Consider the following 230,686-nt stretch of genomic DNA (forward strand, 5'->3'; position numbering starts at 1 on the left):
CGAGATCGATTTCGGCGTAAACCCACTGCGCTTGATTGAGCTCGCCAATGGCGAGTATTCCGTTGTCCGGATAGCCGTAATCCACCGGCGTGTAGACCGCGGCGGCGCCGATATTGACGTCCACCGCTTCCGACCACGGCGCCTGACCCACCGTGGGCGATTGCACGACATAGCATTGGTTCTCCAGAGCGCGTGCCTGGCAGCCGATGCGGACGCGGTGATAGCCCGCCAGTGTGTCGGTACAGCTCGGCACCAGAATCAAATCGGCACCGGCCTCAACCTGCTTGCGAGCGATCATCGGGAACTCGCTGTCGTAGCAAATATTGATGCCGATCCGTCCGAATTCGGTATCCAGCGTCTTGATTTCCTCTCCGCCGGTAATCAGCCAGTGTTCGTTTTCGAACCGGGTCATCTGAAGCTTGTCCTGATGATCGGTCGTTCCGTCCGGCCGGAACAGAAACGACCGATTCCGATAGCTGCCGTCCTCCATTCGGACGGGAAAGGAACCGGCCACGACATAGACGCCGTGTTGTTCGGCCATGTCGGAAAACAGCATCACGAAATCCGGCAGCAGAGTCTGCATTTCGCTCAGTTGTTTGGACAGCGATTTGTAAACTTCTTCCGGGAAAAGGGACGCGAGCTCCATGCTGAAGTACTCCGGGAACAGCAGCATCTTGGCGCCGTTATCCGCGGCGTCGGCGACCCAGCGGGCGATTTTGGCGGAATAATCGTCCCAGCTTTTGAGAAAGCCGATGTTGTATTGCGCGGCAGCCAAACGAAACGGTCGAGATGACATCAGGTGTTTTCCTTTAACCTAGAAACGGCGGTTGGACGTGCCCGAGTGTGCGGCGGGCGGGACGGATGGCAAGGCGCGACGATGCGGCGGGGTAGTCTCCCGCAAAGAGGAGCAACGCCGCCAGGTGGCCCGCCCGCCGTGCAGTCGGGTGCGTAGCGGCGTCACCCAAACGGTCAGGCAGAAAAAAGCTAGGACGATTAGAAGTCATCGGACTTTCCCGGTTCATCGAAGCGGTCAACTGCTGTTTCTAGGTTAATGGCTTGAGCCAGAAGACCATGGGTTTGGGCGATTCGATTTCCTCATCCAGGTCTTTCCACGTGTACGTCGTCGCCAATTCCGGATGATTGGTATAGCCGAATTTGCTCCAGATCCGGTCGAGCGGGACGTAATCCGCGGGGCGACGCGGATGATTTTCGGGGCGCTGCACGCAGCAGAAGCAGCTCCAGTCGAATCGGCCAAGAGACCGGGCGTGGCCTTCCCGTTCCTCGAAGAACTTGGGATAAATGCCTTTACCGCGGTAGTCCTTCAGCAATACCGATTCCCCGCAATAAAAAATTTTCTTCGGGTCGTAACCGTGTTCCACGAAGGGCTTCCGAAACTCTTCGGTTTCGTGTTCCATCGGAATTCCGGTCGTCGCGCCCACCACTTTATCGCCGTCCAGCACCAGCACGATCACACTTTCCGGCGACCGCGTATAGGTCTGGAGGTATTTCTCCTCGTACTCGTAGCTTCCGTCGTAGAGATATGGAAAATCCCGGAATACTTCGATTCGCAGTCGCGCCAGATCAGGCAAAAACGGCTGCAATTCCGGGTCTTGGCCGGTAAAGCGCTTGATGCTGATCGAGTCGGTCATAGCCTTAGCCCTTTTCGACTTGGGCGATCCAGTCCTGCAAGTTGTAGTAATTGGTGATGCGCGCCACCTTGCCGTCGCGGATGTCGAAGAACGCGCCGGCCGGAAGACGATATTTCTGGCCTTTGGCGGGCGGCAAGCCTTCGTCGGTCACCAGATATTCGCCGAGAACCACGAATTCCGCAGCGGCCCGTTTGCCGTCGTCGCTGGTCATGATGACCATGTCGACCAACTGTTCCTTGTAGTTCCGATTCATCCGGTTCATGAACTCGCGAAATGCCTCTTTGCCGATTTCCCGCTGTCCTTGGTTGATGTCATGGATAACATCATCGGTAAGCAGGCTTAGAAACGTATCCATGTCTCCGGCGTTGAAAGCAGTGTAGTACTTTTCGATCAGTGCTTGGCTCTCTTTGTTCATGGCAAATTCCGCTAAAGGTTGATGTCGTTCCGGATCGCATCCGGGATATATAGGAAAAAATGTAAACTCGCTAGTTTAATCGATCTTGACTGGAATATCGATGAGGCGAATCGATTGTTTGTAGTCGCTTATTGCGTTTGTAAGAAAAGGCTTACAGAAAAATTTTCATTTAAATGATACGGTTTTTCTGCCCTTCAGCCAGGTATCGTCGTGGATTAGCGTACGATTCGGAAATGTGCTCTAAAATAGTGCTCCAGGGAAGCGAGTCACGTGATACTAAACGGACATCCACAACGGAATAATAACAATAACAAGAGGTTAGCCGTGCGAAACGTTACGTTGTTCAAAACGCCGGAGCATCGGTTCATTTTGCTAAACGAGAGCGAACCGGGCGAAGAAGAAGGTATCCGTTCCAATCAGTATCTGGTTCTCCATGATGGATATGGAGTCTTGCTCGATCCAGGTGGTTTTGGGGTTATGCCTGGGGCGCTCACCGAATTGCTTCAATATCTTGAGCCTCGGGATTTACGCGCCATCATTTTGTCGCACCAGGATCCCGACATCGTGGGTGGACTTTCTACTTGGTTAGAGCTCACCGCGGCCCCGGTATATGCTCCTCGCATCTGGCTCCGCTTTCTTCCGCACTACGGCATCAGGGATTTGAGCCGCTTCGTTCCAGTACCGGATGAAGGTATGTCATGTGCTTTTTCGCCGGGCTTTGAGTTGAAATTATTGCCGGCACATTTCTTACATTCCGAAGGCCAGCTCAATGTTTATGATCCGATCGCCAAAATCCTATTCACCGGCGATATAGGAGCGGCGATGCTTCCAGAACATTTGGCATACGAGTTCGTTGATGATTTCGCGAGTCATCTCCCTTATATCGAAGGATTTCACCGCCGCTACATGTGTTCGAACCGAGCTGCCAGGTGCTGGGTAGATACGATTTCAGGCCTGGAAATCGAAATGTTGGCTCCCCAGCATGGGCCGATTTACCGGGGCAACGCTGTAAGGGATTTTATCGGCTGGTTTTCGAATTTGCAGTGCGGGATCGATCTCATGGAAAAAGGAGGACGCTTTCCTAAGGACACGCAATTATGAATTTGATGGCCAAAACCATCCCCGATTCTCTCGACCCTCAGCGTGGAATGCCATCGCAGCTCAATAAGCTGCGCAAACAGGTGATGGAGCAGTTATCCTCGCTGCTCGAAAGTCAAACCCGGACGCAGATGTTCGGCGCCACGATTCGAGCCATGATAGAACGCGTCCACGCTAGCGTCATTGCCGATCTGGAAAGCGATACCCCGAGATCTAAAATCATATTGCAGCACTGCAGTAAATTGGATCGCAGCTTGAATCTGCTGGCGGACGAAAGACAGCGGCAATGGCATCGAAACGGAAAGTACATACAGGAAGTTTTGAGGGAGTTCAGTCAGACCATGGATCTTTTGGCTTCGACGCTGGTGGAGAAAGAATTGTTCGAGCGCCAGAGCCAAGTGTTGGAGCAAATCATTTTTTCCCATGAGCGTGTGACGCATTGGGATGAGTTCGTTCAGGAAATTCTTGTCGGTTTCCGCAATATCTTTCCTTTTGATTTCTTTTTCATCGCCTTTCTCGAAGATCACGGCTTATCGCTGTTTTTCTATTACTTCGGCTCGTATTCCGATCAAATCAAATGTTCGGTCAAGGAGCGACTAATCGGGGAAGCGATCGAAAAGCTCAAGCTGCCTCCGGATGCGGCGGTCGAGATCGAAGAATATCAGGTTGGCGGTGACGCAAATATCATTGATCTAGACGATATCAGAACCCTTGCCGTGATGATGCCTGAATATGCGCCTCAGCTCGCGGGATTGCTCGGGGTGGTTTACTCCTCAGCAACGCCGCCGGATGCGCAGGAACTCAGCATGATCCGTTCTTTGCTGTCGGTAATGGTTATGGTGGTTGGTTCAAGCAAGTCGCTGGGGCACACATTGGATGAGCTGGAATACTATTCCGAGCACGATCCGCTCACCGGACTTTGCAACCGGCGACGGTTTACCGAAATGTTGGATTACGAAATCGAGCGCTCTGCGCGGCACGGGCATGAGTTTTCGATCTTGTTGCTCGATCTGGATAATTTCAAGGACATTAATGATTCGTACGGCCATCCCGCTGGCGACAAAACGCTGGTTCAAATCGGTGAATGCCTGCACGGTTATTTACGCAAGGGCGACATTGCTTTCCGCATTGGCGGGGACGAGTTTGCTGTGATTCTGCCCGAGACGCCGCCATCGGGTGCGCTGAGTGTGGCCGAGTCGCTGCGGGAGCGGCTGCGCGGAATGCGACTCGAGGCACCGGACGGACGCCAGTTCTATATCACCACTTCGATTGGTCTGGTCAGTTATCCGAAGAACGGGAAGGATGCCGTCGACTTGATTGCCGGCGTGGACATGGCCCTCTATCACGCCAAGGGAATGGGCAAGGACGAAGTATCGACGCTTGAATCGGCGGACGAATCGGTAAAGCTGAGCCGTCACAGCCGGATCTATGCAGAAGAGCTTCGGCAAGCCCTGAGCGAACACCGCATCATTCCTTATTATCAACCGATCGTTGATTGCCGAAAGGGGACATTGTTCGCTTACGAAGCGGTTGCGCGCCTCATCAAACCCGGACGAGAAGTCGTGTCGGCCGGGGTATTTATAAAGACAGTTGAAAAATACGGATTGGCTCGGGAATTGGATAGGTCCATTCTGACGGATGCGTTTTCCGCCGCGAGCGCGTTAGTCGAAGCGGACGACCCCTTGCCTCGCTTGTTCATCAATTTATCGGCTCAAGAAATGCGAGAACGTGGAATTCTCGGGTTTGCGGAGGGGCTATGCGATCGCCTCGGTTTTCCGCCGAGTCGTGTCGTCTTCGAAGTCATGGAGCGGGAAGCGATCGGCGACATGGCTCATATGCGTAAGTTTCTGGCCAAGTTGCGGCGTATCGGCTTTTCCTTCGCCCTGGATGATTTCGGGAGCGGTTACAACTCTTTCCATTACCTGCGGGAATTGCACTTCGAGTATGTCAAGATCGACGGCGAGTTCGTGCGCAACATCTTGAATTCCCGCATCGACCGGGCGTTGGTGGGCAATCTCAGTCGTCTTTGCCGCGATCTCGGCATTAAAACCATTGCAGAGTTTGTCGAATCCGAAAACACCTTGGCGGTTCTTCAAGACATGGGAATCGATTACGTCCAAGGCTTCCATATCGGAATGCCGCTGCCTGATTTTGTACCGAAGCCTGGCGTATAAAGGTGATAGGTTCCTCCTGATCGCCGCCATTTTTCAGGATTTTCGCGCCTCCTCGATTCGGCTGATCAGGATGCCGTCCGCAAGCCGGGTCTCCATGCTTTCACCCGGCTGGATATCGCGATAAGAGCGCAGAATTTCTCCCGTGTCCTGTTTGTAGGCGACAGCATAACCGCGTGTCAGCGTCGCCAAAGGGCTCACCGCGTGGAGGTGCTCCGCGAGGCCGGAGACATGCTGATCCTGCTTTTCGAGAGCCCGCTGAATCGCGAGACAAAGGCGTTGGTAAATCTGACATCGTCTTTCTTCGAGCATCTGTAGGCGCTGTTGGGGCCGGTGTCTGGACAAAGCAGCGAATTGTGTCCGCAGTCGCACGTCCAGATTGGACAGCGAATTTCTCGTTACTCGCTTGAGTTGGAGGTCCAAACGATCCAATCGCTGGCTTTGGGTTTGGAGGCGTTTGCTGGGATGTTCTTGCTGCAAGCGTTTGCCGAGAACGCGCAGTGTATTTCGATCGCGTTCGAGCACCGCTTTCATGCGGAGGCAAAGCTGCTGCTCGATCCGTTCGAATCGGGCCAGCAAGGCGGCGCAATCGGGCGTTACCGCCTCCGCGGCTGCCGACGGTGTCGGCGCGCGCAGATCCGCGACGAAATCGGCAATCGTGGTATCTATCTCATGCCCGATCCCCGTAGCCACCGGCGTCTTGCATTCGAAAATCGCGCGGGCCACGATTTCTTCGTTGAACGCCCATAAGTCTTCCAGAGATCCGCCGCCGCGGGCCAATATCAGGACATCGCACATCTGTAGCCGATCCGCCGCGGCGAGGGCCTTCACGACTTCGAATTTAGCTTCGGCGCCCTGTACCTTAACCGGGAAAATGATTACGGGGACCGAGGGGTAGCGGCGCCGGAGCACGGTAAGAACATCATGGACGGCTGCCCCCGTCGGCGAAGTAATGACGCCTACGCATTGCGGCAGACTCGGGATCGGCTTTTTGTGCTGGGCATCAAATAGTCCTTCGGCCGCCAAACGCTGCTTTAAAGCCTCAAACGCGCGCAACAGCAGGCCGTCGCCGGTTTCTTCCATGTATTCGACGATCAATTGGAAATCGCCGCGCGGTTCGTAGAGGCTGACTTGAGCCTTGATCAGCACGTGATCGCCGTTCTCCGGCTTGAAGTCGAGGGATCGGCTCTGTGCACGGAACATGGCGCAGCGTATCTGAGCCTCGGTATCTTTCAGGCTGAAATAAATATGCCCGGAAGAGGGGGTCGAGAGATTGGAAATTTCACCCTCGATCCAGATGCTGCCGAAGCAGTCGTTGAGCAGAAAACGGGTTTCCCGGTTCAGTCGCGAGACGGTGTATACGACCTCCGGCCGAGGAGCGGGTTTAGACGACATGGTCATCGTGGTTGAAAGGCGATTCAGAAAATCTACGCGCTACTATTCCGGGCCGCGCTTGAATCGGTGGATCTGGCGCCGCTCCTTCTTGTTCGGCCTGGTTTCCGGTTGGAGGGAAAGCGACCGTTCATCGCGTCGCCTGTCGACTTCAGCCTGCCGGCGCGTGATGCTTTCCGGAGTCTCTTCGTAAAGCAGCACTGCTTCGGCGGCTGGACGACGCTGGGACGATAAAGCTTGAACCGTAATATCCCAAATGTATTGATCCTTGCTGATTCTAAGCTTTGCGCCGACGCCGATTTCCTTTCCGGGCTTCGCCCGTTGTCCGTTTAGATGCACTTTGCCCCCGTTGATGGCATCTATGGCCAGCTGGCGGGTTTTGAAAAACCGGGCTGCCCACAGCCACTTGTCGAGGCGCATTCGCCCTTCAGAGGCCGAGCGATCGTCTCCATTACGACTAGACGCCATAAGCTTCAAGAAGCGGGAGGCGTTTCCACCGCTTGGCCGGATTCCTGCCAAAGTTTAAAGCCGCCCGCGAGGCTGACGGCGTTTACGTAGCCCAGCTTTTTGAGTGCCTCGGTCGCCAGAGCCGAACGGCCGCCGGTCTGGCAGTAGACGAGGATGTCGGCGTCACGCCGATTTTGAAACGTCGGGTGGCTGTCGATCTTGAACTCCAGTACGCCGCGCGGAATGTTTACCGCGCCAGGCAAGGCGCCTAGCGTGAATTCCGCCGGTTCCCGGACATCCAGAACCAGTGCTTTGCCGATTAGGGCTTTAGCTTCTTCAGGATTGACTTCTCTAATGTGTCGCTTCGCTTCGGCGACCAAGTCCATCGGAGTTAAAGGCATCGGAATTCTCCTCTCTTTATCGTGTCTCTTTATGGTACGCCCGCGGTTATTAATTGGGTATAGGCAATCGGTGCCCGCGTATGATAACGGGAGTTCCACATTTAGTTGTTTGTGTGGTAACATGCGTCTATAAACAGCGGGTTACTTTAAGAGTGTGTGATTAGAGTCGCCCCGCTTTGATAAGGTATGCCCCATAGGGGCTTTTTTAGTTTTTAAAGGGAATAACAAAACAAGAATGGGCCATTGCGCCCATTTTTTGTGAGTGAGATTTACGAGGTCGCAATGAAGCCGCAGGAGCGTTTGGCGGGTTTGATTGAGCCGGTCGTTAGCGGCTTGGGATATGAACTGATAGACATAGAGTTCGACGCCCACCGGCGCGTGCTCCGAGTCTACATCGACAGCGAGTCTGGCATCACTCTCGACGATTGCACGAGGGTTAGCTATCAACTGAGTGGCGTACTCGATGTGGAGGACCCGATTCCCGGTCGTTATCAGCTTGAAATTTCGTCGCCAGGTCTTGACCGGCCGCTTTCCAAGTTGGAGCACTTCGTGCGCTTCAAGGGTAGTCTGGCCCGTTTGCAGCTCGCCCGGCCCATCGATGGGCGGCGCAAATTTAAGGCTTACCTGGCAGGCGTGGAAGGCGATTACGTTCTAATTCAAGAGGGTGGCGAAACTTTGCGAATTCCATTTGAATCAATTGAAAAGGCGCGCCTGGCGCCTGAGTTTGGTAGTTAAATCTAAGGACGACGCGATGGCGAATAAAGAAATCTTGTTGGTGGTGGATGTCGTATCCAATGAGAAAGACATCGATAAAGAGGTCATTTTCGGCGCCATAGAGGATGCGCTTCGCACCGCAACAATCAAGCGTCACGATAACAAAATCGACGTGCGCGTGGCGATTGACCGGAAAACCGGAGGCTATGAGACATTCCGTCGTTGGCTGGTCGTTGACTCCAATGCGGACTACGAGGCTGGCGTCGAAAACCCGGATATCGAGATTTCCTTGGACGAGGCACGAAAGATTCGGCCCAATATTCAGGTTGGCGACTATATCGAACAGCCCATCGAATCCATTGAATTCGGACGCATTGCGGCGCAGACCGCCAAGCAGGTTATTGTACAGAAGGTGCGGGATGCGGAACGCCGGAAAGTCGTCGATGCCTACAAGAACCGGGTCGGCGAGCTTGTGACCGGCGTCGTCAAGCGCGTCGAGCGGGGCAATGTCTACCTCGATCTGGGCGGTAACGTCGAAGCCTTTGTTCCCAGGGACGAGATGATACCCCGCGAGGCTGTGCGGTCCGGCGATCGTTTGCGGGGCTATTTGAAAGCTGTACGCCCGGAGTCTCGGGGGCCTCAGTTGTTCGTCAGTCGCACGGCACCCGAACTTTTGATTGCATTATTTAGGCTGGAGGTTCCGGAGGTCAGCGAAGGGGTCATTGAAATCAAGGGGGCTGCTCGAGATCCCGGGGTTCGTGCGAAAGTGGCCGTAAAGAGCAACGATCTACGGCTAGATCCGGTGGGCGCATGCGTGGGTATGCGCGGTTCCCGGGTCCAGGCGGTATCCAATGAGTTAGCCGGTGAGCGTATCGATATTATTTTATGGAACGAGAACGACGCTCAATTCGTGATTAACGCGATGTCGCCGGCTGAGATCGTCTCGATCGTGGTCGACGAGGACAAGCATTCGATGGATATTGCCGTGGCGGATGAAAACCTGTCTCAAGCCATTGGGCGCGGTGGACAAAACGTGCGACTTGCATCGGAGCTGACCGGATGGACGCTCAACGTAATGGGCGCTTCCCAGGCGGAAGCCAAGAATGAGCTGGAGACGGCCAAGCTCATGCAGTCGTTCATGGAACAGCTGGACGTGGACGAGAGCGTCGCCGAGATTCTGGTTAGAGAGGGATTTTCGACGGTTGAAGAGTTGGCTTACGTTCCAGCCAAGGAGCTATTGGAGATCGAGGAGTTCGACGAAGACATCGTCGAGGAGCTACGAAATCGAGCGCGCGACGCGTTGCTGATCAAGGCGATCGCCAACGAGGAAGAATTTGAATCTTCGGAGCCTTCCAAGGAGTTGCTGGAGATGGAGGGAATGGACCGTGAAACGGCCTTTCGTCTTGCTGCGCGAGGTGTGAGGACAATAGAGGACTTGGCCGAACAATCGGTCGACGAATTGCTGGAGGTTGAGGGTATGGACGAAGCTAGGGCTGCGCGTTTGATCATGACGGCCCGCTCACCGTGGTTTGCTGAAGGTTAAGAGGATTTGACAGGGCAGGGGCTGAAAGAATGAGCGATGTGACGGTACGGCAACTTGCCGATGTGGTCGGCATTCCGGTAGATCGACTGCTTACGCAGTTGGGCGATGCGGGTTTGGAAAAAAGCGACGCGGACGATGTTCTCAGTGATACTGAAAAGCTTCGATTTCTGAGTTATTTGCGGCAGAGCCACGGCAGAAGCGAGGGGGAAATGGCAGAGCCGAAGCGGGTAACGCTGCAGCGGCGCACCGTTAGCGAGCTTAAGCAAGGCAAGATTCCCGGCAAGGGCGTGAAGACCATCAGCGTAGAAGTCCGCAAGAAGCGGACCTATGTCAAGCGAAGCGAGCTTCCGGAGCTGAGCGAACGTCGCACTGAGGTGGAAAAGGCGCGGCAGGCACTCGAGGACCAGCAGAGAGAACTTGAAGCCCAGGAGGCTTTGCGCGCTCAGCAGGAAGAAGTCCGTCGTAAGGCTTTGGAAGAAGAAGAGAGAAGGAAGCGCGAAGAAGCGGAGAGAGCCGCCGAGCAACAGCGTTTGCTCGAAGAGGCTAGACGAGCGGAAGAAGAGAGGCAGCGGGAGGAGGCTCGACGTCTGGTCGAAGAGCAGCAGCGTACCGAAAAAGCAGTGAGTGTGGAAGAGCGTGAGCCGCCCGCACCCGCGGCAGAAATACCTGCGCCTAAAAAACCGGTCGTTCCGCCTGTGTCGGCCGAGCGGGAAGAGGTGGAGCTCCCACGTCATTTAGAGTCAGAAGCCAAACGTGCCAAAAAGAAGCCGGGCGTTGAACGTCCTAAAGGCCGAAGCGAAGGTGCTCGTGAGCCCTTTGGTCTCGATGACGCAAGAAAAGATAAAAAGAAAAAGCTTAAAGTCACCAAAGGCCCTGTTGCATTTCCGGAAGCCCGGCACGGATTTGAGAAGCCAACCGCCCCGGTGGTGCGTGAGGTCGCCATTCCCGCATCCATTACGGTATCGGATTTGGCCCAGCGGATGTCCATTAAGGCGACCGAAGTCATCAAAACGTTGATGGGAATGGGAGTGATGGCCACCATCAACCAAGTACTCGATCAAGATACCGCCACTTTGGTGGTCGAAGAGTTGGGCCATAAGGCCATACCGCAGGTCGAAAACGCTCTGGAGGCCGAGATTATGGCTACCATGTCGGTGGCTGAGGAGATTGAGCAGTTGCCGAGAGCTCCGGTGGTAACCATCATGGGACACGTCGACCACGGCAAGACTTCATTGCTCGACTATATTCGCAAGAGCCGCGTCGCGGCCAGCGAGGCGGGTGGCATTACCCAGCACATCGGCGCTTATCAGGTCAAGACGGATCACGGCGCGGTGACTTTCTTGGATACGCCTGGCCATGCCGCGTTTACGGCGATGCGTGCACGCGGTGCCAAGGTCACGGATATCGTGGTGCTGGTGGTCGCTGCCGACGACGGCGTGATGCCGCAAACTCGCGAAGCCGTGGAGCACTCCCGCGCCGCCAATGTTCCCTTGGTCGTGGCAGTCAACAAGATCGATAAACCGGAAGCCGATCCGGATCGAGTAAAACAAGAACTAACCGGGCTCAATGTGGTCCCGGAAGAATGGGGTGGGGACACCCAATTCGTGAGTGTTTCCGCCAAGACCGGTCAGGGTATCGACGCATTGCTCGACGCCATTCTCGTGCAGGCTGAGGTTCTTGAGCTCAGAACGCCTTTCGAGATACCCGCAAGCGGCGTGGTATTGGAATCGAAGCTCGAGAAAGGGCGAGGGCCAGTGGCAGACATTCTCGTGCAGCGTGGCCAGTTGAAGAAGGGCGATTTTATCCTGTGCGGCATGGAATTCGGGCGTGTCAGGGCCATGTTCAACGAAAATGGCAAGCCAGTGAAAGAGGCCGGACCGTCGATGCCCGTCGAGGTGCTGGGGCTGTCGGGCGCGCCGAACGCCGGCGATGAATTCATCGTCGTTGCCGACGAGCGTAAGGCGCGTGAGATCGCCTTGCATCGTGAAGAAAAACTGCGTGTCAGTAAATTGGCGGCGCAGCAGGCGACCAAGCTCGAGGATGTCTTCTCGCGCATGGAAAGCGGCGAAAGCGTGGATCTGAACCTGATCATCAAGGCCGACGTGCAAGGCAGTCTTGAAGCGCTGAGAGCGTCGGTGACGGACCTTTCGACTGATAAGGTCAAAGTGAAAGTCATTGCCGGTGGTGTCGGCGGCATCAACGAATCCGACGCCAATCTTGCTTTGGCGTCCAACGCGATCATCATCGGATTCAACGTCCGTGCCGATGCGGGTGCGCGCAAGATCATTGAGGAGCGGGGCATCGATTTACACTATTACAGTGTGATTTACGATGTGATCGACGAAATCAAGAAGTCCATCAGCGGGATGCTGGAACCCGAGTTCAAGGAGCAGATCGTCGGCGTTGCCGAGGTTAGGGACGTGTTCCGTCATCCGAAATTCGGTGCTATCGCCGGCTGCATGGTGCTGGACGGCCACGTAAAACGGAATCTGCCGATCCGCGTGTTACGAGACAACGTGGTGGTCTTCGAAGGGCAGTTGGATTCTCTGCGCCGCTTCAAAGAGGACGTCGGCGAGGTCAAAGCGGGCATGGAGTGCGGTATGGGCATAAAGAACTACAACGACGTCAAGGTCGGCGACCAGATCGAAGTGTTCGAAAAAGTGCAAGTGCAACGCTAGACGATTCAGTATCGAGACGGTCTAAGTTCATATGCCGAGAGAGTTTAAACGGAGCGACCGGGTTGCCTCGCAGCTCCAAAGGGAATTGGCGGATCTTATTCGGACGCAGGTAAAAGAACCTCGCCTTGGAATGGTTACCGTGAGCGATGCCGTAGTAAGCCGTGATCTTGCTGTAGCCAAAGTTTTCGTGACTTTCTTGGGAGCCAAGGAGCCGGCCGAAAAATGTGTGGCGCTCTTATCGACGATGATCCCGATGCTGCGTCGCGAACTGGGAAAGCGCCTTCGCATCCGTAATATGCCCGAGATCCATTTCGTCTACGACGATTCGATCGAGCGCGGCATGCATATGGATGCACTCCTGGATCGGCTGCATGAAGAGCCGAAAAGCGGCGAATAGGTGGTAGCGATGAGTCGCCGCAACGATTTGCGGTCCATTAACGGCATTGTGCTGTTGGACAAAGCTTCCGGTATGACGTCAAACGCGGCGCTGCAAAAGGTCAAGCGGATTTTGAAAGCGCAAAAGGCCGGTCATACCGGAAGCCTCGATCCGCTCGCCAGCGGTTTGCTCCCGATTTGTTTGGGCGAAGCGACGAAATTGTCGGGGTTTCTCCTGAATACGGACAAACGTTATCGGGTGAAGGTTCGCCTTGGGATAGCGACACTTACCGGAGATTCCGAGGGCGAGATTGTCGAGACGAAGGCCGTGAAGCCACTGAGCGAGGACGTGGTTGAGCAGGTTCTGGCTGGATTCCGCGGCGAGATCCTTCAGGTTCCGCCGATGTACTCTGCGCTCAAGCATCAAGGGCGACGCCTTTACGATTTGGCCCGCCAAGGCATCGAGGTGGAACGGGAACCCCGTCGAGTGGTCATTCATGAATTGAAGCTGCTGGGGTTCGATTCGTCGAGTCTGCAATTGGACGTCGCGTGTTCGAAAGGCACATATATCCGGACCCTTGCCGAGGACGTCGGCAAAGCGTTGGGTTGCGGCGGCCATGTCGAGATGTTGAGACGTACGGGGGTAGGAGACTTATCGATTGCCGACTCTCACACGCTGGAAAGTATGGAAACACTCGATGAAAGCGAATTGCTGGGACTGGTTCTCCCGATGGATCGCATCGTATCCGCCTTGCCGGCGGTTCAATTGAGTGACGAACTCGGTTTTTATGTGCGAAAGGGCCAAGCCGTTTTAGTTCCTAAAGCGCCGAAGCATGGATGGGTTAGATTGTATGCAAAACAATCTGTTTTCATGGGAGTGGGCGAGATTCTTGACGACGGACGGGTGACACCGCGGCGTTTGGTCAAGGCGGTTCAGAGCGATGTTCAGGAGCTATCTTAATAGGGTGGCTCTTAGATCGTAAATTACTCTGAGTTCGTTGGCGTTTCGATTGAAACGCATCTAGAGCTACAGTTACAATTGTGAGTTTATTAAGTTAAACAAGTTTGTTCAGGAGAAAAAAATGGCCTTTGAAACTGCAGACAAGAGCGCTGTGATGCAAGAATATCAGCGAGCGGCGAACGACACCGGCTCGCCGGAAGTTCAGGTGGCCCTGCTTACCGCCCGGATTAACCACCTTACTCCGCATTTCGTTAAGAACAAGAAAGATCACCATTCGCGGCGCGGCTTGTTGCGCTTGGTCAATCGACGTCGCAAATTGTTGGATTACTTAAAGAGCAAGGACTCCGACCGTTATCGGACTTTGATTGAACGATTGGGTCTACGTAAATAGTTGTTCACCCGGTAAAGGTATTATTGTGAATCCGATTCGGAAACAGTTTAAGTACGGCGAATATCTCGTTACCTTCGAGACCGGCGAAATTGCGCGCCAGACGGATGCCGCCGTTATGGTGGATATGGCCGGAACCGTGGTTTTGGTCACTGCCGTTGGCGAGAAAGAGGCGTCGCCCGAGACCGATTTCTTCCCCCTGACCGTCAACTATCAGGAGAAAGCCTACGCGGCGGGTCGCATCCCCGGCGGCTTTTTCAAGCGCGAGGGACGGCCGAGCGAGAAAGAAACCCTCACCGCGCGCTTGATCGATCGGCCCATTCGCCCGCTTTTTCCGGAAGGATTCACCAACGAGGTTCAGGTCGTTGCCACGGTTCTCTCCCTGAATCCCGAAGTCGATCCGGATATTCCCTCGATGCTGGGGGCATCCGCGGCTCTGGTGCTTTCGGGCATGCCTTTCCAAGGACCGATCGGCGCAGCGCGTGTCGGCTATATCGATGGCCAATTCGTGCTCAATCCTTCCGGTTCGGTTCTTGAAGATTCAAAGCTGGACTTGGTCGTTGCCGGTACGGAAAAGGCGGTTCTGATGGTCGAGTCCGAAGCCGATATGCTTCCGGAAGAAGTCATGCTCGGAGCCGTGTTGTTCGGCCACGAGCATATGCAGACGGCTATCAAGGCGATCCATGAACTGGCCGAGACCGTGGGTGTCACGCCATGGAACTGGGAGCCACCCGCTGCCAACGCGGCCTTATACCAGGCCGTTAAGGATTTGTCGGCAGCGCAGATTGCCGAAGCTTATCAGACAGCTGATAAGCAGACTCGTCAGCAGAAACTCAGAGAAATTCGCAAAGCAACGATCGATGCTTTGACGGCGGACGGGAATTATGCCGAGAACGCCGTTCGAGGCATGCTGGAAAAATTGGAATCGGATGTGGTCCGGTGGCGGATTCTGAACGAATCCAAACGCATAGACGGACGGGATTTGAAGACCGTACGGCCGATTACGATACGTACAGGCGTACTGCCGCGTACTCACGGTTCCGCACTGTTCACCCGCGGCGAGACTCAGGCCCTGGTGGTTGCCACCTTGGGTACGGGACGCGATGCTCAATTGATCGATGCAATAGAAGGCGAATATAAAGAATCCTTCATGTTGCACTACAATTTCCCGCCTTTCTGCGTGGGAGAGATCGGCCCGATAGGCGCGCCGAAACGGCGTGAAATCGGACACGGCAGGCTGGCGAAGCGCGGCGTGCAGGCCATCATGCCCGCTCCGGAAAGCTTCCCCTACGTGATTCGAGTCGTTTCTGAAATTACCGAATCCAACGGCTCCAGTTCGATGGCGTCGGTGTGCGGAACCAGCTTGGCACTGATGGATGCCGGGGTTCCGACCAAGGCTCCCGTTGCCGGGATCGCCATGGGCTTGATCAAAGAAGGCGATCATTTTGCGGTGCTCTCGGACATCATGGGCGACGAGGATCACCTCGGCGATATGGATTTTAAGGTCGCCGGCTCCAGCGACGGCGTGACCGCATTGCAAATGGACATCAAGATCGACGGCATCACGCCGGAAATCATGCGGCAGGCGCTCGAGCAGGCCAAAGAAGGGCGTTTGCATATTTTGGCGAAAATGGCGGAGGCTTTGCCGGCTCCCCGGAAGGAGATGTCGGATTTTGCGCCGCGCATCATGAGCTTCACCATCGATCCGAGCAAGATTCGCGATGTCATCGGCAAAGGCGGCGCGACGATTCGTGCGATCACCGAAGAGACGGGAGCCAGCATCGATATTAGCGACGACGGTGTCGTTAAAGTGGCTTCGGTCGACAAGGAAGCCGGAATGGAGGCGCGTCGCCGTATCGAAGCGATCACGGCCGAAGTCGAGGTTGGGAAAGTTTACGAAGGCCGTGTTGCCCGACTGATGGATTTCGGCGCATTCGTTACGATTCTCCCTGGTAAGGACGGGCTGGTCCATATTTCGCAGATTTCGGACGAACACGTGGAGAAAGTCAGCGATAAGCTGGCCGAGGGCGACATCGTCAAAGTTAAGGTTCTTGAGATTGACCGTCAGGGAAGGGTTCGTCTCAGCATGAAAGCCGTCGACTAAATAAGTCGATACTTCCGACGTGGCGGGGTTCCGGCTCCGCTGATGGCTTTTCCGGAGTTTTGAAATCTTATCCGACCGGCGTCTTGTACGGTCGGCCCACCTCCTCCCGAACGAGTTTGGGAAGCAGATAACCAGGCAATGCTTCCCTCATGACTTGGTAAATCGCTAACGCATCTTCCGTCGACAGGTCGAAATGGCTGGTCCCTTGCGCCTTGTCCAGTACGTGCAGGTAATACGGCAGCACGCCGTTCTCGAAAAGTGTTTCACTCAGTCGAACAAGGGTTTCGGCATCGTCGTTCACGCCTTTTAACAATACGGTCTGGTTAAGGAGTGTAATTCCGGCCTTTTGGAGTGCGTTTAACGCATCGTTGACGTCGTGATCGAACTCGTTCGCGTGATTGGCGTGAATGACGACCACGCTTTTTAAACGAGCCTCCGTCAGCGCGGCGATAAGTTCGGTTGTGATGCGGTTCGGTAGAACTACCGGGAGGCGCGTGTGAATTCGAAGTCGCCTGATGTGCTGTATCTCCCCGATTTTTTGGATTAACTGGGCCAAGCGTTCGTCGCTCAGCACCAAAGGATCCCCGCCGCTGAGAATCACTTCGTTGATACTTAGGTCGCTCCGAATGGCGTCAACGGCATCCTGTTCCTGCCGTTTGCCGATCATGTTCGCGTCGTACGGAAAATTTCGCCTGAAGCAATAACGGCAGTGGATGGCGCACGCACCGGTGGTGATCAGCAACATTCGTCCATGGTATTTGTGCAGCACTCCCGGGGCGGTCACGGCTTTTAAGTCTCCCACCGGATCGTTTGCAAAGTTCGGATGGTCGATCAGTTCCTGCGCATCGGGCAACACTTGAAGCAAAAGCGGGTCGCGAGGATTGCGTTTGCTCATGCGCCGAGCGTAGCTTTGCGTAACGCGAAACGAAAAACGGTCCGTCGCCTCCAGGAATTCCGCTTGATGGATCTCATCCAACTCCAAGAAAGCGAAGAGGTCGGCGGGTTTGGTAAATGAGTCGGCCAGCTCGGCCTGCCAGGGCGTTTTCATAGAGACGTCGGGTTTCTTAGGACAAAGCCGTACATTATAATGCGCGGTATTTTTTGAGTTAACTGAAGCGAACGAGGAGAGAATGGCGACATTCAGCACCAATGAATTCAAGGGCGGTTTAAAAGTGATGCTCGACGGCGATCCGTGTTCGATCATCGAGAACGAATTCGTCAAGCCGGGTAAGGGGCAGGCATTTAACCGCGTAAAGCTCCGCAACCTCAAGACCGGCCGTGTCATCGAGCGCACGTTCAAATCCGGAGAAACATTGGAAGGTGCGGACGTCGTCGATACGGAAATGCAATATTTGTACAACGATGGCGAGCAGTGGCACTTCATGGTTCCGGAGAGTTTCGAACAGTATGCCGCTGACAGCGATGTGGTGGGCGATGCCAAGAAATGGCTCAAAGAGCAGGACGTATGCATCGTCACCCTGTACAACAATGCTCCCATTTCGGTCACGCCGCCCAACTTCGTGGAGCTGACGATTGTTGAAACCGATCCCGGCGTGCGTGGCGATACCTCCGGTGGCGGCGGCAAGCCGGCAACCCTGGACACCGGAGCGGTCGTCAGGGTCCCTCTGTTCGTGCAGACCGGCGAGGTGATCAAAGTCGATACCCGCACGGGCGAGTACGTATCTCGGGTCAAATAGCATCCCTTCATGCTCGACGGCGGACGCGGCATGTCCGCCGTATCCGCCGACCTCAAGCGACGTTTCTTCCGACGATGGCGGACTGGCGCCCCAGTTGTTCCCTGACTGCTCTTAAGAAGCGGGCAGCTTTGCTTGCGACAATTCGGCAGTTTTTTTCGGCTAGAAACGTCTTGGAAGTCGAGACGCCACTGCTGTGCCGCGCCGGCGTTACCGATCCGAATCTCAATCCTTTCACGACCGTTCTCCGTCAGCCCGGCAGTAGTGAGGGCGAACAACTTTATCTGCAAACCTCTCCGGAATTTGCAATGAAGCGCCTGCTGGCGGCGGGCAGCGGTTCGATCTACCAGATCTGCAAGGCCTTTCGGAACGAAGAGTCGGGGCGCCATCACAATCCCGAATTTACGCTTTTGGAATGGTACAGGGTGGGATTCGATTTAGCCGAATTGATCGACGAGATTGATGCGTTGCTGGCAGAAATCTGCCGTGATCACCTGATTTTGGCAGCGTCCGAGCGATTTAGTTATCGCGAACTTTTTCGTGAGCATGTAGGCGTCGATCCATTATCGGCCTCGTTCGAGGAACTCGCCGAACGCTCAAGAGTTCGGGGTCTTCCCGAGGCTGAGGCGCTTTGCGGCAGAGATCGCTCGCTTTGGCTCGATTTGCTCTTCAGTCATCTGGTCCAGCCCCGTCTCGGGCGAGGGCGGATCACTTTCGTTTACGATTTCCCCGCTTTTCTTCCCTCCCTTGCGCGAAAAAAGCCGGACGACCCGCTTGTGGTCGAAAGGGTGGAGATATTTCTCGAAGGATTGGAGTTGGGCAACGGGTTTCACGAATTGGCCGATGCTGTCGAGCAGGAAGAGCGCTTTGATCGGGATCTCGTCATCCGAGAAGAAAACGGTTTGCCCTTGCCGGCTAAAGACGAGCGCTTGCTGGCGGCGCTGAGGAGTGGACTGCCGGATTGCTCGGGTATAGCTCTTGGATTGGATCGCCTGCTGATGATCAGGATGCGAGCGGAATCTATCGGGGATGTCTTGGCGTTTCCGACGGCGCAAGCTTAACCCGGAAAGGCGCCGAATGGCAGAATCTACAGAGACGGTGAATGCGTCAAGGCTTGTTCCTTCTCGTACGCGCTCTGGCAGGCAATACAGCGCTCGGTCGTAGGGTTCGCCTCCAGCCGCGCTAACGCGATCGGTTGCTCGCAATCGACGCAAATGCCGAATTCGCGGCTGCCGATACGGATGAGAGTGGATTCTATCTCGCGAATTTCCTGAATATGCCGATCTATCGTTTGCAGTTCCATATCGATGACCAGATTGGCGACCGAAGCTTCTTCCGAGTCGTGAACCTCGCCGGCGACATCGGTAAAGTGGTGACGACCCGACTGAATGACTTCTTCACGAACGCCTCGGGTCAGTTCTGCAAGACGCGTTTCGAGTCTATTGCGGAATGCTTCGAGCTGTTTATCGGTAAGGTGCTGCGGCATAACGTTATCCTCTCGTCAGTGGAACAAGGTGGCCGTTATAACGGAATTAAGGATTGTCCGGGTCGCAAGAGCCGGTTCTGATCCAAACTCCGTAATCGCAGCGCAGAAGCGTATCGCCGCTACAAACATACGTGCCGTGAGCATATCGTTTGTCGTTGAAGTGACAAACCGGTTCGCCGGGCACTTGCTGCTTTAATACCAGATAATCGTCATCGAATTCCTCCAGAATCGGCGACGTCCTCAGCTCCGGGTCGGGAGCGCCCACTTGGGGTTTGGCGATGCGTTCGGCCACAACGGCTCCTTTGTACAACGTCTTCGATTTGGACGACGAGTGATTATCGGCCGAACGATCCGATCAAAAAATACGTGCTATTCCCACCGTTCGACCATCTTGACCCGCGGTGTGACGCCGCAGAGCAGGGCATAGGGAATAGTCGAGGCGTATTGAGCGATTTCCTCGACGGGCAGGCCTTTGCCCCATAGAGTGACTTCATCCCCAACCCGAGCGTCGGGGCAATCCGTGAGATCGAGGCTGATCATATCCATGGAAACGCGTCCGATCAGGCTTGCCCGCCGACCACGAACCAGCACCGGCGTGCCTGACTGCGCGTGGCGAGGATAACCGTCGCCATAGCCGATCGAGACGATTCCGAGGCGAGTCGGGCGCGGGCAAATCCAATCACCGCCATAACCCACGGCATCGCCGGCTTTCAGATTCTTTATCGCGATGAGCCGGCTCCGGAAGGTCATCACCGGTCTGAGGCCTTCGTCCGGACCGGTACGACCAGGAAACGGCGACACACCGTAAAGCGCAATTCCGGGGCGGACCCATTCGACACGTGCGGTATCCCAGGCCAGAAGTCCTGCCGAATTGGCGATGCTGCATTCGGTTTGAACGTTATGGAGCGCGCTTTTGAAGCAATCCAGCTGTATTGCCGTAATCGTGTCCTGAAAAACGTCGGCATTGGCCAAGTGAGTCATCACGGGAATAGGTTGGCGCACCGCGGAACACCGTTGAAGCCTCGAATAACAGGATGAGAATTCGTCCCGCAGCAAGCCGAGCCGGTGCATTCCTGTATCCAGTTTCAACCAAACCGATACCGACTCCATCGAGGAAACTTGCTCCAGAAGTTCCACCTGAAACGGGGAATGGATGACGGGCTCCAATCCGTAGCGACTATGGAGCTCCAGTTCTTCGCTATCGACGAAGCCTTGAAGCACGGCGATACGCTGCCTTATACCCGCGTCGCGAAGGGCGATGCCTTCGCCGAGGCGGGCTACGGCGAAGGCATCGGCATCGCTCAATACCTTGGCGATCCGAATCAGCCCGTGGCCGTAGGCGTTGGCCTTGATCACCGCCATGATTTTCGCTTTCGGCGCAAACGCTCGAATGCGCGTGAGATTATGCGTGACTGCCGTCAAATCGAGCTCGGCATAAGCAGACAGCATCATTCTTAAAAGTCCTCGCCCGCGTACGGATCCGAGATAAAGTTTTCGAAGCGCGTGTATTGGCCGAGGAAGGTAAGGCGCACGGTTCCGATCGGGCCGTTACGCTGTTTCGCGATGATGATTTCGGCGGTGCCCTTGTCGGAGGAATCGGGGTGATAGACCTCGTCGCGGTAGATGAACACGATCAGGTCCGCGTCCTGCTCGATCGAGCCCGATTCGCGCAGGTCGGATGGAACCGGCCGTTTATTGGGGCGCTGTTCGAGATTGCGGTTGAGCTGCGAAAGGGCGATCACCGGAACGTTCAGCTCCTTGGCCAATGCCTTGAGCGAGCGGGAAATTTCCGAGATCTCCGCCACACGGTTTTCGCCGCCGGAGCACTGCATGAGCTGAAGATAGTCGAGCACCACCAGTCCGAGTTGACCGTGCTCGCGTGCCAGGCGGCGGCAACGGGCGCGGACTTCGGTGGGTGTCAGGGCAGGGGTGTCGTCGATGAACAGCTTGGTTTCCGCCAGGATATTGATGGCGGAAGTCATGCGCGGCCATTCGTCGTCCTCCAGCTTTCCGGTGCGCACCCGGTGCTGGTCGATGCGGCCCAGAGACGACATCATGCGCATGGCCAGTTGTTCGCCCGGCATTTCCATGCTGAATACGGCTACCGGAACCTGCTCCTTGATGGCCACGTTTTCGGCAATGTTCATGGCGAAGGTGGTCTTTCCCATGGATGGGCGGCCGGCGATGATGATGAGATCGGAGGCTTGCATGCCAGAAGTCATTTCGTCGAAATCGGCGAAACCGGTGCTCGCGCCGGTGATGTGGCCTTCCTTGTGGAAGAGCATCTCGATTCGGTCTATGGCGGCCGACAAGAGCGACTTGATCGGCTTGAAGCCGACTCCGCCGCGCCGCCGCTGATCGGCGATCTGAAAAACCTTTTGCTCGGCTGTTTCGAGCAACAGGGCCAAATCGCGATTTTCCGGCTGGAAGGCTGAATCGGCGATTTCGGTACCTGCATGGATCAGCTGCCGCAATACCGACTTTTCACGCACGATATCGGCATAGGACGAGATATTGGCGGCGCTGGGCGTCTCCTTGGCCATCATCGCGAGATAGGCGAGTCCGCCCGCTTCTTCCAGCGAACCGGTTTTTTCCAGGACTTCCGACAGGGTGACGACGTCGAACGGCGTCTGTTTTTCCGCAAGCTGCTTGATCGCGCGGAATATCAGTTTGTGATCCTTGCGGTAGAAATCCTCTTCTCCCACCCGGTCGGCCACGACGTCCCAGGTTTGGTTGTCGAGCATGAGACCGCCGAGTACGGATTGCTCGGCGTGGATGGAATAAGGGGGAACGCGAAGCGCGTCCACCATTCTGTCCGTTAAACGGGCGTGATCAGACATGTTCAGGTATTGCGTATGGCTTGAATGATTCGGGTGGTCGAATAATCGCCTAGAAAATCCAGAATCCTGACTTCTCCTCCGTTGGCCAGAACATGATCGTGGCCGGCTATTTCGGTGATGTCTTTGTAGTCGCCGCCTTTCACGAGAATATCGGGCAGCAGGCGTCCGACGACGTCGCGCGGCGTATCTTCTTCGAACGGCACGACCCAATCGACGCATTCGAGAGCCGCCAGCATGGTCATGCGATGTTCGAGCGGATTGACCGGGCGGCCGCTGCCCTTGAGGCGTCTTACCGAGGCGTCGCTGTTGACCAGCACGATAAGCCGGTCACCCAGAGCTCGGGCTTGCTGGAGGTATTGGATATGGCCGGGATGCAGGATGTCGAAGCATCCGTTGGTGACGACGATCTTCTCTCCTTTGCGTCGCGCCGTGCCGAGCAAAGGCAAAAGTTCGTCGAGCTCGATCGCGCCGCGATGAAGGGCGCGCTGACCGTGCAGGGCGTCATCCAATTCTTCGAGAGTCACGCTTGCCGTCCCTAGCTTGCCCACGACGATTCCGGCGGCGAGATTTGCAAGACCCGTGGCATCCTCCAGCGATGCGCCCGCCGCCAGAGCTGCGGCGAGAGTCGAAATGACGGTATCGCCGGCTCCGGTTACATCGTAGACCTCTTTGGCGTGGGCTGGCAAATGCCGGGGGGATTCGCCGCGTCGCAGCAAAGTCATCCCGTGTTCGCCGCGTGTAATCAAGAGGGCCTTTAGCTCGAGCTTTTCCAGCAGGCCAAGGCCCTTATCCGCCAGTTCATGATCATCCCGGCAAGGTCCGGCCACGGCCTCAAATTCGCTGCGATTGGGAGTAATGAGGGTGGCGCCGCGGTATCGATCGAAATCGGTGCCCTTTGGGTCCACTAAAACCATCTTGCCCGCTTCTCCGGCGAGTTGAATCAGTTCCTGAACTGAATTGAGGGTTCCCTTGCCGTAGTCGGAGAGTACCACGACATCGGCCTCGTTCAACTTCCCGGCGAAATTCGCGAGGAGATGGGCCGACGGGACGTCATGAAAGCGGTCCTCGAAGTCCAGCCGGATGAGCTGTTGATGGCGGCTCAGCACTCTGAGCTTGGTGATGGTCGGCCGTCCCGGAATTTGCTCCACAACACAGTCGATACCGGCGGATTGCAGGAGAGCGATAAGATTCTGTCCGGCTTCGTCGCGCCCACAATAACCGATGAGGCTGGTTTGCGTCCCAAATGTCGCAATATTGAGGGCGACGTTGCCCGCACCACCCAATCGTTCCTCGACGCCATTTACCAGTACGACCGGAACCGGAGCCTCCGGCGAAATGCGGGAAGTGCCGCCGTGCCAGTAGCGATCGAGCATTAAGTCGCCGACGACCAGGATGCGGGCCGAGTCGAAATTAGGAAGCTGCATGGATTCAAGGAAGCGAAAAACGGGGCGATAGGATACCACCACCGGGTAGCTTTGATCTTCGGAAAAGCGCGCCTTAGGACGATTATCTCGTTCGGCGGGAGGCGAATAGCGATTCGATGCCCTGCGCCGATCGGACTAGTGTTTCGTCGTTTCCCCACGATCCAGCGATTTGTATTCCGACCGGTAAACCGCGGATGACGCCGGTCGGAATACTGAGGAGAGGAACGCCTGCTTGAGTCCAGGGCAACTGCATCACCGAGTCGCCGGTGCTGTTCAGCCCATGAGGGGCCGGTCCGGTCGCGGAAGGGGAAATCCAAGCATCGATGCCATGTTGTTGCATCAGCGCTGCGAGGTGTGCTCCCTGACGTAGTCGGACCGCTCTGGCGATCTCAAGGTCCGATGCCGAAGCCTTGAGGCCGCGCTCGATGAGCTCTGCGGTTTCCGGACGGTAAAGCGGTTTGTACTTTCGGTACCAATTTTCGTGTACCTGCGCAGCTTCGGCAGCAACGAGCAGATGATGCGAACGATAGAGTTCCTCGAAATCGGGAAATGCCGATACTTCGATGAGAACATACCCGTTGGCTCTAAGCGTCTCGCAGGTCTCTTGAAAACCGAGTCTAGCGTCCGGCGTGACATGATCGAGGTAAGGGCCGTCCGGAATTCCAAACCTCGGACGACCATGGGTTAGGGATGATTTCCAGTCCGGAACCAGCGCCTGTGCAGCCAATTCGATTCCATCGACATCGGAAGCGAACCAGCCGACATGGTCCACGCTCGGCGCCAGGGGAATTACGCCGTCCACGGGAACTCTTCCGTAGCTGGGCTTGAATCCGCAGAGGCCGCAGAAAGCGGCGGGCCGATTGATAGATCCGACGGTCTGCGTGCCGAGCGCCAAGAGGCAGAGGCCGGCGGCAACGGCCGCCGCGGAGCCGCTGCTCGATCCGCCCGGCGTGTGCTCCGGATTGCAGGGATTGCGTGTCGGACCGGGGGCGATATAGGCGAATTCAGCGGTGACGGTCTTTCCGATAATGAGCGCGCCGGCATCTTTCAGACGCGTCACGGTGCTGGCTTCCGCACCGCTAAGTTCTTCGGGCGGCAAGCGACTGCCTGCGCGCGTTTCAAATCCGTCGATGTGAAAGATATCCTTAATGCCTATCGGCGCGCCGAACAAAGGCGGCCGATTTTCGGGCTTCGGATAACGGCGCAGCAAATCGTCGGCCTCCCGATAGAGCCGTGTCCAGCGATGCTCCTCGGGCACGAAAGCCAGGACGTTCGGCTCGATTTCGGCGAAGCGGTTTTCGAGCTCATGGAGGTACGGCAGCAAAGGCCATTCACCGCTTCGAAGCCTGTTTGCAACCGTCGTCGATTTCATGGCGTTGTTGATTTAGTCGGCAAGCATGGAGCAGCCATAGGCCAGTGCGAGTCCGAGATAGATCACAAAGCTCAATCCCAGGAGCCAGCGTCCGGCATCCGGCGGTCTGGCCCATACCGGCAGCTGCGGCGCAAGGCGGCGAAAATTGAGCAGATACAAAGCCACGGGGAACATGACGGTTCCCGCAAAACCAATGACGGCGCTGGTCAGGATCAACGTGCCCGGCGTATCGAGCAGCATGGTCAACGACGTGATCAGCGTCAGTAGCGCCAGAAAGATGTAATACCAGGTGCGTAGAGCAATTCGCCGGCTTTTCGGAAAGAGTACATGGACGATGTCGGCCTGCATCCGGCTGACGGCATCCGCCGTCGCCAGCCAAGTATCGGTCAGAAAGGCTGCGGCTACCAAGAGGAACAATAGCCTCCCGATTTCGCCCCAGCCGACCTCGAAAAAGCGGCTTTGCACCACCGCAAGTTCATACTCCTGAGGCAACAGGCCTTTGGGAAACAGGAGCGCATACGCCAGAAGACAGGTCATGAGCGTCGTCAACAGATTGCCGACGATCCCGATCAGTACGTCGGCACGAAGGAACTGCTGCCATTTCCGCCAGCGATCCTCGTTTTCAGGCAACGCATCCGGGAGAAAACCGTCGCTGGTGATGACCTCGGGCTTGCCGGCGATGGGCCCCGTGATTTTGCCCATGTGCACCGCCATCCCGACGCCTTTGTCACGCAGCCAGTACGAATAGAACAAGATCCAAAAGCCGCCCAATCCGGCGAATGCGATGGCGGTGAGCAGCTTGGTGGCGTCCTGTGCTTCCCAAGGGCGGGGCAGCGGAGCCGTAGGGCCCAATAGACCCCGAAGGAAGTCCGGTACCGCCGCGATGACCTCGGTCTGGAGACAAGCCCAGAGCAGGCCGGCCACGGTGGTGACGGCGACCATTTTCATGAATCGCTCGACCAAGACGTATACGACTTTGCTGAACACGATGGCGGCCAAGAACACGCCGATCGAGCAATATCCCCAAAACAGCGATTGGCTACGGGCGTCCCAGCCTTCGGGGAGATGGGTCAAGGCCGCCAACGCCGTACCGCCCGCCGAGGCGAAGGCTCCGAACCAGAGGAACGAGACCGACATCAATATCCACAGAAGAATGCCGAAAACGCGGTTGAGCCGGATGAACCCGTGAAAAATGCTCTCGCCGGTCAATAGCGTGTAGCGGCCGATTTCGACGTTGATCGGGTACTGGAGCAAGCAGGCCGGAATCAAGAGGAATAGGAATGTCAAACCGTATTTCGCGATCAGATAGGGCCACCAGATCAGTTCGCCGCTGCCTTGTGCCAATGCCATCCATACGATTCCGGGGCCCAGCGTAGCCCACCAGCCGGGAAAGTCGGGTAAAGGTTTTCGGGCGAGATCGGGCAGAGCGGAGATCGGGCGATTCATAGTGTTATTGTTATCAGTGATCCGAATGGCGGGTTTGAAAAGCCGATTAGCTTAGCGTTTTAGCGGCTACCCGCAAAATATCGAGAAGATCGAAAACGCGGGCGACATAGTGATCCCGGACTCGATAATTCCGATGCTCTTTTCCGCGAAGTTCGTCGCCTATTGCGTCGATAAACTGATTGAGACGCCGTTCGTGTATGCCGGTCTTGGCCAGCAGGGGATCGACGACGACCCAGGATAACGCCGCAATCGCACTGACGGCGGCCATCGTCGTGCCAGTGGCGGCGATAATCAGTCCGGTCGACGCGGACGCAGGAAAGAGGCCGTAATACCAGGCTCCGATCGTGGGACCCAGCAAGAAATTGGCGATGGCCGTGTGCTGGGCGATGGCGGAGGCTGCGGCCATGCCGGTCGAGAACGCACCGGGTAGGGCTTTGTTAAAAGCGGCGTAGCTGGTGGCGAGCGAAACCAGGCTGCCGGCGAGTTCGGTGACGGCGATGCGGGTTTTGCCGTATTCAGCCAGATTGCTTTCCAGCTTCCGGCGAAATTCGGGGTGATCCGCCTTGCTTCGGATTTGTCCAAGAAATTGCTCGCACAGCTCGGAAATCTCGGGATTGCACAGAATGGTTTCCATAAGGGCATCCCGGCGGGATGTCCGTTTCCCCTGAACATACGGCAGTTCCAGCAGTTCGGTATAGATCAGCCACTGCAATTCCGCTTGTAAGGCGGTCGGTATGCCGGTCGGCATCTTGTCGAGAATCCGGCTTATCCTGTGACCCCCGGTTTTTCGAAACAGAGCCGCCGTGCCATGAATGATGAAGCTGGGCAAACCCCATAGCATGTTCAGCGGATGTTTGTAGAAGTCCTTGCCGAAGGTTTTTTTGTGGAGCGCCAAGGCGCCCGTGAAAGAGAAATATTGCTCGACGAATTCGGGAACTTTAGCTTTTCGTGCGACCAAATAGGTTTCAATCCCTTGTGTTACGGCGCGTTCGATGGTCCGAAGTGTGTCGGTTTCCATAGGCATCAGTCATCGTTGGGAATCGGTGCAACCTAGTGAACTCTGCCGCCGGAAGCCATGTGTACGTAGTGTCGGCAGTCGGGCTGAATCCTTAAATTGTCTGGCAACCGGCGCCGTTCGTGCTCATAATAAATGTCTTTTTTGCTTTGGTTAGAGACAACCATTCGTTAGGTTTGATTATGAAAAAATTGATGATTGCGTTTTTGGCCGTTTTTTTGCTGGCCGGTTGCACGAGCAAGGAGAAAACCACTCTAAAAGAGGCGCTCGTCGCTAAATTCAAAGACGATTCCGATTTGAAAGATTATAAGCTCGATCCCGAGACTATCGCGGATTGCGTAGTTGGGGAAATCAGTAACGGATTGCCGGGTTTCGCGGGTGATCCTCGTCGTGAACAATTTTTTCAAGCATATACGCATTTCGCGAATGCAAAATCACCGGCTGATGCGGAGAAAGCCGTTAAGGATTACGAGCAATTATTTGGTTCGGTTAAAGAAGCCCGGCATGCTGCGTTGAGCATTACCGACCATGTCATGACTTGTATGGGCAAGGCGGTGGCTGTAGCTGGAGGGGATCAGGACGAGGGCAATTAAGCGGCATCCTCCTGACTACACAGTTAAGACGGAACAATCTCGGGGATGGCACCATAGAGCACCTGACATCCGAAAAGATTGTTTCTTAGGGGAAATACCGCTGAAATCGAACTCCGCCCGCGCGTGAATGCACAAAGACTTACGTCATAAAGACCGCGATTCGGATTGTAAAAACAGGCGGCGCGCGGGCGGCTACCTTAAGGAACAGTCTACGTATCCGAGATACCGGTAAGGAACGAATTCAGCCACCCCATATCGGATGGTGGTTATCGGGGACAGCCTTCTAGTTTAAAAATTGCATAGCCTTGGGTTTCGATGTCTTTCTGCATTTCCGCCGGCGCATGCGGTTCGCTATGGCAATAGGCACAACTTTCGGAGTTCACGACGGCATCTTCCTCACCGACGGACCGTAGCCAGTCGCGGGCACATTGCAGGGCTTTTGTTGGATCGTTTTCCGGAAGTATCACATCGAAGTGCATGATTTTTCCGCTTGCGCTACGCGCGTAGGTATCAAAAACATGGATTTGGCTCATATCTTCTCTCGTCGATGTTGAGGATGGATAAAGGAGTCGTTTGCGCACGGGAGACTGTGGCGATAACGTGGTGCCGCGCGATATCCAACGAGGGAATGCGTGCGCTCGTCGATTTTGAGCTCGGCAATGGCTTTGTGAAGCCGGACATGTGCACGCTTAGGTTTTGGATCTTAAACCCCGGATGCGGCAGTACTTGCGAACAGTGCACCGAGGCGGGTGATTAAGCCGACAATCGTCGATGTTCATACAGAATTTCCATATCGACATGGACAAATCTTGAAAAAACGGAGTGCGCCTGCTATCAGAACAGTGAGACACGGAGGTTTCGCATTCCACGACCAAAGGAATTGTCGGTTCTACATGATGTCAATAGGTATTGTGTCGATACTAACTCTAGCGGAACTTTAAAGATTTTGTCAATATGATATTGATCCGATACTATTAGATGTATGAATACTGAATCGATTTACGATTACTTGGAACGTATCGCCAACCTCATTCGGACAGACGTCCGAAAGACGGGGGTTGCGAAAGGATTGCAACCGGTGCAGTTGGAAGCGCTCCATTATCTGAGCCGGTGCAACCGATACAGCAACACGCCAGTTGCGGTGGCCGATTACTTGGGCCTAACCAAGGGAACGGTATCGCAAACCTTGGGGGTCTTAGAATCTAGTGGCTTTATCGAAAAGCAGGCCGACCTCAATGATCGTCGTGTGGTTCATCTCAATCTGACTGTTGACGGCGCTCGCGTGGTTTCGGATGCAATTCCGCCTAATATCCTGAAATCCGCAGTGGATGGGCTGTCTGAGACCTCCCGGAATGAGATTACAGCAACTCTGAATCAGGTTTTGAGGGAGTTGCAAACGGCGAACAAGCTGAAAACGTTCGGCTCCTGCAAAACTTGCAGGTATCACTTGACCCAGGAAGACGGAAGGCGCCGGTGCGGACTGACCATGGAGTGGCTAACGGAGGCCGACGCGGAAAAAATATGCCGGGAGCATCAGCCAACAGCGGAAAGTGTCTAGATTTGCAAAGTGATTAATAGGACGGGCCGAGAGCCCGCCCCAAAGGACAGAATCAAATCGCTTGCTCGCCGGTTTCACCGGTCCGAATCCGGATAGCCTGCTCGAGGTTGGTTACAAATATTTTGCCGTCGCCAATTTTGCCCGTGTTGGCGGCTTTGATGATGGAATCGACAGCCTGATCGACCATGCTATCGGTTACCGCCACTTCGACTTTTACTTTGGGCAAGAAATCAACCACGTATTCGGCGCCGCGATAAAGTTCCGTGTGTCCTTTTTGACGCCCGAAACCTTTTACTTCCGTTACCGTAATCCCGCTGATTCCAATTTCGGACAATGCTTCCCGAACATCGTCCAATTTGAACGGTTTAATGATCGCGGTGATGAGTTTCATTATTGTCTCCGATGATGTGAAATGTTCTTAGCCTCGGTTGGCTCGATTTCGAATGATATCGTCGACCACGGTAGGATCTGCCAAGGTGGAGATATCGCCGAGATTGCGGATATCGTTGGCCGCGATTTTCCGAAGTATGCGGCGCATGATCTTGCCGGATCGCGTTTTCGGTAGTGTCGGAGCCCATTGAATGATATCGGGTGTGGCAATCGGACCGATTTCCTTGCGGACCAGCTGCACTAGCTCCTCTTCAAGCTCTGGGCTCGGCGAGACGCCGGCTACCAAAGTGACATAAGCGTAGATTCCCTGTCCTTTGATATCGTGCGGATAACCCACAACGGCGGCTTCCGCCACATGGTCATGCAGGACCAAAGCGCTCTCGATTTCTGCGGTGCCCATGCGATGGCCCGACACGTTCAGCACATCATCGACGCGCCCGGTGATCCAGTAATATCCATCGGCATCGCGTTTGGCACCGTCACCGGTAAAGTACTTGCCAGGATAAGTTGAAAAATAAGTATCAAAAAAGCGTTGGTGACTGCCGAATACCGAGCGAGCCTGGCCCGGCCAAGAGCGGGTAATCGTCAGTACCCCCTCGCACGCTCCTTCCAATACGCTACCCTGGCTGTCGACAATGGCCGGTACGATGCCGAAAAACGGACGCGTCGCGGAGCCCGGTTTGAGCGGCGTGGCGCCGATCAAGGGAGTAATGAGTATTCCACCGGTCTCCGTCTGCCACCACGTATCGACTATAGGGCAGCGGCCGCGGCCTACCTGGTGATAATACCATTCCCATGCCTCTGGATTGATGGGTTCGCCGACAGAGCCCAGAACGCGCAAGCTGTCCCGGCGGGTGCTATCAAGCCAATCTTCCCCCAGGGCCATCAAGGCGCGGATGGCGGTGGGAGCGGTATAAAAAATATTGACACGATGCTTTTCAACCACACGCCAGAAGCGGTCGGGAGCCGGGTAGGTCGGAACGCCTTCGAATATAAGCGTGGTTGCGCCGTTACACAGAGGGCCGTAAACGGTATACGAATGGCCGGTAATCCAACCGACATCCGCGGTGCACCAATAGATTTCGCCCGGACGGTAATCGAACACATATCGGTAAGTCATTGCCGCATAGACCAAATAACCCCCGGTCGTGTGAAGTACCCCCTTCGGTTTTCCGGTAGATCCGGAGGTGTAGAGAATAAACAACGGGTCTTCCGCATCCATGGATTCGGGCGGGCAATCGGGAGAAGCCTCCGACACCGCCTCGTGATACCACACATTATGACTGTCCCAATCGATACTCCCGCCGGTATTCCGAACGACAAAAACCGTTGTCACATTTGGACAAGCCCGCAGTGCGGTGTCCACATTGGCCTTCAGCGGTACTATTCGTCCACCCCGTCTTCCTTCATCCGCACAGATGACATACCGACAGTCGGCATCGAGAATGCGATCCCGTAATGCGTCGGCGGAGAAGCCTGCGAACACGATGGAGTGGACGGCCCCGATCCGAGTGCAGGCCAGCATTACCACTGCCGCTTCGGGGATCATTGGAAGATAGATGCAAACCCGGTCACCTTTTTGAACGCCATGCTTTTTCAGAACATTAGCAAACCGGCAGACTTGTTCGTGCAGCTCGCGGTAGGTGAGCTTCTTGTCGATATTCGAATTGTCTCCTTCCCAGATGATTGCGACTTCGTCACCCTTTTCGACTAAGTGGCGATCGAGGCAGTTATAGCTGACGTTCAGTTTGCCTCCTTCGAACCATCGAATACGGGCGGTACCGAAGTCGCAATCCTGAACCTTGTCCCACGGCTTGAACCAGTCGACAAAACGTTCCGCTTGTTCAGCCCAAAATTTGTCCGAATCCGTGATGGAGTGTTCATACATCTCCTGATAAAGCGCTTCGGTAATTTGCGCTTCGGCAGCTACTTCCGGCGGCACTTCGTAGACTTTTTCGAAGGACATTGGCTTTTCCGATGATCTTCAGAGTGGGATAGGGAGGCTCTGACAGGTGTTGATTTTACCGAATTTTCCGGCGAGTGACCCGCATCATCAAGTCTAACGAACATCGGCATCTTCGTTCTTAAGCCCGCCTCAGCCATAACGCTAGCTTGAGGGCAACCAACATGACCGGCTTTTTAGTACAACTTAGGCGTTCTTAACCAGAACGTTCCTGGCTTCGCGAAGTTCACGTCAAGGGTCCATGAAATGGGACGTTCCGGCTGAGCGATCGGTCAGCGAGCGACCACGAACGGAAGTTGCACGAATAAACTTAAAATTGGAGAGTGTATTGAGCAAAAGGTGCTCTTAGGGCGAGATACTCGCCACTTGAGAGCTTTTGATATCCGAAGTGCGGCGGCAGATCGTGAGTTGGCGGGCTATCGGCTATTCTCGATCCGGACGGATTTAGATCGTCCGTATCGAGAATATCGTTAATAGATATGCAGTGCCTTGGTTTCCCGACACTTCAAAGGACATCTGGATAGCCCACGGCGTCTTAAAGCTAAACTGACGTTAATGAAAGATTGTATCCGCGGTAAAGCCGTCGGTTTCCAATATGTCGCGAAGGCGATTTAGAGCTTCCATCTGAATTTGACGTACTCGTTCCCGGGTAACGCCCATCACGGTCGCGACTTCTTCGAGAGTGGAATGATCATAGCCGCGCAGACCGTATCGGCGGGAAATGACTTCCCGCTGCTTGTCCGTGAGTTGATCCAGCCATTCGGAAAGATTATTGGAAATTAGCTCGTTCTGAAGAGTTTCCGGAAGGGGGAGTTTATCCTCCTCGGAAATGCATTCCACCAAGGACTTTTCAGAATCTTTCTTAAAAGGAACATCGATCGATACAACGCGCTCGTTGAGTTTGAGCATTTTTTCGACCGTTTTTATCGGTTTGTTCAGATATTTTGCGACATCTTCGGCACTTGGATCATGATGCATTGTAATGGCCAAATGACGATACGCTTTTAGGTAGACATTCATTTCTTTTACGACGTGAATCGGTAGACGAATCGTGCGCGTCTGATTCATCAAGGCACGTTCAATCGTCTGCCGAATCCACCATGTGGCGTAAGTCGAAAACCGAAATCCGCGATCGGCCTCAAACTTCTCAACGGCTCTTATCAGTCCGAGATTTCCCTCTTCGATTAGATCCAGAAGTGGCAGTCCGCGATTCAAATAACGACGGGAAATTTTTACAACCAAGCGCAAATTGCTTTCTATCATTTTCTTGCGCGCCGCCTGGTCACCTTTTTGCGCTAAACGGCCGTAGTGCTTTTCTTCATCTGCGGTCAGCAGCTGAGAACTTCCCAATTCCTTTAGATATAGGCGGGTGGCGTCATATTGGTATTCCGAATCGACAGTACCCAGCTCTGCGTCGTTCCAGATCGGCGAATCTTCTTCAAGATCTTCGTTCGCTTCGAAATCTTCGACGAAGGTGGCCGCATCATCGTATAAGCCTGCCTCTCCAAAGGTTTTTAATTCTTCTACGATTTGTTCAGACATACCCATGCCCCCCACACAATTGATTTATTATCGATAGCCTATTTGATAAACCAGAACTTCCGTCATCAATACTTTGTTAATCGGAGCCAACAGCTCTGTGTCAAACCATTTATCGTGCCAATATGCTCTGCGAGCTCCGTACTGCTTTAAATCTGCGGATCATCCATTTTTTGCTTCGCATCGGGTCACTGGGCGCATCGGAAAAATGGCGTTTGGCGACCGAGCGGAGTTACCGTGCGACGGGTTTTTGACGGTTATCTTTCTTATCGGCTTATTATTTTTTTTCTTTAGCAGCTTTTTTGTGACTCAGATAGCAATTTTTAAATGGTGGGATTTTTTTATGATGCCGAATTCGCGCGACCACGCGGGCGCGCGCTCAAACGCACGCGCTTACAGACAGAAAAGGGGATCGAGAGGTTCGGGGATGATTTATAGAGACGAAAAATGCCGACATTCCCAGTTTTTGCTCGATGGCTTGCTAAGCCATTTCCGTGTCAAGCTAGAGCATTTTTCGCTTCCACATAGCGGATTTAGTGCGTGAAAATCCTACCAAGGTGCCGCTGAACGCGGTGCTTGTTTTAGGGCGGGGAGCCGCCCCGCACGCGGGTTCCTTTTGCAAAATCCTTGTGGGATGTTGCTTCCCGCTTTGCCCCCAAGTCCAGGGTGTCGCTCCCTGGATACCCGCTTGCCTTGGGAGCGCCAAGGCAAGCCCCTGGGTTTTATCCTGCGGACCCGCCTTCGGCGGTCCAAATTGACAAGGTCCTTTCCTGGACGCTGCCCTTCGGGCGAACGTCGTTCGTCCCATTCCGCTCCCGGCGAGCCCCCTGATCCTGCGCGTTTCGCACGACACCGGGGCGCTCGAACGGGACGAAGAAAACCGTGTAGCACCCGCTGCCGCGGGCGCTATACCGAATCAGAAAATACTCTAGCCACGGCCGTGCTCGGCGCACCCAGTACACTTCGACGATTTTACCGTCCCAGCAGAACGTCTTTGGCCTGATTGATTTTCGCCGCGAGATAGTCGGAGCCACCTCGGTCGGGATGAATCCTCTGCATCAGGCGACGATGAGCGTCGATAACAATTTCACGAGAAGATCCAGGCGGGATGCCCAGAACACGATAAGCTTCTTCCGCCGTCATTTTGCCGTGGTCCTGATCTGCGGTTCGGCTTTCGCGCTCTTGCCAGGATACGCCATGGACGCGCTCTATATATGCCTTCAGCAGCGATGCGGATTCGGGGTCCTCGCGGACATAGTCACCGTATAACTCGGTCAGTTGTTTCAGGGTCAGGTCGTGCAAGCTACGGCCGGCATGGAACCCTGTCAGTACTACGCCCACGATTTCGCCGGTTGTATGATCGAGTTGCATCCGTAAAAAACGCGACTCAACAAACGAACTGCTACGGCGACCGTCCGAAGCCGTCCGCTGGGATGCGGCTCGTTGTTGCCGCCAGCGTCGTATCAGCGGCGCATATTGAACCAGGAGTTGAACGAGAATTGGCGCAAGCCGGAGAACGGCGGCGATCAGTGCCCCGACCAGCGGGATCAACCAGCCCAGCCGTCCGGTCGCGGCAAGAAATAACAGGGCCAGAATTCCGGTCCAGATCAGCCCGCGTCGAAACTTGTTGGCCAGCGCTTCAGAAGGCGCGGAGTCGAGAAAACGGCGCACCGTGAGCACGGCAAGAACGACGAGAAAAAGAAGCAGAATGAGTTGAATCAAGATTTTTTCATTTCGTGGGCTAATTGCAGAGCGAGCCCGCCTCGGACACGACCGAAGTCTTCCAAAGCCTTCAATCCGCCAGCGGCATAGACCGCAACAGCATTGAGCAGTTCACGGAGTTGCCGTGCACTTCCGGCGTCGAGGCGGCAATGGGCGCCGTGAGTCAATTTGGCGATCTGTTTGAATGCGCGTTCGGCGGTCGGATCGAATCCTTCCTGAAACAGAAACGCTTTGACGCCCCGAAGGCCCAACTCTCCGGCTGTCTTGCAGAGATAGTCGACATTTTCTTCCATGCAGTCGCCAACGAACACCAAAGCGTCGACCTTACTTTTCCGTGTTTCCTGCAAAGTATGCTCCAGAACCTTGCCGATCTGGGTGTATCCCCCGACGCATTCCACGTCAGCCATGCGCCGCCGCAAGTCTTCGGCGTGAATCAACCACGGGAAAGCTTCGAAATCCGCTATTCCGCGGTAATAGCAGAGCTGGATCTCCAAGCCGCCTAGAGCCGCCGCCGCATCGAACATTTCCGCTTGGATGCGACACGCCTCTCGCCAGGTAGGTTCGCGGCTCGCCGTCGCGTCCAGGGCAAAGATCAGCCTTCCTTTGCGTCCAGCCGGTTTGGCGTTGGGCGTTTGCGCAAGTTTTTTCAAGAATGCTTGCACGTCGCTGTTGCTGGATTGTGGCGGAAACTTTTTCGAGTCATTCATTTTTGGGGTTCGATAGACACAACGCGAATTATTCTATCCGGCAGAAAATCGCGTAAGGAAAGTCATGACCGGACAGGTTTTCATTGCGAACGATTAGACCACCCGGAGGCAATTTTGGCTCCAATTAGACATGCGCGCATTTGTCGCTCCCCAAATCGCAAATATAACCATGGAGCGTGATAAAGTGCAGTGTTTCTAAATCGCTTCTACGATGCTGTGGAGCAAGCAAATTAACTGTTTGCATAATGTTGACAACATGGTAATTTGCGCCTGCTCCAGAGTGTTCGTTCATGAACCGGGAGGCGATAAGAACTTATAAGAGGAGGTATAGCGTAATGTCCGAAGAGAATAACCCGAGTAAGCCCGCGCAAGGCATTCTCGATACCTTGAAGAGCAACCCGAAAGCTCTCTACGCGGCGATCGGCGCAGTGTTGGTGATCGTTCTCGTTCTCGCGATGAGCGGCGGCGGTGAAGAAGTACAGATCAAGACGACCGTATCCGTAGGCCAGCAGGTGACTTTGGATAATCCGAATGGCGGCGGTTCGCATTTGACGACCATGCCTGGTTTAATTAGCACCTCGGAAGCGGAAGAGGACCAGGAGCAGAGCGTATGCGTCACCAAAGCAGGGACGAAGGCAACCGTTGAAGAAGAAATGGTAGTTGGTCAGTTGCCGTTCGTTAAAGTAAAAGTATTGGACGGAGACTGCCAAGGGAAGAGCGGCTGGACATCGAAAGTCAACGTCAAGGGTAGTTGATAGAAATGGCGATGAGCGCCAGATTATTCGCCCATCGCCATTTCTTGTTTTCTCGTACTCTAAAGTTCTCGCAGCACGCGCATTGGGCTGTTTTTTACGACCGACCGTGTATTCAGATAGCCTGCCAGCCCAACCACCAGCGCACCTAAAACAGGGGTGGCCAGCCAGGTTTCCCAATGGAAACGATACGCTAAGTCAAACACCCGGCTGAACAATGTCCACGCGATCACCTCGCTGATGGCCGATGCCAGGATGCCGGCCAAGAATCCCAACGCGGCGAATTCCACCCATTGGGCATTCCGCAACAAGCGCCGGCTGGCGCCCATGGTCCGAAGCAACACATCCTCGTAGATACGTTCATCCAGCGTCGCTCGGACCGCGGCGAACAGCACGGTAAATCCCGCCGCCAAAGCCAATAGCAAGACATATTCGATGGCGCTCGTCACTTGTCGCAAGATGGTCTGAAACTGTTTCAGCAGCGCGTCCACTTCCAGGATTGTCATGCTCGGGAACGATTTGGCCAACTGTCCCAGTACTGGCTTAAGCTCTGGTGGCACATAAAAGCTGGTGAGCCAAGTGTGCGGATACGTATCGAGGCTTCCCGGCGAAAAAATCATGAAAAAATTCGGGGTCATGGTATCCCAGCGGACGCTGCGGGTGCCGATGACGGTAGCGATAAGCTCCTGTCCCGCAATATTGAATGTGAGTTTGTCGCCTGGCTCGATATCTAGACTCTTGGCTAGCTCGGTTTCCACCGAAACGCTCAGGGGACCACTTCCGTCGACCCATTTTCCCCGAACTACACGGTTGTCGGGCGGCAGTTCCGACGCCCAGGTAAGGCTAAGTTCGCGATTAATCGATGCTTCAGCGCGCGAGTCTTTGTGGACGATTTCGAAGACGTCTTTACCGTTAACGGCAGTCAAACGGCCGCGCACGATCGGATAGTAAGCGCTGCTGGCGATACCCTCTTGGTTCAGCGTGTTGCGAAATCGCGCCAAATCGGTATCGAATAAATTCAGTGCGAAATGATTAGGGGTATCCTCGGGCAGTTGGCGCTTCCACTCCTGCAGCAGTTCGGTACGCACCAAAATACTGACCTGCATGGCCACCAGGGTTAGGGCGAAAGCGAGTATCTGGCTAACTCCCAGTCGCGGCTGACGGGTCAAGTGCTGGAGACCGAAGCGCCATGACAGCGAGACGTAAGGCAGGAGCAGACGGCCAAGCCCCAGCATCGATAAGCCGAGCAGGCTGAACAGCGCTATCGCAGCGCCAGCGATCGCCAATACGCTGACGGTCATCGTCCAATCGCGGGTATAGCGCCAAAGAAGCGCGCTCAGAGTAAGGGCGGCTAATCCGTATACCACCCAAGCGCTGGACGGCAGAGGTTCCAGATCGCGGCGCAGTACTCGCAGGGGAGCGAGTCGCTTGAGCCTGAGTATGGGAGGCAGGGCGAAGCCGAGCAGGATCAGGAGTCCCGTGGCCGCGCCGAAGATCACTGCGAGCCAACCGGGACCGGCTAAGGTATGGGGCAGCAAAGAGCGGAGCAACTGGATCACACCGTGCTGAGCCAGGTATCCCAAAGCGCAACCCAACGAGCTCGCGACGAGGCCGACGATCAAAAACTGGCTGGCGTAGATCCACAGGACGTCCCGCTCGCGAGCACCCAAGCACTTGAGCATCGCGGTCATGTCGTAGTGCCGTTCGGTGTAGCGGCGCGCAGTCATGGCGATGGCAACGCCCGAAATCAACACCACGGCAATGCTGGTCAGTCCCAGATAACGCTCTGCACGGTTCAGGGCATTGCCCAGTTCGGGCCGATCCTCGTGTACGTCGAGAATACGTTGCCCCGGATGCAGTTGGGGCTTGAGCCATTGCTTGAATGTGCGTAGCGCACGCTCGTCCCCGGCAAACAATTCGTAATAATGAACATGACTTCCGGGTTGAATGACCCGGGTCTCGGCGACATCGGCTCGATTCATCAGCACCCGGGGCGAGAGGCTGTAGAGATCGCCACGGCGGTCGGGTTCATGGGTGAGAATGCGAGTGATTCGCAGCGGTTTTTCACCCACTGTGATTTCGCCGCCCAAGCTCAAACCCAAGGTTGTGAGCACGCGCTGCTCCACCCAAGCCTCCCCGCTTTTCGGGATGTCGTGGGTTTCAACTGCGGCCGTGACATCGCCCAGAGTGGTGCGAAGCGAGCCGCGTAGCGGATAACCTTCCTCGACGGCTTTGACGCCCACCAGAAGCAGTTCGTCGTTTTCGATCAAAACGCTGGAAAATTCGGTGGTACCGGCGACTAGCAGCCCCTGTGCGGACGCCTGTTGCCGCCAAGCATCCGATGGCTCCTGATGGCCGCCGATAACGAGATCGGCTGCCAAGAACTCCGCCGCCTGGAGACTCATCGTACGGGTCAATCTGTCGCCCAACAGGCTGACCGCGGTGGAACTGGCCACTGCGATCAGGAGGGCCGCCATCAGGATGGTTAATTCGCCGCTACGCCAATCGCGTGCGATCAGCTTCAGGGCAAGCTTGAAGTTTCTAACCACAATGCCATTTTCACCGCAAAAGGGATGCCTGAATCAAAGACAAATCGGCCGAAAATAAATTCGAACGTGCGAATAACGCCCGGAAGGGCTCGCACCGGGAAGAGGCACGGAATGCCGCGTTTACCGCTTAAAGATAATTGAAAAGAGACAGTCCTTGTACTTTAACATAAGCCTGCTGCGCAGCCTGTAGCGCGACAAACTGGATGTTGTACCGACTGATTGCTTCTGCGTAGTCCAGATCCTCTATTTCGGAAAGATTCGCTTGGGTGTCGATGATGAATTTGTCGTGAACATCCTCTTGTTCGTCCAGCGCATTCAAGCGTGCGCCGACGCTGGCGCGGGTATCCAGGATGTTCTGGAGGGCGGCATCGATGCCCTTCAATGCGGCGCTGGCAGCGTCGTGGAAAGCAACGTCGGCTCCTGTGCCGGTCTGTGGGCCGGCGAAGCCGAAATCGGTCAGGACTCCATCGGTGTCGTCACTGATCTCCACGGATGAGGCAGTCCCGGTGGTTGTCGATACGAACTCGATAAAGCCTGATCGATGTTGGGCGACCACGGTTCCATTCAAAGCGGTGGCGTTGATGCCGGCGTTTATGGCGGCAACGAGATCATCCGCTGAAGCATAATTCGCCGCGGCAACGGAAACCGTGACCGGCGCACCGCCATCAACGGCCAGATCAAAATTCTTTGCCGGGCCGCCGCTGTAGTCAATGCCGGAGGACAGATCGTTCGTTCCCATAACGGCGCCGTGGGATGCGGTGAACTGTCCGCTCAAAGTCCGGGTGAGGGAGTACAAGGTATTGAGTATGTTCTGGGTACCGCCTGAGGCCGCGATCGCATTGGCACCCGAGCTCGAAGGAATATTCTCGAATATGGAAAATCCGGAATCGCCGTCGGCCAAATGTCGTTGCGGAGCGATTTGCAAGAGGCGCTGATTCTTGTCGCCTTGATAGACGTAGCTCGGCGGCGTCCGGCCGCCGTCAAATGCGAACGGGACGGTATCGGAACGGAAGCCGGCGAAAATATATTCGCCGTTGGCGTCGCGCGTATTCGCCAGTCCGAGCATTTCGTCCAACAGCTGCTGCATTTCCTGCCCGATCGCCTGCCGATCACTCGGGCTGAGCGTATCATTGAGGCTTCGGACAGCCAATTCACGTGCGCGCTGCAACACGTTGTCCGCTCCCGCCAAAGTGGATTCCTCAAATTCGAGTCTCGAGCGAACAGCCTGAATGTTGGACTGAAATTGCCGATTGTTTTCCAGCGACTCCTTCAAGTCCAGCGCACGTACCGCGGCGCTGGGATCATCCGAGGGCGTCAGAATGCGCTGGCCGGTGGAGAGCTGCAATTGGGTCTTGGAGAGCTTCGCCTGCTGCCTGAGGATGGCGTCGATGCCGAATTGTTCCATCAAGGGCGTCGAAATACGCATGCTTATCTCCTTACGGCTCCGATCAGTGCGTCGAACATACTGTTCAGCGCGGGAATCAACTGCGCGGCGGCTTGATAGGCTTGTTGATACCGAAGCAGGTTGGCGGCTTCCTCATCGAGATTCACCCCTGAAACCGAGTCTCGTGCCTGTCGAGCATGGTCGAGCAATTGTTTCTGAGCGGTGCTGTCGATGTCGGCGGCGTGGGTCAGCGTGCCCACATCGCCCACGATCTCGTTATAAGCGTCCTGGTAACTCGCTTTACCGCCCAAAAGCGAGGGCATTGTCTGTAGTTGAGCCAGGGCGCGGGCGTTGGTGTTGTCACCGGGGCCTGCAAAAGGCGACCCAGCTGCAGCAATTTCTCGGGGGTCGGTCAGCGAAACGCTTAGATCGCCGGCTACCCGGCGGAACGGGCGAATGAGAAAGCTGTCGCCGGCTGCTACAGCACCGCCGCCAATGCCGATAGCCAAGCCATCTATGGCAAAGGCACCGGTCGCATTGTTGAATTGCGTATTGTCGCTCAGGCGCGTGAGGGTGTAATTGGCGCCGTCGTAGTCCAGGCGATAGTCGCTTGCGGTTAGATCGGAGGAACCGTTTCCAGCGCTGTTGTCGAACGCGACGGATAATATGGCGTTGCCGCTATTCGTTTGCCTGCCGAACCAACTATACTGGCCGATTGCGGCGTTTGTAACGTCGCTGAAGAAATCGGCACCGGCGCTTCCGTTCAAGTCGGAGCCGAGCGAGTGCTGCGCGTTGAATGTTGCGGCGAGCCCCGCAGCGATACGGCCCAGGGCGTTTTGGGCCGGGTCGAGTACCTCGCTGCCGAAGCGCAACAATCCCCCGATTTCTCCGCCGCTGATAGCGGCGGTCACGACAACGGCGCCGGAGCCGCCGGCGGTAATGGCAATGTCTTTCTGATTGGGATCATAGGCCGAGTTCTGCAAGCTGAGCTGGTTTGCCGTCGAGCCCATCACCAGTGCCTGTCCGCTGCCTATAAACACGTTCAAAGAGCCGTCCTTTTGCTCGAACAAGCTGGTGCCTACTTTCTGCGCCAACTGTTCGGTCAACAGATCGCGCTGATCGAGCAAATCATTGGGCGGTTTGCCTGCTTGGTTATAGGCAACAACAATGCGCTCGTTCAAAGAGGCGATACCTCTGGCCAGACCGTTGATCTCGTCGATATTGGTGCTCAGGCTCTGATTCACTTGGCTGCGCAGCTCATCCATGCGGCCGTTCAGCGTATTAAGACGCTGCACCAGCGTTTCGCCTTCGGTCAGCATGACGCGTCTCGCGGCGATGGATGTGGGGTCGTTGACTACGTCCTGCACCGAGTTAAAGAACGATTGGAGCGAGGGCGACAGACTGGCGTCCGGATCGGCGATGAAGTTGTCGACCTGTGAAGCCATGTCGTGATACGTCTCCAATTCCCCATGCGCGGAGAGACTGCTTCGGAGCTGAGCGTTAAGAAAACTGTCGTAGGAGCGGGTAATGGACGCAACGTCGACGCCGTTGCCCACAAATCCCGCCCCGGTAAACGAAGGCAAGCGCTCGACTTGTTCCGTTCTTTGGCGGCTGTAGCCGTCGGTGTTGACGTTGGCGATATTGTGTCCGGTCGTCGCCAATCCGCGCTGAGCCGCCATCAGTCCGGATGTCGCTATGCCAAGAAGTCCGCCAGCCATGATTCAACCACTCGAATGGATAATGTTCTTACGCCTGTTATCGGCACCGATCGTCCTAACTGAAGACCGGATCAGGCAACGGGCAACTTTTCAAGCGCACGATTTTCCTCGTATATGGAGAGAACCTTGCGTGCATAATAAGGATCCGTGGCGTAGCCGGCCTTTTGCAATGAAGCCATGAATTGCCGTGGATTATCGGCATGCTCCAAGGCCGTTGCGTAACGAGGGTTGGTCTTAAGGAACTGCACGTAATCGCGAAAACTCTCGGCGTAATCGTTGTAGGTGCGGAATGCTGCTCTATTACGCACGGCGATACCGTCGGCGTATTCCAGGGTGCGGGCGGTCATATGACGGCCGCTCCAGTGCCGGTCCGCCTTGATGCCGAACAGATTATGGCTGTGTCCGTCGTTCCCTCGTGCCGCCATGGATTTTCCCCAGCCCGTTTCCAAAGCCGCCTGCGCCAGCAGCAGCTTGGGGTCGACGCCCAGTTCGGCGGCCGCTTCCTGAGCATGAGGCCAGAGCGCCTTTACGAATTCCTCGGGATTGGCGAATGCTCCGGTTCGGGAGTCACTCTGGGCGGACCGAGGTTGCACGCGAGCTTTATCGGTCATCCGAGCTCCAGCTCCATAATCCGATTTCGAATTTTCGGCTGTTGTATGCTCGGAAGATCCCTTATCGATCCTGACTAACGCGTTGCCGCGGTAATCGTCCAGACCCATGCCGGGTTTCGCCTCATCGGAGGACTTTTCGCCGCCCAGTTGCCGAACCAGCATATCGGAGAGGCCGAGACTGGATCGCTTGCCGAGTTCCACCGCCAATTGCTGATCGTACATGTCGCGGAACATCTGCGACTGCTTGCCGTCCGTGAGCCCGCCGTTCGGGACCGCCTCCCGCATGCTTTTCAAGGCCATCTGGATGAACAGAGACTCGAATTGCCGGGCGGTCTCGTTCAGCGCCGCTTTCGGATCATGCTTGGCCTGATTCCTGAGCCGGGCGGTGCCGTTGAAATCGGTATACACATCGGCCATGCCAGTCTGCTTTATCATGCCGGTTCTCCTATATCACGATCAGCTCGGCCCGCAACGCTCCGGCGCTTCGCAGGGCTTCCAGAATGGCGACGAGGTCGCTCGGTGCAGCGCCCACGCGATTGACCGCCTGCACGATTTCATCCAGCGATACGCCGGGATTGAAAACGAACATGCGATTCGCTTCCTCGTTCACGGTTACGTCCGAGCGGGGCACTATGGCGGTCGAACCTCCGGATAAGGCCGGAGGTTGGCTGACGATGGGCTTTTCGCTGATGGTCACCGAGAGGTTGCCGTGGGTCACCGCGGCGGGTTGAACCCGGACATGGCTGCTGATCACTACCGTCCCGGTACGCGAATTGACGATGACCTTGGCAGGGGCTTCGCCCGGACTCACGTCCAGATTTTCGATCAGCGACGTGAACGAGACCCGCTGAGCCGGATCATGGGGTGCGCTGACCTGAACGGACGCCGCGTCCAAGGCGCGCGCCACGCTTCCGCCGTAAGTTCGATTGATGATGTCGGCCACTTGGTTGGCGGTGGTGAAATCGGGCGTATGCAAGTTGAGTATCAGATGGCTGCCTTGCGCGAATCCTGTCGGAACTTCGCGCTCGACCGTGGCTCCGTTCGGAATCCGGCCGGCGCTGGGCACGTTGACGGTAACCTTGGAGCCGTCTAGGCCTTGAGCGCTTAACCCGCCGACGACGAGATTGCCTTGGGCAACCGCGTAGATCTGGCCGTCGGCGCCCCTAAGGGGCGTCATCAAGAGGCTGCCGCCGCGGAGACTGGTGGCATCGCCCAAAGATGAAACGTTCACATCTATCGTTTGGCCGGGCTTTGCAAATGCCGGAAGGTCGGCTTGTACGGATACGGCGGCGATATTTTTGGATTTCAGGTCGATACCCGGCGGCACGGTGACGCCCAATTGGAGCAGCATGTTGCGCAGGGTTTGGCTGGTGAAGCGGTTCTTATCGCCAGTGCGGTTCAGACCGACGACCAGCCCGTACCCGATCAGCTGGTTGCTGCGGACCCCGGCGACCGAGGCGATATCCTTGACCCGTTCAGCCATCGCCGGGGATTGTGAGAACGCCAAGCCGAGAAGACCGATTTTTATGACTGAGTGCAGAGTGAACCTAGCCATGGTCTTACCTCAGTCGATCAGAACGGGAACAGTATGCTGGTGAAAAAACGTTGCAGCCAGCCCATGCGGTTGACGTCCGCCACTACGCCCTCTCCATTGTAAATGAAGGTCGCGTCGGCGACCTTGGTGGAATCCACGCTATTGGTGGTGTCGATATCGACCGGACGCACCAGCCCCGAGAGCTTGATGTATTCGTTGCCTTGGTTCAGGCCGACCCGTTTTTCGCCTCGTACCCGAAGATTGCCGTTGGGCAGGACTTCCACCACGGTCACGCTGATGTTTCCCGTCAAGAGATTGCTCTGATTACTTTCGCCTTTTCCTTCGAATTTGTGGGTCGATTCCAGACTGCTGGATACGTTGTAGCCGAGGATTTCAGCCGCTTCCTGCCCCATCAGCATGGGTGCCTTTACCTGGGTGGTTGCCGAACGGTCAGCCTTGGTGTCCGCGTCTTTCTGGGCATTCGTCCGTTCGACCAGCTTAATGGTAAGGGTGTCACCTACCCGGCGCGCTTTATGATCCTCGAACAACCGCATGTCGTAGCCGGACTGGAAAATTGCGCCGGGATTCTGCATGGGCGGCGTCATGTCCTCGGGACGGGCCGGCGCGTAGGCGGGATCCCGGCGCGGCGGCGGATTGAGGATGGAGGCACAGCCGTTCAAGGTCAGCAGGATGAGAAAGAAAGCCGCGTATTTCATCGGATCAATCAGAGAGTATTGGTGGCGAACCCGAGCATCTCGTCAGTGGTTGCGATCGCTTTGGAGTTCATTTCGTAAGCGCGTTGGGTTTCGATCATATTGACCAGTTCTTCCACCACGTTCACGTTCGAGGTTTCCAAAGAGCCCTGGACGAGCTTTCCGATACCGTCTTCTCCCGGTACGCCGACGATCGGAGCACCGCTCGAAACCGACTCCCGGTACAGGTTTTCACCGATTGGTTCCAATCCCGTCGGGTTGATAAAGTCCGCCAGCTGGATTTCGCCGATGACGTTGGGGGTGGGGTTTCCCGGTTCGAGCACGGATACCGTACCGTCGTTGCCGATAGTGACGCTCAGGGCGCCCTGGGGCACGGTCATGGCCGGTTCCAAGGGGTTGCCGCCGTTGGTGACGATTTGTCCATTGGAGTCGAGCTTGAAGGACCCGTCCCGGGTGTAGGCGAGATCGCCGTTCGGCATCAGGATCTGGAGGAAGCCCCGGCCGTTGATGGCGATATCGAGGGAATTTCCAGTCTGTTGGATGTTGCCTTGAGTATGAATCTTTTCCGTGGCGACCGTCCTTACGCCGGTGCCCAATTGCAGGCCGGAAGGCAGAGTCGTGTTTTGCGTGGACTGAGCGCCTACCTGCCTGACGTTTTGGTACAGCAGGTCTTCGAACAAAGCTCGCTCTTTTTTGAAGCCGGTGGTGTTGACGTTGGCCAGGTTGTGCGAAATCACCGACATATGGGTTTGCTGCGCATCCAGGCCGGTCTTGGCGATCCAAAGGGAAGGGGTGGTCATGGTCGTGAACCTCTTGGAGTGTCTTTTAGCCGATCCGCATGAGCTCGGCGCTGGCATTGCCGTCGTCTTCGACGGTCTTCATCATCTTGATCTGGTATTCGAACTCACGCGCCAGTTCGATCATTTGCACCATTTCTTCCACGGTGCTGACGTTGCTGCCCTCCAGTGATCCGGTTACCAGTTGAACCTCGTTGGTGGCTTCTACGGGAGTACCGTCCTTGATTCGCATCAGGCCATCCTCGCCTTTTTCAAGCTGCGATTTTTCGGGTTTGACCAGTTTGATTCGGTCGAGAATCGCCAGGGCGGTGGCGTTGGCACCCTGCGGAATGATGCTGATGGTGCCGTCTGAGCCGATTTCGACCTTCTGTGCGGGCGGAATGGCGATGGGGCCCGCGTTGCCGAGCACCGGCAGACCGCTGCCGGTGACCAGCTGCCCTGCAGGCGTAATATGTAAGTCTCCGGCCCGGGTGTAAGCTTCGCTGCCGTCCTTGGCCTGCACGGCCAGCCAGCCATCTCCGTTGATCGCGACGTCGAGGTCGCGCCCGGTGGTTTGCAGGGAGCCCGTCGACAAATCGACGCCAGGGCGCTCGGTCATGGCGTAGACTCGACTCGGATAGCCGTTTCCGAATACCGGCATCGAGCGGAGTTGCTCGAAATCCGCTCGAAACCCCGGCGTATTTGCATTTGCGAGATTATTGGCGTTGGATGCCTGCGCCAGCAGAATCTGCTTGGCACCGCTCATGGCGACATAAAGGCTGCGATCCATGGTCGGAGTTCCTGGCTATCGGGTGTTAACGAATGTTGAGCAGTGTCTGGGTGATCGTGTTTTCGGTGGAAATGGTCTGCGCGTTCGCCTGATACGCCTGTTGGGCGATAATCAGATTGACCAGCTGCTGGGCCAGGTCCACGTTGGCTCCTTCGAGGGCGCCAGCCTTGATGGAACCGAAACTGCTGGTGCCGGCTACGCCATTGATCGGCACCCCGGAGTTTGCGCTTTCTCCCCAGGTGGTATCGCCGAGCTTGGACAATCCTTGCGGGTTTTGGAATCGGACCATGGCCACCTGGCCCAGCGGTTTGGAGCCGCCGTTGCTGAAACGGGCAAAAACGACACCGGTGTCGTCGATGTCCACGCCGGTGAGCCGGCCGATGGTCAGACCGTCTTGGTTCAAGGTGTCGACGCTGAACGCGCTGCCCAGTTGTGTCGAACCGGCCAGATCGATGGTGAGCTGGATGGGTTGGGCGCTGGGGTTGATGGACACTAAGTCGGTCGTGAATTGGGTCGTTGCCGGGTTGCCGTCGACCGAGGCGAGCTTGCCGTCGTTGTCGAATGTCAGAGGAATCGAGTTGGGGGCCGCGTCGTCCAGCATGTCTACCCCGTCCACATAGACATATAGATCCCAGGCATTCAGCGCCGCACCTTTGACGTAGTAACTGGTCGCGATGTGGGTGTTGCCAAGCGAGTCGTATGTCGTGACCGATGTTGCATGGGTATAGCTGGTGGGGTCTGCCGGGTCGAAAGGCGATGTGGCGGGCGTGGTTTTGCGCGAATCCAGATTGACGCTCATGTCTATCGAGCTCGTGGCTTTCGGTAAGCCCTGCGTAGAATCGAGTTGCAGGGTCTGGAATACGCCGGTACTGAAGCCTTCCTCGACTGTTTCGCCGTTCGGCGCATAAACCAGCAGCGGCTGGCCGAGGTGATTGACCACATAGCCTTCCCGGTCCATGTGAAAAGAACCGGCGCGGGTGTAGACCCGTTCGTTGATGTTGTTGACGTTGTCCCCCATGACGAAAAAGCCTTCGCCACTGATCGCGAGATCGAGGTTGTTCTCGGTGAAATCCAGGTTGCCCTGGGTGAACTGTTGCGCCACATTGGTGACCCGGACACCGGCTCCTGGCGTGATGGACGAGACGCCTCCCAAGCTACTCGCATAGACATCGGCGAATTCGGAGCGCGATTTCTTGAATCCGGTCGTATTGGCGTTGGCAATGTTGTTGCCGGTCACCGAGAGCATATTGGATGCGGCATTCAGGCCGCTCAAGGCACTGTTAAAAGCCATGTCTTACCTCGCTAGATGACTATGATGTTCATTAAAGGACAGCCCGGATATCGCCCAGGGTGTAACGTCCGAGACCGCTGAGCTGGACTTCCATGCCTTTCGAGCCGCCCACGGTTACGCTTTCCACGGGCGCGGCGATTTGGGTTTCGAGCGCAGTCGTTTTGCCGGCGATAACAGCCTCGGCTTTGATCCTGTAAAGTCCGGGATCGGCAAAGTGCAATTCATCGTCCAGTTTTCCGTCCCACTCGAACGACAACGGCCCTTCGGTTTGAGGCCCGAGTTCCAATGTGCGGATCAAGTTGCCGTTCTTGTCCATGATCCGAATATTGACCTGCGAGGCCTCGTACGGCACGGCCAACTCGCCCTGGATCGTGCCGTTCGCGGCCAGAATCGCTTTATCGGACGCGATCAGCGCGGATCGTCCCACCAGGTTCGCGGCCATCAAGGCCTGTTCCTTGTTGGCGGACGCCGCAAAGTCGGCGAACGAGGATTGCAATTGCTGGATTCCCGTGACGGTGCTGAACTGCGCCAGCTGATTGACGAATTCGGCGCCGTCCTGAGGCTTTAAAGGATTCTGACTGGTCAACTGGGTAACCATCAGCTTTAGGAAATCTTCTTGACCCAGTTCGTTGCGCTTCCGAGTCGGTGCCGCGGTTTCGGTCAGGCCGAGAGATTTGAGCGTGTTGACGTCGATGCTCATGATCCGTCACCTCAGCTCTGTCCGAGACGCAGGGTCTGAAGCATCAGTTGCTTGGCGGTATTCGCCACTTCGACGTTGTCCCGGTAGGAGCGGGACGCGGACATCATATTGGTCAGTTCTTCGATGGTGTTGACGTTCGGCTTGAAGATGTAGCCTTCGTCGTTGGCCATCGGGTGATCCGGTGCATATTCCATGCGTAAGGGCGCCTGACTCTCGACGACGCCGAGTACCTGCACGCCGACCGGCGTGTTTCGCTTGTCCATGGCCTCCTGAAGCTGTGCCGCAAATACGGGCTGTCGCGATCGATAAGTCTGTTCGACGCTGCTGCTGACGCTGTCCGCATTGGATAAGTTACTGGCTACCAGGTTGAGCCGCAGCGACTGCGCAGTCATGCCGGAGCCGGCGATATCGAAGATTTTGAACGACGACATGGTTATTCTCCTGTTAAGGCGGTTCGCAGAGAGGCGATCTTGCCACTCAAGAAGTTGAGCGTGGCCTGGTATTGCACCGCGTTTTCGGCGAAACGCATCTGTTCCTGCTCGGTTTCCACCGTATTGCCGTCGAGACTGGGTTGCGACGGTAGCCGATACAGGGCTTCTCCCCGCGATCCGGGCGCTGTCGCAGTCACATGCCCGGCTTGTGTAGCCGCGAGCTTGAGAGGGGACGTGTGGACGCTTTGCAGTACCGAACGGAAATCCAGATCGCGGGCCTTGTAATTCGGCGTGTCGGCGTTGGCCAGGTTGGAGGCCAACAACTCGGTACGGCGGTCGCGGAGTTTCAGTGCCAGGGGATGAATGCCGAGGGCATTGTCGAAGTTGATCGTCATAAACATATCCTCGTTGCCAGTTATGTGGCGTCAAGCACGAGGTATGCCACGTAAAAAGCCTTTGTTTAAACAAAGGCTTGCAAATTAAGACGTGAGAGCGGAAAAAAACGGCGGCAATTTTTCGCCACTTGAGGCGGCAAATTTGCCGGGTGGCGTCAGAAGGCCGGCTTTAGACGGTAATAGCGACAAGAGGCCCCGCGAACGGTTTCATAAAGATCGAGTCCGGAGGGAAGGGATTCCGTGCTGCTTAGGAACAGATAGCCGCCTGGATTGAGCGCTTTGGCCATGCGCGTCAAAATATCGCGCTTCAATTCTTCGGAGAAGTAAATCAGTACGTTACGGCAAAAGACGATATCAAACCTGCCCAGCGCCGCGAAAGGCTTGAGCAGGTTGAATTGTTGGAATCGGACCCGATCAACGATCTCCGATTTAAGTTTCCACTTGTCCTGATAGCGATCGAAGTAGCGTGACCTCAGATTTTCATCCAGTCCGCGCGACAAGGCCATTTCGCTATAGACGGCCTGAGAAGCTTCGGCCAAAACCGATTCCGAAATATCGGTCCCGATGACCTGTACGTTTCTTTTGATGCCGGTCCAACCATAACGAAAAAATTCCTCGACGCAGATGCCTATCGAATAAGGCTCCTGTCCCGAAGAGCAGGCTGCGGACCAAATTCTCAAGGTGCCGCCGGTTTTGTTGGCTGCCCAGGCAGGCAAGAGAACATTTCTAAGTTCCTCGAAATGGGTGTTGTCACGAAACCAAAAAGTCTCATTCGTGGTCATGGCATCGATAATACGGGTTCTGAGCTTAGCGGAGACAGCATCGCTTCGGAGCGCAGTTACCAACTGCGCTATGGATGAATAATCACTCTCTTTTAGCAGGCCGGTCAAACGATTCTTCACCAGGTATTGCTTGTTGTCGCTGAGCAATATCCCGCAGGCGTCCACGAGAAATTTCTGGAACACCGCGAACGCTTCGGGATTCAAGTCCGAATTCATGAATACTCCAATCGACACGCCGATGGACGGCGCTTGCGTTTTGCCCGATATGGCCAGTTCAGAAGTCCCTGCGCCCTGTTGTCGCTTGCGCGGCGATATGGTCTTTGAGGCGTTGCTGTACGACCCGAGCAAGATCGTCCGGATCGTATTTGGCGAGGAATTTGTTGGCGCCGACTTTTTCAACCATCGCCTGATTGAAAACTCCGCTCAGGGAGGTATGGAGCAATACGTATACTTCCTTCATAGCAGGGTCTTTGCGTACCTTGGTCGTGAGCGTATAGCCGTCCATTCGAGGCATCTCCACGTCGGAAATGATCATCGCCAAGTACTCGTTCAAATTCTTTCCTTCCGATATCCAATGTTCGAGGATTTCCAACGCCTCCTGACCATCTTTGGCAATTGTGCTCTCCACTTCGAGTTGGTTCAAAACACGCAGAATTTGATTGCGGGCCACAAATGAATCATCCACGACGAGTACATGCTGCTCAAGGTTCTTGGCGTCCTCCTCGATCACACCGTCCGAAACCTGGTCGCACTCGCCCATGACTTCCTTCATCACTTTTTCAACGTCGATAACTTCGATGAGTTCCTTCTCGTATTGCGTTACAGCGGTTAAATAGCTTTCTTTGCCTGCGCCTTTCGGCGGCGGCTGAATCTGCTCCCATCCCATATTGATGATGCGATCGACAGTGCTGACGAGGAATCCTTGGGTGGATCGATTGTACTCGGTAATGATGACATAGCCACTCCCGTCGCGTGGTTGCGGGCGCGCGCCAATTGCCATGGAGAGATCCATCATGGGTATGGTCTTGCCGCGCAAGTGAGCGACGCCACAAATCACCGGGTTCGATTTCGGCAGCTGAGTCAAGGGCGGGCACTGTATGACCTCCTGCACCTTGAACACGTTAATACCGAAGCGCTGGTTGCCGCCGAGTTTGAAGAGCAGCAGCTCGAGGCGGTTATGTCCCGCGAGCTTAGTTCTTTGATCTACGCCTTCGAGTATGCTTGCCATTGTGAATTTCCTGGGAAGATTGACGGTGACTAAAGTGTAGCGGCAGGTGTGCGATCCGCTTGAGTCCGGCGCGGCATATTAGATGCATGTCTTGGTCCATCATCGGAGGTTATCTATGCGTGCCAAACTCAAATTCCTGCTTCTGCTCGCGCTGGCGATTCCCGCGGCTTTCGCGGCAGACCGCCTGCAAACCAACGAATCGATAGCAGCTGCGATAATGGCCCTGATCGAGTCGGATTTCCGTCAGCGGAATCAGGAATTCCAGGCAGACCCGGTCAGGCTGGACGGTCGTCTGCAATTGCCGCTTTGCGATCGGCCGCTGGAGGCCTTCTTTCTTCCAGGGCGGCGCGAAAGCGGTTTTCTTTCCGTCGGCGTGCGTTGCGAAGGAACGCATTCTTGGACCGTGTACAACAAGGTTCACGTGAAAGCGTATCGGGAAGTCGTCGTTCTGAAAAACGCCGTCCGGCAAGGCTCAGTTCTCACCGAGGCGGATCTCGGCTTCGAAAAACGAGACCTCGCGAACTTGCGCGGCAGTTATTTCACTTCTTTCGATCCGGTCGTCAATCGGCCCGTCAAACGCACCTTGGCGGCCGGCGCGGTACTGAGCCCCGAATGGTTATCTGTGCCGAAAATGATTCGGCGTGGACAGAAGGTCATTATTCAGGCGGAGAGCAGTCATTTTGCCGTCAAGATGTCGGGACAGGCTCTGAATGATGGGGAGGCGGGGCAGCGTATTCGCGTTCGCAACGACCAATCCGCGAGAATCGTGGAAGGTACGGTTGCAGGTCCTGGCCTCGTATTGATACGGCTTTGAACGCCGGACAGAAAAACGTGGTTTTGCGCTAAAGTTCGCCGTCGGGAGGCCGATAAGAATTGAAATTCCCGAGAGGATACGGTCATGGAAATCAAACTTCAAAACAGCGTTAGCGGTCTTTCCGTCGGCGGACTACAAAAGAAATCGAGCACCGCGGCAGGTACAGGCGGCGGCAATGCCTCATCGACCTACAGTGTCAGCGTGTCGCCCGAAATGTCGCTTCGGCTCTCCGAGATCAAACAACGTCTGTTGAGCGAACCCTCGGTCGACGAAGCGAGAGTGACCCGCATTGCCAGCGCGGTTCAGTCGGGAAACTACGAGATCAACCCGCAGCGAGCGGCCGAAAAGCTGATCGCCATGGAACAAAAGCTTCCTGAATTTTCATGATCGCGCACGGCCAGGATCTTCACGACCTTTTCAGCCAAACGCTGGACGGACTCGGCGAAATGTCCAGGCTGCTTGAGGAGGAGGCGCGAAGTCTAGCGGCGCGCGACACGGAGGCGTTGGAACTGACCGCCTCGAAGAAACAGAAACTCGCATTCCTGCTCAACGATTTGGCCGCTCGGCAGAACCATCTCGTCCGCGCTTGCGGTTTTCAGGGCAACGAAGGCGGCGTTGCGGCCTTCCTTGATCGGCTCGATCCCGAGTCGCCGCAGACCAGAGCCCTCCTTGCCGAATGGCGGGAAATCGTGCGCCTCGGTTCGGCTTGCAGAAAGCAGAATGGGCTTAACGGCGCTTATATCGCGCTCTTGCAGCGTCATATCGATTCCAGTTTGAATTTTCTCTACGGCGCTTCGTCGGCGGATGCGACCTACGGGCCGGATGGGTCGACGCGCCGCGGAGAAACTTCACGCCAGTCATTCTCGGCCTGACCGCCGTGCCAGGCGGTTTCCGTCGCAGGTGCCAGTGAACAGGGCGCTAACCGGCCGCAGCATCACTATCCGGCTCGAATCCTTCAATTTCGGACAAATTGCCATGTGCCTCTGCTGCCTCCGATCGAGGCACCGGGCGCCTCCCGGATTTCTTCCTTGTAATAATTTTTATTGCATAAGTAGACGACCGGTCGTATAGTCGCCACATGGCTCGAATCGGCAACAAACAGATTACTCGCGAAAAGCTTTTGGACCAGGGTGTTGCCATGCTCATGGAGCATGGCTATCACGGCACCGGTCTACAGGACTTGCTGTCCAGCGTTCAGGTTCCGAAGGGATCGTTTTACAACTACTTCTCTAGCAAGGAGGAGTTCGGGGCGGAAGTGGTCCAGCACTACATAGAGCCATTCATTCGACAATTGGGCGATTACCTGAGTCGGCCGGAGTTGGATGCGCTGTCCGCGATGAAACGTTATTTCTGCGATTTGATCGCAGAATTGGAGCGGAGACAGTTCAAAGGAGGATGTTTACTGGGCAACCTGATCGGCGAGATCGGAGATACTAACGAGACCTGTATGGATGCATTGAAGGATGCTTATCACCGGTATAGGGACAAGCTCACCGAAGGCTTGGCGCGCGCACAGGCGGAGGGGACCGTGCGTACCGACCAAACGGCGGAAGTTCTGGCGGACCTGGTTTCCGATTCGTGGCAAGGCGCCTTGCTGCGAATGAAGGTGGAACAGTCCGTGCGCCCTTTGCAAGTCTGTGTGAGCCATCTGTTTGACGGCTATTTCAAGCCTTAGGTTAATTGAGAGCGAGGAGGTATGCGATGAAACGACGAATCAAAGAAAAGAAAATCGTTCAGGCTATGCGCGGCGTGATGCTCGGGCTGACATCCGCACTGGCCTTGACCGGAACGGGGCTGTCATCCGTCAACGCAGACGAGACCTGCTTATCGCCGTACATGGCCAAAATTACGGGTCAGGAAGATTTCGCATACATTTGGACCCTCGGTGCCAGCGGGATCGGCGACGAGCAGGACAAGCTGGTGACCGTGGACGTCAATCCGAAATCGCCGAAATACGGGAAAGTGGTAGACAGTCTCTCCGTGGGTGGCCGTAACGAGGCGCATCATTCCGATTTCACGGATGATCGGAATTATCTCTGGGCCGGAGGATTGGACACCAGCAAGATTTTTATCTTCGACATCCATAGCGATCCAGCCAAGCCCAAGCTGCATAAAACCATTACCGATTTCGTCGCGAAAAGCGGCGGCGTGGTCGGGCCTCACTCGTTTTACGCCTTGCCGGGACGCATGCTGATCACGGGGCTGTCTAACAACAAGGATCACGGCGGACGGGCTGCGATGGTGGAATACACCAACCAGGGCGATTACGTGGCGACCCACTGGGTGCCCACCGACAGCGATCTGCGCGGCGCTGTGAAGTCGGGCAAGTATGCCGACGGCTTCAACTACGATGTGCGCGCATTGCCGAGGCGCAACGTGTTGGTGTCTTCCTCCTTCACCGGTTGGAACAACTACATGATGGACTTCGGCAAGATGCTGTCCGACAAGGAAGCCATGAAGCACTTCGGCAATACGGTGGTCGTCTGGAACCTTCACAGCCGCAAGCCTAAGAAGGTTTTCGACGTACCCGGCTCCCCCTTGGAAGTGCGTTGCGCCTGGGAGGAAAACCACAATTACTGTTTCACGACGACGGCGCTCACCTCCAAGATCTGGCTGATCTACGAGGATGACAAGGGCGAATGGCAAGCCAAGGAAGTCGCGGATATCGGCGATCCCTCGAAGGTGCCGTTGCCCGTCGATATTTCGATCTCCAACGACGACAAGCGGCTTTGGGTGAATACCTTCATGGACGGCAACAGCCGCGCGTTCGACATCTCTAATCCGCACAAACCGGTGCAAATCTACGAGAAGCACATCGGCGCGCAAGTCAATATGGTGTCGTCGAGCTGGGACGGGAAGCGGCTTTACTACACTTCGTCGCTGCTTGCCAACTGGGACAAGAAGGGCAAGGACAATGAGCAGTTCCTGAAGCTCTATCACTGGGACGGCAAGGAGTTGAAAGAGCAGTTCGCTATCGACTTCTACAAGGAAAAGCTCGGACGCCCGCACCAGATGCGTTTTGGCGCTTACTCGCTGTATAAGAGCGTGGCCGAAGCAAAGCCGGCGGAGATTTTCGCGGAATTTCAGCGTCGCTGATGTGATGTACTTCGGAGCGGCCATCATGCGGCTCCGGAGTGCCGACGGTTTTTTGACGACTTTTGCTTACTTTCTCAATGAGAGGAGGCTGACATGCCCAAGTATCTAATCGAACGTGACATTCCAGGCGCGGGAAAACTGTCTGATCAGGAGTTGCACGCCGTTTCGCAGAAATCGTGCAGCGTGCTGAACCGTCTGGGACCGCAAATTCAATGGGTGCAGAGCTATGTCACCGACGACAAAGTCTATTGCGTGTATATCGCCCCCAACGAGAAGATGATTCGGCAGCATGCCCAAGAGGGTGGTTTTCCGGCCAACCGGATTTCGGAGATCAAGACGGTAATCGATCCGACTACCGGCGAGTGATGAGGGGCGTGGGAACGGCTCCGACCGTTCCCACGCCTGCTTCGACTACTTGACCCGCATTCCCGGCTGCGCGCCTTCGTCCGGGATCAAAACGAACGGTCCTCCGCGTTCGTCGCTCGCAGCCAGCACCATGCCTTCCGACAGACCGAACTTCATCTTGCGCGGTGCCAGATTCGCGACCATGATGGTCAGCTTCCCTTCCAATTGTGCCGGATCGTAGGCCGATTTGATGCCCGCGAACACTGTTCGTGTCTCGCTGCCGATATCCAGAGTCAGCTTCAGAAGCTTGTCGGCGCCTTCCACGTGCTCCGCTTTGGCGATACGGGCGATGCGCAGATCGATCTTGGCGAAGTCGTCGATCGATATGGTGTCTGCGATCGGTTGAATCGTATGCTGCTGATGCTCGGCGTGACGTTGCTGGGAGTGAGGTTCCGGTTGGGCGGCGGCTTGCAGGTTCTGTTTGTTGGCTTCCACGAGAGACTCGATTTGTTTGGGGTCGATTCGGGTTAGAAGGTGTTGGTAAGGCTTTATTGTGCGGCCTGCTAGCGACTTATCCAAATCAGACCAAGAAAGCGGCTCAATTTGCAGAAAATCTTCAACTTTTTTGGCGATTTCAGGCAATAACGGCTTTAGATATATGGTCAAAATTCGAAATGCTTCGATTGTTGCGGAGCATACCCAGTGTACTTCGGGAAGATTTTCAGGGGTTTTTGCCGATTCCCAGGGTTTTGCATCATTAAAGAATTTGTTGATATCGTCCGCAACAACCATTATTTCCCTGATTGCTCTTGAGAAGTCGCGCCGCTCGTAAGCGTCAGCGATCCATTGGGCAGTTCCTTTTACAGCGTTGCTTGTCAAAACATTGCTATATGGCAACTTGGGAGTTAAGTTTGAATTTAATGCTCCGCTGGTTTCTGGAAGAAGATTCTGGTCAAGAATCAACCCATTAAAAAGACGATCAATAAATCCGGCCGCTCTACTTGCAATATTGACGTACTTCCCCACCAAATCACTATTCACCCGCGCCACGAAATCTTCCAGATTCAGATCGATGTCCTCCATCGTCCCGTTCAGCTTGCAGGCGTAGTAATAGCGCAGCCATTCGGGGTTCAAGCCCTGCTGGAGATAACTCTCGGCGGTGATGAAAGTGCCGCGCGATTTGGACATTTTCTCGCCGTTCACGGTCAGGAAGCCGTGGGCGAAGATCTTGCTGGGGGTGCGGAAATCGGAATGTTCCAGCATCGCCGGCCAGAACAGGGCGTGGAAATAGAGGATGTCCTTGCCTATGAAGTGGTAGAGTTCGGCGTCCGAATCCTTGCGCCAGTACTGGTCGAAATCGAGGTTCAGCCGCTCGCACAGATTCTTGAAGCTGCCCATGTAGCCGATGGGGGCGTCCAGCCAGACGTAGAAGAATTTGCCCGGCGCGTCGGGAATTTCGAAGCCGAAATAGGGCGCGTCGCGGGAAATGTCCCAGTCGGACAGCCCTGCCTCGAACCATTCCGCCATTTTGTTGGCGGCTTCATCCTGTAGATGCCCGGCGCGGGTCCAGGTCTTGAGGAACTCCTCGCATTTCCCGAGCTTGAAGAAGTAGTGCACCGATTCCTTCCGCACCGGAGCCGCGCCGGAAACGGCGGAATAGGGGTTGATCAGGTCGGTCGGCGAATAGGTCGCGCCGCAGGCTTCGCAGGAATCGCCGTACTGGTCCTTGGCATGGCACTTTGGGCACTCGCCTTTGATGAAGCGATCCGGGAGAAACATTTCCTTGACTGGATCGTAGTACTGCTCGATCGAGCGCGCCTCGATCAATCCTCGCTCCTTCAGCCGGCCATAGATGGTTTCGGCCAGTTGCCGAGTTTCCTCCGAGTGGGTCGAGTAATAGTTGTGGAACTCGATGTGAAAACCGGTAAAGTCCCGGAGATGCTCGCCATGGACCCGTCGAATCAGTTCCTCCGGGGCGATGCCTTCCTTTTCGGCCCTGAGCATGATGGGCGTGCCGTGGGTGTCGTCGGCGCAGACATAATGGCAGGTGTTGCCGCGCATCTTCTGAAATCGCACCCAAATGTCGGTTTGTATGTATTCGACCAGATGGCCCAGGTGAATCGGGCCGTTGGCATAGGGCAGGGCGCTGGTGACGAGAATTGTTCGATGGCTGGTCATGGGGCGAAATTCAATGTTTTCAGGGATCGCTCGATTATCCCACATTTGGACCGGGCATTCAGAGGCGCCAAGCTATGGCGAAAACGGTGACGAGGACGGCTAAACGCCTCTGCATCGTCGATCGGACAGGCCGCGGCCATTAAGCTTCGCGGCCAATTGTGTAGAATAACGCCTTATTTGGCCCGAGATGCCGGAGATTCGAATGCCGCTGACTCAATCCGATGTTGAGAATGCCCTTAAGACCTTGGTGGATCCCAATCTGGACCGGGATTTGGTATCGACCAAGTCGATCAAGAAAATCGAAATAAACGATTCCCGGATTCGGGTGAAAGTGGCTCTGGGTTACCCGGCGGCCAGTTTCCACGCCGAACTCAAGAATCTGATCGAACAAAAGCTCCGTGCGGAAACCGGCGCGACCGAGGTGACGGTCGAAATCGTTACGGAGATCGTTTCCCATTCGGTCCAGAAGAATTTAAAGCCGATGCCGGGCGTCAAGAACATCATCGCGGTCGCTTCCGGCAAGGGCGGTGTCGGCAAGTCCACGACCGCCGTGAATCTGGCTCTGGCTTTGGCGGCGGAAGGCGCACGGGTCGGCATTTTGGATGCCGATATTTACGGGCCGAGCCAGCCGCTCATGCTGGGGATTTCCGGACGCCCGGCGACAGAGGACGGAAAGCTGCTAATCCCGATGGTCGCCTACGGCGTTCAATCCATGTCCATCGGTTATCTGATCGAGGAGGATGCACCGATGATCTGGCGCGGCCCCATGGTGACCGGCGCCTTGCAGCAATTGCTCAAGGACACCAAATGGGACAACCTGGATTATCTGATCATCGACTTGCCGCCCGGCACCGGCGACATTCAATTGACCCTGGCACAGCAGATTCCCGTATCCGGCGCGGTCATCGTGACCACGCCTCAGGACATCGCCTTGCTGGACGCCCAAAGGGGCCTCAAGATGTTCGAAAAGGTCGGCGTTCCGGTCCTCGGCATCGTCGAGAACATGAGCATTCACATCTGTTCTAACTGCGGTCATGTCGAGCCGATCTTCGGCGAAGGTGGCGGCGACAAGATGGCCCAAAAATACGGCGTCGAGCTGCTCGGTTCTCTGCCGCTCGACATCAGCATCCGGAAGAACGCGGACGGCGGCCATCCCACGGTCGTCGCCGAGCCGGACAGCAAGCCAGCGCAAATCTACAAGGACGTGGCCCGTAAAATGGCGGCCCGATTGGCTTTGAAGGCGAAGGATTACAGTGCGCGTTTCCCCACTATCACCATCGTCAACGACTAGCATGGGCATCAAATCGGACCGCTGGATCCGTCGCATGGCGGAGGAATATGGGATGATTGAGCCCTACGAGCCTCAGCAAGTGAGGGAAGTGCAGAATTCCCGCGTCATTTCCTACGGAACATCGAGTTACGGCTACGACATCCGCTGCTCTAGCGAATTCAAGATCTTCACCAACATCAACTCGGCGATAGTGGACCCGAAGAATTTCGACGAAAACAGCTTCGTCGACGTGAGCTCGGACGTGTGCATCATCCCGCCCAATTCATTCGCCTTGGCGAGGACCGTCGAATATTTCCGCATTCCGCGGGACGTATTGACCATCTGCCTCGGAAAATCGACTTACGCCCGTTGCGGAATTATCGTCAACGTAACGCCTCTGGAGCCGGAGTGGGAAGGTCATGTGACCCTGGAGTTTTCGAATACCACGCCGCTGCCCGCTAAGATCTATGCGAACGAAGGGGTGGCCCAGGTGCTGTTCATCGGTGCGGACGAGATTTGCGAAGTTTCTTACAAGGATCGTGGCGGGAAGTATCAGGGACAGACCGGCGTGACCTTGCCCAAGACATAATAATTCGAGCAGGTATCGGTAGCTGTTTTCGAGACAGAGATTTCCAGAATTTATTGAGAGAAGACTATGGCCGACGTGTCCGCATTGTTCGCGGAAGCTCAAACCTACATTCCGGGCGGTGTGAATTCGCCGGTTCGTGCGTTTAAAGGGGTCGGCGGAACCCCTATCTTCGTGGAGCGCGCCGAAGGGCCTTACCTGTTCGGTGCGGATGGACGCCGCTATATCGACTATGTCGGCTCCTGGGGGCCCATGGTTGTCGGGCACGCTCATCCTGAAGTCTTGAAAGCCGTGCACGATGCCGTGGATCGCGGGCTGAGCTATGGCGCTCCTACGGCCATCGAGACCGCGATGGCGAAAAAACTGTGCGAACTGGTGCCTTCGTTGGACATGGTGCGGATGGTCAATTCCGGCACCGAAGCGACCATGAGCGCCATCCGCCTGGCGCGCGGCTACACGGGTCGTGACAAGATCGTCAAGTTTGAAGGTTGCTATCACGGGCATTCGGATTCCCTTCTGGTCAAGGCGGGTTCCGGGGCGCTGACTCTGGGCGTGCCGAGTTCGCCCGGCGTTCCGGCCGGTTTGGCCGAACACACGCTGACCCTCCCGTTCAACGACGGCGACGCGGTGCGCGAGGTGTTTTCGCGTTTCGGCGGAGAGATCGCCTGCATCATCGTGGAACCGGTCGCCGGCAACATGAACTGCGTGCCGCCGAAATCGGGCTTCCTGGAAACCCTGCGGGAGGTCTGCGATGCCCACGGATCGGTACTGATCTTCGACGAAGTCATGACCGGATTCCGCGTGGCGCTGGGCGGAGCGCAGGCGCATTACGGCATCTCGCCCGATTTGACCACGCTCGGCAAAGTCATCGGCGGCGGCATGCCGGTCGGCGCCTTCGGCGGGCGGCGCGACATCATGGAAAAGCTGGCTCCGCTAGGTCCCGTTTATCAGGCGGGTACCTTATCCGGCAATCCCGTCGCCATGGCGGCGGGATTGAAGACCTTGGAACTGATTTCCGCGCCGGGCTTTTTCGATCGCTTGAGCGAAAGAACCCGCTATTTGATCGAGGGCTTGCAGGAGCGGGCGTTAAAGGCCGGAATTCCATTTGCGGCCAATTGGGTCGGCGGCATGTTCGGTCTCTTTTTCACCGAGGAGAAGGCCATCGACAGTTTCGAAAAAGTCATGGGCTGCGATCAGGAGCGCTTCAAGCGCTTTTTCCACGCCATGCTGGACGAAGGCGTTTATCTCGCTCCGTCCGCGTTCGAGGCCGGCTTTGTTTCGGCGGCGCACGATTTCGAAACACTGGATCAAACCCTGCAGGCGGCGGAGCGCGTCTTTAATCGACTTTGAGCTTTGAAACCATTTATGCATGGATCGCACTGCATCCCCACTACGCCGGCCTAGCGGTCTTTTTGATTGCCATGGCCGAATCCTTGGCAGTGGTGGGGCTAGTGGTTCCCGGCGTCGCCATGATGTTCGCCGCCGGGGCGCTCGTAGGCGCCGGAGCTCTTTCCTTTGCTCCGACCTGCGCTTACGCGATAGCCGGAGCGGTAGTCGGCGACGGGATCAGCTTTTGGCTGGGATGGCGTTATCGCGATCGCTTGTCGTCTCTGTGGCCGTTTACGCGCTATCCGGGAATGATCGACCGCGGCATCGATTATTTTCACCGTTACGGGGGACGGAGCGTGCTGTTCGGGCGTTTCGTCGGCCCGGTCCGCGCGGTAATCCCCTTGGTGGCGGGCATGCTGACGATGCCGGCGCGGCGGTTCGTTTATATCAATGTGTTGTCCGCCGTTCTCTGGGGTCCCGCATATTTGCTGCCGGGCATGGCCTTCGGCGCGTCGCTCGATCTGGCGTCGAAAGTGACCGGACGCTTGGCCGCCCTATTGACTGCGTTGCTAGTGGTCCTATGGTTCGGGGCTTGGTTGAGCAAGCATCTTTATCTTTGCTTCCAGCCCCGGGCGCACCAGCTCATTCTGGCGACTTTCGACCTTAGCCGAGAGCACCCCCTGCTGGGACGTCTCACCGCTCCCCTCATCGATCCTGAGCAACGCGATTACGCCGGCCTGTCGGTGTGGGCGGCGATTTTGGGCCTGTCTGGTTTGCTGGCCTGCTTCTTGATACCGGCCGATTCGGTGCCCGTGTCCTTGGAAGCCTGGCGAACTCCTTGGTCCGATTATGCCTTGATCGTGTTCGAGGAGTTGGGCGAGACCTTGTCCGTATCGGTTTTCTCGGCGGTCGTGCTCGGCTGGTTGTTGATCCGGAAGCAAGCTGTCGCCGCGGCGCATTTCCTGGGAGCGCTGATTTTCGCGTTGGCGCTCGGAACGTTCTGCCGTTTCGTTGACGATAATCCGCTGATCGATAGTCATGTCCTGAACGGCGGCGCGGTGTACGGTTTTGCGGCAGTGTTGACCGCGGACAGCGCGACGCCGCGTTGGCGCTGGTTGATTTACTCCGGGGCGACCCTGCTGGTCACCGTTATCGCGTTCGCTCGCGTCTATGCCGATACGGGCGAGTTTCTCGCGGCTTGCTTTACTCTGTCGATGGTTCTGATCTGGCTGGTCCTGCTGGGGGTGGCCTATCGGCGCCATCGGCACGGCGATGTACCGATCAGAGGCTTGATCGGGATCGTGATGGTTTCCCTAGTGGGCATCGGGGCGGTTGTTTGGTATAGCCACTCGCTGGAAGAATTTTTTTACCGGCGGCCGCTTCTGAGCGTACGTGAGGAGCAATGGCTCGAACAGGGCTGGCGGTTTTTGCCGGCCTACCGGGTGAAAACGATCGGCCGATCCGAGCAGCCGCTCAGTGTTCAATGGGCATCGTCGATCGATACTATCCGTTCGGATCTGGTTAAACTTGGCTGGCAAGAGCCGAAGCCTTTGACACCGACCCAGGCGCTGCACTTTCTGAATCCTCAGACCGGAATGGCGGACTTGCCGGTTTTACCTCACTTCAACCAGATCGATGTGGATACTCTTCGTATGATCAAGGCGACTTCCGACGGGCGGTGGTTGATCGTCCGTTTCTGGCCGAGCGGACAACAGTTGCAGCCGGGAGCCATCCCAATCTGGCTGGGAAGTGTCGCCTTCTTGGAGGAGCGTAATGTCTTCGGTATCCTGAAGTTGTCCGAAGAGGCAGTCGACGGTACGGACGCACTCAACATCTTGACCGATGATCTCCTGTCGCTTCGTCCGTTCGTGCTGAGAACGAGCGAGAACGATCAGGTCGTCGTGTTGCTTCCCCCCCAGTAAATCTCGATGATCAGGTCTTTTTTCCGGGCAGCGTGGGCCGATGGATAACACACATTGGGTGGCGAATATCGATAAGCTGCCGCCTTCTCTGATTCTGGCTGCCGGCATGTTTTTGGGACTGTCCGTCGGATGGCTGATAGCGTCTTTGCGCCACAGAGGACATCATCCGGAATTGTGCCGGCGATTAACTGAAGAGCACGCGGAGAAAATTGCTGAATTGTCGGAAGAGCTGGCTGATCGCCAAGATCGAGTCTATTCGTTGAGCACGGGGCTGGCCGTCGCTGAAGAAAAAGCGGAACGCATCCCGCTACTGGAAAGTAGACTGGCCGAAACAAGCCAGCAGCTTACGGCCGCGCGGACGGAATGCGCCGAACTCAGGACGCGCCTCGAGAACGAAGAGAAAAACACCGAAGGAAAGCTGGCGCTGCTTCGTAACGCGGAAGTTCAACTGTTCACCCAGTTCGAAAATCTGGCGCAGAAAATACTCGAGGAAAAGACGCAGAAATTCACCGAACAGAACAAGAGCCAACTCGACGGCGTTTTGACGCCGTTTCGCGAACAACTCGGCGATTTCCGAAAGAAGGTGGACGAAATGCATCTCCACGACGCGAAGGACAGGGCATCCCTGCGCCAGGAGATCGAGAACCTTCGCTTGCAGACCCAGCGTATCAACCAGGAAGCGGTCAATCTGACTCGCGCGTTGAAAGGCGACAAAAAATTGCAAGGCGCCTGGGGGGAACTGATTCTGGAGCGGGTGTTGGAGCAGTCCGGCTTGCGCAAGGGCATCGAATACGAGACCCAAGGCGGTTATCGCGACGGCGAAAATCGCTTATTTCGACCCGATGTCATCGTGCACCTGCCGGAAGGCAAGGACATCATCATCGATTCCAAGGTTTCGCTGGTGGCTTACGACCGCTGCTGTTCCCTGGACGACGGATCGGAGCGGGAGTCGGCGGTGCGCGAGCATGTTCTGGCCGTGCGTAACCATATCAAAACCCTGGCGCAGAAAGATTATTCCGGCTTGAATGGGCTGCGCTCTCTGGATTTTATTCTGCTGTTCATGCCGATCGAGTCGGCTTTCATGCTGGCCTTCCAGCACGACGACAAGCTGTTCTCGGATGCGTTCTCCAGCAATATCGTAGTGGTGACCCCGACCACCTTGCTGGCTACTTTGCGTACCATAGAAAACATTTGGCGCTACGAGCGGCGGAATGAAAATGCGAAATTGATCGCGGACAAGGCGGGCTCGATTTACGACAAATTGCGCGGATTCGTGGAAGACTTGGAAAAATTGGGCACCCAGCTCAGCAGCGTCCACAAGACTTATGACGACGCGATGAATAAACTTACCCGCGGGCGCGGCAATTTAATCCGGCAGGCGGAAAGTTTTGTGGAACTGGGCGCAAAAGTGAACAAACGGCTCCCAAAAAGTATTTTGGAGAAAGTCGATCTGGACGTCGAAGACGACATGTACGCCGCGCTAAAGCTGGAACTTCCGGCAATCGGGGAGACGAGCGAATCGTCCGAAGGATGATTATACGGCTTGTTTTGAGCTGAACGGCTTGGATCGGCTTGAAGGAGGGGCTTTTCTTGCTCCTTCAGCGCTTCATCATGTCGAAGAACTCGGCGTTAGTCTTGGTGTCCTTCAGTTTGCCCAGCAGGAATTCGCTGGCTGCCATTTCGTCCATCGGTTGCAGGATTTTGCGTAAAATCCAGCATTTTTGCAGTTCGTCCGCCGGAACGATGTATTCCTCGCGGCGGGTTCCGGATCGGTTGATATTGATGGCCGGATAAACGCGCTTCTCGGCGATTTTCCGCTCGAGGTGCAATTCCATATTGCCGGTGCCCTTGAATTCTTCGTAGATCACTTCGTCCATGCGCGACCCGGTATCGATCAGTGCGGTAGCGATGATCGTGAGGCTGCCGCCTTCCTCGATGTTACGAGCGGCACCGAAAAAGCGCTTGGGACGTTCCAGGGCGTTGGCGTCCACGCCGCCGGTCAACACTTTGCCCGAGGATGGGATCACTGTGTTGTAAGCTCGGGCGAGGCGGGTGATAGAGTCGAGGAGGATGACGACATCGCGCTTGTGCTCGACTAAGCGCTTAGCTTTTTCCAGGACCATCTCCGCCACTTGCACGTGACGCGCCGGCGGTTCGTCGAAGGTGCTGGATACGACTTCGCCCTTGACGCTGCGCTGCATCTCGGTGACTTCTTCCGGCCGTTCGTCGATCAGTAGGACGATCAGGTAACATTCAGGGTTCTTTTCGGCGACCGAATGGGCGATGTTCTGGAGGATCATGGTCTTGCCGGCTTTCGGCGGCGACACGATCAAGCCGCGCTGCCCTTTGCCGATCGGTGCGACCAGGTCGATCACCCGAGCGGTCAAATCCTCGGTGGTTCCGTTGCCGATCTCCAGTTGCAGGCGTTCGACAGGAAATAAGGGAGTTAGGTTAGAGAATAAGATCTTGTGCTTGGCGTTTTCCGGCGGCTCATAGTTGATTTGCTCGACCTTGAGCATTGCGAAGTAGCGCTCGTTGTCCTTGGGCGGACGAATCTTTCCGGAAATCGTGTCTCCGGTTCGTAAGCTAAATCTACGAATCTGACTGGGCGAGACGTAAATATCATCGGGTCCGGCCAAAAAGGAGCTGTCGGCGGACCTCAGAAAGCCGAATCCGTCGCTCAGGATTTCCAATACCCCGTCGCCGTAGATATCTTCCCCGCTTTTGGCCTGTTTTTTCAGGATCGAAAAGATCAAATCCTGTTTGCGCGTTCGAGCAACGCCTTCGATGTCGAGTGATTCAGCGATTTCGATGAGTTCGGAAACGGGTTTGCGTTTAAGATCGGTCAGATTCATAGACGTTAGTGAAGAGCAGATGTAAATGATCTAAGGAATTGCGCTCGTATGAGAGACGAGCTTGGAGAGAACGGCCGGAAGTGGCCCGGTTAAGAGGACGACGTTAAGAGTTACACCAAAGTTAGCACAGGCGTGCGAGGCCGTCTAGTCAGAACCGGCCCGCACATGCCGGATGCTCAAATATTGGCGTCAAGGAATGCAGCCAGTTGCGATTTGGCCAAGGCTCCCACCTTAGTGGCTTCCACTTCGCCGTTCTTAAACAAAATCAGCGTTGGAATTCCGCGTACGCCGTAGCGCTGGGGCGTTCCAGGATTGTCGTCGATATTGAGCTTGGCGATCGTCAGCTTACCTTCATAATCCCCAGCGACCTCCTCCAGAATAGGTGCAATCATCTTGCAGGGACCGCACCATTCGGCCCAGAAATCGACTAGTACAGGGCCGCTCGCTTTGAGGACCTTATCCTCGAATTCGGCATCGGTAACTTGAAGTATGCGTTCGCTCACAATGAACTCCTCACGGTCTCAACGGGGAAATTGGAAGGGACTGGGGCGCCAACGGCCAGTACGAATGGGAATGGTGCAGCTTTCCCTTGCGTACGTGCATTTCAGCTTAAACGAATGACAATTTCAAGCCCCATGGTTCCGTACGTAAATTGCCTTCGGTAAACACCGGAATCGGCTCGCGGACGGACGGGCAAATGGGGGCGACGGACTTGTTTCGGGGATTGGCGCCGCGGTCGATTTCAGCTTGGAGGCATTAGCTCGCGAAAGTCCTCAATGGCGTCGAATTCGACGATGTTTCTTGGAGGTTGCCGGCTATCGGGTTTCTTCACGGCAACTACGTGCCGGATGCCAAATTGGCGGGCGGCGTGTAATACGGTCACGCTGTCGTCGACCAGTAGCGTCTTATCCGCCGAAAAGGGTTCTATGGCGCTAAGGGCTTTCCAAAAGCCGGGATGCTCCTTCGGAAATCCGAATGCATGCGAAGAGAAGATTTCGTCAAAAAAACCATGGAGGCAGGTTCGCTCCAACTTCAAACCCAAGCTTTTCGGGTGTGCGTTGGTTACCAGCACCAAACGCTTTTCGGCTTTGCGTACGGCATCGAGGAAGTCGGTGACATGAGGTAGTATCGCTATCAGTCCCGCGATTTCGGCTTTTAAGCCTACGATGTCCAGGCACAAACGATCAGTCCAGTAATCCAGGCAGTACCATTCGAGTCGTCCCTCGGTTTCCTTGAACCGGGGTGTCAATTCGGCTTTGGCTTCCGCGACCGAAAGTCCGTGCCGTTCGGCGTAACGCAGCGGAACGAATTCGAGCCAAAAGTGGTTATCGAAATTCAGGTCCAACAGCGTGCCGTCCATATCGAGAAACACGCTGCTAATGTTTCGCCAATCGATCATGGTTTAATATTTTACTCGGTTGCTTTCAGTCATTATCTTCGATTCCCTCCATTCAGCGTATCCAGTGAGTAGCTGCGGATTTCAAGCCATGCCCCTCAGAAAAGAACCCTCCCGCTTTCTCGAGACCGTAGTCGCTCTCGCCAAGGAGTCCGGGCGTCGTATCCTCGAGATCTACGGATCGGATTTCCGCGTCGGCGTAAAAGAAGATAGTTCGCCGCTCACCGCGGCCGATCTCGCTTCCCATCACTGTCTGGTCGAAGGGCTCGCGGCTTTGCGTCCGGCCTACCCGATCATTTCGGAAGAATCTAAAAGTTTGCCGTTCGAGGAGCGAAGCGACTGGGAGACCTTTTGGCTGATCGATCCTCTGGATGGTACCAAGGAGTTTATCAAGCGAAATGGCGAGTTCACCGTCAACGTGGCCTTGATTCATCGTCACCAACCGGTGCTCGGCGTGGTGTATGCGCCGGCAAAAGATCTTTGCTACTTTGCATCCGAGGGATGCGGCGCCTACAGGCAGATCGACGATTCGCCCCCGCAAAACATCGAAGTGACGACGAGTGCTCACTATCCGCTGAGAGTGGTCGGTAGTCGCTCGCACCAGACAGAGGAATTGGCAATCTACCTGAACCGACTGGGCGAGCATGAACTGATGTCGATCGGCAGTTCGCTGAAACTCTGCTGGGTGGCGGAAGGCGCGGCGGATCTCTATCCCCGCATCGGTCTGACCTCGGAATGGGATACCGCGGCGGCGCATTGCATAGTAAAGGAAGCCGGTGGCGAGGTGACCGACTTGCGCGGTCAGCCACTGCTTTACAACACCAAGCCGTCGCTGCTCAATCCTTATTTTCTGGTATTCGGCGACAAATCCAGAGACTGGTACAGATACGCGGGCGGCATAGAGGGCTGACGCGCACCCCGCTTGTTCGAATAAGGCCTTGGGCAGCTTTGATGAAGACCGCCGGGGCGCCACTCCTGAACAATCATGTTCCGCAAGACCCGAGGATGGCGCGGCATATGGCAACTAGCGGTGCATATCGAGGGAGTTGTTACGCCGGCGCGGGTCATCATGCTCGGAGCCAATCCATTCGAAGTGGAAATGTATCCAGAGCAAAAGTACCGGTTCGTCAACGCTGCGTAAGAGGCCGAAGTCACTATCGAGGCGTTTCCGCTGTCCAAGTACGGTACAATTCCGGGAAACGTCATGCGAGGATCGAACGAACGCCATCCGCGTGGCCGCGGCTTGACGGAGAATGTGAATCCGAGTACCGTTATCGGCTATTTTTATTTTGTTGTCTCGGCCGAAACGGGCGTTTTCGAAACGCCTGATTCTTTTTTAGGGGTGTTGAAACCGTGGAGCTCAGCGGCGCGGAAATCCTGGTCCAAAGTCTTAAGGACGAAGGGGTTGAATACATTTTCGGTTACCCCGGCGGGGCCGTATTGCATATCTACGATGCTCTGTTCAGACAGGACGACGTGAAGCACATCCTGGTGCGCCACGAACAGGGTGCGACCCATGCCGCGGACGGATACGCGCGCTCGACCGGCAAGCCCGGCGTGGTGCTGGTGACTTCCGGCCCCGGAGCCACCAATGCAGTCACCGGCATCGCGACGGCCTACATGGATTCGATTCCGATGGTAATCATCACCGGCCAAGTGCCCTTGCCGGTCATCGGCAGCGATGCCTTCCAGGAGTGCGACACTATCGGCATCACCCGGCCCTGTGTAAAGCACAATTTCCTGGTAAAGGACGTGCACAAGCTGGCGGAGACCATCAAGAAGGCGTTCTACATCGCCACCACCGGCCGACCCGGTCCCGTGGTGGTCGACGTTCCGAAGGACGTCACCGATCCCAATCTCAAGATTCCTTACGAGTACCCGCGCTCGGTTTCAATCCGCTCCTATAACCCGCAGGTCAAGGGGCATCGGTGGCAGATCAAGAAAGCGGTAGAGTTGTTGCTCTCCGCCAAGAGGCCGATGATCTATTCGGGAGGCGGCGTCATATTGGGCAATGCGTCCGAACAGTTGAAGGAAATTACCCGGATACTCGGATTTCCGATCACCAGTACCTTGATGGGATTGGGGGCCTATCCGGCCACCGATCGGCAGTTTCTGGGCATGCTGGGCATGCACGGAACCTACGAGGCGAATATGGCCATGCACGAATGCGATGTGCTGTTCGCCGTCGGTGCACGGTTCGACGATCGGGTTACCGGCAAGCTCAGCCAGTTTTGCCCGCATGCGAAGATCATTCACATCGATATCGATCCTGCTTCTATCTCCAAGACGGTGCGCGTCGACGTTCCCATCGTCGGTGAAGTCGGCCCGGTCCTGGAGGACATGATCGAGATACTGGGGAGCAGTGAGAAGCGGGCCGATGAAGATGCTCTTACCGCATGGTGGGATCAAATCGCGCGCTGGCAATCCTTGGACTGCTTGCGTTACGATCGGAATAGTTCGTTGATCAAGCCGCAATACGTCATCGAGCAGTTGTACGAAGTCACCAATGGCGATGCATTCGTAACGTCCGATGTCGGGCAGCATCAAATGTGGACGGCTCAGTTCTACAAATTCGACAAGCCGCGCCGCTGGATCAACTCGGGCGGACTCGGCACCATGGGGTTCGGTTTGCCGGCGGCCATTGGCGCCAAGCTGGCTCACCCCGATGCGGACGTGGCCTGCGTAACCGGGGAGGCGAGCATTCAGATGTGCATCCAGGAGTTGGCTACGGCCCTGCAATACCGCACGCCTATCAAAATCGTGAATCTCAATAACGGTTACATGGGCATGGTCCGCCAGTGGCAGGAATTCACCTACGAAAGCCGCTACTCCCACTCCTACTTGGAGACCATTCCCGATTTCGTTAAGCTGGCCGAAGCTTACGGCCATATCGGCATGCACATCGAAAAGCCCGCCGACGTGCGCCCGGCACTGGAGGAGGCGTTCAAGCTGAAGGATCGTACTGTATTCATGAATTTCCTGACCGATCCGACCGAGAACGTATATCCGATGATCGAGGCCGGCAAGGCTCACCATGAGATGCGCCTCGCTCCCGGCGTCACCATCGAGAGGGAGCTTGCCTGATGCGCCACATCATTTCCATTTTGATGGAGAACGAATCGGGGGCGTTGTCGCGGGTGGCGGGACTTTTTTCCGCACGCGGATACAACATCGAGTCGTTGACCGTGGCGCCCACGGAGGATGCGTCCTTGTCGCGAATGACGCTGGTTACCACCGGCAGCGACGAGATCATCGAGCAGATTACCAAGCAGCTCAACAAGCTGATCGATGTGGTCAAACTCATCGATATTTCGGAATCTTCCCACATCGAACGCGAATTGATGATGGTGAAAGTGCGTGCCGTCGACAGGGCGCGGGAGGAAATCATTCGCCTGACCGATATCTTTCGCGGAAAAATCATCGATGTTACGCCGGTGAGCTACGTCATCGAGGTTACCGGCGAAAAGTCCAAGCTGGACGCGTTTCTCCAGACGCTCGATCAGGAGGCCATCATCGAGGTCGTGCGCTCCGGCACAACGGGCATTCTGCGCGGCGACCGCGGGCTTCACGCCTAACTAATGCCGATGACGACTGCAGCGTATAACAAATGCCAGTATTACCCGTCATTCCGGCAGGGCGTGCCGGAATCCAGAAGCCACGGAAGGTTTTAGCGTCTACGTCCCTGTAAACTGGACCCCGGCAGTCCCAATCGCAAACGGGCCTTTAGTCGGCCCCTTCCCTGCCGGGGTGACGATGTGGTTTTTAATTTCGTTACGAATAGTAATCAACCAAAACGATAAATCACGAGGACCATTCATGCAGGTTTATTACGACAAAGATGCCGATCTTTCGATTATTCGGAACAAGAAGGTCGCCATTATCGGCTACGGCTCGCAAGGCCACGCTCACGCCAACAACCTGAAAGATTCAGGCGTTTCGGTCATCGTCGCATTGCGTCCGGGTTCGGCCTCCGCAGTGAAGGCCGAGAACGCGGGGCTGACCGTCATGTCGGTGGAAGAGGCCGTGAAACTAGCCGACGTGATCATGGTACTGGCTCCGGACGAACACCAGGCGAAACTCTATTCCGAGCAGATCGAACCGAACATCAAGCAAGGTGCGGCGTTGGCGTTCGCCCACGGGTTCAATATCCATTTCGAACAGATCCAGCCGCGCGCCGATCTAGACGTGATCATGATCGCGCCGAAAGGCCCCGGCCACCTGGTGCGTTCGACATACACCCAGGGCGGCGGCGTACCCTCCCTGATCGCGGTTTATCAGAACGCTTCGGGACAGGCCAAGGAAATCGCCTTGTCCTATGCCTCTGCAAACGGCGGCGGACGCGCCGGCATCATCGAAACGACCTTCCGCGAAGAGACCGAAACCGACCTGTTCGGTGAACAGGCCGTATTGTGCGGCGGCGCGACGGCACTCGTGCAGGCCGGGTTCGAGACCTTGGTGGAAGCCGGCTACGCTCCCGAAATGGCATACTTCGAGTGCTTGCACGAACTGAAGCTGATCGTCGATTTGATGTATGAAGGCGGCATCGCCAACATGCGCTATTCCATTTCCAATACCGCCGAATACGGCGACCTGACCCGCGGGCCACGTGTCGTCACGGAGGAGACGAAAAAGGAGATGAAGAAGATTCTCGGCGAAATTCAGCGCGGCGAGTTTGCCCGCGAATTCATTCTGGAGAATCAGGCCGGTTGCGCCACGCTGAAGGCCAAGCGGCGTCTGGGTCGCGAGCACCAAATCGAACAGGTCGGTGCGAAGTTGCGCGACATGATGCCTTGGATCAAAGCCAACAAAATCGTCGATAAAAGCAAGAACTGATTCTTGCTTTCGGCCGGGCACGAGCCAATCGGTTCGTGCTCGACCCGCCGAACTGGCGGCGGGCTATGTTAAGCTAGCCCGCATTATCGGTTGATTCAACTTAAAGCGGGACTATGGAAGAACAAATTCCCCCTGCGAGGCGTCGGCGCGGCATCTATCTCTTGCCGAACTTGTTCACGACAGCAGCGCTTTTCGCCGGTTTCTACGCCATCACCGCCGCCTTTAACGGGCGCTTCGAAGTGGCTGCCGTCGCCATCTTCATTGCCATGATTCTGGACGGTCTCGACGGACGCGTGGCGCGCCTCACCAATACGCAGAGCGCCTTCGGGGCCGAATACGACAGCATGGCCGACATGATTTCCTTCGGTGCCGCTCCCGCCTTGGTCGCCTACATCTGGTCGCTGACGACGCTGGGCAAGATCGGATGGGTTGCCGCTTTCGTGCACGCCGCCGGTGCAGCGCTTCGCTTGGCCCGCTTCAATACCCAGATCGCAACCGCGGACAAACGGTATTTTCAAGGTTTGCCGAGTCCTTCCGCCGCCGCGATTTTGGCCGGGTTTATCTGGTTTAGCGAAACCTACGGTCTGACCGGCGAGTCCATGCGCTATGTCTCGCTCGGACTAGCCTTGATGACCGGGCTCCTGATGGTCAGCAACTTCCGTTACTACAGCTTCAAGGATGTGGATCTCCGCGGACGGGTGCCGTTCATGTGGGCTATCCTCGTGATGCTGGTATTCGCCTTCATTTTTACCAATCCGCCCCTGATGCTGTTTGTCATGTTTACGGCTTACGCTGTTTCGGGGCCGGTATTGACCTTGCTCGGGCGACGTAAAATGCGGAGCGAGCGCCGAACCTGAGAAGGGACGGGGAATCTGCTGACATTAAAGTCCTTCGTCGGATAAGGCGAAAGTATTCCTCACTATGGCGCTTGTACGGTATTCGGATGAGTAATATAGTTGCTCGAAAGGCAGTCACAAATCCATGCATTCAATCGCCAACCTACAACGCCGGAAATCCGACCGACTCATCGGTCGGGTCGGCGCTGTCTGCCGCTCTGAATTCCTCGACCTTCTGCGTTTTCGTCTCCTGCCCTGAGGGGCAGTAGACTTGACGCATTCCAAAATCCTAAGCGCGAACATAAATGCAGGGGCCTCTTGAAGAGAGGCCGCGAGAGATAGACGAGGTTTTATCATGAGCGACAAACTCATCATTTTCGATACGACGCTGCGGGACGGCGAGCAAAGTCCCGGCGCTTCGATGACGCGGGACGAAAAGGTGCGCATCGCCAAGGCGCTCGAGCGTCTGCGGGTGGATGTGATCGAGGCCGGTTTTCCGGCGGCGAGTCCCGGCGATTTCGAATCGGTGCAAGCTGTGGCTCGGGCGGTCAAGGAAAGCACGGTATGCGGTTTGGCGCGGGCTTTGGATAGGGACATCGACCGTGCGGGCGAGGCGCTCAAGGAAGCCAATCGGGCGCGTATTCACACGTTTATCGCGACTTCGCCGATTCATATGCAGAGAAAGCTGCGCATGGAGCCCGATCAGGTGATCGAGTATGCCGTGAAGGCTGTAAAAAGGGCGAGGCAGTATACGGATGATGTCGAGTTTTCGCCGGAAGACGCCGGACGTTCGGAAGAAGATTTTCTGTGTCGAATACTCGAGGCGGTTATCGATGCGGGCGCGAAAACCTTGAATATCCCCGATACCGTCGGTTACAGCGTGCCGGAGCAATTCGGCGCCACCATCCGGCGTTTGAGAGAACGTATTCCCAACTCCGATAAAGCCATCTTTTCGGTGCATTGCCACAACGATCTGGGGTTGGCGGTTGCGAATTCATTGTCCGCCGTCATGAACGGCGCGCGGCAGGTCGAATGTACGATCAACGGCTTGGGCGAACGGGCCGGCAATGCCGCGCTGGAGGAGATCGTCATGGCGGTCAAGACCCGTAAAGACGTGTTTCCCTGCCGAGTCGAGATCGACACCCGCGAAATCGTTGCGTGTTCCAAACTTGTCTCGAATATCACCGGTTTTCCGGTGCAGCCCAACAAGGCCATCGTTGGGGCCAATGCGTTTGCGCACGAGTCCGGCATTCATCAGGACGGGGTTTTGAAGAGCCGCGAGACCTACGAAATCATGAGCGCGGAGGAAGTCGGCTGGACTGCAAACCGGATGGTGCTGGGCAAGCATTCGGGCCGCAACGCTTTTCGGACGCGCATGCAGGAACTGGGGATAGAGTTCGGAACCGAGGCGGAATTGAATGACGCATTCCAGCGTTTCAAGGACTTGGCTGACAAAAAGCACGAAATCTTCGACGAAGACCTGCAGGCTTTGATCACAGAAGCGGGCGTCGAGGCGGAGGACGAGCGGGTTAAGCTTGTCGCGCTCAAGGTATGCTCCGAAACGGGCGAGGTTCCTTGCGCGCGAGTGTCGCTCAAGGTCGAAAACGAAGAAGTGAGCGGCACCGCCCAGGGCAGCGGCGCTGTCGACGCGAGCTTCAAGGCCATCGAATCCGTAGTCCATACCGATTCCACCTTGTTGCTGTATTCGGTCAATAACATCACCACCGGCACCGACGCTCAGGGCGAAGTGACGGTTCGCCTGGAAAAGGGCGGGCGCATCGTCAACGGCCAGGGCGCAGATACCGATATCGTGATCGCTTCGGCCAAGGCCTACATCAATGCGGTCAACAAACTCCTGGCGCCGCGGCAACGCATGCATCCTCAAGTGGCGGGAGACGTTTGATAATGCCCGAGTTTTGCGAAGAGGCGGTCTAAGAACGGTTCCGGCCTATGCCTCGCGATGAACGACGCCTGGATTATCTCCATTCGATGGGTATCCAAGTTTGGGTACCCCGGCGGCGTGCCGCGTTCGAGGCTGCCGTAAATCCGGACCTACCCCAGGCTACGCCGGATGGCTTGAGTGAGAGCCTAATAAGCGCGGTGAATTCGCCTCCGATCGATGCTGTGTCTTCGGGTTGTCTGCCGGATTGGGCGGATTTGGAGGCCCGCGTAGCGGGATGTACCGCCTGTCCGCTACACCAAGGCCGTACTCAGACTGTTTTCGGCGTCGGCAATCGCGAAGCCGAATGGATGGTGATTGGCGAAGCGCCTGGAGAACAGGAAGATCTGCAAGGCGAACCGTTCGTGGGGCGGGCCGGGCAATTGCTCAACGAAATGATTCGGGCCGTCGGTCTCAAAAGGGAAGCCGTTTACATCGCTAACGTGATCAAATGCCGTCCGCCCAGGAATCGCGATCCGGCCCCGGAGGAAGCGGCGGCCTGCGAGGGATATTTGAAAGGGCAGGTCGCCTTGATCAAACCTAAGATTATTCTGGCCGTAGGCCGTATTGCCGCGCAAAACTTATTAAAAACCGCGACGCCCATCGGTAAACTACGCGGCCAGGTGCATTATTACGACCAGATTCCGCTGGTGGTGACTTACCATCCCGCTTACCTGCTGCGCTCGCAAACGGAAAAACGTAGGGCATGGGAGGATCTCAAACTAGCCATGCGGGCTTTTCGACAACAAGCATAATTATGTCCGCCATGTTCGATTTGTTCGGCTTGTTCGAGCGCATCAGGAAATTCATCAGTTATGATGCCGAAACCGAGTTTTATTACCGACACTTTCCCAGCCTCGTGAAGAGTGCCGAGTTGATCATTCGTCCGATGCGGCGGTCAGACCTTAAAGTGGTGGCCGCCATTGAGCAAAGTGCATACGAATTCCCTTGGGAGCCGACCACTTTCCGGGACTGCTACACCGTAGGATATTGTTGCTGGGTAGGCGAAAGGGCAGGCCAGGTTGTAAGTTACGGGATCGCGTCGGTGGGGGCGGGGGAGTCGCACGTACTCAATCTCTGTGTGTCGCCGCAAAATCAGGGACAGGGCTACGGGCGCTTGATGCTCGAGAAACTCATGGCGGTCGCCAAGGAGCACAAGGCCGAAACGATTTTTCTCGAAGTGCGTCCTTCCAACAAGCCCGCCATCAAACTTTATCACCAACTGGGGTTCAACGAGATCGGTACCCGCAAAGGCTATTATCCGGCCCGAAACGGCCGGGAAGATGCCCTGGTCATGGCTCGCATGCTGTAATCGCCGGATCGAAAGGCATCTCGCAGGTCGGCAATCCATTGCCGACAAGTTCCTCGCCGATCCAGCGTGTCGGCAACGGATTGCCGACCTACGATTTCACAATCCTCAACATTAATCCGCAGTAAAAATCGCTCTAGCGTCTACGACGGCTCAGAAAAACGTGGCGGCTCATCGAGGGTTTCGAACCGGCCGAATTTGAGCAATATCGTCGGCATAAGCAGCAGATTGAAAAGGGTGGACGATACCAAACCTCCGATAATGATCGCGGCCATGGGACCCATGATCTCGCGACCCGGATTGTCGCTGTCGACGGCGATGGGCAGCATCGCAAGCGCGGTGACTAGCGCCGTCATCAAGATCGAAGGGAGGCGTTCCTGTGCACCCTGAATCGCGGTTTCCAGATTCCACGACTTGTTTTCCCGTTCTACCAAATGCCGGTAATGGGAAATCAGCATAATCGCATTGCGTACCGTGATTCCGAACAAGGTGACGAACCCTACCATCGACCCGACCGAAAGCGTACTGCCCGTCAGGAATGCGGCAGCAACGCCTCCGGCCAGCGAAAAAGGCAGATTCACCAAGGTGAGGAGGGTATGGCGCACACTGTTGATGGCCAAAAAAATCAGCAACATAACGCCAACACCCGACAGCAGCGCATGGACCGTCAGTTCCCGGCGTGCTTTACCTTGCTCCACGGCGGCGCCGCTGAACTCGGGATAGACGTCCGGCGGAAAATCGATGGCGGTGAGCGTTCGCCGGCGAAGTTCTTCCATAAACGACGCCGTGTCCCGACCGGCCACGTTTGCCGTGACGGTCTGCACACGCTGGCCGCCCCGATGAAGTATGTTATACCGTCCGCCGACCTGCTGGATCTCCGCGATTTGGCTCAATTCCACGATAAGACCATCCGCGGTGCGCAGCGGTACGTGCGCTACCGTTTCCGGCCGGTGCCGCAATTCCGGCGGCAGAATCACCGCTACCTCGTAAGCGCGATTGTCCAAGTAATAGGCGCCCGCGATCCGTCCCTGCAAAGCCGTTTGCAGGACATCGGCCACTTCCATCGGACGCAAGCCATAAGCGGCCAAATCGTCGAGTTTCAGCCGGATTTGAAGCTGAGGCGTGCTCGGAGGCGATCGCAGTTGTACGTCGATGGCGCCGGGAATGGTTCGGACAAGATCGGCGATCTGGCGCGCTTTCTGATCGAGTTGATCGAGGTCGCTTCCGTAGAGATTGATCACGATCGGTGCCGTGTAACCGGAAATGGTTTCGTCGACCCGCTCGGTCAGAAAGGTGTTCGCTTCGAACAGGATTCCCGGAAAATCGTCCAAGATCTGTCTGAGCCGGTTCAGCACAGATTGTTGAGCTTCGCCTGAAAGCGGCTTCAGCCGAACTTCGTACTCGCTGTAGTGGCTGCCGTAAGTGTCGGCACCGCGCTCGGCTCGGCCGGCCCATTGCGAGACCGATTCGACTTCCGGGATCTCGAGAAATTGCCGGGTCAGCAGCCCGCCGATTCTGAGCGATTCCTTCAATGATGTGCCAGGAAGGCTGCTCGTGTGTACGATGTAATGGCCCTCTCGAAGTCGGGGCAGGAATTCTCCGCCGAGATCGGTCAACGCCAGAATCCCTAATCCGCAAATAACCGCGCTGATCGACAGCGTTGCTCTCGGCCGTTTTGCAACGGATCTCAGCAGGGAGGCGTATTTGGGCTGAAGCAGCCGAATCAGCGGCGGGATCTTGTCGGTCTTGCCGCTCTTCAAGAGCATGTAGCAAAGCGCGGGCGTTACCGTCAGCGCTACGAGCAGGGACATGAGAATCGCGAGGATATAGGCGTGACCGATCGGAGCGAACAAGCGTCCTGCAATTCCGCCGAGCGTCAGGAGCGGCACAAATACCAATGCGACGATGAAACTGGCGTACACCACGGAGCTGCGTACCTCCATGGAGGCATCGTAGACCACGCGGAAAGTCGGACGCGGATTCGGCCTTAGCCGGTTTTCCCGGAGGCGGCGGAAAATGTTTTCAGTGTCGATTATGGCGTCGTCAACCACCTCGCCCAAGGCGATCGCGAGTCCGCCCAAGATCATGATGTTGAGATTGACACCCAGGTTCAGCAAGGTCACCACGGCGGCGGCTAATGAAAGCGGAATGGCGACAGCGGAGATGAATGCGGTGCGGAAATCGAACAAAAATGCGTAAAGCACCGAGACCACCAGAAAGCCACCCACCAGCAAATGCCCGGCGAGATTTTGCAAGGATCGCTCGATGTAATCCGCCGGCCGGAATAGCCGGGGGTGGAAATCGATAGCCCGTTTGGCGAAGAGCTGCTCGAACTCCTCGAGCACGCTTTCGACGTTTCGCGAGACGCTCAGCGTATTGGCGCCGTACTGACCGATCACCATCATGACGATGCCGGGCTTTCCGCCGACGGCTGCTGCGCCGATGGGCGGTCTAGGCGCCGTGGTTACGGTCGCGACATCCGCCAGCGTGATATTCGCGCCGTTCTGGCGCAACAGTACGACTTGCCTCAAGGTCTCCTCGGCCGCCGGAAGGCCGACGATGTTCAAACTGATCCGCTGGTTGTCGTTTTCCACGAACCCGGCCCCCGGCATGCCGGTCGCCTGGCGGGCTGCGAGCACGACATCCCCGGCAGCCAGGCCGTAGCGGCGCAGCCTGGCCGGATCGATTTGAATCTGCAATTGGCGGATTTCGCCGCCGAATACGTTCACATCCGCAACGCCCGGTACGGCCAGCAAACGCGGCACGATGGTCCAGTCCACCAGATCGCGAAGCTCCATGAGGCTGTGGGAAGGCGAGCTAAGTCCGATAGTGAGAACCGTCGCGGAGGCCGATGAAAGCGGTACCATCACCGGTGGACCGGCGCCTACGGGCAGTTTGCCGGCGAGCATGTTCAGGCGCTCGCCGACCAGCTGCCGGTTACGGTAAATGTCCGTGCCTTCCTCGAAGACGGCCGTCACCACCGAGAGGCCCTGGATGGATTCGGACCGGATGCTGTCCAGACCGACCAACCCCGCAAGATGCCTTTCGATGCGCGAGGTGACGAGAGTTTCCGTCTGTTCGGCCGTAAGACCCGGTGCTTCGGTCTGAATAACCACGCGGGGGGCGGAAAATTCGGGAAAGATGTCGAGGTTCGCCTGACCGAGACGGAGCGCGCCGTAAATCAGCAGCAGGAGAGAGAGTGCAACGACCACTCCGCGCCGGTGCACGGCGAAGCGAATGATGGCAGACAGCATCAGTCGTCGTCCTCGTCCGGAATATTTCCGCGGAACTCCTCCGAGAGCAATAACTGTCCGCCGGTTACGACGATCTTGTCGCCGGCGGCAAAGCCGTGGTCGACGAACCAGAAATCGGCGTGCTCGCGGTAGGCGGTGATTTCGGTGCGGATGAATGTGCGGTCGTCGGACTGGCGGTAGGCCCAGGGTTTTCCGGCATGCCAAACGATGGCCGACAGTGGCATGGCGATGCCGGTCAAGGGCTCACCGGAGGTCGGCAGCCAGGCATTGACTCTCATTCCGGCGCGCAGTCGGTCGCTTGGCGCATGAAAGAAAAAAGTTTCGCCCTGCACGAGATCGTCGGTTTTCGGGGCGGGAGAAATGAGTTCTGCCCGGTGTGCCGCGCTCCGGTCGTTTTCACGGGCGACGAACAGAGATCGCTTGTCGGGCGGCAAGGATTGGCCGCTCGGCAAGGCGATCAGAAGCAATACCCGGCTCCGGCTCAAGAAATCCTGAAACAGACGCGATTCGCCGTCGAAGGCGATGCGGGTTAGTTCGTCGCCCCAGGCCTGCCGGGCTTCGTGCCGAATCTCCCTCATCAGTCGGCGGGCGGCCTCGAGCTTGGCTCGATCGGCCTGATATTGCGCCTCGGCTTGCGCCAAATCGCGGCTGGCCACGATGTCCTCGCGGTGCAGGGTCGTCAGCCGGTTGCGGTTTTTTTGAGCCAACTCGACGGCGGCGTTTGCGATTTCGGCCTCGGTGCCCGCCGTTTGATAACGAACGTGCAAAGCCAATAAAGGCTGAATGTCGACTACTTTGCCGTAGGCCATTATCTCCGGGTGAAACGTCAATGCGTTCAAAACCTCGACGGTCAAGCCGCTAGCCTTTTGTTGCTCCGCTGTCATTCGGACCGCCGCGGCACTGCGGGACTCGGGTTCGCTTTTTTGAATCGACGCCGGCCGGTCGGAACGCGCTTTCGCGTCGGGGTCGTCATCATCGGAGAACGCCGGAAAGACAAGAGCAGCTGAAAGCAGAACCGCCATGACGGGCGGACATAAGGTCGGCTTCATTGAAAAAGTCGTAACTACGTGAGATTAAAGCGAAAAAAGATGGTTTCAGAGCCGCGAGACTATAACCCGGCCGATTTGCGAAACACAAACTATCGGCCTGAAAACCCTGACGTGCGTCTCTAATCAGACATGATCTGTCAAAACGATTTGACACTGTATCGACCGAAAACCAAAATGAAAGGCGGATGCTTTCCCGTCATGGCCGGGAAGCTGTCCGACGGATGATGCGTGTAGCACGCATGTCCGGCGACTTAAATTCCACACATCCCATAGAAAGAAAAAGAGGAAAAACCAAATGAGACTCAAGTGTTCGCTCTCTGCTTTGCTATTGGCCGCTGTGGCGGGTACCGCGGGTGCCAACGAAGATCCGGCTGTCGCACGCACAATCGACCAGGTCAAAATGCTCGATGCGTTGTACAAGACCGCGGTCGTGCTGATTACCGAGCATTATGTGGAAAATCCGTCCTCCATTTCGGCAGCAACGGCGTCGAAGCTGTTGTTCGCGGAAATGAAGAAGAACGGGTTTCATGAGGCCCGCCTGATCGGATTGACGGATCAACTGACCAATCCCGAAGAAAACCGTCCGACGGGAAATTTCGAAGAGACGGCGAAGGAAAAGCTATTGTCCGGTGACGAATACTATACGCGGGTGATCAAGGAAGGCGACAAGCGCTATCTTTATATGGCCACAGGAGTCCCGGTCGTGATGGAAAAGTGTGTAATGTGCCACGCCAATTTCAAGGGTAAGACCGGTCCCATAGGCGCACTGGCCTATAAGGTTCCCGTCATCGAATAACTTATCCAAAGCCGAGGAAGCACGGTCTTGGGCCGTGTTTCCCACCCGGCGCTTCTCCATTCCGTTCGTCTTAACCGGCAAGCTGACGAAACGTTGCGGTGCTTCTAACGGATCATTTATTCTGCAATGAACTGCCAAGGAGTCCGTCTATGTTCGATCCAGCGCAATACGGCCCGGTTTTTCAGCCCTTGTTAGACCAAGAGCGATTGAATTCGCTCGGTCCGGGTACGCCTAACGATAAGGCTTTTCCCTTGCTTCAGGCATTGTCGGTCGAGCAGGCATTTCTTCCTCGCCCGGTAAAAGATGTCGGCATGGCCAAATGCTGTCTCGCCGGCTTGTGGCTTTATCACGACTATCTCGAAGAGAGTCATCGCATCAGTCAATCCGTCTCTACCTCCACCGGCAGCTATTGGCACGGCATCATGCACCGCCGAGAGCCGGATAGCTGGAACAGCAAGTATTGGTTCGATCGGGTAGGACAACATCCGGTTTTTCCGGATTTATGCGAGGCTGCAAAAAATCTCGCGGAGCGAGATTCGCCCCTTCCCGAGACGCGATTCTTGCTCGAGCAGAAGCGCTGGGACCCGCATCGGTTCGTCGATCTTTGCGAGGCCAGCCGAACGGGAAAAAGCCGAGCCGAAAACCTGTGCCGAAAGATTCAACTGCGGGAATGGCAATTGCTGTTCGATTATTGCTACAGGCAGGCTGTCGGGATGTGATCGCCGCGGACTAGCGTGCGGACTGTCCATGGCGCTTTTCACGCCACCCGCAGCACTTTCGCTCCACGAATCCGGCGCATTTTGAGGTCGAGCAGCGCGCGATTGGCATCTTCCAGCGCGTATTCTTCGACTTCGGGGCGAATGGGAATCTCGGCGGCCAAGGCCAGAAAATCGCCGACGTCGCTTCGGGCGACGTTCGCCACGCTCTTGATTTCCTTTTCCATCCACAGATGGCTCGGATACTCCAGCCGTAGCAGAGAATCCTTATCGGCATCCTCCTTGCGGATCGCATTGATGACCAGCCTTCCGCCGGGGGCGAGATGCCTCAGGGATTCGACCACGGGCTTCCAAACCGGCGTGGTATCGATGATGGCGTCCAGTTTTGCCGGAGGCTCGTCGTCGGTGTCGCCGGCCCATGCCGCGCCCAACTCCAGGGCAAAGGCGCGTTCCTCCGGATTTCTGGCGAACACGAATACCTGCGTTCCCGGATAACGGTGGCGGACCATCATCAGGACCAGATGGGCCGACGCGCCGAATCCGGTAAGCCCCAGGATCTCGCCATCTTTGAGTTCCGTCAGTTTGAGCGAGCGATAGCCGATCGCGCCGGCACACAGCAAGGGCGCGGCCTCGACGTCGGAGAACGCGTCGGGAATGGCGAACACGAACTCTGCCTGTGCCGTCATGTATTCCGCGTAGCCGCCATGGGCGTCACGCCCGGTGGCTTCGAATTGCTCGCAAAGATTTTCGTTTCCTGCCCGGCAATAGGCGCAGATTCCGCAGGCCGAGTGAATCCAGGCGACGCCTACGCGATCGCCGACGGAAAAACCGGTGGCCGAAGACCCGAGTTCGTCCACTCGGCCTACGACCTGATGCCCTAGGATCACCGGTAGCCGGGGCGGGGGCGTGCGGCCTTCGATCTCGTCCAATTCGGTATGGCAGACGCCGCAGGCGGAGACTTTGATCAGCAACTCGTCGGAATGCGGAACCGGTTTTGGCCAATCCGCCAGGGCCAGCGGCGCCGGATTCTCGGCCAGCTTGGAAATTCGTTCGAGGACCATCGCTTTCATGACATCCCTCCTGTGGGAAAGTCCTGCCGGTGTCATCGGCGTGGATCGTACTCGTCGAGATAGGTTGTAATGCCGTAGGAAACCGGCCAGAACAGGGTCTCTATGGCGGCGCCGAAAGGCAGCACCAAGCCCGCCACCGCGCGCTCGGTGAAGGTCGGTTCGGTAAACATGTCGAAATCCCTTCTGAGCTTTTCCCGATCGTCCGTCAGAAGGGCATATTGCAGGCGGGTATCGTGAAACGCCATGGGCCGGTCGGTTCCGCCCAGGCTCAGCGAAGTACAACCGGTTAAGGCCGTCATTGCCATCGAAACTAGCAGCGCCCGAACAAAAAAGGTATTCATTTGGCCTCCGGTCCCCTGTTGAGATTCAGCATTCGGATAAATTCTCCGGGCAGATCAAGAAATAGTCACGAGGGCAGGGGGCCTCGGATGTTCAGGCGCGATGGGTACTCTCGCCCCGGGAGATGCCGCCGGCGATGATGTGAGCGGTGCGCAAAGGCTCCGGCAGCCGGCCATGAACGGCATGCAGCCGGATTAGAGCTTCGGTTTCCCTTACCGACAAGCCGGCACGCTGAACGTAAACTCCGGCGATGGGCTCCATCGGTCCGGCCCGTTCGATAAGCCGCCATTTTCGTTGTCCGCCCCGAACATGATCGAGCAAGGCATCGCGGATTTTATCGAGATTCGGGAGATGGCGGGCTACGACGAGCACCGGCCGTTCCAGTGTTTTCTGCAACCGGTGTATGTCGACGACATTGAATCCGGCGAAAGCGATTCCCTGAAGCAAAACGGCCTGAAGATGGGGATAAAAGCGAGAACCCGTAATCAGTTGAGCCAATATCCGAGTCGCGTTCGCACCGTCCCGGCGCACTTTTCCCGAGAGGACGCCGTCAAGACGAGAGCCCGCGTAGAAGGCGCCTACGATCATGACATCGCCCCGATGATGCCGGTCGAAAGGCGCATCATCGAACCCGATCGCATGAGAAAGACGAGGAGATGCCATTGAGTCTTGCAGTCCGGCGAAATAGCCTCGAAGCTCCAGAACGCGTTATCGTGCTCGACTGTACCGGTTGAGCCGGTGTTCCGACCGGGGCTCGCGGCGCCGTTTCCGGGTTCAAGTCTCAGCCTAAGTCGGTCTCGTTGATGACCAAATTGCGTCCGCTGTCTTTCGCTTTGAGGAGGCAGCGTTCGGCTCGTTGCATCAGATCGGATAGGGTGTCGCTGGGATGCATTTCTGCAACGCCTGCGCTGATTTTCACCGGGATGGCTTTGCCGTTGTATCGCAATGGAATCCGGTCCAGCAAGGTACGGAGACGGTCAAGAGCGAATGTGGCTCCCGAGGCGTTGCCGCCCGGGAAAACGGCGACGAATTCCTCATCGCCGAAGCGAGCGAAAATATCCTGCGTTCGCAACAGCCCGCGGGCTGCCGTGACCAAATGGGTCAGCGCCTGATCGCCGGCGTCACGACCATGGGCGTCATTGATCTGGCCGAGCAAGTCGATATCGATCAGGCCGATCGATATCTGATCTTTCTGACGCCGGCTTCGCGTGAATTCGCGAGTCAGGACGATGTCGAGACCGCGCCGGTTCAAAATGCCCGTCAGCGGATCGATTCGGCTCAAGCTTCGGCTTTCCTTTATTTCATCCTGGACGCGTTGGAGCAATTGCTGGGTTTCCCGTAACTCGGCCTGGGAGTCGGCGACTCTTTGCCTGAGCTGGGAGAGCGTCTTCATGATTTGGCTAAGCGCCTGCTCCACCGAAAAGTCTTGCGTATCGGCACTCTTCTCGTTGAAAAGCTTCTGAAAGTGGCCATCGAACGTCCCCAACTCAGCGGCGAGACCGAATGTCGTGTCGGTAAGAATCTGCAAGATCGTGTCGACGGCGGCGGTTACTTCGGCCTCGGGTGTCGATTCACCCGGCGATGGCTCCGGCTTTTGTCCGCTCAATTCCCCGGCGATCAGATAATAATGCTCCGCATAATGATCCGGGGTTGGCGGCAAACCCGATTCCGTCAGGCGTCGTAATGCTTGTCGCGCTACCGCAACGGGTTGAGGAGAGATGATCTCGGCTGTCATTTTGGGCACTTCATCCGTATGGGCGTGGGTTTATAGCGAAAAATAGACTAAATAGCTTGGTTAAGTAAGTTTTGAGCGACATGAACCTAGCGCAAAGCTTCTTGTCTCCGGCCGAAAATTCGGAACGTCAAACATCCGCCATTCTAGCTGTTTCGGGATAGTGGCGGCTCGCGGCGGCGAACATGATCGCAGTGGCGAGCATCAGCAGCGAGAAAAACCAGAAATAATCGGCTCCGGCCAGTTTCGAAGTACCATCGGGATTCTGAATGAAAAAGTTGACCGTGCTGGTGAAAAGATTTCCGGCGGCGACGGAGAGCATGAAAAAGGACATCACGAAGGATTTCATGGCTGGCGGAGCCTGAGTGTAGGAGAACTCCAGACAGGTGATCGACACCATGACTTCCGATGCGGTCAGAACGACATAATTGAGCAGCTGCCAACCGATGGACAGGGAAACGCCGGCATCCAACGCACGCTGAATCCAAGCCGCGAATGCGAATGAAAAAGCCGCCAGCAACATGCCCGCGCCGATTTTCCTCAGCGCCGTGACACGCATGCGACGTTCCAGGCTCGGATAAATGCCGTAGTAAAAAAGCGGCGTCAGAATCATGATGAGCAACGGATTGGCTGCCTGGATCTGCGAGGGCAGAATCCGGTAGCCCAGAAATGTCTGATCCATCTTCTGGGCCTGTAGCACCCAAGACGAACCGGTCTGATCGAACAGTGCCCAAAACATCGCTACGAACGCATAGATGACGCCGAGCCGGGCAAGGATCCGCCAACTCTCATGACTCAATATTCCCTGCAAGAAAGCGACCCCGCCGGCAGGAATATGGGCGAAGCGGTAACGGCCCGACCAAAAAATGACCGTAGCAATGAGCATCAGGACTCCCGGCAGCGCGAACGCTGTCGAGGCACCGTAGTGCTCCAGCAACCAAGGTGTCACCAGCATCGATGTGAATGCGCCGAAATTGAGGGCGAAATAAAACCAGCTATAAACCCGGCTGAGCAAATGCCGGTTGGTTTTCGCGAATTGATCGCCGACGTGGGCGGAAACGCAAGGCTTGATGCCGCCCGCGCCCAATGCGATCAAGCTTTGTCCGATCAGGAGCCCGGTGCGGGTGTCGTCCAGTGCGAGGGCCAAGTGCCCCAAGCAATAAACCAGCGACAGCACGATGATGGTGCGGTATTTTCCGAGCCACCCGTCGGCGAGCAGCGCCCCCAGGATCGGGGTGAAATAAGTGGCCGAGACGAACAAGTGAAAATAGGCCTTGGCTTCCTCTTCGCTCATAGGATCGGGATAACCCGCGGGGCTCATCAGGTGTTGGCTCATGAACACCACCAGCACCGCACGCATGCCGTAATAGCTGAATCGCTCGGCCGCCTCGTTGCCGATGATGTAAGGGATGCCGGGCGGCAGTCCTTCGATCGGAAGAGGCTTGGTGCGGTACGGCGTCATGGTTGCATTACGGTTTGCAGATCGCCTAGGAATGCCGGCGTACCGGAAAAAGCGACATGGCGCGGACGTGTACTGCGACGGGCCTCCGCCAATCTCGGCCTTTTTTGATTTAAATCAAGAAACGCAGAATTTCCATTGGTTACTGTATACCCGCGCGCCAATTCCGGCGCAGTAATAAAAACAATCATTCGCAACAAACTATTCTGAGGAAGCCGTAATGGAAAAAGAGAAAGACTACTTCTGGTTCTACATTGGCGGTGTCATCATTGCAGTCGCGATCACTTTGGTGATGGTCAAAGGAAGCGAGCACGAAAAATACGCCACGGCCGCCAAGGCCATAGCCGAGGATTCCACCAACTCCTCTTACCGATAAAAGCCGGCACGAGCTGCTTTACCGGTCCCGACCCTATCACCAAGCGTATTAGGCAGCCAAATGCAACGTAGGATGAGCGGTTAACCGTGCCCATTCTACGTTGCTAGTTTTTGAGCAGTCGAAAAACGAGCTGCAAGGGGCCTTGCAACCGCAACCGGTATACGAGACCTCGATGCTCATTTCAAGCGCAACGCTTTTTTAGTGCTTTTTCCTCCGGATTATCTGTCGGACTGCTCAGGACAGACTCTTCATCGCTACCTCGTAGACATCCTTCGAAACATTCTCGATTCCGGCGATCCGCTGAAGTTGCTGGCGCATCGATTGCTGCCGCGCCGTGTCGTAGCGCCGCCATGGCGTCAAGGCCGTCAGCATTCGGGCGGCCACTTGCGGATTCAAGGCATTCAAGGCGATGACATGGTCGGCGAGAAACGCGTAGCCCGCGCCGTCGCGGACGTGGAAATTGACCGGGTTGGCCTGGGAAAACGCGCCAATCAGCGAACGAACCCGGTTTGGGGTTTTCAAGTCGAAAGCGGGATGCGAAAGCAATTCTTTGACCCGATCCAATGTTCCAGGTAGACGGCAGGTGGCCTGCAGGGTAAACCACTTGTCGATCACCAGGTCTTCTTCCCGCCAATGCTCGTAGAACTCGGCCAGACAATCGGTTTTTTCCGGATTGCGGCTGTTCACGATCGTCGATAACGCCGAGATTTGATCGGTCATCGTGCGCGCATCGCGGAACTGCCGGACGCTGAGGCGATAAGCTTCTTCGGTCTCCAGCTCTCCTAGGTAAGCGAGACAGACGTTCTTCAGCCGGCGCCGGCCGACGGCCTCGTCGAGATGATGTGTCTGATACAGGCGGCGGAATTCCTGTTCCAAGGTGCGAGCCAGCGCCCGTTTTACGGTTTGCCGGGCTTGGTGAACGGCATCGGGATCGATCACCTTCATCGATGCGCTGATGTATTCCTCGGACGGCAGGGTCAATAGCAACGCCAGATAGGACAAATCGGGCCAGTGATCGGAAATCACCTGCCGATAGGCCTCGGTGAGATGGCTATCGACGGTTTCCGGCGTCTCTCCCTTGGAGAATTGGCCGACGAGATCGAGGATCACCTGGGTGGCCAACTGTTGTCCGGCGTCCCAGCGGTTGAAAGGATCGGGATCGCGGGAGAAAAGGAAAGCGAGTTCCTGGTAGCCGCGTTTCAGATGCAGCCGGACCGGTGCGGAAAATCCTCGCAGGGCAGAGACCACGGGTTTTTCCGGCAGACCGACGAAGCGGAAGCGCTGTTCGGATTCCTTTACGTCCAGCACCCGGGTTTTCTGCCGATGCGGCTCGGATTCGCCCTCGAGCTGCAAGGGCAGCTCCGTGCCGTCCGGCGCCAGCAGGCCTATTGCCAAAGGAATGTGGAACGGGGTCTTTACCGGTTGGCCCGGCGTGGGCGGGCAGCTTTGCCTCACGGTAAGATTGAGAGCTTGGGTTTCCGCATCGTAATCGGCGGCGATACGCACTTCGGGCGTTCCGGCCTGGCTGTACCAGCGGCGGAACTGCGTGAGATCGACGCCGTTGCCGTCCTCCATGCACCTGACGAAGTCGTCGCAGGTCACCGCTTGTCCGTCATGGCGCTGGAAATAGAGATCCGTGCCTTTGCGGAACCCGTCCTTGCCGAGCAGCGTTTGGATCATGCGGACCACTTCGGCGCCTTTTTCGTAGACGGTCAAGGTGTAGAAATTATTGATTTCGATATACGACTCGGGTCGCACGGGATGGGCGAGGGGGCCCGCGTCCTCTGCGAATTGCCGGGTGCGCAGCATGTTGACCTCGTCGATGCGTTTGACGGCTCGGGAAGTCCGGTCGGCGCTGAACTCCTGGTCGCGGAACACGGTCAAGCCTTCCTTGAGGCTGAGCTGGAACCAATCCCGGCAGGTGATGCGGTTGCCGGTCCAGTTATGGAAATACTCATGGCCGATGACGCCCTCGATATGCTCGTAGTCGGCGTCCGTAGCGGTGTCCGGCCGGGCCAGGACGTACTTGGTGTTGAAGATGTTGAGCCCCTTGTTTTCCATGGCGCCCATGTTGAAGTGACCTACCGCCACGATCATGTACAGGTCCAGGTCGTATTCCCGCCCGTAGGTCTCCTCGTCCCAGCGCATCGCATTCTTGAGGGACTGCATGGCGTGATCGCATTTGTCGAGGTCGTGCTTTTCGACGAAGATCTGCAAGGTGACTTCCTTGCCGGAGCCCGTTACATAGCGGTCTTCGAGGCATTCCAGCCGTCCCGCGACCAGCGCGAACAGATAGGATGGTTTCTTGAAGGGGTCCTCCCATTTCACCCAATGGCGGCCGTTCTTCAGCTCGCCGGTCGCGATGCGGTTGCCGTTGGACAGTAGCACCGGATAACGCGATTTGTCCGCCACCAGGGTCGTCGTGTATTTGGCCATTACGTCCGGGCGGTCGGGGAAATACGTGATCTTCCTGAACCCTTGGGCTTCGCACTGAGTGCAGAGCATGTCCTTGGAGAGATAAAGCCCTTCCAAGGCGGTGTTCGCTTTGGGGTTGATGCGGGTGACGATCTCGAGATCGAACGGACGGTCCGGAACGCTGGGGAGAACCAGGGTCTCTTCGGTCAGACGATACTCGGGGGCGCTTAAATTGCGGCCGTTCAGCCGGATCGATTCGAGCAAGAGCTGTTCGCCGTTCAGTTCGAGTTCCCGGTGCTCGCGCGGCGATTCCGGATTCCGCCGCACCCGAAGCTTGGCGGTGACGCGAGTATTTTCCTCGTCCAATTCGAAAAAAAGATCGACGGTTTCGATGAGATAGTCCGGCGGCGTGTAGTCTTTGAGGTAGACGGTGTTTGGTGTGTGTTCGCGCATCGTGGTCGAGCCTTATGTCGATGATGGTGGAATGATACGGCTTAGACCGGGGAAACGGGAGAGCTGTCGGCTTCCGATTCGCTTTCGATCTTGCTCGATGGCTGAACATGGCCGAAAGCGGTTACCATGAGCGAATGATACGCCCAATTTACAATGCTTCAGTCCTTGCGGCGGCGCTGCTGCTTCTCGGTTGCGGACAGGACCAATCGAGCCGCCGCGTGGTCGGCATTCTGGAATGGGATCGAGTGGAGTTGATTGCCGAAGTATCGGAGCCTATCGTCGAAATTCCGGCCGAAGAAGGCGACTGGGTCGAATCGGGGCAAGTTCTGGTGCGCCTCGATCCGGCACGGCAACAGGCTCGGCTGAACGAGGCGGCGGCGGCGCGGGATCGGGCTGCCGCCCGGTTGCAGGAACTGGAAAGGGGACCCCGGATCGAGCGCATCCGGGAGGCGGAGGCGCGGTTCGAAGGCGCGCATCAGGTGTACGAAGTACGCCGTCGCGAATTCGAGCGGGTGAACGAGTTGCTGCCCCGTAAGCTCATCAGTCCGGACGAGGTGGACCGGGCAAGACGGGAGTTTAAAGCCGCTCTTGCCGAGCGCGACTCGGCTTCGGCCGTACTCGAGGAGCTCAAAGCCGGCACCCGTGTGGAAGAAGTGGAGCAGGCGCGCCAGGCGCTGGCCTCCGCCGAGGCGGCCGTGCAAGTCGCCGAAACCAATCTGGAACGCCTGACCGTGCGGGCGCCTGTGGCGGGGCGTCTTGACAGCCTGCCGCTCAAGCTCGGAAATCAGCCGCAAGTCGGCGCGGTGCTGGCCGTGCTGCTCTCCGGTGCTGCGCCCTATGCACGGGTCTACATTCCGGAACCGATCCGTGTATCCGTCATGCCCGGAGACGCCGCCCGGGTTTGGCTGGACGGTGTCGCCGAGCCGTTTCAAGGCACCGTTCGCATGGTGAGTTCGGATCCCGTCTTTACGCCCTTCTTCGCCCTGACCGAGCGCGACCGGCGGCGTCTAAGCTATGTCGCGAAAATCTATCTGAGCGAAACGGTCCGAAACGTGCCGGCCGGGCTTCCGGTCGAGGCTGAACTCTCGGCCGTTGGGCGGTCCGAGCGGCCATGAGCGGCGACTATGCGATCACGGCGCGCGGGCTGACGCGCCGTTTCGGTACCGTCATCGCCGTCGATCACGTCGATCTCGCCATTTCCCGCGCCACGATCTACGGATTTCTCGGACCGAACGGCTCCGGCAAATCGACCACGATCCGCATGCTGTGCGGTCTGCTGACGCCGTCGGAGGGTGAGGCCGAAGTCTTGGGGCATCGTATTCCCGGCGAAGCCGAAGCCATCAAGCGAAAAATCGGCTACATGACCCAGCGTTTCTCGCTTTACGAAGATCTCACGGTCCGGGAAAACCTGGAGTTCATGGCCGATGTCTACAGCCTGCCGCGTAGGTCCGCCCGGCAGCGCATCGGCCAATTGCTCGATAAATACAATCTCGCGGACCGTGAGCGGCAGCGGGCCGGGACACTCAGCGGAGGCCAAAAGCAACGCCTCGCGCTAGCGGCGGTGACGGTGCACGAGCCGGAACTGCTGTTTTTGGACGAACCGACCAGCGCGGTCGATCCGCAGAGCCGGCGCGATTTCTGGGAAAGCCTGTTCGAGCTTTGCGACAAGGGGACGACGATTTTGGTGTCCACCCACTACATGGACGAAGCGGAGCGCTGCCATGGCCTCGCAATCCTGGACCGCGGTCGGGTGGTCGCGGATGGCGCGCCGCAGGAGTTGGAAAGGCGCATCGACGCCAGCGTCGTGGAAATGGAAACCGGCGATTCGAGGACCGTGCGGCGGCTGCTGACGGATTTGCCCGGCGTGCTCAGCGTGACCCAGCTCGGCATGCGCCTGCGGGTGCTGCTAGACCGATCCGTTGCCGATCCGCTGGCGCTAATCCGTACGGGTCTCATCGGGCAGCGGCTTCAATTCGATGCCCGGTTGACCCACCCGAACCTCGAAGACGTCTTCGTCGCCGCCACCCAAGGCCGCTATCTCAAAGCGCAAGCGTGAAAGGTCTGCTGCGACTTTTTGCCATCCTGCGGAAGGAGGTCCGCCAGCTCAGGCGCGACCGGCTGACGTTCGGCATGATCGTCGGCATTCCGCTGTTGCAGATCACGCTGTTCGGTTTCGCCATCAATACCGATGTGCGCCATTTGAGCGCCGGCGTGGCCGATCACGCCAACACGCAGTTTTCCCGCATTCTGGCCGCCGACGCGCAAGCATCTCAAGTCGTCGACATTACCCGGCGGGTAGAAACGCCGGAACAATTGGAAACCCTGCTTCGGCGAGGTGAAATCTCGGTCGGGATTTTCATTCCTTCGGATTTCGGGCAGCGTCTGGCAAGGCGTGACAGACCGGCCGCCCAGCTCATGATAGACGGGTCCGACCCTCTGATCCTGGCTGCCGCGCGTCAGCTTACCGGAATGAGCTTGCGCTACGATACGGCGCCCAGGCAGACCACCGATGTGCCTTTGTTCGAGATCCGCAATTATTACAACCCGGAACGGCGCTCGGCCGTCAATATCGTGCCCGGCTTGATGGGAGTCATTCTGACGATGACCATGGTGCTGTTCACCGCGGTGGCCATCGTGCGGGAGCGTGAGCGCGGCAATCTCGAACTGCTCATCAATACGCCGGTAAGAAATCTTGAGCTCATGGTGGGGAAGATCATTCCCTACGTCATCATCGGATTGATCCAAGTGAGCCTGATACTTTTGCTCGGAGTTCTGCTGTTCCACGTGCCGATTCAAGGCCGGATGATCGATATTTATCTGGCCGCATTGGTGTTTATCGCGGCCAACTTAACGATGGGATTGGTGATTTCGACACTGGCCCGGACGCAGTTTCAGGCGATGCAGACCACTTTTTTCTTTTTCTTGCCCTCGATACTTATTTCGGGCTTCATGTTTCCCTTCGACGGCATGCCCAGGGCGGCACAATATATTGCCGAATTGCTTCCGCTGACCCATTTCGTCCGGCTGATCCGGGGTATCATGCTGCGCGGCGCGGAATTGTCGGAACTGCTGTCCGAAATGTGGGCTTTGATGGCGTTCATGCTCATCACCCTGGGCGTCGCCATGCTGCGATTCAAGAAGCGGCTGGATTGATCGCGCGAACGTCGCGAAGGTAGAGTATCCTCTCGGGATACGCCGTTGTGGTGCACTCTTTGCTGGATTTTTCGAGACCCCAAGGTGTCTTATTGGAATCCGTTCGAGAATTTCCACCGTCCGGAGTTGCCACCGATCGATGTTCGCTCTGCCCTCGCTCTTTCAGACCGGATTGCATTGACACAGTGCTGCGAGGGAGTCGCCATGCGGAAATCGTCGGCGAGCGGTAACACGTGTACCCCTCTGGCGAGGGCGGCTTCGAGAATGGTGGACCAGCCTTCTGTTCGCTCGAGATTTTGCGGTGACCGGTGCAGGCGTGCTTAAAGTCCAATTCGGATATCGGGTATGAGAATTCCTGATCGCTTCCGTCGCTCCCGTCTCGCTGGGAAGGAGAGAAATTCCATCCATGCGGATGAAATGCGAGCGTCGCAGATCAAGCTTCTGTATCAACAGCTTCCGTCGGCTTTGATCGCCACGGCGGCCAACGTCGCGATCCTGGTCCTCATTCTCTGGCGAGAGGTTTCCCGACCGTTGGCAATCGCTTGGCTATTGGCCGTCGGCGCTCTCGTGTTGGTTCGTTACGGCCTGCTCCGCGCCTATGCGCAAGCTAATCCGACGAGCACCGATGCACCTCGCTGGGCCCGATTTTTCTTGCTCGGCGTCGCCGCCAACGGGGCGCTGTGGGGCTTGGCAGGATTTTTCCTTTTCGTCGAGCACAGTTATGTGCACCAGATATTTCTCGGTTTCGTGCTCGGCGGAATGGTCGCGGGAGCGATGTCGACCTTATCTTCGTTCCGTCACGCTTTTCTGGTCTTTCTGCTGCCGGCACTGCTTCCGTATACGGCGCAGATACTACGCCACGGCGGAGATGTCCATATCGCGATGGGAGCGATGTTAGTGCTCTTCGTAGCCATGATGTGGATGATTTCCGAGCGCTTGTACGCGACCGTGGCGGAATCCTTGCGGCTTCGTTTCGATAATCTGGACCTTTTGAGCGATCTCACTTCGGCAAGGGATCGGCAAAAGGCGGTCAATCAGGAATTGTCCGGTCAGATCGCGGAAAGACGAAGGGTGCAGCGCGAGTTGCAGGAGTCTTGCGAAAAACTGGAACAGCGGGTGAGAGAGCGCACCGAAAAACTCGCCCGATCCGAAGAGGCGTTGCGTGACGCCAACCGCCGCAAAGACGAATTTCTCGCGATGCTGGGCCATGAACTCAGGAATCCGCTAGCACCCATCCGGAATGCCGTGCAGGTCATGCGAAAACTCGAGCCGGACGAGACGAGGCTTCGATGGGCGCGCGACATCATCGATCGCCAAGTCGATCATCTGGCTCGGCTGGTCGACGACTTGCTCGACGTGTCCCGCATCGTTCAGGGAAAGATCAGCCTGCACCCGACGACTCTGGATCTCGCGACGGTCATCGATCAAGCCGTCGAGGCCAGCCGGCCTCTGATCGAAGCGCGCGATCATGATCTCCTGGTGACGATGCCGGACCGTCATCTCCAGGTTAAAGGCGACCGGGTACGATTGGCGCAGGTCATTTCGAATCTGCTCAATAATGCCGCCAAATATACGGATGTAGGCGGAAAGATATGGCTGGCGGTCGAAGCGTCTGAGTCCCGCGTGAGCATCCGCGTCAGGGATAACGGCGTCGGCATACCGGAAGAGCTTCTGCCTCATGTCTTCGACCTTTTTAGCCAGGCCGATCAAAGTCTTGCGCACGCTCAAGGCGGCTTGGGCATTGGGCTCACTTTGGTCAAGCGATTGGTGGAGATGCATGGGGGAGAAGTCGAGGCCCATAGTGCCGGCCCCGGCCGGGGTTCGGAGTTTTCGATACACCTGCCGCGTTTTTTCGACGATGCCGACGAGGTCGATGCAGTCCGTTCGAATACCGCGTAACGCCCGCTCTGACTTCGAGCCTGAGGGGCGCTAGATTCACGGCAGGCTAGAGCGTTTTTCATCTCGGCGTACGGCTTCGTGTCGGGTGGGAAGAACGTAGGTCGGCAATCCCTTGCCGACGTATCGGCTCGGCAAAGGATTTTGTTGGAAGGGGCGTCCTGGCGCTCCCAGGACGGCCGTTTTGCGATTGGAAGGGTCGCGACTAAAGCGACCGTTTGCGATTGGAAGGGTCGCGACTAAAGCGACCGTTTGCGATTGGAAGGGTCGCGACTAAAGCGACCGTTTGCGATTGGGAAGGGATTGCCGACCTACCTATCGGGCTCTCTGACACCGAATCGGAAAATGCTCTAGGACTGAATCGGCCGGAAGTCCCGTCCGAAGGGAAACAGCGATAACGGAATCAGCTTGATGTGCTGCAAGGCGAAAGGAATGCCGATGATGGTGACGGCCAGTACGGCCGCGCTGACAAGGTGCGCGAGCGCAATTTCCCAGCCGAAAAGTAGCAGCCAGATCAGGTTGAAGATGATCCGCAAAGGGTTGTTCGCGCCGTCGAGTTCCACCACCTCTTTGCCGAACGGCGCGAATACGGCAAACCCGAGCTTGATCGACTGAACGCCGAAGGGTATGCCGATCAGGGTAAGGCAGAGGCCTATTCCCCCGATCACATATCCCAACCCGGTGATCAAACCACCGAAGATCAGCCAAATAATATTGCCCAGTAAGCTCATGACGACAGCGGCATGATTCGGAACCCTTCCTTTTCGAGTCGTTATCCGTGCGCTTGGTTCGTTACGGAATCCGATAATAAGGATAACAAACCGCGCAGCAAATCGATCGGGGTCGGCGGACACCCGGCAATGGCGAGATCCACCGGGATTACATTGGAAACCGCGCCGCAACTGGCATAGGACACGCCGAACTCGCCGCCGCAGACCCCGCAGTCGCCCACGGCGATCACCCATTTGGGATCGGCCGTCGCCTCGTAGGTTCGTTTCAAAGCGGCTTCCATATGGCGCGAGACCGGCCCCGTCACCATCAGGATATCGGCATGGCGCGGAGAAGCGACGAAATGCACGCCGAAACGCTCAACGTCGTAATAAACATTGCTGAGGGCGTGGATTTCCAATTCGCAGCCGTTACAGGAGCCGGCATCCACCTGGCGGATGGACAGGCTGCCCCGAAAACGTTTGTCGATCACTGCCTTGAGCCTGGCGCCCTCGCGTTCGACGGCATCGTCTTTTGAGGCTGGCGGAATGCCCTCCGTTAGCACTCCGGTTCGAAAAATTTTGCCATACAGTCGTAACATCGAAACCTCCAGGAGAAAGCTGTCAGCCATCAGCCGTGGCCGTCAGCCATCAGCTGAAAACTGACTGCTGACGGCTCAAAGCTGATACCTATCTCAAAGATCATGACCGGAATAAGATCCGTTGACCGATTTATTGCAGACCGGAAAATCCGGCACGATGTTGCCGAGCACGAGTTTTTCCAGGGCCGGCCAATTGATGACGCTGGGATCGCGCGGGTAATAGCGGCTTATGCGGCCGCCCGCGCCGAAACGGACGTAGCAGAGAATTTCGCCTCGCCAGCCTTCCACGGCACCGAAGCCTTCGGCGCCTTCCTTCGGTGTTCGCCATTCCGAGACAAGGTCCCCGGAAGGGAGGCCGGCCAGCATTTGCTCGATCAAGCGCAGTGCGGCGCGCAGTTCCTTATAACGGACCCAGAATCTCGAGGCCACATCACCCTGGACTTCCACTGGCACACGTACCTTCAGACTTTCGTAAGGGGAGTAGGGGACATCGCGGCGCACGTCGAACCGCTGTCCGCTCGCCCGGCCCAGGTAGCCCAAAGCGCCAAGAGCAGAAGCCAGTTCGCCGGACAGCACGCCGGTGGTCAGGAACCGGTCTTCCAGCGACGAGTTGGCGTCGAGTATGGGCAGCAGTTCGTCCAGTTCCCGTCGCAGCGATGCAGTCGAATCCTGCATGCGACCAGCCGCATCCGGCGGGACATCCACGGATACGCCGCCCGGAACCAATGTATTCATCATCAAACGATGGCCGAACAACGCCCGATTTTCCCTAAGCCATAGCTCGCGCAAACGGCCGAACTGATAGTAGCCCGCGGCGAATCCCACGTCGTTGCACAATGCAGCCAAGTCCCACAGATGATTGATCACCCGCTCGCGTTCCGCCAGGATGCCGCGGATATAAGCCGCGCGCAGGGGAATTTCGACCTTGGCCGCGCGCTCCATCGCCATGCAGGCGGTCCAGCTATGACCGACCGGCGTATCGCCCGATACTCGCCCGGCCAGCTTGACGAGTCCTGACGGATCACGTCCTTCGGCGATTTTCTCGATGCCCTTGTGTACATAACCGAGTCGTTCCTCCAGGTGCAGGATGGTTTCCCCCACCGCCTGGAAGCGGAAATGGCCGGGCTCGATGATTCCCGCATGGACCGGGCCGACCGGAATTTCGTAGACGCTCGCGCCATGGGCCTTGAGGAAAGGGTAGTTGCTGTCCGGTGGCGTCGAAGGCGGCGGTTGTCCGTCGGCCGGGAAGTTTTTCCGCAAGGGATAGGCGTTTTCGTCCCAGGCCTGATGGCGAATCCAGCGCTTGGGGTCCGGGTGGTCGATGAAACGGATGCCGAACAGATCCTGGATATGCCGCTCCGCCCGATCCGCCGCCCAGTAATATGGCGCATGCGAAGGCAGGCTGGGCTCGTCCGGCGGCAGATAGGTTCGGAGGATCAGATAGCGCCCTTCCTTCTCGAGGCAGGCATTCATTGCCAGGTCGGAGCCGCGGTCTTCCGCCCATGCCCCGGCCCAGCGCCAGTTCTGCGCGCTCGCTTGCTGCGCGGTTTTGCCCCAGTCTTCGCTTTCGATCTCGGTCAAGTCGGCCGGCAGCAACGGACTGGGCGTGATCGGCAGGATTTTCACGCCTTCCGAACGTAGGGCCGCATCGAGCATTGCACGCGCGTCGAGGTTTTCCGTAATGATCGACTCCTGCCGGCCGGAATTCTTCGAGACGAATTCCTTAGACTGATTCACCGCGGCCGGCTCTCCAGTTGAATAGCTTGCGGCGGCGCGCCGCCAGCGGATGATCCGAATAGGCGTCGTATCGCTCCAGGCCATGAACTTCGCACCGGCCGCCTGCCGCAATATAGTCGTGACGGAAGTGTTCGATGAACTCCATGACGGTATGGTCGACCAGGGAGGCGTAGGTCAGATCGAAAACGATGGTTTCGCCGGCCGGCAGTTCGGCCAGCTCATCCTTCAGGGCCAGAAAATTGGAAAAGATGGCCGCACCGTTGAGCTTGATCCGGAAGCCGTTCGTGTCCCGCATGATCCGATAGGAGAGCTGGAACAGATTCCCGAGTTTCACGCCTTGCCAGCGGTGTATCAGCAACTTGGCCGCAATGCCGATGGCAACCCCGATCAGGAGGTCTGTAGTCAAAATGCCCACGATGGTAATGATGAACAACGCGAGCTGTTCGAAGCCGATATCGAGCGTCTTGGCGAACGCCTTGGGCGAAGCGAGTCGATACCCGGCGTAGACCAGCAAAGCCGCCAGCGATGCCAGCGGAATATCGCGGATGAGACGCGGGAACAAGGCCACGAACAACAGCAGAAAGAGGCCGTGGAAGAAATTCGACCAACTGCTGCGCGCGCCATAACCGACGTTGGCGGAGCTGCGGACGATCTCGGCAATCATGGGCATGCCGCCGATCAATCCCGATAGCGTGTTGCCGACGCCGATGGCGGTAAGATCCCGATCGAGATCGGAGCGGCGGTGCTCCGGATCGAGACGATCCACCGCGGAGGCGACCAGCAAGGTTTCGAGACTGCCGATCAGCCAGAGACTCAAAACGGCATTCCAAAAGGCGAGCGTCCCGATTTTTGAAAAATCGGCGAAGACTAGGCTGTCCAAGAAGCTATCCGGAATATCGGCGAGAAATTGCGGAGTATTCACAAAGACATGCCGGTGCCAGGCTTCATTTTCGGGACCCTCGGAAAGGAGATAAAGCTCAGCCTGGTTCAAATCGAACGCCCGCCCCAGTATGAACCCGCTCAGAACGACCAGAATGGGCGCGGGAACCCTGCCGAAACCTTTGTTTCCCAGCAGCGGCCAGGCAAACATGATCAGAAGGCCGATGCCGCCGATCAGGAAGATTTCCGGATTGTAATGAAGAAGGCTTTGGGGAATATGCGCCAGACTCTGCACAGGCGTTTCGACGGCGGGTCCGGCGCCGACCAGGATATGGATTTGCCTCGCGATAATCATGATGCCGATGGCGGCCAGCGTACCGTGGGCAATGGCGGCCGGAAAGAAAGTCGCCAGCCGTCCCGCCCTGAAAATGCCCAGTAGGAATTGCAGAATGCCCGCCACGACGATCGCGGCCAAGGTGTAGCGGTAGCCGGCGAAGAGATCGCCTTCGCCCAGGGTATGAACCGCGGTGAACAAGACGGTGATCAGCCCGGCGGCAGGGCCCGTGATCGTCAGGCGGGCGCCGCCGATCCGGGAGACGACAAAGCCTCCGATAACGGCGCTGAGGATACCCGCCATCGGGGGAAATCCGGAAGCCATGGCGATGCCGAAGCACAAAGGCAGGGCGATTAGGAAGACCAGAAAGCCGGAGACCGCATCGGTTCGCCAGTTCTCGGCGAGATCGGTCACACTGCTTCGAATTGACTGAGGAATCCGTTTCAAAGGGGTGATGCTCCTGAAATGAGTTGAGTGGCCTGGCTGAACCAATCGCCCAAGAAGCCCGGAATGGATAGTCCGAGCCAGAGCACCAGAGCCAGGTGGATCATTACCGGCAACAAATTGGCCGGGATGGGCTTTTGGCCCTCCGGGACGTCCCCGTAGACCATGAGTTGCAAATGCCGGAACAGGCCGGCAAAGGCGACGCCGATGCCGATCAGAAGCAAAGGCGTCAGCCAGGGGTAATCGCGCATGGTGGCGATGAGCACCAGGAATTCGCTGGCGAACACGCCGAAGGGCGGAAACCCGGCGATGGCCACGGTGCCGATAAGAAGCCCCCAGCCGATGGCGGGCTGGGTCAGGATCAGTCCGCGAATCCGGTCCATGCGCTGGGTGCCGGCGAGCTGGGCGGCATGTCCCACGGTGACGAAGATCGCCGATTTGGTCAGCGAATGGGTGGTCATGTGGAACAGGGCGGCGAAGGTGGCCCAAGGGCTGCCGATGCCGAAGGCGAAGGTCATGAGTCCCATGTGCTCGATGGAGGAATAGCTGAACAGGCGCTTGATGTCGGTCTGCCGGTGCAGAAACAGGGCCGCCACCAGAAAGGACAGGAGGCCGAAGCCCATCATCAGATAACCGGCGACCTGGGTGCCGAGGGAGCCGTCCACCAGCATCTTGCAACGCACCACCGCGTACAAGGCGTCGTTGAGCAATAGCCCCGAGAGGATGGCCGACATCGGGGTCGGGCCTTCGGAATGGGCATCCGGCAGCCAGTTGTGCAGGGGCACGAGGCCGATTTTGGTGCCGTAACCCACCAGCAGGAACACGAAGGCCAGTCTCATGATATTGGGTTCGAGCGCGCCGGCGTTCACGTGCAGTACCGTCCATAGCAGCGCGTTGCCGCCTATGCCCAGTTTTTGTTCGGCGGCGAAATAAAGCAGCACCGTGCCGAACAGGGCGAGGGCAATCCCCACGCCGCACAGGATGAAATACTTCCAGGCCGCTTCCACCGACTCGGGCGTGCGGTACAGGCTGACCAGCAGCACCGTGGCCAGGGTCGCGCCTTCCATCGCCACCCAGAGGACGCCCATGTTGTTGGTCGTCAACACCAGGTACATGGCCAACATGAAGCCCTGATACATCGCATAGTACAGCCGCAGGCGCTTGACGTTGACGCGCCCGGTTTCCAGTTCGTGCGCCATGTAGGGGCCGGAGAAGATGGACGTGGTCAGCCCCACGAAAGCGGTAAGCACGATCAGATAGACGTTGAAGGAGTCGATGTAGAGAAGCTGACCCGAAGACAATCGGGGGCCGTGAACCAGCACGTCGATGGCGAGCCAGATCGAAGCCGCCAAGGCCCAGGCATTACAGTGCACATTGATGCGTCCCGCCCGCCGGCTGTCTGCCAGAAGTCCGAGAATCGCCATGCCAGCCAGAGGAATCACCAGAACGAGATAGGCCGCGATCATGGCTTATCTACCTCGGTTAGCTTGCTGAGCCGATCCACGTCGAGAGAGTCGATACTCTCGCGGATCTGGAAGAAGAACACGCCGAAAACGACCGCGGCGACCAGGACATCGGCCGCGATCCCCAATTCCACCACCATCGGCATGCCGTAGGTGGACACCACGGCCGCGAAGAACAATCCGTTCTCGATGGACATGAAGCCGACCACATGAGCCACCGCCTGCCGCCGGGTGATCATCAGCAGCATGCCCAAGAGGACGACGGCCAGGCTCACAGCAATGGCGTTGAGCGTCACCAGGGGCGAATGGGCGACGACGGGAAGACTCACGTAATAACTGAAGACCACCAGGAATGCCCCGCCCATCATTACCCTCGCCGGATGCTCGATCGTGTCGAGTTCACGGTGCAGTCCCAAGCGATAGATCATCCGGTGCAGCATGACAGGGATGAGTATGCCTTTGAGCAGAAAGCTCAAACCCGCCGAAATGTAAAGATGGGGAAAATCCAGGACGCCGGCGACCATGGCCGTGGTCGCGGCGAGCAGGATGCCCTGGATGGCGAATACCAGGACCAGTCTGACCAATCGGGACTGGCCGAGCATCAGGAACGAGGTCAGCGCGATGAGTCCCGCCAGCAGCAGGACAGCTTGGCTGTACAGGCTGAGTTCGGCGAAATCCATTAGCGCGCGGCCTCCAGAATGATGTGGCTGAGCATGCCGAGAACGCTGAGAAGGTAGGCGAAGCTCAAATACTCCTGCACCCGAAAAATACGCATCTTGGCGAACAGCACCTCGGAAACGGCCAGCATGACCGCCAGTACGGCGAGCTTTAGGGTAATCACTCCGAGACCTAATGCCAGCGCATTCACAGTGAAGGTTTGGGCGATCCCCCACGGAAAGAAGATGTTGGCGATGAGAACGCCATAGAGCATGAGTTTGATCTGGGATGCCCACTCGATCAGAGCTAGCCAGCGACCGCTGTATTCCAGGATCATGGCCTCGTGGATCATGGTCAGCTCCAGGTGGGTGGCAGGGTTGTCCACGGGAATGCGTCCGGTCTCGGCGATCGCCACCAGCATCAACCCCCCGAGGGCGAACACGAAGGACGGGCGCAGCACCAGTCCGGTGTCGAGCACGAAGTTCACGGCTTGGGACAGATTGGTGGTATGCGCGCTCATGGCCAGGGTGAACACCGCCATGAGCATGGCGGGCTCGGCCAGAGAGGAAATCGTCATCTCGCGCGACGAACCCATGCCGCCGAAGGCGGTGCCGACGTCCATGCCGGCCAGCACCAGGAACATCCGGCCGAGGGCGAAAAACCCCACCAACACGATGACATCGGCGATGCGCGCCGTGGGCAAATGAATCGCCGCCAGGGGGACAGTGGCCGCCGCCAGCACGGCGGATGCGAAGACGATGTAGGGGGCGGCACGGAAGATCCACGAGGCTGGATGCGGCACGATGGGCTGCTTCCGGTAGAGCTTCCGCAGATCCCGGTAAGGCTGGAACAGAGAAGGGGCCTTCCGGTTTTGCAGCCGGCACTTGACCCGCTTGATCCAGCCGGAAAGCAAGGGCGCCAAGGCGATGAAAAGCAGAGTCTGAAGTATTGCCATCAACCAGGCCATCAGCTCACCACCCACAGCAGAATGATCAGGGTAAAAAAAGCGTACCCGAGATAAGTGCGGATATTGCCGGTCTGCACGCGCCCGACCCAGCGGGCCAATCGGGTGACGGCCCGTCCCGACGGCTCGTACAGAACCGCCCAGGCGCGATCCAACACCTGGAATTGATATCGAAGCCCCGTCACGCGTGTGCCCGCAGGTCCTTCGGTTTGTTCTTCGACCGTCTCGCGGGTATCGAACACCGGCTCGAAAATGCGGCGTATCGGCATGCTGAATGAGCCTGAGGTGTACTGGGTACGAGGAGTCAATCCACCGAAACCGCAGTCCCAGGGTTCGGCCCGGCGCGGCTCAAGACCGGTGCGGCGGTAAAGGAGGTAATAGCATAGCCAGCCCACCGCCACGGTGCCCAGGAGGACTAGCGCCGGCGAATACGCCGCCACCTCCGGCGACACTGGCGTCAGCCATAGCCAGCCGAGAGCCGAGATGTTCGGCAGCACAAATCCGGTCAAGGATTGCGTCAAAGCGCCTAGCGCGTTGATGAGGGGCATCGGCAAAACGCCGAACAGCACACAGCAGGCGGCGAGTAAAGCCGGCCCCGCCAGCATGCCGGGGTGGCGGATCTCACGGGCGCGAGCGATGTGGCGGGAGCGGGGAAGCCCCAGGAAAGCCACGCCATACACCTTGACGAAACAAGTGGCCGCCAATGCGGAGGTCAGTGCCAACACCGCGCTGGCAGTCGGAATCAGGCTGCGGAGTATGCCGCTTTGGATGCTGCCGGCCTGCAAGGCCGTTTGGAATATCAGCCATTCGGAAACGAAGCCGTTGAAAGGCGGCAGGGCGGAGATGCTCAGCGTGCCGATCAAAAACAAGGCCGCCAGTTTCGGCATGCGGTGGATGAGACCGCCCATGTTCTCAAGGCTCTGTTCATGGGTTTGATGCAGGATGGCGCCTGCGCCGAGAAACAGAAGGCTCTTGAACAAGGCATGGTTGAGCGAATGCAGTAACGCCGCCACCAGCCCCAGCGTTCCCAATAGGGATTGTCCGCTGCTTTGGAAAATCAGCGCAAGACCCAAAGCGGTGAAAATAATGCCGACGTTTTCCACCGACGAGTAGGCGAGAAGCCGCTTCAGGTTTTGCTGCTGCAACGCATAAAGAATCCCGAGCACGGCTGACGCCGATCCGATCAGGAGGACCAGCACGCCCCATTGCCACAAAAGAGACGGCAGTAAATCGAAGGTGAAGCGGATGAAGCCGTAGATCGCGATTTTCAGCATCACCCCGCTCATCAAAGCGGAAACGTGAGACGGCGCGGCCGGGTGGGCTTCCGGCAGCCACGTATGCAGGGGGACGAGCCCCGCCTTCATGCCGAAGCCTGCGAGCGCCAGTGCGAAGGCGATGCTCGCCCACAATGGGTTCAGCGCCGCACTGCGCAAAACCTCGAACGTCAATCCACCGGAAAATCCCGCGAGGACGCCGAAAGCCAGAATGATCGCGATCGCCCCGATTTCCGCCATCAGCAAGTAGAGAAAGGCTGCGCGGCGATGGGCCGCGTGCTCGTGCTGGTAGGCGACCAGAAAATAACTAGCGACCGACATCAATTCCCAGGCAATCATGAATAGGAAGGCGTCGTTGGCGAGCAGTACCAGTTCCATGCCGGCAACGAACAGCCCGGTGAAAAGACCGAGGACCGAAAGCTTGTGTTTGCCGTGCTCGAATTCCCGAACGTAACCGGGACCGAACAAGCTGGCGGCGATCAGAGGAATGCCGAGCACGCAAAAGAAGAAACCGGCTAGCGGGTCCAGCGCCAAGTGCCAGTTCAGCCAGGGCAGACCGAAGGGCAGCGTCACGGTGCGGGTGGCGCCGCCGAGGAGCGCGATGAGGCCGGCTGTTACGGCGAACCCGCCCGATGCTCCCAACAGAACGAAGGGCATTGTCCGCGCCAGACGGGAAAAGCGACCCGGGGTAAGTCGTTCGTTAGTCCGCGCCGGACGGAAAGTCGCTTGCCCGACCCATCGCAGCATTCCGTGCCATAACAAGCCGTTCGGCCCCGAGACCAGTGCTGCAAGGGCGGACAGCAGCGCAGCCAGGACCGAAATGCCGGCTAAAAATAGGGACATCGGGGACGGGGATTTGTAAACCGCATGGGAAAAGCCGCATGCAATTCCGTTGCCAACAAAACGTCATCCATCATTTCAAGCACCTACACCTATCCCGCGGCCGCATTAGGTTGAAAACACCCGCTATAAGCGGTGATACATGTTCAATAGCACCATCGAAATGGCGCTCTACATTGCATGTTGCGACGATGTCGAGTCCCGTCCGAGTGGTAAATCTTAAAACAATTAACATCTTATGTGCATAAGAAGTTATCGGAACCCATATTGCGTGTTTGACACTGCTCATCTATCCCGATAAAAAAGCTACTTTCGAACGTTCGTGCGTGGACCGCGATGTTACTTGTTTGCAAATGGTGAGCAGGTTGATCCGGGAAGCTTATGGGGCCGGATTGGAAGGAACACGTATCCGAAGGTCGGCAGAGCGAATCGTAACGCCGCGCCTTCGATAAAGATCGAAAAGTTCGTAGTAGTCGCGGATCAAGTCGTCCGTTTGTTGTAAAAACGCTGTCTTTGGTCGTAGTATCGGCTTGGCGTGGGGGGATGTGGTGTCACTATTCGTTGACCGAATAACCGAATTCGCCCGGAACCGCCGGAAAAAATGCGCGGGAGTTTCCTTAAGGAAGCTCTGATTAAGTCCTTCGACAGGCCTGTCCTGAGCCGAGTCGAAGGGCTCAGGACGAACGGTAAGGTATTGATTCCGTTCGTGGTGAGCTTGTCGAACGCTCTCCTGAGCCTGTCGAAGGGCATGAACGGAATCCACTTGTTCAGAGCTTCCTTAAAGCGAAACGGAAAGCCTAGCCCGGCTAACAGGGTTGGTTTTTTGCAGTATCGGCGTGTCTCGATTCCCATAGCGAAAAAATAAGCCGAAAAACCGCCGTTTTTCGGTTTATCGCATTTTCGGCAGGAGGATGTCGGAAAACCAGGATGACAGTCCTCTGCTAAAGTTAAGCCGACAATTCATTGTCGGTCCTCTCTTCAGAATAAGAACAAGAAAAGGTGTTGCTTGAGGATGATGTCTAAATCCACCGGAAATTTGCACCGACTGATCGGGTGCGGGTGGGTTAGCTTTCTCCTATCACTTGCACTTGCGGTAATCGTTGCCCTTGGCTGTGCCGGCAAGCCCGTCATGGCAGGCGAGCCCAGCCCCAAAATTTATGCAGCGGAAGGGCGAGCTGATTCACTCTCCGCTGACACCCTGCGCGAAATCTTCTTCATGCGATTGACGAGTTGGCCTGATGGCACGCCAATTCGTGTTTTCGTACTGCCGGATAAACATCCTCTGCATGTCCGTTTTTCCAAGGAAGTGTTGGGTGTCTATCCCTTCCAGCTACGCGCGGCATGGGACCGGCTGGTTTTTTCGGGGACAGGTTTAATCCCGCATATGGTCGAGACGGTCGGAGAAATGCGCGAGATGGTTCGGGCGACTCCTGGAGGTATTGGATATGTTGACAAATAGGGGTTTTCTAGGGAAGGCGCTGGCCATGCGGATCGTCGGTCCTCGAACGATCGCGCGTATGGCTGCAACGGTCGCCTGCTTTTTCGTATCCGGCGTGGCAGCGGCGCTGGATTTCAGCACTATTGACTGGCAGTTGCATGGTTTTGCGAGTCAAGGATTTACCTATACCACGAGCAATCAAGTGTTCGGCGCGAGCCGTGGCGGCAGTCTGGATTTCACCGAAATTGGCGTCAACGGATCCGTGCGATTGCTGCCAAACCTGTTGTTTTCCGCTCAAGGGCTCTATCGCAACGCCGGAGGTTCCGATCGGGAGGATTTTCGGCTCGATTTTGCCCAAGTGGATTACAACGGCACGTTTCTCGACTCGGCTTTAACGCTTGGCGTGCGGGCGGGGCGAGTCAAAATACCGTTCGGACTATACAACGACACTCGGGATGTGGTCTGGACCCGGCCTTCGGTGATTCTGCCCCAGTCGGTTTATTTCGACACGCTCGGGCTCAGGCAGGCGATGATCTCGGCCGACGGAGGACTGCTGTATAGCCGCTATAACTGGGGCGATCATCGCTTCAATTTGGAATTCATGGTCGCGGAACCGCAGGATGATACCGGCGATGCCACCGATTTCCTCACCGGCATGCTCAACTCGCCCGGTAGAATGGATGGGCGTCCCTTGTTTCTCGGGCGAGCCGTCTATGAGTGGATGGGCGGGCGGGCGCGTGCCATGTTCAGCGTGGTCGACCTGGACCGTGACTTCAGGTCGCGTGCAAGCGGAGTTCCATCCGGCAACATCCAGGCTTTATATCCTTTGTTCTCTCTGCAATATAATGCAGAGCGCTGGTCGTTGACTGCGGAATACGGTTGGGTCGATGCCCGTCGCAGTGGTTTTACACCGGTTCCCATAGAGAATACCTCGGAGGGGTTTTATGTACAGGGAGAGTACCGATTGAGCGATGACTGGTCGGCCGTACTTCGCTATGACGTTTTTCATGCGGACCGTGACGACCGAAGCGGTCGTTCCTTGGCCGAGCAAACCGGCCAAGCACGCCACCGCTTTTACGCTTATGATCTTGCCGTCGGTGTCCGCTGGGAATTTGTGCGGAATTGGCTGATTGCGGCGGAATACCACAACGTGGAAGGTACCGCCTGGCTCTCTCCTCACGACAATTCCGACTTGCTGAGAGGCGGGGGAGATCCTCACTGGGATCTCTTTTCTGTAATGGTATCGTTTCGTTTCTGAAGCCGTTGCTGGAAAGGATAAATGAGGAATGACACAAACCGTTTTTGGACATTGCGCCGAAAAGGGTTTGTACTGTTGAGTCTGCTCTTGTTGACGCTCGGTGTCGCTTTCGGCGCACTGAACCATTGGAATTTAAGGACTCAATTCAAAAACCAGCAAGCCGTTCGCAACGCGGCTCTTAGGACTGAATTCAAAGAGCTTATAGAGCGTTCGGCCGACCGCTTGCAACGCCTGGGCGTGGTGCTTGCTTCGCTCGGTAGGTTGGATCGGTTCATCACGGCGCCGCGCGAGAATCAAACCGCTGCCCGTTTGCAGGGATTTTTTTCCAGCGTACGGTACGAATTGGACGTCGAGCGGATCGAGCTGTTCGATGCGGCAGGTAATTCAGTTCTGAGCTGGTCTTCGTCAATGGCGAACGCGGTTCCACAAGACCGGTTACAGGACGTTTTGAGCCGAGTCCTCGAAACGGAGCAGCCGATGACAATCTTGACCTGTCAACCGGGTTGCAGCCTTCATGCTTTTGTTCCGTTGCTTTCTGCGGGACGAAATGTAGGCATCCTTTCTCTCAGCCAGATGATTACCGATCTGGTGCTGGACTTTTCGGCGGGTGCCGGAACGGCTGTCGCAATCCTCGTGGCCTCTCCGGGAACCGGCGAAAAGGTTCTGGAAGCCTGGGGCCTGCGTGTTGCTGCGTTGTCCAATCCGCAACAGCTGGAGCCTTTCTTGAGGAATCTCGCCGAGCACTATCCGGGGCCGGATATGCTCACAGCCGACCAATGGCTGGAATGGAAGAAGAAAAAATTCACGGTTTATGCTTCGCCGCTGAACGACATCCTGGCGGGCGGCGAGACCGGCCAACTTATGTTCATCGTGGATGCTAGCGCTTCGGCCGCGGCGCTCGACCAGGCCAATCGGGACGCCCTGGTTGTCGTCGGGATGTCTTTAGCCATAGCCGAAGTCCTGCTGTTGGTATTGCTGCATGCTCCGCTACGGCGCATTCAACATCTTGCATCGACATTGCCATTGCTGGCTCACGGCAACTATCACAAAGTCAACGAGCGGCTAAAGACGCTCAGCCGCCTGGTCGAATGGAAAGACGAAATCGACATCCTCTATGCCACGTCCATCCGTTTGGCTCATCAGATCGAAGAGCATCAAAACACCCTCGCGGCGGAGAGGGACTTTATTCAAGGGCTGCTGGACAACGCCCAGGTTTTGATTCTGACTCAAACTCGCGACGGCAGAATTCGTACGGTTAATGAATTGACGTCCCAGATCTTGGGACGTCCCGGCGAGACGCTCAAAAACGCCCGATTCGTCGAACTGATCGAAATCGATAACGAAACCAGTGATATCGCCCGGAATCTCGAAAAGCTGTTCTCCAACCTGCTGCATCGTCTGGAACACGAGTCGGTCCTGACCTGCTGCGACGGCACCAAGCGGCATATCGTATGGGTGCATACGCGTTTGGGCTTGGAGCAGGAGAACGGCATTGCCGTGCTGTCCATCGGTTTGGACGCTACTGAAAGAGTACAGGCCGAATCCCGTATACGCTGGCTGGCGAACCACGATTCATTGACCGGGCTCCACAATCGGCTCTGGTTCAAGGACGAGCTGGAGCGGAGTTTTGCCGAGGCGGAGCGGAACGGTACCCCGGCGGCCCTGCTCTTGTTCGACCTGGACCATTTCAAGGACGTCAATGACAGCAGCGGACACGCTGCCGGCGATGCGCTGCTGTGCCTTTTGGCCAACGAGCTGCAGGCGCGGGCACGCAAGTCGGATGTTCTGGCTCGCTTGGGTGGCGATGAGTTCGCCGTTCTGATGACCGGTACCGATCGGTCGGGAGCAGAGTACTTTGCTCAGGATCTCAATCAGCGCTTGACCGAGAAGCCTTTCCGCTTCGGCGACCGAAGCTATCGCATTTCCGCGAGCATAGGTATCGCCCTGATTCCGGAGCATGGCAAGGATGTGGAAGAGCTTATGGCGAACGCCGACGCGGCCATGTATCAGGCAAAAAAAGCAGGGCGAGGACGGTGGCATTTGTTCTCGCACTCGGGCGAAGAACGCGCTCAGATCAGTCACCGGGCGTATTGGCGCAACGTTATCGCCCAATCTTTGGATCAAAAGCGTCTATTTTTTCATTATCAGCCCGTAGTGGACGTGGCGACGGGGCTTGTCGCTTATCACGAGGCGCTGCTTCGCTTGAAGCTGGACGACGGACGCATCGTTCTTCCGGGTGAATATATGGACGTCATTTTGCGTTCGGACTTGATGAGCGCCATCGATTCATATGTCACTCGGGAGGCGATCGAAATCCTTGGCAAGGTTCGTTCGGCGCGCCTTTCGATTAATCTTTCCGCTGCCGCGCTGACCGATCCGGGATGGGCGGAGCCGCTCAAACAAGCGGCGCGCGACGGAGTCTTGGCTCCGGAACGTTTATTGCTCGAGATCACAGAGACTGCCGCGATCGCCGATTTAGAGGCGGCTCGGCGGATTATGGACGAATTAACCGATATTGGCTTCGGATTCGCGATGGACGATTTTGGGGCCGGGTTTGCGTCCTTTCATTACCTAAGACACTTGCCGATCAAGCATGTGAAGATTGATCGTTCGTTTATCAGCCGTCTAGCCAATGACGATGACGACAAAGTGTTTGTCAGCGCCCTGACCACGCTCGCTCATGGCTACAGGCAAAAAATCGTCGCCGAAGGAGTTGAAAATGCGCAGACACTAATTCGGCTTCGAGAATTAGGAGTCGATCTGGTACAGGGCTTTTTTATCGGACGTCCCGATCGACAGTTAAAGCCGGCAACAATGTCCGTGATCGATTTACCGTTGGTTGGATCGTAAGCGGCATCCGCATACTACTTTTATCAACTAATAATTATGAGCACGATCACGCTACCCGAATTTTACTGTCCGTTTCCCTCGCGCCTCAATTCTCATGCCGAAGCGGCTAATCGTCATACCCTGGCGTGGGTGAGGCGTTTCAATTTGGTTACCGACGATCGCGAATGGCAGCGGCTGGAAGCTTCCAAGTTCAGCTGGTTGGCAGCCCGCGCCTATCCCGATGCTCCTTACGAAGGACTTAATATCGTCTCGGATTGGAACACTTGGCTATTCATTCGCGACGATCAATGCGACGAGTCGGGTTTCGGGCGGAGTCCGGATAAACTTGCCCATTTTCATGAGCGGTTGACTGAAATTCTTACCGGTCGCGAGCCTAACGAAACGGATCTGCCGCTTGCTCGAGCACTGCACGACCTTTACCTTAGACTGCGGCAAATAGCAAACGACGACTGGATGTGCCGGTTTATACTCAGCGTCGTCGAATATTTCGAATCCTCGGTTTGGGAAGCTAAAAACCGTGCAAGCGGAATTACGCCGGACCCGCTAACGTATGTGACGATGCGCCCGTTTACCGGAGGACTTTATACCGATATCGAGCTCATAGACGTCGTGGAAGACATAAGTCTGCCGCTGCACGTGCGCAAACACGATACGCTGCAGAATCTGATCCGGATGGCGAACAATGTGGTTTGTTGGTCCAACGACATCATTTCTTTCGCCAAGGAAGTCCAGCACAATGATGTCCATAACCTGGTCGTGACGTTCCAGCACCATCGTCGGTTGTCTCTTCAGGATGCAATTCAGCAAGCGGCGGAGCTGACGAATAGAGAAGTCCGCAATTTCATCGCATTAAAAGAGCAATTGCCCACGTTCGGAGCTGCGATCGATAGCGACGTTCAGCGTTTTGTCTCGGTTCTGTGCTCGTGGATGCGCGGCAATCTCGATTGGTCCTACAGCTCGGGGAGATATGTAGTGTCGATCGTCGGCAATGGCCCGAAATGATGAATAGAAAAACAGATGCCCCATGCGGTGGGGCGGATTGATCTCTGAACCAATATGCTTTGGACGCTCCGGCCGGCGCATTCCGGTGCGTCCGACCGGCGTCTCTAGGATTGTCTGACCGCCGGCTTGCGTCGATTCGGCAGACGCCGCTGCGATTGGCAATCGGAAATTTCACGTTTCGTTTTTTCCCGTGCCTCCGCTTGTGTGGGGGTGTCAATGACCGTCGATATCCCGCGGCCAACCGGCGAAACCGACGTGTCCGAGGCGGTTTGAGACCGCTCGACATCGGCTCCTGTAAGTGCCCGAAGCTGCGCCAGCTCTCTAGCTGTGGCATCGAGTTTCTCTCGGAGTTCGTGTATCAACTGATAGAGCTGTTCGAAATGAATCTGGAAGTACCGTGCCGACGGAAATGCTGGCGGGACCGGCGCGTCTGCTTGTATGGCTGGATCGTATTCCTGGCGCCTGAGTCTGGGTGTCATCTGTTTCTCCTCTCGATCGTGAAATCACCGCCTCATGGCTGGGAAATGAGGCGGTGCCCCCAGTCGGCTAAGCACTAATGTTTTGATAGAGCAGCAGTGCTGTTGGCGTTTGAAAAGAAGAACGACCAAGCAAAATTCGCCGCTTGAGCAACGGCTCCCTTAACCCATATCTAGGGGGCCGATGCAGTAAAACTGTGGAAACACCGCGAGTCCGAAAGAACACTTTTCACGAATGGAGCGCGGCGATGCCGCCAAAGCCGGCAGAGCATGACGATTGAGCGATGTCATGACTCTTGAGCATGAATGTTTCCATAAAAGGCAATCGCCATGCCACCATCCTCAAGTGCTTGATGGGACGGCATCCGCGTCGGCTGATCCATCGGTGCGATCAGTGATTGGTGTGGCAAAACACACAATCGATGTGACTTTTGCCCCGCCCGGCGCATCGCGGTCTCGAATACAGCCATTTTCTGTGGGTTGAATAGTGTGACCGTCGGGGTTTCGGTTCGAGACGTACTAGCGTGCCGGAACTTAATCATTCCATCGAGAACGTTCCGGTCGTGTAAGTGCCGTTTCGATATAACCCATTTCTCACCTCGGGGCGGATGTAAGCGAGAAGTTCCAGGCCGTTTTCACCGCTGCCAGGCGGCGACGAGTTTGAGGCAGGCGCGGCGCCATTCGCAGTCGGGGACGGTGCACTGGAACCGTTCCTCGGTGCGGTAACAGGGGGTGCGCTGCTGGGCGCGTTGGACAGCCCGGACCCAGGCGGCCGGGGGCGGCGCGTCAGGTTCATCGGGTGTGGGGCGGGCAATCCGAAGTGGTGGTGCGGCATCCATCGGGCGGTCCATCCATGCAAAAGAGGGCGCCGCTCGTAGGCGGCGCCGGCAACCCAGTGAGGCGAATAGCACAGGCGCGGGCGGACGGCGGGCGCGGAGGAAGAGGGGGCTCCGCGCCCAAGCGCCCGCCCGGCGCTACCAGAAGATAGTGCAAGACAGGTGCCAGCCGTCAGGCCCGAGAACGCGGGCGCTCGCGCCAACCGCCGGTCGGACGGTGCGGGAAACGGCTGAGTGCGGTTAGGCTTTTCACCCGGTGCCACGCTTCAGTCGGTGTAATCGGAGGGGATGATCGCCGCCACCTGGCGCGAGCGCGGGCCGAGCGTCACCGGCATCTGGCCGTTGACGAAGGTCGCGGTGGTCCGGATGATCACCGGCAATGGCGGTATCGCATCGACCAGGGGAATCACAGGGATCGGGTCGCGGTCACGATCGAGGCGCGCCGCTGTCCATCCCCATCGGGCGGAACGTGAGCATGATTCCCATGGCCGTGATCAGGACGCCGAGGTAGGGGGTGTTGCCCGCGACCGTGCCGATCACCGTCAAATGGCGGGGCAGCTCGGTTTCGAGGAACTGGCTGGTGGCGTACTGGTCGAGCTCGACGCGGCGGTAGAAGAATCAGAGGTCAAATGCCATGGCGACCCCGCAGAGGCAGGCTAGAGCATTTTCCGATCCGGTATCAGGGAGCCCGATAGGTAGGTCGGCAATCCCTTCCCAATCGCAAACGGTCGCTTTAGTCGCGACCCTTCCAATCGCAAAACGGCCGTCCTGGGAGCGCCAGGACGCCCCTTCCGGCAAGATCCCTTGCCGAGCCGATAAGTCGGCAAGGGATTGCCGACCTACGTTCTTCCCGCCCGAACACGAATCCGTACACCGGGATGAAAAACGCTCTAAGTACATTCAGGGAAGTCTTGCGGCATAGGCAACCTGCAGGACAACCCCGCCAATCAAGCCAATCTGTCGAGATTCCGCAAGTATTTGCGGAATGTACTTAGCAGCAATAGGCCGTGCGGCAAATCCCGCAGTACGTTGCGGGATGCCACCCATTTATTGTGAACGCCGGGCGGGGAAGTGGGCATGCAAAGCAGTTCTTTTCAAATCAAAACTGCTTTAACGGAACCGAGAATGCATGGCCCGCCGAGAGGAGGCTATGCCGAGCTAGAAAGCCTCCCAAGCTCGGGGCGGGCAATGCCAAAGTGCAGGAAAAAAAGTCGGGGCTGATGCGATCAGTGCAGTTGTTTCGGCCACTTCAGACGCACGATTCCGCTCTGCTCGCTATCGAGCTCGCCTAGAGACTCATTCGCCAAATAAATTCCGTTTTCCGCAGGTACGGCGGAAGCTATGGAGGCAAGCGGAAGGCCCTTATACATCGCCGCATAGAGAGGCTTGCTTCCATCAGGGCTCACGACGATCACACCCGTACGCTGCGTCTGACGCAGCAGCAGTCGGGGCGGCAACCGCAAGAGCAGCGGTTTGATCCACGCGTTTTCGTGGGCCCAGGTCAGGATGGGGCTTCTCTCTGTGAACAGGGCAAGCCAGATACGCCCGGACGCATCGCGGTCCATCCCGTCGTCCATGCCCGTAAGCCCATCGAGCACAACCTCGTAGCTCCCCGCTTTCGGACCCCGAAGATAGAAACGCGCCAGACGGAAAAGAGAGGTCTGGGTGACCAAAACCGACTCCTCCCGCGGCTGGCCCGGATGCAGGTCGTATAGAACGCCGTTGATGAAGTGGAATCCCTCCGCGACAAGGCGGGTGGTTCCGGTATCCAGGTCGTGCCGCCACAGGCGCCCATTGGGAGGTAGGGCAATGGCTTCATCTACCGCGTCGTCTAGCGAAGCGTCTCTGTACGAGAACGGTTCGGAGAAATAGATGCGCCGGCCGTCCTCGGAGACTTCCAGGTTGTCGCAGACCACCAGCGGACGATGATCTCCGCCGCTGCCATCGCGCCTCAATTCGGGCGCCTTGGGATCGTTGTCCGCATAGACGACCGGGTGATCGGGATCGATCAGCGTTGCCGGCACCTCGAGAACGATGGGCTCGATTTTCCGGGTGTCGAGCGCGAGACGGTAGAGTCCGACAGCCTCGCCCGGAAACGGCTCGCCATAGGCGTTGGAGGAGCAAAAATAAACATGGTTCGGGTCGCCGGGCGCTTCGTGTATGCCGAACGCCATCAGCGGCGCATCCACGAACGGCTCAACCGCGTGTGTGGCGAGGTCTACGCTCCAGATTTTTCCGTCCGTCGCTGTAACCAGGGCCCTGGTTCCGCCGGTGAGTAACACGACATCGTCGTAACCCGGTAGGTCGGACCGAAAATGCTCCAGACCGGCAGCGAAGTCGGCGGAATGCTCGACTGCGGCGATCGCCGCTGCCGTCTTTGGGTCGAAGGAAATCGACTCGGCGACGCAGCAGCGAATTTCCGGTCTCGGGGCTGCGGCGATCCACCAGATTACGATGAGTAACACAAGGCCTATACCGATCCATTTCTTCATGAGCCTGATCCTCAAGCATTATGAGACGTTATCTATCCAACCTTACCGGGTTATGGCGATAGCCCTTTATCGCCGGCTCAGCGGCGTTTCATCGCAGCGGCGGCAAACCGGCGTTCGGCGGCTTGTAATTGCGGCCTTTCTTGCGCCGTCTTTGTGCCGAGTCGTCGATCACCTCGTTGCCGAACCTGGCGGTACCTAAGGCGCGATAATGACGCTGTTGTGCGTGGGCATAAACCCCGTTGAGGAATTGTGCGTAGGAATCGGTAATCGCTCCGAGGTAATTATCGGCTCCCACGTCTATCGGAGTAACCCCGAGGCCCGCCGCCATGGCTTTATCTTGAATCCAACGCAACGTTAGGTCGGACAGGCGCCGATCCGGATATCCCCCGCCGACATCGCTGTGCGCACCGACAAACCAGCGCTGTTCCAGGTTTTGTTGGGGACTCGCATCGGGCGTCCATAAACAGATATCGTAATCCATTCGATGTTCGTCGATCGCGATGGCTTGGTAACCGTTTTCGACGATATGGCTCAATCTCGTGTCGTGGAACTGGTAAAAATACATGTTCAGGCGCTTCAAGATATCCAGCGGAATACCCAGTGCGCCGACCGTATCCCACACGCCGAGAAACTTAATTTTGATTTCCCGAGAAAACCTTGCCCTAAAGTCCAGAGCGGTCGAAGAATCGGGACCGTCGTCTCTGGTACGGTAGATGCCATAGGCCATGGCCATACGCAGGGAAAGCTGCTTGTTTTTCACCAGACCGCAATTGCGAATGAGTCCGGCTAAACTCCTGGCGGTATAGGCGCCGCGGCTGAAGCCGAGAATATAAACCTCGTCGCTTTCCCGATATTCCTTGGCGAGAAACTTGTAACCGTCGAGGATATTTTTCTCCAGCCCCGCTCCCGTGGAGCCGCCAATAAAGCGGTCATACCATTTTGTGCCTATGCCTTCGTCATACCATTTAACTTGCCGGATACCATCTGCCGCAGTGTCCGTGACCGATTTATAAAACCGGCAAACATTGGTCTCGATCTGCCGGTCGGCGGGCAAGCGTTCGTCGGCGGGTTTGTTCCATGTGCCGTCGAAGCAAATGACGATCCGTTTCATATCAGCCCCCTCAATAAAACTCTTTATTGATTCGATTTTTCGCCGTAATTCCGCCGCGCGCTGGACGGTAGGGGTAAGTTTCGACCCCTTGCCTTACGTGGTCACATCGAAAAGGCATTCAAGGCTATTTTTGAGAAAACAATGCGCTTGCGCCGAGCCGTTGTCAATCGATTAAAGCGGGTGGAAATGCGGCCCCGCGTACGGCAAAACCCCGGTCGACGGAAGGGTTTTAGCCGGATATGGGCATGTGTGCTGCATAGGGGGCGTTTTGTACCTTTTCAGTGGTTATCCTTGAAATGTCTTGCTGTTACGGGATTGCGTGAAACATAATGCCGGCTGCGCCATGGAAAACCTGTGTAATTCCAAATCGCTTTCAATCAGGCATTCATTTTGTAGGATGGGTAGAGCGAAGCGAAACCCATCGATGGTGGGTTAGGCCGCGAGGCCGTAACCCGCCGAGCGACTCCCAATCGGCGGGTTACGCGGAGCCTGTCCTGAGCTCCGTCGAAGGGCGTGTCCCAAGCGGAGCCGAGGGGCTAACCCACCCTACGATGAGTGTTCACGCGAAAGCCGAATGGAATAAATCGGATAGAGCGAGGCGGAAACCATAAGAGATTCAGGATTGTGGGATTATCGAGATCTTACGGTTTTCCATATCCTGAATGTATTTCGAATAGATTCTGAATTTACGTCTTCCTCCAGCGGCGCAGCCTTTTCGATATACCCGCCCGTTCCCGTAATTCCAAGAATAAGGGGGTTGTGATCGCTATGAACGAGATACTGAATGCAAAGAGCAAGGTCCTCGTCACCGGACCGACCAGCTTTCTCGGTTACCATGTCACCAAGCGTCTGAATGAAAAGGGTATCCGGCCGCGTGCGCTGATCCCGCAAGACACCGATCCGTCCACCTTGCGGGATTTGGATGTGGACATCGTCCGAGGCTCGGTCGAGAATGCGATTTCCTTGCGTGCCGCCTGCGACGGGGTGGATACGATTTTTCATCTGGCTTTTCTGGTCAGCATCGGTGGAGGGCTAGAGGAGCGTATGCAGCAAGTGAACGTGGTCGGAACGCGCAATCTCCTGGATGTGTCCGCGGACTCGGGCGTTACGCGGGTGGTCGTGACCAGCAGCGCGCTCACCGTGGGCGTCAACCGGAAGCCGGAGCCGCTCGACGAGACGGCGGACGGCACCGTTCACCGCCTGGATCTCCCGTATGCGGCAAGCCGGCGACAGGCCGAAGAGGAGGCGCTCGGACGATCGAGCCCCAGTATGTCGGTAGTCGCCGTCAATCCTTCTTTTACCATGGGGCCCGAGGATTACGTCGGCGCGCCCGCCAATAAACTTCTCAAGGCGGTCAGCGCCGGCAAGCTTCCCTTCACTGTTCCGGTCGGTTTCGGCTGTCTGGACGTTCGCGATTTCGCGGACGGAATGCTGTTGGCTGCCGAACGCGGCCGCCCCGGCCAGCGCTACCTGCTCAACGGCCACAACGTGATGGTGGACGATCTGTTGGGACAAACCGCCGCTATCGCGGGCGTGCGGCCGCCCCGGTTGCGGCTGCCGGTCTGGGCGGCCTATGCCCTGGTTACGGTGATGCAGGCCGGTTACGCCCTGCTCCGAAAACCGTTCCCGGTTACCCGCAGCGTGCTCCAAATCCTGGGCCGCTACGCTTGGTACGACACCGCCCGTGCGCGCGAGGAACTCGGCTGGACGCCGCGTCCCTTGCAGCAGACGCTTGAAGATACCCTTCGTTGGCTACGCCAGAGCGAAGCCGGATAGGAGTCAAAGTCGGGAGTACTAGGATATGGAATCAAGCATGGCAGAAGCCGAGAGCGGCCTGTCGCCAACCACGTTCGAAATCGGTTTGGTCATGGCTGGCGCGGTGTCCGCCGGCGCGTACACGGCCGGAGTCATCGATTTCCTGACCGAGGCGCTGGACTCTTGGTATCGGGCGAAGCAAAGAGGAGTACCCGATACGCCCCCGCACGACGTGAAGATCTCGGTGGTAACCGGCGCCTCGGCCGGAGGCGTTACGGCGGCGGTGCTGGCGTCGGAGCTGCGCGGCGGTCTGCTGCATATGAATTCGCAAACCGGCAGCGCGCGAAACAAGCTTTACGAGACCTGGGTCGAACGGGTCGATATAGGCCCATTGCTCGACGCTCGCGATCTGGAGCGGCCGGGTGCCAAGGTGCCTTCGCTGCTGGATTCGACCGTACTCGACGATGCGGCGAGGAACGCCCTGGCCACCGCATGGTCCGGAGCCCCGTGGCCCGAGTACATGGCCGATCCACTGGATGTGATCCTGTGCGTCACGAACTTGAGAGGCGTGCCTTATTCCATCCGTTTCTCGGCCGAGCAGGACCGCGACTACGGCATGTCTCAGCACGCCGATTACATGCATTTTTCGCTCAGCCCGACCAACAAAGCATCGAAGTGGAACGATTCCGTGCCGCTCGGACGGGAGGAGCAGGAAGAGGGCAATTGGAGGCTCTTGAAAGAAGCCGCGCTGGCGAGCTCGGCGTTTCCCGCCGCTCTGGCGGCTCGCAGCCTGACGCGCTCGGCGGGCAACTACAACCGCCGCCGCTGGAGCATTCCCCAGGAGCCCAAGTGCGACCGGAGCCAGCGTTGCGTGTGCGAAGTCGAGAAGGAAATTCCGCCGATGTGGCCGGACGAGTTGAAGGAGACGGACATCGATCGCTGGGAGTATCGGTTCGCCAATATCGACGGAGGTCTCGCCAACAACGAACCCTTCGAGATCGCGCGCCGCTGCCTTGCCGGCTCGGCGAATCGCAGCCCGCGCGGGGCCGAGGATGCGAAGCGTGCGATTCTTATGATCGATCCGTTTCCGAACCAGTCGGTTTTGGATCTCCGCTACGACCCGGAGTCCAGTCTTCGCCTTCTCGGAACGCTGCCCGCATTGATTTCCGCAGTTTTGTCGGAGCTGCGATTCAAGAAAGACGAGTTGGAGCTGGCTCGGGACCCGAGCGTCTTCAGCCGTTTTCTCATCGCGCCTACGCGCACCGAAATCAGGGATGGCAAGGAGCAGCGCGCGCGTTATCCGCTCGCCACCGGCGGGCTGGGCGGATTCGCCGGATTTCTGAGCGAGGCGTACCGGCAGCACGATTATCGCCTCGGTCGCCGCAACTGCCAGCAATTCCTCCGGCGGACGTTCGGCCTGGCGTACGACAACCCGCTGTTTCGGGATTGGCCGCAGACGCTCAAAGAAAAACTCCGGTTCAAGAACGAAGCGGGTATGGACCTCCTGCCGATTATTCCATTGACCGATTCTCTCGGCGTCGAGGAACCTTTGCCGGAATGGCCGGTGAACCGACGTCCGGACATGAAAGTCCTGGAACGGCTGTTAAGACGCCGGACCGACGCGGTGGTGAAGCGGCTCATCGACACCGAGCTCGAGCGTCTGTCCATGAACTGGATCGTGAGCCGCGTCGGCTGGGACGTGATCAAGCTCAACGAACGCTTGTTGAACCTGATCCGAAGTCCGCACAAAGGACCCATCGGCGCCATGCTGAAGATCGTACGGGACGATCTGAGCGAACGCGGATTATGAGGTGCGGAAGGAGGCGGACGCAGCGCATCCGCCTTTGTGGCGTCTAGCGGAATCCGATCCGTAGACTCATCGCATACAAATTCTGCTCATCCATCTCGAGCGAGCCGCGGCGTTCCAGCGAGCCCAGACGCAGCATGGCGCGCAGCGATTCGCGCATGGTTATCTCCGAGGCATAGCGTCCGAGGCATTTATGCCGTCCGTAGCCGTGCTGCAGATAGATCTGACTTTGCGGCGCCTCATGGGCGCGTTCGCGATCGCCGAGGTAGGGGACCAGCCGTTCGTCGCGGGTAATGTCGAAGGCTGACGGGTTCGGCACCGTCTCGGGATCCCGCATCGCCGCGGCATAGGCCGCGAACACGAGGGTTCCGGCGCGAAGGGGAACGCCGCCGAGTTCGGTATTGTCCTTCACGCACAGCCGCAACAAGACTTCGCCCTGCGGCTGCAGGCGCAAGGCTTCCAGGGCGTATTTGCGCAGTCCCGCGAGGCTTTCGGCATAATCCGGGCTATCCGGCTCGATGTTCGCCAAACGTACGGCCTGTTCGTAGCTGGAACCGTTCAGCACCTCGTATTCGCCATCCTTCAGGCGGAGCATGGAGTCGAGGATCCGGGCTGTGGCTTCCTGGGGATTCACCACCGCGCCGACCGCCGTGCCGAACACGTTGGACCGGATCATCGAATCGGAAAGGCGTTTCGCCAGCTCGTCTTTCGTCAAGGGCGTGCCGAGGCGGGCTGCGAACTCGTCCGTCAATGTCTCGCCGTCCCGCTCGAGCTCGAGCTGCATTCGCAAGAGCCGAGTCAGCATGGTATCGGGGACTGTTTCGCCCAGCCGCAGCCGTTCCTTGTAGTGCTTGAGCAAGGCAAATACGTAGGCGCTCAGATACTCGGTCGCGATCACGCCGCGTTCGCGGAATTCGGCGAATAAGGGATGGGCCGGGCTGAAGTTGTTGAAGATGTTGCGGAATGCATCCTTGACCCAGATGAACAGGTCGTCCGCCGTGGGTACGATGCCTTCCGTAATCTTGCCGAACGAGAACACGGCTTGCAGGTCCGGGTCCAGCGGAAAGCGGTCGCCCCCGCGAAGGCCGGGCAGCACGGACGGCGTTCCGAAATCGTAATAGTGGACTCCCAGATAATCGCCGACGATCCGAAGCGGCACGAATTTCGCGAGCGTCGGTACCACGTCGATTTCGCCGATCCCCTCGGCTTGCGCCCGATGCGTCCAGCGTTCGGCCTCGTCGCGAGTCAGGCGCGAAAGCGTTTCCTCGTCGGAGCGCGACACGGCGCGGCGCAGGATCACGTCGTCCAGCCGGTAGAGATCGTCCCGGTCGGTGCCGAGCATGAAGTGGGAGTATGCTTCCGGGTGTTTGGTCTTGTCGTCCGTGGCGCGCGCCATCTCCGCCGCGTAAGGGTCCACGGTGAACAGGTCGGTACGCTCCAGGCAGCGGATGACTTCCGGATGCCGCATGACGATCACGGGACCGATGGCCGGCTTGAAGATCGGCATGGCGTCCCTAGGTTGCGCCAAGAGCTCCTGGAACATCGCATAAGGCGCGGTCACCAGCCATTTGGAGATCACCTGCGCCACGGCCCCGCCCCGTGCCTTCGCCGCCGTGGCGAAAGCCGCGGCGGCCGTCTCCGCCGCTTGCTTGTCCTTCTCGTAGGCGCCGGGATCGTCCGCGTATTTTGGATCATTCGGGTTCGGCATCGGCGGCGGCGGAGACGGCAGGGGAGTGCCTTCTTCGGCACCCGCCACTTCACGCAAAAAGCTAGTAGCCGGTGGCGGAGTCGGGGCCGGTGTCTTTCCCGGCCCGGAGTCACTCGGCGTGTTTCCCAACGCCGCCTTGATCAGTTTGATGAGCCTGCAGCCCTGTCCATAGAGCTGCTCCCGTATCGTCATCCAGTTCGATCCGGCCATGAGTCCTTCTTCCCTACAGCGTTTTCATGTACTCGATAACGGCGCGGACCTGGTCGTCCGACCATTCGCTACCGTAGGTATGGCCGGCATTCGAGTTGCCGCGGAGCGTCGTATCGTGCTCGGCGAAGTGCACCGTATCGCCGGCTCCGTATTCGTCGAGCTGCGGCGCTTTGTCCCAGACGAAGCCGACCTTGGTTTCGTCGTACTTGATGTTGCCGCGAATGAACTTCTCCGGCCGCTCGGCGGGGCGGAAAAGATGCCACAGGGTCGGTACCGAGCCGTTGTGAAAATAGGGTGCCTGGGCCCAAATGCCGTGGAGGACATCGGCCTTGTAGCCCGACTTGTCGCCGCGCGGCATGCCGAAATAGGCTTCGTCGTCGCCGGCGCGGCTGCCGCGTTTCGGCCGGCACCAGTCGCTGCCGCCATTTTCCACGTACAGCTCGCAGGCTTCACGGGTCAGTTCGAGCAGCCCGAGGCGCGCCGTCGGCGTGATCTGCGTCGCCCGATTCATGTCGCTGCCGACGTTGTAAACCTTCTCGTTGCGCGCATGGTGACAGGCCGACGCGCATTTTTCCTCGAACAGCGGCTTGCCTTTGGCCGCCAGGTCGAGATCGACCGCAAAGGGATAGGGCGTAGGCGGCAGATTGTCGATGAACGGATTCATGGGTTCATGGATGCGGACATCGACTTTGGACGGATCGCCTCCCGAGGAAACCCCCGAGGCGATTACCCGGGACTCGGCGGCCTGGTTGGCGTCCCAATTGGCGGCGGCATGGTCGCGAGAGAACCACAGGCTCTTGATGTCGGATGCGCCGGGATCGTGAGGCATCCACTCGGGCGCGGTCGCGAATAGCCGCTGACCGGCCTGCTTCAGGCGCTCCTCGCGGGGCAGATTTTCCAATCCCGCGAAGAACGGGTGATCGTCGGGCAGGCGCGCAAAGAAACCTTCCCGCTTGGCATGCAGTGCGACCAATCCGGCGGCGATGCCGAAGGCATCCATGCGGCCGGGGCGCGGGCCGAACACCCCCGGCGCCTTTTGGCCGTTCTTCTCGGTGTAGGAAAGCTTCGAGGTCAGCGCGTGATACATCAGTTCCGTTTTCTTGGCCGAAGCGATCAGTCCGGCCACGGCGCCCGGCAGATTGTCCAATACGCGCGCCACCTGCACCCTGGCGCGTTCGGCGCCGGCCGAGCGTTCCTCGGGCGTCCGTCCGCCGTAGAACCAGGCGGGGTCCGTTTCCACCTTGGTCTTGAGGAAAGATGCGATCTTGGCGATCTGATCCGGATCGGCTTTTATCTGGCTCGGATCGGGGCTGTCGACCTTGATGAACATCTTGCCGCTTCGGTAGAGAAGCTGAGCGTAGGCTTGCGCGTCGATTTCGGTATTGGGAGCGCCGACGAGATACTGGACCCGGTCTTTGACGTACACGCGCCCCGTATGACAGGCCCCGCACGAAAAGAATACGTTGTCCGTACGCTTGTCCTCGGGAACGGCGGGGTCCTGGACGGTGAAAAGCCCGTAAGGCAGGGGATGGCGCTGTTCCGGAGGAAGCAGCTGGCCGGTTGCGGGATCGTAGTCGTCCGGATGGGGACCGAATCCCAGATTTCCCAGCGAGCCTTCCCCGTTCCAGATTTCCGGATAGGTTTCGATCAGGGCGCGCAGGAAGACATAAGGTATGCCGTTGACGCTGAGAGGGTAGGCCTTGAACCACTCGTATCCCAACCGGTTGCTGTACCAGGGCGTGCGAGCGGCGTCGTCGGTCGAGATTCGCTTGACGGTGGAATCGTTCAAATAGGCCGTCTGAAGCTTTTCCCGCTCCGAGCGTTCGTCCGCCCAGCTGCGTGTCTGCTTCTCGGGCGGTTTTCCGCCCTGTCCGGATTCCGTACAGGAAATCAGCGTGGTGAGGATGATTGCGGCCGTTCCGCAGCCAAGTACCGAGCGAAGGGATGAGGTCAGTGTCTTCATGATGTCCTCGCGAGCATTATTATTCTGGCGAATGTCCGTTCATAAGGTCCGGGAAGGCAGCCCCAAGTTGCGCATTTGCCGTCGCCGAGGAAGCGAAAGCGTGTAAACCTGACTTAAAGGACGGATGGCATCGTCGCCATCCAAGCCGTCGTAACTTATGGCGCTTTATTGTTCTTACCAGAAGCCGACGGTGCGCACATCGAGCCGTGCGCTCGATACATTTCTGATTTGTTCGAGACTGATGGGGGACTCACCGGATCCCGCGACAATAAAAGCCCTTTGCCGATTCATTGTCAAATTTGATTAACACCGCCGATTCGAGGCGGTCCGATGGGAACGGAAATTCGGGATAAGTCCGTTTAGGAAATCGACGCGAGGTCCGGTCGACAGGAATTCGGGGCGCAATCACCCAAGGCCGGATGAGTTGCCGGGAAACGCTTTAATGCCCGGCCTGACGCAAACCGGTCGACGGAAGCTCGCACTATGGCGAGATCAGTTCCGCTTCCAATTCTCCGACCAGGCTCGCTGCCACCTTTTGCAGGGATCGCGTTTCGGAAAAGACGGCTCGCTGACGGAGGTAGCTGTGCCCGGTGTCGAGTCGGGCTTCGAGTTGATCGAGCCAGTCTTTGGTCCTCAATTCTTCGGCCGTTTCCGCCAAGCTTGCCAGCAATTCGCGCGTAAACGCCTTGATGGGACGAACATGGCCCGTCTCGTCGACGATGATCTCAGCCTCCACCCCGCGATGAGAGGCTCGGAAACAGTTTTCCTTTTCCGCCCACCAGTGTTGCGGCATCGCGGGACGAACCGGCTTTTCCTGCTCCCAACACCGCAGCAGATAAACCTGCAGGGTCTGGACCAGGGCGGCCAGCATGAATGTTTCCCGCAGGGTCGGCTGAACATCCATCACGCGAACTTCCAGCGTGCCGTAATGGGGACTGGGCCGGATATCCCAGTGGACGTCCCTGACCACGTGGACGGCGCCCGCCGTTCGGAGGTTTTCGAAACACTGGGCGAACTGGCGCCAAGACGTGAAGCTCGGCGGCAGGCCGTAGTCGCGCATCGCCGCCAGGATGCGCTGCCGGAACGAGGCGAAACCGGTATCCTGGCCCTGCCAAAACGGGGAGCTGGCCGAGAGTGCCAGAAGAACGGGCAGATAGGGCTTGAGCTGGCTCATCACGACGACCGCGGCATCGCCCGACGGCATCCCGACATGGACGTGAAGCGCATAGGTTTTCAGCGTGTGCGCCAGGTAAACCATGCGCTGCTCCATCTCGACATAATGCGGCAGCGGCGTCACCGACGCCGGACGCAGCGAGAAGGGATGCGTGCCGGCGCCGCAAAGCGTGAAATGCAATCCTTCGCAGCGGCGCTTCAGTTCTTTGACCAGGCCGGTAACGTCCGACCGCAGTTCTTCGATATCGGCACATACGCAGGAATTGATTTCCACCGTGGACTGGGTGAATTCCGGCTTGATGCGGGGTTCCTCCGGGTGGTCCCGGAGCAGGGGAAGTATGCCGTCGACCAGATCGAGCGTGTCCGGATCGAGCAGCTGAAATTCGATTTCGATTCCCACGGTGGGAGATTTCGAACCGGAGAATTCTAGCTCGTCGTCATGCATACGCCTCGATGGCATCGCGTGTCACCCGGTCGAAGAATGCCGCCCCGATTTTCAGCACCTCTTCGTCGAAATCGAAGGCAGGGCTGTGCAAGGGAATGTGTTCCCATCCTTCCCGGCGTGCGCCTAGCCTTACGTAACAGCCGGGAATTTCCTGCAGATAGTAGGCGAAGTCTTCGGATCCCATGCTGGGATATTCCATGGACACGAGCCCCTTTTCGCCGACGATCTTCCCGGCTGCCCGGCGGGCGATTTCCGATTCGACGAGCGTATTCACCACCGGCGGATAGCCTTCGTTGACGATCACCTCGATCCGGGCATTGTGGAGATCCCCGATGCCCTTGGCCATGCGTTCCAGACCTTCGAGGAGATGTTTCCGCACCTCCGGCAGGGTGGTGCGTATCGAGCCCCGGAGCGTCGCCGTTTCGGCGATCACGTTGGGCGCGCTGCCGGCGCTCACCTGGCCGATGGTGATCACGGACGGATAGACCGGGTTCACCTCCCTGGATACCAGAGTCTGCATCGCCACGATCAGGAGCCCGGCGACCACCACCGCATCCACCGCTTCGTGCGGTCTCGCCCCGTGTCCGCCGCGTCCCTGGATTCGTATGAGGAAACCGTCCGACTGGGCGGTGAGCACGCCGGGAGCGACCATGATCTCGCCGACTCGGTAATGCCCGGTCACATGTCCGCCGAAAATAGCTTTGACGCCCGAGAGGGCCCCTGAACGAAGAATGATGCGCGAGCCGCCGCCGCGTTCCTCCGCCGGCTGAAAAATCAGCAAAACGTTCCCCGGAGGCGGATCGTCCTTGAGCAAGGCCGCGGCCCCGAGCACCATCGCCATGTGTCCGTCATGGCCGCAGGCGTGCATTTTGCCCGGATTCAGGGACGCGAAAGGCAGGCCGGTGGTCTCTACCCCCGGCAGACCGTCCATCTCGGCCCGCAAAGCCACGGTTGCACCTTCGCTCTTTCCCGCGATCCGGGCGACGATACCGCCTCCGATGCCGCCGTATTCGTAGGGAATGCCGAGGCGATCGAGCTCCTCCATGATCATGCGAGCCGTCTGGGCTTCCTCGAAAGCGAGTTCGGGATAGCGGTGCAGCAATCGGCGCAACTCCACCATGCGGGGATAAATCCGCTCGACATCGGAGCGCCCGACCATGGGATTATCGTTCGTCAATCTCATCGATATCCGGAAGAGAAATTCGAATGGCCGATCGCCATCGGCCCGGGAGTGGAGATCGGCATTGGAAAAAGTACTTCCGTCGGAGGCGATGTTGCCTCGGCTGCAAGCCGCCGAACCACAGCTTCTATTAATCAGACCCGTAAATACCCTCCTGGTATTTCAGGCCGCCGCCCAGGCCGGTACACGCCCGGCCGGGGCTCACACGGCTTGTCGCCGCGCCGGGGCATCCCTGCCCCGGATTAACCCAGCCTATATTTATAGGCCGCGTTAATAAAACGACCCAAGCATAAGGTTCTTATTCGAGCGGGCATGTTCTTCAGCTTTCCATAAAGTACTAGATAGCCGCCGTGTGTGTTAGTTCCGATCGCGTGGCAATCCCGCAATCCCTTTGTCGAAACCCGGCCACCCGTGCGTAGACCAATTCGCGGCTTGGCGGTTCTAAAAGTTGAAAGGCCGGACGTAGAATCTCATGGTGAACGGATGTCTAAGAAGGATCGGAATCATTCCTCAGGATGAAATATCATGAACGGACAGTCATTCCTTGCCACGATACTCGGCGCGGCCATCATCAATCCCGCGCTCGTCGCGGCGCATGAACCGCTACTGAACAAGCAGGACGTTCCTCAGGCAGTCCTCGCGGCCTTTCAAAAAGATCATCCCGCTGCCAAAGGCGTGAAGTACGAGGAAGAAGTCCTCGATGGCAAGGAGGCTTATGAAATCGCCTATCGCGACGAGAAGGGGCAGGAACGCTCCGAGGTCTATAGCGCGGACGGCACTCTGGTTGAAACCGAAAAGGTCATTAAACTCGATGAGCTGCCTGAATCCGTACTGCAGGCGGTAAAGAGCGCCCATCCGCGAGCCACGCTGCAGCGAGCCTTTCAGGTTTCCGATACCAGCGGCACCGTAAAGAGCTATGAGGTCGAAATCAGGGAGGGCAAAAAAGAGCGCGAGGTCGAATTCGATACCGATGGAAGGATTTTATCGCGCTGCTAGTCCTTGAGGCCGAAGCAGGCAATCCGGGTTCGGTCGAGCGTTTTTCATCCACGGCTCGATTGCGAGCAGCATTTCGGCTGGCGCAAGCGATGGCCGGTCTCGCCCACAGGTTCATCGCGGATCGAATGTCCAAGCTAATCGGAGATGTGTCCATGCCGTTCGAATCTCGGGAGAGCGGGCTCATTTTCTCCTTGCGTCTTCCGGCTCGTCATCCCAGGAAACGCCGCACCGTAAATCGTTCCTGCATCGGCGCCCGCCCTTGGGCCAGATCCGCCAACAAGAATCCGGTCAGGATAGCGAACTTGAATCCATGTCCAGAGCACGGCGAGCCGATGACCACGTTGGAATAGCCCGGATGCGTATCGATGATGAAATGTTCGTCGGGTGTCATCGTGTACAGGCATTCGCGCTTCTCGCGAATCGGGCCGTCGCCCCAGGGTAGGAAGCGCTTGACCCATGCCCGCACGGTGTCGACGGACGTGTTGTCCTGCGCGGGGCGAACGTCGTCGGGGTCGATCGCATGGCTCAGGTTGTGGACGGCGATCTTGAGTCCGGTGCCCGTATCCGGCAGTCCATAAATCCAAGGTTCCCGATGATGGATAAACACCGGGAATGTCCCCGGCAAGAACGCGGTGCGCCGGGCAGGCTCGAAAAATACCTGTTCTTGCCGGGTCACCGTCAGCGGCAAATTCAAATCCAGCGTGTGCAGCAGCTTTCCGGCCCAGGGGCCCGCGCTGACGACCACCTTCCCCGCACTGAATCCGCCTTCTGGCGTTTCCACGTAAACCGAGTCGCTCGACGGTTCGATCTTCGTCGCCGGACATTTCGTCTTCAGCATGGCGCCAGAGATCTCCGCCATTTCCGCCAGTGTCCGCACACAGGCCGAGGCATTCAGAATTGCGGCGTCCGGCTGCAAAATGGCCGCCATATCCCGGTCGAGCCGGAACTGCGGAAAGCGCCGGGCGGTCTCGGTCGCAGAGAGCCATTCGTAGGCGATTCCCGCGGCATCCAGGCAATCGCGCGTGGCCAGCAGCGAGGGGGAATCCGCCGGACCGAAGTCGAGTCCGCCGGAGGGCGTCAGCAGGCGCTTGCCGCTGCGCTGCTCCAGATCGCGCCACATCGGGAATGCCTGTTTCGCCATGTCCACGTAGATGGAGTCCTTATAGGCGTAGCGGATGATGCGCGACTCGCCGTGAGAGCTTCCCATCGAATGATCGAGGTCGAACTGTTCCAATGCCAGGACACGCTGTCCGCGCCGGGCCAGGTGATAGGCGGCCGCCGCACCGACCGCGCCGATGCCGATCACGATCGTGTCATAGGGTTTAACGGATTTCATGGCCATTCGCTTCGCGAAGCTTCGACGGTCGTCCGTGCCCGGCGAAACGCGCCGGTCGAGTCGGACGCAGCTTAGGCAGGGCACAATTCACTAGGAAGCGATTATGTTTCACCCATTATTCAGCAAGAAACAAGTTTATTTGCTGGTCCTGGTCTTCATTTTCGCCACTGCATTCGTCGGCGGCTTCGAGATGCTCGGAACCGTACCGGATTGTTTCAGCATTTACACCTGGGGCGACTTTGCAGGCGAAATAGGACTTTTGGCGCTGATTGGATACCTGGCTTATTGCGTAGGCAGGGAAAGCCGGGATTGATGCCTAATCTCGACCGGGCGATCGACTCGCCGCCGTTAAATCTTTGCAAACTTGGAATAAACGGGGTGCTTGGTCTCGCCATTAAAAACAAGATCGTCGCCGCCGATTCCGATCGATTATCGGTGCATCAATCCCAAAACGCCGACGACGATCAAATAAATCGCCACGAGATAATTCAATAACCTAGGCACGAGCAAGATCAATATTCCGGTCACCAGCGCGAGAACGGGCTGCAAAGGTACGTACATGAGAATTCTCCTGTCCTGAATTTACGAGAATGAGTGTAGCTCGTCTTAATTCCAAATCGCTTTCAATCAGGCATTCATTTTGTAGGATGGGTAGAGCGAAGCGAAACCCATCGATGGTGGGTTAGGTGGCGAGGCCGTAACCCACCGAACGACTTCGGACCGGTGGGTTACGCTTCGCTAACCCACCCTACGATGAGTGTTCACTCGAATGCCGAATGGAATAAGTCAGGCAACGCCGGAGGGGCCGTCCGCTCGCCTTTCACGATCGCTCGGCTTCACGCGGGATCGCCTGCACCTGAAACTCGCCGCCGCTGCTCCACACATCGAACAGCGCATCGAATCCTTCCTCCCAGGAGGGCGGCTGCCAGCGCCGAAACGCGGCGCGGACGGCTTTTTCCGGAACCCTGCGACGAGTATTGCGCAAAGCATTCCGGACCAAGGCTTCATCGAGTTCGACCCGGAAGGCATAGCCGATCACGCGAAACCCGGTCCGCTTGGCGGATGGGATGTAACGCGCGCGCTCTTCTCGAGTCAGATTGGTATTTTCCACCACATAAGGCTGCCTCGCTTGAAGACAGGCGTCGATCAGCAGCTTTTCCCGGTGTCGGGTACGCAGCATGTCGAGGTTGATCCGTATGTGAGTATCGACGAAGCATGCCTTGAAAAAGGTCGACTTCCCGGCTGCCTGAATTCCTGTGAACACTATGGTTTCCATAAAACGCCAGACTGACTTTCGGCATGAATGTCAGAGTGCTGCGGTCAAGCAACGGCGTTCATCGAAACCCATACACGTCGGAAACGGTGCGCTCGCGAAGCCCGGTCGACAGCCTTACTGTATTCGACATTTGCGCTTCCGCATGCTGTCTACGGCAGCGGCCCAGATGACGGCAGAGTGATCGGACCGACCTCGCCGGGCGCCAGGATTTTCAAGCCCTCGTATTCCTCGGGGCTGAGCTTGCCATCGCTGTTCTGGTCCAAGGTCGTCAGATATACCGGTAAACCGGGCACAGCCTTGGATTCATCGGCGGAAATGTATCCGTCCCTGTTCTTATCGATCTCGGAGAAGGCGGGAGGCGATGTCGATTCTGCCGCTTGCACCAAGGCACTCGAGCCGATCGTCATCGCCAGCACCCGGAAAATCGGGATCGGTTTAGTTTTCATTGGGCCTCCTTACCCTATCCAGACAGGATAAATCACCGAATCCAAGCCCATATGTGTTCAGAGTTGGCGCACGAACCGGAACAGGGTGACTTTTATCGATGTTATGCATGCGCAGCTGGCGACACATCTTCGAATCCGGTAACACCGAAACGCGCCGAGCGCGGCGGTGTTACCGTTCGGAGCCGGCTAACCCGCCTTCAGCCAGGAGCTGCACCAGCCGTTAATGTTCACGAGTTTGCCGCCGAAGATGCTGCAAGGGCGCCATTCCCCTTCGCCGGCCTGGAGAAACTTGCAGTTGTGGCAGAATTGCTGCTCGCCGGGTACGCCTTCTCTCGGGGGACGGGTAGCCTTGGTTGCATCCTCCACATAACGGAGCGATTTGGCCATCGGATCGTCCGGCGACAGCTTGGGGGCGCCCGCAGGAGACGGCTCCTGCGCTTGTCCCCGCCGTAGAAATCCGCTCAGCGAAACAGTCATCACCGTAGCGACCACTGTCTTGAGGGCTTGACGTCGGCCTGGATGAAACCTTGAATCTGACATGGCACTCTCCTTGAACCAGGTTGTACGGATGCTTATCGAAACTCGCCCTAGCGAGTTATTAACCCGGCCTATAAATATAGGCCGGGTTAATCCGGGGCAGGGATGCCCCGGCGCGGCGACAAGCCGCGTGAGCCCCGGCCGGGCGTGTACCGGCTTGGGCGGCGGCCCGAAATACCAGGAGGGAATTTACGGGCCTGATTAATAATGGAGGATCGAACTTCAAGTCAACTTCCGGGTGAACAATGCCCTTGCGGAAAGTCGCCGTCAAGCGATAGAGCGAACGGCAATAAACAATTAGACGGTCTCGGCATTTCGTAGTTTGGTGCGGCGGGCTATCCGCTTCGCAACCGGCGCAATACGCTTTAAGCCAAATGGAGAGACATTTGGTCTAGAGCGTTTTCCGAGTCGGTAAGGGATTCGGATATGTAGGTCGGCAATCCCTTGCCAATCGCAAACGGCATCTCTGGGAGCGCCAGAGCTGCCCTTCAAATCGCAAACGGTCGCTTTAGTCGCGACCCTTCCAATCGCAAACGGTCGCTTTAGTCGCGACCCTTCCAATCGCAAACGGCCGTCCTGGGAGCGCCAGGACGCCCCTTCCGACAAAGCCCTTCGCCGAGCCGATACGTCGGCAAAGGATTGCCGACCTACGAATGCTTGAATCCATTCACCCGAGCCGAAGGCGCCAACGACTTCCGCCAAGCCTGTTTTGCCCTACGAGCGCGATGAAAACGCTCTAGGGATGGCGTTCGCAACGTAGCCCGCGTGCGGGGCGGCTCCCCGCTCTAAATTAAGCACCGCGCTCAGCCGCTCATTGGTAGAGTTTTGGGACAAACGACCCGCTAAACGGAAATGAAAAATGCTCTATTCGGTCTTCGAGGGCTCTCGATCGTTTTGCGGCTCCGTGCTCGCCCTGTGGTCGAAGGTCCGCGCATAGGCTTTCAGCATCGCTTCGCTGAATAGACGGAAAGCCTCCACTTTGTCGCTCGTTTTGTTTTCGCCCCAGGGTTTTTCCTCCGCCTCTTTGCCGAAACTGGCGGTATAGGCGTCCAGCAACGCCTTGCTCAGGATGTAAAACGCCATCAATCTTTCTTCCCGTTCTGGCGGAGAGATTTTCTTTTCGGCGGCTGCTTTCTTAAGCGCTCTCTCGACTCTCCTGCCGGAAATCCGGTCAAGACTTTTTTCCGCCGTCACGCTCAGCAGGAGAAAGGCCGCAAAAGCGATGCCGATCCACTGCCAGTCACCCGGCGCAAGCGTTGCCACCTCGAAGAGTTCATTCGCGGGCGTATAAAGGACTATCGCCTGCAGGGCCAGGCTCGATGCCACGGCGGCGACCAGCCACCGGTTCGAGAGTATCGGCAGGGCGTAACGCGCCCGGATGACCTGGATTCGGACCATCTCGGCCACGACGATGAAGGTGAAGAGCTGGGTCTGCGCCCGTGCCAGGTCGCCGGTGTTCCAAAGGCCGTGGAAAAACAAAGGCAATCCGGTGGCGGCCATGATCAGCCCGATGCCGAGAATCGAGGCGACGATGCGCCGATCGAGCACCGGTTCGCCGGAACCGCGCGGCGGCTGCTTCATGATGCCTTCCGTCTTGGGATCGGTACTCAAGGCCAGCGCAGGAAGCCCGTCGGTGATCAAATTGATCCACAAGAGCATCACCGGCGTGAGGATCAAGGCTTCGCTCTGGCCTTCGAAAAGGCGGGGAAACAGCGCGGCGCCCGCCAATACGCCGAGGAACACGATCAGGATCTCGCCGGCGTTCGCCGACAGCAGAAAATTGACGAACTTGCGGATGTTGTCGAAGATGCCCCGGCCTTCGGCGATGGCATTGCGCAAAGTCACGAAATTGTCGTCCTGCAGCACCATGTCCGAAGCTTCCTTGGCCACGTCGGTTCCGCGCCGGCCCATGGCGACCCCCACGTGAGCATTGCGCAGGGCCGGGGCGTCGTTCACCCCGTCGCCGGTCATGGCCACCCGATGACCGCTCTCTTGTAGCGCCTTCAAGAGCGCGACCTTGTGGTGGGGCGACACGCGGGCAAAGACTTCGGCTTTCTCAGCGACTCGCGGCAGCTCTTGCTCGGAGAGGCGGTCGAGCTCCGTTCCGGTCATGGCCCCTTCCGGGCTGAAACCGATCTGCGCCCCGATGGCCTTGGCCGTCGCCAGGTTGTCGCCGGTGACCATGATGACCCGGATACCCGCGTTTCGGCAGTCCTGAACGGCCTCCTTCACCTCGGCGCGGGGCGGATCGATCATGGCCTGCAATCCAAGAAACACCATCCCGCTTTCGATCTCGTCCTCGCTTCCCTCCGTATCGCGCATTTCCTTGTGGGCGAAGGCCAAAACGCGGAAGGCGCTGCCGGCGAACTCTTTGTTTTTATCGACGATGGCCTGTCGCGCCGCCTCGTCGAGGGGCTTGGCTTCCCCGTCCGCCCATAGCGAGCTGCATCGCTCCAGCACCACCTCGGGAGCGCCCTTCATGTACGCGATCCGCGGTTCTTCCTTGGCGATCACCGTCATCCGCTTGCGCTCGGACGAGAATGGAATTTCGCGCAGCCGTTCCGGCTTGGCTTCGATCCCCGCCTTGGCGGCCGAGACCAGGAGGGCGACTTCCGTGGGATCGCCGGAATAATCCGCGTCGTCCCCCGTCTTTTCCGCATCGTTGACGACGGCCCCGCATTTTAGGAGCGGCTCCAGCGTCTCGGCGGGCACGGATTCGCCGTTCTGACGGAACTCGCCGTCCGGCTTGGTGCCTTCGCCCGTGACCTCGTAGGTTCGGCCGGCGAAATATAGCCTTTTGACCGTCATCTGATTTTCGGTCAGCGTTCCCGTTTTGTCGGTCACGATCACGTCCACGGAGCCCAAGCTCTCCACGACCGACAGCCGGCGAACCAAGGCGTTCTGCTTGATCAGCCTCTGGGAGCCAAGCGCCAGGGCGAGGGTCACCACGGCCGGCAGGCCCTCCGGCACGGCGGCCACGGCCAGGGTAACGGCCACCAGGATGATGGTGACGATGCCGGTTTCGGTAGCAAAGTACTGGATTACGGCAACCACCAGAATCAACCCGAGAATGCCGTAGCCGATTTGCTTGCCCAGGCGGTCGACCTCTTCCTGGAACGGCGTTTTGTGCTGCTCGGCGCTCTCGATCTCCGAGGCGATGGCGCCCACTTCCGTGTTCATGCCCGTGGCCACCACCACCGCCTTGCCCCGTCCTCTCACCGCATCGGTGTTCATGAACAGCATGTTGCTGCGCTGGGCCAAAGGCGTGTCTTCATCCACGGGTTCCGCCTCTTTGGGGACCGTTGCGCTCTCCCCGGTCAGCGAAGCTTCCATCGTCTCCAGACTGTGGGATTCGAGCATACGGGCATCCGCCGGAATCCGGTTCCCCTGGTCGATCACGATCACATCGCCCGGCACCAGCTCGGTAGCCGGCACCGTGATCTTTGTTCCGTCCCTGAACACCCGCGCCTGCGGCGTGGAAAGCTCCCGGAGCGATTGCATCGCTTTTTCCGCTCGATAATCCTGAACGAAGCCGAACAGCCCGTTGGCCAGCACGATGACCAGAATGAGAATGGCCTCGGTGTATTCCGGTTCCGCTCCCGGCAAGAAGCCCACGCCGACCGAGAGGATCGCCGCCGCGAGCAGAAGGTAGATGAGAAAATCGTTGAACTGGGCCAGCAAGATCCTGAGCGGAGAGATTTCCCGTCCTTTCCGGATCTCGTTGGGGCCGTGTTCCTCGATGCGCCGCCTCGCCTCGTCGGCGGAAAGGCCTTCGGCCTTGGTCTTCAGTTCTTGAAGAATCCGGTCTGCGGGTTGACTGTGCCAATTCATGTTTGAGGTCCTTCTCCCATCTTCGACCGCCGAAAAAGCGCCGGGTGCGTAACGATCTGAACGGATCTATCCGGGTATGGACTAAGAGCCTTACCAGAATCGTAGGGTGGGTTAGCGCAGCGTAACCCACCGATCCGAGGCCGCTCGGCGGGTTACGGCCTCGCGGCCTAACCCGCCTAACCCGCCCTACAAACTGTCGAAGGGCCTACTGGGATAAGCATCCAAGGGATGCCCGTTCGATTGCACCCCTCGCCAGCTGAGAACTTACGCTATACCGCCGGGTCTCCTTTAGTAAGCTTATTGCGGAAAGGAATCGCCATGCGGCTCGGGATCGAGAACACCGTTACCGTGATTACCGGAGCATCGAGCGGCATCGGTCGGGCCACGGCTTTGGCGTTCGCAGCGGCGGGAGGAACCGTGGTGGTGGCCGCCCGCCGTGGAGCGGCCCTCGATGAACTGGCGCAGGAGTGCGAAACCTCCGGCGGAAAGGCTTTGGCCGTGCCGGTCGATGTGACCGACGGACCAGCGGTCGAAGCGCTGGCGCGCCGAACCATCGAAACCTTCGGGCGGTTGGATACCTGGATCAACAACGCGGCGGTGACTCTGTTCGGCCGGTTCGAGGAAACCCCGATTGCGGATTTCCGCCGGGTAATCGACACCAATCTATTGGGCTACGTTCACGGTGCTCGGGCCATCCTGCCGTGGTTCCGGGAGCAGGGGACGGGCGTCCTCATCAATGTCTCCTCGGGGGTCGGAAAAATTCCCCAGCCTTTCGCCGCCGCTTATGTCATCAGCAAATACGGCATCGTCGCGCTATCCGATTGCCTGCGGCAGGAGCTTTGGGATGTGCCGGACATTCACGTGGTCACCGTGCTTCCGCCGGCGACCGATACGCCCTTGTTCCAGCAAGGGGGCAATTACATGGGGCGCGCGGCCAGACCCATGTGGCCGATCTATGATCCGGAAGAAATCGCCCGAGCCATCCTGTCCGCCGCGCTCACACCGCGCCGCGAGGTGATCGTGGGCGCCAACATCCGGGCGGCGATCGTCGCCCAGCGCATCGTGCCGGGGCTGTTCGACCGATGGGCGGCTCGGGTGGTCGAAGCGAAGCACTTTCAAGAGCGCGCCATACCGCCGACTTCGGGCAATCTGTTCGAACCCATGCCTGGATACGCCAGGGTGCGCGGCGGCTGGAAAAGACCCCGGCAAAGGCTGCCCGTTTCCTGGATGGCGCTGGCCGGGGTACTGGGCATCGGCATGGGGTTCGGGTTCGCCGGACTCGGAAGAAGATCGTGAGTCCGCCCTGATCCTCGTCATTTGTCTCGCAAGGAGTAAGCCTATGCTGTTTCGAACGGCTATCGATATCGAGAGCACCCTCAGGGGAGTAGTGGAAATCAAGGGCAACGAAGTCGAAGTCGTCGATGCCGACAGGCTCCGGGAAGCGTGCATCGACCGGCTGGTCTACAACGCCATCTTCCATGAATCGGAAGAATTCAGATATTTCCTGCAATGGTTGATTCGGGAAGTCGCCGCCAAGCTGGTGGTTTATCCGACCTCCATCCAGGGGCTGCATGAAGCGGCAGTCCTGGGCATGGCTCCGGTTTTCACGGCTCCGGTGCTGAGTCTGCATGCGCTGAGCTACGATGTGGCGAGGGCCTGTTTTCGCGCGGCTGGGGAGACCGGCGCAGGCGCTTTCAGTTTCGGCTACACCGATGAAGTCTCCGGTTACGGGTTCCAGTCGCCGGCCGAGTATGCCACCTGCATTCTGGCGGCGGCGATTCGGGAGGGCTATCAGCGAGCCGTGTTCCTCCAAAGCGATCATATTCGCATCGGACGCGCCAGTTATCAGGTCAGCCGGGATGATGAGATCGACAGGCTGAAAGAACGGATCGAAGAGGCGATTACGGCCGGATTCTTCAATATCGATCTCGACACCTCGAGCCTGGCGGATTTCTCCCGCCCGAGCTTTCCGGAACAGCATCAGCAAAGCGGCCGGGAATGCGCCGAACTGGTCGCGTTCATCCGCGAGATCGAGCCGGAGGAGCTGTCCGTCGACATCGGTGCCGAAATCAAGGCGATGGGCGATGGAAACCTGACCGCGGATCAGTTTCGCGCCTTCATGGAGAGCTTTTACGTCCAGCTCAATCTTCCGGGCGGTAAGAAGGACCTTTCCAAGATTGTCGTCCTGGTGGGCGAGGCGGACGTCGATCTCAATTTGGTCCGGGATCTCGGCGAGATAGCTCGCCGGGAGTATGGTCTCAGCCTGGCGGTGCGCACCGGGATAACGCCCATTCCGGAAACGCTGTTCCCGCAGTTTCCGGGGAATAACGTCAGCGAACTGCACCTCGTCGCGCCATTCGAGGACCTGATCTTCGATCACGAGGCGTTTCCCGCGGAATTGAAAAAGGACATCTACCGCTGGATCGATAGCGAATGGCCCGGAGAGCGGCAGCCCGGCATGAGCGACGAAGCGTTTTACCGCGCCACCCGCAAGCGGGCGCTGCTGCCTTTCAAGGAAGCCCTATGGGACTTGCCGCCGGCGCAGCGCGACCGAATCACGGCCGATGTGCAGGGCAAGGCGGTCTCTTATTTCGACACTCTGAAGGCGAGCAATACCACAGGACTCGTCCGCGACACCGTCGATATCGAAAGAGTGGGATTGCCGGCACCGGTTTCCGGGTATAGCCATACGGCGGAGATCACGTTCAAGACCCTGCTGGACCGAATGGGCGGTACCCGGCCGGTCACTGTAGGACCTCGTTAGCGCGGGAGCGGGTTGGCAGAGGGGCATGGACACTGCCGTGTTCTGTCGAGTGATGTATTCGAATCGGCCGCCGATAACATCCGGTCGTATCTCAAAACGATCGTAGGGTGGGTTAGGCGCGCACTGTCACGAACCATGCTGCGACCGCAGGACTTTCCGCGCGCCGTAACCCACCGGTTCCCGCGGCCTTGCCTGGTGGGTTACGGCGCGCGGAAACACCAAAGGAACTTTGCAGGTTCCGTTGATGCGCGCCTAACCCACCCTACGAAAGATGTGCCGCATGAAAACCCGAGCGATCCTGCCGGAACCGAGCCAGTTAAACCCCGGTCCTACTTTTTTTGCGGACTGGTTTTATCGCCATTCGGTCCGACAAAAAACCGGTCTCAAACCGGAGAGAAGCCTTCCAGTAAATGGAACAGGCGGAGACGAACGAAATATACATGGCAAGGAATACAGGAGGCACATCATGAACGCGATTCAGGAAATGCTCAAAGCGCATCCGCACCCGGCCGTAATGGGACGTGGAGTGGACATGGGATTGTTGTCACAAACGGCAAGCGAACTGTTCGATTGCGCGCAAGCGTGTACCGCATGCGCTGACGCCTGCGTCGGAGAGGACCAGGTGCAGAATCTCAAACGATGTATTCGGATGTGCATGGATTGCGCGGACATCTGCGAGGCGACGGGCCGGCTGGTTTCGCGCGAGACCGAATCGGACATGAGGATGATGCGCAGCCAGTTGCAGGCCTGCGCGACGGCCTGCGGAATCTGCGCCGAGGAGTGCGAGCGGCATGCCTCTCGTCACGAACACTGCCGCATTTGCGGTGAGTCGTGTCGCCGTTGCGAGCAAGCCTGCAACAAGCTGGCGGGTGCGATCACGATGTAACCGGCATGGGTTCCGTTAAGAAACGAGCGGTTCGGCGCCGGAAATAGGCCGGACCGTTCGTGAGAAATCTGTGTAGCGGTGCGCTCCGCTCTTGGGAGGCCGGAGCGCACTTCCCATCGAGCTCTTCCGGTATGAAAATGAACACGCATAGCCCAGAACCGGAATCCGCTACCGACTAACCCCGCCCACCGCTTGGCGGCTGGAACGATCCCACGGAGCGCCGCCATGACACACCATACCCATTCCGAGCCGCAAGCCGCTCCCGCTCGCCACGTTCCGGCCGATCGCCGCGAAGGCCATCATGCGGAACATCACGATCATACGGCGATGGTCGAGGACTTCCGCCGCCGCTTTTGGTTTTCGCTGGTTCTGACCGGCCCCATCCTGGCGCTTTCGCCCATGATTCAGGAGTGGCTGGGGCTCGAGGAACGCCTCGCCTTTCCGGGGGACACCTACGTCCTTTTCGGTTTCTCGACGGCCGTCTATCTCTATGGCGGCTGGCCGTTCATCCGCGGATTGTTCGACGAGCTCCGGCAGCTTCAGCCGGGCATGATGACGCTCATCTCGCTGGCCATCAGCGTGGCTTATTTCTATTCGAGCGCCGTGGTGTTCGGCCTCTCGGGCCAGGTGTTCTTCTGGGAGCTGGCGACCCTGATCGACGTCATGCTGCTCGGTCACTGGATCGAGATGAAGTCCGTGATGGGCGCCTCGGGCGCTTTGGATGCCCTGGTGCGGCTGATGCCCACCGAAGCGCACCGGCTGCGGGAAAACGGCGAAGTCGAGGAAGTCCCGGTCACCGAACTTCACCCCGGCGACCGGGTGCTGGTCAAGCCGGGCGAAAAAATCCCGACCGACGGCCTCATCGTCGAAGGCCGCTCGAGCTTGAACGAATCCATGCTGACCGGCGAATCCAAGCCCGTCACCCGCCGCGAAGGGGACGAGGCCATCGGCGGGGCGGTCAACGGCGAAGGGGCGCTGGTGCTGGAAATCCGGAAGACCGGCGCGGAAACCTATCTGGCGCAGGTCGTCGAAATGGTGCGGCAGGCGCAAGCTTCCCGTTCGCGGGCGCAGGATTTGGCGAACCGCGCGGCCCAATGGCTGACCTATATCGCCCTCTCGGTCGGAACTCTGACCCTGATCGTGTGGCTTTTGCTGGGCGAACCCTTCGAATTCGCGCTGGAGCGCAGCGTGACCGTAATGGTCATCACCTGTCCTCACGCCCTGGGGCTCGCCGTGCCGCTGGTGGTAGCGGTGAGCACCTCGCTGGCCGCCCTGAGCGGTCTTCTCATCCGGAACCGGGCCGCTTTCGAGCGCGCCCGGAACCTGCAAGCGATCGTGTTCGACAAGACCGGCACCCTAACGGAAGGCCGCTTCGGAGTATCCGACGTTCTGCCGCTGGCGGATATCGACGAGGCGGAGCTGCTGCGGCTGGCTGCCTCGCTGGAGCAGCAATCGGAACACCCGATCGCCCTGGGCATCGTCCGGGCGGCCGAGGAGCGCGGCATCCGCCTGGCCAAGGCGGAGGAATTCCGGAACCTGACCGGCCGCGGCGCCGAGGCCCGGATCGAAGGACGGCTGATCAGGGTCGTAAGTCCGGGGTTTGTCGAGGAGCAGGGATTCGGCGTTCGCGACGAGCGATTGAGCGAACTGGCGGGGCAGGGCAAGACGGTGGTCTACGTGACTGACGGCGACCGGGTTCTCGGGGCCATCGCGCTGGCCGACGTGGTCCGTCCGGAATCCTTCGAAGCGATCGCACGGCTCAAGGCCATGAACATCCGCTGCCTCATGCTCACCGGAGACAGCCGGGCGGTTGCGGCGCACGTGGCCGGACAGCTCGGGCTCGACGATTACTTCGCCGAGGTCCTGCCCCACGAGAAGGCGGCGAAAATCCGCGAGGTAAAGTCGGAGGGCGTGACCGTCGCCATGGTGGGCGACGGGGTCAACGACGCGCCGGCTCTGGTCGAGGCCGATCTCGGCATCGCCATCGGCGCTGGCACCGACGTGGCTATCGAATCGGCCGACATCGTTCTGGTGCACAGCAATCCGCTCGACGTGGCCGCGACGCTCGGCCTGTCCCGCGCCACCTACGGCAAGATGGTCCAGAATCTTTTGTGGGCCACCGGCTACAACGCCGTGGCCATTCCCCTCGCGGCCGGCGTCGCCGCGCCGTTCGGCTGGGTGCTGTCGCCGGCAGTGGGGGCGGCGCTCATGTCCCTCAGCACCGTGATCGTCGCGATCAACGCGAAGCTCTTGGAGCGTTATCGCAGCCGGCTGTAAGCTGTGTCCAGCTTCGAAGAATCGCCAGGACGCCGAGGGTGTTGTCTTTCCGCTTCTCCTGATGAAAGGATTCCGCTGCGTCTTTCGGGAACACCGGGCTGAACGTGTCGCCCGATGCCTCGTACCCGGCATCTGAACCAAAGCTTCGACCCGTGCCGAAAGCGGAAAATGAGGCGGGAGACAAACGCACCCTTATTGCGGCGACAATGGCCAAAACAACAGTCAATCGAGAGAATGCCTCGCCGACTCCCGAGCACGCCTGAGCTTAATCAATTCTATACCGCTCGCCCTTATTTCTTTTTTAACCACCTAAATCCGGAGTCCGGTGTCGTAATTGGAGCGGTGGCTGGTCGCATTATCGGTAAAAGACCGTATTGAACATCTCTCCCGGCGATCTAGTCTTGTGGTATCTTTCCCTGGCTTTTCTTGCTTTCGGCCTGATGTAGTGTTCGGCAAGACTCCCAATGTGGACGGCAACGTATTGACGTATCTTCGTAAACACTCCGCTCCAACCCGCGCTCTGATTCCGTTCTTTCTGATCGCGTGGCTGGCGTTGCCGGCGGCTATTGTCTGCGAGACGGTTTTCAAGCAGTTGCACGACGCTTTCCTGTCAGAGTGCGAGCAGGGGAACTCCAGTCACCCGTCCCATCATGAGCCATCTCTTCCCGACGACTGCAACCTAGGGTTGTGTCTCGACGCCAAGACTTTTGAACACAGCAACCACGGCCTCTTCGATCAGAAGCTGGAGATTTTCTTCGCCTGGGTGGTCTGTTGGCTGGTCCTGCTGATCCCGCCTAGAGAGACCGCTCGTCCGATCTCACCCCCGCCGCGTCTTCAACGAAGGCGGCGCGTCCCTCTCATCTATCAATTCTGCACGCTACTGAATTAGCGGACTTTCCTAGCGACGCTGTGGAAAACTCCGGAGCCGTGACATCGCACGGGGCCGGGGTTTTCGGTATGGCCTGAATCTTGGGATTCAGGGACCTGAACTTCGTCAAGGGAGAACTACTGTGCTCCGCTTACGCAAAATGCATCGGCTGCATCGCCGGCCTTTTGCCTTCATTCTGATACTGATTGGCCTAGGTTATTTTTCATCGTCCCCTGGGGGGCAGGAAAAAACGGCCTCGCTAAGCCTCGATGCGGCTATTTCTCAGGCGCTCGCCAATAATCCGAGCCTCGCCGAAATCAACGCCCGCGCCGAAGCGATGGCGACGGTTCCGTCGCAGGCCGGCAGTCTGCCGGACCCCACCTTGAGCGTCGAAATGCTGAACCTTCCCGCCGACAGCTTCGATGTCCGGGAGGACTTCATGACCATGGTGGATGTGGGCCTCAGCCAGACCGTTCCGTTTCCGGGCAAGCTGGCGCTCAAGGAACAGGCGGCCGGATTCGAGGCAGAGGCTGCCACGCAAACGGTCGAAGAAGCCCGTCTGCGATTGGTGCGGGACGTGAAACTCCGCTGGTGGCAACTGTTTTACCTGGAGCGGACGCTGCAAATTCTCACCGAAACCGAAACCACTCTGCGTGACGTGATCCGAGCCGTTCAGGCGCGTTACCGGGTCGGCGAAGCCCTCCAACAGGATGTGCTCCAGGCGCAACTGGAACTGTCCAAATTGGGCGAGGAGCGGCTGATTCACACCGCCATGCACCACCGCGAAGTGGCCCGCCTCAATGCCTTGCTCGACCGCCCGCCGACGACCTTCTTCGGTTTGGCCTACGACCAGCCTGACGAGCTTCCGGAGATGCTCGCCGAGGAGCAGCTGGACGAAGCCGCGGAACAGGGGCGGCCGCTGCTGAATCAAAAACGGCGCAACGTCGACGCCGCTCAAAGCCGAGTGGAGCTGGCGAAGAAAGACTATTATCCAGACCTCACCTTCAGCGCCGGCTATGCTTTTCGCGATCGCGCCCCCAACGGCGAGAACCGCAGCGATTTCGTTCGCTTCGGAGTCAGCCTCAATCTTCCCGTCTATGCCGGACGTAAGCAGGCGAAGGCGGTGGATCAGCAGCAAAGCGAATGGCTGCGCGAAAAATATGCGCTGCAGGACGCATTCAGAAAGGTTCAGGCGGACATCGCTGCGACGCTGTCCGATTACCGGCGCGCCAAGGACCACCACGCCTTGCTGCGCCACGAAATCGTCCCCTTGGCCGAGCAGACCGTCGCATCCTTGAGAGCGAACTTCGAGGTCGGCAAGGCCGCCATGGCCGATCTGCTCCGCGCCACGGCCAATCTCCGCAACGCCGAAATCCAGGCCTGGCAAGCTTACGCCCAGGCGCAGCAGGCTTTGGCCAGGCTTTCCGCCGCGGCCGGCAAGGAGGCCTTATGAACCGATCGGCCGTGTTTTTGATATTGGCGGCGCTGATCGTCGGCCTGGCTTCGGGCTATTGGCTGGCCGGGTTCCGCGAGGGCTCGGAGCCGTCGACTCCCGCCGAGAAAAAAGTCCTGTATTACCGCCACCCCATGAATCCCTCGGTTACCTCGCCGGTCCCGGCGAAGGACGAAATGGGTATGGATTACGTTCCGGTCTACGAGGATCAGGCACCGGAAACCGGGCAAGCGGAACCGCATCCGAGCGCCGAAACGCCCAAGAAACGCAGAATCCTTCATTACCGGAACCCGATGGGACTTCCCGATACTTCGCCCGTGCCGAAAAAAGATTCCATGGGGATGGATTACATTCCCGTCTACGCCGACGAAGAAACACCCGGCGAAGCCAATATCGTCAAAATCAGTCCCGACAAGGTCCAGAAGCTCGGCGTCCGGACGGCAGCGGTGGAGCAGCGGGATCTGGTCCGCACCGTCCGCGCGGTCGGTCTCATCGAGGCGGACGAACGGCGGCTCCACACGATGGCGCTCAAGTTCGACGCTTACATCGAAAAGCTCCACGTCAACGCCACCGGCCAATCGGTTAAGAAAGGGCAGCCGCTGTTCGAACTGTACAGCCCCGATCTGGTATCCGCGCAGAACGACTACCTGATCGCCAAAAACAGCCGATCCGCGCTGAAAAACGCCGCGCCGCACACTCAAGCCGAGATGGAAAGTCTGGTGCAAAGCAGCCTGGAGCGGCTGCGTTACTGGGGCGTCTCGGAGGCCGAAATCCGGCAGTTGGAACGAGAGGAGATCGTCCGGCGCAATCTGGTCATCCGCTCGCCGGTATCCGGCGTTGTCATGGAAAAAATGGCCATTGCCGGCATGCGAGCGATGGCAGGCGACACCTTGTTCAAAATCGCCGATTTGTCCTCGGTCTGGATCATCGCCGAGGTCTTCGAGCAGGAGCTCGGTCTGATATCGAGCGGGCAGGCCGTCCGGGTCGGACTCGACGCCTATCCGGGCCGAACCTTCGACGGCAAGGTGACTTTCGTCTATCCGACCCTGAATTCCGAAACCCGGACGGCCCGTGTTCGGATCGAGCTGCCCAATCCTAAAGGGCTCCTGAAGCCCATGATGTACGCCCATGTCGAGTTGGCCGGCACCGTCCGGCCAGCCTTGGCCATTCCAGAGTCCTCGGTGCTGGAAGGGGGCAGGCGCCCTCGGGTTCTGGTGGATCGCGGCGAGGGCCGTTTCGAGCCTCGCCTGGTCCGGCTGGGTACGCGAGGCGATGAGTGGGTGGAAGTCTTGGAAGGCCTGAAGGCCGGCGAAAACGTGGTGATCAGCGCCAATTTCCTGATCGACGCCGAAAGTAACCTGAAATCGGCCTTGGACAGCTTCGGCGCTCCGGAGCCGCCGGCGCCGGGTAATCACGCCGATCATGGGGGAATGTGATGCTGGCACGAATCATCGAATGGTCGGCGCGCAACGTCTTTCTGGTGCTGCTGGCGACGGTGTTCGCCGTCTTCGCCGGCATTTATTCCGTGGTGAAGACCCCGCTCGACGCGCTGCCCGATCTCTCCGACGCACAAGTCATCGTTTACACCGAATATCCCGGCCAGGCCCCGCAAGTGGTGGAGGATCAGGTCACTTATCCCTTGACCACCGCCATGCTGAGCGTGCCCCGCTCCAAGGTCGTGCGCGGTTTCTCGTTCTTCGGCGCATCGTTCGTCTACATCATTTTCGAAGACGGTACCGACATTTATTGGGCGCGCTCGCGGGTTCTGGAATATCTGAACTTTGCCGCCAAGCGGCTGCCGATGGGCCTGACGCCCACACTGGGACCCGACGCCACCGGCGTCGGCTGGGTTTACCAATATGTCGTGCAAGGCGCCCGGCACACTTTGGCGGAACTCCGCAGTCTCCAGGACTGGTTCATCCGCTATCAGCTCGCCAAGGCGCACGGCGTGGCGGAAGTCGCCAGCGTCGGCGGCTTCGTCCGGCAGTACCAGGTCGTCGTCGATCCGCGCCGGCTCCAGGCTTACGGAATTCCATTGAGCACGGTCAGCGAGACGATCCGGGCGAGCAACCGTGATGTCGGCGGGCGGGTCGTCGAAATGAGCGAAACCGAATACATGGTACGCGGCAAAGGGTATCTACGAGGCATCGGCGATCTGGAGAAACTGGTGCTCAAGGCCGAAAACGGTACGCCGGTGCTGCTCAGGGACGTGGCTCGGGTGGAACTGGGGCCGGACGAGCGGCGCGGGCTCACCGAACTGAACGGCGAAGGCGAGGCGGTTTCCGGCATCGCCATGGCCCGCTACGGCCAGAATGCGCTGGACGTGATCCGGAATGTCAAGGAGAAACTGGCCGAAATCAGCAGCGGCCTGCCCGAGGGCGTCTCGGTCGAAGCGGTTTACGACCGCTCGGGTTTGATTTTGAGGGCCATAGCCAATCTGCGCGAAAAGCTCGTCGAAGAAACCCTCGTCGTGGCCGCAGTCTGCATCGTCTTCCTGCTCCATATTCGAAGCGCCCTGGTGGCCATCATCATGCTGCCGATCGGGGTGCTGATCGCCTTCATCGTCATGCATCTTCTAGGCATCAACTCCAATATCATGAGCCTCGGCGGCATCGCCATCGCCATCGGCGCCATGGTGGACGCCGCCATCGTGATGATCGAAAACGCCCACAAGCATCTGGAACGGGCGGAGCCTCATGAAAACCGGCTCGCCATCATGACCAGGGCGGCCCGCGAGGTCGGCCCCGCCCTGTTCTTCAGCCTCTTGATCATCACCGTCTCCTTCCTGCCGGTGTTCGCGCTGGAAGACCAGGAGGGCCGCTTGTTCAAGCCGCTGGCCTACACCAAGACCTTCGCCATGGCGGGGTCGGCGCTGTTGTCGGTGACTCTGGTGCCGGTGCTGATGCTCCTGTTCATCCGGGGGCGGATCGTGCCGGAGCACAAGAACCCCGTCAGCCGGGCGCTGATCTGGCTGTACCGCCCCGTCATCGCCTTCGTGCTGCGCGGGAAGAAGTTGACCATCGCTTTTGCCCTGCTGGTTCTAGCGGTGACGGCTTACCCGCTGTCCAAGCTCGGCAGCGAATTCATGCCCACCTTGAACGAAGGCACGCTGCTGTTCATGCCCATGAGTCTTCCGGGGCTTTCGGTGACGAAGGCGGCGGAGATCATGCAGATTCACAACCGTATCCTCAAGACCTTTCCCGAAGTCGAGTCGGTGTTCGGGAAGGCCGGCCGCGCCGCCACCGCCACCGACCCGGCTCCGCTCGAGATGTTCGAAACCGTCGTCAATCTCAAGCCGGAGGACCGGTGGCGGCCGGGCATGACCACCGAAAAGCTGATCGCCGAAATGGACCATGCCACCCAGATGCCCGGCGTCACCATCGCCTGGACCATGCCCATCAAGAACCGCATCGACATGCTGTCCACCGGCATCCGAACGCCCATCGGCATCAAAGTGTTCGGTAATGATCTGACAGAAATCGAACGGCTCGCGACCGAAATCGAATCGGTCGTCAGAACCGTCCCCGGCACGACCAGCGCCTATGCGGAACGGATCACCGGCGGCTATTACCTGATCATCGAGCCGAATCGCCTGGCTCTGCCGCGCTACGGATTGAGCATCGGCGCCTTACAGGACGTGGTCGCGTCCGCGCTGGGGGGCGAGACGGTCACGACCACGGTGGAAGGACGGGAGCGCTACGGCGTGGTCGTGCGTTATCCCAGGGAATTCCGCGACTCGCCCGAGGCCATCGCCACCCAGGTGCTGGTCCCGACGCCGTCCGGCGCCATGATTCCCTTGGGGCAAGTGGCGCGCATCGGCTTGACCAAAGGGCCCGCGTCCATCCGTACCGAAAACGCCTTGCTGTCCGCCTACGTCTACGTGGATCTCCGTGGACGCGATATCGGCGGTTACGTGGACGCCGCCCGACGGGCCGTGCGCGAGCGGGTGAAATTCCCGCCCGGCTATTACCTCACCTGGAGCGGCCAGTTCGAGTACATGGAACGGGCCAAGGCCAAGCTCCGCATCGTGGTGCCGATGACGCTCCTGATCATCGTGGTGCTGCTGTATCTCAACTTCAAGCGCGTAACGGAGACGGTCATCGTCCTCCTGTCGCTGCCGTTTTCGCTGGTGGGCGGCATCTGGCTGATGCACTGGCTGGGCTATAACCTCAGCGTGGCGGTCGCGATCGGCTTCATCGCCTTGGCCGGCGTCGCGGCGGAAACCGGGGTGGTCATGCTGATTTATCTGGATCAGGCGCTGAACAAGCTGAAGGAACGACGAGCGGCGGCCGGCGAACGATTCAGTTCCTCCGACCTTCACGCCGCGATCATGGAAGGGGCGGTAGAACGGGTCAGGCCGAAGGTGATGACGGTCGTCGCCATCATGGGGGGACTCTTACCCATCATGTGGGGCTCGGGCACGGGCTCCGAAATCATGCGCCGCATCGCCGCGCCCATGGTGGGCGGAATGGTGTCGTCCACTTTATTGACCCTGATCGTGATTCCGGCGATTTACGCGCAAGTCAAAGGTTTATCCGTCGAAAAAACACCCGCTGAGGCAAGGAGGTGCGGCCGGAAATAGCGCCAATTTTGTTCGAAATACTTCGCAGTTTGGTAATCGAAAACCTTTGAAAGGAAAAAAACCATGAGAACCAAAATCGTAATTGCTGTTTTAGCCTTGTTCGGACTATTGGTTTCCTGCGCCGAAAGGAGCCCTCACCCGATGGACATGTCCGTGGCGCTTCAAAGCGCCAAGACTTCCGCCGATCATCAAGCCTTGGCCGATCATTACGAGGCGGTCGCCAGGGAGATGGAACAGAAGGCCGAGGAGCATAGGCAAATCCTCGCGCAGTTCCTGAAAGATCCTCATGACTACCCTCGGGAGTATAAAGGAGGCAGTTTCGAAGCTCATTGCAAGCGGCTGATTGATATTTACGAGCGGGCTGCCGAGGCCAATCGAGACATGGCGGAAGACCATCGACGGATGGCGGGCGGAGCCAGGTAACGCCCATCGGTTCGGGGACATGGAAGTCTCTACCCATGTCCCTTAACCTGATCGAGGTTAACCGTTCACATCCAGCCCCCGGATGGGAATAATCATCCCGCCCCGGTGATTTAATGGGAAAACATCATGCCGATCATCGCCACTCCATCTGATTATCGGTTTCCATGGTATGTGCGGCTTTTCTTTTGGAACCAGAAGCGCCGCTATGGCGGCGTGCTCGAATCCGCGCGCCTGTGGGCACGAATGCCCAAAGTCTTTGCCGCCCTGGCGCTGCTCTATGGTGCGCTCGACCGCCGCACCTCGTCGATCGAATCGACACTACGCTCGCTCATCACGGTCCGTGTCTCCCTGATCAACGGCTGTCATTTTTGCGTCGATCTCAACTTTTTTCTCGTCCTCCGGCGTGGACTCGATCCGGAAAAGCTGGCGGCGATTGCCGATTTCGACACGAGTCCTTTGTTCAGCGAGCGGGAAAAGGCCGCGCTGGCTTACGCGGAGGCCGTGACCGACTCGGGCCGCCACCCCGCGTCGAAGCACTTCGAGCAACTGCGCCGCCATTTCGATGACGATGCGATCGTCGAATTGACTGCTCTGATCGCCTTTCAAAACTTGTCGAGCAAGTTCAATGCGGCCTTAGGTGTAGAACCGCAGGGATTCTGCCCCGTGATTCCGAAACCGAAGGTCGAAGAGGACACGCCATGAGTTCAGTCCGTTTGAGCGTTTCTTCAAAATCCGGTGTCACGGCTCTGACGATCATTCAATCGCATCCCAGGAGAGGTTCATGCTGAAACCCAATAGAAGCCGATGCCGTTTTGGCATCCTCTTGGCGGTCGCACTTTGGAGCCTAGCGGCCGCCGGAGAACAGGCAGAACCTCGCCTGGACTTGGAACGCCTCGTTCAAGAAACCCTGGAGAACAATCCGGACATCCAGTCCGCGCGGCAGCGTTTCGAGGCCGCCCGAGCGGTGATCCCGCAAGTCCGGACCTTGCCCGACCCCAAGATCAATCTGGGCTATCGGGAGGTCGTCGAGCGGGAAGCGATGTATGGGGTCAGCCAGGAAATTCCCTTTCCGGGCAAGCTCGGCCTCAGGGGCGAGGTGGCCGCGAGCGAAGCCGATCGGATCGAACAGGAATACCTGGCGGTGCAACTGAATGTGGTGGCGCAACTCAAGGAAGCCTTCTACAACCTGCATCTGGTGCACAAATCCCTCGAGATCGTGCGGAAGAACCTCGGTTTGCTGCAAAACTTCGAGAAGACCGCGAAAGCCCGCTACATGGTGGGACAAGGGACGCAGCAGGACGTGTTCCGCGCCCAGACCGAAATCTCGCGAGTGCTGCAGCGTCTGGCTATTCTGGAACAGCAGGGCATATCACTACGGGCAGAGATCAATCAAATTCTCCGGTATCCGCCCACCCGCCCTTTGGGCGTGCCTCAGGAGATCCGGGTCACGCCCCTTGAACACAACCCGGTAGAAATCCAGGCTCTGATCGAGCAGGCGGCACCGCTGCTGCGGGCGCAAATGAAAGACATCGAACGGAGCGAAAATGCCATCGCTTTGGCGAAACGCGAGTATTTCCCCGATTTCGAGCTGAGCGCGCTGGGTCTTCGCAACGAAACGATGCGGCGGGACGGCTATCAAGTGATGCTGGGTGTCCGGGTACCGCTGTATTACGCCACCAAACAACGTTACGGCGTGAAGGAGGCGGTGGCGAGACGGGAGGCCGCCCTGCAGGACTGGTGGGCGGTAAAACAAGCGCTTTCGGCCCGGGTGCAGGACAACCTCGCTCGCGCACAGAGGGCGGAAGAATTGGTCAAACTGCTGGCGGAGGCCCTCATTCCGCAAGCGCGCCTGACCCTGGCCTCGGCGCAGGCGAGCTACGCCGTCGGCAAGGTGGATTTTTTGACCTTGCTCAACAGTCTCTTGACCTTGCAGGAAAACGAGATCGAACTGCACGGCGAGATGACCGAACACGAAAAAGCGCTGGCCCGGCTCGAGGAGATTATCGGAGAAAGTCCATGACAAAACGGCAGGACTTGGCGTTTTGCACGCACGGCAGTGCGCCCGGAGGGTGGCGCACAAGGATGTGCGCCATGATAAACGGATGGCACCCGCCGCGATCTAGAACGCTGTGGGCGGTAGGACTGATTACTTCATTGCTGCTTGTGGGGTGCGGAAACGAGACGCCCGTTCCCACCACCCCGCCGCCAGTGGACCACGCCGGCCACGGGACGGCGCCGGGCGGAAAAGAAGCTGCACCTCCTGTCGCGGTCCCGGGTGGCACCAACACGATGACCATCAGCCCGGAACGGCTACAGGAGATCGGAGTCCGGTTCGAGATTGCGGAACAGCGGCCCCTGACCCGGACGATCCGGACCGTGGGCCGGGTCGAGATCGACGAGCGCAAGCTCGCCAACGTCAACATCAAGATCGAAGGCTGGATCGACCGGCTGTACGTGAGCGCCACCGGGGATCGCGTCAAGCAGGGCCAAATATTGTTCACTTTGTACAGCCCTGATCTGGTCGCCACCCAGCAGGAATACCTGCTCGCTCTGCAAAGCGTCCGAGACCTCGGAACGAGCGAATTCCCGGAAGTGGCGCAGGGCGCCCGGTCCTTGCTGGAGGTGACGCGCCGGCGCCTGCTCCTGTGGGACATCACCGAAGACCACATCGAGGATCTCGAGCGCACCGGCGCAGTGCTCAAGACCCTGCCCATCCACGCGCCGATTTCGGGCACCGTCATCGAGCGCAAGGCCGTGGCCGGGATGTACGTCAAACCGGGCGAGCCTCTGTATACCATCGCCGACCTGACCTCGATCTGGATTCTGGGCGACATTTACGAATACGAACTGCCTTTGATCAAGGTCGGGCAGACTGCCGATGTGACGCTCTCGTACGATCCCAAAACCCATTTCGAAGCGCGCGTCGACTTCATCTATCCCACCCTTGATCCGCAGACGCGCACCGCCAAAGTCCGCTTCACGCTGGCTAATCCCGAGGAACGGCTCAAGCCGGACATGTACGCCAACGTCGAGCTGAACGTCCCGCTGGGGCTGCGGCTCGCGGTGCCGAAAGATGCGGTGCTCGAAACCGGGGAGCGGAAAATCATCTTCATCCACCATGGCGGCGGCAAGCTCGAATGGCGCAACGTGACAACGGGGGTGCGAGGCGCGGAATGGGTCGAGATCACCGAAGGCATCGAGCCGGGCGACCACGTCGTTACCTCGGCGAACTTTCTGATCGATTCGGAAAGCCAGCTGAAGGCCGCCGTAGGCGGCATGGCCGGCATGAAACATTGAGGCACATACCATAAGTCCAAGGGAAATCGAAATATGCTCACATACAACTCCGGGCTGAAACAGTACTCTCGCCGCTTGCGTAAGGGCATGACCGATGCCGAGCAAAAACTGTGGAGACATCTGCGCGGAAAGCAGATTGGGAATGCGCAGTTCTACCGGCAAAAACCCATTGGAAACTTCATCGTCGACTTTTACTCGTCCAAAGCCGGGTTGGTCATCGAAGTGGATGGTGCCCAGCATCTGGGCGTTGACTATCGAAACAAGGATGCGCACCGAGATGCCTATCTCAACGGACTCGGACTCAAGGTGTTGCGCTTTAACGATCTTCAGGTATTGCTGGAATTGGATGCCGTGCTGGAGGCGATCCATCGGGAAGTTATGGAGCGGATTCGTGGAAATCCCCCCTAGCCCCCCTTTTTCAAAGGGGGGAACAAAAGTTCGCCCCTATTGATCGAGGGGAGAAAAGCAACTCGCCCCGGTTGACCCATCAGGGAACAAAAGCTTATCTCCTGTTGATCGCGGGATGATTGTTGGTAAAGAGAACCGAACTCACCCCCCTTTGAAAAAGGGGGGCTAGGGGGGATTTCCATGGTCGAAAACATCATCGAGTTCTGCGCCAAAAACCGCTTCATCGTGTTCCTGCTGGTGTTCGGCCTGGCCTCGGCGGGTTTTTGGAGTTTAAAGAACACCCCGATCGATGCCCTGCCGGACCTGTCCGATACCCAAGTCATCGTCTATGCCAAATGGCCGGGACGTTCGCCGGACCTGGTGGAAGACCAGATTACCTATCCCATCGTAACCGCCTTGATCTCGGCGCCCAATGTCACCGTAGTGCGCGGCTTTTCGGACTTCGGCTATTCCTACGTTTACGTGCTGTTCAAGGACGGCACCGACATTTATTGGGCCCGTTCGCGCGTCCTGGAATACATGAGCCAGTTGGCCGGACGGTTGCCCGAGGGGGTGACGCCTCAGCTTGGGCCGGACGCCACGGCGGTGGGCTGGGTATTTCAGTACGCCCTCGTCGACGAGACCGGACAGCAGGACCTCGCGAGTTTACGCTCCTTCCAGGACTGGTATCTCCGGTATTGGCTGGCCAGCGTGGACGGGGTGGCGGAGGTGGCGAGCGTGGGCGGATTCGTGCGCCAATACCAGATCAACCTGGATCCGACCAAACTGCTGGGTTACCGGCTATCGGTATCGGACATTGTGGACAAGGTGCGGATGAGCAATTTGGACGTGGGCGGTCGGGTGGTGGAACTTTCCGGCGCCGAATACATGGTGCGCGGCCGCGGCTATATTAAATCCGTTGCGGATATCGAGAGTATCGCGGTGGGGGTGAATCCCGGCGGAACACCGATCTTGCTGCGGGATGTCGCGACGGTGACGCTCGGGCCGGACATGCGGCGGGGTCTGGTGGAACTCGACGGTCGGGGCGAAGTGGTGGGCGGCGTCGTGATCATGCGCTACGGCGAAGACGCCCCCAAGGTCATCGACCGCATCAAGGCGAAACTCGAGCAAATCGAGCCTTCGCTGCCACCGGGCGTCAAGATCGTGACGGTTTACGACCGCAGCGACCTGATCCGGCAGTCCATCGCCACGGTCACCGAGAATCTGATCGAGGAACTGATCGTCGTCAGCGTCCTGATCGTAGGCTTCCTGCTGCACTTCCGCTCGGCCCTGATCCCCATCATCACCCTGCCGCTCGCTGTGCTTATCGCCTTCATCCCCATTTATTTTATGGGGCTCGGCCTGAACATCATGTCCATCGGCGGCATCATCGTCGCCATCGGCGATATGGTGGACGCCGCCATCGTGATGGTCGACAACGCCCATAAGCGCCTGGAGGAATGGGACCGGGGCGGTCGACGGGGCAGCCGAGAGCGGGTGCTCATCGATTCCGCCAAGGAAGTGGGCCCCGCGATTTTCGCATCGCTCCTGGTCATTGCCGTGGCGTTCATGCCGGTGTTCACCCTGGAGGCCCAGGAAGGCCGGCTGTTCAAACCATTGGCCTGGACCAAGAACCTGTCCATCGCCATGAGCGCGGTGCTGGCGGTGACCTTGATTCCGGCCCTGCTGTCGCTCCTGATCCGGGGGCGCATCCGGCCCGAGGCGCGCCATCCGGTGAGCCGTCTTTTGCAGCGAGCCTATGCGCCGCTGCTCAGGCTCGCGCTGCGCTACCGCGTGTCCCTCATGGTCTTGTCCGTTTTGCTCGTCGTCAGCATCATTCCGGTCTATCAGCGGATGGGCTCGGAGTTCATGCCCCCCCTCTACGAGGGCACCATCCTGTACATGCCCACCACCTTGCCCGGCATTTCGGTGACGGAAGCCGGCAAGCTCCTGCAGCAAATGGACCGGAAGCTCATGGGCTTCCCCGAGGTGGCGCACGTGTTCGGCAAAGCCGGGCGCGCCGAAACCTCCACCGACCCGGCGCCGTTTTCCATGATGGAGGTGATCGTCGAACTCAAGCCCAAAGAAGAGTGGCGGCCGGGAATCACTTATGACCGTCTGGTCGATGAGATGGATCGGACCCTGCAGTTTCCGGGCGTCACCAATGCCTGGACCATGCCGATCAAGGCACGCGTCGACATGCTGACTACCGGCGTGCGCACGCCGGTCGGGATCAAGATCTTCGGCCCCGACCTGAACAGGATCGAGGCTATAGGCAAATCGATCGAAATGATCGCGAAAGAGGTGCCGGGCACCCGGAGCGTCTATGCCGAACGGGTTTCCGGCGGTTATTTCCTGGATTTCGCCATCAATCGCGAGGAGATCGCCCGCTACGGTCTTTCCGTGATGGACGTGAACCGATACATTGAATCGGCCATCGGCGGGGAGAACATCGACATCACCATCGAAGGCCGGGAGCGCTATCCCATTAACGTACGTTATCTCCGGGAGCTTCGGGACGACCCGGACAAGCTAAGGCGGGTGCTGGTCGATACGCCCAGCGGCGCACAGGTGCCGCTGGCGCAGCTGGCCTCCCTGCGCATGGTCAGCGGTCCGGCCATGATCCGGGACGAGGACGGCATGCTGTCGGGCTACGTCTACGTGGATATGGCCGAACGGGACGTGGGCGGTTATGTTGAGGAGCTCAAACGGCGCGTGGCGGAGAACATCGAGCTGCCGCCCGGCTATACCCTCACCTGGTCGGGGCAGTACGAATTCATGGCGCGCGTCAAGGAACGGCTCAAGCTTTTCATTCCCTTGACTATCGCCATCATCTTCGTGCTGTATTACTTCACCTTCCGCTCCGTCACAAAGACCCTCATGGTCATGCTGGGCGTCCCTTTGTCCTTGGTTGGCGGAATCTGGTACCTGGCCTTGCTCGGCTACAACATGAGCATCGCGGTCTGGGTGGGGCTGATCGCTCTGGCGGGCATTGCCGCCGAGACCAGCGCGGTGATGCTGGCCTATCTCGACGAGGCGGTCAAACGGCGGCAGGTTGCGGGTCGACTGAAGTCCTTCGAGGATCTCACGGAGACGGTATTTTCCGGGGCGGTGGAACGCATCCGCCCCATGGCCATGGCCGGGGGCGCCAACATCATAGGGCTCATTCCCGTCATGCTGGCCAGCGGTACCGGTGCGGATGTGATGAAGCGTCTGGCAGCCCCCATGATCGGCGGCGTCGGTTCCGCCATGCTGCTCACACTGTTCGTCATCCCGGCCGTTTACTTGATTTGGCGCTGGCACAAGGATGTCAAATACCAAGTGCCGGACCAAGGGCCATGAAGCTTTCCGGCCCGGTAAGCCGTCGAAGTCTCCTAGGTTAGGATTAGGCATCGCTTAAACGATGGACGCATGCTGCACTGAAAAAGCCGGTGCGCTTGAGCTACTCCGCGGGCGCCAAGCCAAGACCCTCCGGATCGTCTTGGCTCTGAACGCGATGATGTTCATCGTCGAACTTGTTTCCGGCCTGATCGCCGGCTCGGTCGCGCTCCTCGCCGACGCCCTCGATATGCTGGGCGATGCGTTGGTCTATGGCTTCAGTCTCTACGACGGCATTGTGAAGTATTACGAATCGACGCTTTTATCTTCCGCCGTTTCCTCTCTTCCTCCGATTGAGAAACAACGGATAAAAATTCCGGCTTGGCGGATCAGATCATGAAACCTAGCCCCTAAGAATGAATATCTCCCGTTTCATTATCTTTTGAGTGAGCTGCGGTCAAACCCCGCATGAAGGCATGAGCGGCCCGAAATGACGGCTGCCGATTCCCACATATGAACTAGGAGAGGAGATCGATATGAAGCATTCCCAAGTTCTCGGCATCGTGCTGTGCTATGTCCTAGGAGTCGTTAACGTGTTGAGCGCGGCCGAATCCAAGGCGGCCGGCGGCAAAGTTTACGCTACCGCCTGGTTCGGGGGTGAAGTTGGGGTCGTTGATTTGAACACCGGCAAAACGATTCGGACGGTCAAGGTCGGTGTCCATGACCACAATGTTTTTTTGAGCCCGGATCAAAAAACGGCCTGGGTTACCAATAATAACGACGGTACGGTTTCCATCATCGACACGGCTACGGATCAAGTGAGCCGGACATTCCGGGTCGGTAACGGCCCTCGCCACACCTTCATCAGTTCCGACGGCAAGGAAGCTTACGTCACCACCGAGTTCGATGACGCCGTCGCGGTGATCGATCCCGGAACCTATGCTCCGCTGGCCACCATCAAGGTCGGCCGCATGCCGCACTTCGCGCTCATAGCGGGCGACCGGGTGTTTGTCAGCAATTTCGGCAGCGGCGACGTGTCGGTTATCGACAGGACCAACCGGAACGTAATGGGCACCATACCGGTCGGGCTCGGCCCTTTGGGGGCCGGTTTCGCCAAGGACAGTCAGCGCGTTTATATCGCCTGTCATGCCGCCAACCATGTTGCCGTTATCGACGGCAACAGTCTCCAGGTCATTACCCGTATCCCCACGGATGCGGGGCCGGTGCAGGTGACGGTAACGCCCGATCAGAAACATGCTTACGTGGCCAACGACGGCGCCGGCACCGTGCAGAAGATCGACCTGGCCAGCAATGCGATCGTCAAGACCGTCGCGATTGCGCCGAATGCCGGCACCCATGGCATCGGCTTTGCGGCCGATGGAAAACTGCTGCTCTTGACCAATACGGGAAATAACACGATCTCCGTGATCGACGCCACGAAGGATCGCATCATCAAGACCATCAAAGTCGGCACGGCACCGGAAGGCATCGCTTTCAAGCGCCCTTGAGCAGGAGCTGAAAGAGTTCCGATAGCTGGTTCGGAGTAGTAGGCCATTGCCGAATTCGGGATTCGTGGCCTCGATCCGCCGGGATCAGCGATGTTTCATCCGGGCTGCTTGCCCATCGTGGCGCAAGTACGTTCGGGTAGACCACTCGATGCGGCTTCCGGAGCGCTTTGGGTTTAGAGCAGTTTCCATTCGTATGTAGGGATTGATTGCAAATGGCCTTAGAGCGTTTTCATCGCGCTCGTACGGCAAAACCGGCTTGGCGGACGTCGTTGGCGCCTTCGGCTCGGGTGAATGGATTCAAGCATTCGTAGATACCGTCTTAGAAATCACGATGCAAGCCCATGATTGGGATCGAACGGTCGGCCGGACTTAAGGACGCCGTAGGCCAGGACGAGGAGCTTGCGCATGGCGGCGCCGACGATGAGTTTGCCGTTCTTGCCTTGGGCCTTGAGGCGCTCGCAGAAGGCGCGGATCGGCGGATTATGGCGCCAGGCGACGATGGCCGGCAGGTAAAGGGCCTTGCGGAGCAAGGCATCGCCGGTCTTGGACAGGCGGGTATGGCCTTTCCACTTCCCGGACTGGTGCTCTTTGGGCGAGAGCCCGGCAAAGGCGGCGACGCTGCGCGCGTTTTCGAAGCGGTGAACGTCGCCCAGGGCGGCCAGCAGCACCGGGATCGTGGCGTCGCCCAAACCGGGAATGGTGTCGAGCAGGTCACGCCGTTGCCGGAGGTCCGGATCGTGGTCGATGTGCTCCCGGATGCGTTGTTGGGTCGCGGCGATCTCGGTGTCGAGGGTGGCGAGCACGGCTTCGATGGAGGGGCGTACGGTGGGGTCGGCCCCGTCCAGGCGGTTTTTTTCCATCTGCCGCATCTCGAGGAGGCTCTCGAGCCGACGCACTAAGGCTTGTAATGGGCGCACGGCCGGCGGAGGCGGCTGCCAGAGCAGCGGCCGTTGGCTGAGACAGAAGCGGGCGATGCGCTTGGCATCGCTTTTATCGGTCTTGGTGCGGCTCAGTTCGGCGTGGCCGAAGGCGTGGATTTGGGCGGGGTTGACCACGCTGACGGCGAGGCCGTGGTCGACCAGGAACAGGGCCAAGCCCTCACCATAGCGGCCGGTGGCCTCCAGGCACACGTGGGGCGTCGGGAAGGCTTGCAGCCAGGCCAGAAACGCCCTAAACCCTTCGGGCGTGTTCTGGAAGACCTTGGTTTTGTACTTGCCGTTGCGTAGCGCGGCGGCGTCGAACTTGGCTTTGGCGATGTCGATACCGATGGGGCTGAACGTCATAGGGTCTCCTTGGTCTGCGTTGACGATGGGGCAAAGTGCTGACCGATCGAAACCGCTCCTGCCGGGTTCAGCCTTATCCATCCAGGGTGTTGCCCAAGGCAGCCCTACGATACCGTTCGAACTCTATGGCGAGGAAGGGACGCTGGGGGACGATCTACGGCGCGGGCTTCAGGCCCAAGGTCGGCAACGTCTTGCCCAGCGTCTGGGTCCGATGATCAGTCGGCGATTCTGCCTCTTGTGGAATGCAGAATCGAGATATAAGGTCGGCAATCCCTTGCCGACGAAGACGCTCGGCCGGGACGTGGCGTCGGGAAAGGATTCCCGACCTACGGGGGGATGCACGGTCGTAGGTCGGCAATCCCTTGCCGACGAAGACGCTCGGCCGGAGCATGGCGTCGGGAAAGGATTCCCGACCTACGCGCGAGTGCCCGTACAGTAGATATGAAAATGCTCTAAGTACATTCATGAAACTTTTACGGCATAGGAACCGATAATCGAGAGCACCAGCTGTGGAGAGCGGTTGTGACGGTCGAAGAACTCGCGGGCGGCTTGGAGCAAGGCGGCTACCGTCTCGAAGAGTTCGCAATGGGTCACTTCGCGGCGGAAATGGCGCCACAGCATCTCGATCGGGTTGAGCCAAGGGCTATAGGTCGGCAAGTACAGCAGGACCAGTCGCCCGGCGGCTCCGCGCACGACCGCTTCGATGTCGTCGTCTTGATGCGTGTCGGCATTGTCCCACGCGACGTAAATCGTCCCCGTGGGATGCTGGTCCACTATGGCTTGCAGCAGTTCGGCCACCTCCCGACGGCGCTTGTGTCGTTTGAATAAGACCACGGTTTCACCGGTATGGTAATTCACCGCTCCCAACCCATAGCGCTTCTTAGGCTGACCTGGGGTCGGAATCATAATTTGCTGGCCTACCGGGCTCCACAACGCCGTCAAGGTAGGCAGCCAACTGAGGTTAAACTCGTCGGCGTAGTAAAACACATCGCCCGGTTTCAAGTGATCGCGGGTGTCTTCGACCGCTTTTTTTTCACCGCATAGTCTGGATCAGGGCTGCTGATCTTATGCTGCGGACGACTGAGCACAATCCCTTCGCGCTTCAAGGTTTGGCGCAGGGTTTCCAGAGCGATGCGAATCCCGGTTTGCTCGGCCAGGTAATCCACCAGCCGTTGCAGGGTCCATATGGAAAACGGCAGGTCCAAACTGCGCGGACGGCGCCGTACCGCCGCCACCAGGGCGGCCCGATACGCCGCCGTCACTTTGGCTTGCCGTCCCGCTCGCGGCGCATCTTTCAGCCCGTCCACGCCTTCGCTCTGATACCGTTTCAGCCACCGCACCACGGTATCCTCGCTCTCCCGCACGATCCCCGCGATCTCCAGCGCTTTGAGACCCCGCTCGGCCGAGAGCAAGACCATCTGGGCACGAGTTCGGAGTCGTGGGTCCTTGGTCTTTCGATACAGGGTGTCTAACTCACTCTGTTGCGCTTTGCCCAACGGGGGGATCAGGATGGCTTTCATGCCACCAGTGTACGCCCTTTCCGCAGAACTTTATGGGATGTACTTAGTGTGGGAGCGGGCTTTAGCCCGCGATAATCGCTCGATCGCGGGCTAAAGCCCGCTCCCACAAGCCGTAAACCAATCCGACAGCCGCTCTAAGTGTAAGAAATTGGACGCGAGGCCAAATAGAACCGGGATAATGTGCCGGACCAATCGGCCTGGAGCCGATTTGCACGCGAAGCGCGGCCTACAAAAAGCGTGGTGTGCTACGGCGGTGAAAAAGCGCTCCAACGCGCGTCAGGGCAGCACGATCGGCTCGTCGTCCAGCGAGAGCAGAAACGCCATCAGGTCGTCCTGGTCTCGCAGGGTATAGCCGCCTTCTTTATCCACCCAAACCTCATGGCCGCTGCCGTCCACATTGGCTTTTTGGAGGCGCGGATCGGCTCGGTTGGCCGCGACGACAGAGGCGCGCAAATCCCGGTCGAGCAACGCCCGCAAACTATTGCGAGGGTCTGGGGCCATACCGCGAAAGAGAAAGCTCATGCCGAGTTGGTCGGTCTTGGCGACGACCATGCGGTCGCCCTCGCGGCGAAATGCCTCGGGTCCCGCGGCGACGCCGCCGTCGTGCAGATAAGGCGCGCTGACCCGAATGCCGACGAGCTTGGGCACTTTATAACCGCCGGCGGGATTGCCCTGGGCATAGGCCAATCGCTGATCTTCCTCCGGAGTGATATCGGTCGGCACGGGCAGCATCTCGGGATTCGCCGGCAGGGGCACCGGCACGTCGGCGGGATAGGTCTTTGGCGGTACGAAGCTCCACCAGAATGCGGCCAGCGCCTTGGCGCGCGACGGGTGCGTGCCGAGGGTCGGCTGAGGAAGGACGCGATTGTTGGTGAAGTTTGGAGCGCTATGGCAGTTGATACAGCCAGCCTTCGAAAATAGTCGTGCGCCGCGCCGTATCGCCTCCTTATCGTCGGATGGACTGGGCGGCGGCGACAAGGTGTTCTGCCAGGCCGACATGCCGTTGAGTTGCGCCGCAACGGGCATTCCCGGCGTGTTGGGCATCAGACCGTCCAGAATGAAAATCGAGCCTTTCGGATAGCCCGGCATGGTAACGGCCTGATTCATTCCGGGCGTTCCGGGCGTCGGATCGATGCGCTTGAAGAACAGCGAGGGCTGTTCGCCTTCGGACAGCCGGAAGCCCTCGTTCGCGGAGCGCTGCAGGATGACGCCCAGATAGGTTTCCTTGTCGATGCCCAGCAAGGACTCGCTAGAATCCGCGCCGGTGGTCATGTCCGAATTGGTGCCGTGGACATTGGCGTTCAGCGTGGTCAGCCCATGGAACCAGCCGGTCGAGGCGAAACCGCTCCAACCGTAGGGCCAGGCGCCGAAGGTGTAGGATGTCGGAATCTGAGTCGGATTGTTTTGAAGATCGCCGGTGGAATCGAAGTTGCCGGGCGGCCATGCCAGCAGGGCAGCGTCCACGGCGTCCTCGACCGCCCGCGGGTCGGGCAGACGGGCGTTTCGGTCGTCGGTCTTGAGATAAATATGATCGCCGGGGGGCAGGCGCATCGGGTTGACGTCGGTCTGGCGAAAGAAGGCGGCCGAATTGGTGGCGAAAGCCAGTAACAAGCCGGGATTCACATCCGCATTCGGCGCGCCTTCGATGATGGCGCCGGTGGATGGATCGACCGTCGCGTGACACGCGGCGCAGGTCATGCCGACCCGGATCTGTCCCTGCTGCAGAAAAACCCGCATGCCGAGCGGAATGAGTCCGCCCGCCGGCACATCCAGGCCGGTATTGACCCACGTGCCCCGCCTGAAGGTCCGCCCTCCGATCGTTACGTCGCGGTCCAGCTGAACCTGGAGGTTGGTGGTCGGCTCTCCGCCCAGCGCCATCGTGGCCTTTGCCAGTTTCCACAGGTTGATTGGCCCGTCGATGACGCCGACGACATCCGTCAAGAAGACTTCGTTGCCGTAAGTCTCCTCGTAGAAGGCCCGACGCCCGAGCTCCAACAACTCACGGGTGATCTCCACGGCTCCATTCGCCGGCGCGAGGTTGCGTTTTCCGTCGGCCGTCTGCAGGAGTCTGGCCGCCTCGGCTTTGCCGACGGTTCGGCCCAATACGTCGTAGGAGCCGATTTCCTGCGGAGTCGCGCTGGCTTTCGGGGTTAGCGTTTGGCTCGTCTCCGGTGTACCGGGAATGGCCAGATCCGCGAAAAAGAAGACATAGACCAGGCCATCGCTGATGAAGAGCGCGGAAAGCAGCATAACGAGCCAAACTTCTGGTCGTAATCGCATGGAAACCATCCTTGGCTGGGTCTGCCTGATTTAGATTTTAGATTCGAGGCCGCAGCATCTACTCCGTATCGCGGAGAACGCCGTGAATTTACTTATACCATCAAAAGTCCCATCTTACGCCGCCTTCCAGGGTATGGTTGGTGGCGCCGCTGATGATCAGGCTGGTGTAGTTCACGAATGCCGAAACCGAGTTGGGCATCACAAACTGTGCGCCAAAGCCCACGTTGGCCCAATTGCGTATGGGATCGGGCGTCACGAATGACGTCGCGAACCCGCCGCGCCCGAGGGTGTTCGTGATAGCTTGACTGCTGTTGCGGTATTCGTGGACCCACTCTCCGAAAACGCGGGGCAGAACCACGCCATACGGGGTGCTCCAGACGTAGTTGAGCTCGGTTCCCACGGTGGTGGTTACCGAATCCCGATATTGCTTCCCCATGGTGATTCCGACGCCGCTGTCGCTTCGTTCGCGGAACCGGTTGATTTCGGTCGAAATCCCCGCCGCCTGGACGTACGGGATGACGTTCAAGCCGCCCCAATTGAAGTTATATCCCGCCCCCAATGCGGCGCTGTACTCGTCGCCGGTGTAGTTGGCCTCGTAGTTCACGCCGAACGACCGGCGTTCCGACCGGTTGTCGTGAAGGGCATAGCCGATGGTCAAGTCGACATAGGCGTTCTCGAAGGGGACGAAGGTCAGGAATGGCGTAAACCGGAAGCTATCGGCCCTAAAAGTGCCTAGCCCCTGAACCAAGTCCGAACTGGTGCTGACATAGTTGAACAGCAGGCCCGTCCGTAGCCAATCGGTCACCTGGTAATCGGGACCGACGGTTACCGTGCGTCGATTGATGGCATAGCCGGGCAAGGATTGGCGCGTGTTGACGTCGCCGAAGCTTCCGCCGGCGGAAAAGAACAGTCCGAGGTTGCCCAGCATCAGATACTGGTCGCCGCTCGCCCCGCCGTTCGTGCCCTGAATCTCTTCATCGGCTTTTTGTTGCGCCATACGCATTCCGCGCATCAGGTTGAGGCTGCGGGCCATTTCGGACGTCGGACGGTTGAACTGGAAATCCACGAAATTCAGCTGATTGATCTGCTGCGCGGCGGGCAGGGCGCCTTGCGCCGCGCCGAACAGACAGTGATAAATCGCCAGGGCCGAATCGTAGCTGCCGCCCAGTCCGGTGCTGCCGCAGAACAGCGAATCCACCGCGCCGTTGTAGCTCACGCTGTTCCCGGTGATCTGCGAGCGTATGGCATCAAACGAGGAAAACCGGTACAGCGCGCCATTGCTCGGGACGTTTCCCAAATTTGCCGCGAGGGCATCGTAGGTGTTGATGTAGTCGCTCATCGATTGAGCGCTGTCGAAGGAAACGATGGAGCCATCCGGACGGATGAACTGCATGGGCGACAGGCCCACTTCCGGGGCGATTCCCGCGCTCTCGGCGAACGACTGGAACGCCTCGACGTCTACCGACCACATGTGCAACTGGTTCAGGCCGGCGGGAGAGAAGACGTCCGCCGTGCCTTCCACCGGCCGCATAACGGGCACATAGCTGGCGAAATCGTAACCGAACTGTTCCTCGGGCGTTGCCGGCACGAACGAAGTCGTCTCTAAGGTCTCCGCTTGCGAGACATTGCCGGCGACCAAGGTGAGCGCGGAGCACATCAGCGCGATCCGACCGCCGGGAAATCTCGATATGGACAGAATCCGGCCGCTATAGCCGGGGCGGCAAAAGTCATTAAGAACCCGTAACGGCGGACGGATTGGGACGTTGGCAATGCTCACGAGCTTGTGCTCCTCTTATTGGTTTAATTGTTCGATAAGCCCTCCATGAACGGATGAGATTCCTATGCGCCCGTGGCCGGTGTTGAGCGAACCATGAGCCCCCCATTTGGATCTTAGTCAGCCGCAAATTTAAGCACAAAACTTCGTTTCGGGTCTGCCGACGATTTCGGCCGATCTCGGGGAGTTTTCGTGAAGTGTCCGGGTCGATATCGGGAAGGGGCGATTCTTTAGGTTGTTGTCCATGGACGATGATGTGACGGATGATTTTGCGACCCGTCAGGGGTTCTATCCGAATCTGGACACGTGGTTATTCGAACCGATCGATCGGTTCCGCCGCGATCTCGGCCTGTGGTTCGATCTGACCGGCTTCGGGCGGGAGGAGACGCCGTTCCGGACAGTGATGTCCGCGCCCGGTCTCACGCTCAGACGCTATGGTCCCGAACTCGAGCCCGAGGCCGGGCCGGTCCTGCTGATCGTTCCGGCACCGATCAAGCGCGCCTACATTTGGGACCTGGTGCCCTGGGCCAGCGTGGTCCGGCGCGGACTGGAGAGCGGCCTGTCGGTTTATCTGGTGTGCTGGGAGCGTCCCGGCCGTATCGGCCAATCCTTCGGTCTGGCCGACTATGCCGACCGTCTGATTCTCGACAGTGTCAGGGCCATCGGAAAAGAACGAGGAAACGGGCCGGTTTTCCTGGCCGGGCATTCGTTGGGGGGAACCTTGGCCACTTTTTTTGCGGCCTTGCATCCGGAGTGCGTCAAAGGATTGATTCTTTTGGGTGCTCCGCTGCATTTCGGGCGGGATGTGGGACTGATCGACCGCTGGATCGCCACGGCTCCGCCGGCGCAATACTTGACCGCGGTCGTAGCCCCTGTGGCCGGTTCGCTGCTTAGCGGGTGCTCGTTCCTCGCGGATCCTTTGACCTTCGGTTGGCGCCGCTTATTGAACGGGTTTCGAAGCCTCGGCGACCCGCAGGCTCAGCGAACCTATCTGGCCGTGGAGCGTTGGGCATGCGACGAAATGTCCATGGCACCGGCGCTTTTCGAGGAAATCGTCGAGTGGCTGTATCGCGAGGATCGCTTCATGCGGGGGAAGCTTTCGATCAACGGCCATAAAGTCGCCCCGCGGCTCGTCGAGGCTCCGGTTCTCAGCGCCGTGGACCCGAACTGCCGTATTGTCCCGCCTCAAGCGGTGTTGCCTTTCCATCGCGCGGTGCGGAGCCGGGATACCACGGTGCTTTGGTATGGCGGGGATGTCGGCGTCTCGCTCCAGCACGTCGGCATGCTGGTAGGGCAGGAGGCCCACCGCAGCCTGTGGCCGAAAGTCATGAGTTGGGTTCATGCCCGCGCGCGCTGATCCCGCTCGGAAGCGAAGCGAACCGAATGTCGTTGCCTGGTTATCCCTTTACGAACAATTACCTACGGAGTCGGGCGTATATCGGAAAGCGTCAGAGTCGGGTTTAATAAACTTCACTTCCATGCAGACGGTGCATGTGAGCCCGAAACAAGAAGGTTTCGGTTGGGACAGTGGGATGCTGCGAAGGGACAGCGGAACTCGCCGGGAAAAGCATCCCAATAGTCGACGGACAAGGCTATAACTGGATCGCCAAGGCACGGCTTCTGCGTTCACGGGACCGTGATCGCAACGGACAAGGATGTCCGGATCCAGTTTCCTCTTCTCATGTCGGTTTCCGCCAAGACCGCGGATTGCAGGAATCAGGGCGAAAATCCGGGGAACACCCTACCGCGAGCCTTTGCCCGAGCTTTGATTCGATACTGCGCCGATGGTTCAGCCTCTCAACCGCATTCATCCGGTTTCGGGGCGATTCCCCTGGATATCAGCAACTCCCGAACGGCGAGCGTGACGGGATAGACTTCCTGGTTTCGATCTCTCCCCAGTTCGTCATAAGCCCGCTGTTCCGCTTCCACCGCCATGCGGTCCTCGGCGAACACCGCTTCCGCAAAATGGCGGAGGAGCGGCCATAGCACATGAATCAAGCCGGGAATCCGGGGTTTTCGGATCATCAGAATGCCGAAGCTTTGATTGGTTTTTTGGTCCGGGTCTTTCGGCACGTAGACGCACCACAAACCGACGCTCGGAAATTCGGAGTCGCGTCCCGCGATCGTTAGGGTTTGGTAGGGATACTCGGTCCGGATGGTCATGACGTCGTATTCCTTTTCCGCGTGGTCGCCGCCGAACGAGAGAAGATCGGACCCTGAATGCCGGCGCCCGCCCAGATGATGGAAGTGATACCTCGCTTCGACCCATCCGTCGCCCCTGGCTGTGCCGAGCAGCTCCGGTCTGATCTTGCCCATCAACCGCCGATGCAGGAATTGATGATTCATATCCATCAGGTTCTCGTGCATGAACGAATAATGACAATCGACCTGCCGGGAAAAGCACATGGGCTTGTAATCGGGGGAATCGCGAAGCGCAATCTCGGGCAGCGGAACCTGGTCCGCCAAATCCGGATGGCCCGGAAACACGAAGATCGCTCCATAGGCCTCTCGGCAGGGATAGGAGCGAACGCCGGGCGGCGGTACGGTATCGGGTCCGGCGTAAGGAATCGCCGAGATCCGCCCGTGTTGGTCATATCGCCAGGCGTGGTATCCGCATTGAAGATGGTCGCCGCAGACAACCCCCAGGCTAAGCGGAAACTGGCGATGGGCGCAGCGGTCTTCCAAGGCGAATATCTTGCCCGATTGGGTCCGGGCGATGGCGATAGGCCGGCCGGCGAATACGGCTCCGAGAACCTTGGCTTTTCCGACTTGATGCGCCCAGGCGAGCGGATACCAATAGTCGGGATTGATTCTCACCTTGCGCAGATCCGGTATGGTTTGGGAATTTCTGAGCTGGCTCATCGTGCACCGTGATTCCTTTCAGGATGAACTGGAGCGATCGCTGGCTGTAAAAAGCCACAACTTTAGGACTGTTTTACGGCCGCTTCGTTCGGGCATTCGGCGGGGCCACTTTCCATGACGGCACGAAACGTTCGAGACGAGCGTAACAGAGTCGGGACATGCCGGCGCCGAGATGTCGACGGTCGCTACCGGCACGATTTTCCGAGGTTTCTCGAATCACGGCAACGGGAACGTACCCGCGGCCTGGTTTTTCTAAGGATTACCGGGCAGTTTGCCCGATGAGGGACGGAGCCGTGGCGATAGACACCTTGCAGCAATTGATCCGGGCGCTCGAAGGGCAGGGCGGCAAGCCGGCGATTGTGGCGTTTCTGAAAAAACGCACCGAAACCTGGTCTTACGGGAAGCTCGCCCGCTCCGTGCAGCGCTTGGGGGCCGGGCTAGTCGAATCGGGGTTGCGGCCGGGCGATGCCGTGGGCCTTTTTGCGCCCAATAGTCCGGAATGGGTGGTGGCCTGTCTCGGCTCGATCGCGGCGGGGATCGTGCCGGTTCTGATCGATGCCCAGATGGGCGACGAGGACCTCCGGCACGTGCTGGCCGACAGCGGGGTCGGCTGGTTGTTCACCACGCGCCGTCAGCTCCAGCGCCTCGATCGCTTAGGTCTCAAACGCGATCTCCGTCCGATCCTGCTGGATGCGGAACGGGGTGACGAGTTCGATTGGCGGCGCCATTGCTCCGATGCGGAAAAGCCGGGTACTCCGGCCGCACCGGAGGACATCGCCGTGCTTTTCTACACCTCCGGGACGACCGGTCCACCGAAAGGGGTGCCGCTCAGCCATCGGAACCTCGCAAGCAATCTCCAGGCCATACTCGATCTTCACGTGGTCGGAGAACAGGAACGCTTTCTGCTGCCGCTGCCTCTGCATCACGTCTATCCCTTCACCATAGGCTTGCTGACGCCGCTTGCCGCAGGAGTTCCCTTCATCTTTCCGCTGTCGCTGACCGGGCCCGAACTGTTGCGGGCGCTCAGGGAAGGGAAGGCCACATTCCTGGTCGGGGTTCCGCGCATGTACGAGGCGCTGTTCGGGGCGATCGAAACCCAAGTCCGGCAGCACGGAATTTTGGCGGACAAGCTGTTTCATCTCGGCCTGGATCTCGCGAGCGCGCTGCGCCGGCATTCGGACCTTACCATCGGCCGCGGGTTATTCCTTTCGCTGCACCGTCAGTTCGCCCCGGATCTGCGCATGATGCTGTGCGGCGGCGCGATGCTCGCGCCGGACCTGGCGTTCAAGCTGGTCGGCCTGGGTTTTGACATGGCAACGGGTTACGGCCTGACCGAAACCTCGCCGGTGCTGACGTTCAACGTGCCCGGCCGGAGCCGTCTCGATACCGCCGGGACGCCGCTGCCCGGCGTCGAAATCCGCATCGCGGAACCCGAGCCTCCGGCCGAACACGGCGAGGTGCTGGCCAGAGGCACCAACGTCTTCTCGGGCTACCGAAATCTGCCCGACAAGACACGGGAGGCGTTCACCCCCGACGGTTTTTTCCGTACCGGCGATCTCGGCTATTTGGACGGCGGATACCTGCGCCTCGTCGGGCGCGCCTCGGAAATGATCGTGCTGCCCGGCGGCGAAAACATCCGCCCCGAGTACGTCGAGGAGATTCTGGGCCAGGGCCCGCGCATCAAGGAAGTCGCCGTGCTGGAGAAAAAGGGCCGGCTGGTGGCCCTGATCGTGCCGGCACCGGCCGCGACCCGCGAGGGCGGGGACCTCGAAGCGCTGATCCGCAAGGACGTCGAGGCGCAGTCCGGTCGATTGCCCTCGCACAATCGAATCGGCGATTACGTCATCACGCCGGACCCGCTGCCCCGGACGCACCTCGGCAAGCTTAGGCGGCATGAGCTCGACGAAATTTACGAGAAGGCCAAACAGAAGGGAAAGGCGGCGGCCGGGGAAACGGGTCCCTTGCCCTTCGAACGGATGGCGCCCGAAGACCAGCAATTGCTGGAGGCACCGAACGCCCGCCAAATCTGGCAATGGCTGGCCGAGCGCTTTCCCGACGTGCGGCTGATGCCGGATACGAATCTCCAGCTCGATCTGGGCGTGGATTCGCTCGAATGGCTGACGCTGACCCTCGAAATGGGCGCGGCCACCGGGGTCGATCTCGACGAGGAAACCATCAGCCGCGTGCAAACCGTCCGCGATCTGTTGCGGGAAGGCGCCGAAGCGGGCGGCGGCCTGGCGGGCGAAGTCAAGGACCCGTTGGCCCGGCTGTCTCAGCCGGAAGCCTTGGTGGGCGCGGACCAACGCGCCTGGGTCGAGCCGCCGGGAACCTGGTCGAGCGCTCTGGGCGTTCTTTTGTTCGGCTTCGACCGCTGGCTGATGGAACGGGCGTTCGACGTCAAGGCCAAAGGACAGGAGCACCTGCCGAAGAATGGGCCGTTCATTCTGGCGCCGAACCATGTCAGCTATCTCGACCCCATGGCCATTGCCGCGGTCCTGCCGCGGGACCAGCTCCCGAGAACCTGTTGGGCGGGTTATACCGGGGTCATGTTTCGGAACGCGTTGATGCGGCAGGCCAGCCGTTCGACCGGCACGCTGCCTGTCGATCCCCGGCGGGGTCCTTTAGCCAGTCTCGCCCTGGCCGTATTGGCGCTCAAGCGGGGCAACAATCTGGTGTGGTTCGCCGAGAGCGGCCGTTCCGAAAGCGGAAAGCTCCGGCCGTTCGAGACCGGGATCGGTCTGCTGCTCCGGGCGGCGCGCGTGCCGGCCGTCCCGGTCTGGATCGGCGGAAGTTACATGGCGCTGCCGGTGGGGAGCTGGGTGCCACGTTTCCGGCCGATCGAGGTGCGCTTCGGTCCGCCGGCGACGGCGGACGAACTGGAGCGGGAGGGCCGGGGCGAGCGTCCGGAGCAGCGCATCGCCGCAGCGCTGCATGACCGCGTCGCGCGGCTGGATTCGGACGCAAGCGCCGGTTGAACGGGACGATGTGTCGTGGCTCGGGATAGGGGGTCGCGAATGATGCGCTTCACTTCGTTCAGCACATCCTATGAGCTAGGCACTGATGGAAGCGCCGGTTGAATGGGCCGGGATGTTGCGGCTCGGGATAGGAGATCGTAGTTCGGCAATCCCTTGCCGACGAAGCCGATTATCCACCGGCTGACGTCGACAAAGGATTCCCGACCTACTCGGCTCGGCATAGGGCAGTGGAGAAAGGCTTATGGCCAAGGTCATGAACGTGGAGAAGCAGATCTGGGATGTCGAGGGATTCGCGGTGCGTATTCTCCACCTGGACGGGCGGGACGTGCGCGGCGACCGCATGGGCCTGCCGCCGTATCCCTTCGAATCGCCGGCGAAGAACGACCTGAGCGTGGAGAAATGGAAGGCGACGCGTTTCCGCCAGACCTATCCGGGCTTTCAGGTGGAAGTTGTCGATTCGGACGGCGCGGCGGTACACGGCAATACCCGGCTCGGAACCGTCCGCGATACGTATTTGGACGAGGAATGGCCGGCCGTCTCGCCATCGGAAGAACAGGCTCACGCCGATTAGGAGGCAATCATGTTTCTGGAAACGATCAAGTCGGAAGGGCTTTCCCATTTGTCCTATATGCTGGGCGACGAGAGCGCCGGCGTTTGCGCCGTCGTCGACCCGCGTCGGGACATTCAAATCTATTTGGAAATCGCCAAGGACCGCGACGTTCGTATCAGCCATATCCTGGAAACCCATGTCCACGAAGATTTCGTATCGGGCAGCCGGGAGCTCGCGGCGCAGACCGGCGCGACGATTTACGCAGGCGAATCGAACGAACGCACCTTTGACCACGAAGCCGTCAAGGACGGCGACACGATACGGATAGGAAATCTCTCATTGCAGGCGCTTCACACGCCGGGGCATACGCCCGAACATGTGTGTTACCGAGTAAGCGGCGGCAAGGGCGCCGAGGCGCCCTGGGGAGTCTTTACCGGCGATACGCTGTTCTGCGGGGATATCGGCCGTACCGATCTGCTCGGGAAGGAAGAGGCCGACGGAATGACCCGCCGACTCTATCACTCGCTCTTCGATAAGCTCCTCCCGCTGGGCGACGAGTTGACGATCTACCCGGCACACGGCAAAGGATCGCCGTGCGGCGGCAATATCGGCGACCGGCTGATCAGCACGCTGGGTTACGAGCGGCGGCATAATCCCAAGCTTCTAGCCGATAACGAGGACGAGTTCGTGAAGAACCAGCTCGGCTCGCTGCAACCTGCGCCGTTCTATTACGCTCATCTCAAGGACGTGAATACCCACGGGCCTCGGGTGCTGGCCTGCGTGCCGCCGATTCCGATGCTCGAGCCGCACGTGTTCCAAATCGAGATGGGCAAGCCCGACACGGTGGTCCTCGATACCCGCGAAATCGAAGCCTTCGGCGGGGGGCATATCCAGGGTGCATTGAACATCGCCTTGCGCGAGGAGTTTCCGACGTGGGCCGGCTGGACGCTTAGGCCTAACCAGCGGATTTTGTTGGTTCTGGCGGAAGAGGACGATCTCGAAACGGTTCAGCGTCACCTGCTGCGCATCGGATTCGAGAAAATCGATGGCTATCTGGGCAAAGGCATGCGCGGCTGGTTCGAAGCGGGCTTGCCTTTCGATCATATGCCGGAAATGAGCGTACACCAGTTGAAAGGACGGATAGACAGCGGCAGGAGCGATATCCAGGTCCTGGATGTGCGAAGCCCTGCCGAGTGGAACCAGGGCCATATTCCTGGCGCTCTGCATCTCTATGCGCCTTTTTTGCCGGACCATCTCCACTCCTTCGATCGCACCAAACCGATCGTCACTTATTGCGGGAGCGGTTATCGGTCGAGCATCGCGGCGAGTCTGCTGAAACGCGGCGGATTCAAGGAGGTATACAACATTCCGGGAAGCATGAAGGCGTGGAAGGCGGCGGGTTATCGGCTGGAATGAGTATTCTTTTCGGAAACCGGCTAGGCGGCAACAGTTCCGGCGATAACCCGCGGCGGCAAAGGTCGTTGCATTGCTTATCTTTAGGACAGGAACAAATCCGTTATCTCGAGCTAGAGCGTTTTTCACCGCGGTTTAGGGGTGACGATTGAGAAAATTCGTAGGTCGGCAATCCTTTGCCGACACACGGGATCGGTGAGGGGCGTTCTCGGAAGGGTCGCGACAAAAAGCGACCGTTTGCGATTGGGAAAGGATTGCCGACCTACTGCACCTTGAAGGTTCTAATTCAAACCGCCATGCGATTCGATAACATCCGATTCTTGCGCTATGGATTTCCACATACTCACTCGTCGGGACGGGATAATCATCCCGTCCGCAACGTTTGTGAAGGTATATACCCGTATGCGTCAACGCCAATCGAATGGTGCTGGAGCAGTTTGGTTTTCACTTCGCCATAAGCCGAAAAGCGAACGGCGGAGATGATGCCGTCCCATTTAACGCTTCCGGGGTATGCTGGAGAATGAATTGATCCATTGCCATCAGGGCTTGCTGCCTGGCGGCAAGCCCTAAGCCATGGCAGGTGCCGCGGTAGATTTTGGCTGAGAGACTTCCTTGAGCACTTCCGCCGTCTGCTGGGTCGGGGCACGCCGGGCTATATCCGCCTGGGAAACCATTCCGCAGCAGCGCCCGCTTCGATCGGCTACCGGCACACGCCGGATTCGATGTTCTTCCATCACTTTGCAGCAGTCTTCCAGCGAAGTTTCGGGTGTAACCGTGACGCACGGGGTGGACATGCATTCCCGTGCGGTCATGTCCATTGGATTCTTGCCCTGAGCCAAGCTGCGGCAGACGATATCGCGATCGGTGACGACGCCGACCAGCCGCATCGATTCCTCGTTCTCGACGACCGGTATCTCGCCGCAGTCGTGCCGTACCATCAGTCGTGCGATAGCTTCCAAATGGGTGTCCGGGGTACAGCAGACCGGGTTGGGGGTCATGATTTCTCTTACTTCCATGGGGTTTCCCTCCGTTCTCGGATTTTCATCATGCTGACGATCAAGAACCGCCTGCTTGCGGTCCGTAACAGTGGGACAGGGCGAGCCGACGAAGGTTCGGCACGCGTCGGCAGTTTGGGAGCGATCAGCCCCTCACGAGTGAAAGGGTTTTGAGGCGCGTCTCCGGCGCCCGACGGCCTCTTCCAATTGCTCGGGCGAGGACGGTTCGGCGCCGTTCGAGCATTCGGCATTCATCGGTGGGTTGAACGGAGCAGACCTGGAGCGGGAAGCGGAGCCGAAATGATAATGACGAGGGGGCGTGATCAGCGGATTTCTACCCTGCAATCTTTCGACGAGACCTAGGAGACGGTTAAGTCTGGCGCGGTTTCCCTGAGGATCGAGATAGATCATGTCGGCTGCATCCAATAAGCGTTGAATCAATTCCGGATGGTGGCACAGGCGATATTTTCTAGTCGCCATCGTTTCCCTCTGATTTCAAGATCTCATGTAAAAAACTGGCACCTAGTCTCTAGGTGCCGTCGATATTCGGAATTTCGGCTAGAAGGAGACCCACTCTGGTCGGAGGGGCTAGGAAAAGTTAAGGAAGCTCTGAACAAGTGGATTCCGTTCATGCCCTTCGACTTGGCTCAGGACAGGCCTGTCGAAGGACTTAATCAGAGCTTCCTTAACCTCTGCGGGGCTCCGACTTTCCGCCGAAGAACACTTGTGTGAGGAAGGTTCCCACGCCGGCATATTCGGGATAGCGACCGCGCCATGGGGGCTGCACCGGATGGTCAACCGTCACTGCCGATCTAGGCGTGAACCAACAGTAACACTTTCAATTTGAAATGAATTTGACATCAGTCACGAAATCTCCGTTTGACCGCCGCCATTAGAGGAGATCTACGTAAGAGCTCGCACGTATTTTTTTCGGCCGAAGCTCGGCGCTTAAATAAATCGCACTCGAAAGGGCGGTAGGGAAGCGGCATTCGAGCACAGAAATAGGGATGTCGCGTCGCCCCCCAGGAAGGGATAGGCCGACATCCCGCTAATTCATGTTACCACTGGCAACAGACCCGGCTAGCGGAAAAGCGAAGGGTTAAGGTTTTTATATTTCGATGGCAAAAAAGGCCGGCGGCGCGATGGCGCAGATCGGCCTTTTTTATGCGTTGATCTTTGTCGGCCGGGATAACGGCCGGCTTCCAGGCCGAAGCGGTTTTTAGTACCGGCGTCCACCCCCGAAACCACCGCGACCACCGCCAAAGCCGCCGCCGGATCTTTCCTCTCGCGGACGCGCTTCGTTGACGGTCAGACTGCGCCCGTCGACATCTTTGCCGTTCAGGGCGGAAATGGCGGCCTGAGCCTCTTGGTCGTTGCTCATTTCAACGAATCCGAAGCCTTTGGAGCGGCCGGTGTCGCGGTCCATGATGACATTCGCGGAGTCCACCGCGCCGTGCGTGGCGAACATCTCTTCGAGATCGCGGCTGCTCACGGTGTAGCTCAGATTGCCGACGTACAATTTCTTGCTCATAAAAAACTCCTAAAAGGAAAAATAAAAAATCAAAAGGATGGCTGCCGATACGGTCGATCAGCCGTTAAACGACGCCTTTTGCCGCCGCTTCGCCCACGGGGACGCTCTTCGCTGATACGAAGACAGTTGCCGCGCTGGGCGTACCTTTTCAGGACACTGATCGCGGCGCGGGCCTCGCGGCCCTTGATTTCAACGAGGCCGAAACCGGGGCAGCGGCCGCCGGAAGTGAGCCTTGCCAGTTCCATAGCCCGCACTCGGCGGTGCTGGCCGAACAAACCGGTGAATTCGTTTTCGGTGAAGTCGGACGGCGAATCGCCGGCATAGATTCCCTGCATTAATCGGTCTCCTCTCGGTAGCGCTCAGCGAGGTATCAAAGTGCGCGGCGAGGCGGGTTTGCAGTGCGATGGCGCGTATTCGCGCGGGCATTTGGACGCGGCATGGGCTTCGGCGGCGTGCGCGGAACCGCCGGCTCTGTCGTCATGGTCGACAGGATTTCTTCCGGCACCGGGTGGGCGGGCAATCGCCGACCGAGCAGGCGCTCGATGTCCCGCAACTGCGGAGCCTCATCCCTGCATACGAGCGAAACCGCGGCGCCGTCCGCGCCCGCACGGCCGGTGCGGCCAATGCGGTGCACGTAATCCTCGGGAACGTGCGGGAGTTCGTAGTTGACCACATGGGGAAGCTGCTGAATGTCCAGGCCGCGGGCGGCGATGTCGGTGGCCACCAGAATCTGCACGCGGTCCGCCTTGAAATCGGCCAGAGCCTGGGTCCTCGCGGACTGGCTCTTGTTGCCGTGAATCACCGCGACGCGAAAGCCATCCCGGTCGAGCTGCTCCGCCAACTTGTTGGCGCCGTGCTTGGTTCGAGTGAAGACCAGGGTCTGACCCCAGCGCCCGCTGGTGAGAAGATGAGCGAGCAATACCTGCTTTCCCGTCTTCGGCACGTGATAGATCGACTGACTGACCATCTCGGCCGGCGCATTGCGCGGTGCCACCTCGATGCTCAGAGGCTGATGCAGGAGCCTCGCCGCAAGCGTGCGGATGTCATCGGAGAAAGTTGCGGAAAACAAGAGGTTCTGGCGGACTTTCGGCAGTAATCCCAGGATACGCCTGATGTCATGGATGAACCCCATGTCGAGCATGCGGTCGGCCTCGTCCAGCACGAGATACTCGATTCCGGCGAGGTTTGCGTGTTGCTGAGCTATGAGGTCCAGCAGACGTCCGGGGGTAGCGATCAGAAGATCGGCGCCCCGGCGCAGAGCGGCCACCTGCGGCTGAAACCCTACGCCGCCGAAAATTACCGCCGTCCGGATCCCGGTGTATCGGCCATAGATGCGCACGCTTTCGCTGACCTGCGCGGCCAATTCGCGGGTAGGCACCAGAACCAGCGCTCTAGGGGAGCGGTCCGGCCGATGATGGGTTCCGCTGCTTTCGGTCAAACGCTGCAGCAAAGGCAGGGTGAAGGCGGCAGTCTTGCCGGTTCCGGTTTGGGCCGCGGCGAGCAAGTCCCGGCCGTCGAGTACGGCGGGAATCGCCTGGGCTTGAATAGGCGTGGGGGCCGCATAGCCTTGTTCGGCCACGGCGCGCAAAAGGGCCTTGGAAAGCCCCAGAGAAGTAAAAGCCATTATCTTTTTTTCCTGGCTCTGGCCTGCCGCGTGAAACGCACGGCACCGGTTGAGCGTGAGCGATTGGGTTGAGGTGACCACAGGGTCGTCCGAAACGGACGCACCGCGTGCGGTTTGCAGGAGGAGGCGGGATTAACAGGTGCCTCGCGGCATGGACTGAGTGGGAAATTCCGTATCCTCGTGGCGAAGACCGGTCTTCAGCCGCGACAAACTAGCGTCAGGATACGCGCATTCTTCGGAATAACCTAATTAAATTTATTTCGCCCGTCTTCTGGACATTTCTCCGCCGAAAGCGCACTGTTCCAAGACCAAGGACAATTCGTACAGGAATGCTAGGGATCATTCGGAATGCCTTGGGCAAGCCTCCTCGGGCAGGCTGATGGCGAACCAAACTTCAGAGGTCGAGATGCTATCCACGAGTTCAACACCCTGCGATTCTTCTCTCACGGCCAGCAACTTCCAACAAACCTGCGGGTTTTGCGGCTGCGTGTTCCGTGTGGAAATCACGTGGCGAATATCCTATTCATATTCCTCCAAGGCCCTTCAGGACACACAAACTTATTCCTGCCCGGAGTGCCGGAGGGATTCCCAAATCAAAACGTCTACGGAGCCGCGTGTGAGCTTGATTTCAAGACGCACCGATGGCCGCAAGGGTCCCTGTCCGCTTAAATAAGGAGCTCAGCGCAAGACCGATGTATCTTTCGGCGGGTATCGGCGCCGGTTCCAGAGTGAAAACCCCATGAAGTTCTACGACTTGAGCCGACGCATGTGCGAGTGGGAGCGTCTCGACGAATGGCGCGGAAAGATACGAGCCATCCTCGCGAAAAGCGAGACAGGGATGATTTCGCCGTTTCACTTGCTGTCCCTGCCCGGCATGAGCGCGGGCGAGCAGCGCGCGTGTGCCGATCTCTGGATGAAGACGCGCATCGAGGCGTCCGCTGCGGAGCGGGCCGCTCTGGCGTTTACGTTCCGCTCGGCGGCGAGGCCGAAAATACGTTTGGGGTACCTGTCCTGCGATTTTCACGAGCATGCCACGTCGCTGCTGCTGGTGGAGTTGCTCGAATCCCACGACCGGGAGCGCTTCGAGGTATTCGCCTATTCATACGGCCCGGACGACGGCAAGGGCATGCGGGAGCGCCTCAAGAAAAGCTTCGACCGATTCGTCGACATCCAGACTTTGTCCACGTCCGAGGCCGCCCAGGCGATTCATCAGGACGAAGTGGACATTCTCATCGATCTCAAGGGCTATACCCAGGCTACCCGCACCGCCATTCTTACCTTCCGCCCGGCGCCCATCCAGGTGAATTACCTGGGGTATCCCGGAACCTTGGGCGGCGAATTCTGCGACTACATCATCACCGATCCGTTTCTGACGCCGCCCGGCAGCGCGGACGACTACAGCGAAGCCTTCGCGTACCTGCCCAACACCTATCAGCCTCACGGCCGCCAAAGCCCGATAGGGGTTCGGCCCACGCGCGCCGAGGCCGGATTGGCAGAACAGGGATTCGTGTTTTGCTGTTTCAACCAGGCTTACAAAATAACGCCGGACGTTTTCGACATCTGGTGCAGGCTGCTTGCCGACGTGCCCGGAAGCGTGCTCTGGCTGCTTAAGAGCACACTGGCGGAAGGCAATCTCAGAAATGAAGCCTATCAACGCGGGATCTCGCCGGATAGGCTCGTTTTTGCGGATGACAAGCCGCAGGTCGAACACCTGGGCCGCCTGGGGCTCGCTGACCTGGTGCTGGACACGCTGCCCTACAATGCGCACACGACGGCCAGCGACGCACTGTGGGCCGGCGTCCCCCTGGTGACCTGCGCGGGCGAAACCTTTCCTTCGCGGGTGGCGGGGAGTCTCTTGCACGCGATCGGTTTGCCCGAGCTGATCGCCGACGATCTCGAAAGTTACTACGACCTGGCGTTCGACCTGGCCACCCGCCCGGAGCATCTATCCCGAATCAAACACAAACTTGCCGCGAATCGGCTTAGCGCGCCGCTGTTCGATATCCGGGCTTATACGCGCCATCTGGAAGGCTTGTTCGAAGCGATGTGGCAGCGGTATCGCGATGGCGAGACGCCGGCGCTCATAGGGGAGACAACCGATTGGCATGGCTGGTCATTCCGGCCTCACGGAGAGACGACGCCGTCGGAATGCGAAAGGGCGTGAAGCTCACGCAATATTCCACTTAAATTTCTCAAGAAGTATGTTCATGAAAAAGCAAGAGAAAACCTATCTTCAGTCTTCCAAGTACCGATGTCCTTTGTGCAAGCAAATGGTTTTGTCATCCGACTACCTATTCTTGCGTCGGCGGTCCGCAAGCGGTGCCTGGACCATCGTCGAGTGTTGCCGGAAGTGCAAGGATTCCGGTTGTTAGGAGGTTTCGGCATCTGAAACGGGGCGGCGTGAAACGGATCAGGCTTTTATCGTTTGCCTTGCGGTCCTTTCGTGTCGGTAGGCGTCGGTCTTTCGCTTAAGGAAAACTAAAGCAAATAACCAAAGCCCGATGCCTCCGCCGTCCCTCTTCAATGCTTTCCGCCGGGTACGCGATAACGTCGATTTTCCGGCTTTCGGATTCTTTTCTGAAGCGACAAAATAAGCTCGGAGACAGTCGCAGACTGTCCGAGGGGGCTGATTCACGAGGCTTTCCGATTTTCGCTTCATGCGGCGGTACATGGGACACGTCGATTTGACACCCTTTTGGATATCCCGCTCTATGTCCTGCTCGGATCGGCAATGATGCGCAAAGACTTTGTCGGCTGAATCGGCGGATTGCACGTAACCGGTGGGTTGTAGACTGGCTGGAGTCGGCCAATCTGAGCCCAGGACATGAAACGTCGCACTCCCGTAGAATCTACCGCGGACCCCATTGGCATCGAATGGAAACTTGTCTTGCAATCGCGGCGCACGCACGATATTCGCGGCGCCCTGTTTGGGGCTATTATTTTGGTTAATCCGGGGCAGGGTTTCCTTAGCGCGGCGACAAGCCGCGTGAGCCAAGGTCGGGCCTGTACCGGCCTTGGCGGCGGCCCGTAAATACCAGGAGGGTATTTACGGGCCTGATTGATAAATTCTTGGCGGGCGGGAGGACCTTTAGCTTATATGAGCCAACGCAGCGGCGCACTGTTCAGGATCACCGTTTGGAGCACGGCCGGGGCATTGCTGGCGCTCACTGCCATTTACATCTTCCAGGAAATCAAGACATCGGATTTCCAATCACGCTATCTCTCTTCGATCGACGAGCATCTGCGCTTCCAGGTGGAGCCGGGAGGTAGCGCCGCCATCCGCTATCCGAGCGCCGGGCCCTACGATGAACGGCTCGGGTACACGGCCCTTCCGAGCTTTCAGCAGCGTCTCCGGAACCTCGGCTTCTCCATAACCGCGCAGGCACGGTTTTCGCCGGAATTGCTGCGTGTGGTCGACAAGGGCTTTTATGCCACCTATTTCGAGAAGATCCAGGCCGGTCTCACGATCTTCGATCGCGATAGCGAAGTCCTGTTCAGTAAAACCTACCCCACCCGAATTTATCCCGATTTCGACGCCATACCGCCATTGGTGATCAAAACCTTACTCTTCATCGAGAACCGGGAATTGCTCGATGACCGTTATCCGCACCTCAATCCTGCGATCGAGTGGGACCGCTTCGCGCGTGCGACCATGGAGCTGATCGCACGCAAGCTCGGAGCCGACATCAACGTGGCCGGCGGCAGCACACTCGCCACCCAGATGGAGAAATACCGCCATTCCCCCGGCGGCCGTACGGACAACCCCATGGAAAAGCTGCGGCAGATGAGCAGCGCCTCGCTGCGCGCTTACCTCTTAGGCCCCGACACCCGGAAGGCACGGCGCGGCATCGTTCAGGCCTACCTGAATTCCATGCCGCTCGCCGCCGTACCGGATTCCGGCGAAGTGCACGGACTCGGCGATGGTTTGCAGGCATGGTTCGGATCGGATTTTGCTGCGGTGAACCAGTTACTCGGCGCCGCGAACCTGTCCACCGGCGAGGGGATCACCGCGGAACAGGCGCTGGCCTATCGCCAGGTGTTGTGCCTCCTGCTGGCGCAACGTCGCCCCGCGTATTATCTCCTGGCAGGGCGTGCCGACCTGGAGAACCTGGCCGACAGCCATCTGCGCGTGCTGGCCGCGCAGGGGGTCATCCCGGCGGCGCTGCGCGATGCCGCGCTGAGCGTGTCAGGCGCTACGAGCGTCCAGGCCAATCTGACGCCCGCGGCACCCCTCATCGATCGGAAGACCGAAAGCGTATTGCGCGCCCGGCTTGCCACCGCCTTGGGTGTGAGCCGGATCTACGACCTTGACCGGCTCGATCTGACCGCCCGCTCGACCATCGATTACGACATTCAGCAGGCGGTAGCCCAGGCTTTGCGCAGGCTGCGCGAGCCCGAGCAGGCGCGTGCCGCAGGGGTTTTGGGTTTTCGGCTCCTCAGCACCGACAGTGATTTTGGCGAGATCGTTTACAGCTTCGTTCTGTACGAGCGCAGCAGCCAAGGAAACCTGTTGCGGGTGCAGGCCGACAACAACGAGCAGCCGCTCGATGTGAACGAGGGCATCCGGCTGGACCTCGGTTCGACCGCCAAGCTGCGCACCCTGGTGCATTACCTGGAAATCATCGCGGAACTTTATGACCAGTATGCCGGCCAACCGAGCGAGACCCTGCGCCGGGCCGAGATTCACCCGCGCGATCATCTGTCGCGGTGGGTTGTCGATCAGCTTCTTGCGAACCGCAAGATCGGGTTATCAGCCATGCTCGAGGCGGCGCTGGAGCGCCGCTACTCGGCCAGCCCGGGAGAGGCTTTTTTTACCGGCGGCGGGCTACACACTTTCGCCAATTTCAATAAGGACGATAATTCCAAGATTATGTCCCTGCGCGTGGCACTGCAGGAATCGGTGAACTTGGTCTTCATCCGGCTCATGCGCGACGTGGTCTACTACCACCTGTATAAGCCCGATGGCGTGGCACGCTGGATGGACGCGAAGGACAGCGAAAAGCGGCAGCAGTATCTGGAGCGCTTCGCGGACCAGGAAGGGAAAGCGTATCTGCGCCGCTTTTATGCCAAGTACCGGAACAAAACCCCTCAGGAAGCCCTGGATATCCTAACCGGGAGCGTGCACCCCGTTCCCAAACGCCTGGCCACCGTATATCGCTCGGTCTATCCGCATCGCGACGTTGCCGCTCTTCGGGATTATTTGCAGGCGCACCACGTGGGCCAAGGCCTATCCGCCGAAGACATCACGGACCTTTACGAAAAATACTCCACGGAGCGCTTCGACCTGCAGGATCGCGGGTATATCGCGCGTATCCATCCCCTTGAGCTTTGGTTGGTGAGCTATCTGGTCGAGCATCCGAACGCCACCCTTGGCGAGGTCGTCGGCGCCAGCGCACAGGAGCGTCAACAGGTGTATCGCTGGCTATTCAAGACCAGCCGCCGTTACGCGCAAGACAAGCGCATTCGCACCTTGCTGGAGAACGAGGCTTTTGCCCAAATCCACCGGGCGTGGAAACGGCTCGGTTACCCGTTCGGGGCTCTGACGCCTTCCTATGCCAGCTCCATCGGCGCCTCGGGAGACCGTCCGGCCGCACTCGCCGAATTGATGGGCATCCTGTTGAACGACGGCGTGCGCCTCCCGATGGTACGCTTCGACGCCTTCCACTTCGCAGCGGATACGCCTTACGAGACACTCATGCAGCTGACGCAGGCACAAGGCCGACGGGTGTTGTCGCCGGAGGTGGCGGCGGCTGCGCGCAGCGCCCTGATCGATGTCGTCGAGCGCGGCACTGCGATACGGGTCAAAGGCGTGTACAAGGGCCCCACGGGTACGCCCCTCGTCATGGCCGGCAAAACCGGGACGGGGGATCATCAACGCGAGATTTTCGGACCCGGCGGACGGCTGATCGCAACACAGGTCATCAGTCGTACGGCGACATTTGCCTTCATGCTGGGTGATCGCCACTTCGGAACAGTGACTGCGTACGTGACCGGACCCGCCGCCGCGCGTTATCGCTTCACGAGCGCCTTGCCGGTGCAAGTGCTCAAATCCCTCGAGCCAACGCTGACGCCGCTGATCGCGCGTGCCTATTCCGAGCCGCCGGAGTCTCGTCCTCACACTGTCACTGCCGCCACCGCCAAAGGCTTCGAGCCGGCGCCGACGACACAGCGATAGACCGTTTCCCCGAGGCTTTGGCTATACGGTTCCGAGCAGCACTTTAGAAGAACGAGCGTCCGCTCACGGCCGCCAGTCCGCGAACCAGCCACCGGTAGCGCCGGACGGCTGTCCAGTCGTCCCGCTCAAGGTGATCGTTCGGTCCGAAAGCGACGATTATCCGTCCTTCTTCGTCGCGGCTAGGGCGGCCCTCATCGTCGCGCGCGATGCGGTATTCGTAGGCGGTCGGCGGGCCCGCGGCGATAAGTTGTCGTCCCGTTTCCAGCAGTTTTTCGGCGAACCGGGCAGACCATACGGCGGCAACCAGTTCGCTGTTGAGGGCCATGCTGAGGGGGTCGAGGTTGTAAGTCCCCAACAGGCCGAGCTGATCGTCGATCACGGCGAACTTGCCGTGCAGATTGTGGCGGTCCCCGGCGACGAACAGCCGCAGCGTCGGAACCCGCGCCAGGAGTTTCGGCCATTGCTCGAGGAAAAAAGCCTGGCTGAGGGGATTATCGCTGGACACGGGGCTGTTGGTGAGTACCGTGATTTCTACGCCGCGCCGAGCCGCATCTTCCAATACACTTACGGCTTGCTCCGAAAGCACCAAATACGGGTTGGCGACGAAAATCGATTTCTTGGCGCCGCGCACCAGCCGGCCAAGGCTGACTGTAATGGGATCGTCGGTTCTGATCAGGCGAGTGCGGCTGTCGAGAAAACGAACGGGCGCCTGCACCGATTCAGGGGCCGGTCTGGCCAGAGCGCCGTGGAGCATGGGACGAGCCTGAAGCTCGTCGATCCAGGGCAACCGGCGATCGCGAATCCGGGCTGACACGGCTTCGGGTATGGGTTCGCCCCGCAGCCAGTAATCCATAGCCTGGTAGGCGAGCAGCAAGTCACTGGTCGAATCGAGCAAGTCCACTGTTTCGCGGGTGACAGCATGAGCCTCTCCACCGTCGTATTGCGATTCGAACACGGCTTCGAGCACGGCTCCGGCCTCTCGTCCGGTCAATACCGCGTCCGCATCGCGAAACGCCTTGGGATCGAAGTTCAGGTCGGCAAAATACTCGGTCGCGATGTTCCGTCCTCCGATCAGGCCGTGAACGCCGTCCGCCAGGAGAATCTTGTCGTGGTCGCTGGCAACGATTGCCGCGGGATTCAGGGTGAGAAAGGCATCCTGGAAGCGATAGCGCAGCGGGCGGTACAGCTTTACGGTGACATTGGCCGTCTGTACCACTGTATCGAGGTAATCGTTCCCCTGGACGTCGCGCGACATCGTGGTGCCTATGGCGTCGAGCAGCACCCGGACCGTCAGACCCTGACCGGCCTTGTGGACGAGATGGCCGAGAAAAGCGATGCCGAAGACATCCTGTTCCAGAATGAAATAGCTGATGTCGAGACGCTTTCGAGCGTTAGCCAACAGGCGCCAGCGTTCGACCCAGGCCATCACGTTATCGTCCAGCAGGGTCACCTGGGACACGGCGGCGCCCTCGGCGGGCAAGGATTCGAAGATTTCGCGCATTGATCGATCCTCATCGTCGGGTCGCCCGGCATCCGTCGATGTAACGAGCGGATCGGGGAATTGGACGTCGAGCAGCAGATGACCGACGAGCCAGATCGCTATCACGCCGGCCAGAACAATTAAAACGAGGCGGCCGAATCGATGGGTTCGGCGTCCATATCGATTCATGGTCATCCTTGCATTTTGCAGCGTATACCTCGTTGTTCCAATGAAACGGCGAAAAGGCGGGTTACGCGGGTATGCTAACCCGCCCTACCATCGTACTTCGAATGGCAAACGGGCGTTTTGCATATTATTAACCCGGCCTATAAATATAGGCCGGGTTAATCCGGGGCAGGGATGCCCCGGCGCGGCGACAAGCCGCGTGAGCCCAGGCCGGGCGTGTACCGGCCTGGGCGACGGCCCGTAAATACCAGGAGGGTATTTACGGGCCTGATTAATAGGATGCGCTGCACGAAGGGACAAATCGGCAGGGCAAGACGCAACGCGACGAGGCCGATTTACTCGTCTCATCCATGAGACTCGCCCTTCGGGCCGTGCTTCCCACGTTCCAGTTCGCTCCCGGCGAACTGGTGCACGGTAAGTCCGCCCGTAGGGTGCCGGACAGGGATTGTCCGGCATGAGCCGCATCGATCGCGAACTTTTCGACATCCTCAAACCGGGGAGAAGGCAGACGATGCAACAACTTAGCCCCCGTCCTGAGGAGTATCCTTTGATCCTCCGCCGATGCCCGAGAGGATACTCACGAACCCGGTGTTCGTTTTCAGCCATTCGAGAACGCGGTGCTTGTCCGGAATGCGCTTCGGGACGTCGCAGTCGACGAGACGTGCCAGTTGGTGCTGACGCACGGCATCGTGCCAGCGGATGAAGGCGGACTTCGCTTCGGGCGTCAGCCAGCCGTAGGTGACCGACAGTCCGCGGTGATCGGATTCGTCGGCGCCGATCACCTGAACGGCTTGAGGTATCAGATCGGGTGTGGCGAACGATCCGTCCAGAGGCCATACCGGAGCAAGGGCCGGGAAGGTTGCCCAACCCGAAAAATCGTTGACGCCCTCGCGCGCTGCGACGACAACCCGCGCATCCGCGAGGTCGCCGCTGGTCAACACGTCGTGAGTGCGGTCGGCGGCGAAGTGAGGACGTTGGTATGTCAGGGCGGTCGGAACCGTGTTCATGTCGCCGAGGAGAATCGAAGTCCGGCCGGACTCGACGAACCGCTGCAGGAGATCGGCCGCCTGCGCTTCCCGGCGCGCGGGGTTGAAGGCCTCGAGGTGGGTAACCAGGAAGTCCACCGGCTGGCCGAAGAACCGAATGCGTAGGTGAAGCGCTCCGCGCGGCTCGTTCAAGATCCGGTCCAGAGCGCTCACCGGGAAAGCCGAGGCATAACTCGTCTTTTGCGTCTTTTCCAGAATCCGGGCATCCACGGCAAGCGCCGAGTGCCGGAACAGTACGGCGTTGCCGAAGCGGACCTCCAGGCCGGGTGTATCCCGGCGCCAGGTTTCGCCGCGTGCCACCGCGTAGGCATGGCCGGTGCGACGCTCGAGTTCGTCCGCCAGAAATGCGGCTTGATCGATCCAGCCGCTACGGCGCGAGCCGAAGTCCACTTCGTTAAGCGCGACGACGTCTATGGGCATTTCCGGTGATGCTCCCGCGATCCGGTCGGCAATGCCGGTGAGATTGCGTTCGACCTCCCGGCGGTCGGCAAAAACGCGCCAGCGAGGCCCGAGTCCGGAATGGAGGTTATACGTGACGACCCGGAGTTCAGGGAGGTCGCTACGGGTTTCCAGTTGCGGAAACGGGGCGGCATGCTCCCAGTCGGTCGACGGGACCGTGCAGGAAGACGGTGCGTCCGGACGCCCGAGTGTGCTGGCCAACTGATAGCCGTCCCAGAAATCGGTCAAGGTCGTCATGGTCAAAGCGCCGGACACGGCGGTCAATAGAGCGATTCGAAGAAGTCGGAACACGTATGGTTAGATAGCAAGAATGGACTGATTGCGCTGCCAGATCGCAGCATTCGACATCCGCGATGAACCGGGTATTCGGTCGATCATGCGGATTTATTCTTTGACATCGATGGCGGCCGTCCAGTGGGCAATGTTTTCGTGGGTCATTCGCCCCTTGGGTTGCAGGCGGGCGTCCTGGTAACCCCAGCGCATGATGTCGGTCAGATATTGTTCCCGTGAGAGCAGCGTACCCTGGCAGAGGCGCTCGGAAGGCGGTGCGCTGCGAAGCTCGTCGGCCAAAAGGGCCAGCAGCCGCTGCATCACCCAATCGGGAATGCGGCTTCTTTCGGCCGGGTAGATGAAGCCGAAAAGAACGAGATGGCTGAGCAGTACCCGCCAGTGGGCGCCGAAGCGGTCCATCAGCCTAGTCCAATTCAATCGGTCGGAACAGACACGGAGGATATGGGCGATGTCTGCGCCGTCGTAACGCTCCCGCTCCAGTACGAAGGATTTCGACCAGATGATTTCCTCTATCGGGCAAAGCAATACCGGCACGCCCAGTATGTCCCGTCGGGGGGCGTGCTCGAACCACGCTTCGTCGACGGCGCAAATGCCGTTTCCGGAACTGAAGATGATATCGATGAAGTATTCCCCGTAGTACGCCTTGGCGAGCCAGTGAGGATACGTGACGTCGGCTTGATAGCCCGCGCTTGCAAGAATTTCGATGATGCGATCCCGATCGTCGGGCCGCACGAAGATATCCAGATCCTTGGTGTGGCGCGAGATTCCGGTGTAGCACTCCAGTGCGTAGGCTCCTCCGACGAGAAACGGAACCCGGGCGTCGATTAAAAGCGTCAGCCCATGACAATAGAATGACCGCCCGGTCGGGTCGATCGGCGGTGGGCTGGTATCGGGCGCGGAAAACGGTGTGTCCATAAATATTGCTAGCCCTGTACGGGGTATGGTTTGTGGTTGAACGAGTGATGTTCCGTCTCGGCAGATGCTTCGACCGGAAGCTCGATCAGCCGGACCGGAGGTCGATCCGGAAAGGCGCGCCGCAGAAGCGGCAGGGCGACGTTGTAAACCGGAATATTGCCGCCGGTTTTTCCCGTGGGGTGTCCGCGATGGGCGTGCCCGTGAAACACCGCGGTTACCGAGTAACGATTCAAAGGTTCCTCGAGTCGGCTGGACCCCAGAAACGGATAGATTTCGACGGGTTCGCCCACAACCGTGGCTTTGACCGGAGCATAGTGAAGCAGGGCGATCCGATGCGGCATGCGCAATTTGGCGAGCGCCGACTCCAGCTTCAGTGATTCCTCCACGGTCTCGTGCACGAATCGCTTCAGCGTGCTTTCGCCCCATGGTTGCAGGGCATGCTCGCCGAAACCGCCGGCGAAGCCTTTGACACCGGCGAAGCCGATGCCATGCACTTCATGAGCGTCGCCATCGAGCAGGACGATTCCGGCATCGGAGAAAATATGCTGCACCTCGTGCACTTGGCCTGCTTCGTACTCGTGATTGCCGAGCACGCCGAGGATGGGAATCTTTACGCCGGCGGTCAGCTCCTTGACGAACAGCCGAGCCTCTTCCGCCCGTCCGTAGTCCACGATATCGCCGCAAAGCAACAAAATATCGGCGTTCTCGGAAACATAAGCACAAATGGTTTGAAGTATTCCCTGCGAGGACAGGGTGTAGTGAATATCGCCGACGGCCGCAATGCGGACCGTTTGTCTGTTCGAGGGCATGGCTGCTTATAGGTCTTGATTGCCGGAAGCCGGTGTCAATAAACCAAAGACAGCGATGCAGGGCAAAAGTGCCCACGCGAAGCAGGTTTGGCCCGCCTGATTTGGGAGGGGATTTCCGAGCTACTCGCCGACGCAGGTCGATAGGTCGGCAATCCTTTGCCGACGGATCTGCACGCCAACTCGTTTGTCGGGAAGGGATTCCCGACCTACTTGGCTAAGTCCTACTGCCGTGACGAATCGGCCGCGGCTGCGGCTTGTTCCGACGCAGGCGCTAAAGCGAGCGGTAGCTCGACGACGAACTCGCTGCCCTTGCCTGGACCGGCACTGAAAGCCTCTATGCGCCCGCCATGCAGTTCGACCAGGCGCCGAACCAAAGTGAGCCCGATGCCGAGGCCCCCTTGACTCCGGTCGAGAGAGCGCTCGCCCTGGATGAAGAGCTCGAAGACATGGGGCAATAGCTCGGGAGCGATGCCAAGGCCGGTGTCTCTGATACGGATGAGTGCCCGCTCTCCCTTGGCCTCGGTGCGGACCGAAATCGAGCCGCCTTCTTCGGTGTATTTCGCGGCGTTGTTCAAGAGATTGGCCACGACCTGGATCAGGCGGGTCGCATCCCCGACGATCAAGAGGGGTGCTGGTGCGACATCGACCGTTAGCCTGTGGCGCCGGGATTCGATCAAGGGCCGCGTCGCCTCGATCGCTCGCTCGACGACGGTATTGAGAGGTATGGGTTCCTTTCTCAGCGTCACCTTGCCCTGGGTGATGCGGGAAACGTCCAGCAAGTCGTCGACCAGGCGCGAGAGGTGAATGACCTGGCGGTCTATGATCTCCCTCGCACCCTGAAGCCTAGGCTCGTCGGCAGCGAGTTTTCGAATCAGCTGAGCGGCATTGCGTATCGGTGCCAGAGGATTGCGGAGCTCGTGGGCCAGCATGGCGAGAAACTCGTTTTTCCGTCGATCGGCATCGCGCAGCGCAGCCATGGCGCGGGCGCGCTCCCAAGCCATGGCGGTAAATAGGCAAAGCGTCCGCAGGAATTCGATTTCCTCCGGATCGAAATGCTCGCGCCGCGTACTCGCGAAGGAAAGCGTCCCGAGCGTACGGCCATCGCCCGCCATGAGCGGGTGGCAGGCATAGGCGCGCAAGCCCATGTTGCGAAGAAGGATGCTCTTGGGGTCGTTTTCGATGCGAGCGGTATCGGCGATCAGGGGAGTGCCCGTAGCGGCGACCGTGCCGCACATGGTGTCGCCGAGATCTAGCCTCTCCATGGCGGGAAGCAGCGCCTCGGAAATACCGTACGCAGCGATCAGGCGAAGGCTTCGGCCGTTCTCGTCAACCCGGTAGTTGAAACCTACGTCGGCATCGAGCAGGGCGTGTACTTTCTCGAAGACCATCCGGCTTAGTTCGACGTCGGTGGTTTGGCTGTCCAGCGCCGCACGGCTGATGGCCAGCAGCTCCGCCTGCCGTTCGTTATGGCGGCGCAAAGCCAATTCGGCCCTTTTGAGCTCGGTGATGTCTTGAGTGGTTCCGAATGCGCTCAGCACCTCACCCCGGTGGAATTCCAGCTCGGCTTTTTCGTGGACCCAGCGGATGTCCTTGCCGACCACGATGCGGTGTTCGATGTCGTAAGGCGTGCCACGGAGTGCCGCCTTCCATTGCCGGTCGACATATTTCCGATCGTCCGGATGGACGCAGCGGAGGAACGTCTGATAAGTCAGTGGCGTACCCTCGGGTATGCCGAAAATCCGATGGTTTTCGGCCGACCAGAGCAATTCGTTGCGCTGAACATTGAGCCGCCAGCTCCCGATCTTGCCGACCGCCTGGGCGCGGTTCAAATCGTGTTGGCTCCGCTGCAGCGCCTTTTCGGCCTCCTTGCGCACCGTGATGTCGTTGGCGATGCCGAGATAGCCGGTGATCGCCCCCTTTTCGTCGCGCATGACCGAAATCGAGACTTGGGCCGGAAACCGGCTGCCGTCCTTGCGGATCAGACTCCACTCCGTTTCGGTCGATCCGCAGGCTTCGATCAGCGTCGGCAAGAATTTGATGGACGATGTAGCGGGACGGCCTAGCGTATCGGCGAGCGCTTTCGCATGGGCCTCGAGCTCGGCGGGATCATGAAAGATCGCCGGCGTCTCCTTGCCGACGAGTTCTTCGGCGGAATAGCCGAGCGCTTTCGCCGCGGCTTTGTTGATGGTCTGGATGATGCCTTGCCTATTGACCGAGACGATGCAGTAATTGGCCCCGTCCAGAATCGCCTGCTGCAATCGGAGCGTGTCGCGCAAGGTTGCCGTGCGTTCGTCGACTTCCTTCTCGAGATGATTGCGGGCATCCTGCAACGCCGCCAGCGCTTGCCGCCACTGGTTCGCCAGGGCACCCAGCACAAGTACCGATATCGAGAACAGCACGACCAGGGACTGTACCAGGAGAGCCTGGACGGAAATCTCGAACTGCGCTCCCGCGAAAGCGCCTTGCCCCAGTGCCGTGTATCGCGCGGCGATGATTCCCAGGACGAGAATCGCGAACGAAACGCCGGGAATGCCGAAACGCACGCCTATCCAAAGCAGGGGTGGCATGATGACGTAGGTGAACGGAATGCGGTCGGTGAAAACAGCGAAGGTCAGTCCCGCGACCGACGCCAGGGCGGCTAGCGCTTCGATCCGCCTAGCGGGCGACAGCTTGCGCCAATACGAGCGGGTAGCCGGCAGTGCGAGGCAAAGAGGAGCCGTCACCATGATCCCGGCGATGTCGCCGGTCCACCATGTGAGCCAGGCCGCAGCGAACGGTTCGCGGTCGACCAAAGCGATCGGCGCAGTCCCCGCCGTGGCGGCTATGGTCGCACTCAGCAAGGCTCCCAGTATGGTCAGCGCCACCACATCCTGTACCGTTTCCAGGCGTAATGGCATGCCGACCGTGCGTCCCAATAGCCATGCGCCCGTCAACGCTTCCATGGTGTTGCCGAGAGAAAAAGCGGCGGCAATTGCATAAGGCTGGTCGAATACCCATAGGTTGACGCCGAAATTGACTGCGAGCGCCGTCATAACGAACGCCGGCCAAAGGGTCCGAGGACGGGTAGCGAGCGTAGATAGGTAAAACCCGCTAGGCAGCCAAAACGCGACAAAGTGGTAAGGCTTCGGGGAGATCCAGTGGCTGAGCAGAGCCAGACCGAAAAAGCAGACCGCAAACCCGAGCAGCGATCGGAACGACGGCCACCGCAGGGATGTTTCACAGCCTGATGAAAACCTTTCGCTTTGCATACTTACAGTAGTGTCCATACAATTCGACCAGTTCCATGGCGGTTTCTCTCAGGTCTCGATCGTTTTGGCGCGTCCCTTTCATCCTACGGATACCTTACGGCTTGCGCAATCCGCTGCTTGCCGGAATCCGGCTAGAGCATTTTCCGATTCGGTGTCAGAGGGCCCGATAGTAGGTCGGCAATCCCTTCCCAATCGCAAACGGGCCTTTAATCGGCCCCTTCCAATCGCAAACGGTCGCTTTAGTCGCGACCCTTCCAATCGCAAACGGTCATCCGGGGAGCGCCCGAATGACCCTTCCAATCGCAAACGGCCGTCCTGGGAGCGCCAGGACGCCCCTTCCGGCAAGATCCCTTGCCGAGCCGATAAGACGGCAAGGGATTGCCGACCTACGTTCTTCCTGCCCGACACGAAGCCGTACACCGGGATGAAAAACGCTCTAGCCTTTCGGTCGACATCGCCGGTACATTGCCGGTAGCATGGTTTCGGTCGAATTTCCGGAAACATAGACAACTATCGAGACTCGGACAGGAGGGTCATATGGCGAAGATTACGGTAAAGAAGCTTACCGAATCCACTTTCGAGGTGACAGTGGAGGCGCAGGCCACGACGACGCACACGGTTACCGTGGATCCGGGATATGCCGCCAGGTTGACGGACGGAAGAGCGCCGGTCGAGCGACTGGTGAGCCGTTCGTTCGATTTCTTGCTGGAGCGGGAGCCCAATACCAGCATCCTGCGTCGCTTCGACCTGCCGGTGATCGGCCATTATTTCCCGGAATACGAGCGGACGATCAAGAACATGCTGGCCTGATCCGATTTACTCCAAATCGCTTTCAATCAGGCATTCATTTTGTAGATGGGTAGAGCGAAGCGAAACCCATCGATGGCGGGTTAGGCCGCGCGGCCGTAACCCACCGAGCGGCCTCGGACCTGTCCTGAGCCCAGTCGAAGGGTCGGTGGGTTATGCGGAGCCTGTCCTGAGCCCTTCGACGATGCTCAGGACAGGCTTGTCGAAGGGCCTGCCCCGAGCGGAGCCGAGGGGCTAACCCACCCATTAATGCTCACTCGAATGCCGAATGGAATTAGGCTGTCGCCGTCATTTTTTTAGGCCCAGCGGCTCGGGAGACGGCGGTAAAACCGTATCCAGTTCGTCCTTGAGAGCGACCCCGGAAAGCCGGCGGCGCATGGCTTCCTCGGTCAGGTAGAGCAGTTTCGCGGCGGCGGCTTCGTAGCTCAATCCTTCGGGCGGTCGGATATTGGAGATGCAGTTGCGCTGCGCATCGCTGTTGCCGGGCCGCGGTGCATAGGCGAAATAGATGCCTAGACTGTCGGCGGCGCTGAGCCCCGGCCGTTCGCCGACCACAATGACGGCCACGCGCGCGCCGAGGGCGAAGCCGATTTCATCCGACAGGGCCACCCGGCCGTTCTCGACCAGACTGATAGGCCCGACCTGGATGCGCCGTGACCGATATCGACCGATCACCGCCTCCAGCAGGGGCAGACCGTGCCGTTCGACGGCGGTGGAGGACAGCCCGTTGGTGACGATCAATGCCACATCCATACCGCCGCCGTCCATGTCATCCAGCCGCGTGCGGGAATCGGAGTCGAGAACGCGACCCCGATCGGGGCGACGGAGGTATTCGGCGCGACTTCGGATCGGCGTTCGCAAAATCAGACAATCTTCGCCCATTTCGCGCAAGCTTTCGGCGAACCCCTCGATGTCCCAAGGGAAGTGCACGGCATCCCGTGCTTGAGCGTGGGCGCGCTGAAAGTCGAGCAGGGCTTCGGTCGGAACGGCATGGCCCGCGCGTCCCAAGCCTATGCGGGCCTGGGTGAAACGCCTGAGGGCGAACCAGGGATCGGTCATGGGCTGTCCTCCGTCAGTGCGTCCATCGCATTGAGCAGGCGAGGGGGCATGGGACCGAGGCTCAGCGCATTGCGGCCGTCGAAAATGCCCATGCGGTCGAGCCATTCCTCGAATTCCGGGGCGGGCCGGAGCCCCAAAACCTTGCGAAGGTAAAGGGCGTCGTGAAACGAGGTGCTCTGATAGGCCAGCATGACGTCGTCGGCGCCGGGCACGCCCATGATATAGGTACAGCCGGCCACCGCCAGCAGCGTGATCAGATTGTCCATGTCGTTTTGGTCGGCTTCGGCATGGTTGGTGTAACACACGTCGCAGCCCATGGGCAGGCCCAGCAGTTTTCCGCAGAAATGATCCTCGAGACCCGCGCGGATGATCTGTTTCCCATCGTACAGATATTCCGGCCCGATGAAGCCCACCACGGTGTTTATCAACAGCGGCGAAAACGCGCGGGCGACTGCATAGGCCCGCGCCTCGCAGGTCTGCGCATCGATGCCGTGGTGAGCGTCCGCAGACAGGGCGCTGCCTTGGCCCGTCTCGAAATACATCAGATTGTCGCCCAGCGTGCCGCGTTTCAGCGACAGCGCCATTTCGCGCGCCTCGCGCAGGAGGGAAAGATCGATGCCGAAGCTCCGGTTCGCGGCTTCGGTCCCGGCGATGGACTGGAACACCAGGTCCACCGGCGAACCGCGCCGCATCAAGTCCATGGTCGTCGTGACATGGGCGAGCACGCAGGACTGGGTGGGGATGTCGTGCTCGACGATGATCTCGTCCAGCAGGCGGAGCAGGGTGTCGACGTTCTTCGGACTATCTGTCGCGGGATTGATGCCGATAACGGCATCTCCGTTGCCGTAGAGCAGCCCATCCAAAATGCTGGCTGCGATGCCGCGCGGGTCGTCGGTCGGATGGTTCGGCTGCAATCGCGTGGAAAGCCGTCCCGAGAGGCCGATGGTGTTCCGGAACCGCGTGGTGACCGTGCAGCGCTTGGCGACGGCGATCAAATCCTGGTTGCGCATGATCTTAGATACCGCGGCGGCCATTTCCGGCATCAGGCCCGTGCGAATCCTCGCGATGGCTTCGTCGGCGGTGGTGTCGGAAAGAAGCCATTCTCGAAACTCGCCGACCGTCAGCGCCGAGATGGGCGCGAACGCGGCATTATCGTGCGTCTCGAAGATCAACCGGCTGACCTCGTCCTCTTCAGGCGGAATCAGCGGTTCTTCGAGGAAGCGGCACATGGGAACCTCGGCCAATACCCGTTGCGCGACGGCACGCTCCTCCTCCGACTCGGCCGCAATTCCGGCCAGTTCGTCCGCCGAGCGTAGGGGCGACGCCTTCGCCAGCAAAGTCTTCAGATCGGCGAAGGCATAGCCGCGTCCTTGGATGCTTGCGGTGTATTTCATGGCGGTTCCAATTTCCTTCTCGTTTCCATCCTAATCCTTAATGCTGTTAAGACACCTTTGTCGGCAAGGGATTGCCGACCTACCAAGCTTGCACGCACCACGCCGGAGTAGGTCGGGAATCCCTTCCCGACGCCTTCTGCCGCCTCACGTGGCAGACGATTTCGTCGGCACAGGATTGCCGACCTTCAACTGGCTTTCGATAGTTCCGCTGCCTTGCCTGGTGGGTTACGGCGCGCGGAAACATCTTGGGAACTTTCCAGACTCGGTGCGATGCGCGCCTAACCCACCCTACAGCCGCGATAATGTCGTAGGGTGGGCAAAGGCCGATAGGCCGTGCCCACCGGAATTTGCTGGGCGTTGCCTCTACAGCGCCACGGTAACGGTCTTGACCTCGGTATAGTTCTCCAGGGCATAGCTGCCGAGTTCGCGCCCGATGCCGGACATCTTGAACCCGCCGAAAGGAGCGGCCGTGTCGAAGATATCGTAGCAATTGATCCATACCGTTCCCGCCTTCAGTTCGGCCGCCAGGCGATGCGCCTTGCTGATGTCCTTGGTCCACACCGCCGCCGCCAGTCCATACATGGTGCGGTTGCCGTGTCCGATGACCTCGTCCACGTCCTTGAACGGAATCATCGACAGCACCGGCCCGAAGATTTCCTCGCGCGCGATTTTCATGTCCTCGCCGACATCGGCGAAAATCGTGGGCTCTATGAAAAAGCCCCGGCTGCCGACGCGATTGCCGCCGGTCAGAAGCTTGGCGCCTTGCTCCTTGCCGGAGCGGATATAGCCCATGACCTGATCGAACTGATCCTGGCTGACCTGCGGTCCCTGGGTAGTTTTCGGATCGAACGGGTCGCCCACGACCTGCCTGCGGGTCCGTTCGACCAGCTTTTGGGCGAAATCGTCGTAAATGTTCTTTTCCACGAAAAGGCGAGAGCCGGCACAGCAGCACTGGCCCTGATTGAAGAAGAGTCCCTGGAATGCGCCCTCGAGCGCCGCGTCCAGATCGGAATCGGCGAAGACGATGTTCGGGCTTTTCCCGCCGAGTTCCAGCGTGACGCGCTTCAGATTGGAACGGCCGGCGGCCTGCATGATGAGCTTGCCCACTTCGGTCGAGCCGGTGAAAGCCACCTTATCGATGTCCATGTGCTCGGCGACCGCGGCTCCGGCGGTTTCGCCGAATCCCGGCACGATATTGATGACGCCTTCCGGAATGCCGGCTTCGAGAGCCAGTTCGCCCACCCTGAGCGCGGTCAGCGGCGTCTGCTCGGCGGGCTTGAGCACGATGGTGCAGCCGGCCGCGAGAGCCGGGCCCAACTTCCAGGCCTGCATCAGCAGCGGAAAATTCCACGGAATGATTTGCCCCACCACGCCGACCGGTTCGTGACGGGTGTAGGTGAAGAACGGGCCGTTGATCGGAATGGTCTTGCCCTCGATCTTGTCCGCCCAGCCCGCGTAGTAGCGGTAACAATCGATGGTCAGCGGCAGGTCGGCCGATTTGCTTTCGGTGATCGGTTTGCCGTTGTTGAGCGTTTCCAGCGCCGCCAGTTCGTCGAAGTGCTTCTCGATCAGGTCCGCCAGGCGGTACAGGCAACGTCCCCGTTCGCGCGCGTTCATCTTCCGCCAGGGGCCTTCCTCGAACGCCTTGCGGGCGGCGCGAACGGCCTTGTCCACGTCCTCGCGGTCGCCTTCCGCGACGCGGGCTATGACCTCGCCGGTCGCGGGGTTGAGCGTTTCGAAGGTCTTGCCGCTGGCCGAATCGACCCACTTGCCGGCGATCAGCATTTTCGTTTGAGAGATCTTGATCTGGGACGGGTTGATCTGTTTTGGTTCCGCACTCATCTGCATTCCCTCGTCGGTTGAATTGAAACGGGTCCCGGTTCGACCCTGATTCTGACTACAGGTGTGCCGCCGCCTGCCCCCATGGCTTTGACAGACGGCGCCGCTCCAAAAATCCGCGTTATCCGATTCCGGATGGCGCCCGCTTAGATTACACCCCTGGCCGGAAAAATCCTGCATCCGGCCTTTACAAGCGATTTTTTCGACGATCGAAAACCAGGGGCACCGTCGATTTGTTGTAGAACCGTAGGATGCGGTGAGGAACGAACCGCCCTTCGACTACGCTCAGGACAGGCATCGTTCGCGATTGGTGCGGTTCCTGTCGTCACCGCACCCTATGGGCTGGCATCTGTCGCGGCCGCTGGCGACCCAAACCGGGATGACCAATCAAGGGCCAAAAGCGCGGTAGGGCGCAATAGCGTACCCGCGTATTGCGCCGCGTGGCGGCCAAATCCATCCGGCGGAATACGGGAGTACCCTATTCCGCCCTACGCGAGCTCAATGCGGGTGTTAGGCATTTTGCCATTCAAACTGGCAGCCAAGCGGCTAATCATCTTCATGCGCTTCCAACTCCGGCGCGCCGTATATCGTAATTTCGTATTTTTCTTTTAAGGCGTCGATGACTTTTTTGACATGCGGGCCGGGCTTAGGCGACTTTACCTGATGTTTCATGGACGAAAACGTATCCAACGCGACCTTCTCACCTCCGTCCGTGATCCATATCCAAGAATCTCCTTGGAGGCCTGACTCAATGTCAGCGAACCTCGTGCGGACAAACGCAAGCAGCTCATCGTGAAAGTCTTCATAGCGATCAGGATATCTTAGCTCGGCAAAGATCATGTTCAGCCTCTCGCTAGCCCCCCTAATTGAATTGGCTGCCTAACGCCAGCGGTAAGCGGATCGCTGGAGCGGAGTACATTTTGTGCTATTCAGAGCACAAAATGTACTCCGCGGAAGTGGGTCCGCTTGACCGCTATTGTTAGGCATTTTTCTTAAATTCCTGTGTATCTGATTTTGGCCAGCTTTCAGGAAAATTAACCCAATCATGTTTCGATCTATTCCATGCTGCCGCAACTGGCTCTGGGAACTTCGGATCTTCAAAACACCCAACAGCCACACCAACTGCGTTTGGCATGAACTCAGCTTCCCAATGAACGGTAGAACCGCAATTAGGGCAAAACGAACGGTAGAGTTTTCTCCCGTCATCGCTCGTATCAACGAACAACTTAGGATCGCCTTGTTTTGATACTATTTGGTCGTTACCAAAGTACGCCCCAACTCCAAATACCGAGCCCGTTCGTTTTTGACAGTTTAAACAACTGCACGTAATCACCATCTTTGGGTCACCTGCAAGCTCTATTTGTACTTTCCCACACGAACATTTTGCTTTTCTGTTCATTATTGCCTCTTACATATAATTTCTTGACGGAACGAGTAATGCCTAACGTAGAGCTAACCGGGCGCGGCACGGTTAGCTGAAAAAACAGAACCGCACTATAACCGCGCTCCGGTTGAGCGCCATGTTATGTGTGCCCCTTTTCACTGAGATACATCTTTAATGCACGCTCAATACCAGCTTGAATCTGCTCCGTTGATCTGCCAGACCTAACTTGTTGGTCTATGACTAGCTGGTGGACATTGTTGGCGGTCTTTTCAAACATTGGCCAAATTGCTTCCAAACGTTGTGTTGCTTCGTGAAGGAGCGAGGAACTAAGGGCGACAGCTCCATATTCACGAAAGAAATGGTGTGTTACCCAGTTTCTCTTTTGTAGTGCATCTTCGAGTTCCATTGTGAGCTCTGTTGAAAGTTGAAGATCTTTGGCGGCATCGCGTACCAACTTACCAAGGGTTTGGTTGTATCGTGTATCCATCAACTTGCGTACTGCTTCCGGTTCCAACGCTGATGTAGCAGCAAATAACGAGACTAGCGAATGCTCAAGTGATTGAGCCTGAAAGGAAGCCATACCCAAAGCTATCGCAAATCGTGTGTATTCCTGCTCGTCGCTCATTGCTGCTTACACATAACGTAAAGTTGAGTGGCGCGCCGCGTTTGGCGCGTCCCTCTCGAACGCCGTGTTGGGCCTATTTGGCACTGCGAGACCCCGCCAGCGCGGTGAAAACGCCGAGGCCAATAAACGCCCCACCCCCAAGCCAACAACCGATACGACGGGCGCCACGAGCGCGCGTCAATGCGGGTGCGACTGCACCGGCCGCTAAGGCATAGGTGCTGTCCGTGACTGCGGCAATTGCAACGAAGATCGAACCGAGCGCCATAGTTTGAAACATCGGCGATGCCTCCGGGCTCAAGAACTGGGGCAGGAACGCAGCGAAGAAAACCGTGGTCTTTGGGTTAAACAGCGCTACAACGAAGCCATCGCGGAAGATGTGGCCAACTGGTGCTGCCTGAGGCACGGAGGTTGAAACCTCGGCTTGTGACTCACGCAACATTTGCACACCAAGATAAACAAGGTAGAAGGCCCCTGCGTACTTGACGACTGTGAAGGCGGCTGAGGAAACAGCAAACAAAGCTGCAAGACCGACAGATGCAGCAAATACATTGCCAAGGTTACCAAAAGCGACAGCAGCGACTGAAACCAGCCCCGAACGGCGGCCTTGGACGAGGCTCCGAGTAACGATGTAGAACACGCCCGGGCCTGGCGTAACTGCGAGCACAACGCTCGCAAGCAAGAATGCGGAAAACAGTGACCAGGATGAAAACAAAGTAGTCATGGTCACTTTCCTTGACAGGCCCAACTAAAAGTCGACCTCAAAAATAAAATCGAATCCAAAATTCACCAATATCCAACGTTTTTCTTTGCGTCATTCCTGAAATCTAATCCGGCCCGAGTAGGGCAGAATCGAGTACTTCATTATTCTGCCGTATGGAAACAATCCATTCGGCATAGCGCGTTAAGAGCTATGCGTCCGGCGCGAAGGGGTATGAATTCAAGAACATTAAAGAATGCCCGCCAAAGGTAGCGCTCATTTATCCCCGTGTGTTCCGTAGTCGGAATCTCCGTGCAAGTTGAGCCGGAAGTAAAACGAGCGCGTTTTTCGACCTGAGGGACGTCTTGACTCATGAGGCGGAGATACTTGAACGATAAGGCAGGAGCGTTGACTGAGTTACGGATGAATAACCCTAGCACAACCGACCGTTTTTGCCGTTCTTATCAACCTGGAAGCGCCGTCGGACGCGCCGGGATGCGCACCGTACCGATCCGCATGTAAAGAAAGGAACATCTGCGTTATCCGTCATTTACAAGCGATTTTCGATCACCACAAACCAGGGTCTTCGAGCGATCGGTTGCAGATGGCCTTTCTTGTCGAGTTTCAAAATGTTCTTGGAAACGGAGTTTCTGACGTTTCCGCCGATGGCTTCCAGGGTCCGACCGTGTTTTTCGACGACGATGTCGCAGTGGAGTTTGGTGTGCTCTATGGTTTCGAGGAAAGGGGATTGTACGAACGGAGGAGTGATCGAGGACCCGCGGCTTGCGCAGATCAGATCGCCGGGACGCGGCGCGTAGTCGTGTATGCGTCTGGGCACGAAAACGGCGTTCGGCGACTCGGCGTTGCGAATAATCCGTGAAAGGTACATCCAGTGGGCTTCCGAAGGCGGAAACCGCTCTTTCGGAACGCCCGCAGTGGCCATGACCCAGCTGACGAAAGCCGCCGACCACGGTTGTTCGCAATTTCGGCCGGTACGTTCCGGCATGCCGACCGCTCGCCAATACTGGTTGATTCGTTGAGCGTAGGGGGATTCGTCCTCCCAGAACCCGACCAGCGGGATGCTTTCCTTGTCGCCGTCGTAAATGACCGATTGCCGACCGAAGTAGAACCATTCGCTGATGGCTAGCGCGAGAATTCGGTCTTTTGTGGGCGGAAGTTCGATGCCGGTGCTTAAGCGAGGGCTGATTTCAGCGTCGTGCGCCTGCTTTTTGGGCAGCCATCCGCAGGCCGATAAAGCGAGAAAAATAAGAACCAGTACGATTTTCATGGTTGCCGATCTTGGGCGATTTTCGGTAGGCTGGCGTACCGGGAACACGCTGCTCGTTTCGGGTTACGCCGACGATTTCACGGCAGGCCGTTATGAGTCCGTGTGGGCAGCTACGGGGCGGCAGCCGTTCCCGGCAAAGACTCTCATTCTCACGGATACGTACCAATGATTCACCATATTTCTATCGCCGCCAGGCACCCCGAGCACGCAGCGGCGGTTCTTGCGGAGTTGCTGGGGGGACGGTCATTTCCATTTCCCGTATTCTCCGGCAGCTACATTGCACTGACCGATGATCCGCACCGTACGGCGATCGAGGTTTATCCGCTCGGCACGGAGCTCAAGCCCGGCCTGGAGCACGAAGAGGTAAGCTCAATGAATAACGAGGCATCCTCGCCGTTCACCGCCACCCACGCCGCCGTCTCGGTCGATCTCACCGAACAACAGATCAAGAGCATCGCCGCCCGCGAGAGCTGGCGCGCCGTGACGTGCAACAGAGGGGGGCTTTTCGATGTCGTCGAATTGTGGGTGGAGAACCGCGTTCTGATCGAATTGCTCACTCCGGAAATGGCAAAAGCTTATCTGAATTCGATGTCTTCAAGACAATGGGCGGACTTTTTGAAGCAGAATGCGGGCACGGATTAGCCGGTGAGTTCATCCGGTGAAAGGCAGTGTTACACAATCGACCTAAAGCCGCCGGTCCGGCGCTGCTCTATTTTCACGATCCTATGTGCAGCTGGTGCTGGGCGTTTCGACCTGTATGGCAGAGTGTACGGACCCGGTTGCCGGATGCCGTGGAGATCGAACAGTTTCTGGGCGGTCTGGCGCCGGACAGCGCGGTGCCCATGCCGGCCGAGATGCGCGAAAACATTCAGGACATTTGGCGAACGATAGAACGTTCGGTGCCGGGCACCCGGTTCAATTTCGATTTCTGGACGAAATGCGTTCCAAGGCGTTCCACCTACCCGGCCTGCCGCGCCGTGATCGCCGCGCGCCGGCAGGGCGCCGGCTTCGAGGACGCCATGATCTTCGCGATTCAACAGGCCTATTACCTGCAAGCGCGAAATCCGTCGAACGACTCGACTTTGATCGAGCTGGCGGAAGAGATCGGTTTGGACAGAGGCCGCTTCGCGGCGGATCTCCGGCATCCCGACACACACGTGGAATTGCTCGAAGAAATCCGCTGGACGCGAGAGCTCGGGGTCCGCAGTTTTCCGACCTTGCTCCTGTCTCATGACGAAGGATACTCGGAAATGCCCGTGGATTACGGCGACGCAAATCGGATTTTGTCGGCTATTGCCGCCCATTTATAGTGCCGCCACATCCAAGTGATGTGAGCGTTTGTGGGAGCGAGCCTTTCGACATCGCTCAAGACAGGCTTTAGAGCGTTTTTCACCAGGGTTTAGCGATGTGGATCGGGAAATGGTAGCCGCTTTCTCGACCGTTGTGTCGGGAAAGGATTCCCGACCTACAAACTATCGCCGCGCGTTTATAGTGCCGCCACGCTCAAGTAGCGCGATTAATAGTAGGTCGGCAATCCCTTGCCGACAAACCCGCTTAGCAAGTTGTTAACGTCGGGAAGGGATTCCCGACCTACAACACTCTAACCGCGCCGAAGCCGTTGTCGCACATCGTTTTCCAAGTGCCGCCATTGCCCGCCGTTCAGCCATTTCTCGCACCAGTACGCCAATTGCGCCGGGTTGGAGCTCATGATCTTGTACTCCTGTTTGGCCTGATCCGGTCCTTCCGTCGGCCACCACGAAAGCGTGTCGAATTGCTGCTGAATATGGGCCTTGGCCGCTTCGAACGTGTCCGCATCGATTTGCAGGTGTCGTGTCGTCACAATGGATCTCCCGTAAAGTCAGTCATGAAATCGCGGTTTCAACCATTTTGACGCTCCATCTTGAATAAAATCGTTTTTCGCATTCACTCATCGAACAAAGGAGATGTCCATGAAAGCCATGCAATACACGGGCTACGGCGATCCGTCGAAAATTCATCCGGCCGAAGTGCCCGCGCCGAAACCGTCGTCCGACCAACTGCTCGTCAAAGTGGCCGCGAGTTCCGTCAATCCGATCGACTGGAAGCTGCATAACGGCAGTTTACGCTTTATCGTTCCGGTCCGGTTTCCGTCCATACCCGGCATGGACCTCGCCGGCGAAGTCGTGGAGATCGGCGCGAAGGTCACGCGTTTTCGGCCCGGCGACCGGGTGATGGCGTGTTTGCGCTCACGGGGTTTCGGAACGGCAGCCGAGTTCGCCGCGGTGGATGAACGCTTGGCAGCCTTGGCGCCGAAGACGATGAACGACCATGAAGCCGCGGCCTTGCCCTTGGCCGGACTGACCGCTCTCCAGGCTCTGCGCGATCTCGGCCGCCTGAAGGAGGGCGGCAGGGTGTTGATCGTTGGCGCTTCCGGCGGTGTCGGGCATTACGCCGTACAGATCGCCAAGGCGCTCGGAGCGGATGTTTCCGCGGTATGCAGCGGCGCCAACGCGCCCTGGGTACGTGAGTTCGGGGCGGACGAGATCATCGACTATACTCAGACGACCGAGTTCGGTCCCTTGGCCTCTTTCGATCTGATTTTCGATACCGTGGTTTCGGAGCCTTTCGGGCGTTATCAGGGTTTACTGAAACCGGACGGCATCTATGTATCCACTCTGCCCGCGATCGGTCTGATGGTTCGCTCAGTGTTGTTCCGGCTTTTTTCGAAGAAGAGGATCAAGACCGTCATGCTCAAGTCTAACGGGGAAGATTTGGCGTTCTTGAGCACACTGGCGGAACAGGGGCAGTTGCGTTCCGTCATCGACAGTGTGTTCCCGCTGTCCCAGTTGGATCTTGCGCATCGTCGGAGCCAATCGGGACATACACGGGGCAAGATCGTCATCGACATACTCGGCGCATCCGCGGGATCGACCTGACACCTTCAACATCCGGGGATCGGTCCGCCGGGAATTATCGGAAAGACCCTATTCACTTCAATCGTTTTGGCTACAGATCTATGCGCATCGATTCATACGGCAACATGGAATTAACGGCGGAAGAAAACCAAGACCTCATGGATCGGCTGGACATACCCGAGAGCGATTACGACGATCCGCCCGTCGAAATCGAGTGTGTCGGAATAGAGAACGAGGTCGCCACGTTCAAGGCCACGAACACGAAAACGGGAAAGTCGGTTCAGATGGTATTCGACTTGATGGACGAGGAAGATTAGGTTTTTCGTCGCGTATAAGTCGGCCGAAACCGATATGAATCTGTAGCCGCCGGGCTGATGTCGAACTTCCTTCGCGGAACGCCCGGCGTTTGCCGCTTTTGCGGTATCGCAGCCGCGCTATGGCTTGCGTTGGGCCAAACGGCGGCTTATGCCGACTTCGTTCCTTTCGCCGATCAGATCGCGACTAACTTCTATTCCCTGCAATTGCGGGGCATTTCTTTCGAATCGGAAGGACAGCTTGCCGAGGTTTACGTGGCCGAGGGGACCATGGATCCCGCCTCTTTCGGTCACATCCGGATCACCGATTTAAGCGCCAACTCGATTCTTTTCGAGCAAACCTACGGAGATCTGGGGGGCATTTGCTGCAGTCCGCAGATCCGGGGCAGCTTTGCTCAGCAGCTCGTATTGCCCTATGCCACACCGCTCCAGATCGACATGAACGGCCAGGAGTTCAGCGGGATGTCGGTCCTCTACGGCAATACGGTGGTTGCATCGGGAAGAACATTTGACAATCAGTTCCCTTCCTTTTCGACAAGCTTGACGATTAATACCAACGTGCCGCCGACGGCAACCGACGATAGCGTCGCCATCCCGCGCGACCAGGCGACGGCGATCGGGGTGCTGAACAACGACGGCGGAGCACAGCTCCAGCTCGCCGGCGTTTCGGCGCCGGCCCACGGCACCGCTGTTCCGAGTGGCTCGTCGGTGATCTATACCCCCGACGCGGGATACGTGGGTATGGATTCGTTCGTCTATACCGTCACCAACCCGGCCGGAAGCGCCAATGCAACCGTGAGCATCACGGTCAATCCACGCCTGCCGACCGCCGCCAGTCACAAAACCAGCACCACGACCGGGCAGCCGGTAACCGTCACGGTAGTGGACAGCAATCCCGATCAGATCGTCGTGACCTCGGTGTCCCAGCCGGCCAACGGCACCGCGACGGTGAGCGGAACCACCCAGGTCGTATATACGCCGAGAGCGGATTTCGTGGGGGAGGACCGCTTCACTTACACCGTCGCCAACTCGATCGGCGAGAGTACCGGCACGGTGACCGTGGTGGTCGGGGCCACTCTGAACACGGCCGGGGACCTGGTGCAGCAGGAATCCTTGGCCGGTACGCTTCAGACCATCGTCAGCACCAACAGCGCCTCCGAAGCCTTGCAGGAGCGCATTCGAGGGCTCACCGAATTGCTGAATCGACCCGGCGGGCTGGAACGGGTGGCGGAAGCCCTCAGCAGCATCAGTCCGGAAGAAACCGCCGCGCAGGCCCTCGGCGGCGGGCGGATCTCGCAGATTCAGGTCGGCAACGTCAACCAGCGGCTGGTGGAACTGAGAGCCGGAAGTTCGGGTTTCAGCGTGAACGGATTGACCCTGAATCTCGACGGGCAGACGCTGCCGGGCAACCTGCTGGCAGCTATGCTTCCGTTCGGCAGCTCCGGCGGAGCCAGCGGAGACGAGGACAGCGGATTCAGCAGGCTGGGCGTCTTCGTGAACGGCCAGTTCGAGTCGGGGGACCGAAACACCACGCGCTTGCAGCGGGGATTCAATTCCAAGGTTTACGGCTTCACGGCGGGCGTCGATTATTGGTTCACCCGGCAGTTCCTGATGGGCGTGTCCGCGGGTTACGGCTATACCGAATCGAATACCGTCCGAAACGGAGGCGATCTCGAAATCGACGGCACGACGTTTTCCCTGTTCGGCAGCTATCAGCTCACCGACCGCTGGTATCTGGACCTGGTGGCCAACGGTACCTACAACCAGTACAGTTCGACCCGGAACATCGCCTATATCGACGCGTTCGGGCCGGTGCGAATGACCGCCAAGAGCGACACGGAAGGCTGGCAGCAGCGCTACAGCGTCAACAGCGGCTACGATTTTCCTCTTGGCGCGTGGACACTGGGTTTGCGCGGGCGCACGGAATACGGACGGACCACCATCGACGGCTATACGGAGCGGGGCGCGGACCCGCTCAATCTGGCGATCGACGCGCAGACGGTGGATTCGGTAACCACGGCCTTGGGCGGAATCGTGTCTTATACCGCCGGCACGGCCGTCGGTGTGTTCGTATCGCAGCTCGGTGTGGAATGGGAGCACGAATTCGCGAAAGACAGCCGTCTGATCGGCGCCCGTTTCGCCGACGACGCCGGCGGGCATCGATTCACCGTGAGCACCGACAGTCCGGACCGGGACTATGTCAATCTCAGAACCTCCGTTTCGGCGGTGCTCCCACACGGCGGATCGGCATTCGTCCAGTACGAGACCCTGGTCGACAACCGCTTCGAAACACGCCATTCCGTCAATGCCGGCGTGCGGTTGGAGTTTTAGAGCATTTTCCGGTTGGGTGCGGAGGATGCGTCGGCAAGGGATTGCCGACCTACGCATCGGTGCCGCCAAGTAGGTCGGGAATCCTTTCCCGACACAGCCCATGGTAGGGCGGGTTAGGTGCGCACCATACCTTCGGCGCGTAACCACACGAGTCATGCGCGCACCGTAACCCGCCGAAGGACGGCGTGGCGGGTAACGGCGCGCGCAAAGCGTAGTGATCGATAGCTAGCTTGTGTTGGAGTGCGCCTAACCCGCCCCACGAAATCCGGTTTCGGTAAGCCGTCGAAACGGGCGGGGCTCGGTTCGTTAACCTATTCAAACTCCAAAATCTTTTCTTCGATCGCTCGCCGGGAGATGCCGTGCCGATCCAGCAGTTCTTCCATCGTTCCCGATCGGGGCTCTTTGCTTACGGCGAGACGATGTACGGGTACCGTGGAATTCAAGGCCGCCGCGACCGCATCGCCGAGTCCCCCGTCGCGCCAGTGGTCCTCGACCACCACGACGCCTTGTGTTTCCCGCGCCGCCTGCTCCAGGGTCGCCACGTCCAGCGGCTTGACCGAATAGGCATCGATGACGCGCACCGATATTCCTCGCTGCTTCAGGCTGTCATGGGCTGCGAGCGCCTCGTGCACGGTGATGCCGGCCGCGACGACCGTGAATCGGTCGTCCCCGCCGGAGCGCAGGGCCTTGCTGCCGCCGATCGGAAAATCTTCATCTTCGGAATAGATGACCGGGGTTGAAGGGCGCGTGGTGCGGAGATAGACGATGCCCGGCGTCTTCACCGCCAGTTCGGTCAGGCGTTCGGCGCTGACGGCGTCGCACGGGTACAGCACGGTGCTGCCGGCCAGGGCGCGGAACATGGCCAGATCCTCCAGCCCCATCTGCGAAGGGCCGTCCTCGCCTATGGACACGCCGGCATGGCTGCCGCAGAACACGAGATGCGGCGGACGGCTGTGGCCCGCCATGCGGATGAAGTCGTAAGCACGCGAGAGAAAACAGGCGAAGCTGGCGGCGACCGGAATCTTGCCGGAAACGGCCAGGCCGAGCGCGGTTCCGACCAGGTTCTGCTCGGCGATATAGCTTTGGAAGAAGCGTTTCGGATAGCTTCGGGCGAAAAATTCGGTGTACGTCGAGTTGCTCACGTCGCCGTCGAGCACCACGATTTCCGGCATGAGTCCCCCGAGCTTCTTGAGCGCATTCCCGAATCCCTTGCGCGTGGCGACTTTTTCGCCCGGCTGGTAGCCGATCTCGAGGGGCGGCGCCGGTTCGGGGTCGGAGCGCCGGATCTGGCCGACCCGCCGCGATTCCACCGTCATGTGCACGCCCGTATCGCCCAGTTCCTTGAGCGCCCTGTCCATCTCCTCCCGGCTCAGGGCCTTGCCATGCCAGCCGTGAGCGCCTTCCAGAAAGGGAACGCCGTGGCCTTTTTCAGTTCGGGCGATGATCGCCGTCGGGCCGCCTTTTCGGGCCCGATACAAGGCGTCGAGAATGGCTTCCATGTCATGCCCGTCGATTTCGATGGTCGACCATCCGAAGGACTGAAAGCGGCGTGCGAATACCTCTGTGCGGTGGCCGTAAGGCGTGGGTCCGGTCTGGCCCAGGCCGTTGACGTCGACGATCGCGACCAGCCCCGACAGCTTGTTGAGAGACGCGAACTGCGCCGCTTCCCACACCGAGCCCTCGGAGCACTCGCCGTCCCCCACGAGGCAGAAGACCCGGCTGGCGATGCCGTCCAGGCGGTTGGCCAGCGCGATCCCGTTGGCGGCGGCCAGCCCCTGACCCAGCGAGCCGGTCGCCACTTTGACCCAGGGATTGGTCGGCGTCGGATGGCCCTCGAAGGTGCTGTCGATTTTGCGCAGCGAACCCAAGTCCTCGTGACTCGCGCCGGACTCGTGGAGCGCGGCCCATAAGATCGGGGCCGCATGGCCCTTGGATAAGATGAAGGAGTCCACGTTGCGGGCGCTCGGGTCGCTCGGGTCCCAGCGCATTTCGTGAAAGAAGAGGGCGGCGACGATATCGGCGCAGGACAGGCTCGAGGTCGGATGGCCCGATCCCGCTTCGGTCGTCATCATGACGACGTCGCGGCGGAGTTGGCGCGCCATTTTCTGCAGGAGGGCGATGCCGCGGCGATTCGAGTATTTCTGGCACTTGTCCGCCAGGCTGTTCATCAGGGCGTCGTACGGTTCGATGAATTTCTGTACGCCCTCGTTTTCGAGCTGGGCGGTAACCAGGCCGAAATCGATTCCGAGCTTCGAAAGCCCCTTCATCACTCCTCGCGCCTCGTCCGAGTCTTCCTCGATCGTGTCGCGCACCGTGCCGTGATCGGCGAACGCGTCGATGGTCGTTTCCGGCATGGTGTTGACCGTGTGGGGCCCGATCAGCGGTTCCACGTACATGACATCCGAGTAGTCCGGATTTTTCGTGCTGGTGCTGGCCCATAGCATGCGCTGCATGCGCGCGCCCTTGTTTTCCAGAGCTTTCCATCGATCGCTCGCGATGATTCGCTTGAAGCTACGGTAAGCCAGCTTGGCGTTGGCGATCGCCGTCTTTCCCAGCAGCGTTTTCGGGTCCGGCTCGAGGTCGCGGGCAATCTCCGGGGAGATTCGCTGACTCAGGAGCTGATCCGCTAATACATCGATCCGGCTCAGAAAAAAGCTGGCCACGGAGGCGATGTTTTCCAGCGGGAGACCGGCCTCGGTCCTCCGTTCGAGCGCTCGGAGATAGGCCTCGGCGACGGCTTGGTAACGCTCGACGGAAAAGAGGAGGGTGATGTTGACGTTGATGCCCTCGAACAGAAGCTGCTCGATTGCGGGCAGGCCGGCGAGGGTGCCCGGAATCTTGATGAACAGATTGGGCCGATCGACGATGCGGGACAAATGCCGCGCCTGTTCGATCGAGGCCTCGGGGTAATGGGCGATGTGCGGAGACACTTCGAGGCTGACGTAGCCGTCCAGTCCGGAGGTTTCGTCGTAAACGGGACGCAGGATGTCGCAGGCGTTTCGAATGTCGGTGGTCACCAGCGCTTCGTAGATCTCGCGCACGTCGGGGCATGGACGGCCGCCGCAGGTGAGGCTTTCGATTTGCTCATCGTAATCCTTGGTTCCGGCGATGGCTTTCTGGAAGGTCTGCGGATTGGAAGTCACTCCGCGCAGGCCTTCGCGGCGGACGCGGCATTCGAGTTCGCCGCTGGTGATCATGCGCCGCGTGAGATTGTCGATCCAATAGCTTTGGCCGTGCTCGACCAATTTTAGTAGCGCGTTCATTGTGTCTTCCGTCCTATAAGGATAACGGCGCCGGACACTGCCGAAACGTTCTGGGGCGTGAGGCTGAAACAAGCTGTGGTAGGTCGGCAAATCCCTTGCCGACAAAGAGGCGGTGCGTCGGGCAGTTGTAGGTCGGCAATCCGTTGCCGACGAAGCGGTGCGTCGGGAAGGGATTCCCGACCTACTCCCGAGCTGTGGTAGGTCGGCAATCCCTTGCCGACGAAGGCGTCTCATCAAAGCCTTCCCTTCAGGCTGCGAGGGTCGATCGGGCCGGGTTCGGCGATGAGCTCGCGGGCTAAGTCGACGCGTTCCCAGACGTTCCATAACAGCACGCCTCTGACCCGACCGTCCCGCAGGTAATAGACGACGCCTTTTCGGTTCGGCTCCGACCAATCGGCGACTGTTTCGAGGCGGGAGTCGGTTTCTCCGACGGCTTCGTATCCCAGCTCGAACAGATCCGAATAGAAAAACGGAAGATGGTGATACGGAACGGTTTCCCCGGCCATGTTTCGACCGGCGTGCTTGCCCATGGTATTGGCATTGTCTTCATGTTCGACCCGCAAGCGTGTGTCCAGGGCCGGATTGTAGAAATTGGCGACGTCTCCGCTGGCATACACGTCCGGAGTACCGGCTTGCAGGAGGCCGTTCACCACGATGCCGTTTTCCACTCGAAGGCCCGCGCCTTTCGCGAGCTCGATGTTGGGGACGATACCGATGCCGGCCACCGCGGCATCCACGGAAATCGCCCGTTCGTTGGTGGTCTTCCCGTCGCGTAAGGTCAAGACGAGCTGGTTGTCCGACTTTTGAAGATCGGTCACCTGTTGTCCGGGCAGGACCTCGACGCCTTGCTGACGATAGTAGTCGTTCAGGAACAGGCTGAGGTCGGGCGGGAACAGTCGCGCCCCTATCCCAGCGTCCGGAAAGACCATGACCACATCCTTGCCGTTCATCGTCAAGGCGGCCGCGATTTCAGAACCGATGAACCCGCCGCCGATGACGGCGAAGCGCTGTTTTTTCTCGCTCAGCGTGCGAAGGCGCTGATAGTCGTCCAGGGTCCGGAAGTAAACGATATCGTCGCCGCCGAATGGGAAGCGCCGGGGCGTTCCGCCGGTCGCCAGCAGCAGTTTGTCGAAGGTGTAGGACGTGCCTTGATCGTCGTCGACCCGCTTGGCGGCGAGATCCAGCGCCTTGGCGGTCCGGCCGAGGTGTAGATCAACATTCCGTTCGGTAGTCTTGCGCCAAATGCGCTCGACCGGTTTTCCTTTCCACAGCCCTTTGGAGAGAGGCGGGCGGTTGTAGGGCGGGTGCGCCTCCGCGCCGATCAAGCCCACCGAACCGTCGGTGTCGATCTCGCGTATGCCCCGAATCGCGGCGTCGGCTGTCATTCCGCCGCCGATGATGAGATAGTTGTAGTGCGGCATATCATTCGCCTCCGTCGGCGCCCTCGTCCGTCAAAGGTTTCGGCCGCGAGCGCCTTGAACTGTTTGGGCGCTAAACGAGCTTCGCCCTGAGCTTGATTTCGGCGCCGGTGAGAAGCCGGGAGACCGGGCAATTCCGTTTCGCGTCGTCGGCGAACGTCTGGAATGTCGCTGCGTCGATTCCGGGTACGTCGCCCTCGGTATCCAACTCGATCGCGGTGATCTTGAACCCTTCGCCCACCTTTTCGAGGTGGACTTTCGCCGTCGTCGCAATGCGCTTGGGCGTGTGCCCGGACTGCGCCAAGCCGTGTGCCAGCGCCATGGAAAAGCAACCCGCATGCGCCGCGCCGATGAGCTCTTCGGGATTGGTGCCTTGTCCCTCTTGAAAACGGGACGAAAACGAGTAGCTCCCGGTGAAGGCGCCGCTGCCCAATCGCATGCTTCCTTTTCCCTGAGCGAGATTGCCTTCCCACTCGGCCGATGCGCTTCGTACCGCCATGTTCCCTCCTTTAAGATCTCTAGGTCTAAGACGGTGGGTGGGAAGCTACTGCGCGTCCCGATGGCGGCCCTTCGACTAAGCTCGGGATGAACTTATCCTCGGACCACTCGTGACGTTCCCCGCGCACCGTTTAAGGTATGAGACTTTTCTCCGAAAAGAGAGTTGCACGTTTGTTTTTCCGCATCCTTCCGGGGAGGGGCTATCATAAAGAACGCCACCGAGCCGCGATGTGTTTGCAAAACAATCTTCCCTGATAAGAAAAATGACAGATATTCAGCAAACGTCTGGTGATGATGCACTCGACAAAACCAGGATCTTGCCCTCGTCCGCCGGCAATCGTCCGGGTCCGGCCGCGGTTGCCGCAGACGATGATGCGGAAAAGACGCGGCTGGCGACCCTCGCCCCTGGGGTGCCGGAGGCGCCGCGTCCCGTCGCGGCGCCCGCGCCGAGCGATGATGGCGATTCGACTCGGCTGAGTACCCGGACCGGCCACAGTGTCCCGCTGCCGGTCGAATCCGCGTTAACGGTAAGGCCTTTGCAAATCGGCGACGTCCTCAAGGACCGGTTCGTGCTGGAGCAGGTGCTGGGCGAGGGCGGAATGGGCGTAGTGTTCAAGGCACTGGACCTGCGCAAGAAAGAGGCCAACGACAAAGAGCCCTATGTTGCTTTGAAGGTCCTCAACGAGGATTTTCAGCAAAATCCCGTTTCCCTGATCGCGCTCCAGAGGGAGACCAAACGGGCTCAGACGCTTTCCCATCCGAACATCATCAATGTGTACGACTTCGACAGGGACGACCGGCACGTCTTCATGTCGATGGAATACCTCGAAGGCCAGCCCCTCAACCGATTGATCCGAGAGCTTCCCGAGGGGGGCATGCCGTTCAAGAAGGCCTGGCCGATCATCCAGGGCATGGCGGAAGCGCTGGCCCACGCCCACAAGAAGAACATCGTCCATTCGGATTTCAAGCCGGGCAACGTCTTCATCGACGAGAACGGCGAAGTCAAGGTGCTCGACTTCGGCATCGCCTGCGCCGCGGGCCGAACGGACAAGAAGGGCGGCGACGCGACCGTATTCAATGCCCGCGATCTGGGGGCGCTGACGCCGGCTTATGCGAGTTACGAGATGCTCAAGGACGAGGAGCCGGACCCGCGCGACGATATTTACGCCCTGGCCTGCGTGACTTACGAACTTTTGGCGGGGAAACATCCGTACGCAAAAATTTCGGCGGACGTCGCGGTCGAACTGAAATTGCAGCCCAAGCCCATCTCCGGCTTGAACGGCAGGCAATGGAGAGGTCTCAAGAGAGCCCTCGCCCTCAAGCGCGAGGACCGTACCCCGACGGCCGAGGATTTCATCGGCGATCTGCAGAAGCGGTCGCCGGTGTTCTACGGAAGCTGGGCCGCCGCCACGGTTGTCGTCCTGGCCATCGGCAGCAATGTTTACATGGGCCTGCATAAAGCCAAGGAGCCGCCCAAGATCGCGACCACGCTCACCGCCGAGCAGCACGCGAAAGTCGCGGATCTGCTGGAACTGGCGGACATTCACTTCGAGGTCGGCTATTTGACCGCCCCGACCGGCGCCAATGCTTTGTGGGCCTACCGCGAGGCGCTCAAGATCGATCCCTACAACGAAAAGGCGGCCAGCGGCATACAAAAGATCGCGAACGCCCTGGAGCTGGAGGCATGGAAAGCGTTCGAGCAAGGCAACCGCGTCGATAGCCTGAAGAAAGTATTGGAGGGGCTGGAAGCCGTCCCGAATCACGACGGTCTGCTCAAACTCAAGGGCAAGCTTGAACGTTGACAATGGAGCGTCCCGCGTTTCCGCTCCGTTTCCGGATACGCGGTTCGGGCTCGCACGCTGAGCGCCGGTCCCGAGGGACGGCAAGTCTAGGCACTTGTCATCCCGTCTTTCCGCCATCTCCCGCTATTCCTTGACAGCATTTCAGAAAAATCCGGTCTGTGCGCGGAAATGCCGGAGCTCTGTACGAACTATTGCGTATTTTTGGATAGAACGAAGGGCGGCCTGATCGAAATTATTGGATACGGAGACGTAAGTCCTCGTGTAGCGTCCTGGCAGCTTATCGGATTGGAGTGCCGTAACAAGAGCGGTCCGAGATAGGCGCGCAACTCCGAAAGTACGGAGTACCCTGAATCGAAGGAACGCAGAGGGTCGTCCCGCATGAATGACCGATATCTTCGCCGAAAATTGCCGCTGGGGGCGCTGGCTCTGTTGGGAGTTTTCGGTTTGGGTCTTGTTGCCGGCTGCCGGGAAGAACGGGGCATAGGCGAGTTCAGGCGGGCGCCGCCGGCAGGGGGAACGCCCACCGGCGCGCCCATGGTTGATTTGCGCCCCGGCCCCGAGATGCCGGAGCTGCCGCGATTCCGAAATCCTTTCGCGGGAGACCGGCAGGCCATCGCCGAAGGCAAGGAGCTCTGGGACTGGTTTAACTGCTCCGGCTGTCATGCAAGCGGCGGCGGGGCAATCGGTCCGCCGTTGATGGACGACGAGTGGATCTACGGTCCTCACGACGACAACCTGTTCGCCAGCATTGTCGAGGGCCGGCCCAAGGGTATGCCTGCCTACGGCGGGCGGATTACCGATGTACAGGTCTGGCAGATCATCGCTTACATCCGCACGCTGCAACCCGAGTACGCGGCGACCGGCGCGCCTGAACCCAGGCGCCGGGAATCGGCGGATGAAAGCGGGAAATCGCCCGGCGAGCCGAAACGATGAACCAAGGCGCATGGAATCCGGGCCCGAGCGGGGGAGCGCGATGCCGGGTGAAGCGGGTCGTCCTTCCGATTTTCGTCTTGCTGTTCGGCGGCTGTTCCGGGGTTCAGGACGCCACCAATCCGATGAGTCCGCAGGCACAGATGCTGGCCAACCTGTGGTGGGCCATGTGCATCGTGGCCACGCTGATTCTGCTGGCGGTCATGGTTGCGCTTCTGACCGGCGTGTGGCGCTCGCTGGGCCGGCGCGGGGAAGCGCCTCTGAATCGGCGCCAGAGCCGCAATCTGGTGCTCGCCGGCGGCGTGATACTGCCGGCTATCGTACTCCCGATCGTTTTGATTTCCAGCGTGTCGATTCACCGAGAACTTTCGGCGGAGCCGCCGGAAAATGCGCTGACCGTGGAGGTGATCGGACGCCGCTGGTGGTGGGAGATCCGTTACCTCGACGAACAGGATAGGGCGGTCGCGGTTACCGCCAACGAAATCCACATCCCGGTCGGCCGGCCGGTGAAATTCCTGCTCAAATCCAGAGACGTCATCCACAGCTTTTGGGTGCCCAATCTGAGCGGCAAGATGGATCTGATTCCAGGTCAGAGCAACGTCGCTTGGGTCACCGCCGACCGGGCCGGGGAATTTCGCGGCCAGTGCGCCGAGTTCTGCGGCATACAGCATGCGAACATGGCTTTTTGGGTGGTTGCGGAGCCGTCCGAAGTCTTTTCGAACTGGCTGGCTCGGGAGCGCGCTCCGGCGGTCGAGCCCGCCGATCCGGTTCTCGCCAGGGGACAGCAGGTCTTTCTTTCATCGCCGTGCGTACTCTGTCACTCGATCCGCGGGACCGCCGCGCTCGGACGGGTCGCGCCCGATTTGACCCACCTGGCCAGCCGGCGGACTCTCGCGGCCGGAACCCTGCCCAATAATCGCGGCAACCTCGCGGGCTGGATTCTCGATCCTCAGCACGTCAAACCGGGCAACAAGATGCCTCCCGTCAATTATGACGCCGAGAGCCTGCATCCCTTGCTGAGTTATCTGGAGAGCCTGAAATGAAGGAGAAATTTTACACGCAGTCGTCGGCAAGGGATTGCCGGCCTACGAAGGCTGGCGCTTGTTTCGGCCTACATGCTTGCGCCCGAGGTAGGTCGGGAATCCTTTCCCGACAGCTTCGTCGGCAATGGATTGCCGACCTACGATCGAGAAGTTTACGGACAGGGGCATCCTACATAGGCCGAGATAAGCCCCTCGGCTTCGGTCGGGACAGGCTTCGCGTTCGCGACAAAACGAAAAGGGCATGCCCATGACCGCGAGCACCGAAACGGACCGGCCGGGAGTCACGGATCAGGCGTCGGAGCGCCCGGCGATTTCCCGCAAGGCGGAAGAACTGGACCGGACCTGGTACTCGCCATCGGGGTTCTTCGGCTGGTTCACCCAAGTGAACCACCGCATGATCGGCAAGCGATTCATCATTACTTCCTTCATCTTCTTCCTGATGGCGGGAATCGAATCGCTGCTTCTGAGAACCCAGCTCGCGGTGCCGGAAAATTCGTTCCTCACGCCGGATCACTTCAACCAGCTTTTCACCATGCACGGCTCGACCATGATGTTTTTCTTCGCCGTGCCCATGATGGAAGGGCTGGGCATCTATATCGTGCCGCTCATGATCGGGACCCGCGACATGGCTTTTCCCCGCCTGAACGCTTTCGGCTATTACGTATACCTGATCGCCGGAGTGACGCTCTACGCCGCGGGTTTTCTGGGCCATGCGCCGGACGGGGGCTGGTTCGCCTACGTGCCGCTGACGCTGACCCAGTATTCGCCCGGACTCGGTCTGGACTTCTGGGCGACGATGATCACGTTTATCGAAATCTCCGCGCTGGTGGCGGCGGTGGAGCTGATCGTGACCATATTCAAGCAGCGTGCGCCCGGCACGTCGCTCAACCGCATGCCGCTGTTCGTGTGGGCCATGCTGGTGACCATGTTCATGATCGTGTTCGCGATGCCGCCCCTGATGGTGGGCAGCATCATGCTGGCTCTCGACCGCACGGTGAGCACCCATTTTTTCATGACCTCGGGAGGCGGCGAGCCGCTGCTCTGGCAGCATCTCTTCTGGTTCTTCGGCCATCCGGAGGTCTACATCATCCTGGTGCCGGCGCTCGGCGTCATCTCGTCCATCGTCGTGACCTTTGCGCGGCGGCCCGTCTTCGGCTATACCGCCATGGTGCTCTCGGTGGTGGCCATCGGCTTCGTCGCCTTCGGGCTGTGGGTGCACCACATGTTCACGACCGGCCTTCCGGCGCTGGGCGTGAGCTTCTTCACGGCCGCGAGCGTGATGATCGCCGTGCCGAGCGGCGTGCAGATATTCTGCTGGATCGCGATGCTTTGGGGAGCGAGGCTGCGGTTCGCGACGCCGCTTCTGTTCGTGCTGGGTTTCTTCTTCATCTTCGTGCTCGGCGGGCTGACCGGCGTAATGGTGGCCTCGGTGCCGTTCGATACGCAGGTTCACGACACTTACTTTTTGGTCGCGCACTTCCACTACGTGCTGATCGGCGGGGCGGTGTTCCCGGTGTTCGGCGCGATCTACTACTGGTTCCCCAAAGTCTTCGGGCGCATGCTGAACGAGACCGCCGGCAAGTGGAGCTTCGTCCTGATGTTCGTCGGTTTCAACATGAGCTTTTTCCCGATGCACCAGCTCGGCTTGCAGGGCATGCCGCGCCGAGTCTACACCTATCTGTCCGAATCGGGGTGGTTCGAATTGAGCCTGCTGGCGACCATAGGCGCGTACGTCTTCGCCCTCGGCGTGCTCGTCACCGCGGTCGACGCCCTGCTGAGTTTCCTGCGAAAACCCGACGCGCCGGACAACCCCTGGGGCGGGGATACTCTGGAATGGGCGACAAGTTCGCCTCCGCCCAATTACAACTTCGAGGATATCCCTGTGGTGCGCGGCCGTTGGGCGCTGTGGGAGCGCGGCGAGGAGCCGGCGGGAACGGTGGTGGGCCTCCGCTCCGGGCGGCGCGAAGTGCTGGTCACGACGCTGCTCGATGCCGAGCCGCACGCCGTGGCGATTCTGCCGGGACCTACGATCTGGCCTTTTCTTTCCGCCGTCGCGGTGGCGGCGGGTTTTCTCGGCTTCATCCGTCATCCGATCTGGTTCCCGATCGGCTTGCTGCTGACCTTCGTCGGATTCGTCGGATGGCTCTGGCCGCGCGCGGTCGGAGGTTCCGCCGAGGAGGAGCAAGCCCGATGAACGCCGAAACCCGCTTCGATGCCGGCGAGCTTCCACGATTGCCCGCCGACTACAGAGCGCCCTTGTGGTGGGGCATCGTCGGTCTCATCCTGGTCGAATCGGTGGTGTTCGCCACCCTCATCACCAGCTATTTCTATCTCGGCATCGATCAGCCGGAATGGCCGCCGGCGGGCACCAAGACGCCCGATCTGGTCAAGCCGACCCTGGGCACGCTGGTGCTGATGGCCAGCAGCCTGCCGATGCACTGGGCCGACCGCGGCATCACCCGAGGCAACCAAACGGCCCTGCGCTGGGGATTGTTGCTGAGCATCGCGCTGGCGGTGACGTTCTTGGTGCTGAAATACATCGAGTACAGCGAAATGGGGTACCGATGGTATACCCATTCCTACGGCTCCATTTCCTGGACCATCATCGGCTTTCACAGCACCCATGTGGTTGCGCTGATCCTGAAGACGGTCGTGGTCAGCGCTCTCGCATGGATAGGTTACTTCAGCGAGCGGCGCAGTCTGGCGGTGAAGGTCAACGGTATTTACTGGCACTTCGTGGTGGCGGTCTGGATACCGCTGTACGCCACGCTGTACTGGATGCCGCGCGTTTTAAAGTGAGGGAAGAAAGGTGTTGCAGGCCGATACGGAACGGTATTTTTCGGAGCGTAGCGGTATCGCCGCGCTATGGGCCGGTTTGCTGGCGGGTCCCGTCGCCTGGGCCTTGCACCTTCAAACCAGTTACAGCATCACGCCGTTCTTCCACGGCACCGGGTCGACTCTCGCCCTGTATCTGGTGACTTTGGCGGCCCTGGTGATCGCCGCGGCCGGCGGGTTGATCTCCTGGCGGAATTGGCAAAGGGCAGGGGCGGCGTGGCCGAGCGGAGAAGGCGGGGTGATCGCGCGGAGCCGCTTCATGGCGGTTTCCGGGATGATTGTCAGCGCCTATTTCTTCGTGACCATCCTGGCGCAGGCCGTTCCGATCATGATGCTGCGCTCGTGAGGCCTGCCATGGCACGAAACCGTATTGCGCGCCGAACCGTCATTCCCTCCTTGTCCACTGCGTTCGGTGTTCCCGCATGCGGACATGCTCACGAAGGGAGTTCGGCGATTTCCGGCTTTCAGTGGACCGCCTGGAATTTCGAGCCCTGGGTCCTGTTTTGTCTTGCGCTGTCGGCCGGACTGTTCATGGCCGGATTGCGGCGGCTGTGGCCGAAAGTCGGCGCGGGCCGTCGGGTGCTCGTCCAAAAAGCGCTGGCTTATGCCGGGGGATGGCTGCTCGTCGCTCTGGCCCTGATTTCGCCCCTGGATCGGCTTTCGAACGAGCTTTTTTCGGCACACATGGTCCAGCACGAGATCCTGATACTGCTCGCCGCGCCGCTGCTGGTCTTGAGCCGTCCGATCGCCTTTGCCCTGTGGGCGTTTCCGCGCGGGTGGCGGAAGTCTCTGACAGGCTATTGCAAAACCGGCTGGGTCGGGCCTTTCTGGCGCAGAATGACCGTGCCCTTGGCGGCCTGGACGATACACGGGGCCGTCATATGGATCTGGCATGCGCCGGTCTTTTTTCAGGCGGCGCTGAGACATGAGGACGTGCACACGCTGCAGCATCTGAGCTTTTTCGTTTCGGCACTGGTGTTCTGGTGGGCGATCATCCGCGGCGGCGAAGGGGCGAGAGGGTACGGGGCCGGGGTGCTATACGTGTTCTCCACGACGGTGCATACCAGCCTGCTAGGAGCGTTGCTGACCTTCAGCAGCCAGCCCTGGTATCCGACCTACGGCGGCTCGGCGGCGGCCGGACTGAGCGCGCTCGAGGATCAGCAGCTCGCGGGGCTCATCATGTGGGTCCCCGCCGGCGCGATCTATCTGGTCATCGCCCTCGGGATGTTCGCCGCCTGGCTGGAGGCGATCGGAAAAAACGCGGGCGGCGCGGCGGGGCACAGCGGGAGCCCGCTCCCGAGGGGACCATGATGTTGAGGGAGTTTTGAAAAAGTTATTTCCCTTTGGAGGGTGTCACAAAAATAGGATGTGCTGAACGCAGTGAAGCGCGGCAATCGCGAACTCTGTAGCTCTGTAGGATGGGTAGAGCGAAGCGAAACCCATCGATAGTGGGTTGGCGAAGCGTAACCCACCCTACGCGGAGTGTGTCCGAGCGGAACGGGGCGTTATACAAGGAGGATTCGACATGGAGCAGCCAAAAACCGGTCAGAGTCCTGTGGCCTATGCTTTGCCCGGCAAGATCGGAACGCGTCTCGGTGTGATGCTCGTCGCGCTTGGCGGTCTGGCCGGGTGGCCGGGAGTCGCGTCGAGTCAAGTTCCCGAATCACGGGTCCAGGCACAAGCCGTTCCGCCTGCCGAGGCGGAGGACGGCCAATGGACCATGCCGGCCAAGAACCATGCGAGCACCCGCTATAGCGGACTCGACCAGATCACGCCCGAGAACGTCGGGAATCTCAAGCTCGCCTGGTCCTTTTCGACCGGCCTGAACAAGGGGCACGAGGCGGCGCCGCTGGTGATCGGCGATACGATGTACGTCGTCACGCCTTATCCCAATGTTCTCTACGCGCTGGACCTCAAGGAAAAACCGGGCGCGATGAAATGGAAATTCGAGCCGAAACCGGCTGCCGCCGCGCAAGGGGTCGCTTGCTGCGACGTGGTCAATCGTGGGGCGGCCTACGCCGACGGCAAGATTTTCTTCAACACCCTCGACAACCATACTTTCGCGGTGGATGCGAAGACCGGAAAACAGGTCTGGAAGACCAAGCTCGGCGACATCAATCGGGGCGAATCCATGACCATGGCGCCCCTGGTGGTGAAGGGCAAGGTGCTGGTGGGCAACAGCGGCGGCGAGTTCGGCGTGCGCGGCTGGCTCACGGCGCTGGACGCCAATACGGGAAAAATCGCGTGGCGGGCCTATACCACGGGTCCCGACAAGGACGTGCTGATCGGTCCCGAATTCAAGGCTTTTTATCCGGAGGACAACGGCAAGGATCTCGGCGTCACGACCTGGCCGCCCGATCAGTGGAAGATCGGCGGCGGCGCCGTGTGGGGCTGGATTTCGTACGACCCGGAGCTGGATCTGATCTATTACGGCACCAGCAATCCCAGCCCGTGGAACCCGGAAATGCGGCCTGGCGACAACAAATGGACCTGCGGCATCTTCGCCCGCCGCCCCGCGACAGGCGCGGCGGTATGGGCCTACCAGTGGAGCCCTCACGATCTCTACGACTACGACGGCGTCAACGAGAATATCCTGGTGGATCTGCCGGTTAATGACCGGATTCGGAAGCTTCTTCTGCGCGCGGAGCGCAACGGGTACGTCTACGTCATAGACCGGACGACCGGGGAAATCCTGTCGGCCGACCCGTTCGTGCCGACCAATGTCACCCGCGGCATCGATCTCGAGACCGGACGGCCCATTCACGTCGAGGAAAAGAAGCCGCAGACGGGAAAAACCGTCACCGACATCTGCCCGGCACCGCCCGGCGCCAAGGACTGGCAGCCCGCGGCCTGGTCGCCGCGGACCGGTCTGTTTTACCTTCCGCACAATAACCTCTGCATGGACATGGAGGGATTGGAGGCCAACTATCTCGCCGGCACTCCCTACGTGGGGGCGCGGGTGCACATGCACGCGGGACCCGGCGGGCATCGCGGCGAGTTCACCGCCTGGGACCCCCTGAAACGGCAGGCCGTATGGAAGATCAAGGAGCGCTTCCCGGTGTGGAGCGGCGCGGTGGCGACGGCGGGCGACGTTGTTTTTTACGGCACCATGGACCGCTGGTTCAAGGCGGTGCACGCCCGTACCGGAGACGTTCTGTGGCAGTTTCAGGTCGGTTCCGGAATCATCGGCCAGCCGGTGACTTACCGGGGACCCGACGGCAAGCAATATGTCGCGGTGCTTGCCGGAGTCGGCGGCTGGTCGGGCGCCATCGTGTCGGGCGGGCTGGACCCGCGCGACGGCACCGGCGCGCTCGGCTTCGTCAACGCCATGAAGGACTTGCCCGAACACACCAACCCCGGAGGGACGCTGTATGTATTCGCCCTCCCGTAATGCCGGACGGGCGCTACCGGGAGAGGGGACGTGTCCGGGAAGCGGGATCGCCATGGTTTTCGTGTTGTGCCTGCTCGGAGCTTGCGGGGGCGGGAAAGAGTCCGACGCCATCGCCCTGACCGGCGGCAATCCGGAGCGGGGTAAGGACGCCATCCGCGCCTACGGCTGCCCGTCCTGCCACACTATCCCCGGCGTGTTCGGCGCGGATGGCCTGGTGGGGCCTCCTCTCGGCGGAATCGCCAAGCGGGTCGCCATCGCGGGCATTCTGCCGAACACCCCGGAAAATATGATCCGGTGGCTGCAAAATCCTCCGGCCGTCAATCCGCAGACCCTGATGCCGAACATGAATGTTCCGGAATCCGACGCGCGTGACATCGCGAGCTATCTTTACACGCTGCTCGATTGAAACGCTTGCGTGGCGGTGTCGCCGGCTGTGGATTGCTCTTCTTTTGTGCGGATGCGCGGCCGAGTCCCGGTTAGCGGATGAATCCGGGGGAAGCGGCGTCCGTCCGGCGGCATCTTTTGGTCTGCAATTAGAGAATTTTCCGATTCGGTGTCAGAGCGCCCGACAGGTAGGTCGGCAATCCCTTGCCGACTTATCGGCTCGGCAAAGGACTTTGTCGGAAGGGCAGCTCTGGCGCTCCCAGAGATGCCGTTTGCGATTGGGAAGGGATTGCCGACCTACGTGCTTCCCGCCCGACACGAAGCCGTGCACCGGGATGAAAAACGCTCCAGGCGAGGCCGGCCCGCTGCGGACGGCGGAAGGCTTGCGCTGGAGCGAGGTGCCGGACAAGTTATATGCCGGTCCTTTTTCGAAAGGCGCCCTGACCGGAGAGCGCTTCGGGCTGTTGCCGAGTTCCTCCTTTCGGCTCGCCACCGGGCGGTGCACGGATTGTCCGGTGCCCGAGGCGGCGCTCTGGTATTTTCGCGACGAACTCATCGCCGTTCCTGATGGACTTCGGCCGATCACCGGCACGGCGCTTTTCGAGCCGGAGCGGAGCGAAACGCCCCATCCGCCGCTGGTCTGGATCGGCGCTCCCGAGATCGTCGAACACGCGACCTTGTCCGAAGACGGACAGTTTCTCCGCGCACCGGCGGGTGAGATCGCGTTTGCGGTCACCCCGGCGATTCCCACCAATCGGGCCTATCTCGATCGTTCCACCGTGGCTTTTCTTTCGAAACGGCCGCTGCGCATGCGTGGCGTCACACTGAGCGATCGGGGGACTCCGGTTTTCGTCGCCCGGACGATCTGGCCGGAAGATACCCGTATCGACATCGATGGAGCCCGATTTGAGCCGTTGAAAGAGCGGGAAACCTTGACGACCTTGATCCGGGCACAGACCGGCGGCGTGACGGGCATCTACGCCGCGCGGGTGTTATGGGAGCGTCATCCGGGACAGCCCCGCCGCTGGGCGAGCCGCCCGGTGCTCGCCTTCGTGCTCGACGGCGCCCAGGGCGACGATGACGGCGCGCACGGCGGCCATCTCGCGCCCGCCGCCGGGATATTGGGCCCGCAAGGCGAATGGAGCGATTGGCTGGCCGCCAACTTCTATCCCATAGACGACAAGAACGCAAAAGGCATTCTCTCGGCCATGGTGCCCATGGACAATTACCTCGCGGATCTCAACAGCGGACAGGCCTGGTACCGTCCGAACTACATGCTCGTCGCGGTCATGCGCGATTCCCGAATTCCGCGCCGGGTGCAAGCCACCTTGCAACAGGTGCTACACGGCTATTACTGCCATGTCATCGGTTACGACCGGGCCGCCAACAACAGCACCGCGCTGGTCATCGATCCCTTGCGCTGGCTGGGCTGGAACATTCCGGAGACCGGTCCGACCAGCTATCTCGCCGCCGTGGCCGCTTTCCCGGTGGCGGCCCTGGTTCAGATGAGCCTCGCCGGCGGCAGGGATGTGTTTCGCACGCTCGCTGCGGAGAAGACCCGGCTCGTGCCCAGAGAGGCCTTCGAGACGATAGGCCGAGACCTTCTCGATCTCGTCGAGGGGAGCGCTCCGACGCGAGAGCTGACCCCTTTCGAGCAGATGCTCGCGGCCGATACCGAGGCTGTACTTTTCGTCCGGATACCGCAGATTCCGTCCAGCCGCCGCTTCGGAACCTATCCGGCGGGTTCCCTGACCGAACTCGCCGGCCGGGTGCCGTGGAGCCGGAATGAATGGGAAACCGCCCCGGACCCCGGCGAACAGCCTTTTCCGGAACGGCTGGTAGGCTCGTGCAGATGAGCAGCGACCGATTTGCCGGCGCGCATCCAGGCACGGCGCCCGGGGGGCTATGGTCTCCCCGGGCAGTGGAAAAGACGGAAATCGGTCGGACCGAGAACGCTGTAGCACAGCAGGACAATCAGATGGATCTACTGAACTGGAACTGGAGCGAATTTCTGTCTCACGTGCTCAAGCTTGCAGGAGCGTTCGTACTCGCCCTGCCGATCGCCCTGGAGCGCGAAAGAACGACCCGCACCTTGGGATTGCGGACTTTCCCTCTGGTTGCGCTAGCAAGTTGCGGTTATATCCTGGTCGGGGAGTCGGTCGTCGGTACCGCTCAGGATGCGCAGGCGCGCATCATCTCCGGATTGATGACGGGTATCGGCTTTATCGGCGGCGGAGCGATTTTGAAGACGTCGACAGGTGTCCGGGGAACGGCCACGGCGGCTAGCCTATGGTCGACCGGCGCAATCGGCGCTTCGGTCGCCCACGGCTTGTATGAGATCGCCGTGCTGATCAGTACGATCAATTTTCTGACTTTGCAGTTTCTGACGCCGATCGAGCGTCGAATGGGCAAAAAGGATCGGCCGGATTTGGAGGACTCTTGACGCGCAGATCGACGTTTTCGGTCAGCCGCCGCACATTCTGACGTTGCAGAGACCGTGGTTTGTGAGGGGGCGGCTAGCGTGGAAGCGCTCCCGACGGGAATCGAGGGAGGCGATGTTTCCGGACAGATCGGATTCGTGATGGAATAAGCTCACCGCTTGATCGCTCGCTGCCGCGGGTGAGGTTTCGCGGCGGCGATCACGAATTTTCAAAAAAGAAAGTGGGGGGCAAGTTATGTTCGTGTTCGACAGGAATGAGTTTTTCGAGGACTATCGTTCCGCGTTCGGACCCATGACGCAATACCGGGTCGACGCGCTGGAGTTTCTGCTTGGCGAAATCGAACAGGATATCCGTTTCGACGGGACGGATACAGACCGGCAACAGTTGGCCTACTGCCTGGCGACATTCAAATGGGAAACGGCAAACACGATGAGGCCGATCGACGAGCACGGCTCGGCGGCCTACTTTGAATCCCGCTATGGATCGCATACCTCGGTAGGCCGGCGGCTGGGCAATCTTTACCCGGGCGATGGCAATCTTTTTCACGGGCGCGGTTTTGTACAGCTGACAGGCCGAAACAACTACGAGAGAGCGGGAAGATTTCTGAACGTGGATCTGATCTCGAACCCCGATAAAGCAAAGGAGCCCAAGCTGGCTTATCAAATTGCCGTCCAGGGAATGAAGGAAGGATGGTTCACGGGCAAAAAGCTCGGACATTTCATAAAAGACGGAGTATCGCCCGATTATGAGAATGCTCGAACCATCATCAATGGCCACGACAAGGCTACAACGATCGCCGACATCGCACGCCGATTCGACGGTCTCTTGCGGGCGTCCGCCCTTCAGCGATCATAGCGAAGATGGCATCGGTCGATTTGGGATTCCGTCGGATCGACGGCGCTGCCGTATGAGTCCATTTCGGGAATGTCATGGAGCGCACAGGGAGTTGGGATTGCTATGAAATTGTCCGAGTTCGGCATCACCGCCGCTTTTGTAGGTCTGTTTCTGGTTGCTTCGGGAGTAAAGGCCGGAGGCGATCAAGACAAGTCCGATTTGACTCGAGAGGAGCGAAGCGCCTGGTATCAGAGACTGAAATGGCCCGCTGACTGCGAGGAGAGCTTCCAAAGCCGAGCCGAGGATATTCCCGATGCCGGCCTTACCTTTCATCGCCTGAAGGACAAGCAGTATCTCGTGGAGATACAGTGCTACCTGGGCGCTTATCAACCCGGTTTTGTTTTCATGTTTTATGACGAAGCCCGGACGAAAACGGTATTGTTGAAATTCAAGCGTTATGAGCGCGAGACGGATGGCCGCGTCTCCCGCTATCTTGAAACGGAGCTGAGCGGATTTCCCGAATTCGATGACAAAACGAAGGAGCTGAAAGTCTGGTCGAAATCCCGCGGCATCGGAGACTGCGGCTCGATCGTCGTTTACACTTTTCGGAACGGCCAGCCGGTCGTCAAGGAAGCTCGGGCTCAAGCCTGTCAGGACGACCCCGACGCTCCATTTGCGGAGCCGGAAGCCTGGCCGAGAGTCAGAAATCCTTAAAGCCTTCGGGCAGGAGACTTGCGAAGAAGGTTGAAGCCGAACGCCGGTGTCGGTGAGACGATCGCCATGGTCGTTGACGCTAAGTACATTCCGCAAATATTTGCGGAATCTCGACAGATTGGCTTGATTGGCGGGGTTGTCCTGCAGGTTGCCTATGCCGCAAGACTTCCCTGAATGTACTTAGAGCATTTTCATGCCTACTGTACGGGCATTCGCGCGTAGGTCGGGAATCCTTTCCCGACACCACGTCCCGGCCGAGCGTCTTCGTCGGCAAAGGATTGCCGACCTACGAAAGCTTGAGTCGATCTACCCTGGCCGAAGGCGCCAACGACTCCTGCCAGGCCTGTTTTGCCGTACGAGCGAGATGAAAAAGCTCTAGCCGGCCTGGACAAAATAACAACAACCGGACTTACGCATTTTGCCCTTTTTCCTTCGAGAGACGGAAGAAGAGTCCATTTTCGTAAGTCCTGAACAACGTCGAGACTGGAGGGGTGCCATCATGCTGAAATCGATCGATATCCTAATCGGGCTTTCTGTCGTCATGCTGATCGTCAGCATGGCGGTGACTCTGATGACTCAGGCCATGCTGGCTCTGCGTCAAAGTCGCGGAAAGCACTTGCTGGCCGGACTCGTGGACCTGCTCGAGCAGCTCGATCCCGGCGTGGAGCGGCGCTGCGCCGAGGAGATAGCGAAGATGATTCTACGCAGTCCAATCCTCAACGGCGGCAAAATATTCGGTTTGATCCGGTATGGCGAGGTGATTCACCGCGAGGAGCTCACCAAGATGCTGCTCGACCTGGCATCGCGAGACCCGAAGGACGTGACGATGACCGAGCTGCAACAGACAGCGCTCAAGGGATTGAAGAAAGTGATGGCGGAAAACGGTATCTCCGACCCCGACCAAACGCTGAAGAATATCCATATGGCGGCCCTCCAACTGGAGAAATCCAACCCCGAACTCGCCCACGACGTCCGCCAGAATATTGCCCTGTTGCAGGAAGCCGCCAGCCAATTCTTGGCGAAAATCAACTTGCGGTTTGATTCGGTCATTGATCGCGTCAGCGAACGCTTCACCTTCGGTGCCCGCGTTTGGACTTTCGTCAGCGCTACGGTGGTAGCCGTCGTGCTGCAACTGGACACGGTGACGCTGGTGAACCGATTTGCCATGGACGACGCCATGCGAACCGCTTTTGTCGAGGAGGCGATGAAGATCGATCAGGCACAGTATGTCGTAGCCAGCTTGGAGGCTCAATCCGCCACGCCGTTGCCCATGTCGGACAAAATCGAGAGGCAGTATTTCACGTTCCTGGCCAAGCAGGGCGTGATATTGCCGCCTACCTCTCTCGAGCTATGGTTTGACAACTGGAAAAATGTGAACCTTCCGGGGCTGATGATCTCCATCCTGCTGCTCAGCCTCGGCGCGCCTTTCTGGTACAGCGTACTGAACAGGTCATTGCAATTGCGATCGGTCCTTGCGCAAAAAGACGACATACAGCGCGTGATTCGGCACACCACTCAGCCTGCGGGAGAGGTTTCCGACGGCGGTGTCGGCACAAGCGGTGGCAGACGTTCGAGCGGTCCGTAAAGGCGGCGATGTCAGGCGGTGCCGGAACCGGCCCGTCACTTTGAATAGTCGGGTACATCCCTTTGGGAACAAGGTGTCGTGACACGTGATCAGCCGATCACGCTTTGCTACCCGAGACCGTGTTCCGAGCCGCGTCACTTTAGGAATCTCTGACTAAAATCCTTCGACAGGCTCAGGACGAACGGAATCAATACGTTATTCCAAATTGCTTTCAATAAGGAATTAATTTTTGTAGGGTGGGTTAGGCCGCGAGGCCGTAACCCACCAAGCGGCCTCGAATCGGTGGGTTACGCTTCGCTAACCCACCCTACAATTAATGTTCACTCGAATGCCGAATGGAATTACCGTTCGTCCTGAGCCTGTCGAAGTGCGTGAACGGAATCCACTTGTTCAGAGTTTCCTTTACTTTACGATGGTGATGCTCGGAACGCCCGGTTTCGGAAGTTCGGTCACCGTCATCTGAAAAATCTGCGAGAGCACCCGAAAGGCCGTTTGGTTCCACGATGACCGACGGCTTGGACGCACGGCGAAGTATCTCCCTCGATACTTCACCACAACGTCCGCATCTGCGGGCGGCCTGCTGGATTCGGAAATCTCGATGACCGAGACCGGATTTTCGCCGACCGGCGGTGTTCGCGGATCCTTGGGAACGTCCCTTTCGGGTTCTGCGGCGAGGGTTCGGCCAATGAAATACATGATGTTGCTAAAGCTTCGCAGCCTGAATTTGCCGTGCAGCGGATATTCGCCGCCCGGATAGCCGGGACGAATATCGACCAGGAGGTCGTTGGGTGCATTTTTTTCGGCCTCGTCATTCAGCCGTATTCGCTCCTCATTGCTCAAAAGGAGGGGATCGTAGTTCGTCAGAACCGTTCGACCGACGACTTGCTTGGTCAGATGATAAATCGGCGTCGTTGAATCCGGCGCAATGGAATACTCCTGCTCCAATGCCTGAAATTCCTTTCCGCTAATCGACTCGGAAGGCAGCGTCCAGTGACGCTCGAAGATCAGGGGCTCCGCGTACAACTGGTCACGATCCTGAATCGATGACAGGTGCAGCACGATGCGCCGAAAAGCGGCGTAATCGCGCCGGTTTCGAGGCCGATTGTGAAATACCGCTTCTTCGCCTTGAGTGCGAAATTCCAGCGTCACCAAACGCAGCAGATCGACATCGATATTCTGACGCAGCAGCAAGGTCAGCTTGTCTTCGGATAATGGCGTCAGCAATCGCTGCGTAAATTGTTCGCCTTCCATGGGAACGATACTGATGGTCGGATTTTCCGACGCCGAGCCGCCGAAAATGGGCATCAGCGTGGTGCCGCTATTCCCCGTAAACGGCGGGGTGGCCCCCGCATTGACCTGGAAATTCAGCGTCGCGGCAATATTCGAAATCCCGGAAAAATATATTGGCTGATTGAAGCGGGCACGCGCGATATTGAGCAGGAGTTGCCTCGACATCACGTCCGCACTGGATTCGTTATAGGCGATCGCCAGATGATCAAGCGCCATGGGTGACAGACAGCTCGAAAGTCCGGCCGCGAAAAAGGCTAAAGCGAGCAGGCGAAATAGCGGTGCGGCGCTTCGCAGGCCGCGAACTGCTGAACAGTCTCGCAGCATGATGACCGGCACAGGCTATGGATTCGGGAATTCATCAAGCCAGGATACTGTACGGATACTCTGAATCGAGGCCATTGATATTCGTCAGGTTCCGGCCGGGAGTGACTTGGTTCCCAGTTTACTGAAGCGTATCCGCTCTGCCGCATAACCCGATCCTCCACGAACATATGCCGACCGGCAGGAGTCGGCCAACCACTACCCCGTAGCTGACGTTCGGCTCGAGATCGTTTTTCGGGTGGGATAACCGGCACTTCCGTGCCGAATGTGGCGGCGGATTGTCCTGAACGGATAGTTAGGGCCACCGAAGTGAACTTCTGCTGTTCGGCCATTTCTGCCGTTCGCATTTAGTTTTCAGCCGGCTTCGAATGTCGGCTTTATGGAACCATGAGCGAATTGGTACTTTCCGCTAAGTACATCCCATAAAGTTCTGCGGAAAGGGCGTACACTGGTGGCATGAAAGCCATCCTGATCCCCCCGTTGGGCAAAGCGCAACAGAGTGAGTTAGACACCCTGTATCGAAAGACCAAGGACCCACGACTCCGAACTCGTGCCCAGATGGTCTTGCTCTCGGCCGAGCGGGGTCTCAAAGCGCTGGAGATCGCGGGGATCGTGCGGGAGAGCGAGGACACCGTGGTGCGGTGGCTGAAACGGTATCAGAGCGAAGGCGTGGACGGGCTGAAAGATGCGCCGCGAGCGGGACGGCAAGCCAAAGTGACGGCGGCGTATCGGGCCGCCCTGGTGGCGGCGGTACGGCGCCGTCCGCGCAGTTTGGACCTGCCGTTTTCCATATGGACCCTGCAACGGCTGGTGGATTACCTGGCCGAGCAAACCGGGATTCGCATCGCTCTGGAAACCCTGCGCCAAACCTTGAAGCGCGAAGGGATTGTGCTCAGTCGTCCGCAGCATAAGATCAGCAGCCCTGATCCAGACTATGCGGTGAAAAAAAAGCGGTCGAAGACACCCGTGATCACTTGAAACCGGGCGATGTGTTTTACTACGCCGACGAGTTTAACCTCAGTTGGCTGCCTACCTTGACGGCGTTGTGGAGCCCGGTAGGCCAGCAAATTATGATTCCGACCCCAGGTCAGCCTAAGAAGCGCTATGGGTTGGGAGCGGTGAATTACCATACCGGTGAAACCGTGGTCTTATTCAAACGACACAAGCGCCGTCGGGAGGTGGCCGAACTGCTGCAAGCCATAGTGGACCAGCATCCCACGGGGACGATTTACGTCGCGTGGGACAATGCCGACACGCATCAAGACGACGAGATCGAAGCGGTCGTGCGCGGAGCCGCCGGGCGACTGGTCCTGCTGTACTTGCCGACCTATAGCCCTTGGCTCAACCCGATCGAGATGCTGTGGCGCCATTTCCGCCGCGAAGTGACCCATTGCGAACTCTTCGAGACGGTGGCCGCCTTGCTCCAAGCCGCCCGCGAGTTCTTCGACCGTCACAACCGCTCTCCACAGCTGGTGCTCTCGATTATCGGTTCCTATGCCGTAAAAGTTTCATGAATGTACTTAGTGCAGGCCGCTCGCGGCAAATATTCCGGGAGGTTACGAGAGAAATCTCCGAGTGTCCCGGTCTAATTTAGCCAATCTCTCTATTTTGCTGCGGGAAGAAAACGTCATGAAAGGAAAGAAGCCCACGGGGCTGCCCGGCTTGCTGGTCGGTTTGACTGCGGTGTTTGGCACAGTTACAACAGGTATATCTCATGCGCAAAGCGGCACCCCGGATCCCACCTTTGGTGTCATCGGACGGGTGGTCACGACCTTCGAGACCGCTACTGATCAGGCGTTTGCTGTGGCCATCCAGCCCGACGGCAAGATCGTGGCGGCCGGATTCACTACTTCCCCCATTGCCAATGGCGACAACAACTTCGCCGTAGTCCGCTATAACCCCGATGGCACCATGGATCCGACCTTCGGCACGGGCGGCGGAGTCATCACGAATTTCCGGGCTGACGTACCCACGGGTGACCCCGATAGCCCCAGCAGAAACAGCTCGGATACGGCGCGCGCCATCCTGATTCAACCCGACGGCAAGATCGTGGTTGGAGGGTTTTCCGACGCGCCCAATGGCGACAACAACTTCGCCTTGGTTCGCTATAACCCCGACGGCAGCGTGGATCTGACCTTTGGGGATAATGCCATCTTCCCAGGCACGACACTCACGGATTTTCGTCAATTACCCGATGGGACTCGTTCGCTTGACCAACTCAGAGCCCTCGCCCTCCAGCCCGACGGCAAGATTGTGGCGGTAGGTTTTTCGAATGCGCCTAACGGCGAGGGTAATTTTGCCTTGGTCCGGTACAATCCCGATGGCATCATCGATCCGACCTTCGGCGATAATGCCATCTTCCCAGGCACCGTGCTCACCGATTTTGGCAATCGTAGCGTGGATGACGCCTTTGCTGTGGCCATGCAGTCCGACGGTCAGCTCGTGGTGGCAGGCAGCACGTCCCCCGCCCCCGATTGTCCGGCGGCCTTCGGCCTCGTTCGATACAACAATGGCGTTCCGAATACCAATTTCGGGCCCAATAACCGGGTAGCGACCTGTCTTCGTGGCACAAGCGCCCAGGCCAGCGCGCTCGTCGTCCAGCCCGATGGCCGGATCGTGGCGGTCGGAACGACCAACGGTCCCAACGGGGATCTTAACTTCGGTTTGGCGCGGTACAATCTGGATGGCACCCTCGATCCGACCTTTAATGCCGACTCGATCAACCCTGGGCTCTCGATCACGGACTTTGATAACCGTGCGCTTGACGATGGGACCGTCGAGCGCAGCGCTGACTTTGCGACTGCGGCCGCGATGCAGGCAGACGGCCGGATCGTGGTGGCAGGAACGTCCAACGCCCCCCTTGGCGTGGGCAATACCAACTTCGCCCTGGTCCGCTACGATCTGAATGGTGTCGCGATAACCGACTTCGGGTCCAACAACCGGG

193 protein-coding genes (2 of these 193 running past the window's edge) are annotated in these 230,686 nt (G+C 58.5%); 96 read left to right on the plus strand and 97 right to left on the minus strand.

Going from position 1 to position 230,686, the window contains the following annotated elements; genetic code table 11:
- The 3 genes from ACWJJK_RS07990 to ACWJJK_RS08000 form a co-directional block, all read right to left on the minus strand.
- On the minus strand, nucleotides 1-796 hold the 5' portion of the coding sequence (locus ACWJJK_RS07990; RefSeq protein ID WP_156880056.1) for a carbon-nitrogen hydrolase family protein. It extends 77 nt beyond the left edge of the window; 796 of the gene's 873 nt are visible here — the first part of the coding sequence; it begins with the start codon at nucleotides 794-796; the stop codon falls past the left edge of the window.
- 247 nt (nucleotides 797-1,043) lie between these two features.
- A complete protein-coding gene (locus ACWJJK_RS07995) occupies nucleotides 1,044-1,649 on the minus strand; it encodes a GNAT family N-acetyltransferase (protein ID WP_156880055.1) in 606 nt (201 codons plus the stop codon).
- Nucleotides 1,650-1,653: 4 nt separating this feature from the next.
- Entirely contained in the window at nucleotides 1,654-2,064 is a 411-nt protein-coding gene (locus ACWJJK_RS08000) for a ketosteroid isomerase-related protein (RefSeq protein WP_077730426.1), read from the minus strand.
- Nucleotides 2,065-2,388: 324 nt separating this feature from the next.
- Between ACWJJK_RS08000 and ACWJJK_RS08005 the strand changes: the two genes are divergently transcribed.
- Complete coding sequence (locus tag ACWJJK_RS08005; protein WP_077730427.1) at nucleotides 2,389-3,165, plus strand: oxygen-binding di-iron domain-containing protein; 777 nt, start codon at nucleotides 2,389-2,391, stop codon at nucleotides 3,163-3,165.
- The gene (locus ACWJJK_RS08010) at nucleotides 3,162-5,336 is read left to right on the plus strand and encodes an EAL domain-containing protein (protein ID WP_434113228.1); all 2,175 of its coding nucleotides are present in this window, start codon (nucleotides 3,162-3,164) and stop codon (nucleotides 5,334-5,336) included. Before ACWJJK_RS08005 ends, ACWJJK_RS08010 begins: the two co-directional genes overlap by 4 nt.
- Before the next feature lie 33 nt (nucleotides 5,337-5,369).
- Here the strand turns inward: ACWJJK_RS08010 and xseA are convergent, their stop codons facing one another.
- The 3 genes from xseA to ACWJJK_RS08025 are packed head-to-tail and all read right to left on the minus strand — an operon-like array spanning nucleotide 5,370 to nucleotide 7,573.
- Nucleotides 5,370-6,734: an exodeoxyribonuclease VII large subunit gene (gene xseA, locus ACWJJK_RS08015; protein ID WP_077730428.1), complete on the minus strand. Its 1,365-nt coding sequence runs from the start codon at nucleotides 6,732-6,734 to the stop codon at nucleotides 5,370-5,372.
- Nucleotides 6,735-6,770: 36 nt separating this feature from the next.
- A complete protein-coding gene (locus tag ACWJJK_RS08020; RefSeq protein WP_240502519.1) occupies nucleotides 6,771-7,145 on the minus strand; it encodes an RNA-binding S4 domain-containing protein in 375 nt (124 codons plus the stop codon).
- A gap of 53 nt (nucleotides 7,146-7,198) precedes the next feature.
- Complete coding sequence (locus ACWJJK_RS08025; protein WP_077730430.1) at nucleotides 7,199-7,573, minus strand: rhodanese-like domain-containing protein; 375 nt, start codon at nucleotides 7,571-7,573, stop codon at nucleotides 7,199-7,201.
- A gap of 282 nt (nucleotides 7,574-7,855) precedes the next feature.
- Here ACWJJK_RS08025 and rimP point away from each other — a divergent pair, with 282 nt between their 5' ends.
- From rimP to pnp, 7 genes are all read left to right on the plus strand, one after another.
- A complete protein-coding gene (rimP, locus tag ACWJJK_RS08030) occupies nucleotides 7,856-8,308 on the plus strand; it encodes a ribosome maturation factor RimP (protein WP_077730431.1) in 453 nt (150 codons plus the stop codon).
- Between the two features lie 16 nt (nucleotides 8,309-8,324).
- A complete protein-coding gene (nusA, locus tag ACWJJK_RS08035) occupies nucleotides 8,325-9,830 on the plus strand; it encodes a transcription termination factor NusA (RefSeq protein WP_077730432.1) in 1,506 nt (501 codons plus the stop codon).
- Between the two features lie 29 nt (nucleotides 9,831-9,859).
- Entirely contained in the window at nucleotides 9,860-12,508 is a 2,649-nt protein-coding gene (infB, locus tag ACWJJK_RS08040) for a translation initiation factor IF-2 (protein ID WP_086134393.1), read from the plus strand.
- A gap of 31 nt (nucleotides 12,509-12,539) precedes the next feature.
- Nucleotides 12,540-12,905 carry a 30S ribosome-binding factor RbfA gene (rbfA, locus tag ACWJJK_RS08045; protein WP_077730434.1) on the plus strand — a complete coding sequence of 122 codons (366 nt, stop codon included), beginning with the start codon at nucleotides 12,540-12,542 and terminating at the stop codon, nucleotides 12,903-12,905.
- A gap of 9 nt (nucleotides 12,906-12,914) precedes the next feature.
- On the plus strand, nucleotides 12,915-13,844 hold the full coding sequence (gene truB, locus ACWJJK_RS08050; protein WP_077730435.1) for a tRNA pseudouridine(55) synthase TruB: 930 nt from the start codon (nucleotides 12,915-12,917) through the stop codon (nucleotides 13,842-13,844).
- 121 nt (nucleotides 13,845-13,965) lie between these two features.
- Entirely contained in the window at nucleotides 13,966-14,235 is a 270-nt protein-coding gene (gene rpsO, locus ACWJJK_RS08055; protein ID WP_077730436.1) for a 30S ribosomal protein S15, read from the plus strand.
- Nucleotides 14,236-14,260: 25 nt separating this feature from the next.
- Nucleotides 14,261-16,336, plus strand: coding sequence for a polyribonucleotide nucleotidyltransferase (pnp, locus tag ACWJJK_RS08060; protein WP_077730437.1), 2,076 nt, complete (start codon nucleotides 14,261-14,263; stop codon nucleotides 16,334-16,336).
- A gap of 67 nt (nucleotides 16,337-16,403) precedes the next feature.
- On the opposite strand, the gene epmB is transcribed toward pnp, so the two are convergent.
- A complete protein-coding gene (gene epmB, locus ACWJJK_RS08065; RefSeq protein WP_434113217.1) occupies nucleotides 16,404-17,483 on the minus strand; it encodes an EF-P beta-lysylation protein EpmB in 1,080 nt (359 codons plus the stop codon).
- Here epmB and efp point away from each other — a divergent pair.
- Complete coding sequence (gene efp / locus ACWJJK_RS08070; RefSeq protein ID WP_077730439.1) at nucleotides 17,467-18,033, plus strand: elongation factor P; 567 nt, start codon at nucleotides 17,467-17,469, stop codon at nucleotides 18,031-18,033. The genes epmB and efp overlap by 17 nt on opposite strands.
- Nucleotides 18,034-18,107: 74 nt before the next feature.
- Entirely contained in the window at nucleotides 18,108-19,091 is a 984-nt protein-coding gene (gene epmA, locus ACWJJK_RS08075; RefSeq protein WP_156880053.1) for an EF-P lysine aminoacylase EpmA, read from the plus strand.
- Nucleotides 19,092-19,117: 26 nt separating this feature from the next.
- Here the strand turns inward: epmA and ACWJJK_RS08080 are convergent, their stop codons facing one another.
- The 8 genes from ACWJJK_RS08080 to ACWJJK_RS08115 all read right to left on the minus strand — a co-directional run bounded on the left by ACWJJK_RS08080 (nucleotide 19,118) and on the right by ACWJJK_RS08115 (nucleotide 27,616).
- Nucleotides 19,118-19,516, minus strand: a complete 399-nt coding sequence (locus ACWJJK_RS08080; protein ID WP_077730441.1) for a TraR/DksA family transcriptional regulator — start codon at nucleotides 19,514-19,516, stop codon at nucleotides 19,118-19,120.
- A gap of 46 nt (nucleotides 19,517-19,562) precedes the next feature.
- Nucleotides 19,563-19,808, minus strand: a complete 246-nt coding sequence (locus ACWJJK_RS08085; RefSeq protein WP_077730518.1) for a DUF1496 domain-containing protein — start codon at nucleotides 19,806-19,808, stop codon at nucleotides 19,563-19,565.
- Between the two features lie 77 nt (nucleotides 19,809-19,885).
- Entirely contained in the window at nucleotides 19,886-20,968 is a 1,083-nt protein-coding gene (gene alr / locus ACWJJK_RS08090; RefSeq protein ID WP_156880051.1) for an alanine racemase, read from the minus strand.
- Between the two features lie 2 nt (nucleotides 20,969-20,970).
- Complete coding sequence (gene dnaB, locus ACWJJK_RS08095) at nucleotides 20,971-22,356, minus strand: replicative DNA helicase (RefSeq protein ID WP_077730443.1); 1,386 nt, start codon at nucleotides 22,354-22,356, stop codon at nucleotides 20,971-20,973.
- Nucleotides 22,357-22,358: 2 nt separating this feature from the next.
- Nucleotides 22,359-23,780, minus strand: a complete 1,422-nt coding sequence (gene hldE / locus ACWJJK_RS08100) for a bifunctional D-glycero-beta-D-manno-heptose-7-phosphate kinase/D-glycero-beta-D-manno-heptose 1-phosphate adenylyltransferase HldE (protein WP_156880050.1) — start codon at nucleotides 23,778-23,780, stop codon at nucleotides 22,359-22,361.
- Between the two features lie 82 nt (nucleotides 23,781-23,862).
- Nucleotides 23,863-25,152, minus strand: a complete 1,290-nt coding sequence (locus ACWJJK_RS08105) for an amidase (RefSeq protein WP_156880049.1) — start codon at nucleotides 25,150-25,152, stop codon at nucleotides 23,863-23,865.
- Nucleotides 25,153-25,164: 12 nt separating this feature from the next.
- The gene (locus ACWJJK_RS08110; protein WP_434130656.1) at nucleotides 25,165-26,598 is read right to left on the minus strand and encodes an Nramp family divalent metal transporter; all 1,434 of its coding nucleotides are present in this window, start codon (nucleotides 26,596-26,598) and stop codon (nucleotides 25,165-25,167) included.
- Nucleotides 26,599-26,644: 46 nt separating this feature from the next.
- On the minus strand, nucleotides 26,645-27,616 hold the full coding sequence (locus ACWJJK_RS08115; protein WP_240502521.1) for a DUF6635 family protein: 972 nt from the start codon (nucleotides 27,614-27,616) through the stop codon (nucleotides 26,645-26,647).
- A 179-nt stretch (nucleotides 27,617-27,795) separates the two neighbouring features.
- On the opposite strand from ACWJJK_RS08115, the gene ACWJJK_RS08120 reads away from it, so the two are divergent.
- Nucleotides 27,796-28,206 carry a hypothetical protein gene (locus ACWJJK_RS08120; protein ID WP_077730446.1) on the plus strand — a complete coding sequence of 137 codons (411 nt, stop codon included), beginning with the start codon at nucleotides 27,796-27,798 and terminating at the stop codon, nucleotides 28,204-28,206.
- Between the two features lie 266 nt (nucleotides 28,207-28,472).
- On the opposite strand, the gene ACWJJK_RS08125 is transcribed toward ACWJJK_RS08120, so the two are convergent.
- The gene (locus ACWJJK_RS08125) at nucleotides 28,473-28,739 is read right to left on the minus strand and encodes a DUF2024 family protein (RefSeq protein ID WP_077730447.1); all 267 of its coding nucleotides are present in this window, start codon (nucleotides 28,737-28,739) and stop codon (nucleotides 28,473-28,475) included.
- Between the two features lie 449 nt (nucleotides 28,740-29,188).
- Here ACWJJK_RS08125 and ACWJJK_RS08130 point away from each other — a divergent pair, with 449 nt between their 5' ends.
- Nucleotides 29,189-29,764: a MarR family winged helix-turn-helix transcriptional regulator gene (locus ACWJJK_RS08130; RefSeq protein ID WP_077730449.1), complete on the plus strand. Its 576-nt coding sequence runs from the start codon at nucleotides 29,189-29,191 to the stop codon at nucleotides 29,762-29,764.
- Nucleotides 29,765-29,816: 52 nt separating this feature from the next.
- Here the strand turns inward: ACWJJK_RS08130 and glnK are convergent, their stop codons facing one another.
- The 5 genes from glnK to ACWJJK_RS08155 all read right to left on the minus strand — a co-directional run bounded on the left by glnK (nucleotide 29,817) and on the right by ACWJJK_RS08155 (nucleotide 36,085).
- Nucleotides 29,817-30,155 carry a P-II family nitrogen regulator gene (glnK, locus tag ACWJJK_RS08135; RefSeq protein ID WP_077730450.1) on the minus strand — a complete coding sequence of 113 codons (339 nt, stop codon included), beginning with the start codon at nucleotides 30,153-30,155 and terminating at the stop codon, nucleotides 29,817-29,819.
- Nucleotides 30,156-30,182: 27 nt separating this feature from the next.
- Complete coding sequence (gene acs / locus ACWJJK_RS08140; protein WP_077730451.1) at nucleotides 30,183-32,120, minus strand: acetate--CoA ligase; 1,938 nt, start codon at nucleotides 32,118-32,120, stop codon at nucleotides 30,183-30,185.
- 549 nt (nucleotides 32,121-32,669) lie between these two features.
- Complete coding sequence (gene rpoS / locus ACWJJK_RS08145; protein WP_077730452.1) at nucleotides 32,670-33,659, minus strand: RNA polymerase sigma factor RpoS; 990 nt, start codon at nucleotides 33,657-33,659, stop codon at nucleotides 32,670-32,672.
- A 969-nt stretch (nucleotides 33,660-34,628) separates the two neighbouring features.
- A complete protein-coding gene (locus ACWJJK_RS08150) occupies nucleotides 34,629-35,378 on the minus strand; it encodes a J domain-containing protein (protein WP_086134386.1) in 750 nt (249 codons plus the stop codon).
- Complete coding sequence (locus ACWJJK_RS08155) at nucleotides 35,375-36,085, minus strand: VWA domain-containing protein (protein WP_156880048.1); 711 nt, start codon at nucleotides 36,083-36,085, stop codon at nucleotides 35,375-35,377. The genes ACWJJK_RS08150 and ACWJJK_RS08155 overlap by 4 nt, the downstream gene beginning before the upstream one ends.
- Nucleotides 36,086-36,420: 335 nt before the next feature.
- On the opposite strand from ACWJJK_RS08155, the gene ACWJJK_RS08160 reads away from it, so the two are divergent.
- A complete protein-coding gene (locus ACWJJK_RS08160; RefSeq protein ID WP_077730455.1) occupies nucleotides 36,421-36,840 on the plus strand; it encodes a hypothetical protein in 420 nt (139 codons plus the stop codon).
- Between the two features lie 59 nt (nucleotides 36,841-36,899).
- Here the strand turns inward: ACWJJK_RS08160 and ACWJJK_RS08165 are convergent, their stop codons facing one another.
- From ACWJJK_RS08165 to ACWJJK_RS08230, 14 genes are all read right to left on the minus strand, one after another.
- Nucleotides 36,900-39,386 (minus strand): FtsX-like permease family protein, encoded by a 2,487-nt coding sequence (locus ACWJJK_RS08165; protein ID WP_434130655.1) that lies wholly within the window; start codon nucleotides 39,384-39,386, stop codon nucleotides 36,900-36,902.
- A 127-nt stretch (nucleotides 39,387-39,513) separates the two neighbouring features.
- Complete coding sequence (gene flgL / locus ACWJJK_RS08170; protein ID WP_156880047.1) at nucleotides 39,514-40,812, minus strand: flagellar hook-associated protein FlgL; 1,299 nt, start codon at nucleotides 40,810-40,812, stop codon at nucleotides 39,514-39,516.
- A gap of 2 nt (nucleotides 40,813-40,814) precedes the next feature.
- The gene (flgK, locus tag ACWJJK_RS08175; protein WP_434113200.1) at nucleotides 40,815-42,488 is read right to left on the minus strand and encodes a flagellar hook-associated protein FlgK; all 1,674 of its coding nucleotides are present in this window, start codon (nucleotides 42,486-42,488) and stop codon (nucleotides 40,815-40,817) included.
- A 71-nt stretch (nucleotides 42,489-42,559) separates the two neighbouring features.
- Nucleotides 42,560-43,534 carry a flagellar assembly peptidoglycan hydrolase FlgJ gene (flgJ, locus tag ACWJJK_RS08180; RefSeq protein ID WP_077730458.1) on the minus strand — a complete coding sequence of 325 codons (975 nt, stop codon included), beginning with the start codon at nucleotides 43,532-43,534 and terminating at the stop codon, nucleotides 42,560-42,562.
- Between the two features lie 10 nt (nucleotides 43,535-43,544).
- The gene (locus ACWJJK_RS08185) at nucleotides 43,545-44,654 is read right to left on the minus strand and encodes a flagellar basal body P-ring protein FlgI (RefSeq protein WP_077730459.1); all 1,110 of its coding nucleotides are present in this window, start codon (nucleotides 44,652-44,654) and stop codon (nucleotides 43,545-43,547) included.
- A 17-nt stretch (nucleotides 44,655-44,671) separates the two neighbouring features.
- Nucleotides 44,672-45,349: a flagellar basal body L-ring protein FlgH gene (gene flgH / locus ACWJJK_RS08190; RefSeq protein WP_133716487.1), complete on the minus strand. Its 678-nt coding sequence runs from the start codon at nucleotides 45,347-45,349 to the stop codon at nucleotides 44,672-44,674.
- Nucleotides 45,350-45,357: 8 nt separating this feature from the next.
- Nucleotides 45,358-46,146, minus strand: coding sequence for a flagellar basal-body rod protein FlgG (gene flgG, locus ACWJJK_RS08195; RefSeq protein WP_156880043.1), 789 nt, complete (start codon nucleotides 46,144-46,146; stop codon nucleotides 45,358-45,360).
- Nucleotides 46,147-46,171: 25 nt separating this feature from the next.
- Nucleotides 46,172-46,912, minus strand: coding sequence for a flagellar basal-body rod protein FlgF (flgF, locus tag ACWJJK_RS08200; RefSeq protein ID WP_077730462.1), 741 nt, complete (start codon nucleotides 46,910-46,912; stop codon nucleotides 46,172-46,174).
- A 25-nt stretch (nucleotides 46,913-46,937) separates the two neighbouring features.
- On the minus strand, nucleotides 46,938-48,203 hold the full coding sequence (flgE, locus tag ACWJJK_RS08205; RefSeq protein WP_077730463.1) for a flagellar hook protein FlgE: 1,266 nt from the start codon (nucleotides 48,201-48,203) through the stop codon (nucleotides 46,938-46,940).
- A 31-nt stretch (nucleotides 48,204-48,234) separates the two neighbouring features.
- On the minus strand, nucleotides 48,235-48,903 hold the full coding sequence (locus ACWJJK_RS08210; RefSeq protein WP_156880042.1) for a flagellar hook assembly protein FlgD: 669 nt from the start codon (nucleotides 48,901-48,903) through the stop codon (nucleotides 48,235-48,237).
- Between the two features lie 11 nt (nucleotides 48,904-48,914).
- Entirely contained in the window at nucleotides 48,915-49,334 is a 420-nt protein-coding gene (gene flgC, locus ACWJJK_RS08215) for a flagellar basal body rod protein FlgC (RefSeq protein WP_156880041.1), read from the minus strand.
- 2 nt (nucleotides 49,335-49,336) lie between these two features.
- Nucleotides 49,337-49,729 (minus strand): flagellar basal body rod protein FlgB, encoded by a 393-nt coding sequence (flgB, locus tag ACWJJK_RS08220; RefSeq protein ID WP_077730466.1) that lies wholly within the window; start codon nucleotides 49,727-49,729, stop codon nucleotides 49,337-49,339.
- A 155-nt stretch (nucleotides 49,730-49,884) separates the two neighbouring features.
- Nucleotides 49,885-50,727 carry a CheR family methyltransferase gene (locus tag ACWJJK_RS08225; protein WP_077730467.1) on the minus strand — a complete coding sequence of 281 codons (843 nt, stop codon included), beginning with the start codon at nucleotides 50,725-50,727 and terminating at the stop codon, nucleotides 49,885-49,887.
- A 58-nt stretch (nucleotides 50,728-50,785) separates the two neighbouring features.
- Nucleotides 50,786-51,739, minus strand: a complete 954-nt coding sequence (locus tag ACWJJK_RS08230) for a chemotaxis protein CheV (protein WP_077730468.1) — start codon at nucleotides 51,737-51,739, stop codon at nucleotides 50,786-50,788.
- 115 nt (nucleotides 51,740-51,854) lie between these two features.
- Between ACWJJK_RS08230 and flgA the strand changes: the two genes are divergently transcribed.
- From flgA to ACWJJK_RS08260, 6 genes are all read left to right on the plus strand, one after another.
- Nucleotides 51,855-52,553: a flagellar basal body P-ring formation chaperone FlgA gene (flgA, locus tag ACWJJK_RS08235; RefSeq protein WP_168175414.1), complete on the plus strand. Its 699-nt coding sequence runs from the start codon at nucleotides 51,855-51,857 to the stop codon at nucleotides 52,551-52,553.
- Nucleotides 52,554-52,637: 84 nt separating this feature from the next.
- Nucleotides 52,638-52,940 carry a flagellar biosynthesis anti-sigma factor FlgM gene (gene flgM, locus ACWJJK_RS08240; protein WP_086134380.1) on the plus strand — a complete coding sequence of 101 codons (303 nt, stop codon included), beginning with the start codon at nucleotides 52,638-52,640 and terminating at the stop codon, nucleotides 52,938-52,940.
- Nucleotides 52,937-53,425 carry a flagellar export chaperone FlgN gene (locus ACWJJK_RS08245; protein WP_434130651.1) on the plus strand — a complete coding sequence of 163 codons (489 nt, stop codon included), beginning with the start codon at nucleotides 52,937-52,939 and terminating at the stop codon, nucleotides 53,423-53,425. Before flgM ends, ACWJJK_RS08245 begins: the two co-directional genes overlap by 4 nt.
- 206 nt (nucleotides 53,426-53,631) lie before the next feature.
- A complete protein-coding gene (locus ACWJJK_RS08250) occupies nucleotides 53,632-54,228 on the plus strand; it encodes a TetR/AcrR family transcriptional regulator (protein WP_156880037.1) in 597 nt (198 codons plus the stop codon).
- Between the two features lie 77 nt (nucleotides 54,229-54,305).
- Nucleotides 54,306-55,649 (plus strand): methanethiol oxidase, encoded by a 1,344-nt coding sequence (gene mtoX / locus ACWJJK_RS08255; RefSeq protein WP_454129036.1) that lies wholly within the window; start codon nucleotides 54,306-54,308, stop codon nucleotides 55,647-55,649.
- A 93-nt stretch (nucleotides 55,650-55,742) separates the two neighbouring features.
- Nucleotides 55,743-56,015 carry a DUF4242 domain-containing protein gene (locus ACWJJK_RS08260; protein WP_086134378.1) on the plus strand — a complete coding sequence of 91 codons (273 nt, stop codon included), beginning with the start codon at nucleotides 55,743-55,745 and terminating at the stop codon, nucleotides 56,013-56,015.
- A 45-nt stretch (nucleotides 56,016-56,060) separates the two neighbouring features.
- On the opposite strand, the gene metG is transcribed toward ACWJJK_RS08260, so the two are convergent.
- Nucleotides 56,061-58,172 (minus strand): methionine--tRNA ligase, encoded by a 2,112-nt coding sequence (gene metG / locus ACWJJK_RS08265; protein WP_156880036.1) that lies wholly within the window; start codon nucleotides 58,170-58,172, stop codon nucleotides 56,061-56,063.
- Between the two features lie 202 nt (nucleotides 58,173-58,374).
- Here metG and apbC point away from each other — a divergent pair, with 202 nt between their 5' ends.
- The 5 genes from apbC (at nucleotide 58,375) to rmuC (ending at nucleotide 64,813) form a co-directional block, all read left to right on the plus strand.
- Nucleotides 58,375-59,463, plus strand: a complete 1,089-nt coding sequence (gene apbC / locus ACWJJK_RS08270; RefSeq protein WP_454128848.1) for an iron-sulfur cluster carrier protein ApbC — start codon at nucleotides 58,375-58,377, stop codon at nucleotides 59,461-59,463.
- Nucleotide 59,464: 1 nt separating this feature from the next.
- Complete coding sequence (gene dcd / locus ACWJJK_RS08275; protein WP_077730477.1) at nucleotides 59,465-60,031, plus strand: dCTP deaminase; 567 nt, start codon at nucleotides 59,465-59,467, stop codon at nucleotides 60,029-60,031.
- 66 nt (nucleotides 60,032-60,097) lie between these two features.
- A complete protein-coding gene (hemL, locus tag ACWJJK_RS08280; RefSeq protein ID WP_156880034.1) occupies nucleotides 60,098-61,378 on the plus strand; it encodes a glutamate-1-semialdehyde 2,1-aminomutase in 1,281 nt (426 codons plus the stop codon).
- Nucleotides 61,375-63,279 (plus strand): VTT domain-containing protein, encoded by a 1,905-nt coding sequence (locus ACWJJK_RS08285; RefSeq protein WP_454128849.1) that lies wholly within the window; start codon nucleotides 61,375-61,377, stop codon nucleotides 63,277-63,279. The genes hemL and ACWJJK_RS08285 overlap by 4 nt, the downstream gene beginning before the upstream one ends.
- A 40-nt stretch (nucleotides 63,280-63,319) precedes the next feature.
- Nucleotides 63,320-64,813 (plus strand): DNA recombination protein RmuC, encoded by a 1,494-nt coding sequence (gene rmuC, locus ACWJJK_RS08290; RefSeq protein ID WP_454128850.1) that lies wholly within the window; start codon nucleotides 63,320-63,322, stop codon nucleotides 64,811-64,813.
- A 64-nt stretch (nucleotides 64,814-64,877) separates the two neighbouring features.
- Here rmuC and rho read toward each other — a convergent pair whose 3' ends face one another.
- From rho to yrfG, 3 genes are all read right to left on the minus strand, one after another.
- Nucleotides 64,878-66,134, minus strand: a complete 1,257-nt coding sequence (gene rho / locus ACWJJK_RS08295) for a transcription termination factor Rho (RefSeq protein WP_077730480.1) — start codon at nucleotides 66,132-66,134, stop codon at nucleotides 64,878-64,880.
- A gap of 176 nt (nucleotides 66,135-66,310) precedes the next feature.
- Complete coding sequence (trxA, locus tag ACWJJK_RS08300) at nucleotides 66,311-66,640, minus strand: thioredoxin TrxA (RefSeq protein ID WP_077730481.1); 330 nt, start codon at nucleotides 66,638-66,640, stop codon at nucleotides 66,311-66,313.
- Nucleotides 66,641-66,876: 236 nt separating this feature from the next.
- Nucleotides 66,877-67,533, minus strand: a complete 657-nt coding sequence (gene yrfG, locus ACWJJK_RS08305) for a GMP/IMP nucleotidase (RefSeq protein ID WP_077730482.1) — start codon at nucleotides 67,531-67,533, stop codon at nucleotides 66,877-66,879.
- A gap of 88 nt (nucleotides 67,534-67,621) precedes the next feature.
- Here yrfG and cysQ point away from each other — a divergent pair, with 88 nt between their 5' ends.
- The 8 genes from cysQ (at nucleotide 67,622) to rimI (ending at nucleotide 76,450) form a co-directional block, all read left to right on the plus strand.
- A complete protein-coding gene (gene cysQ / locus ACWJJK_RS08310; protein WP_086134373.1) occupies nucleotides 67,622-68,440 on the plus strand; it encodes a 3'(2'),5'-bisphosphate nucleotidase CysQ in 819 nt (272 codons plus the stop codon).
- A 443-nt stretch (nucleotides 68,441-68,883) separates the two neighbouring features.
- Nucleotides 68,884-70,614 (plus strand): acetolactate synthase 3 large subunit, encoded by a 1,731-nt coding sequence (locus ACWJJK_RS08315; protein WP_454128851.1) that lies wholly within the window; start codon nucleotides 68,884-68,886, stop codon nucleotides 70,612-70,614.
- Entirely contained in the window at nucleotides 70,614-71,105 is a 492-nt protein-coding gene (ilvN, locus tag ACWJJK_RS08320) for an acetolactate synthase small subunit (protein ID WP_077730485.1), read from the plus strand. Before ACWJJK_RS08315 ends, ilvN begins: the two co-directional genes overlap by 1 nt.
- Before the next feature lie 241 nt (nucleotides 71,106-71,346).
- Nucleotides 71,347-72,363 (plus strand): ketol-acid reductoisomerase, encoded by a 1,017-nt coding sequence (gene ilvC, locus ACWJJK_RS08325; RefSeq protein ID WP_347257953.1) that lies wholly within the window; start codon nucleotides 71,347-71,349, stop codon nucleotides 72,361-72,363.
- Nucleotides 72,364-72,476: 113 nt separating this feature from the next.
- Nucleotides 72,477-73,220 carry a CDP-diacylglycerol--serine O-phosphatidyltransferase gene (gene pssA / locus ACWJJK_RS08330; RefSeq protein ID WP_133716463.1) on the plus strand — a complete coding sequence of 248 codons (744 nt, stop codon included), beginning with the start codon at nucleotides 72,477-72,479 and terminating at the stop codon, nucleotides 73,218-73,220.
- A 334-nt stretch (nucleotides 73,221-73,554) separates the two neighbouring features.
- Nucleotides 73,555-75,102 (plus strand): 2-isopropylmalate synthase, encoded by a 1,548-nt coding sequence (locus tag ACWJJK_RS08335; RefSeq protein ID WP_133716462.1) that lies wholly within the window; start codon nucleotides 73,555-73,557, stop codon nucleotides 75,100-75,102.
- A 47-nt stretch (nucleotides 75,103-75,149) separates the two neighbouring features.
- Nucleotides 75,150-75,893 (plus strand): uracil-DNA glycosylase, encoded by a 744-nt coding sequence (locus tag ACWJJK_RS08340; protein ID WP_454128852.1) that lies wholly within the window; start codon nucleotides 75,150-75,152, stop codon nucleotides 75,891-75,893.
- Nucleotides 75,894-75,895: 2 nt separating this feature from the next.
- Complete coding sequence (gene rimI, locus ACWJJK_RS08345) at nucleotides 75,896-76,450, plus strand: ribosomal protein S18-alanine N-acetyltransferase (RefSeq protein WP_240502524.1); 555 nt, start codon at nucleotides 75,896-75,898, stop codon at nucleotides 76,448-76,450.
- A gap of 140 nt (nucleotides 76,451-76,590) precedes the next feature.
- Here the strand turns inward: rimI and ACWJJK_RS08350 are convergent, their stop codons facing one another.
- Nucleotides 76,591-79,701: an efflux RND transporter permease subunit gene (locus ACWJJK_RS08350; protein ID WP_086134369.1), complete on the minus strand. Its 3,111-nt coding sequence runs from the start codon at nucleotides 79,699-79,701 to the stop codon at nucleotides 76,591-76,593.
- Nucleotides 79,701-80,750, minus strand: coding sequence for an efflux RND transporter periplasmic adaptor subunit (locus tag ACWJJK_RS08355; protein WP_434113177.1), 1,050 nt, complete (start codon nucleotides 80,748-80,750; stop codon nucleotides 79,701-79,703). Before ACWJJK_RS08355 ends, ACWJJK_RS08350 begins: the two co-directional genes overlap by 1 nt.
- 295 nt (nucleotides 80,751-81,045) lie before the next feature.
- Here ACWJJK_RS08355 and ACWJJK_RS08360 point away from each other — a divergent pair, with 295 nt between their 5' ends.
- Both ACWJJK_RS08360 and ACWJJK_RS08365 read left to right on the plus strand, forming a co-directional pair.
- A complete protein-coding gene (locus ACWJJK_RS08360) occupies nucleotides 81,046-81,546 on the plus strand; it encodes a c-type heme family protein (RefSeq protein ID WP_077730491.1) in 501 nt (166 codons plus the stop codon).
- A 149-nt stretch (nucleotides 81,547-81,695) separates the two neighbouring features.
- Nucleotides 81,696-82,265, plus strand: coding sequence for a hypothetical protein (locus tag ACWJJK_RS08365; RefSeq protein WP_434113175.1), 570 nt, complete (start codon nucleotides 81,696-81,698; stop codon nucleotides 82,263-82,265).
- Nucleotides 82,266-82,303: 38 nt separating this feature from the next.
- Here the strand turns inward: ACWJJK_RS08365 and ACWJJK_RS08370 are convergent, their stop codons facing one another.
- The 5 genes from ACWJJK_RS08370 to ACWJJK_RS08390 all read right to left on the minus strand — a co-directional run bounded on the left by ACWJJK_RS08370 (nucleotide 82,304) and on the right by ACWJJK_RS08390 (nucleotide 86,865).
- Entirely contained in the window at nucleotides 82,304-83,332 is a 1,029-nt protein-coding gene (locus ACWJJK_RS08370) for a zinc-dependent alcohol dehydrogenase family protein (protein WP_434113173.1), read from the minus strand.
- 32 nt (nucleotides 83,333-83,364) lie between these two features.
- Entirely contained in the window at nucleotides 83,365-83,673 is a 309-nt protein-coding gene (locus ACWJJK_RS08375; protein WP_347257820.1) for a hypothetical protein, read from the minus strand.
- Nucleotides 83,674-83,764: 91 nt separating this feature from the next.
- Entirely contained in the window at nucleotides 83,765-84,334 is a 570-nt protein-coding gene (locus tag ACWJJK_RS08380) for an endonuclease dU (protein ID WP_454128853.1), read from the minus strand.
- A gap of 118 nt (nucleotides 84,335-84,452) precedes the next feature.
- Complete coding sequence (locus tag ACWJJK_RS08385; protein ID WP_454128854.1) at nucleotides 84,453-85,406, minus strand: GGDEF domain-containing protein; 954 nt, start codon at nucleotides 85,404-85,406, stop codon at nucleotides 84,453-84,455.
- 127 nt (nucleotides 85,407-85,533) lie between these two features.
- Nucleotides 85,534-86,865, minus strand: coding sequence for a POT family MFS transporter (locus ACWJJK_RS08390; RefSeq protein ID WP_156880025.1), 1,332 nt, complete (start codon nucleotides 86,863-86,865; stop codon nucleotides 85,534-85,536).
- A 217-nt stretch (nucleotides 86,866-87,082) separates the two neighbouring features.
- On the opposite strand from ACWJJK_RS08390, the gene ACWJJK_RS08395 reads away from it, so the two are divergent.
- Entirely contained in the window at nucleotides 87,083-87,238 is a 156-nt protein-coding gene (locus ACWJJK_RS08395) for a hypothetical protein (protein WP_454128855.1), read from the plus strand.
- A gap of 234 nt (nucleotides 87,239-87,472) precedes the next feature.
- Here the strand turns inward: ACWJJK_RS08395 and pepN are convergent, their stop codons facing one another.
- Entirely contained in the window at nucleotides 87,473-90,106 is a 2,634-nt protein-coding gene (pepN, locus tag ACWJJK_RS08400) for an aminopeptidase N (RefSeq protein ID WP_156880024.1), read from the minus strand.
- Nucleotides 90,107-90,240: 134 nt separating this feature from the next.
- On the opposite strand from pepN, the gene ACWJJK_RS08405 reads away from it, so the two are divergent.
- The 4 genes from ACWJJK_RS08405 (at nucleotide 90,241) to ACWJJK_RS08420 (ending at nucleotide 95,158) form a co-directional block, all read left to right on the plus strand.
- Nucleotides 90,241-91,221, plus strand: a complete 981-nt coding sequence (locus ACWJJK_RS08405; RefSeq protein ID WP_166642471.1) for an HlyD family efflux transporter periplasmic adaptor subunit — start codon at nucleotides 90,241-90,243, stop codon at nucleotides 91,219-91,221.
- Nucleotides 91,218-92,162 (plus strand): ABC transporter ATP-binding protein, encoded by a 945-nt coding sequence (locus ACWJJK_RS08410; protein ID WP_156880023.1) that lies wholly within the window; start codon nucleotides 91,218-91,220, stop codon nucleotides 92,160-92,162. Before ACWJJK_RS08405 ends, ACWJJK_RS08410 begins: the two co-directional genes overlap by 4 nt.
- Complete coding sequence (locus ACWJJK_RS08415; protein ID WP_077730500.1) at nucleotides 92,159-93,259, plus strand: ABC transporter permease; 1,101 nt, start codon at nucleotides 92,159-92,161, stop codon at nucleotides 93,257-93,259. Before ACWJJK_RS08410 ends, ACWJJK_RS08415 begins: the two co-directional genes overlap by 4 nt.
- A 345-nt stretch (nucleotides 93,260-93,604) precedes the next feature.
- Nucleotides 93,605-95,158, plus strand: coding sequence for a sensor histidine kinase (locus ACWJJK_RS08420; RefSeq protein ID WP_156880022.1), 1,554 nt, complete (start codon nucleotides 93,605-93,607; stop codon nucleotides 95,156-95,158).
- Between the two features lie 347 nt (nucleotides 95,159-95,505).
- Here ACWJJK_RS08420 and ACWJJK_RS08425 read toward each other — a convergent pair whose 3' ends face one another.
- The 8 genes from ACWJJK_RS08425 to hyfB form a co-directional block, all read right to left on the minus strand.
- Nucleotides 95,506-95,886, minus strand: a complete 381-nt coding sequence (locus ACWJJK_RS08425) for a YccF domain-containing protein (protein ID WP_133716450.1) — start codon at nucleotides 95,884-95,886, stop codon at nucleotides 95,506-95,508.
- A 41-nt stretch (nucleotides 95,887-95,927) separates the two neighbouring features.
- Nucleotides 95,928-96,464 carry an NADH-quinone oxidoreductase subunit NuoB gene (locus tag ACWJJK_RS08430; RefSeq protein WP_156880021.1) on the minus strand — a complete coding sequence of 179 codons (537 nt, stop codon included), beginning with the start codon at nucleotides 96,462-96,464 and terminating at the stop codon, nucleotides 95,928-95,930.
- Nucleotides 96,465-96,557: 93 nt separating this feature from the next.
- Nucleotides 96,558-98,201, minus strand: coding sequence for a hydrogenase large subunit (locus tag ACWJJK_RS08435; RefSeq protein WP_454128856.1), 1,644 nt, complete (start codon nucleotides 98,199-98,201; stop codon nucleotides 96,558-96,560).
- Nucleotides 98,188-99,828 carry a SulP family inorganic anion transporter gene (locus tag ACWJJK_RS08440; RefSeq protein WP_240507017.1) on the minus strand — a complete coding sequence of 547 codons (1,641 nt, stop codon included), beginning with the start codon at nucleotides 99,826-99,828 and terminating at the stop codon, nucleotides 98,188-98,190. Before ACWJJK_RS08440 ends, ACWJJK_RS08435 begins: the two co-directional genes overlap by 14 nt.
- A gap of 29 nt (nucleotides 99,829-99,857) precedes the next feature.
- The gene (locus ACWJJK_RS08445) at nucleotides 99,858-101,324 is read right to left on the minus strand and encodes a hydrogenase 4 subunit F (RefSeq protein WP_077730503.1); all 1,467 of its coding nucleotides are present in this window, start codon (nucleotides 101,322-101,324) and stop codon (nucleotides 99,858-99,860) included.
- Entirely contained in the window at nucleotides 101,321-102,001 is a 681-nt protein-coding gene (locus ACWJJK_RS08450) for a formate hydrogenlyase (RefSeq protein WP_086134527.1), read from the minus strand. The genes ACWJJK_RS08445 and ACWJJK_RS08450 overlap by 4 nt, the downstream gene beginning before the upstream one ends.
- Nucleotides 102,001-102,945: an NADH-quinone oxidoreductase subunit H gene (locus tag ACWJJK_RS08455; protein WP_156880019.1), complete on the minus strand. Its 945-nt coding sequence runs from the start codon at nucleotides 102,943-102,945 to the stop codon at nucleotides 102,001-102,003. Before ACWJJK_RS08455 ends, ACWJJK_RS08450 begins: the two co-directional genes overlap by 1 nt.
- Entirely contained in the window at nucleotides 102,945-105,059 is a 2,115-nt protein-coding gene (gene hyfB / locus ACWJJK_RS08460) for a hydrogenase 4 subunit B (RefSeq protein WP_156880018.1), read from the minus strand. The genes ACWJJK_RS08455 and hyfB overlap by 1 nt, the downstream gene beginning before the upstream one ends.
- A gap of 272 nt (nucleotides 105,060-105,331) precedes the next feature.
- Here hyfB and ACWJJK_RS08465 point away from each other — a divergent pair, with 272 nt between their 5' ends.
- The 5 genes from ACWJJK_RS08465 (at nucleotide 105,332) to ACWJJK_RS08485 (ending at nucleotide 111,604) form a co-directional block, all read left to right on the plus strand.
- Nucleotides 105,332-105,508 (plus strand): hypothetical protein, encoded by a 177-nt coding sequence (locus ACWJJK_RS08465; RefSeq protein ID WP_434101607.1) that lies wholly within the window; start codon nucleotides 105,332-105,334, stop codon nucleotides 105,506-105,508.
- 560 nt (nucleotides 105,509-106,068) lie between these two features.
- Nucleotides 106,069-106,515 (plus strand): substrate-binding domain-containing protein, encoded by a 447-nt coding sequence (locus ACWJJK_RS08470; protein WP_240502527.1) that lies wholly within the window; start codon nucleotides 106,069-106,071, stop codon nucleotides 106,513-106,515.
- Entirely contained in the window at nucleotides 106,502-107,752 is a 1,251-nt protein-coding gene (locus ACWJJK_RS08475; protein WP_133716447.1) for a porin, read from the plus strand. Before ACWJJK_RS08470 ends, ACWJJK_RS08475 begins: the two co-directional genes overlap by 14 nt.
- A gap of 21 nt (nucleotides 107,753-107,773) precedes the next feature.
- Nucleotides 107,774-110,602 carry a bifunctional diguanylate cyclase/phosphodiesterase gene (locus ACWJJK_RS08480; protein WP_086134525.1) on the plus strand — a complete coding sequence of 943 codons (2,829 nt, stop codon included), beginning with the start codon at nucleotides 107,774-107,776 and terminating at the stop codon, nucleotides 110,600-110,602.
- 36 nt (nucleotides 110,603-110,638) lie between these two features.
- Nucleotides 110,639-111,604: a terpene synthase family protein gene (locus ACWJJK_RS08485; RefSeq protein ID WP_156880017.1), complete on the plus strand. Its 966-nt coding sequence runs from the start codon at nucleotides 110,639-110,641 to the stop codon at nucleotides 111,602-111,604.
- Nucleotides 111,605-111,708: 104 nt separating this feature from the next.
- Here the strand turns inward: ACWJJK_RS08485 and ACWJJK_RS08490 are convergent, their stop codons facing one another.
- Nucleotides 111,709-112,083: a hypothetical protein gene (locus ACWJJK_RS08490; protein WP_156880016.1), complete on the minus strand. Its 375-nt coding sequence runs from the start codon at nucleotides 112,081-112,083 to the stop codon at nucleotides 111,709-111,711.
- Between the two features lie 1,121 nt (nucleotides 112,084-113,204).
- Between ACWJJK_RS08490 and ACWJJK_RS08495 the strand changes: the two genes are divergently transcribed.
- Complete coding sequence (locus tag ACWJJK_RS08495; protein WP_454128857.1) at nucleotides 113,205-113,576, plus strand: hypothetical protein; 372 nt, start codon at nucleotides 113,205-113,207, stop codon at nucleotides 113,574-113,576.
- 566 nt (nucleotides 113,577-114,142) lie between these two features.
- On the opposite strand, the gene ACWJJK_RS08500 is transcribed toward ACWJJK_RS08495, so the two are convergent.
- Together ACWJJK_RS08500 and ACWJJK_RS08505 are read right to left on the minus strand one after the other, a co-directional pair.
- Nucleotides 114,143-115,408 carry an SMP-30/gluconolactonase/LRE family protein gene (locus tag ACWJJK_RS08500; protein ID WP_454128858.1) on the minus strand — a complete coding sequence of 422 codons (1,266 nt, stop codon included), beginning with the start codon at nucleotides 115,406-115,408 and terminating at the stop codon, nucleotides 114,143-114,145.
- Nucleotides 115,409-115,496: 88 nt separating this feature from the next.
- Entirely contained in the window at nucleotides 115,497-116,519 is a 1,023-nt protein-coding gene (locus ACWJJK_RS08505) for a T6SS phospholipase effector Tle1-like catalytic domain-containing protein (protein WP_156880014.1), read from the minus strand.
- A 768-nt stretch (nucleotides 116,520-117,287) separates the two neighbouring features.
- Here ACWJJK_RS08505 and ACWJJK_RS08510 point away from each other — a divergent pair.
- The gene (locus ACWJJK_RS08510) at nucleotides 117,288-118,295 is read left to right on the plus strand and encodes an NAD-dependent epimerase/dehydratase family protein (protein WP_454128859.1); all 1,008 of its coding nucleotides are present in this window, start codon (nucleotides 117,288-117,290) and stop codon (nucleotides 118,293-118,295) included.
- Between the two features lie 37 nt (nucleotides 118,296-118,332).
- Nucleotides 118,333-120,084, plus strand: coding sequence for a patatin-like phospholipase family protein (locus tag ACWJJK_RS08515; protein ID WP_454128860.1), 1,752 nt, complete (start codon nucleotides 118,333-118,335; stop codon nucleotides 120,082-120,084).
- 43 nt (nucleotides 120,085-120,127) lie between these two features.
- Here ACWJJK_RS08515 and ACWJJK_RS08520 read toward each other — a convergent pair whose 3' ends face one another.
- The 4 genes from ACWJJK_RS08520 to ACWJJK_RS08535 all read right to left on the minus strand — a co-directional run bounded on the left by ACWJJK_RS08520 (nucleotide 120,128) and on the right by ACWJJK_RS08535 (nucleotide 126,763).
- Nucleotides 120,128-121,999 (minus strand): cytochrome P450, encoded by a 1,872-nt coding sequence (locus tag ACWJJK_RS08520; protein ID WP_454128861.1) that lies wholly within the window; start codon nucleotides 121,997-121,999, stop codon nucleotides 120,128-120,130.
- 13 nt (nucleotides 122,000-122,012) lie between these two features.
- On the minus strand, nucleotides 122,013-123,962 hold the full coding sequence (locus ACWJJK_RS08525; protein ID WP_454128862.1) for a c-type cytochrome: 1,950 nt from the start codon (nucleotides 123,960-123,962) through the stop codon (nucleotides 122,013-122,015).
- Between the two features lie 481 nt (nucleotides 123,963-124,443).
- Nucleotides 124,444-125,535, minus strand: coding sequence for a carboxylate-amine ligase (locus tag ACWJJK_RS08530; protein WP_454128863.1), 1,092 nt, complete (start codon nucleotides 125,533-125,535; stop codon nucleotides 124,444-124,446).
- Nucleotides 125,536-125,572: 37 nt separating this feature from the next.
- A complete protein-coding gene (locus ACWJJK_RS08535; protein ID WP_240502681.1) occupies nucleotides 125,573-126,763 on the minus strand; it encodes a M20 metallopeptidase family protein in 1,191 nt (396 codons plus the stop codon).
- 522 nt (nucleotides 126,764-127,285) lie between these two features.
- Here ACWJJK_RS08535 and ACWJJK_RS08540 point away from each other — a divergent pair.
- Entirely contained in the window at nucleotides 127,286-127,756 is a 471-nt protein-coding gene (locus tag ACWJJK_RS08540) for a PepSY-like domain-containing protein (RefSeq protein WP_077732781.1), read from the plus strand.
- 208 nt (nucleotides 127,757-127,964) lie between these two features.
- Here the strand turns inward: ACWJJK_RS08540 and solA are convergent, their stop codons facing one another.
- Entirely contained in the window at nucleotides 127,965-129,092 is a 1,128-nt protein-coding gene (gene solA / locus ACWJJK_RS08545) for an N-methyl-L-tryptophan oxidase (RefSeq protein WP_454128864.1), read from the minus strand.
- Between the two features lie 103 nt (nucleotides 129,093-129,195).
- On the opposite strand from solA, the gene ACWJJK_RS08550 reads away from it, so the two are divergent.
- Nucleotides 129,196-129,405 (plus strand): hypothetical protein, encoded by a 210-nt coding sequence (locus ACWJJK_RS08550; protein WP_077732779.1) that lies wholly within the window; start codon nucleotides 129,196-129,198, stop codon nucleotides 129,403-129,405.
- A gap of 116 nt (nucleotides 129,406-129,521) precedes the next feature.
- Here ACWJJK_RS08550 and ACWJJK_RS08555 read toward each other — a convergent pair whose 3' ends face one another.
- The 5 genes from ACWJJK_RS08555 to ACWJJK_RS08575 form a co-directional block, all read right to left on the minus strand.
- Nucleotides 129,522-129,653, minus strand: coding sequence for a DUF3096 domain-containing protein (locus ACWJJK_RS08555; protein WP_156880007.1), 132 nt, complete (start codon nucleotides 129,651-129,653; stop codon nucleotides 129,522-129,524).
- A gap of 259 nt (nucleotides 129,654-129,912) precedes the next feature.
- Nucleotides 129,913-130,356 (minus strand): AAA family ATPase, encoded by a 444-nt coding sequence (locus tag ACWJJK_RS08560; RefSeq protein ID WP_434113141.1) that lies wholly within the window; start codon nucleotides 130,354-130,356, stop codon nucleotides 129,913-129,915.
- 161 nt (nucleotides 130,357-130,517) lie between these two features.
- The gene (locus ACWJJK_RS08565) at nucleotides 130,518-130,814 is read right to left on the minus strand and encodes an EF-hand domain-containing protein (RefSeq protein WP_156880005.1); all 297 of its coding nucleotides are present in this window, start codon (nucleotides 130,812-130,814) and stop codon (nucleotides 130,518-130,520) included.
- A gap of 186 nt (nucleotides 130,815-131,000) precedes the next feature.
- Nucleotides 131,001-131,354: a high-potential iron-sulfur protein gene (locus ACWJJK_RS08570; protein WP_086134513.1), complete on the minus strand. Its 354-nt coding sequence runs from the start codon at nucleotides 131,352-131,354 to the stop codon at nucleotides 131,001-131,003.
- A gap of 861 nt (nucleotides 131,355-132,215) precedes the next feature.
- The gene (locus ACWJJK_RS08575; RefSeq protein WP_454128865.1) at nucleotides 132,216-135,182 is read right to left on the minus strand and encodes a cation-translocating P-type ATPase; all 2,967 of its coding nucleotides are present in this window, start codon (nucleotides 135,180-135,182) and stop codon (nucleotides 132,216-132,218) included.
- Between the two features lie 318 nt (nucleotides 135,183-135,500).
- Here ACWJJK_RS08575 and ACWJJK_RS08580 point away from each other — a divergent pair, with 318 nt between their 5' ends.
- The 16 genes from ACWJJK_RS08580 (at nucleotide 135,501) to ACWJJK_RS08655 (ending at nucleotide 156,945) form a co-directional block, all read left to right on the plus strand.
- A complete protein-coding gene (locus ACWJJK_RS08580) occupies nucleotides 135,501-136,478 on the plus strand; it encodes an SDR family oxidoreductase (protein WP_454128866.1) in 978 nt (325 codons plus the stop codon).
- A 43-nt stretch (nucleotides 136,479-136,521) separates the two neighbouring features.
- Nucleotides 136,522-137,946 carry a hypothetical protein gene (locus ACWJJK_RS08585; RefSeq protein WP_454128867.1) on the plus strand — a complete coding sequence of 475 codons (1,425 nt, stop codon included), beginning with the start codon at nucleotides 136,522-136,524 and terminating at the stop codon, nucleotides 137,944-137,946.
- Nucleotides 137,947-138,412: 466 nt separating this feature from the next.
- Nucleotides 138,413-138,832 (plus strand): four-helix bundle copper-binding protein, encoded by a 420-nt coding sequence (locus ACWJJK_RS08590; RefSeq protein WP_077731128.1) that lies wholly within the window; start codon nucleotides 138,413-138,415, stop codon nucleotides 138,830-138,832.
- A gap of 225 nt (nucleotides 138,833-139,057) precedes the next feature.
- The gene (locus tag ACWJJK_RS08595) at nucleotides 139,058-141,109 is read left to right on the plus strand and encodes a heavy metal translocating P-type ATPase (protein ID WP_454128868.1); all 2,052 of its coding nucleotides are present in this window, start codon (nucleotides 139,058-139,060) and stop codon (nucleotides 141,107-141,109) included.
- Between the two features lie 481 nt (nucleotides 141,110-141,590).
- On the plus strand, nucleotides 141,591-141,998 hold the full coding sequence (locus ACWJJK_RS08600) for a hypothetical protein (RefSeq protein WP_454128869.1): 408 nt from the start codon (nucleotides 141,591-141,593) through the stop codon (nucleotides 141,996-141,998).
- Nucleotides 141,999-142,119: 121 nt separating this feature from the next.
- A complete protein-coding gene (locus ACWJJK_RS08605) occupies nucleotides 142,120-143,430 on the plus strand; it encodes a TolC family protein (RefSeq protein WP_434130632.1) in 1,311 nt (436 codons plus the stop codon).
- Nucleotides 143,427-144,866: an efflux RND transporter periplasmic adaptor subunit gene (locus ACWJJK_RS08610; protein WP_434130631.1), complete on the plus strand. Its 1,440-nt coding sequence runs from the start codon at nucleotides 143,427-143,429 to the stop codon at nucleotides 144,864-144,866. Before ACWJJK_RS08605 ends, ACWJJK_RS08610 begins: the two co-directional genes overlap by 4 nt.
- Nucleotides 144,866-148,012, plus strand: a complete 3,147-nt coding sequence (locus tag ACWJJK_RS08615; RefSeq protein WP_454128870.1) for an efflux RND transporter permease subunit — start codon at nucleotides 144,866-144,868, stop codon at nucleotides 148,010-148,012. Before ACWJJK_RS08610 ends, ACWJJK_RS08615 begins: the two co-directional genes overlap by 1 nt.
- 63 nt (nucleotides 148,013-148,075) lie before the next feature.
- A complete protein-coding gene (locus tag ACWJJK_RS08620) occupies nucleotides 148,076-148,435 on the plus strand; it encodes a hypothetical protein (RefSeq protein ID WP_077731122.1) in 360 nt (119 codons plus the stop codon).
- 126 nt (nucleotides 148,436-148,561) lie between these two features.
- Nucleotides 148,562-149,137, plus strand: a complete 576-nt coding sequence (locus tag ACWJJK_RS08625; RefSeq protein WP_454128871.1) for a carboxymuconolactone decarboxylase family protein — start codon at nucleotides 148,562-148,564, stop codon at nucleotides 149,135-149,137.
- Nucleotides 149,138-149,216: 79 nt separating this feature from the next.
- Nucleotides 149,217-150,455, plus strand: a complete 1,239-nt coding sequence (locus ACWJJK_RS08630; RefSeq protein WP_454128872.1) for a TolC family protein — start codon at nucleotides 149,217-149,219, stop codon at nucleotides 150,453-150,455.
- A 71-nt stretch (nucleotides 150,456-150,526) separates the two neighbouring features.
- Complete coding sequence (locus tag ACWJJK_RS08635; protein WP_454128873.1) at nucleotides 150,527-151,732, plus strand: efflux RND transporter periplasmic adaptor subunit; 1,206 nt, start codon at nucleotides 150,527-150,529, stop codon at nucleotides 151,730-151,732.
- 33 nt (nucleotides 151,733-151,765) lie between these two features.
- Nucleotides 151,766-152,140: a DUF559 domain-containing protein gene (locus ACWJJK_RS08640; RefSeq protein WP_156879996.1), complete on the plus strand. Its 375-nt coding sequence runs from the start codon at nucleotides 151,766-151,768 to the stop codon at nucleotides 152,138-152,140.
- Between the two features lie 180 nt (nucleotides 152,141-152,320).
- Nucleotides 152,321-155,461 carry an efflux RND transporter permease subunit gene (locus tag ACWJJK_RS08645; RefSeq protein WP_454128874.1) on the plus strand — a complete coding sequence of 1,047 codons (3,141 nt, stop codon included), beginning with the start codon at nucleotides 152,321-152,323 and terminating at the stop codon, nucleotides 155,459-155,461.
- 61 nt (nucleotides 155,462-155,522) lie between these two features.
- Complete coding sequence (locus ACWJJK_RS08650) at nucleotides 155,523-155,837, plus strand: cation transporter (protein WP_077731116.1); 315 nt, start codon at nucleotides 155,523-155,525, stop codon at nucleotides 155,835-155,837.
- A 136-nt stretch (nucleotides 155,838-155,973) separates the two neighbouring features.
- Nucleotides 155,974-156,945 (plus strand): YVTN family beta-propeller repeat protein, encoded by a 972-nt coding sequence (locus tag ACWJJK_RS08655; protein WP_454128875.1) that lies wholly within the window; start codon nucleotides 155,974-155,976, stop codon nucleotides 156,943-156,945.
- A gap of 326 nt (nucleotides 156,946-157,271) precedes the next feature.
- Here ACWJJK_RS08655 and ACWJJK_RS08660 read toward each other — a convergent pair whose 3' ends face one another.
- On the minus strand, nucleotides 157,272-158,228 hold the full coding sequence (locus ACWJJK_RS08660; RefSeq protein ID WP_454128876.1) for an IS110 family transposase: 957 nt from the start codon (nucleotides 158,226-158,228) through the stop codon (nucleotides 157,272-157,274).
- A 25-nt stretch (nucleotides 158,229-158,253) separates the two neighbouring features.
- Here ACWJJK_RS08660 and ACWJJK_RS08665 point away from each other — a divergent pair, with 25 nt between their 5' ends.
- On the plus strand, nucleotides 158,254-158,667 hold the full coding sequence (locus ACWJJK_RS08665) for a hypothetical protein (protein WP_454128877.1): 414 nt from the start codon (nucleotides 158,254-158,256) through the stop codon (nucleotides 158,665-158,667).
- A 23-nt stretch (nucleotides 158,668-158,690) separates the two neighbouring features.
- Here the strand turns inward: ACWJJK_RS08665 and ACWJJK_RS08670 are convergent, their stop codons facing one another.
- The 4 genes from ACWJJK_RS08670 to ACWJJK_RS08685 form a co-directional block, all read right to left on the minus strand.
- Nucleotides 158,691-159,230: an IS630 family transposase gene (locus tag ACWJJK_RS08670; RefSeq protein WP_454128878.1), complete on the minus strand. Its 540-nt coding sequence runs from the start codon at nucleotides 159,228-159,230 to the stop codon at nucleotides 158,691-158,693.
- Complete coding sequence (locus tag ACWJJK_RS08675; protein WP_434111134.1) at nucleotides 159,227-159,748, minus strand: helix-turn-helix domain-containing protein; 522 nt, start codon at nucleotides 159,746-159,748, stop codon at nucleotides 159,227-159,229. The genes ACWJJK_RS08670 and ACWJJK_RS08675 overlap by 4 nt, the downstream gene beginning before the upstream one ends.
- A 276-nt stretch (nucleotides 159,749-160,024) precedes the next feature.
- Complete coding sequence (locus ACWJJK_RS08680; RefSeq protein ID WP_086134499.1) at nucleotides 160,025-162,028, minus strand: hypothetical protein; 2,004 nt, start codon at nucleotides 162,026-162,028, stop codon at nucleotides 160,025-160,027.
- 100 nt (nucleotides 162,029-162,128) lie between these two features.
- Complete coding sequence (locus ACWJJK_RS08685; RefSeq protein WP_454128879.1) at nucleotides 162,129-163,805, minus strand: autotransporter outer membrane beta-barrel domain-containing protein; 1,677 nt, start codon at nucleotides 163,803-163,805, stop codon at nucleotides 162,129-162,131.
- Nucleotides 163,806-164,046: 241 nt separating this feature from the next.
- Here ACWJJK_RS08685 and ACWJJK_RS08690 point away from each other — a divergent pair, with 241 nt between their 5' ends.
- Nucleotides 164,047-165,159, plus strand: coding sequence for an alpha/beta fold hydrolase (locus ACWJJK_RS08690; RefSeq protein ID WP_454128880.1), 1,113 nt, complete (start codon nucleotides 164,047-164,049; stop codon nucleotides 165,157-165,159).
- Nucleotides 165,160-165,599: 440 nt separating this feature from the next.
- Here the strand turns inward: ACWJJK_RS08690 and ACWJJK_RS08695 are convergent, their stop codons facing one another.
- The gene (locus ACWJJK_RS08695) at nucleotides 165,600-166,664 is read right to left on the minus strand and encodes an aromatic ring-hydroxylating oxygenase subunit alpha (protein WP_086134496.1); all 1,065 of its coding nucleotides are present in this window, start codon (nucleotides 166,662-166,664) and stop codon (nucleotides 165,600-165,602) included.
- A gap of 278 nt (nucleotides 166,665-166,942) precedes the next feature.
- On the opposite strand from ACWJJK_RS08695, the gene ACWJJK_RS08700 reads away from it, so the two are divergent.
- The 3 genes from ACWJJK_RS08700 to ACWJJK_RS08710 all read left to right on the plus strand — a co-directional run bounded on the left by ACWJJK_RS08700 (nucleotide 166,943) and on the right by ACWJJK_RS08710 (nucleotide 171,605).
- Nucleotides 166,943-169,639 carry an AMP-binding protein gene (locus ACWJJK_RS08700; protein WP_454128881.1) on the plus strand — a complete coding sequence of 899 codons (2,697 nt, stop codon included), beginning with the start codon at nucleotides 166,943-166,945 and terminating at the stop codon, nucleotides 169,637-169,639.
- A 241-nt stretch (nucleotides 169,640-169,880) separates the two neighbouring features.
- Nucleotides 169,881-170,210, plus strand: coding sequence for a hypothetical protein (locus ACWJJK_RS08705; protein ID WP_205780809.1), 330 nt, complete (start codon nucleotides 169,881-169,883; stop codon nucleotides 170,208-170,210).
- 9 nt (nucleotides 170,211-170,219) lie between these two features.
- On the plus strand, nucleotides 170,220-171,605 hold the full coding sequence (locus ACWJJK_RS08710; protein ID WP_434113112.1) for a rhodanese-like domain-containing protein: 1,386 nt from the start codon (nucleotides 170,220-170,222) through the stop codon (nucleotides 171,603-171,605).
- A 563-nt stretch (nucleotides 171,606-172,168) separates the two neighbouring features.
- Here ACWJJK_RS08710 and ACWJJK_RS08715 read toward each other — a convergent pair.
- From ACWJJK_RS08715 to ACWJJK_RS08735, 5 genes are all read right to left on the minus strand, one after another.
- Nucleotides 172,169-172,618 carry a CBS domain-containing protein gene (locus ACWJJK_RS08715; protein WP_454128882.1) on the minus strand — a complete coding sequence of 150 codons (450 nt, stop codon included), beginning with the start codon at nucleotides 172,616-172,618 and terminating at the stop codon, nucleotides 172,169-172,171.
- Nucleotides 172,619-172,750: 132 nt separating this feature from the next.
- Complete coding sequence (locus tag ACWJJK_RS08720; RefSeq protein WP_077731107.1) at nucleotides 172,751-173,077, minus strand: hypothetical protein; 327 nt, start codon at nucleotides 173,075-173,077, stop codon at nucleotides 172,751-172,753.
- 739 nt (nucleotides 173,078-173,816) lie between these two features.
- Nucleotides 173,817-174,128: an RNA recognition motif domain-containing protein gene (locus tag ACWJJK_RS08725; protein ID WP_077731106.1), complete on the minus strand. Its 312-nt coding sequence runs from the start codon at nucleotides 174,126-174,128 to the stop codon at nucleotides 173,817-173,819.
- Nucleotides 174,129-174,157: 29 nt separating this feature from the next.
- Nucleotides 174,158-174,463 carry an RNA-binding protein gene (locus tag ACWJJK_RS08730; RefSeq protein ID WP_086133287.1) on the minus strand — a complete coding sequence of 102 codons (306 nt, stop codon included), beginning with the start codon at nucleotides 174,461-174,463 and terminating at the stop codon, nucleotides 174,158-174,160.
- Nucleotides 174,464-174,498: 35 nt separating this feature from the next.
- On the minus strand, nucleotides 174,499-175,752 hold the full coding sequence (locus ACWJJK_RS08735) for a DEAD/DEAH box helicase (protein ID WP_077731104.1): 1,254 nt from the start codon (nucleotides 175,750-175,752) through the stop codon (nucleotides 174,499-174,501).
- 739 nt (nucleotides 175,753-176,491) lie between these two features.
- On the opposite strand from ACWJJK_RS08735, the gene ACWJJK_RS08740 reads away from it, so the two are divergent.
- Together ACWJJK_RS08740 and ACWJJK_RS08745 are read left to right on the plus strand one after the other, a co-directional pair.
- Nucleotides 176,492-177,916, plus strand: a complete 1,425-nt coding sequence (locus ACWJJK_RS08740) for an O-linked N-acetylglucosamine transferase, SPINDLY family protein (protein ID WP_077731103.1) — start codon at nucleotides 176,492-176,494, stop codon at nucleotides 177,914-177,916.
- Between the two features lie 933 nt (nucleotides 177,917-178,849).
- The gene (locus ACWJJK_RS08745; protein WP_156879987.1) at nucleotides 178,850-181,927 is read left to right on the plus strand and encodes a transglycosylase domain-containing protein; all 3,078 of its coding nucleotides are present in this window, start codon (nucleotides 178,850-178,852) and stop codon (nucleotides 181,925-181,927) included.
- A 43-nt stretch (nucleotides 181,928-181,970) separates the two neighbouring features.
- On the opposite strand, the gene ACWJJK_RS08750 is transcribed toward ACWJJK_RS08745, so the two are convergent.
- The 5 genes from ACWJJK_RS08750 to ACWJJK_RS08770 form a co-directional block, all read right to left on the minus strand.
- Complete coding sequence (locus ACWJJK_RS08750; protein ID WP_454128883.1) at nucleotides 181,971-183,428, minus strand: phospholipase D-like domain-containing protein; 1,458 nt, start codon at nucleotides 183,426-183,428, stop codon at nucleotides 181,971-181,973.
- Nucleotides 183,429-184,114: 686 nt separating this feature from the next.
- On the minus strand, nucleotides 184,115-185,353 hold the full coding sequence (locus ACWJJK_RS08755; RefSeq protein ID WP_434114211.1) for an endonuclease/exonuclease/phosphatase family protein: 1,239 nt from the start codon (nucleotides 185,351-185,353) through the stop codon (nucleotides 184,115-184,117).
- Between the two features lie 129 nt (nucleotides 185,354-185,482).
- Nucleotides 185,483-186,304: a nucleotidyltransferase family protein gene (locus ACWJJK_RS08760; protein ID WP_077731099.1), complete on the minus strand. Its 822-nt coding sequence runs from the start codon at nucleotides 186,302-186,304 to the stop codon at nucleotides 185,483-185,485.
- Between the two features lie 8 nt (nucleotides 186,305-186,312).
- Nucleotides 186,313-187,113 carry a metallophosphoesterase gene (locus tag ACWJJK_RS08765; RefSeq protein WP_156879984.1) on the minus strand — a complete coding sequence of 267 codons (801 nt, stop codon included), beginning with the start codon at nucleotides 187,111-187,113 and terminating at the stop codon, nucleotides 186,313-186,315.
- A gap of 221 nt (nucleotides 187,114-187,334) precedes the next feature.
- Nucleotides 187,335-190,379: an MASE1 domain-containing protein gene (locus ACWJJK_RS08770; protein ID WP_156879983.1), complete on the minus strand. Its 3,045-nt coding sequence runs from the start codon at nucleotides 190,377-190,379 to the stop codon at nucleotides 187,335-187,337.
- Nucleotides 190,380-190,898: 519 nt separating this feature from the next.
- Here ACWJJK_RS08770 and ACWJJK_RS08775 point away from each other — a divergent pair.
- A complete protein-coding gene (locus ACWJJK_RS08775; protein WP_086133294.1) occupies nucleotides 190,899-191,171 on the plus strand; it encodes a hypothetical protein in 273 nt (90 codons plus the stop codon).
- A gap of 285 nt (nucleotides 191,172-191,456) precedes the next feature.
- Here the strand turns inward: ACWJJK_RS08775 and eutC are convergent, their stop codons facing one another.
- The 8 genes from eutC to ACWJJK_RS08815 all read right to left on the minus strand — a co-directional run bounded on the left by eutC (nucleotide 191,457) and on the right by ACWJJK_RS08815 (nucleotide 199,454).
- Nucleotides 191,457-192,227 (minus strand): ethanolamine ammonia-lyase subunit EutC, encoded by a 771-nt coding sequence (eutC, locus tag ACWJJK_RS08780; protein WP_156879982.1) that lies wholly within the window; start codon nucleotides 192,225-192,227, stop codon nucleotides 191,457-191,459.
- Nucleotides 192,224-193,621 (minus strand): ethanolamine ammonia-lyase subunit EutB, encoded by a 1,398-nt coding sequence (locus tag ACWJJK_RS08785; RefSeq protein ID WP_156879981.1) that lies wholly within the window; start codon nucleotides 193,619-193,621, stop codon nucleotides 192,224-192,226. The genes eutC and ACWJJK_RS08785 overlap by 4 nt, the downstream gene beginning before the upstream one ends.
- Nucleotides 193,622-193,984: 363 nt before the next feature.
- Entirely contained in the window at nucleotides 193,985-195,463 is a 1,479-nt protein-coding gene (locus ACWJJK_RS08790) for an aldehyde dehydrogenase family protein (protein ID WP_454128884.1), read from the minus strand.
- A gap of 543 nt (nucleotides 195,464-196,006) precedes the next feature.
- Nucleotides 196,007-196,300 (minus strand): hypothetical protein, encoded by a 294-nt coding sequence (locus ACWJJK_RS08795; RefSeq protein ID WP_156879979.1) that lies wholly within the window; start codon nucleotides 196,298-196,300, stop codon nucleotides 196,007-196,009.
- Between the two features lie 139 nt (nucleotides 196,301-196,439).
- The gene (locus ACWJJK_RS08800; protein ID WP_156879978.1) at nucleotides 196,440-196,859 is read right to left on the minus strand and encodes a GFA family protein; all 420 of its coding nucleotides are present in this window, start codon (nucleotides 196,857-196,859) and stop codon (nucleotides 196,440-196,442) included.
- 124 nt (nucleotides 196,860-196,983) lie between these two features.
- Nucleotides 196,984-197,469, minus strand: a complete 486-nt coding sequence (locus tag ACWJJK_RS08805) for a hypothetical protein (RefSeq protein WP_156879977.1) — start codon at nucleotides 197,467-197,469, stop codon at nucleotides 196,984-196,986.
- Between the two features lie 73 nt (nucleotides 197,470-197,542).
- Nucleotides 197,543-198,190: a LysE family translocator gene (locus ACWJJK_RS08810; protein ID WP_077730030.1), complete on the minus strand. Its 648-nt coding sequence runs from the start codon at nucleotides 198,188-198,190 to the stop codon at nucleotides 197,543-197,545.
- Between the two features lie 526 nt (nucleotides 198,191-198,716).
- Nucleotides 198,717-199,454, minus strand: coding sequence for a DUF2272 domain-containing protein (locus ACWJJK_RS08815; RefSeq protein ID WP_156879976.1), 738 nt, complete (start codon nucleotides 199,452-199,454; stop codon nucleotides 198,717-198,719).
- Between the two features lie 165 nt (nucleotides 199,455-199,619).
- On the opposite strand from ACWJJK_RS08815, the gene ACWJJK_RS08820 reads away from it, so the two are divergent.
- Both ACWJJK_RS08820 and ACWJJK_RS08825 read left to right on the plus strand, forming a co-directional pair.
- A complete protein-coding gene (locus ACWJJK_RS08820) occupies nucleotides 199,620-200,096 on the plus strand; it encodes a hypothetical protein (RefSeq protein WP_077731089.1) in 477 nt (158 codons plus the stop codon).
- Nucleotides 200,097-200,122: 26 nt separating this feature from the next.
- Nucleotides 200,123-200,764 (plus strand): DsbA family protein, encoded by a 642-nt coding sequence (locus ACWJJK_RS08825; protein ID WP_454128885.1) that lies wholly within the window; start codon nucleotides 200,123-200,125, stop codon nucleotides 200,762-200,764.
- 290 nt (nucleotides 200,765-201,054) lie between these two features.
- On the opposite strand, the gene ACWJJK_RS08830 is transcribed toward ACWJJK_RS08825, so the two are convergent.
- Nucleotides 201,055-201,294: a hypothetical protein gene (locus ACWJJK_RS08830; protein WP_210024197.1), complete on the minus strand. Its 240-nt coding sequence runs from the start codon at nucleotides 201,292-201,294 to the stop codon at nucleotides 201,055-201,057.
- 109 nt (nucleotides 201,295-201,403) lie between these two features.
- Here ACWJJK_RS08830 and ACWJJK_RS08835 point away from each other — a divergent pair, with 109 nt between their 5' ends.
- From ACWJJK_RS08835 to ACWJJK_RS08845, 3 genes are all read left to right on the plus strand, one after another.
- Nucleotides 201,404-202,369 carry an NAD(P)-dependent alcohol dehydrogenase gene (locus tag ACWJJK_RS08835; protein ID WP_454128886.1) on the plus strand — a complete coding sequence of 322 codons (966 nt, stop codon included), beginning with the start codon at nucleotides 201,404-201,406 and terminating at the stop codon, nucleotides 202,367-202,369.
- An 80-nt stretch (nucleotides 202,370-202,449) separates the two neighbouring features.
- Nucleotides 202,450-202,665 carry a hypothetical protein gene (locus ACWJJK_RS08840; RefSeq protein WP_077731086.1) on the plus strand — a complete coding sequence of 72 codons (216 nt, stop codon included), beginning with the start codon at nucleotides 202,450-202,452 and terminating at the stop codon, nucleotides 202,663-202,665.
- A gap of 57 nt (nucleotides 202,666-202,722) precedes the next feature.
- On the plus strand, nucleotides 202,723-204,993 hold the full coding sequence (locus ACWJJK_RS08845; RefSeq protein WP_454128887.1) for an autotransporter domain-containing protein: 2,271 nt from the start codon (nucleotides 202,723-202,725) through the stop codon (nucleotides 204,991-204,993).
- A 311-nt stretch (nucleotides 204,994-205,304) separates the two neighbouring features.
- On the opposite strand, the gene ACWJJK_RS08850 is transcribed toward ACWJJK_RS08845, so the two are convergent.
- The 3 genes from ACWJJK_RS08850 to ACWJJK_RS08860 form a co-directional block, all read right to left on the minus strand.
- The gene (locus ACWJJK_RS08850) at nucleotides 205,305-208,256 is read right to left on the minus strand and encodes a transketolase (protein ID WP_454128888.1); all 2,952 of its coding nucleotides are present in this window, start codon (nucleotides 208,254-208,256) and stop codon (nucleotides 205,305-205,307) included.
- 233 nt (nucleotides 208,257-208,489) lie between these two features.
- Entirely contained in the window at nucleotides 208,490-209,677 is a 1,188-nt protein-coding gene (locus ACWJJK_RS08855; RefSeq protein WP_454128889.1) for an NAD(P)/FAD-dependent oxidoreductase, read from the minus strand.
- 70 nt (nucleotides 209,678-209,747) lie between these two features.
- On the minus strand, nucleotides 209,748-210,173 hold the full coding sequence (locus ACWJJK_RS08860) for an OsmC family protein (RefSeq protein ID WP_077731082.1): 426 nt from the start codon (nucleotides 210,171-210,173) through the stop codon (nucleotides 209,748-209,750).
- Between the two features lie 262 nt (nucleotides 210,174-210,435).
- Here ACWJJK_RS08860 and ACWJJK_RS08865 point away from each other — a divergent pair, with 262 nt between their 5' ends.
- The 14 genes from ACWJJK_RS08865 to ACWJJK_RS08930 all read left to right on the plus strand — a co-directional run bounded on the left by ACWJJK_RS08865 (nucleotide 210,436) and on the right by ACWJJK_RS08930 (nucleotide 226,131).
- Nucleotides 210,436-211,974, plus strand: a complete 1,539-nt coding sequence (locus ACWJJK_RS08865) for a serine/threonine-protein kinase (protein WP_454128890.1) — start codon at nucleotides 210,436-210,438, stop codon at nucleotides 211,972-211,974.
- A gap of 378 nt (nucleotides 211,975-212,352) precedes the next feature.
- Nucleotides 212,353-212,907, plus strand: a complete 555-nt coding sequence (locus tag ACWJJK_RS08870; RefSeq protein WP_156879970.1) for a c-type cytochrome — start codon at nucleotides 212,353-212,355, stop codon at nucleotides 212,905-212,907.
- Nucleotides 212,904-213,947 (plus strand): cytochrome c oxidase subunit II, encoded by a 1,044-nt coding sequence (gene coxB / locus ACWJJK_RS08875; protein WP_434130619.1) that lies wholly within the window; start codon nucleotides 212,904-212,906, stop codon nucleotides 213,945-213,947. Before ACWJJK_RS08870 ends, coxB begins: the two co-directional genes overlap by 4 nt.
- Before the next feature lie 241 nt (nucleotides 213,948-214,188).
- On the plus strand, nucleotides 214,189-216,141 hold the full coding sequence (gene ctaD, locus ACWJJK_RS08880) for a cytochrome c oxidase subunit I (RefSeq protein ID WP_454128891.1): 1,953 nt from the start codon (nucleotides 214,189-214,191) through the stop codon (nucleotides 216,139-216,141).
- A complete protein-coding gene (locus tag ACWJJK_RS08885; RefSeq protein ID WP_347258371.1) occupies nucleotides 216,138-216,746 on the plus strand; it encodes a cytochrome c oxidase subunit 3 in 609 nt (202 codons plus the stop codon). Before ctaD ends, ACWJJK_RS08885 begins: the two co-directional genes overlap by 4 nt.
- A gap of 10 nt (nucleotides 216,747-216,756) precedes the next feature.
- A complete protein-coding gene (locus ACWJJK_RS08890) occupies nucleotides 216,757-217,128 on the plus strand; it encodes a hypothetical protein (RefSeq protein ID WP_454128892.1) in 372 nt (123 codons plus the stop codon).
- An 8-nt stretch (nucleotides 217,129-217,136) separates the two neighbouring features.
- Nucleotides 217,137-218,093 carry a cytochrome c oxidase assembly protein gene (locus ACWJJK_RS08895; RefSeq protein ID WP_454128893.1) on the plus strand — a complete coding sequence of 319 codons (957 nt, stop codon included), beginning with the start codon at nucleotides 217,137-217,139 and terminating at the stop codon, nucleotides 218,091-218,093.
- Nucleotides 218,094-218,307: 214 nt separating this feature from the next.
- The gene (locus ACWJJK_RS08900) at nucleotides 218,308-220,173 is read left to right on the plus strand and encodes a methanol/ethanol family PQQ-dependent dehydrogenase (RefSeq protein WP_454128894.1); all 1,866 of its coding nucleotides are present in this window, start codon (nucleotides 218,308-218,310) and stop codon (nucleotides 220,171-220,173) included.
- Nucleotides 220,154-220,579: a c-type cytochrome gene (locus ACWJJK_RS08905; RefSeq protein ID WP_210024208.1), complete on the plus strand. Its 426-nt coding sequence runs from the start codon at nucleotides 220,154-220,156 to the stop codon at nucleotides 220,577-220,579. The genes ACWJJK_RS08900 and ACWJJK_RS08905 overlap by 20 nt, the downstream gene beginning before the upstream one ends.
- Before the next feature lie 313 nt (nucleotides 220,580-220,892).
- Nucleotides 220,893-222,413, plus strand: a complete 1,521-nt coding sequence (locus ACWJJK_RS08910; protein WP_156879967.1) for a hypothetical protein — start codon at nucleotides 220,893-220,895, stop codon at nucleotides 222,411-222,413.
- Between the two features lie 122 nt (nucleotides 222,414-222,535).
- Complete coding sequence (locus tag ACWJJK_RS08915) at nucleotides 222,536-223,000, plus strand: MgtC/SapB family protein (protein ID WP_077731073.1); 465 nt, start codon at nucleotides 222,536-222,538, stop codon at nucleotides 222,998-223,000.
- Between the two features lie 232 nt (nucleotides 223,001-223,232).
- A complete protein-coding gene (locus tag ACWJJK_RS08920; RefSeq protein WP_454128895.1) occupies nucleotides 223,233-223,853 on the plus strand; it encodes a glycoside hydrolase family 19 protein in 621 nt (206 codons plus the stop codon).
- A gap of 102 nt (nucleotides 223,854-223,955) precedes the next feature.
- Nucleotides 223,956-224,546: a DUF1176 domain-containing protein gene (locus ACWJJK_RS08925; protein WP_434130616.1), complete on the plus strand. Its 591-nt coding sequence runs from the start codon at nucleotides 223,956-223,958 to the stop codon at nucleotides 224,544-224,546.
- Nucleotides 224,547-225,045: 499 nt separating this feature from the next.
- A complete protein-coding gene (locus ACWJJK_RS08930; RefSeq protein ID WP_156879964.1) occupies nucleotides 225,046-226,131 on the plus strand; it encodes a hypothetical protein in 1,086 nt (361 codons plus the stop codon).
- A gap of 402 nt (nucleotides 226,132-226,533) precedes the next feature.
- Here the strand turns inward: ACWJJK_RS08930 and ACWJJK_RS08935 are convergent, their stop codons facing one another.
- Nucleotides 226,534-227,637 (minus strand): hypothetical protein, encoded by a 1,104-nt coding sequence (locus ACWJJK_RS08935; protein ID WP_156879963.1) that lies wholly within the window; start codon nucleotides 227,635-227,637, stop codon nucleotides 226,534-226,536.
- A gap of 561 nt (nucleotides 227,638-228,198) precedes the next feature.
- Here ACWJJK_RS08935 and ACWJJK_RS08940 point away from each other — a divergent pair.
- The 3 genes from ACWJJK_RS08940 to ACWJJK_RS08950 form a co-directional block, all read left to right on the plus strand.
- The gene (locus ACWJJK_RS08940) at nucleotides 228,199-228,720 is read left to right on the plus strand and encodes a helix-turn-helix domain-containing protein (RefSeq protein ID WP_156882070.1); all 522 of its coding nucleotides are present in this window, start codon (nucleotides 228,199-228,201) and stop codon (nucleotides 228,718-228,720) included.
- Complete coding sequence (locus ACWJJK_RS08945) at nucleotides 228,717-229,256, plus strand: IS630 family transposase (RefSeq protein ID WP_156881976.1); 540 nt, start codon at nucleotides 228,717-228,719, stop codon at nucleotides 229,254-229,256. The genes ACWJJK_RS08940 and ACWJJK_RS08945 overlap by 4 nt, the downstream gene beginning before the upstream one ends.
- Before the next feature lie 115 nt (nucleotides 229,257-229,371).
- Nucleotides 229,372-230,686 carry the 5' portion of a hypothetical protein gene (locus tag ACWJJK_RS08950; RefSeq protein WP_454128896.1) on the plus strand. Its footprint extends 179 nt past the window's final position, so the window shows 1,315 of its 1,494 coding nt (coding positions 1-1,315); the start codon lies at nucleotides 229,372-229,374; the stop codon falls past the right edge of the window.

The sequence above is a fragment of the Methylocaldum gracile genome (assembly GCF_053646815.1).

Excerpts from the sequence above, each read along its gene's own strand:
- ACWJJK_RS07995 (WP_156880055.1), bottom strand. The coding sequence starts at position 1,649 with ATGACCGACTCGATCAGCATCAAGCGCTTTACCGGCCAAGACCCGGAA.
- ACWJJK_RS08000 (WP_077730426.1), bottom strand. The coding sequence starts at position 2,064 with ATGAACAAAGAGAGCCAAGCACTGATCGAAAAGTACTACACTGCTTTC.
- ACWJJK_RS08010 (WP_434113228.1), top strand. The coding sequence starts at position 3,162 with ATGAATTTGATGGCCAAAACCATCCCCGATTCTCTCGACCCTCAGCGT.
- xseA (WP_077730428.1), bottom strand. The coding sequence starts at position 6,734 with ATGACCATGTCGTCTAAACCCGCTCCTCGGCCGGAGGTCGTATACACC.
- ACWJJK_RS08020 (WP_240502519.1), bottom strand. The coding sequence starts at position 7,145 with ATGCGCCTCGACAAGTGGCTGTGGGCAGCCCGGTTTTTCAAAACCCGC.
- ACWJJK_RS08025 (WP_077730430.1), bottom strand. The coding sequence starts at position 7,573 with ATGCCTTTAACTCCGATGGACTTGGTCGCCGAAGCGAAGCGACACATT.
- rimP (WP_077730431.1), top strand. The coding sequence starts at position 7,856 with ATGAAGCCGCAGGAGCGTTTGGCGGGTTTGATTGAGCCGGTCGTTAGC.
- nusA (WP_077730432.1), top strand. The coding sequence starts at position 8,325 with ATGGCGAATAAAGAAATCTTGTTGGTGGTGGATGTCGTATCCAATGAG.
- infB (WP_086134393.1), top strand. The coding sequence starts at position 9,860 with ATGAGCGATGTGACGGTACGGCAACTTGCCGATGTGGTCGGCATTCCG.
- rbfA (WP_077730434.1), top strand. The coding sequence starts at position 12,540 with ATGCCGAGAGAGTTTAAACGGAGCGACCGGGTTGCCTCGCAGCTCCAA.
- truB (WP_077730435.1), top strand. The coding sequence starts at position 12,915 with ATGAGTCGCCGCAACGATTTGCGGTCCATTAACGGCATTGTGCTGTTG.
- rpsO (WP_077730436.1), top strand. The coding sequence starts at position 13,966 with ATGGCCTTTGAAACTGCAGACAAGAGCGCTGTGATGCAAGAATATCAG.
- efp (WP_077730439.1), top strand. The coding sequence starts at position 17,467 with ATGGCGACATTCAGCACCAATGAATTCAAGGGCGGTTTAAAAGTGATG.
- epmA (WP_156880053.1), top strand. The coding sequence starts at position 18,108 with ATGGCGGACTGGCGCCCCAGTTGTTCCCTGACTGCTCTTAAGAAGCGG.
- ACWJJK_RS08080 (WP_077730441.1), bottom strand. The coding sequence starts at position 19,516 with ATGCCGCAGCACCTTACCGATAAACAGCTCGAAGCATTCCGCAATAGA.
- alr (WP_156880051.1), bottom strand. The coding sequence starts at position 20,968 with ATGATGCTGTCTGCTTATGCCGAGCTCGATTTGACGGCAGTCACGCAT.
- dnaB (WP_077730443.1), bottom strand. The coding sequence starts at position 22,356 with ATGTCTGATCACGCCCGTTTAACGGACAGAATGGTGGACGCGCTTCGC.
- hldE (WP_156880050.1), bottom strand. The coding sequence starts at position 23,780 with ATGCAGCTTCCTAATTTCGACTCGGCCCGCATCCTGGTCGTCGGCGAC.
- ACWJJK_RS08105 (WP_156880049.1), bottom strand. The coding sequence starts at position 25,152 with ATGAAATCGACGACGGTTGCAAACAGGCTTCGAAGCGGTGAATGGCCT.
- ACWJJK_RS08110 (WP_434130656.1), bottom strand. The coding sequence starts at position 26,598 with ATGAATCGCCCGATCTCCGCTCTGCCCGATCTCGCCCGAAAACCTTTA.
- ACWJJK_RS08115 (WP_240502521.1), bottom strand. The coding sequence starts at position 27,616 with ATGGAAACCGACACACTTCGGACCATCGAACGCGCCGTAACACAAGGG.
- ACWJJK_RS08120 (WP_077730446.1), top strand. The coding sequence starts at position 27,796 with ATGAAAAAATTGATGATTGCGTTTTTGGCCGTTTTTTTGCTGGCCGGT.
- ACWJJK_RS08125 (WP_077730447.1), bottom strand. The coding sequence starts at position 28,739 with ATGAGCCAAATCCATGTTTTTGATACCTACGCGCGTAGCGCAAGCGGA.
- ACWJJK_RS08130 (WP_077730449.1), top strand. The coding sequence starts at position 29,189 with ATGAATACTGAATCGATTTACGATTACTTGGAACGTATCGCCAACCTC.
- glnK (WP_077730450.1), bottom strand. The coding sequence starts at position 30,155 with ATGAAACTCATCACCGCGATCATTAAACCGTTCAAATTGGACGATGTT.
- acs (WP_077730451.1), bottom strand. The coding sequence starts at position 32,120 with ATGTCCTTCGAAAAAGTCTACGAAGTGCCGCCGGAAGTAGCTGCCGAA.
- rpoS (WP_077730452.1), bottom strand. The coding sequence starts at position 33,659 with ATGTCTGAACAAATCGTAGAAGAATTAAAAACCTTTGGAGAGGCAGGC.
- ACWJJK_RS08155 (WP_156880048.1), bottom strand. The coding sequence starts at position 36,085 with ATGAATGACTCGAAAAAGTTTCCGCCACAATCCAGCAACAGCGACGTG.
- ACWJJK_RS08160 (WP_077730455.1), top strand. The coding sequence starts at position 36,421 with ATGTCCGAAGAGAATAACCCGAGTAAGCCCGCGCAAGGCATTCTCGAT.
- flgL (WP_156880047.1), bottom strand. The coding sequence starts at position 40,812 with ATGCGTATTTCGACGCCCTTGATGGAACAATTCGGCATCGACGCCATC.
- flgK (WP_434113200.1), bottom strand. The coding sequence starts at position 42,488 with ATGGCTGGCGGACTTCTTGGCATAGCGACATCCGGACTGATGGCGGCT.
- flgJ (WP_077730458.1), bottom strand. The coding sequence starts at position 43,534 with ATGATAAAGCAGACTGGCATGGCCGATGTGTATACCGATTTCAACGGC.
- ACWJJK_RS08185 (WP_077730459.1), bottom strand. The coding sequence starts at position 44,654 with ATGGCTAGGTTCACTCTGCACTCAGTCATAAAAATCGGTCTTCTCGGC.
- flgH (WP_133716487.1), bottom strand. The coding sequence starts at position 45,349 with ATGAAATACGCGGCTTTCTTTCTCATCCTGCTGACCTTGAACGGCTGT.
- flgG (WP_156880043.1), bottom strand. The coding sequence starts at position 46,146 with ATGACCACCCCTTCCCTTTGGATCGCCAAGACCGGCCTGGATGCGCAG.
- flgF (WP_077730462.1), bottom strand. The coding sequence starts at position 46,912 with ATGGATCGCAGCCTTTATGTCGCCATGAGCGGTGCCAAGCAGATTCTG.
- flgE (WP_077730463.1), bottom strand. The coding sequence starts at position 48,203 with ATGGCTTTTAACAGTGCCTTGAGCGGCCTGAATGCCGCATCCAATATG.
- ACWJJK_RS08210 (WP_156880042.1), bottom strand. The coding sequence starts at position 48,903 with ATGAGCATCGACGTCAACACGCTCAAATCTCTCGGCCTGACCGAAACC.
- flgC (WP_156880041.1), bottom strand. The coding sequence starts at position 49,334 with ATGTCGTCGTTCAAAATCTTCGATATCGCCGGCTCCGGCATGACTGCG.
- flgB (WP_077730466.1), bottom strand. The coding sequence starts at position 49,729 with ATGACGATCAACTTCGACAATGCCCTCGGCATTCATCCCCTGGCACTG.
- ACWJJK_RS08225 (WP_077730467.1), bottom strand. The coding sequence starts at position 50,727 with ATGAATTCGGACTTGAATCCCGAAGCGTTCGCGGTGTTCCAGAAATTT.
- ACWJJK_RS08230 (WP_077730468.1), bottom strand. The coding sequence starts at position 51,739 with ATGGCAAGCATACTCGAAGGCGTAGATCAAAGAACTAAGCTCGCGGGA.
- flgA (WP_168175414.1), top strand. The coding sequence starts at position 51,855 with ATGCGTGCCAAACTCAAATTCCTGCTTCTGCTCGCGCTGGCGATTCCC.
- flgM (WP_086134380.1), top strand. The coding sequence starts at position 52,638 with ATGGAAATCAAACTTCAAAACAGCGTTAGCGGTCTTTCCGTCGGCGGA.
- ACWJJK_RS08245 (WP_434130651.1), top strand. The coding sequence starts at position 52,937 with ATGATCGCGCACGGCCAGGATCTTCACGACCTTTTCAGCCAAACGCTG.
- ACWJJK_RS08250 (WP_156880037.1), top strand. The coding sequence starts at position 53,632 with ATGGCTCGAATCGGCAACAAACAGATTACTCGCGAAAAGCTTTTGGAC.
- mtoX (WP_454129036.1), top strand. The coding sequence starts at position 54,306 with ATGCTCGGGCTGACATCCGCACTGGCCTTGACCGGAACGGGGCTGTCA.
- ACWJJK_RS08260 (WP_086134378.1), top strand. The coding sequence starts at position 55,743 with ATGCCCAAGTATCTAATCGAACGTGACATTCCAGGCGCGGGAAAACTG.
- metG (WP_156880036.1), bottom strand. The coding sequence starts at position 58,172 with ATGACCAGCCATCGAACAATTCTCGTCACCAGCGCCCTGCCCTATGCC.
- apbC (WP_454128848.1), top strand. The coding sequence starts at position 58,375 with ATGCCGCTGACTCAATCCGATGTTGAGAATGCCCTTAAGACCTTGGTG.
- dcd (WP_077730477.1), top strand. The coding sequence starts at position 59,465 with ATGGGCATCAAATCGGACCGCTGGATCCGTCGCATGGCGGAGGAATAT.
- hemL (WP_156880034.1), top strand. The coding sequence starts at position 60,098 with ATGGCCGACGTGTCCGCATTGTTCGCGGAAGCTCAAACCTACATTCCG.
- rmuC (WP_454128850.1), top strand. The coding sequence starts at position 63,320 with ATGGATAACACACATTGGGTGGCGAATATCGATAAGCTGCCGCCTTCT.
- rho (WP_077730480.1), bottom strand. The coding sequence starts at position 66,134 with ATGAATCTGACCGATCTTAAACGCAAACCCGTTTCCGAACTCATCGAA.
- yrfG (WP_077730482.1), bottom strand. The coding sequence starts at position 67,533 with ATGATCGATTGGCGAAACATTAGCAGCGTGTTTCTCGATATGGACGGC.
- cysQ (WP_086134373.1), top strand. The coding sequence starts at position 67,622 with ATGCCCCTCAGAAAAGAACCCTCCCGCTTTCTCGAGACCGTAGTCGCT.
- ilvN (WP_077730485.1), top strand. The coding sequence starts at position 70,614 with ATGCGCCACATCATTTCCATTTTGATGGAGAACGAATCGGGGGCGTTG.
- ilvC (WP_347257953.1), top strand. The coding sequence starts at position 71,347 with ATGCAGGTTTATTACGACAAAGATGCCGATCTTTCGATTATTCGGAAC.
- pssA (WP_133716463.1), top strand. The coding sequence starts at position 72,477 with ATGGAAGAACAAATTCCCCCTGCGAGGCGTCGGCGCGGCATCTATCTC.
- ACWJJK_RS08335 (WP_133716462.1), top strand. The coding sequence starts at position 73,555 with ATGAGCGACAAACTCATCATTTTCGATACGACGCTGCGGGACGGCGAG.
- ACWJJK_RS08340 (WP_454128852.1), top strand. The coding sequence starts at position 75,150 with ATGCCTCGCGATGAACGACGCCTGGATTATCTCCATTCGATGGGTATC.
- rimI (WP_240502524.1), top strand. The coding sequence starts at position 75,896 with ATGTCCGCCATGTTCGATTTGTTCGGCTTGTTCGAGCGCATCAGGAAA.
- ACWJJK_RS08350 (WP_086134369.1), bottom strand. The coding sequence starts at position 79,701 with ATGCTGTCTGCCATCATTCGCTTCGCCGTGCACCGGCGCGGAGTGGTC.
- ACWJJK_RS08355 (WP_434113177.1), bottom strand. The coding sequence starts at position 80,750 with ATGAAGCCGACCTTATGTCCGCCCGTCATGGCGGTTCTGCTTTCAGCT.
- ACWJJK_RS08360 (WP_077730491.1), top strand. The coding sequence starts at position 81,046 with ATGAGACTCAAGTGTTCGCTCTCTGCTTTGCTATTGGCCGCTGTGGCG.
- ACWJJK_RS08365 (WP_434113175.1), top strand. The coding sequence starts at position 81,696 with ATGTTCGATCCAGCGCAATACGGCCCGGTTTTTCAGCCCTTGTTAGAC.
- ACWJJK_RS08370 (WP_434113173.1), bottom strand. The coding sequence starts at position 83,332 with ATGAAAGCGATGGTCCTCGAACGAATTTCCAAGCTGGCCGAGAATCCG.
- ACWJJK_RS08375 (WP_347257820.1), bottom strand. The coding sequence starts at position 83,673 with ATGAATACCTTTTTTGTTCGGGCGCTGCTAGTTTCGATGGCAATGACG.
- ACWJJK_RS08380 (WP_454128853.1), bottom strand. The coding sequence starts at position 84,334 with ATGGCATCTCCTCGTCTTTCTCATGCGATCGGGTTCGATGATGCGCCT.
- ACWJJK_RS08385 (WP_454128854.1), bottom strand. The coding sequence starts at position 85,406 with ATGACAGCCGAGATCATCTCTCCTCAACCCGTTGCGGTAGCGCGACAA.
- ACWJJK_RS08390 (WP_156880025.1), bottom strand. The coding sequence starts at position 86,865 with ATGACGCCGTACCGCACCAAGCCTCTTCCGATCGAAGGACTGCCGCCC.
- ACWJJK_RS08395 (WP_454128855.1), top strand. The coding sequence starts at position 87,083 with ATGGAAAAAGAGAAAGACTACTTCTGGTTCTACATTGGCGGTGTCATC.
- pepN (WP_156880024.1), bottom strand. The coding sequence starts at position 90,106 with ATGCGCGAACACACACCAAACACCGTCTACCTCAAAGACTACACGCCG.
- ACWJJK_RS08405 (WP_166642471.1), top strand. The coding sequence starts at position 90,241 with ATGATACGCCCAATTTACAATGCTTCAGTCCTTGCGGCGGCGCTGCTG.
- ACWJJK_RS08410 (WP_156880023.1), top strand. The coding sequence starts at position 91,218 with ATGAGCGGCGACTATGCGATCACGGCGCGCGGGCTGACGCGCCGTTTC.
- ACWJJK_RS08420 (WP_156880022.1), top strand. The coding sequence starts at position 93,605 with ATGAGAATTCCTGATCGCTTCCGTCGCTCCCGTCTCGCTGGGAAGGAG.
- ACWJJK_RS08425 (WP_133716450.1), bottom strand. The coding sequence starts at position 95,886 with ATGAGCTTACTGGGCAATATTATTTGGCTGATCTTCGGTGGTTTGATC.
- ACWJJK_RS08430 (WP_156880021.1), bottom strand. The coding sequence starts at position 96,464 with ATGTTACGACTGTATGGCAAAATTTTTCGAACCGGAGTGCTAACGGAG.
- ACWJJK_RS08445 (WP_077730503.1), bottom strand. The coding sequence starts at position 101,324 with ATGATCGCGGCCTATCTCGTTCTGGTGATTCCTCTGGCTGGCATGGCG.
- ACWJJK_RS08450 (WP_086134527.1), bottom strand. The coding sequence starts at position 102,001 with ATGGATTTCGCCGAACTCAGCCTGTACAGCCAAGCTGTCCTGCTGCTG.
- ACWJJK_RS08455 (WP_156880019.1), bottom strand. The coding sequence starts at position 102,945 with ATGGCCTGGTTGATGGCAATACTTCAGACTCTGCTTTTCATCGCCTTG.
- hyfB (WP_156880018.1), bottom strand. The coding sequence starts at position 105,059 with ATGTCCCTATTTTTAGCCGGCATTTCGGTCCTGGCTGCGCTGCTGTCC.
- ACWJJK_RS08470 (WP_240502527.1), top strand. The coding sequence starts at position 106,069 with ATGATGTCTAAATCCACCGGAAATTTGCACCGACTGATCGGGTGCGGG.
- ACWJJK_RS08475 (WP_133716447.1), top strand. The coding sequence starts at position 106,502 with ATGTTGACAAATAGGGGTTTTCTAGGGAAGGCGCTGGCCATGCGGATC.
- ACWJJK_RS08480 (WP_086134525.1), top strand. The coding sequence starts at position 107,774 with ATGAGGAATGACACAAACCGTTTTTGGACATTGCGCCGAAAAGGGTTT.
- ACWJJK_RS08485 (WP_156880017.1), top strand. The coding sequence starts at position 110,639 with ATGAGCACGATCACGCTACCCGAATTTTACTGTCCGTTTCCCTCGCGC.
- ACWJJK_RS08490 (WP_156880016.1), bottom strand. The coding sequence starts at position 112,083 with ATGACACCCAGACTCAGGCGCCAGGAATACGATCCAGCCATACAAGCA.
- ACWJJK_RS08495 (WP_454128857.1), top strand. The coding sequence starts at position 113,205 with ATGATCGCCGCCACCTGGCGCGAGCGCGGGCCGAGCGTCACCGGCATC.
- ACWJJK_RS08500 (WP_454128858.1), bottom strand. The coding sequence starts at position 115,408 with ATGAAGAAATGGATCGGTATAGGCCTTGTGTTACTCATCGTAATCTGG.
- ACWJJK_RS08505 (WP_156880014.1), bottom strand. The coding sequence starts at position 116,519 with ATGAAACGGATCGTCATTTGCTTCGACGGCACATGGAACAAACCCGCC.
- ACWJJK_RS08510 (WP_454128859.1), top strand. The coding sequence starts at position 117,288 with ATGAACGAGATACTGAATGCAAAGAGCAAGGTCCTCGTCACCGGACCG.
- ACWJJK_RS08515 (WP_454128860.1), top strand. The coding sequence starts at position 118,333 with ATGGCAGAAGCCGAGAGCGGCCTGTCGCCAACCACGTTCGAAATCGGT.
- ACWJJK_RS08520 (WP_454128861.1), bottom strand. The coding sequence starts at position 121,999 with ATGGCCGGATCGAACTGGATGACGATACGGGAGCAGCTCTATGGACAG.
- ACWJJK_RS08525 (WP_454128862.1), bottom strand. The coding sequence starts at position 123,962 with ATGAAGACACTGACCTCATCCCTTCGCTCGGTACTTGGCTGCGGAACG.
- ACWJJK_RS08535 (WP_240502681.1), bottom strand. The coding sequence starts at position 126,763 with ATGAGATTGACGAACGATAATCCCATGGTCGGGCGCTCCGATGTCGAG.
- ACWJJK_RS08540 (WP_077732781.1), top strand. The coding sequence starts at position 127,286 with ATGAACGGACAGTCATTCCTTGCCACGATACTCGGCGCGGCCATCATC.
- solA (WP_454128864.1), bottom strand. The coding sequence starts at position 129,092 with ATGAAATCCGTTAAACCCTATGACACGATCGTGATCGGCATCGGCGCG.
- ACWJJK_RS08550 (WP_077732779.1), top strand. The coding sequence starts at position 129,196 with ATGTTTCACCCATTATTCAGCAAGAAACAAGTTTATTTGCTGGTCCTG.
- ACWJJK_RS08555 (WP_156880007.1), bottom strand. The coding sequence starts at position 129,653 with ATGTACGTACCTTTGCAGCCCGTTCTCGCGCTGGTGACCGGAATATTG.
- ACWJJK_RS08565 (WP_156880005.1), bottom strand. The coding sequence starts at position 130,814 with ATGAAAACTAAACCGATCCCGATTTTCCGGGTGCTGGCGATGACGATC.
- ACWJJK_RS08570 (WP_086134513.1), bottom strand. The coding sequence starts at position 131,354 with ATGTCAGATTCAAGGTTTCATCCAGGCCGACGTCAAGCCCTCAAGACA.
- ACWJJK_RS08575 (WP_454128865.1), bottom strand. The coding sequence starts at position 135,182 with ATGAATTGGCACAGTCAACCCGCAGACCGGATTCTTCAAGAACTGAAG.
- ACWJJK_RS08580 (WP_454128866.1), top strand. The coding sequence starts at position 135,501 with ATGCGGCTCGGGATCGAGAACACCGTTACCGTGATTACCGGAGCATCG.
- ACWJJK_RS08585 (WP_454128867.1), top strand. The coding sequence starts at position 136,522 with ATGCTGTTTCGAACGGCTATCGATATCGAGAGCACCCTCAGGGGAGTA.
- ACWJJK_RS08590 (WP_077731128.1), top strand. The coding sequence starts at position 138,413 with ATGAACGCGATTCAGGAAATGCTCAAAGCGCATCCGCACCCGGCCGTA.
- ACWJJK_RS08595 (WP_454128868.1), top strand. The coding sequence starts at position 139,058 with ATGACACACCATACCCATTCCGAGCCGCAAGCCGCTCCCGCTCGCCAC.
- ACWJJK_RS08610 (WP_434130631.1), top strand. The coding sequence starts at position 143,427 with ATGAACCGATCGGCCGTGTTTTTGATATTGGCGGCGCTGATCGTCGGC.
- ACWJJK_RS08615 (WP_454128870.1), top strand. The coding sequence starts at position 144,866 with ATGCTGGCACGAATCATCGAATGGTCGGCGCGCAACGTCTTTCTGGTG.
- ACWJJK_RS08620 (WP_077731122.1), top strand. The coding sequence starts at position 148,076 with ATGAGAACCAAAATCGTAATTGCTGTTTTAGCCTTGTTCGGACTATTG.
- ACWJJK_RS08625 (WP_454128871.1), top strand. The coding sequence starts at position 148,562 with ATGCCGATCATCGCCACTCCATCTGATTATCGGTTTCCATGGTATGTG.
- ACWJJK_RS08630 (WP_454128872.1), top strand. The coding sequence starts at position 149,217 with ATGCTGAAACCCAATAGAAGCCGATGCCGTTTTGGCATCCTCTTGGCG.
- ACWJJK_RS08635 (WP_454128873.1), top strand. The coding sequence starts at position 150,527 with ATGATAAACGGATGGCACCCGCCGCGATCTAGAACGCTGTGGGCGGTA.
- ACWJJK_RS08640 (WP_156879996.1), top strand. The coding sequence starts at position 151,766 with ATGCTCACATACAACTCCGGGCTGAAACAGTACTCTCGCCGCTTGCGT.
- ACWJJK_RS08645 (WP_454128874.1), top strand. The coding sequence starts at position 152,321 with ATGGTCGAAAACATCATCGAGTTCTGCGCCAAAAACCGCTTCATCGTG.
- ACWJJK_RS08650 (WP_077731116.1), top strand. The coding sequence starts at position 155,523 with ATGGACGCATGCTGCACTGAAAAAGCCGGTGCGCTTGAGCTACTCCGC.
- ACWJJK_RS08655 (WP_454128875.1), top strand. The coding sequence starts at position 155,974 with ATGAAGCATTCCCAAGTTCTCGGCATCGTGCTGTGCTATGTCCTAGGA.
- ACWJJK_RS08660 (WP_454128876.1), bottom strand. The coding sequence starts at position 158,228 with ATGACGTTCAGCCCCATCGGTATCGACATCGCCAAAGCCAAGTTCGAC.
- ACWJJK_RS08665 (WP_454128877.1), top strand. The coding sequence starts at position 158,254 with ATGGGGCAAAGTGCTGACCGATCGAAACCGCTCCTGCCGGGTTCAGCC.
- ACWJJK_RS08675 (WP_434111134.1), bottom strand. The coding sequence starts at position 159,748 with ATGAAAGCCATCCTGATCCCCCCGTTGGGCAAAGCGCAACAGAGTGAG.
- ACWJJK_RS08680 (WP_086134499.1), bottom strand. The coding sequence starts at position 162,028 with ATGCGATTACGACCAGAAGTTTGGCTCGTTATGCTGCTTTCCGCGCTC.
- ACWJJK_RS08690 (WP_454128880.1), top strand. The coding sequence starts at position 164,047 with ATGGACGATGATGTGACGGATGATTTTGCGACCCGTCAGGGGTTCTAT.
- ACWJJK_RS08695 (WP_086134496.1), bottom strand. The coding sequence starts at position 166,664 with ATGAGCCAGCTCAGAAATTCCCAAACCATACCGGATCTGCGCAAGGTG.
- ACWJJK_RS08700 (WP_454128881.1), top strand. The coding sequence starts at position 166,943 with ATGAGGGACGGAGCCGTGGCGATAGACACCTTGCAGCAATTGATCCGG.
- ACWJJK_RS08705 (WP_205780809.1), top strand. The coding sequence starts at position 169,881 with ATGGCCAAGGTCATGAACGTGGAGAAGCAGATCTGGGATGTCGAGGGA.
- ACWJJK_RS08710 (WP_434113112.1), top strand. The coding sequence starts at position 170,220 with ATGTTTCTGGAAACGATCAAGTCGGAAGGGCTTTCCCATTTGTCCTAT.
- ACWJJK_RS08715 (WP_454128882.1), bottom strand. The coding sequence starts at position 172,618 with ATGGAAGTAAGAGAAATCATGACCCCCAACCCGGTCTGCTGTACCCCG.
- ACWJJK_RS08720 (WP_077731107.1), bottom strand. The coding sequence starts at position 173,077 with ATGGCGACTAGAAAATATCGCCTGTGCCACCATCCGGAATTGATTCAA.
- ACWJJK_RS08725 (WP_077731106.1), bottom strand. The coding sequence starts at position 174,128 with ATGAGCAAGAAATTGTACGTCGGCAATCTGAGCTACACCGTGAGCAGC.
- ACWJJK_RS08730 (WP_086133287.1), bottom strand. The coding sequence starts at position 174,463 with ATGCAGGGAATCTATGCCGGCGATTCGCCGTCCGACTTCACCGAAAAC.
- ACWJJK_RS08735 (WP_077731104.1), bottom strand. The coding sequence starts at position 175,752 with ATGGCTTTTACTTCTCTGGGGCTTTCCAAGGCCCTTTTGCGCGCCGTG.
- ACWJJK_RS08740 (WP_077731103.1), top strand. The coding sequence starts at position 176,492 with ATGAAGTTCTACGACTTGAGCCGACGCATGTGCGAGTGGGAGCGTCTC.
- ACWJJK_RS08745 (WP_156879987.1), top strand. The coding sequence starts at position 178,850 with ATGAGCCAACGCAGCGGCGCACTGTTCAGGATCACCGTTTGGAGCACG.
- ACWJJK_RS08750 (WP_454128883.1), bottom strand. The coding sequence starts at position 183,428 with ATGCGCGAAATCTTCGAATCCTTGCCCGCCGAGGGCGCCGCCGTGTCC.
- ACWJJK_RS08760 (WP_077731099.1), bottom strand. The coding sequence starts at position 186,304 with ATGGACACACCGTTTTCCGCGCCCGATACCAGCCCACCGCCGATCGAC.
- ACWJJK_RS08765 (WP_156879984.1), bottom strand. The coding sequence starts at position 187,113 with ATGCCCTCGAACAGACAAACGGTCCGCATTGCGGCCGTCGGCGATATT.
- ACWJJK_RS08770 (WP_156879983.1), bottom strand. The coding sequence starts at position 190,379 with ATGGACACTACTGTAAGTATGCAAAGCGAAAGGTTTTCATCAGGCTGT.
- ACWJJK_RS08775 (WP_086133294.1), top strand. The coding sequence starts at position 190,899 with ATGGCGAAGATTACGGTAAAGAAGCTTACCGAATCCACTTTCGAGGTG.
- eutC (WP_156879982.1), bottom strand. The coding sequence starts at position 192,227 with ATGACCGATCCCTGGTTCGCCCTCAGGCGTTTCACCCAGGCCCGCATA.
- ACWJJK_RS08785 (WP_156879981.1), bottom strand. The coding sequence starts at position 193,621 with ATGAAATACACCGCAAGCATCCAAGGACGCGGCTATGCCTTCGCCGAT.
- ACWJJK_RS08790 (WP_454128884.1), bottom strand. The coding sequence starts at position 195,463 with ATGAGTGCGGAACCAAAACAGATCAACCCGTCCCAGATCAAGATCTCT.
- ACWJJK_RS08795 (WP_156879979.1), bottom strand. The coding sequence starts at position 196,300 with ATGATCTTTGCCGAGCTAAGATATCCTGATCGCTATGAAGACTTTCAC.
- ACWJJK_RS08800 (WP_156879978.1), bottom strand. The coding sequence starts at position 196,859 with ATGAACAGAAAAGCAAAATGTTCGTGTGGGAAAGTACAAATAGAGCTT.
- ACWJJK_RS08805 (WP_156879977.1), bottom strand. The coding sequence starts at position 197,469 with ATGAGCGACGAGCAGGAATACACACGATTTGCGATAGCTTTGGGTATG.
- ACWJJK_RS08810 (WP_077730030.1), bottom strand. The coding sequence starts at position 198,190 with ATGACTACTTTGTTTTCATCCTGGTCACTGTTTTCCGCATTCTTGCTT.
- ACWJJK_RS08815 (WP_156879976.1), bottom strand. The coding sequence starts at position 199,454 with ATGAAAATCGTACTGGTTCTTATTTTTCTCGCTTTATCGGCCTGCGGA.
- ACWJJK_RS08820 (WP_077731089.1), top strand. The coding sequence starts at position 199,620 with ATGATTCACCATATTTCTATCGCCGCCAGGCACCCCGAGCACGCAGCG.
- ACWJJK_RS08835 (WP_454128886.1), top strand. The coding sequence starts at position 201,404 with ATGAAAGCCATGCAATACACGGGCTACGGCGATCCGTCGAAAATTCAT.
- ACWJJK_RS08840 (WP_077731086.1), top strand. The coding sequence starts at position 202,450 with ATGCGCATCGATTCATACGGCAACATGGAATTAACGGCGGAAGAAAAC.
- ACWJJK_RS08845 (WP_454128887.1), top strand. The coding sequence starts at position 202,723 with ATGTCGAACTTCCTTCGCGGAACGCCCGGCGTTTGCCGCTTTTGCGGT.
- ACWJJK_RS08850 (WP_454128888.1), bottom strand. The coding sequence starts at position 208,256 with ATGAACGCGCTACTAAAATTGGTCGAGCACGGCCAAAGCTATTGGATC.
- ACWJJK_RS08855 (WP_454128889.1), bottom strand. The coding sequence starts at position 209,677 with ATGCCGCACTACAACTATCTCATCATCGGCGGCGGAATGACAGCCGAC.
- ACWJJK_RS08860 (WP_077731082.1), bottom strand. The coding sequence starts at position 210,173 with ATGGCGGTACGAAGCGCATCGGCCGAGTGGGAAGGCAATCTCGCTCAG.
- ACWJJK_RS08865 (WP_454128890.1), top strand. The coding sequence starts at position 210,436 with ATGACAGATATTCAGCAAACGTCTGGTGATGATGCACTCGACAAAACC.
- ACWJJK_RS08870 (WP_156879970.1), top strand. The coding sequence starts at position 212,353 with ATGAATGACCGATATCTTCGCCGAAAATTGCCGCTGGGGGCGCTGGCT.
- coxB (WP_434130619.1), top strand. The coding sequence starts at position 212,904 with ATGAACCAAGGCGCATGGAATCCGGGCCCGAGCGGGGGAGCGCGATGC.
- ctaD (WP_454128891.1), top strand. The coding sequence starts at position 214,189 with ATGCCCATGACCGCGAGCACCGAAACGGACCGGCCGGGAGTCACGGAT.
- ACWJJK_RS08885 (WP_347258371.1), top strand. The coding sequence starts at position 216,138 with ATGAACGCCGAAACCCGCTTCGATGCCGGCGAGCTTCCACGATTGCCC.
- ACWJJK_RS08895 (WP_454128893.1), top strand. The coding sequence starts at position 217,137 with ATGGCACGAAACCGTATTGCGCGCCGAACCGTCATTCCCTCCTTGTCC.
- ACWJJK_RS08900 (WP_454128894.1), top strand. The coding sequence starts at position 218,308 with ATGGAGCAGCCAAAAACCGGTCAGAGTCCTGTGGCCTATGCTTTGCCC.
- ACWJJK_RS08905 (WP_210024208.1), top strand. The coding sequence starts at position 220,154 with ATGTATTCGCCCTCCCGTAATGCCGGACGGGCGCTACCGGGAGAGGGG.
- ACWJJK_RS08910 (WP_156879967.1), top strand. The coding sequence starts at position 220,893 with ATGAAAAACGCTCCAGGCGAGGCCGGCCCGCTGCGGACGGCGGAAGGC.
- ACWJJK_RS08915 (WP_077731073.1), top strand. The coding sequence starts at position 222,536 with ATGGATCTACTGAACTGGAACTGGAGCGAATTTCTGTCTCACGTGCTC.
- ACWJJK_RS08920 (WP_454128895.1), top strand. The coding sequence starts at position 223,233 with ATGTTCGTGTTCGACAGGAATGAGTTTTTCGAGGACTATCGTTCCGCG.
- ACWJJK_RS08925 (WP_434130616.1), top strand. The coding sequence starts at position 223,956 with ATGAAATTGTCCGAGTTCGGCATCACCGCCGCTTTTGTAGGTCTGTTT.
- ACWJJK_RS08930 (WP_156879964.1), top strand. The coding sequence starts at position 225,046 with ATGCTGAAATCGATCGATATCCTAATCGGGCTTTCTGTCGTCATGCTG.
- ACWJJK_RS08935 (WP_156879963.1), bottom strand. The coding sequence starts at position 227,637 with ATGGCGCTTGATCATCTGGCGATCGCCTATAACGAATCCAGTGCGGAC.
- ACWJJK_RS08940 (WP_156882070.1), top strand. The coding sequence starts at position 228,199 with ATGAAAGCCATCCTGATCCCCCCGTTGGGCAAAGCGCAACAGAGTGAG.